The following is a 230,686-nucleotide window of genomic DNA, read 5'->3' as shown; positions in this document are numbered from 1 at the left end:
CGCCCGCACGCTCCGCTTCCAGGGCGGGGGCAGCTCCCACGTCGAACCCACCCGCACCGACAGCCCCCTGGACGCGCTGCGCGAAGCAGTCGGCCCGGACACTGAGGTCGCCTTCGCGCCCGGATTCACCCTCGACGGAGAGCGCGACCCCGCACTCGTCTCCGAGGCCGTCGCCCTCGCGGCCCGCGCGGACGTGGCGCTGGTCTTCCTCGGCCTGCCCGAGGCGGCCGAGACCGAGGGCCTGGACCGTACGCACATCGGTCTGCCCGCAGCGCAGCTCGACCTCCTCCGCGAGGTCGCCGGTACGTGCGCACGGGTGGCCGTGGTCCTGGCCAACGGCGGTGTCGTGTCGGTCTCCGAATGGGAGGAGCACGCCCAGGCCGTCCTCGAAGGATGGCTGCCGGGCCAGGCCGGCGGCGCCGCCCTGGCCGACCTCCTCCTCGGACGTCACAGCCCCTCGGGCCGGCTCACCGAAACCATTCCCCACCGACTCGAGGACGTCCCCTCCCACCTGTACTTCCCCGGCGCCGACGGGCACGTCGTCCACGGCGAGGGCCGGTACGTCGGATACCGCCACTACGACACCCTCGACCGGCCCGTCGCCTACCCCTTCGGCCACGGCCTGACCTACACCACCTTCGCCTACAGCGACCTGACGGCGGAGCAGACCGGCGACAACCGGTGGACGGTCGAGGTCACGCTCACCAACACCGGCAACCGCTACGCCCACGAGGTCGCCCAGCTGTACGTCGCCCACGACGAGGCCCGTCCGACCCGCCCCCGCCACGAACTCCGCGGCTTCGCCAAGATCGGCCTGGAGCCGGGCGCGTCCGCCCGCGCACGCTTCGAGCTCACCGGCCGCGACCTGGCCCAGTGGTCCACCGGTCGCAACCGCCGACGCATCAGCCCCGGAGCCTTCACCGTCGAGGTCGGTGCCTCCTCACGCGACATCCGGCTCCGCACCGTCCTGACCACCCCGGGCGACGGCCGGGGCCACGATCTCACCGCGATGTCCACCCTCGGCGAATGGCTCGACCACCCCGTCGGCGGACCAGCCGTCCGCCAGGCACTGGAACAGGCGTCCGTCCCCATCGAGCTCGCACAGACCAACCCCGAACTGCTTGTCCTGGCCCGAGGTGTACCGCTCCTCAAGCTGTGCGGACTCGTCCCTGAACTCACCCCGGAGACCGTCGAGCGACTGGCCGCGCACCTGGCCGAGGAGGGAGCCCAGCACGCCCGGCCCTCGTGATCGAGCCTCGGTCAGAGGACAGGTCCGGGCACGCCGCGGACACGAACCGTCCTCCGCCGTTCGGCCCCTGGACGAACAGCACCGAGGCCTCCACGCACACACGGGTACCGGCCGTGACCCGGACGGACTGTGATCGTTGCACGGTCCGTCGAGTACTGGTCCAGTTCTTCAGTCATCAGGGAGTCAGCACGTGAGCAGTGGTGTCGTCAAGAACACGGCCGTAGCGGGTACGGGAGCGGGTGCCTCGGCCGGCATCCCGGTGGGCTCCTGCGGCGAGGGTGAGCTTCCCGACCTGGCGACGCCCGTGGCGCCGGTCGGTGGCGCGGTCGGATCGGTCGAGAACCTGGTCGCGTGGGAGCCGACCATCTTCGGGTGGGGCGTCTCCGACGGCGGTGAGAAGCAGTAGCGATGGCTGATGAGGTCACGTCGCCGAGGGACTCCGGTCCTTCGGCGGGTGACGGGCTGTTCGCCGCGTTCGGTGAACGGGTCGACCGGCAGCTGACTACCGACGCCGCGCGGCCGTCGCCGGCCGGCTGCCGTGGCCTGTTCGGGGAGCTGGCACGGTCGGGCACCGTGATGGAGGCGGTGCACCGGTTGTTGCGCCGCGCTGTCGAGGCCGGGCCCCGGCACCGGGTGGCGGGGTTCGACGGCGGGTCCTTCGTGCTTGCGCGGGGGTCGGGCTGGTCTCTGACGCTGCGGGCGACAGTGCCTTCGCTGCCGGAGAACCTCTTGGTCACCTCAGCGGCCGACTACATGCTCGCCGTCCCCTCCGGCGCACGGGACGGCGGGAGCATGGAGTGCTTCGGCCGGCCGGCCGGGAACCGCCCCGATCTCCTCGACCCGGCGGCTCGGCTCACACCGCGTGGCCGGCACCTTCTGCGGCCGGGGCAGGTGTTCACCCTGAGCGCGGATTCCCAGGTGGCGCGTCTGACGGCAGGTGACACAGGGCTGGTGCACCTGGTGTTCGCGGCCGATCCGCATCTGTCCTACCGGTTCGTCTACGACCGGGCCACGCTCGGGCCGGTGCGGATGATCAGCGCGGACGGCACGGCGTCCCGCCTGACGTACGCCGTCCGCCTGCTCGCCGCCTGCCGACGGCCCTCCTCCCTGCCCGTCCTGCGATCGCTCGCCGGGCACCCGTCGCACGAGGTGCGGTGGGAGGCGATCCGGGCCGTGCACCACGTCGATCCGGAGGCCTGCCGACAACTCCTCCAGGTCGCCGCCCACGACCCGCATCCCGAGGTCCGGCAGGCCGCGGTCCAGGCCCTGGTCCCGGAGAGTCAGGCCTCCAGGTGACCCATACCCTGACCCCGGCCGAGTCCGGAACCCTGGACCTGGCCGACTACCTCGACCACATCCGCGCCACCGTCGACCCCCACGACCCGGACTCCATCCTGGAATCCGCCGGGGCGCTGCGCGCGCTGAGCGACAACACCGACCTGCTGGTCGACCACCTCAACCAGGAGCTGGCCGACCTGGCCACCTGGCAGTCCGACAACCGCTACGCGGGACAGAGCCTGCTCCTGGGCCGAGGCGAGGGCTTCCTGGTCCGCGCCAACATCTGGATGCCGCCCAGCTCACTGACCGCCGGCGAGGAACAGGCCCTGCACTCCTACGAAACCCCGCACGACCACAACTTCTCGTTCCTGACCGTCGGACACCTCGGCCCCGGATACGCCACCACCATCTGGGAGTACGACCCCACAGCCGTCGACGGCCACCCCGGCGAACCCGTCGACCTGACCTACCTCGAACACACCACGCTCCCGCCCGGCAAGATCATGTACTACCGGGCAAGCCGTGACATCCACACCCAGCACCACCCCACCGAACTGTCGGTGTCGCTGAACCTCCTCCTCGACAACCCCGACCCCCTGGCCGAGCAACGCTTCTTCGACCCCGCCACCTCCACCATCACCCGCACGAACCACAGCCGGGCCGTCTCCGCACACCGCCTGCTCTGCGACCTCGCCGGCCACCTCGCGGACGACCGGAACACCTCGCTGCTGGAACACCTCACCGTCCACCACCCCGCGCCCGCGGTCCGTCACGCGGCCCTGGAGAACCTCGGCCGGAGCGCCGGAACCCAGGCCCTCCCCGCGCTCGAACGCGCCGCCCACGACCCCCACCCGGCCATCCGCGCCCACGCGCTGCGCACCCTGGACGAGTGGGACAGGCAGGAGCAGACCGCGTGAGCGCCCGGCTCCTTCAGGTGGTGCGGTGGTTCTGCAGGCGGGCGAGCGTGAGTTGCAGCCAGGTGATGTAGGAGGCGTGCTGGGAGAACCCGTATTCGTGGGCGGAAATGAACAGCTGCCGGGCCCACGCGGGGTCGATCTCGGGAAGCTGTGGCCGGAAGTCTGCGGACACCTCGTCCAGGGTCCCGGTCGGACTGGCGTCGTTGAGCCGGTACTCCAGTTCGGTGCGTACGACCGAGATGGCGAGATCCCGGTCGAGGAGGCCGGCGAACAGGAAGCGCAGCACGAAGTCGGGGTCCGCCAGGCGCGGCGACGGCTGATACGGCGAGCGGGCCCACTCCCACAGCGCCTCGCGGCCCTCCTCGGTCAGCGAGTACACCTTCGCGTCGGGCCCGCCGTCGCGCGGGTCGACCTCGAACTCGATCCAGCCGCGCTCGACCAGTTTGGCCAGCCGCCGATAGATCTGCGGGCCCTGGACCTGGTAGCCGATGTACCGGAGCCTGCCGTCCATCCACTGCCTCAGGTCGTAGCCGGAGAAGCGGGTGAGGGACAGCAGTCCGAGGATCAGCGAATCCAGATACACAGCACATCCCTACGGTGACGGGGCATGCCGGGAAGCCCCTCCTGAGCTCAGCGTAGGGGCGGCGTCGCCCCGTACCCAGGGGCGCCCTGCTCCGAAAGGGCCGCGATCCCGGCGAGGACGACGGCCAGGTCGAACGTGAACTGCTCGGCGGGGTCGGGGTCGTCCGGAATCCCGGCCCGCAGCAGCGGGAACTCCTGACCGGCGGAGGCCAGGATCGCGGGCAGAGAGGCACGCTGCTGCTCCGGGCCGCTCGCCCGGGCGACGAAGACCGCGCGGACGTGCGCCTGGACGACCTCGACGAGCAAGGTGAGGCATCGGAGGGAGACCTCGGGGCTGAAGCCGGCGCGTACCAGGACCGTCAGGACGGTCTCGACCTGGGCGAGTTGGCGGCGTCCGCTGCGGCCTTCCAGAAGGACGAAGTCGACGGGGGTGGCGTGGTCGACGAGCGCGGCACGCATGGCATGGGCGAACGCGGTGAGCCAGGTCTGCCAGTCGGCGTCGGGGGTGGGCATCCAGGACTCGTCGAGTGCCTCCTCCAGCCGGGCGACGGCGACCAGCGCGGCCATCTCCTCCCGGTCGGCCACGTGGTGATAGAGGGTGCCTCGGGGGACCCCGAGCCGGTCGGCGACCGCTTGCATGCTCAACGCCCGGCCGGCGTCCTCGATCGCGAGCGCGGCGTCGACGATCATGCCGCGGTCGATCAGATTCGGGCGCCCTGGCCTGCGCTTGGCCTCGTCCATCACGTACCTCCTCGTCGGCCCGAGCGTAGGGCCTCCACGGATCCCCGCCGCGGCGCCCTTGTTTTCTGCGGGCGCCGATTATAGATTCCGGCGCCCGCAGACAATTGTCTGGCGCGGCACCCGCCGCCTGTGCGGCAGCCTCGAAAGGACGTGCTCGCATGGCCCTCCCGCGATCCCGCCGACCACGTCGGCGCATCTCCACGGTCGTGCCCGTCGGCGCCGCGGTACTGGCGCTGACCGCGACCGCCTGCACCGTCCAGGACCAGAGCACTCCCTCCCCGGGCAGCTCCTCCGGCATCGTGAAGTCCGGGAACGCCCCCGGCGTGACGGCGGACAGCATCAAGATCGGCATCACCTACCCCGACCTGGCGAGCGTCAAAGCCTTCCTCGATGTGGACCTCGGCGACTACGAGGCCACATACAAGGCACTGATCGACAAGATCAACGCGGGCGGTGGCGTCCACGGGCGCAGACTCGTACCCGTGTTCGGAAAGCTCAACGTCGTCTCGGCGGCCGCAGCACAGGAAACCTGTGTGAAGCTCACCCAGGACGAGAAGGTGTTCGCCGTCCTCGGCACCTTCGCCGGGCCGGACCAGATCCCCTGCTACACCCGGACGAACAAGACCGCGGTCATCGGCGGGCAACAGCCCAAGGACATGTACGCGCAGGCTCAGGCCCCGTGGTTCAGCGAACTGGCCGGCAGCGATCTGATCGCGAAGGTCGTGCAGGTCTTCGCCGAGCGGGGAGACCTCGCGGGGCGGAAGATCGCGGTCGTGGGCACGGCCGAGGACCAGAGCTCCGTCGAGCACTCGCTGCTGCCCGCACTGCGCAAGGCCGGGGTCACCCCCGTGGCGACGGGCTACCTGCAGTCGCTCGGCGTCGACGCCGCGACACTCGCCCAGCAGACCGGCGTCCTCCTGCAGAAGGCTCGGTCCGCGGGCGCCGACACGCTGCTGCTCACCGGTACCCCCGCACAGTCGCTGCCGCTGGTCCTGGAGAAGACGACGTGGCGCCCGCGTCTGCTGTTCACCGACGCGCCGGGCGGTTATCAGGCGGCTTCGGGGAAACACGACTTCAGTACCCTGACCGGCGCTGTGGTCGCCACCCCGGACATCGTCTGGAGCGACCCGATGCTTCAGGACTGCGCCACCACCGTCGAACGCGCCGACCCGAGCCTGGCCGGCAAACTGGTCGATCCCGGCACCGTTCCGGCCGGGCAGCCGATTCCGGGCATCTCCCTGTGGACCGCCTGCCTGAACCTGAGGCTGTTCACGGCGATCGCCGACAAGGCCGGCACCGACCTGAACTACAGCACCTTTCAGCAGGCCGGCCTGGGTCTCGGGGCGATCCACCTCCCCGCCTACGCCGACGACGCCACCTACGGCCCGTCCAGCACCAACGGATCGATTCCGGTGAAGGCCAAGACCTACGACCCCGCCACCAACAGGTTCGTCCCGGCGGTCCCGGCCGGACACTGACGCAAAGGAAGCTGCCCATGCCCCTCGCTCCCGAGATCAAGGAACTCATGGCCATGATCGCCGAGGCTCCGCCCGAGGTGATCGGTGGCCCCGACCTCACCATCGAGGAGGCCAGGGAGCTGGTCGAGGTCGGCGCCGCCCTGACCACTCCGCCCGAGCAGCGCAGCACGGTCGCCTCCGCCGAAGACCACACCGTCCCGGGCCCTGCCGGTCCGGTTCCGGTACGGGTGTACCGGCCGGCGCGGACCACGTCCTCCCCCGTACCCACCCTGCTGTGGGCGCACGGTGGCGGCTGGTGCTCCGGAAGCCTGGAGACCGCCGACACCGCGGCCCGCGCCCTGTGCTCGCTCGCCGAGGTCGTCGTGGTGTCCGTCGGCTATCGCCTCGCCCCCGAGGCGCCCTTCCCCGCCGGTCTCGACGACTGCGCCGCCGCCCTCGCCTGGGTGCGGGGCACCGTCGCGGAGCTCGGCGGCGACCCGGCCCGCATCGGTGTCGGTGGCGACAGCGCCGGCGGCAACCTCGCCGCCGTCCTGGCCCAGGCCGTCGGCTCCCACGGTGTCCCCCTGGCCGCCCAGATGCTCGTCTACCCGGCCACCGACCTGGACCTGACCACCGACGCCTATCCGTCACGCGAAGCACTGGGGACCGGCTACCTCTTCGAGACCGCTGAACTGGTCCGCTGCGTCGAGCGCTACCTCACGGCCGGCGATGACCCGGCCGACCCCCGTGTCTCCCCGCTTCGAGGCACCGATCTGTCCACCACGCCTCCGGCCCTGATCGTCACCGTCGAATACGACCCGCTGCGTGACGAGGGGACCGCCTACGCGGCCAGGCTCCGTGCCGCCGGTGTCCCCGTGGTCCACCAGGACGTCGCCGGCCTCGCCCATGGCACCTTCGACATGCTCGGCCTGTCCGAGACCGCCCGCACCGCCATGGCCGAAGCGGCGCGCGCCTTGAAAGCCCTCTTCGCCTCGCGGTGACCCGGCACTGAGGCGGTGTGGGCTCTCGGAGCCCACACCGCCTCAGTGCTGTGTCACACGCCTCCCTCTCACGGTGTCGCCGACGATCCGCTGCGCGCGATGGCCCGCTCGTCGGTCCCCAGGTAGCCGGCGACGACCCGCGGATCGTGGCGCACCGCGTCCGGCGTCCCTTCGGCGATGACCCGGCCGGTCTCCAGGCAGTACACGCGATCGCTGATCCCCATGATCAGCGGCATGTCGTGCTCGATGACGAGCATCGACGCACCGAGTTCGCGGCGGATCTCCAGGATCAGCGGCCCGAACGCCTCGGTCTCCCGCTGAGCGACCCCGGCGGTCGGCTCGTCCAGGCACAGCAGCCGGGCGTCGAGTGCGAGCAGCCCGGCGAGTTCGACGATCCGGCGGGTACCGGTCGACAGGTCGTTGATGAGCGTGTCGGCATGGCGTCCGAGCCCCAGGAAGTCGATCAGTTCGCGGGCCTCGGCGCGCTTGGCACGCTCCCCCTTCACCGAGCGGGGCAGCCAGAGCGCGGAGGACAGCAGTCCACTGCGGCCGCGCGCCTCCAGGGCGATCTGCACGGTCTCCCGCACCGTCAGTTCGGGGAAGAGCGTCGCCGCCTGGAAGGTGCGCCCAAGGCCGAGCGCCGCCCGGGCCGCCGGGTGTGTCCCGGACACCTCGCGTCCCAGCAGCGCGACGGTTCCGGCGGCCGGAACGAAGCCGCCGATCGCGTTCATCAGCGTCGACTTGCCCGCCCCGTTGGTGCCGATGAGGCCGACGATCTCATGGGGCCGGACGTCGAGGCTGACGCCGCTGACCGCCGTCACCCCGCCGAACCGTACGTGGATGTCCTTGATCGCGAGCACCGGCCGGTCTTCGGGCAGTGCGTCGCGTTCCGGCCGGGTCAGGACCTGCGGCGCCGACGGTACGGGGTCGGCCGGTGGCGGTCCCAGGCGTCGCTCGGCCCACCCCAGCAGGGCGTCGCGCGCGCTGTAGCCGATCTGGACGAGGCCGCCGGGAAAGTACAGGAGCAGGAGGAGCAGGCCCATGCTGGAGGCGAGGAGCGGCACCAGCGCGTTGCCGGGGAAGAACGCGGGCAGGCCGATGACCCACAATGCCCCGAGCACAGGTCCGCTGGTCGAGCCGATCCCGCCGATCACCACGACCGACACGAGCATCAGCGAGTCCTGGCTGCGGAAGTAGGCGTCTGTGTACGGAACGGACTGCAGCGCCCCGGCGAGCAGCGCGCCGCCGAGCCCCGCGACACCGCCGGCCAGCGCGAACGCCCTCAGTTTCACGCGCGCCGCCCGGACCGTGTAGGCCGCGGCGGTCGCCGGGTTGTCGCGGACGCCGATCGTGGTGCGGCCGACGCCGGTGCGGCGCAGCCGTCCGGTGACGACGAGCACCACGACGAGGACGGCCAGGACCACGTAGGAGTAGGAGCGCTGCGAGCTCACGTCGATCCCGAGGACGTGGCCGCGGGAGAACGACGCGGTGACCTGCGTCGGGCCGTCGTGGAACACGTCCTGCCGGAAGACCCACTGTTCGCAGGTCACGGCGAACGCGATCGTGCTGACCGCGAGCAGGAGCCCTCGGACGCGCAGCGCGCCGACACCGATCAGAGCCGCCAGCGCGGCGGTGAGCAGCGCTGCGAGGGCCACGGCTGTCGGGAAGGTGAGCCGGTCGAGGACCAGTTCCTTTTCGCCGCCGATGTCCAGGCGCAGGCCCCGGCTCAGTGCGGCGGCTGTCAGCGCCCCGATCCCGGCGAACGCCATCTGCCCCAGCGACAGTTGCCCGGCCCAGCCGGTGAGCACGGTGACCGAGGCGGCGCAGATCGCGTAGGCGAGGATCACCGTGTAGAGGAGGTGCTTGGAGGGCTGTGCGACGACCAGCGGGATCGCGATCGCGACGACGCCGAGCGCCGCGAGCCCGAACCGTTCCAGGTTCCGGACCCACCACAGCTCGCGCAGCCGCTCGGGTACGGGTCGGCGCTTCGGGGCGAAGGAGAACGTCGCGTTCTCGGCGTCCCGTCCGCGCCCGGCGGCGAAGACGGCGACGAGTACGAGCGCGAAGACGATGACGTCGGTCAGCCCGGGCCGGTCGAGCCAGTTGAACTGGATCACGGCCTGCAGGAGGCCGAGCCCGATGCCGGCGAGGAGGGCGATGTGGAAGGAGTACATGCGCGCGATGGCGGCGGCGGCGAGCGCCCGCATCAACGTGGTCGGCCCGAGTGCCGCGGGAGAGGTGACCGATCCCGTACGGCTCGATATGAGGATCATGCAGATCGTCGCGAGGAGCCCGGCGAGTGCCCACACCGCGGTCGACACGACTTTGGGGCTGATTCCGTTGAGGCGGGCCAGTTCGGGGTTGTCGGCCGAGGCGGTGGCGGCCCTGCCGAGCACGGTGTGGCCGAGGAGCCGGTTCAGCGCGAGTACGACGAGCGGTACGACGGCGAGGACGGCGATCTGCGCGGCGGTCACATCGACGCCGTGGAGTGGGTGCCAGGTCGAGCTGGACCAGACGGGATAGGTCTTGGCGGCGTCGACCTCGGGGTAGGCGGTGACGATCACCTGTGCGAGCTGGGCCACGCCGATGGTCGCCACGAGCAGGATGACGCGCGGCGCGGCGAACAGTCGCCGGACGACGGCCAGGTCGACGACGGCGCCGAACGCGGTCCCGGCGACCAGGGAGATCAGCAGGGCGGGCCAGAACGGCACGCCGTAGCGGACAGCGAGCAGGGAGAAGAGGGCCGAGCCGACCAGCCCCATGTTGGCCACGGCGAAGTTGATGACGCGCGTCGAGCGGTGGACCAGGACGACGCCCATCGCGAGCAGGCCGATGACGAGGCCGTCGACGAGGCCGTCGACGGCGAGTTGGCGGGTGAGGCTGATCATGCCGGGCACCGTCCTTGCCGAGCGCGCGGGGCGCGTGCGAAACCGTGGCCGTTGAGGAGTCCGACAGCCTGAGGGATGGGGTGACACGTCGTCGGCCGCACGTCAGGCACCGTCCTTGCCGAGGAAGACCGCACGTGCCAGGTCGTCGCGTTCGGCGAGCTCGCGAGCGTCGCCGACGAACCTGACCTGCCCCTTCTCGAGGAATACCGCCCGGTCGGCGATCGCGAGGGCGACGTTCAGGGACTGTTCGACGATGACGATCGTCAGCCCGTCCGTCTTGAGGCGCTCGATCACCGTCAGCAGGTCCTGCACCACCGCCGGTGCCAGGCCCAAGGACAGTTCGTCGATCAGCAGCACCTCGGGGTCGTGCATCAGGACCATGGCGAGCGCGAGCATCTGCTGCTGGCCGCCGGACAGCGATCCGGCACGCCGGTCCAGGCGGTCGGCGATGTCCGGGAACAGTTCCAGGACATGGGCGAGGCGGGCCGCGCGATGGGCCTGGTCGGTCTCGCGCAGCTGGAAGCCGCCCATGTCCAGGTTCTCTTTGACGGTCATGGCTCCGAACACGCCTTTTCCGCCGGGCAGCAGGCGGATGCCGAAGCGGCCGCGCTGCTCCGGGGACACGTAGGTGATGGTCTGTCCGTTGAGGCGGACCACGCCCCGCGAGGGCGTTCCCAGGCCGCAGACCGCTTTGAGGATCGTGGACTTGCCCGCGCCGTTCGTGCCCAGCAGGGCCAGTACCTCGCCGCGCCGCACGTCGAAGCCGACGCCGAACAGCACCTGCACGTTGCCGTAGGCGAAGTCGATGTCGGCGACCTGCAGTACCGGGACACTGGCCGGGGCCTGCGCCTGACGTTCCTGTTCGGCCAGTTCCTCCCGGAGCTCGTGGACGACCAGGGACAGGTCGTTCCTGATGTACGAAGCGCTGCGGATCAGCAGGACGGCGCCCACGAGCGTCGACGGGACGCCGATCACCAGCGCCGCGACCCGGGCGTCGTAGGAGGCCAGGAACAGTGCGGACAGCAGTGATCCGCCGGTGGCGCCGATGAAGAAGATGTAGACGGCGGCGAGTGCCATGCCGAGGCCGCGCAGCCGGTAGGGCGATACGGACTGCATCACCGGGCCGGTCATCGCGAAGGCGGTCGACAGCAGGATCAGTGGCAGCATCTGCAGGATGACGAACGCGGGAGCGGTGGGCATGAACCACTGGATCGGCGTGATGAGGGCGGTCGGCAGGATCAGGTAGCCGACGAGTCTCAGGGCGCGTGCCGGGTCGGTGCGGTACAGGCGGTCGTAGCGGGGCCCGACGAACGGCAGGACGGCCAGCACGCCGAGGCCGCCGAGGGTGCCGTAGACGCCGCGGGCGAAGGTGCTGAGGCCGAAATGGTCCTGCATCCACAGGTTCGTCAGGACCGGTCCGGTGAACAGGCTGAAACCCAGGGCGGCGAAGGCCAGGATGACGGTTCTGGTGGTGCGGATCTGCATCAGGCGGGCGAAAGCCGCCTCAAGGGAGATCGGCATGGGTCTCTCGTGGTCGATGACTTCGCCGAGGACGGCTTTCATCTCGTTCTGGCCGCGCCGGGGTTCGGGCAGCCGGAACGCGAGCAGGGCCACGACCGCGGTCGGGATGCCGAGGGCGAAGAACGCCCAGCGCCAGCCCTCGGTCCCGCCGGCCAGTGCGGCGATGCCGCCGACCGCCAGGGGGCTGAGCGTCGCGGCCAGGCGGCCGGCGAACCCTCCGGCGGCGGCGAGACGGCCGCGAACGGCGATCGGGTAGGTGTCGGCGTTCAGCGAGCCGTGGACGGGCAGCGTGCTGGACTTGGCGACCCCCACGCCGAGCCGGGCCAGGAACAGCAGGAAGGCGTTGGCGGCCAATCCGCTCGCGACCACCATCGCGGCGAACGCCAGGCCGGCCCATCCGGCGACCCGGCCACGACGGCACCGGTCGGCCAGCCGGCCCATCGGCAGCGCACCGAGCACCAGGAACGCCCCGGAGGCGGCGGACAGAGCCACGATCGCGCCGTCGCTCATCCCGAAGGAGTCCCGGATGTCGGGGGCCAGGACCCCGAGCGTCGCGCTCTCCAGTTCGTCGAACGCCGCCAGGGCGGTCAAGGTGACGAACGTCGCCGAGCCGCCGGCGGCCAGCCCCTGGCGCAGGGTCAGATGTTCACCGCCGACGCCGGGCAGGAGGTCGTCGGCGAACAGAATCTCCTGCCCGGCGCGGGCTTCCTGGGCGCGTTCGGCCTCGGCCTCCATCAGTCCGGCCGCCAGCCCGGCAGCCGACGGCGGGGTCCCGGCGGGGTCCGAGGTGGTCACCGGCAGTCCAGGCGACGGGCGGTCGAGCAGCGGGGGACGAGTGGCATTCGCACTCCCAGGGAGTCGGGTCCTGCGCATGGGGAATGACGATGGCAATGTGCGTAAGAACGCATGGGGCATCGTGAGACGACCGCAAATACCTGTCAATAGCGCAGTTGATTCCTCATGACTAAGTGCACAAGAACCTAGATCATCACCGCAACGCTCTTGTTCTGGCGCTCCCAGCCCTGCCATCATCGACCGAGCCACGATCCCTGACGGTCCGTCAGGCATGTGTTCCGTCCTGTCCCGGCTCCGCCTGCGCCGGTCCGGAACCCCTGAAGACAAGGAAGCGCGGCCATGAAGTTCTGGCTGTCACCGGCCTTCTGCGACACCGCCCACCTCATCGGCCTGGCTCGGGCCGCCGAGGAGCACGGATACGAGGGCATCGCCGTCCCCGACCACCTGTTCCACCCGGTCGAGCTCTCGGCGCCCTACCCCTACACCCCCGACGGCTCCCGCTATTGGACCGCCGCCACACACTGGCCGGACCCATGGACCGCCATCGCGGCCATGGCAGCGGTGACGACCCGCCTGCGGTTCACCACCAACGTCTACGTGGCCCCGGTCCGCGACCTGCTCACCGTCGCCAAGTCGGTGGGCACCGCGGCTTGCCTCTCCCAGGACGCCCGAGGCCGGCACCGGGTCGCCCTCGGCGTCGGCCCTGGCTGGTGCGAGGACGAGTTCAAGGCCACCGGCCAGCCGTTCGCCGAACGCGGCAGGCGTCTGGACGAGATGCTCGTAGCACTCAAGGCCCTGTGGTCCGGCGAGGTCGTCGAGATCGACGGCCCGAACTACACCCTCCCCAAGGCATCCATCTGCCCCACCCCGGCCACCTCGATCCCGGTCTACGTCGGCGGCGAATCGGACGTCGCCCTACGCCGCGCGGCCCGCAACGACGGGTGGATCGGCATCTACTACACGATGGAGGACGCCGAGAAGGTCCTCGGCCGCCTCCGGCAGGCCCGCGAGAAGGCGGGCACCGCCGACCGGCCGTTCCGGACGATGCTCGCCGTACTGGCAGACCCCACCCCGACGACGTGCGCCCGGCTGGAGGAGTGGGGCGTCACGGATCTGTTCTGCGCGCCCTGGATGAACGACGTCCACGCGCTGACGCCGCCGGGGCCTTCGCTGGAGGCGATGGTGGACGCTCTCGCGGACTTCGCCGAGCGATACGTGAAGTAGCGGCGCCCGCAACTCTCCATCGCCCCATTCGAATCCCGGAGGATGACCATGCCCGCACATGCAGAGCTCGAAGGCCGCACGGCACTCGTGACCGGCGGCGCCAGCGGGATCGGCGCGGCCCTTTGCGCCGAGCTGTCCGACCGCGGAATGGCGATCGTGGTCGCCGATATCGACTACGAGGGCGCGCAGCGCGTCGCCGCCGGGCTCAGACAGCGCGGCGGCACGGCACTGGCGGTGGCCGTCGACGTCAGCGACCCCGATTCGGTCGAGCGGCTGGCTCAGGCCGCGTACGCGGAATACGGATCGGTGGAACTGCTCTGCAACAACGCCGGCGTGCTGCTCTTCGGCACCATCGAGGACTCCTCCCTGGGCGACTGGCGATGGCTGGCGTCCGTCAACGTCGAGGGGCTCCTCAACAGCCTGCACGCATTCCTGCCACGGATGAGTGCGCAGACCGGCTGGAAGCACGTGATGAACACCGCGTCCACGCACGCGTTCCTGGCAGACCCCTCCTTCACCGCCCTCTACACCGCCACCAAGCAGGCCATCGTCGCCGTGACCCAGGGGCTGAGACACGAGCTGCGGGAGCAGGGTTTCGGCGTGACCCTGCTGTGCCCCGGCCAGGCCGACACCCGCATCCTGGACTCCCAGCGCAACCGCCCCGAACGGTTCGGCCGCCGCGCCGACGAACCCTTCGGGACCGGCGACGTCCCCCTCGCGATCGGCGTCGACGAGGTGGCCCGGCGAGCGGTCGCGGGCCTCCTCGCCGACGCGGAGATCGTCTTCGCGCTGCCGTCCGAGGGCCTGGAACAGTTCCGTGGCCAGTTGGAGGAGTGGTGGCGGCTGGCGGACGACGCTCTTGTCCGCCACACCGAGCCGCTGGCCTGACACAGGCCTGACGGCCACCGGCCCGGGCCCCGCAGGAGGCGGGTCCCGGGCCGTCAGTATGCCCGCGTCGGAGCGGGTGGCCCGCTCGCGTTCAGGCGGCGTTCTGGAGGGCGGGCAGGTAGGCGCCCGACTGGCCGGCCGCGTTGGGATGGAAGGACTGCCCGATGGGCCAGTTGAGGGCATGGAGCCAGGGTGTGCCGTCGCACAGTTGGTGGCCCGTGAAACGGTCGGCGACGTCTTCGTAGACGAAGCCGCTGTGCTGGGCGACCTCGTCGCGGATCACGCTGTTGAGGACGTCGGCTCCCTTGTTGAGCGCGGTGCGCTTGGTGGCGCTGATGCCGGGGCAGGCCGGGACGTCGAGGTCGTAGAACCTCGGGTAGCCGAGGATCACGACGCGAGCCTGTGGGGCGCGGGTGCGGATGGCGTCGTAGACGGCGTCGAGTTTGCCGGGGAGTTCGGCGTGTGCGGTGGTCTCGGCGGTGGCGATGGCGTCGAGGCAGGCGCTGTCACTGCCGAACAGGCAGGTGGCCATGACCGTGCCGAGACCGATGTCATTGCCTCCGATGGTCATGCTGACCAGCGTGGTGGTGTCGCCCAGCGGAGCCAGCTGCTTGTCGAGGACGTCGGTGGTCTTCGCGGCGCCGCACGCCTGGAAGTCGAAGCTGGCGGGGGCGGTGAGCTGGTTGTAGAGGTAGGGGTACGAGTTGACGCTCTGGTTGCAGTCGTTGAGGTAGGTGGTCGAGGAACCGCCGCCGGCGGAGTAGGAGTCGCCGAGGGCCACGTAGTGGACCCCCGTGGCGGGGGCGGCGTGTGCGGGGTCGGTCGTGGTGAGGCCGAGGGCCGTGGTCGTCAGCGCGGCGAGGACGGCGGCGAGGGCACGGACGCGGGTTCTGGGCATGCCGAAGGTACGGCTCTTGCGCATGGGGTCTCCTGGCGGTGCGTACGGGACGGGGTGCTCAGGCGCTGCGGGCGCAGCGGAATCCGGCGTGGCCGCTGGTGCTGTCGGGGGTGTTCGCGGTGCGGGCGGCGACGCGGTAGCGGTTGCAGTAGGAGCGGTGGCACAGGTGGGAGCCGCCGCGGATGACCTTCGCGGTTCCGGTGGCGGGGCCGGCCGGATCGTCCGGCGGGCGCCGGGCGGGATGGTCGGTGGTCCACCAGTCGGCGCACCACTCCCATACGTTGCCCGAGGTGTTGTACAGGCCGTATCCGTTCGGCTCGAAGGCGTCGACCGGCGCGGTGCCGCGGAAGCCGTCGGCGGCGGTGTTCTTGGTGGGGAAGGTTCCCCGCCAGATGTTGCAGCGGTGGGCGCCGCCCAGGTCGAGTTCGTCGCCCCAGGGGTAGCGCTTCTGCTCCAGGCCCCCGCGGGCGGCGTACTCCCACTCGGCCTCGGTCGGCAGGCGCTTGCCGGCCCAGGCCGCGTAGGCGGCCGCATCGTTCCAGGAGACGTGCACGACCGGGTGGTCTCCGCGCCCTTCCAGCGTGCTTCCGGGTCCCTCGGGCCTGTTCCAGACGGCCCCGGACACTCCACACCACCACGGGGTGCGTTCCGGGCGTGGAGCACCACGCCGCAGCGCGGCGGGCAGAAAGCCGGCGAACACGTACGACCAGCCGAAGCGCTCGGCTTCGGTGACATGACCGGTGTCGAAGACGAACCGGGCGAAGGCGTCGTTGGTGACGGCACAGGTGTCGATGAGGAACGGCTTCAGCCGCACCCTCCTGATGGGTCCCTCACCGTCGCCGGGAAAGCCTTCCGCGTCGTCCGTGCCCATGAGGAACTCGCCTCCTGGCAGCATCACCATCCCGACGGCCGAGGTGTCGTGCCGTGGCCGCGGTGGCGAGAGCGGCCGAAGAGGTGCGTCAGGGAGGCCGGGCCGCCGTCCGGGTGCGCAGCAGGCGGCCGGGGTGCCGGGGGCGTACCGTTCCGCCTCCTCGCCCTGAACCGGCGCGAAGGGTCCCTGGCTCATGACAGGGCCTGCTCGCGCCGCTGGTCGAGCTCGGCCTGCAGGCGGACGGTGTCGCGGGCGTACGTACGGTGCAGCAGGGTCAGGAACGCCCCGTTGACCAGCATCAGGATCACCAGGACCCACAGGAAGACGGGCCGCAGCCCGATCGCGTCGCCGAGGAAGCCGGCACCGAGCCCGAACAGGGCCCAGGCGATCGCCTCGAAGACGGAGACGTAGAGGGTGAAGGCCGCAGGCCGCAGCTCGGGCGGGACCACGGCCATGATCATCGGCCGGTTGATGCCCGGGTTGACGCCCTGCGCCACCCCCATGAGGCCGAAGAACAGCGCGTACAACCCGATGCCGCCGTAGTGGAACTGGGTACCGAGGAATGCCAGGGCGGCGAAGAGGATCTGGGCCCCCTGGAGCACGGCGGGCAGGCCGTGGCGCGGGCTGAGGCGGGCGGCCCGGTCGGCGGCCAGGCCGCCGAGGATCGTTCCGGCGAAGTAGCCGATCCCCAGGGGCATGAGGACGACGGACGCGGTCTGAGTGGTGAAGCCGTAGACCTCGACGAGGAAGACGACGGCGAAGGAGAAGACGAGGAGGTGGCCGGAGAGGAGCCGGGAGACGAGAAGGACCACCAGGGTGGGGATCTTCAGGAGGGAGGCGACTTGGCGTCGGTTCACCAGGCCGGTGGCGTTCCGGGTGGCGGGGTCGAGGTCGGCGAGCTGCGGCTCGGAGGCGCCCCGGCCCGGGTCGCGCAGGAACCGCCACAGCGCGAGGCCGAAGAGGATGCTGAACGTGCCGATCGCCCACAGGCCCCAGCGCCACCCGTCTTCCACGCCCGCCAACTGCCCCTTGAGCGCGGCGAAGACCGACGACGCCAGCGCGGTCGCCCCGAAGAGCATGCCGACGGCCCGGCCGCGGGACAAGCTGTCGAACAGGTCACCGACGAAGGTGGTGATGATCGGGTGGGCTCCGGCGTATCCGGCGGTGAGCAGGGTCGAGAACAGCAGGAGCTGGGTGAAGTTCTGCGCGAAGCCCGCGGCGATGCCCCATACGCCCCACATGCCGGCGCAGAGGACGAGCACCGCCTTGCGGGACCAGCGCTCTGCGGCCCACACCCACAGCGGTGTGGTGATCACGCCGATCAGTTTGCCGGCGGCGGTCAGGACTCCCAGAGCTCCGAGCGAAAGCCCGAGGGCCTGCCGGATCACCGGGAACAGGCCGCCGATCATGCCGGCCTCGGTGTTGTCGACGAGCATGGCGCCGCCCAGGAGCGACAGCTGCCGCCAGCGGCCGGGAACTCTGGTGTTCGGGGCCCGTCCGGTTCTGGAGGGATCGTGGATAAGCTCGGGCATGGCGCCTCGCTTCCTCTAGGTGTGTGGTCTCTTCGCTGGAGATGCACGGGGAAAGGGGTGTGTCGGCTGGTGACGGGGCGGCAACCCCGTCACCGGCCATTTCGTTGGTGGCTCAGAGTGCGGCGAGTTCCTCGGCGACCGCCATGAGCGCGTCGCGGGGCATGGCCCCGGCCGCCACCGCCGCGACGTCGATCAGCGGCATGGGCCCGAGGAGCTGGAGGAGCTCGGAGTCGAACAGGCCGGGCAGATGCCTGCGCAGGACGACGGAGGTGACCGGGTCGGACATCAGCGTCCGCATCGGCGTCCGCAGCGACACCCGCCCGGCCGGGAACTCCTCGGGACGCGGCAGCGCCTCCGCAGCCCGCTCGGCCTGGGCGCGCTGGGCGCGCACCAGCAGGTGCTTCTCGGTCACCGGGCCGTCGGCCGGCAGCCCGAGCCGCTCGAACTGGCTCGGCGGCGCGTCACCCTCCCGCAGCAGGCCGACCAGCAGGGAGGCCATGCGCAGCTCGACCTCGTCGTCGACCAGCGGGGCCAGCTGCTCCGGATCGCTCTCCAGGTCGAACAGGAGGGTGCCGTGCTGATAGGGATTGAGGAGGCTGCGTCCGGGCGTGCGCAGGGTACGGACGCCCTTGGTGAAGCCGAACGGCTCGGCCAGCTCCGCGTCCACCAGCTCGGCCGGGCTGAACCGGCCGCGCATGTGGGTGGGCATCAGCGTGTGCTCGTACAGCGGGGCGTTGTCGGGTGAGACGGGTGCCCGCATGTACACGTACCGGCCGTCGGTGACGTTGACGTGCCCGCCGTGCGCGCCGAACAGCCCCGCCTCGCGCACGGGTGTGTCCTCGCCGACCGGCAGTGGCACTCCCTGCATGTCGGCCGGGCGGTCGACGCCGAAGTACTCCAGGATCGTGGGCGCCAGGTCGATCGTCTGCACGAGCGCCGAACGCCGTTCGCCGGCCGTCTCCGGGCGGCGCGGGTCCCAGGCGAACAGGGGCAGATGGACGAGCTCGTTGTACCAGGGCTGCACCCACTTGGCCCACCATCCCTTCTCGCCCAGCAGGAACCCGTGGTCGGTGTTGACGATCAGGAGCGTGTCGTCCCACAGCTCCAGTTCGTCCATGGTGTCCAGGACGCGGCCGAGCGAGCGGTCGCACATGGACAGCAGCGCCGCGTACTCGAAGCGGGCGTGCGCCACCTGGTCGTCGGTCTCGGTCACCCGCTTGTAGTCGGGCCAGTCGAAGTGCGGCCCGTCGTACTCGTGCGGGTAGAGGTCCTTGTACCGCTGGTGGGAGAAGAAGGGCTCGTGCGGGTCGAAGGTCTCGATCTGTACGAACCAGCGGTCGGCGTCCTTGTTGGTGCGGACGAACTCCAGGCCGGCGTCGAAGGTCAGCGTCTGCGGATGCCGGTCCTCCGTCGCCATGTAGGAGCGGTTGATCCAGTCCTGGCGGTACGCAGGGGTCCGCATTCGCTTCAGCCCCTCGGGCATCTCGGGGGCGGCGACGTGGCCCTTCCACGGGTCGCCCTCCTGCCCGCGGAAGAACTCCCAGGTGTTGTACCGGCCGTGGTACGTCGCTCCGCCGTCCTCCCAGTAGTGCGGATGGTCGCTCGCGAGGTGGGTGTAGACGCCGTTCTGCGAGAGCAGCTCCGGCATCGAGTCGTCGAACGGCTCCAGCGGTCCCCAGCTGCGGTGCAGGAAGTTGTAGCGGCCGGTGTGCAGTTCGCGGCGGGCCGGCATGCACGGCAGGGAGCCCGCGTACGCGTTGTCGTACGTGACCGCCCGTTCGGCGAGGCGCGCGAAGTTCGGCGTATGGGTCCAGTCGGATCCGTACGGCGGCAGCATGCGCCGGTTGAGACTGTCGAACATGACCATGATGGCCTTCATGCGGAGGAATCCCCTCTCTCTGTGTCCGGCGTCCGGTGGTGTTCGAGGCGGTGCCGCATGCCCTCAAGCCAGTCCACCCAGGTGTCGACCGCCGACGAGCCGTACGCGTGCAGCTCGTCGAACACCTCCTGTGCCAGCTCCCGGTCCATCTCGGGCGGTTGGCCCTCGAAACGAAGCGTGCGGTCGCGGTCGCGGTTGCGGGCGATCTGGGCGCGCCGGTAGGCGAGTTCGGTGTCGATCAGAGCGATCGCGGCGTGCCGGTCGAGCGGGGCGGTGAAGGCGAACCGGGCCAGGAAGTCCGGGTCTTGGAACCGGCTGGTCGGCTCGTACGGCGAACGAACCCACTCCCACAGCACCTCACGCCCACGCGGGGTGAGCCGGTACACCTTCGCGTCCGGCCGCCCCTCCCGCGGGTCGACGTCGAACGCCACCCAGCCGTCGGCCGTCATCCGGCCGAGCAGCCGGTAGATCTGGCTGTGATGCGCCCGCGACCGCAGGAACTGTCCCTCCGACTCGACCCAACGCCCCAGATCGAAACCGCTCCGCGGACGTCCCGCGATCAAAGCGAGCAGCACGTACTCGAACTTCACCGACCCACCGCCCCTATGTGCACTGTCACCTATGTGTCTAGTGTTGTAGGGCCTGCGGAGGGAGACGTCAACGGATCCGGCACGCACTTATCAAGGCCGTATCGAGCCGTTCATGTTCAGGACCGGCCGATCCCGACAGACCAGCGGGCGAACGGAGCCCTCAGATGCCGACACGCGATGGACTGCGAGCGGGCGGCCGTTGGCAGATCCCCGCCCAGCTCACCTGGCACGTGGCCGGCCCCGTCCCTGGCTTCGTCGTCGGGCACCTCCGGTGTGCCGGGTCGCCCAACGGCTGGGACCCCTCCCAGCCGACACACCGGAGCCTTGTTGTGGATCGTGGACGGCGCACTGATCCCGACACGGGACCGGAACGCCCGGCGCTCGGTTACGCGAGTGGCGTCGATCGTTCGCGACGGTCCATCGGTTTCCTTAGGAACCGTTCCTCCCGTCCACTCGTCATCTCTCGACGGGTTGCTCCTGCACCGACGTGGCGGCCGCCTTCGCTCTTCACCGTCCAAGACCGAGGAGATCCATGGCCGACACCGTCCACTCGCTGATCGCCCGCCTTCACGAGCTGCTCGTGACGCACCTGACCGACGGGGCCGTCGACATCGCCCCGGGCCTCCACGACGTCGTGGATCGGGGCGCGGCGCTCGGACCCGACGGGGCGTGGATCGCCGCCGGCGCTCACGCGAACCTCAGCGGCATGGCCCTCGTGCATGGGCAGGAGGACCGGGCGGTCTCCCACCTCGAAGCCGCAGTGGCGGCCGGCTACAACGACTGCGTGGCGCTGCACTCCGGCCCCGTGCTCCCACTGCACCAGGATCCGCGCTTCCGGGCCCTGTACCAGCGCATGCGCATCACCGAGGGCGACTTCGAGGAACTGTTCTGGCTGCACCAGGAGATGCGGACCGCGGTGAGGGACGCGCAGGACGCGATGGTCGACAACATCGGCCGCCTCGACACCGGGGTGTCCCCGCTCCCACAGGCCCCGCTGCCCACCCGCGAGCCGCACACCCAAGGCGTCCTGGCCACCCGCGTCGACCTCGCCGCGCTCCAGACCGCGCTCCAGCGGGCCGCCCTCAAGGCGGAGTTCCAGCGCGGTTCCGGTAACACCAGCCTTGATCTCATCGACGGCTCGTGGGACTACCCCAGGGCCAGGCGCGACGCCTGGCACGCCGACGCGTCGGACACCCGGCGCCAGCGGGCCGCCGAGGCCCGGGCCTTCGTCGAACGCCCCAGTGCCGGGTCGTCCCTCCTCGCCCCCTGCCCTCCGCTGGGCTCGATCACGTACCCGGCCTGATCCCAAGGAGGGCCGGGCTGGACGGAGGAGGGGCAGCACTTCGAGGGCCTGCAGGAGAGCCTCCTCCAGACGGGCCACCAGGCCACCCAGAAGCCCCTCGAGATGGCCGGAGGTCTCCTCATCAGCGTGGTCGGCGGCTGACCGACAGCACGCGATGCAAGACCGCTCGGTCGCTCATGGCTCCGTCCTCGCCCACGTCACCCATGGCCGTGCCGTACGGCCTGACACGCGGGCAGGACGGAGATCCTGCCGTGGCCCGACGCCGTACTGGCCCGACCGACGCCGCCCTGCCCCGCCGGATAGCCCTCAAGAGTGCCCGCAAGATCTCCGCGTACGGCGGCTGGCGCTCGGTCCTGGCCGTGCTCACGCATCCTGATGCGCCGTCACGACGATCCTCGCCAGCCCCTGGACCTCGGGAAAGGACGGATGCCTGCTCGGTTCTTCACCCGTGCCACCCACCGCGGCTCCAAGATCCGGACCATATCCGGTCCACGCTCCGGTATCGCCATGGAGAAACCGACGTTCGTGCTGGTCAGAAAGATGCCAAGCCTGTACCGCCAGCAGACGAAGAACCTGCTGGTCAGCTACTCCCCGAAGAAGCTGGGCTTCTTCTAGAGGCACAAAAAGAGGCGCCCGACCTGGGCTTTTGCCAGTCAGGCGCCTCTCGCTCGCCCTATCGGGAGCGAGGCCGCGTTCGTATCGAAACCCCTGATTCCTCCCACCGGTGTCCCGTTCCCGACCAGCGCTTCCGGACCGGTCGCGGACCCGGACACCGACTCACCGCGCAGGCGCCTCGCCCCGGCTGACGCGGTCCCGCTCCTCGATGGACTGCTCGATGAGGTGGTCGGGCTGCTCACGGACGCCGTCCCGGTCCAGGTCGGCCAGCCCGCGCTCCGGACGGAGCCGGGGACGGGCACCGAGGCCGTGAGGACGGCCGCGACGCGGGCGCGCGATCCGGGTCCCGACCAGCGGGTGCTGCTTCGCGTCGACCCGCAGCAGGCACCGGGGCGCCCGAGGCCGGTCTCGCCCGGATGGTCACCCTCGACCAACGGCGCGAGCGGTCGGGTGGCCGTGGAGGGCGACGGTCCGTGCCGCTTCGCGATCACCGGCCTCGAGATCGGACCCGCCGTGAGCACGTGAGCGAAGACGCTCGGCGCCGGTCCGCTCCGGGCGACACGCAGGGCCAGGCCCTGCCGCCGACGGAGCCGGTCGTCCCCTCGGCGGCAGTGTCCTTCCCGGTTCCCGCCGTCAGCGCTTGGCCGGCTTCACGTTCTTGTCGACGCCGTTCACCCGCACGGCGACGGTCGCCTGCGTGGGCGCCCGGTCGGCCACGATCCGGTAGGACGTGACCTTCCCGTCCCGCCATTCGCAGCTGACCTCGTAGCCGCCGCGGGCGCGCAGGCCCCTGAAGGACCCCTTGGCCTTCCATTCGTCCGGCAGTGCGGGCAGCAGCCGGATGACGCCGTCGTGGCTCTGCAGGAGCATCTCCGCCACGGCGCCCGAGATGCCGAAGTTGCCGTCCATCTGGAAGGGCGGATGGTTGCAGAACAGGTTGGGCAGCGTGTTGAACGTCAGCAGTCCGCGCAGCATGATCCCGGCGCGGTGCCCGTCGCCGAGGCGGGCGAAGAGGGCCGCCCGCCAGGGCCAGGTCCACGAGCGGCGGCTGTCGCCCGTCACCGTGGCGGCCGTGAACGGGACGCCGTCCCGCTCCCCGCACCTCGCCTTGAGCGAGACCAGGGCGGCGGCCGCGAGGTCCGGCGTCCTCGTGGTGATCTGCCGGCCCGGGTAGACCGCGAAGAGGTGTGAGGTGTGACGGTGGGTGTCGGTGGGGCTGTCGATGTCCTCCTGCCACTCCTGCAACTGCCCCCACCGTCCGATCCTGTTCGGCGCGAGGCGCGCCTGCATGTCCGCGACCTTGGCCCGGTAGGCGGGGTCCGCGCCGAGTACCGCCTCGCAGTCGAGGTAGTTCTGGAACAGGTCCCAGATGATCTGCTGGTCGTACATGACCCCGTCCTCGCGCGGCCCGTGCTCGGGGGACCAGCCGTTCGGCGCGACGAGGAAGCCGTCCTCGCGTTCTTCGAGGTGCCCCTCCCAGAACGTGCAGATCTCCTTGATCATCGGGTGGGCGACGGTGCGGAGGTAGACCATGTCCTGGGTGAACGCCCAATGCTCGTACAGGTGTTGCGCGTACCAGGCGCTCGCGACGGTGTTCCACTCCCACGCGTTGCCGCCGAAGACGCTCTGGCTGGTACGGGCGGTCCACCCCCGGGAGTCCGCGCCGAAGGCGTTGCGGGTCGCCACGCGGCTGGGGACCGCCACCTGCCGGACGAACCCGACGAGCGCCTCGTGGCACTCCGGCAGGTTCGTCGTCTCGGCTCCCCAGTAGTTCATCTGCACGTTGATGTTGGTGTGGTAGTCGGAGGCCCACGCCGGCGCGTTGCTGTCGTTCCAGAGCCCCTGGAGGTTGGCGGGCAGCCCTCCCGGGCGCGAGGAGCTGATCAGCAGGTAACGCCCGAGGTCGAACATCGTCTGTTCGAGGGTCGGGTCCTGCCCGCCTGCCGCGTACCGAGCGAGCCGGACGGGGGTGGGGAGGGCGACGACGGCGTCACCTGTGGTGCCCCAGTCGACGGAGACACGGTTCATGAGGGCCCGCGTCCCGGCGATGTGCTCCTCGCGCAACTCGTCGTAGGACCGGGCGGCCGCCGCGTCGAGCGTCCTCGCGACGACCGGTTCCGGATCGACTCCGCGCCATCCTGCGGCGGCGTCGAGCTTGTAGTCGGTGCGGGCGTCGAGCAGCAGAGTCAGGCTCGTACAGCCGCTGAACCGGAGCGTCGCCCCCTCCGCGCGCACCTCTCCGTCCGCGTGCGCGACGTGGAGGGCGCACGCGTGCTTGAGGCCGTTGCCCATGACGCCGCGGAAGGCGATCCTCCCTGCGGTGGCGTCGACGGTGGTCGGAGCCCCCTCTTGTCCGGACGTCAGGGAGATCACGCCGGACAGCCCCCGGTCGGCGTCCGAGGTGTACCGGAAGACCATGACGTCCGCGGACCGGCTGGCGAAGGCCTCCCGCAGGGCGCGCCGCCCCGGCGCGCCGAAGCGGGTGACATGGAGGCCCTGGGCGAAGTCCAGGGCACGCTGGTAGTCGACGAACGTGCGCAGAGTGCGGGTGTCGAGACCCGTGCCCGCCAGGGCCACCTCCGCGATCTGGAAGCCGGTGGACGCCTTGCCGGGGGTGAAGGTGATCCGGTAGGTGCGGTAGGCCGTGGTGTTGGTGATCCGGTAGGTCCGGGTCTCACCGCGGCCGGCGAAGGACGCTCCCGGGTTCTGGGCGTCGAGGGTCACCCAGACCTGCCCGTCCTGCGACGCCTCGAACACCCACCTCCGGGGGTCGTCCTGCGAGCGGTCCGGGGCCGCCGTCAGCGCGTACGACGTGACGACGGCCGCGCGGGGCAGGTCCGCCTGCCAGACGACCGCGGGTGCGCCTCCCTCCACCCGCCAGACGGTGGCGGGATCGGCGTCCACCGAACGCGAGATGTCCTGCGCCCCTGCCTCGGCGCCCGATCCCTCGGAGTGTCCGCTCGGCGAGGACAGGTACATCGCGCCTCCCCCGACGAGGTCGACTCCGGGCAGGGCTATCTCGCTCACCTGGAAGTGGCTGACTCCGGCCTTGGGGACGAAGTCGAAGCGGTAGAAGCGGTAGGCCCCGGTGCCGCCACAGGTGAATTCCTTCGTCTGGAAGCGGCTCTCGAAAGGTGCCGCAAGAGTGCGGCTGTCCAGCGTGGTCCAGGTGGCGCCGTCGGAGGAGCCGGACAGCGTCCACTCCTGCGGGTCGCGCTCCGGAACGTCGTTGGCGCTCGTCAGACGGTAGGTCGCGACCGCGACGGGGTCGGGCAGCTCGACCTGCCACTGCACCTTCGCGCCCGGTCCCTCGATGCACCACTTGGTGCTCGGCGTGCCGTCGTACGTCTTGTCGACGCCCTCCGTGGAGGAGGTCCGGTACGGGCCTCCGGGCGCCGTGACCTGCGGGCGGGCGTGGAAGGTGACCACGGCGTCACCGAAGTTCCGGTAGGAGCCGAAGCCGGTCATGCCCGTGTCGAAATCGCTGTCCGGCTTGCCCGCGAGGGCGTTGTCGTAGTCGTTGACCCCGCCCCACAGGCTCTGCTCGTTGAACTGGATGCGCTCCTGGTCGGGGTCGGCGAAGAGCATGGCGCCCAGTCGGCCGTTGCCGATCGGCAGGGCCTGTGACTGCCAGTCCAGGGCAGGGACGGGATACTTCAGCGCCGTACGGGAGAGGGTCGGCCACTGGAGGACCGCGGCCGTGGGGGCCGTCGCGGCCGCGGCTTGTCCGGCCGGCGTCCAGTCGGTCAGCTGAGTGACCAGAGGTGCGAGTGCGAACGCACCACCGAACTTGAGGATGCTCCGTCGCTGCGGTCGGACCTCATCGGTCATGGCAGGGTCTCCCATCCATGGAGGGGTTCTCTTGCGGGGAAGTGGGGGCTCAACGGCTTTCGCCGAAGGCGTCGTCATCTTTGCGGCGCAAGAGATCCGATGTCTAGAGTCGTGCACCACCCATGACACCCTCAACTCGGCAGCGAGACACCGCACATGGGGGTATACATCGGAGGTTTAATGCGGTCTCTCGTCCTCGATCACGACGATGTCCAGAATCCTCGGCCCGTGCACGCCCTCCACCCGGTCCAGTTCGATGTCACTGGTGGCCGAAGGCCCCGAGACCAGCGTCAGCGGTCGGTACGGGTCGAGCAGGCCGAGCGCCTCGGGCACGTCGGGGGCGATCCGGTCCGCCCTGATCACGCAGACGTGCTGGTCCGGCAGCAGGGTCAGTGCCCTGCGGCCCTGACCGGGGCCGTGGTCGAGGGCCACCGTGCCGGTGACGGCGATACCGACGGCGACGGTGGTGACCACGGCGTCCGCGGTGTCCAGTCGGCCGACCGTCAGGGGCGGCGCGTCCGCCAGCCACGTCCACGACCCCTCCGGGAGCAGATCCGCGGGAAATCCGGGCGGCACGACCACGGACCGCGCTCCGGTACGCGCCAACGCGCGGCCGACCGCCGCGGCGGCGTCGGCCGCCGCCACCCGGACCACCACGGCCCGGTACTCGGCGGCGCGCTCGGCGAACAGTCCGACGACGTCCGGCCCCGCGTGGTCGGCGCCGGGACCACGCGAAGGAGCGTCGTCGGGACTCTCGGAGTCCGGCACGCCGGCCAGCGCCACCCTCACCGCGCCCAGCACGGCCTCACGATCACTCATCGTCGTTCCTTCCCTTCGGTCTCCGTACGGCCTTCGTCTCGCGTGCCCGTCCTCGTACGGCGCCACCAGGCCCGCATCGACTCCCGGGGTGGCACGGGTGTGTCCCGGGTGCCGGACCAGCGGGCGAACGGCCCCGGCAGCGCGCCGATCCGGCCGTCGCGGGACAGCAGGCGGGCCCCGAGGACGGCCAGCCTCTGGACAGCGGCGAGCCGCCTCGGCGAGGACAGGACGGCACTCGCGGCCTTCATCGCCAGCGCCTCCGGGGTGGGCAGCAGCCGACTCCGCCGCTCGGCCTCGACGACTTCGGCTCGCAGGTGGACCAGCACCTCCGGAATGTCGATCTTCACGGGGCAGGCGTCGTAGCAGGCACCGCACAGGGTCGAGGCGAAGGGCAGCGAGGCGGCGTTCTCGACGCCGACGAGCTGCGGGGTCAGGACGGCGCCGATCGGCCCGGGGTAGACGGAGCCGTAGGCGTGACCGCCGGTGCGCTCGTAGACCGGGCACACGTTGAGGCACGCCGAGCAGCGGATGCAGGCCAGCGCCTGACGGCCCACCTCGTCGGCCAGGGTGGCGGTGCGGCCGTTGTCGAGCAGTACCAGGTGGAAGCTGCTGGGCCCGTCTCCGTCGGTGACGCCGGTCCACAGCGAGGTGTACGGGTTCATGCGCTCGCCGGTCGAGGAGCGCGGCAGCAGCTGGAGGAAGACGTCCAGATCGGCGAAGGCGGGCAGGACCTTCTCGATGCCCATGACCGTGATCAGGGTCTCCGGCAGGGTCAGGCACATCCGCCCGTTGCCCTCCGACTCCACGACCACCACCGTGCCGGTGTCGGCGGCGGCGAAGTTGGCTCCGGAGACGGCGACCTTGGCCCGGAGGAACTTCTCCCGCAGATGGAGACGGGCGGCCTCGGCGAGATCGCGCGGGTCGTCGGTGAGCGTGTCGGGTGCCGGCCTGCCCCACTCCCCCATCTCCCGTCGGAAGATCTCCCGGATCTCGGAGCGGCCCCGGTGAATGGCCGGCACGAGGATGTGTGAGGGGCGGTCGTCTCCCAGCTGCACGATGAGTTCGGCGAGATCGGTCTCATAGGCGCGGATGCCGGCGTCGGCGAGCGCCTCGTTGAGTCCGATCTCCTGCGTGGCCATCGACTTGACCTTGACGACCTCACGCTCGCCGGTCGCCCGGACCAGCTCGGTCACGATGCGGTTGGCCGCCGCGGCGTCGGCGGCCCAGTGCACCGTTCCGCCCGCCGCGGTCACCGCCTCCTCCAGGCGCAGGAGGTAGTGGTCCAGGTGACGGAGCGTGTGCCTTTTGACGGCCGCGGCCGTCTCCCGCAGCTCCTCCCAGTCCTCGAGTTCGGCGGTGACCGCCAGCCGCTTGTCCCGGATGGTGCCGGTGGCCCGGCGCAGGTTCGCACGCAACCGGGTGTCGGCGAGCGCTCCGCGCGCGGCTTCGGGGAAGGCCGGGGCGCCCAGCCACACGACGTTGTCGGCACCGCTCACCGTGTGTGTCCTTCCGTGGCGGCCAGGATCTCGGCCAGGTGCAGGGTTCCGACGCCCGTACGGAGGCGGGAGAGTCCGCCGCCGATGTGCGCCAGACACGAGTTGTCACCCGCGCACAGGAACTCGGCGCCGGTGTCTTGGACATGGCGCATCTTGTCGGAGAGCATGGCGTTGGACACGTCCGCGTTCTTCAGCGCGAAGGTGCCGCCGAAGCCGCAGCAGGATCCGGCGTCGGGCAGTTCGACGAGGTCGATGCCCTTCACCGCGCGCAGCAACTGCAGGGGCCGGTCGCCGACCCGCAGCATGCGCAGCGAGTGGCAGGTCGGGTGGTAGGTGACGCGGTGTGGGAAGTACGCCCCGACGTCGGTGACGCCGAGCACGTCGACGAGGAGTTCCGACAGTTCGTACACCGTCGGCACCACCCGATCGACCGCCTCGGCGAGGGCCGGGTCCCCGTACTGGGCGGCCACCACGCGGTGGTGGCCGCGCACCATGCCGGCACACGATCCGGAAGGGGCGACGACGGCGTCGTAGCCCGCGAAGACCTCGGCGAAGCGGCGCACCAGGGGCAGGGCCTCGGGGCGGTAGCCGGTGTTGAAGTGCATCTGGCCGCAGCAGGTCTGCCCTTGCGGGAACTCGACGGTGTGGCCGAGGCGCTCGAGGAGTGCGGTGACCGCGCGGCCCGTACGGGGGAACATCGTGTCGTTGAAGCAGGTGATGAAGAGGGCTATGCGCACGGTGCTTCCTTCGGCGTACCCGGGGATCCGATGACGGTCAGCCCGTAGGTCCGCGTGGCGGTTCCGGCGAAGACCTCGTGGCGTTCCGCCGGATCGAGCCGCGCCGTCACCGCGTGTGCGGCGCCGAGGACTTCGGCGTAGGTCGCCGCGAGACGGCAGACGGGCCAGTCGGATCCGTACATCAGCCGCTCCGGCCCGAAGGCGTCCAGGACCGTGTCGGCGTACGGCGCGAGGTCGTCCGGGGTCCATGAGTCCCAGTCGGCCTCGGTGACCATGCCTGAGAGTTTGCAGACGGTGTTGGGCAGGGAGGCGAGCCGTCGGATCCGCCGGGTCCAGGGGGCGAGTTCACCGGATCCGATGGGCGGTTTGCCCAGGTGGTCGAGGACGAAGGTGAGTCCCGGCAGGAGTGCGGCGGCCTCCGTCGCGGCCTCCAGCTGATGGGGCTTCACCACGAGGTCGTAGACGAGCCCGGCCTCGGCGACCGCGGCGAGACCGCGCAGCACGTCGGGGCGGGTGAGCCAGCGAGGGTCAGGTTCTCCCTGCACCTGGTGACGGATGCCGACCAGATGGTCGCCGCCCGGTCCTCCTCGCAGGCTCGCGAGTGTGTCGGCGACGTCGGCGGCGGTCAGGTCGGTCCAGCCGACCACACCGGCGACCAGGTCGCTGCGCGCGGCCAGGGACAGGAATTCCGGGGTCTCCTCCGGCACGGTGATCGTCTGCACCAGCACGGTGGCGACGACTCCGGCCGCGCGGGCCTCGGGCTCCAGGTCGGCAAGGGTGAAATCACGCCGCAGCGAAGCCAGTTCGGGTCCGGAGATCCAGTCCTGGTCGCGTACGGACAGCTCCCAGAGGTGGTGGTGGGCATCGACGACGCGGAGCTCGGGGTAGGGGGTGGTCACAGCTGCCACACCACCGGCAGCGAGGCTTCCGCTCCCTCGGCGGAGTAGTCGTGGGCGACGTCCAGGAGTCCCGCCATCCGCACCTGCCAGGCGATGTTGACGGGCAGCCTCCCGAGCGCGGCGATCATCGCCGCGTAGTCGTCGACCTCGAGTGCGTGGAACAGATCGGTGCCGCTGCGCCAGATCGTCCACTCGCTCACGCCGGCGGCGCGGATGGCGTCGGTCAGCTCCTCGGGCACCTCGCGGTGCGCCGCCTCGTACTCCTCCACGCGGTCGGCGCGGACCCTGGTGTGCAGGGCGACCCTCATGACTCCTCCTTCGACGGTGCGGCGTGGGGAACGGGGACACCCGCCGCGAGGAGACCCTCGGCGCGCAGTTCGTCCCACAGCGCGTCCGGGACCGGCCGGCGCAGCTGCTCCACGGTGTCGCGCACCTCCTCGGGGGACCGTGCGCCCGTCAGGACGCTTGCGACGGCGGGGTGACCGAACGGGAAGTGAAGGGCGGCGGCGCGCAGCGGGACGCCGTGGCGTCCGGTGATCTCCAGGAGCCGAAGGGCACGGTCGAGCACAGGCTGCGGGGCGGGCGCGTAGTCATACGTGGCACCCGGTCTCGGATCGGTGAGCAGGCCGGAGTTGAGTACGCCTCCGATGATCACGTCACGACCGCGGGCGGCCGCCTCCGGCAGCAGCTCGCCGAGCCCGTCCTGATCGAGCAGGGTGTAGCGGCCGGCGAGGAGGACCACGTCGATGTCGGTCTCGCGCAGGAAGCGGGCGGGCAGCGCGGACTGGTTCATCCCGACGCCGATCGCCCCGACCACGCCTTCGGCGCGCAGCCGCTCAAGGGCCGGGTACGCCTCGCGCAGGGCCTGCTCGGCGTGGTCGTCAGGATCGTGCAGGAGGGCGAGGTCGACACGGTCGAGGCCGAGGCGGTCCAGGCTCGCCTCCAGGGAGCGCAGCACCCCGTCGGCGCTGAAGTCCCAGACTCGACGGTGGGTCGCCGGAACGGCGAAGCCGTGGGCGAGGTCGTCGCCGGCGCGGCCCTCGGCGTCGGGCACGAGGAGGCGGCCCACCTTGGTGGAGAGGGTGTACGCGTCTCGGGGGCGGCCGTGCAGGGCCGCCCCCAGGCGCCGCTCCGACAGGCCCAGACCGTAGTGGGGTGCGGTGTCGAAGGTGCGGACGCCGGCGTCCCAGGCGGCGTCGACGGTGGCGCGGGCCGTCTCGTCGCTCACCGGCTCGTAGAGGTTGCCGAGGGCGGCGCAGCCCAGCGCCAGGCGTGAGCCCCGGAGGGCATCGCCGCCCGCGGTGGTGGTCCTCACTGGCGGACCGCCGGGCGCAGGCGCAGCCCTTGCATGCCGCCGTCGACCGCGAGTGCGGTGCCGGTAACGCTGGCCGCGGCGGGACCGGCGAGGTACACGATGGCAGCCGCCACCTCCTCGGCCGTGACCAGTCGGCCCATGGGCTGGCGGCCTTCGAGGGCGGCGCGCTCGGCCCGGGGGTCCTCGGCGGCTTCCAGGAGCCGGCCCACCCAGGGCGTGTCGGCGGTGCCGGGGTTGACGCAGTTGACCCGGATGCCCTCGCGGACGTGGTCCGCGGCCATGGCGAGGGTCAGGGACAGTACGGCGCCCTTGCTCGCGGAGTACAGGGCCCGCTGCGGCAGCCCGGCGGTGGCCGCGATGGAGCAGGTGTTGACGACGGCGGCGTGTGCGGATCGGCGCAGATGAGGCAGGGCGGCCCTGGTGGTGCGGACCATGCCGACGACGTTGACGTCCAGGACGCGGTGCCACTGCTCGTCGTCGTTGTCCTCGACGGTCCCGGCGGCGCCGATGCCCGCGTTGTTGACGAGGATGTCGATCCCGCCCAGTCGCGCGGCGGCGGTGTCCACAGCCGTGCGTACCGAGGCGTCGTCCCCGACGTCGGCCTTGAGGGAGAGCACCGGTTCGGGCACGCCGGCCGGGTCGAGGTCGAGCACGGCGACCGCCGCGCCGCGCGCGGCCAGCGCGCGGGCCGTGGCCAGTCCGATGCCGGAAGCGCCGCCGGTGACGACGGCCCTGAGGCCTGACAGCTCGGTCATGCCGCGTTCTCCTGTCCGGTGCGGTCGGCGACCCAGAACGTTCCGTCCGGGTAGCGGTACTCGGCGATGGACTCCGCCCGCATGGCGGCGGAGAAGCCGGGGGCGAGCGGCGCGGCGTAGTGGCCGTCGCGTATCACCACGGGGTCGGTGAAGTGCTGGTGGAGGTGGTCGACGTATTCGATCACGCGGTTCTCCGTGGTGCCGGACAGTGCGAGGTAGTCGAACATCGACAGGTGCTGCACCAGCTCGCACAGCCCCACCCCGCCGGCGTGCGGGCAGACCGGCACACCGGACTTGGCTGCGAGCAGCAGGATCGCGAGGTTCTCGTTCACGCCTCCCACCCGGGCGGCGTCGATCTGGAGGACGTCGATGGCGCCGGCTTCCAGGAGCTGCTTGAAGACGACACGGTTCTGGACGTGCTCGCCCGTGGCGACCTTCACCGGTGTCACGGCCTTGCGGATCGTCGCGTGACCGAGGATGTCGTCGGGGCTGGTGGGCTCCTCGATCCAGTACGGGTCGAATTCGGCGAGGGCGCCGGTCCAGTCGATCGCCTCGTTCACGTTCCACCGCTGGTTGGCGTCGATGGCGATGCGGATGCCGGCGCCGACGGCGGCACGTGCGGTGCGCAGTCGTCGGATGTCGTCGTCGAGGTCGGCGCCGACCTTGAGCTTGATCTGGGTGAAGCCGTCCGCGACCGCCTGCCGGGCGAGCCGGGTGAGCTTGTCGTCGGAGTAGCCGAGCCAGCCCGGGGACGTGGTGTAGCCGGGGTAGCCGCGTTCCAGCAGCGCCGCCTCGCGTTCGGCGATCCCTGCGCGCCCCTCGCTGAGGAGGTGGAGGGCTTCCTCGGGTGTGAGGGCGTCGGCGATGTAGCGGAAGTCGACCTGGGAGACCAGCCACTCCGGCTCGGCGTGGGCGAGCAGCTGCCACAGCGGCTTGCCCTCGCGCTTGGCGGCGAGGTCCCACACGGCGTTGACGACGGCGCCGATCGCCATGTGCATCACGCCCTTCTCGGGGCCGAGCCAGCGCAGCTGGCTGTCTCCGATCAGGTCACGGCTGAGGGAGCCCGGGTCGGCGCACAGTTCCGCCACGGGGCGTCCCACCACGTGGTGCCGCAGCGCGTCGACGGCGGCGACCTGGACGTCGTTGCCGCGTCCGATGGTGAAGGTGAAGCCGTGTCCTTCGAGCCCGTCGGCCGCGTCGGTGCGCAGGATCAGGTAGGCGGCGGAGTAGTCGGGGTCCGGGTTCATCGCGTCCGAGCCGTCCAGCTCCCGTGAGGTCGGGAAGCGGATGTCGAAGGTGTCGACCGCGGTGATCCGGGCGGGAGTTGCAGTCAAGGGGGTGCCTTTCACGCTTGGCCGAAGGTCTGGCGCTGGCTGCCGAGCCCGTCGACGGACAGCTCGACGGTGTCGCCGGGAGTCAGGAAGGGGGTGCCGGGCAGGCCGAGGGCCACGCCGGCGGGCGTGCCCGTGTTGATGACGTCGCCCGGCTCCAGGACCATGTACTGGCTGAGGTACGACACGATGTGGTCGACCGGGAAGATCATGTCGCCGGTGTGGCCGTCCTGCCGCTTCACACCGTTGACGCTGAGGTGGAGTCCGAGGTTCTGGGGGTCTCCGACCTCGTCTGCGGTGACGAGCCAGGGGCCGAGGGGGTTGAAGGTCTCGCAGGACTTGCCCAGGTCCCACTGGGGCGAGTACTCCAGTTGGAACTCGCGCTCCGACACGTCGTGGCTGACCGCGTATCCCGCGATCACGGCTCGCGCGGCGGCCGGCCCGTCGAGGTAGCGCGCCCGGCGGCCGATGACGACGGCGAGTTCGACCTCCCAGTCCGTCTTCACCGAGCGGCGGGGGATCAGCACCTCGTCGTACGGGCCCACGACCGTGCCGGGGTCCTTCATGAACACGACCGGTCGCGAGGGGAGCGGCGCGCCGGTCTCGGCGGCGTGGTCCCGGTAGTTCAGGCCGACGCAGACGACCTTGCCGGGGCGGGCGACGGGTGCCCCGATGCGTAGTCCTTCCGGGTCCAGCTCGGGCAGCGATCCCTCCGCCAGCGCCGTACGAGCCCGGTCGAGACCGCCCGAGGCGAGGAAGGCGCCGTCGATGTCGGAGGCCACGGAGGAGAGGTCGAGCAGCCGGCCGTCGTCGGTGCGGACGGCGGGCCGCTCCTCACCGGGGGCACCGACACGTAGCAGTTTCACAGGACAACTCCCTTGCCATGGCTGGTTCGTCGAGGAGGTCGACCGCAGGTGTCTTCGACGGCCCGCGTCCTCAGGCTTCGGACACGGTCATCGGAGGTATGGCGGCAGCGCGACTGTAGACACAAGGAGGCGGGACCCGCAACGGATACATCCGATGTATCTCGGAACTCCAGGCCTGACGTCCGGTAAATCGTTGTGAGCGGACCCTTGTCAACGTCGGCAACACCGTCGTAACGTCCTCGACGTCCGGGATACATCGGAGGAATGCGAGGTGCCTCCGCATCCACTCGCCTCCGAAGCCTCGGCCACCGGCTGGACCTCACGTGCCTTTCCCCGGGCACGGTCCCGCACGCCACGCGCCGGGCCGCCCTCCGCCCGGACGGCGGGCTCGCCCTCCCCGGCAGGCGAATCCGCCACCTCCCACCCTCGCTCTGCGGCTCCCCCGCCCCGGCTCAGGAGAGAACACGGTCATGAAGCTCGCTCGCACCCGTTCCACCGCCACGGCAGCCGTCGCCGTCCTCGCGGCGCTGTCCCTCGCCACCGCGTGCAACCGCGAGGGCGCGGACTCGGCCGCCTCCGGCAGCGGCAAGCCCGCCATCGGCATCGACCTGCCGCGCTCCGACTCCGACTTCTGGAACTCCTACGCGCAGTACCTGAACAAGGACATCGCGTCCGGAGGTGTCCACACGCTGCCCCTGAGCAACTCGCAGAACGACGTCACCAAGCTGGTCGCCAACGTGCAGGTGTTCCAGAACACCGGGGCCAAGGCCGTCGTCATGGCGCCCCAGGACACCGGAGCCGTGGCCTCGACCCTCGACACCCTGTCGGCGGCGAAGATCCCGGTGGTCAGCGTCGACACCCGGCCGGACAAGGGCGACGTCTACATGGTGGTCCGGGCCGACAACCGGGCGTACGGCACCAAGGCCTGCGAGTTCCTCGGCAAGCAGCTGAACGGCGAGGGCAAGGTCGCCGAACTGCAGGGCGCCCTGGACTCCATCAACGGGCGCGACCGCTCCGAGGCGTTCGCCGCGTGCATGAAGACGAAGTTCCCGAAGATCAAGGTCTTCGAGCTGCCCACCGACTGGAAGGGCGACGTGGCCTCCGCGAAGCTCCAGTCGCTGCTCGCCCAGAACCCGGATCTGAACGGCATCTACATGCAGGCCGGCGGCGTCTTCCTGCAGCCGACGCTGGCACTCCTGGAGCAGAAGGGGCTGCTGAAGCCGGCCGGCGCGAAGGGCCACATCTCGATCATCTCCAACGACGGCATCCCGCAGGAGTTCGACGCGATCCGCAAGGGGCAGATCGACGCCACCGTCTCCCAGCCCGCCGACCTCTACGCCAAGTACGCGCTGTACTACGCCAAGGCAGCGACCGAGGGCAAGACCTTCCAGCCGGGTGCGACGGACCACGGCTCCACCATCGTCAAGATCCCGAACGGCCTGGAGGACCAGCTGCCCGCTCCGCTGGTGACCAAGGAGAACGTCGAGGACAAGGCCCTGTGGGGCAACAACGTCGGCTGACCGCCGACACCCGCGGTGGAGAGGGTGACATCGCCCTCTCCCCGCACCGCTCCCCGCGTTCCCCAGCACCCCGGCATCCGCACACGAAGGACGGTATCCACCATGGCGGACACCGCGACCGCCCCGGCGACGGGCCCCGGGCATCCGGCCCCGGTGGCCGAGGCCACCGGCATCACCAAACGGTTCGGCGCGACCGTCGCCCTGCGCGACGCCCGCATCAGCGTCGCGGCGGGCGAGTCGCACGCCCTGGTCGGACGCAACGGCGCCGGCAAGTCGACGCTCGTGTCCGTCCTCACCGGACTCCAGCGACCCGACACCGGATCCCTGCGCTTCTCGGGCGCACCGGCACCCGCCCTCGGCGACATCGACGCCTGGCGGTCCCGCGTCGCCTGCGTCTACCAGCACTCCACGGTCATCGGCGACCTCACGGTCGCCGAGAACCTCTTCCTCAACCGGCAGAGCGCCGGACCGCTGCGGCGCATCCGATGGAAGCAGCTCCGGGTCCGCGCGGAGGAGTTGCTCGGCGAGTACGGGGTGGAAGTCGACCCCGCCGCACGGGCGAAGGACCTCACCGTCGAGCAGCGGCAGTTCGTCGAGATCGCCCGGGCACTGTCCTTCGGCGCCCGCTTCATCATCCTCGACGAACCGACCGCCAAGCTCGACGCCCGTGGCATCGGCCGCCTCTTCGACAAGCTCCGCGACCTCCAGGAGCAGGGCGTCGCCTTCCTCTTCATCTCCCACCACCTGCAAGAGGTGTACGACCTCTGCAGCACCGTCACGGTCTACCGCGACGCGGCGCACGTCCTCACCGCGCCGGTGGCCGAGCTCGGCCACCAAGCGCTGGTCGAGGCCATGACCGGCGAGTCCGCCTCCGTCACGCCCGTGGCCGAGGGCAGGGCTCCGGCGGTGACGGCCGACTCGGCGGAACTGCTGACGATCGACGCGCTGACGCTGCCCGGTGCCTGCGAGGAGCTGTCGCTCTCGGTCCGCTCGGGCGAGGTGGTGGGGCTCGCCGGTTCAGCGGCCAGCGGCAACGTGCAGGTGGGCGAGGCCGTCGCCGGTCTGCATCGCGCCAGGGGCGGCAGGATCTCGGCCGGCGGCAGGACCGTACGCACCGGCAGCGTGCCGTCCGCCCTCGCCGCCGGGGTCGGTCTGGTCCCCGAGGACCGCCATCTCCAGGGGTTGGTGAACGACCGCAGCGTGGCGGAGAACGCGACGCTCACCGTCACCGATCAGCTCGGCCCGTTCGGCACGGTGCTGCCCTCCCGGACGAAGGTCTTCGCCCAGCGCATGATCCGGGATCTCGACATCAAGACCCCGGGCGCCGCCACCCCCGTCTCCGCCCTCTCCGGTGGCAACCAGCAGAAGGTCGTGGTCGCGCGCGCCCTCGCCACCGACCCCCACGTCCTGGTGGCCATCCGGCCCACGAACGGTGTCGACGTCAAGTCCAAGGAGTTCCTGCTCGGCAGGATCCGACAGGTCGCCGACAGCGGCAAGGCCGCGCTGATCGTCTCCGACGAGCTCGACGACCTCAAGGTGTGCGACCGGGTCGTCGTCATGTTCCACGGACGGGTGGTCGCCGAGTTCCCGCGCGGTTGGAAGGACGAGGACGTCGTCGCCGCGATCGAGGGCGTCGCCGCCCCCGGCACCGCATCCCCTGCGTCCGGCACCGACAAGCACGGAAGGTAGTCATGTCCGCCACCACAGATCTCACCGAGCCCGCGACGAGCGCGACGGAGCCGGCCGCAGCGGACCCCGTGCGTCGCCGCGTCGACCTCGGCCGCTTCCGCGAGCTGTCCCTCGTCCCCGCCATCCTGGTGCTCGGCCTGATCGGATTCATCGTCTCGCCGGCCTTCCTCACCGCCGACAACCTCATCGGCGTCGCCCAGCAGTCCACCGAGCTGAGCCTGCTCGTCCTCGCCACGACGTTCATCCTGATCTGCGGGCGGATGGACCTCTCCCTGGAGTCGACCATCGGTGTCGCTCCCCTCGTCGCCGTCTGGCTGGTCCTGCCCACCAGCGGAGGCCGGTTCAGCGGTCTCGGGCTCCTTCCCGAGTGGACGGCCGTACCCCTGTGCCTGCTCGTCGGCGCGCTGATCGGCGCCGTCAACGGATTCCTGATCCTCAAGCTGCGCCTCAACGGCTTCATCGTGACGCTGGGGGCCCTCACCATGCTGCGCGGCCTCCAGGTCGCGCTGTCCGAGGGCCAGTCCATCATCGACCTGCCGCCGTCGTTCACCTATCTGGGCAAGGCGTCCTGGCTCGGCGTACCCGCCGCGATCTGGGTCTGCGCGGCGCTCTTCGCCATCGGTGGCAGCGCGCTGGCCTGGCTTCGGCACGGCCGGGCCCTCTACGCCATCGGCGGCAACCCCGAGGCGGCCCGCACCGCCGGCATCCGCGTCGAACGGATCGTGTGGATCGCCCTCGTCGTCGGCGGTGTGCTCGCCGCGTTCGCCGGCATCCTCTACAGCGGCCACTACGGCTCCATCTCCGCGACCCAGGGCAGCGGCTGGATCTTCCAGGTGTTCGCGGCGACCGTCATCGGCGGCGTGAGCCTCAACGGCGGCAAGGGGTCGGTCTTCGGTGCCCTGACGGGTGTACTGACCCTCCAGCTCGTCGTCAACGTCATGACGCTGGCGGGGGTACCGCCCTTGTGGAACCAGTTCCTCAACGGCCTCATCATCATCGTCGCCCTGGTCATCTCCCGCTTCGCCTCCGGCGAGAAGCAGGAATAGCCTCACCCCACGAACGGCTCCGCCCGGCCCCGCAGCGGGCGGAGCCGCCACCCCGTACACACCCGGCTTGGAGACACGCTCGTGGCACTGACCGACGAGGCCATCGACAAGATCAAGGCGATGATCGTCACCGGAGAACTCGCACCCGGTTCCCGCCTTCCGAAGGAAGAGGTCCTCGCCGAACAGCTCGGCCTGTCCCGCAGCTCGCTGCGCGAGGCCGTCCGGGCTCTGACCGCCATGCGGATCCTGATCACCCGGCAGGGCGACGGCACGTACGTCTCCAGCCTGGAGCCGCACCTGCTCCTGGAGAGCCTCTCCTTCGCGGCCGACGTCTCCCAGGGGCAGACCGCCCTGCAGCTGCTCCAGGTCCGCAGGCTTCTCGAACCGCAGGCCACCGGACTCGCCGCCGCCCTGCTGCAACCGGACGATCTGACGGAACTGCGGCACCTCCTCGACCAGTGCCGCTCCGCGGCCACCGTCGAGGAGTTCGTCGCCCACGACATCGCCTTCCACCTCAGGATCGTCGAAGCCGTCGGCAACCCGGTGCTGTCCATGCTGCTGTCCGTGCTCTCCACCCGTACCCAGCGCGTGCGCATCATGCGCGGCAGCCGGACCAGCCACGCCCTGGAGAACGCCCACAGGGACCACGAGGAGATCCTCCGCGCACTGGAGGCACGGGACACGCTGCTCGCCGTCTCCACCGCGACCACCCACATCAGCGCCGTCGAGCAGTGGCTGGCAGCCGGCCTGGACGACAACTCGCTGGGATCCATCGACGACTGAGCGACCGCGTCGGGCACACGCTGTGGCGCGAGCGCTGTGGACGGCCGGCAGGGCTGTCCAACCGACTTCCAGCCCGTCTCGCCCTTCCGGTGACGCGCGGAAACCTGTCAGGTTCTCGCCAAGCCGGGTTCGGGCGGCGTCGGCGTCTTCTTCGGCAGGTGATGTCCGCAGCCCCCTGGCCGCGGCCCGGCACCGCCGGCGGCCCTCCCGCCTCCCAGGGGCGACGGACGAGTCCCTTCCGAGGCACTGGAGAGAGCCGAGGGGCCACGGGAACCGCCCAAGAGCAAGCAGCCACAGGCGCCTTGCGGCGACGGTCGTGACACCGGCCGCTGCCGCCGCGCTGCCCGGCCGGTGCCGCCGACCAGGACCACGTCCTGCCGACGATGAGGCTCGACGAGCCGTTCGAGGCGAAGCTTCCCGACTCGATGAAGCCGGACTCGACGAACCGGGGGTGTCCCCGGGGTGCGTGGCCGGGACCCGGCGTGCGTGCCCTTCGGTCTCGTCGGCGGGGACTTGTCACGCCGCCCTGATGACCGTGCCCCGTCCTACCGCACCGCTCGGGCGCTGCCGTCCGTCCCCGCCCCCCGCGCCGAGACGCCACCAGGGACGCCGCACCGGTGGGGCCCGCGATTCCCTTCACTTCTTTTCTTGACGCAAGAAAGTATCTACGCCAGACTCGCGGCAACACTGAGATGTCATGGGGATGCCAGGGAGGGATGTGACGTGACCACGCCGACGGCTCTGGTCCCGGATCAGACAGGAGCCGAGATCTTCGCCCAGGTACTCACCTCGGGCCCGGTCTCACGCACGGTGATCGCACAACGGCTCGGACTGTCCCCGTCCACCGTGACCCGGCTGCTCACGCCGCTGATCGAGGGCGGCTATCTGAGCGAGACCGGACAGCAGAGCGCGACCGGGCTCGGTCGCCCCCAGCGCCTGCTTCGGGTCAACACCGAACAGCACCTGGTCGTCGGGATCCAGATCGCGCGCACCCACGTCGCGGCCGTGCTCACCGACCTCGGCGCCCGCCCGCTGCTCCGCATGGAGCGTTCACTCACGTCCCTGGAGCCGGCCCATGTGCTCTCGGTGGCCGCGGACCTGACGGCCCGGCTCATCGCCGAGGCGCGGACCGGTGACGCGAAGGTCCTGGGCATCGGGGTCGGCGTGGGCGGCCACGTCGACGCGGCCGCCGGCGTGTGCCGTTCGGCGGTTCGCCTGGGCTGGACGGACGTCGCCGTCGCGTCTCCGCTGAGCGAGGCGACCGGACTTCCGGTGGTGGTGAACAACGACGTCAACGCCCTGGTGATCGCCGAGCGCTGGTTCGGAGAGGGGAGGGAGGTCGACTCCTTCGCCGTGATCTCCGTCGGGCGGGGCGTCGGCGGTGGACTGATGCTCCATGGAGTCCTCCACTCCGGGGCCGGCGGACTGGCCGTCGAGTTCGGGCATCTGCCGATCGAGCCGAACGGCCCCGACTGCGCCTGCGGCAACCGGGGTTGCGTGGAGGCCCTGGCATCCTCCGACGCGGTGCTTCGCCTGTTCCAGGAGGCCGGCGGCCGGCCGGATGCCGACTACGACGCGGTGGCGGAGTTCGCGCGGTCGGGCACGGAGATCGACCGACGGGCCGCGCTCCACGCGTTCTCCGTCGCCGGCGACGCCCTCGGGCGCGGCCTGGCCTGCCTGTGCAATCTGCTCAACCCCGGTCTGATCGTGATCGCGGGAGAGGGCGTCGTGGCGTACGAGCACTTCGGACCGGCGATGACCGCGGCCTTGGAACGACATGCCGTCTCCACGGCCGCCCGCGACTGCGTGATCAAGGTCGACGAGGCCAGCGAGACGTTGTGGGCGCGGGGTGCTGCCTGCCTGGTGATCAGGGAGAGCGTCCGCGCCCGACTGTCCTGAGAGGCCGCCCCACTCCTTGCCTCCCCCGTGCGGCTCCCGCACCGGGTACCGCCGCACGCAAGGGAAAGAACACTCGACGCCAGCCGTCGGTCACCTTAGCCATTCGCGACTGAATTCCTTACCCGGCCCACCCGACCGTGCCGCCTCTCGACGAAGAATCAATTCGAGAGCGACGGCCTGCGCAGCATGCCCTGGATCAGGCACAGGAAAGGGCACAGGAAAACCCTTGGAAAGGGTATTGACCAGCCCTCCATAAAGGGCTGAATAATCCTTCACGGATTCCACGAGATCGCAGATTCCACGGGACTTGAATGGGCCAATCGGAAGCCCGTCCGGTCCACCCCTCCCGCTCTTCTCATCACGTCGTTCACGAGGAAAGCCATGCGCACGTTCACGCACAGATCCGCAGCCGCCGCAGCAGCCCTTTCTCTGGCCCTGATGGGGACCGGCTGTTCCGGCTCCGACTCCCCCGGCGACTCGTCCCCCAAGGGGCCGGTGTCCATGGAGTTCTGGGGCTGGGCCCCCGGCTACGACAAGATCACCGCCCAGTGGAACGCCGCCCACCCCGACATCAAGGTGACGTTCAAGCAGATCCCGTCCGGTGCCAAGGGCGGCTACGACCAGATGACCAACGCGATCACCGCCGGCAAGGCCCCTTGTCTGGCCCAGGTCGCCTACAGCGACATCCCGTCGATGCTGGTCAAGAACGCGCTGATGGACATCACCCCGTACGCCTCCGGGGACACCGGCACGTACCTGGACTGGGCCGTCGCCGCTTCCTCGGCCGGTGGCAAGGTGTACGGCATCCCCGTGGACACCGGGCCGATGGCGCTGTACTACCGCACCGACCTGTTCAAGAAGTTCGGCATCGCGAAGCCTCCCACGACCTGGGAGGAGTACGCCGCCGACGCAGCCGCCGTCCACAAGGCCGACCCGAGCGTCGCCTTCGGCACCGCGCCCCAGGACGCCTACGACATGTCCGCCCTGACCTGGCAGACCGGCAAGTCCTGGTTCGGCACGTCGGGCGGTTCCTGGAAGGTCGCCATCGACAATCCGGGCACCCAGCAGGTCGCCACGTACTGGCAGGGTCTGAAGGACCGGAAGCTGGTGATGAACAACGGCAACGCCTGGGACCCGACCTTCAACAAGGCATCGGAGGCCGGCAAGGTCATGACCTTCGTGAACGCCTCCTGGGCCGCCGCGGGCATCAAGGGGGACCTCAAGGACCTCGCCGGCAAGTGGGCCGTGGCCCCGATGCCGACCTGGGCCTCGGGCGACAAGGCCAGTGCGAACTCGGGCGGTTCCGCCACCTCCGTACTGACCGGCTGCAAGACGCCCGAGCAGGCCGAACAGTTCGCCGCGTTCCTCTCGGGGGACAAGGAGGCGATCGGGACCGGCATCACCGTCGGCGGCCTGTACCCCGCCTCGAAGGCCGGTCTCGACCACCCGCTGCTCTCCCAGGGCGACCCCTACTTCGGTGGGCAGAAGATCTACGACGTCTTCAAGCAGTCCGCGGCGAACACCCCTTCCACCTGGGTGGCCGGGCCGACGTTCGGCCAGATCGAGGCCGACTACACGGACGCGATCGGCAAGGGCGGCTACGCCCAGGCCACCACCGTCGTCCAGCAGAAGACGATCGACAAGATCAAGAGCCTGGGCCTCTCCGTGAGCGGCAACTGACCCCCAGAAAAGCGCAGATCGCCCGAGGGAGACTCCGCGGCGCCGCCCGGGGCGCGGCGCCGCGGAGCCGGTCCCCCGTCCGCACCGCAACCGCGTCGAGGAACGAACACCATGAGCTCCCAGACCGCACCACCTCCCGTACCGGCACCACCTCTGACACCGGCGCCGCCGCGCGCGTCGGCCGCGCCGGGCCGCCGCCACCGGACCGCGCTGAACGCCGCGGGGTTCCTGGCGCCGTTCGGCCTCCTGTTCGCCGCCATGATGCTCGCGCCGATCGGATACGCGATCTACCAGAGCTTCTTCACGGTGCGCCGTGAGGGTCTGTTCGGCGGCGCGCAGACCACACGGTTCGCCGGCTTCGACAACTTCCTCGACGCCCTCCACGACGCCGACTTCACCGCTTCGCTCGGCAGGGTCGCGCTGCTCGGTGTCGTCCAGGTGCCGGTGATGCTCGGGCTGGCCCTCGCGCTCGCGCTGCTGCTCGACTCGCGTTCCGCCCGGTTCAAGAAGACGTTCCGGCTGACGTTCTTCCTGCCGTACGCCCTCCCGGGCGCGATCGCCGCCGTGATGTGGTCGTTCCTCCTCGTGAAGGACATCTCGCCGTTCACCGGTCCGCTGTCCGCCCTCGGCATCCACACCGACTTCCTGTCGGCCGGCTGGATCCCGGTGTCGATCGGCAACATGATCACCTGGGGGTGGACCGGCTACAACATGCTGATCATCTACTCGGCGCTCCAGGCCGTTCCCGGTGAGGTGATCGAGGCCGCCACGCTCGACAACTGCACCGGCTGGCGCCTGGCCTGGTACGTCAAGATCCCCCTGGTACGGGCCGCCCTGGTCCTCACCACGGTGTTCTCCGTCATCGGCACCGCCCAGCTCTACACCGAGCCGGCCGTGCTCGCCGCCGCCCGGATCCCCGGCGCCTCCAGCAAGTTCAGCCCGATCATGAACACCACCCTCAACGCCTCGCAGGCGAACCCGAACCTGGCTGCCGCCGAATCGGTTCTGCTGGCGCTCGTGACGCTGGTCCTCTCCTTCGGGGTCCTGAAGTTCGCCCAGCGAAGGATGGCCGACGCATGACCACCAGCCGCGGCCCGATGGCCACCCGCAGCCCCCTCCCCGCCCGCCTGGTCGTCAACGCCCTGCTGGGCCTGATGACCCTCTACACCCTGGTCCCGCTCTGGTGGCTGTTCGTCTCGGCGACCAAGGGCGAGGGGTACCTCTACCGGGGCAGCCCGCTCTGGTTCTCCCACTTCGACCTGGGCGGCAACCTCAGCCGCGTCTTCTCCTTCCAGGACGGGGCCTTCTCCTCCTGGCTGGCCAACAGCGCGCTCTACAGCCTGCTCGGCGCGGCCGTCAGTACGCTCCTCTCGGTCATGGCCGGCTTCGCCCTGGCCAAGTACCGGTTCCGCGGTCGCGAAGCGATCTTCAACGTGATCCTGGCCTCCGTGCTGATCCCGGCACCGATGTTCGCCCTGCCGCTGTTTCTCATGCTGGCCAAGCTGCAGCTCACCGACACGTACTGGGCGGTCCTGCTCCCCAGCTTCGTCAGCCCCTTCGGGGTCTACCTCTCCCGCATCTACGCGTCGGCGTCCGTCCCCGACGAACTGCTGGAGGCCGCGCGCATGGACGGTGCCGGTGAGCAGCGGGCCTTCTTCCGCATCGCGCTGCCGGTGATGACGCCGGCGCTGGTGACGGTCTTCCTGTTCCAGTTCGTGAGCGTCTGGAACAACTACCTGCTGCCCGCGCTCATGCTCAACGAGGCCTCGAAGCTGCCGGTCACCGTCGGCCTGGTCCAGTGGCGGTCGGAGTTCGCGAACGGTGTGCCGCCGATGCTTCCGATCACCGGGGCGTTCGTCTCCCTGGTCCCGCTGCTCATCGCCTTCGTCTCGTTGCAGCGCTTCTGGCGCAGCGGTCTCACCGCGGGCGCCGTCAAGTAGCAGCCCCCACCCACCCGAAGCCCCGTTCCGTAGAAGGGCAAGCCATGGATCGCCCACGCGCCCGGGCCACGTGCGCCGTACTTCTCAGTGCCTCTCTGCTCACCCTCGGCGGTACCGTCCCCGCCGCAGCCGGGCCGATGGCGACGGCCGCCACCGCGGCCATCCGTTCCGGACAGCTGACGGCCACGGTCGACACCGCGTTCCCCCAGGTGCTCCAGTATCGGCTGGGCAAGGGCACCCTGCCCGGCAACACCGGTGCTACGCCCCAGGTCAGCGTCAACGGCACCGCCTTCACACCCACCGTGACGTCCACGATCACCCCCGATCACGTCGACTACGTGCTCGGTTTCCCCTCGATCGACGTCACGCTGAACGTCCGGGTGTCGGTGTCGGGATCCGTCCTGTCCTGGAAGGTCACGGGCGTCACCGAGACCGGCGCGACGAAGGTCTCCACCCTCGCGATACCGGGGCTGAACCTGCTGTCGATCCGAGGCGACCGGCCCGGCGCGCAGGTGGCCGACGCGTCGGTGTACAAGACCTACTACGCACCCGGCCCTGACATGGACACCATCGCCGCCGTGTCCTCGCTGCCGACGGACCCCGCACCGCTGCACAAGGCCATCGCCCTGGTCGCGGACTCGACGATCGCGGCCGGCATCACGAGCAATTCTCTGACCTCCTTCGGCGACCCGGTGGACCCGAACCGCGGCGGCAACCTGTTGGTGCGCACCACCGGCTCCGCCGGCGTCAACACGACGGCCATCGGCTCGGACCTGTGGACCTACCGTGGTCCGGACGGCAAGGTCGTCGCCCTGCCGGAGGCGAAGGTCGTCCTGACCGGGGACGCCAATGGCACCCCCGGCATCGACTGGCAGGACGCGGCCGTCGCCTACCGGCAGATCATGACCGAGCCGGAGCAGGCGGCCCAGACGAAGAACAACGTGGTCTCCCAGATCGCGATGAACTTCGTCTCCCAGGCGCAGAACCCCTTCGTCAAGACCCTCGACGACATCAAGAAGATGGCGCTCCACACCGACGGTCTCGGCCAGTCCATCGAGCTGAAGGGCTATCAGGACGAGGGCCACGACGCCGGCCACCCCGACTACGCAGGTCACTACAACACCGCCGCCGGCGGTCTCGCCGACATCAACACCGTCGTCGACGGCGCCGCGGCCTACAACGCCATCGTCGGCGTCCACATCAGCAATGTCGGCCAGGCGCCGCGCAGCAAGGCCTTCCGCTGGGACAAGACGTACGACCCGACCAACCCCGCGCCCCCGTACATCTGGGGAGACACCGCCTTCGGCCTCGACACCGGGAAGGACCTCGCGAGCGGCGACTACGCCGAGCGGATCGCCGCCCTGGTGCACGAGGTCCCCAACCTGGGCTTCGTCTACAGCGACGCGTTCTTCCAGCAGGACAGCGTCAACTGGAACGCCTGGAAGGAGGCGAACGTCGTCGCGCGGCACGGACTGCCGATCTACACCGAGTTCCCGACGTACATGTTCCCGTACGTGTCCTGGTACCACGACTCGGCCGAGTACGACGACGTGGGCATCAACAGCCGGATCCTGCGCTTCGTCTACAACCACGACATGGACGCCTGGATCAACAACAGCGAGCCGATGCTGGCCGGCGTGCAGAACAAGGCCTCGTTCATGGGCTGGCACAGCCAGCACTCGGTGAACAAGGAGATCGCCCAGGTCTTCACCAACAACCTGCCGACCAAGTACCTGCAGCACTTCCGGATCACCGACTGGAAGGACGGCGCCATCACGTTCACCGACGGTGTCTCCACCCGGATGAACGGCGCCTCGCCGCAGATCTGGCGCGACGGAGCCCTGGAGCGCGACGGCGACAAGTTCTTCCTCCCCTGGTCCCCGCAGGGCCAGCAGAAGATCTACGCCTGGAACGACACGGCCGAGTCACGGACCTGGACGCTGCCCAAGGCCTGGTCCGGTCAGAGCTCGGTCACCCTGTACAAGCTCTCCGACACCGGCAAGGACGCGGGTGCGCAGATCACGGTCAGCGGCGGCCGGGTCACCCTCGACCTGGACCCGAACACGCCGTACGTGATCTACCCCGGCACCCCGGTCTCCGTACCGACGGCCGGCACGTACGCCGACGGCAGCAACACCGGCGCCCCGGTGCGGCGCGCCGACACCGCCACCTCGGTGGGCTTCGGCACCGGCACGGTCGTCAAGAACGGGGAGTTCTTCACCCGCGACCTCAGCGGCTGGACGTCCGCCTCCACGTCCGGGGACGCGTCCGGCGTGTCCGTCGTGACCGACTCCAACGGCTTCCAGAGCCTGCGGATCACCGGCTCGCACGACGGCGAGGTCACCCAGAAGCTGACCGGCCTGACACCGGGTCAGACGTACTCCGCCTCCGCGTACGTCTCGGTGACCGGCTCCCGCAAGGCGACGCTCCGGGTCGACGGAAACGGCGCCGACCCGGTCGAGAACTGGATCGACAGGCCGACCCCGGTCCAGACCGACGCGAACAACCGGTTCAGCGGCCAACGGTTCCAGCGCCTGGAGGTGCTGTTCACCCAGCCCGCCGGAGCGACCACGGCCACCCTGCACCTGATGGCCGACGCCGGCTCCGACAGCGGTGACACCGTGCTCTGGTCCGACGTACGCGCCATGGCCGACCCCGGCGCCACCCACCGGGCGGACGGGCACACCTACACCGAGGACTTCGAGCACAACACCGGCGGAGGGTTCGGCCCCTTCCTGATCGGCAAGCCCGGCGAGCCGAGCGAGATCCTCTCCGAGGCCCACGACGGCTACACCCGCGACACCATCAGCGGCACGTACTCGCTCGAAACCATCAACAACGGCGCCGGACCGCAGTTCCGCACCTGGCCCGGATCGATCCGCTTCCTCCCCGGTCACTCCTACCGCGTGCAGGCGGACTACCAGAGCGACATCGCCGGGCAGTACCGCTTCCAGGTCGACGGCGAGAACGCCGCCGCCCCGATCACCGACACGCTGCTGGAGCAGACCACGACCGAGAAGCTGACCGGCGCGCCGGCGCCCGGACCCGTGCCGTCCTGGTGGACCGGCCCCTGGACGGACAGCCTGCCGCCCGTACGGTCGGCCCCGCACAACCGCATCGACACCTCCTTCACCGTCGGCGACTGCGGGGACGTCTACCTGTCCCTCACCAGCGCCACCGACAGCAACGGCGCCGCGACCCTGGACAACCTGGTCGTCGACGACCTCGGCACCGCGGCCACCGGCCTGCCGACCTGCCGACCCGCCGTCTCCGGCCCGATCGCCGGCGTGGGCTCCGACCGCTGCGTCGACGTGCCGAACAGCGACGCCACCGACGGCACGCGCGTCGCGCTCTGGGACTGCAATGGCGGCGCCAACCAGACCTGGGCCTTCGCGGCGGACGGCACGATCCGCTCGCTCGGCAAGTGCCTGGACGTCATCGGGCACGGCACCGCCGACGGCACCGGCGTCGAACTGTGGAACTGCAACGGCGGCGCCAACCAGCAGTGGACCTACGACACCGCCGCCAAGACGTACAAGGGTGCCGAGTCCGGCAGCTGCCTGGGGGCCGTCGCCGGCGCCACGACCAACGGCACCCTGCTGGAGATCCGGCGCTGCGACGGAGGCGCCAGCCAGCAGTGGAGCCACCCGTGACGGACGCCGGCACCCGCTGACACACGTGTGACCGACAGGGTGCCGGGCACTGCCACCCGTCTGGCTGTGCCCGGCACCCCACGCCCATGACCACGACCGAAAGCACCCCTCATGAACACCCGCCCTCCCCTGACCGTCGACGGCCACCGCTTCCTGCGCGGCGGCCACGAGCACCGCGTGGTCTCCGCCGCCGTGCACTACTTCCGCATCCACCCCGGGCTCTGGCGCGACCGGCTCCAGCGTCTGCAGGCCATGGGCTGCAACACCGTCGAGCTCTACATCGCCTGGAACTTCCACCAGCCCACCCCCGGCCCGGCCCGCTTCGGCGGCTGGCACGACGTCGCCGGGTTCATCCGCGAGGCCGACGCGCTCGGCCTCGACGTGATCGCCCGCCCCGGTCCGTACATCTGCGCCGAATGGGACCTCGGGGGACTCCCGGCCTGGCTGCTCGCGGACGAATCGATGCGGCTGCGCACCTCGGATCCCGCCTACCTGGCCGCCGTGGACCAGTGGTTCGACCAGCTGATCCCCGTGCTCGCCGAGCTCCAGACGTCACGCGGCGGCCCGATCGTCGCCGTACAGGTCGAGAACGAGTACGGCAGCTACGGCAACGACGCGGCCTACCTGGAGCACCTGAAGGCCGGCCTTCTCGCTCGGGGAATCGACTGCCTGCTGTTCACGTCCGACGGTCCCGAGGCACGCATGCTCGCCGGCGGCACCCTTCCCGGGGTGCTGGCCACCGCCAACTTCGGTTCGCGCCCCGACGAGGCCTTCGCCGCCCTCACCACGTTCCGGCCTGACACCCCGCTGGTCTGCATGGAGTTCTGGAACGGCTGGTTCGACCACTTCGGCGACCCCCACCACGTCCGGGACGCCGCCGACGCAGCCGAGGCGCTCGACGGGATCCTCTCCGCCGGGGGTTCGGTCAACATCTACATGGGCCACGGCGGGACCAACTTCGGCTGGTGGGCGGGGGCCAACCACACCGGCAAGACCCTGTCCGAGCCGGGCTACATGCCCACGATCACCAGCTACGACTACGACGCGCCGATCGGCGAGGCCGGCGAGCTGACCGAGAAGTTCCACGCCTTCCGCGAAGTCATCGGCCGCCATGTGAAGCTGCCGGACAGGGAACTGCCCGCCCAGCTTCCGAGGGTCGCCCCGCAGACGGTCCCCGCCACCCCGGTCGCGGCCCTGCGCGACAGCCTGGACCAGCTGTCCACACCCTCGCACCGTCCCGTACCCGAACCGATGGAGAAGCTCGGCCACCACCGCGGGCTCGTCCATTACCGCCACCGTGTCACCGGACCCGGCGGCCCCGCCACACTGACCGTCGACGGCGTCCGGGACCTGGCCCAGGTCTTCCTCGACGGGCGCCTGGCCGGCGTGCTCGAACGCGACGACCCGAACCCGACCGTCGTGCTGGACGTCCCCGAGGGCGGTGCGGAACTGGAGATCCTCGTCGAGCCCTTCGGACGGGTCAACTACGGTCCCCACCTGGCCGACCGCAAGGGCCTGATCGCGGGCGTGCGGCTGGACCACCAGCACCTGTTCGGCTGGGACGTCCGCGTGCTCCCCCTCGACGACCTGGCCGCACTGTCCACGCCCCCCGCCGCGGTAACCGCCGACGGCCCCGTCTTCCACCGCGCCACGGTCGACCTGCCGCAGCCGGCCGACGCCTTCCTCGCCGTCCCCGACAGCCACCGCACCCTGGTCTGGCTCAACGGCTTCCTGCTCGGCCGCCTGCGCACCGAACAGGGCCCCCAGCGCACCCTCTACGCCCCGGCACCCCTGTGGCACGCGGGCACGAACGAGATCCTGGTCCTGGACCTCGCCGGCCCCGCCCGGCCCCTCACCGTCGAACTCCGTGACCAGCCCGACCTCGGACCGGTGGCGCCGGCACCCCGGTACTGACGCGTCCCGCATCCCGGACCTACCGCGAAGGGCCGGTCCTTCCGGCCACGGGCATCGTCCCGAGAACGGCCGTACGCGGGATGCCCTCGACCCGCGGGCGCACGGGAGCACCCGACCGCGCCTCGGCGGATCGGCCAAAATCCGGGCCATTCCGAGGCAGGAACGAACCGGCCTGCGCAGCTCGACAGAAGCTGAGCTCTGGGGGCGGTCGTCGGACCGGCAGTCGGACCGCGGAAGAAGCCCGCGCCGACTGAAGGAGCTGCTGAAGGAGCAATCGTTCCCGTCGGTCACGGACGTCGCGGTGCTGTCCGTGAACGTGCGCGCGGAGCGGGTGCGCGTCGACGCGCGCTCACTACGGGGCGGTGCCCTGTGCCCGGTTTGCGGGGTCTGGTCGAACCGGGTTCGTGGCTCCTGCCTGCGCGTTCCCCCTGATGTGCCGGGCGCCGGACGAAATATCGCCCTCCGGCTGCGGGTCCGGCGGTTCGCCTGCGGAACTCCCACGTCTTCAGATTCAGATCGACGGAGCAGCAGGCGGAGGACGGAGAGGGCGGACGATGTGCCGCCGCCCTGAAGGTTTGAGTCGCGTGTCGCGACACCTCGCGACGTCGGTCCAACCGGGCGCTCCCCTCGTGCCCCAGCCCGCGCCTCAATTCAACATAACCAAACACTCGACCCCATTGCCACAGTCAACTGCGCCACCCGTCCAGGGGTTTGGCTCATTCTCGACTAACTACCGCCACCCTCTTCCAACAGAGTCACACAAGCTCTACCGTAAGCGCGCCATGACGTCGGCATGACCGTTCATCACGCGAGGAGCACGGAGGAACGCAACAATGCGCCGTCTACCCACCCGCACCACCAGGGCCCGAGAGGCCCTGACGGCACTGGCCGCCGTCACACTGCTGGGGGCCGCAGGGCTCGCCGCGCCGGCCACCGCCGACGCCACGACTGCCGCCCCAGGCCCAACCCCGGCCCCCGCCACCTCCGTGACGGGCGACGGACTCGCCCTCACCCCGCCCATGGGCTTCAACAACTGGAACTCCACCCACTGCCGTGCCGAGTTCAACGAGACCATGGTCAAGGGGATCGCCGACATATTCGTCGAGAGGGGCCTCAAGGACGCCGGATACCGGTACGTCAACATCGACGACTGCTGGGCACTGCCCGAGCGCGACGCCGACGGCAAGCTGGTGCCCGACCCGGCCCGTTTCCCCCACGGCATCAAGGCCGTCGCCGACTACGTCCATTCCAAGGGGCTGAAGTTCGGCCTCTACACCAGCGCCGGCACCAGGACCTGCGACGGCAGCGGCTTCCCCGGCGCGCTGGGCCACGAGTACAGCGACGCACGGCAGTTCGCCGACTGGGGCGTCGACTACCTGAAGTACGACAACTGCAACAACCAAGGCGTGGACGCCAAGGGGCGCTACATCACGATGCGCGACGCCCTCAGGGCCACCGGCCGGCCGATCGTCTACAGCATCTGCGAGTGGGGCGAGAACAAGCCCTGGGAGTGGGCCGGCGACGTGGGCCAGCTCTGGCGCACCACCTACGACATCAACGACAGCTGGGGCAGCATGCTGTCGATCATGAAGCAGAACCTGCCGCTCTCGCGGTACGCGGGCCCCGGCCGCTGGAACGACCCCGACATGCTGGAGGTCGGCAACGGCGGCATGACGGACACCGAGTACCGCTCCCACTTCTCGATGTGGTCGATGATGGCCTCACCGCTGCTCATAGGGTCCGACCTGCGCAAGGCCACCCCGGCCGCCTTCGAGATCCTCGCCAACCGGGAGGTCATCGCCGTCGACCAGGACCCGCTCGGCAAGCAGGGCTCCGTCGTGTCCTCTTCGTCGGGCCGCTGGGTCGTCGTCAAGGAACTCGCGGACGGCAGTCGCGCCGTGGCCCTGTTCAACGAGACGGAGTCCGCCCAGCGCATCGGCACCACGGCGCGCGCGGCAGGCCTGCCGGACGCCGACGCCTACACCGTGCGCGACCTGTGGCAGCACACCACCACCAACACCGCCGGCACCGTCTCCGCGACTGTTCCCGCCCACGGCACGGTGATGCTGCGCCTCTCCGTCGACGACACGTGGGCGTCGTACCCGCCGGCGGTCGAAACCGCTCTCGAAGCCGCTCCGCTCCTTGAAGCCGGCAAGACCACGGAGTTGACCACCACGGTCACCGACCTCGGCCGTACCCCCGCGCGGGACCTCTCCGTGGCGCTCACCGGTCCGGCCGGCTGGCGGATCGAGGCAGCCACGCCCCACACCGACGGTACGGTTCCGACGGGTGCCTCGCTGGCGACCACGTGGCGGCTCACGGCGCCGGCGGGCACGCCCACCGGGGCGTACGCCCTCACGCTGACCGCGGACTACCGCTCGCCGCTGGGCGTCACCGCGCGGTCCGTACTGCCCGTCCGGACCCATGTGGTGGTCGCACCACCCGCCGGGACGTCGTACCTGAGCGACCTACCCTGGCTCGCGGCCGCCAACGGCTGGGGACCGGTGGAACGCGACGCCGCCAACGGCGAGAACCAGGCCGGTGACAGCGGCCCGCTCACCATCGGCGGCACGGTCTTCGCCAAGGGGCTCGGAGCGCACGCCCACAGCGACGTCGAGTTCTACACCGGCAGCGCCTGTACGACCGTGAGCGCCCTGGTCGGCCTCGACGACGAGTCCGGCGCCCACGGAACGGTCGCCTTCGAGATCTGGGCCGACGGCCGGAAGGCCGCGTCGACCGGCGTCCTCACGAACGACGCTCCCGCACAGCCGCTCAAGGCCGACATCACGGGTGCGCGGACCGTGCACCTGGTGGTCACCGACGGCGGGGACGGCATCGGTTACGACCACGCCGACTGGGCGGACGCGAAGCTGAGCTGCTGACGGACGAGGAACGGGGGTGCGTTGCTCCGTTCCGCCGATCGACAGGTACGGGCCGTACCGCCCGCACGGACCGTACGGGCCGTACCTGGAGCAGCTGAGGCGGCATTTCGAGGGCGCCCGCTCCTGCGGGTCAGGGGCGGCCTCCGCGGCGTACGCCCCTTCGACGGCGACGCCACTCGCCCGGGGTGACGCCGCACGCGGCCCGGAAACGGCGGCAAGGTGGCTGGGGCGGTGAATCCGGAGCGGGCCGCCACGGCGGAGACGGCCAGGCCCGCGCGGCGGGGCGAGGCCGGCATGGGGCAGGCCGCATCCAGCCGCCCGTCGACGACCCACCGCTCCAGGCTGATGCCGGCGCCACCGAGTCCGGTGGGGAAGTCGTCCACGGCCGCGCGGACGCGTCGGCCGTCCTCGTCGTGTCCCGCCGAAAGCAGCGGAGCACGGAGCGGGGCGGTGGCCGGCTCCTTGGCGTTCGCCAAGGCCTCGGCGCCCGGGTCCGCCTCCAGTCGGCCGGGGTCTCGCCAGAGGGCGCGCAGGGGAACCGGGAACCGACGTCCCCGTCACCGCTGCGCGTCCGGCCCCGCGTAGCGCTGCGCGTGGTGGTCGCAGTAGGCGCGCAGCCCCTCGACGAGGTCCCGGATGGCCGAGCGGGCGTAGTGGTCGGGGTCCCATCCCGCGTACAAGGGGACGGTCAGCAGACCCTCGGGCGTGCGCACGGTCAGTTCGGCGAGGCCGAAGCGGGTCTCGTCGGTGACCAGGCAGACGCCGCGGCCGGCGGCGGCGGGTGCCTGGGCGAAGGCCGAGGAACCGGTCTCGGTGACAGCCGTGAGGGTGAGGCCCGCCCGGGCGACGGTCTCGTCGACGACCAGCCGGCTCATGTTGGTGCGGCTCATCAGGATCAGCGGTTCGGTGACCAGCTCGGCGAGGGTGATCTCGGTGCGCCCGCTCCAGGGGTGGCCGCGGGGCACCTGGGCGAGGACCGGCGAGCGCCCCAGGAGGGCCGACTCCAGCGGGGCCGGGGCCGGGATGGTGGAGATGCCCAGGTCGGCGTCGCTGCGCAACAAGGTGTCGAAGACCCTGCTGGGCTCCTCCTGGAGGGCGTCGCGGAGCGCGGGACCCCCGGCCCCCGCCTGCCATGAAGGGCGCCAGAAGGTGCGCGACCGTGGTGGGCGACGCGACGACCGTGAGCGCCACGGGCTCGTCCCGGCCGGCGGCCGCCATCGTCTCGGCGGCCTGCTCGCCTTCGAGCGCGAGCAGCTGCGCCGGTACATCGTCGAGGCGCACCGCTGCGGCTGGCAGGTCGCCACGCACGCGATCGGCGACGCGGCCCTGGACGTCGTCCTGGACGCGTACGAGGAAGCGGGCCGGTCGCATCCGCGCGTCGACGTGCGGCACCGGATCGAGCACGCGGGCGTGGCGAGCGACGCGCAGGTCGCCCGGATCGCGGAGCTCGGCCTGATCCCCGTACCGCAGGGCCGGTTCCTGTCGGAGACGGGTGACGGGCTGCTGGCCGCGCTGGGCCCCGAACGAGGGAGACTCGCCTACCGGATGCGGTCGTTCCTGGACGCCGGCGTGGTGCTGCCCGGCTCCTCGGACGCGCCCGTGGTCGCCTCCGACCCGCTGCTGAGCATCCACGACATGGTGAACCGGCGTACGGCCTCGGGCGCGCCCATCGGTCCGGACGAGGCGGTGACGGCCCGGGAGGCGCTGTACGCGACACGGTCGGTTCGGCGTACGCGGTGTACGAGGAGCGGGTCAAGGGCACTCTCGCCGGGGGCATGCTCGCCGACTTCACAGTCCTGAGCGACGACCTGCTTGGCGTGCCCGCCGACCGCATCGGAGAGCTGACCGTGGGGGCCACCGTCGTAGGCGGTCGCATCGCCCATGACACCGGAGCCCTGAAGGTCTCCTGACCGGCTCGCTCCCCACAAAGGCCGACACGCCGACGCGACGACGCGCCGTCCGGACTCAAGTCCGGACGGCGCGCTTCCGGCAGTCGCTACGGGAGCGTCCACCGCTGGTTGGCCCCGCCGTTGCAGTCCCAGATCACCAGCTCGGTGCCGTTGGTGGTCGAGCCCCCGGGGACGTCGAGGCAGCGGCCCGACTGAACGCCCTTCAGGCTGCCGTCGGGCTGCGGCGCCCACTGCTGGTTGGCGCCGCCCGTGCAGTCCCAGAGGATCACGGCCGTGCCGTCGACGGTGCCCTGGCCGGTGACGTCCAGGCACTTGCCGCCCTGGGTCAGGGTGCCGTTGGACCAGGTCCAGGTCTGCGCAACGCTGCCGTCGCAGTCCCACAGGCGGACCGGGGTGCCGCTCGCTCCGGAGGCGTCGGCGGCGGCGCACTTGCCGGCCAGACCGGAGGCGACCCGGCCCTCGTGCGAGGTGGGGGTGCCCGGGGTCAGGGCGAAGTCGTCGAACTGTTCGGTGACGTAGCCGGTGACACCGAGGCCGGCCTGGCCGTTGGTGTAGCCGAGGTCGGTGGCGCTGCCGACGGTGACGCCGTCGACGACCGCAGTGAGGGCCGAGCCCTCAAGCGTGAACGCGACGGTGTGCCAGCTGCCGGTGCCGAGTGCGCCGGTGGTGCCGCTCGCCAGGGTGGTGAAGTTCCACTTGGTGTCGCTCTTGTCGATGGACCAGGCGCCGGTGTCGCTGACCCGCAGGTGGTAGGCGTTCAGGCCGTTGTTGTTCCTGCCCTGCTGGTTGACGCGGCCCAGGAGTTCGACGGTGCCCGCCTGCTCGAACATGGTGTCGGCGGAGACGGTGTAGTTGCTCCAGGTGCCGTCGCCCATGATCGTGTACGGGGCGTTGTACGGCTCCTCGGTCCACCGGATCGGCGACATCGGGGCCATCTGCCGCAGGCAGGTGCCGGTACGGCCTCCGCCGCAGGACACCGACTGGAAGGCGCCGTTCATGTCGGAGAAGTACTTCGGCGAGGTGGTGGTGGCGCGGGTCTCGAAGTCGTCCGAGTACGGCAGGCCGAGCGCCTTGCGAGCGGGCGAGACGGCCGTGCCCTTGCCCTGGCCGGTCGTGGTGGTCACGGTGTAGAGGTGGCCGGGCTGGAGGGTGAGCGTGTACTTGCCGCCGCTCGGGGTGACGTCCTGCTGGTGGACGAACCAGCGGGAGGAGTCGTCCGACTTGACGTCGGTGTCCCAGACGTGGACCTGGCCGGTGGACAGGCCGCCGGTGACGGAGAACGAGACGGTCTGGGCACTGGTGGCGTCCATCGTCTCGATGACGGTGCTGTAGTCGGTGTTGTTCGTCGACTTCAGCGTCACGTAGCTGCCGTTGGTGCGCGTGCCGCCCAGGTAGCCGCCCGCCGAGTCGATGTAGCGCCAGCCGGGCCGGGTGAACTGCGTGGTGTGCGCGGTCACCCAGGTGGTCTTGCCGATGTGGTAGTTGCCCGACCAGGGCTGGTTGGCGACGGACATGCCGTCGGTGGAGAAGAAGAGGTTCGGGTAGAGGGCGGCGATGACCGGCCAGTTGAAGTAGGCGGTCATCTTTCCGTCGAGGTAACCGCGGTTGATCGACCGCGCCACGGCGGGCGCGCCGGTGTCGGCGTCCTGGGAGCCGTTCTCACTGGCCCACAGCGGCTTGCCGAGACGTTGGGCGGTGGGGGTGCTGGGGCAGGTGGCGTAGGCGTCGAGGTACCCGCACGGGTAGTGCACGCCGACGATGTCGACGGCGTCCTTGAACGCCTGGTCCTGCGCCATGGCGTCGGCCACGCCCCAGTCGCTGTCCGCGGCGACGACCTTGGTGGCGCCGTAGCCGTGGGAGACCAGAGCGGCCTTGAGGTTCCGGTACCAGGTCTTGTCGTAGCCGCGTTCGTTCCAGCCGCCGAGGTAGTCGATGGTGAGGCCGTGGCCGTCGGCGCAGTCCATCCAGGACATCAGGTAGTCGATGGTGTCCTGGGACCAGAAGTTGCCACCGCCGAGCCAACCGGGGGCGCCCCAGGACAGTGCGGCGAGTTTGATCCGCGGGTTGCGGGCCTTGGCCTGCTCGGCCATCCACCACTCGTAGCCCTGGTTGCAGTCGACGGTGCCGGCCGTGTGCATGTGGCTGGGTTCGGCACCGTCGGTGGAGTTGGTGTCGCCGCCGATCTCCAGCTTCAGCAGCTGCAGGGAGGCGCCGTAGCCGGGCTTGTACAGGTAGTCGAGCAGCTCGCTGCGCTGCGGCTCCGGATAGTCGACCAGGAGACGGGAGTTGCCGCCGCCGCCGGAGATCGCTCCGACTCCGTCGAAGGTCAGGCCCGGCTTGGTGCCGTTGACCGTGATCGAGGTCGAGGGGGTGGGCGCGGACGAGGGCGCGGCCTGCGAGACGGTAGGCGCGGCCAGGCCGCCGCTGAGCACGCCCAACGACAGGCCGAGGAACGCGGCGAGCGTGCGCCGGAGGCGCACGGGTGCCCGGGTCATGTGGACTCCTTCTGGGTGGGGGCGCCTGGAGGTGGCACCGGGCGCCGGGAAACGACTGCGGAGGTGCGGAACAGAGGGGGTGGGCCCTCGGGGTTGCCCGAGGGCCCACGTGTCAGGTCGTCGCGAACGTTCCCAGCCGCAGCGAGACCGCGCCCGTCGTCCCGTCGACGACCCGCACGGTGGGCCGGTAGTAGTCGCCGCCCCCGTAGCCGAAGTCGGGATAGTTCCAGTGCGTGTCGACGAACAGGGCCCGTGCCGCCCCTGTGGTGGCCGACAGGGCCTGGAACGCGTCCACGAGCGGGAGGATGCCTGAGGAAGAGGGGTTCTTCTCTCCGGTGACGACCAGGCGGATGGTGTGCCGCCCCTCGGCGAGGCCCGTCTTGCGGTAGACGACCTGCTGGTACTGCTTGGCGGGTGCGTACTGGTCGACGGTGGTGTCGAGTCGCCCGTCGATGAACACGTCGATCAGGCCGAGGTTGGAGCCGTGACCGCCGAGCCACTCGACGCCGGTGCCGTCGAAGCCGAACTCGCACCAGTCGCCCGCGGTGAACGAGAAGGACTCGGTGTCCCCGAAGTCATCGTGCGTCCACCCCTCACCCCGCGCATGTGTCCATGCGCCCTGGTACGTGATGCCCGGGTCGCCGTCGTCGACCCACCGGGGCGGGGTCCGGTCGACCCGGGCCGCGACGCTCCCGTCGGACTCGACGCGCACGCCGGTGCCGTCCGGGCGGGTCAGCGCGAAGGTGTGGACGGCGGAGCGCAGGGCGCGGAAGTCGTTCGTCTCCCGGCCGGCGTCGTCCTTCCCGTAGAGGAAGTACGAGTGGGTGTCCTGCGACCAGCTCCATCCGGGCCGTTCCCGGTAGGCGGATCCCGCGTGCTGCGGCACCGCGAGCGCGGTGCCCACGGGCCGGCCGATGTGGTCGTCCGGGTACACCGACCAGAGGGAACCGGTGCGCCAGTCGATGCGGTCGGCCCCGTCGGGGGCGCCGAAGCGCACGCCGAGTTCCTTGTAGCCGCTGTCCGGCTGCCCCGGCGGGGCCTTGACGATGGTGTACGTCGTGGTGAGCAGTCCGGTGCCGTCGACCGTGACGTCGAAGACGACCGGACTCGCGCCGTGGCTGCCCGAGATCGTGACGACGGTGGTGCTCGCGTCCTTCTGGCGCACGCTGATCGACCCGAAGGTCCAGGGCGGCAGATATCCGCCGCGGACGTGCAGGTGCGGGCCGTCGGTGAGCACGGTCGTGCCGCCGTACTCCGCCCGGGTGATCAGGCCGGTCGTCCTGCTGAAGGCGACGGAGAAGCCGGCACCGGTCAGTGTGAGGCTCGTGTCGCTCTCCTCGACGGCGGGCGCGGAGCCCGCGGGGCGGGGCGGGGCCGGTGCGGCGACGGGTCCGATGGGCAGGGCGTAGGAGTCGACCAGCCGTTCCCGGTCGTCGAGGAAGTCGAGTGCGAGCACCTCGCCCTGGGTCCAGGAGCGGTGAGGGATGCTGAGCTTGCCGCTCGCTCCCGGCTTGAGGTCGATGCCGGGCATCGTCCCCTGGGCGCCGCCCACCCGCCAACGGACGGTCAGCTCCGACAGGTTCGTGAAGTCGAACCAGTTGGAGACCGGAACGGTGAGGGGGGTACGGGCCCGCTGCCCGAGCAGCGGCGCGTCGGGGACCCGGACGGGCGAGTACGCCTTCTTCGCCAGCCAGTACTCCGGCTTCTGCCGCCGCCAGATGTCGACGAGGCCCCATTCGGCGGTGCCGGAGACCTCTCCGGGGAGCGGGAACACCTCGTCGACCCCGCCCCAGATCGCGCCGCCGACGACCCCGTACGTGTCGTGGACCTTGGGCCAGAACCGCGAGATCGTCTCGCCCCAGAAGGTGCGGACGCCCGGGTCGGTCCTCAGGTCGTCGACGTTGTACGCGGGCAGGTGGGCGTACTCGTCGTAGAGCGAGGGCTTGGCGGTCTCGCCGCCCAACTGGCCCTTCACGTCCGGGTAGTGGGCGGTGAAGATGTCGTAGCTCGCGCCGGTCGAGTACGTCTCGGCGTGGCTGTAGACGGCGGGCCGCGAGGGGTCGGCGGCCTTCAGGTAGTCCCACTGGGCCTGCGGATTGGCGCCCCAGCCGATGTTCTCGTTGCCCATGGACCAGATCAGGACGCAGGCGTGGTTGCGGTCCCGCTCCACCATCTCGGCGAGCTGGCCGAGCCAGTCCGGCTTGAACGCCGGGTCGTCGAGGAGGTCGTCGTGACCCTGCTGGTTCACCCAGCAGACCGCGGTCTCCTCCTCCACGTACATCCCGTACCGGTCGGCGGCGTCGAGCAGGGCCTCGGTGGGCGGGTAGTGGGAGGTACGGATGAGGTTGACGTTGGCTTCCTTGAACAGGCGTACGTCCTGCTCGTCCCAGCGGCCGGTGGCGCCCCGGCCCATCGTCGGGCTGACCTGGTGGTGGGCGACACCGCGCAGCTTGACCTCCCGGCCGTTGACGAGCAGTCGCTTGCCGTCGACCTCGATCTGCCGGAAGCCCACTCTGCGCGTCACGGTGGACTCGGCGCCCTCGGGCCCCGCCGTCAGTTCCAGGGTGTAGAGGTTCGGGTGTTCGGCGTCCCACTTGAGCGGGGCAGTGACGGCGATGTCGTACTGCGCGGGTCCGCCGGGGGTGAGGGAGCGGCTGAGCACCTCGGCTCCCGCGGGGTCCCGCAGGACCAGCCGCACCGGCAGTGCGCCGGCGCCCGCCGGGGTCAGCCGGAGGCCGAGGACCGCGTCGCGGTATCGGGTGTCGAAGGTCGTGGACACGTGGACGCTCGACAGATGTCCCGGCGGCAGGGCGATCAGCCGTACGTCGCCGAGGATGCCGCCGATGCGGTGGCGGGCGTAGAAGGTCTCGTACGACAGGTCCTGCCAGCGGTCGGTGACGCCGACGGTGACCCACGCCTCCGTACCCGGGGTGACGTGGTCGGTGATGTCCGCCTGCCAGCTCGTGAATCCGCCGCGGTGGTCGCGGACGTGGGCCCCGTTCACCCAGAGCCGGGCGTCGCTGTACACCCCGTCGAAGCGCAGGACGATCCGCTGCCCGGCGAAGTCGGCGGGCACCGGGACCTTGGTCCGGTACGCGAACTCCTTGTCCTGCGGCACGTCCACACCCTGCATGGCGGGCTCTCCGGGCACCTCGACCCGCGGCCAGCCCGAGGTGTCGACGTCGTCGCGCCAGAACTCCGCGGGCGGCTCGGTGGAGATCGACCAGCTGCCGTTGAGGCTCAGCACCGGCTCGCGCACACCCGCGACGGTGTCGGGCACGGGTGTCAGGGTGACCGTGGGCTGCGGCAGAGCGTCTGCCGGGGCCCCCGCTCCCGCTCCGTCGACGGTCCCGGAGGCCGCCGCCGTGGTCGCGGAGCCCAGCGGGCCGGCCACCACTCCCGCCACGACGGCGGTTCCTGCCATGAGGAAGGTGCGTCTGCGCGTCAAATCTCCACTCCTTGTGAGACGGGGGTGTTCCTGCCGGGTCGCGGTCGCCTCAGGTGGGGAGGCCGATGCGGCGTTCCTTGTTGCGGCGCTGCTGGATGACGACGGCGATGACGAGCAGCGCGCCCTGGGCGACGTTCTGCCAGAAGGTGTTGATGCCCTGGACGGTGAGCCCGTTCTCGAGGGCGCCGAGCAGGGCGACCGCGAGCAGGGTGCCGCCGATGCCGCCCTTGCCGCCCTTGAGGGCGCAGCCGCCCAGTGCGGCGGCGGTGATGGCCTTGAGTTCCAGGCCCTCGCTGCCGGACACGGGCTGTCCCGATCCGGTGCGTGCGGTGAGCAGGACGCCGGCGACGGCCGCGACCACGCCGCACAGGGAGTAGGCGGCGATGAGGTACTTGTTGATGGAGATGCCGGCGAGGCGGGCCGCGGTGTCGTTGCCGCCGATGGCGTAGAGGTTGCGGCCGATGTCCGTGTAGGTGAGGAGGACGTGGACCGCGAGCGCGACGACGGCCAGGATCCAGATCATCACCGGCAGTCCGGCGATCTTCCCGCGGCCGAGGAAGACGAAGACGCTGTCGTTGAGGACGTAGCCCTGCGCGCGGCCGTCCGAGACGAGCTGCGCGATGCCCTTGTACGCGGCGAGTCCGGCGAGCGTCGCGATGGTCGGGTTGACCCGCCCGTACACGATGATCACACCGTTCAGTACGCCGGCGAGCACGCCGACGCCGAGGGACGCGGCGATGCCGACGACGGCGCTGGAGCCCGTGGAGGTGAAGGCCATGGCGCTGACGACGGAGGCGAGTCCGGCCTGGGAGCCGACGGAGATGTCCAGCGCGCCGCAGATGATGACGACGGTCTGGACGACGGCGAGGAGCCCGACGAGGGTCGCGGCCTCGCCGATGACCTGCATGTTCGACCAGCTGAGGTAGTTGTCGTTGAGCGAGCCGAACAGCGCGAGCACGACGACGAGGGCGCCGATCAGGCTGAGGTTCTGCCCGCCGACCGCGGCGATCCGGAACCGCCGGCCGGGCGCTGCCGGTGCCAGTGCCGGATCGCCCTCCGTCCGGTCCGGGGCGAGGGAGACGGTGGTGTCGGTCATCGGAGTGCTCCAGGCATGAGGGCGGGGGTGCTGAGGTCGTCGGCCATGGCGAGGCTGAGGATGGCCTCCTCGGTGGCCTCTGCCCGGCTCAGTTCGCCGGTGATCCGGCCGTTCTGCATGACGGCGACACGGTCCGCGAGGCCGAGCACCTCGGGGAGTTCGGAGGAGATCACCAGGAGGGCGACGCCGCTGCGGGCGAGGTCCGCGATGATCTGGTAGATCTCGGCCTTGGCTCCGATGTCGATGCCACGCGTGGGCTCGTCGAGGATCAGCAGCCGGGGTGTGCGGGCCAGCCAGCGGGCGAGGACCACCTTCTGCTGGTTTCCTCCGGAGAGCTTCCCGGTCTCGTGCTCGATGGAGGGCGTGCGGACCCGCAGCCGGTCGGTGTACTCCTGCGCGACGGCGCTTTCCTGACCTCTTCTCACGAACCTCAGACGGCGCAGCCGTTCGAGGCTGACGAGTGAGGTGTTGTCCCGGATGGATCGCTGGAGGAACAGTGCCTGGGCCTTGCGTTCCTCGGGGGCGAGCCCGATACCGGCCCTGATGGCGTCCTTCGGGTTGCGCAGGGAGAGACGCCGGCCGTTCATGCTGATGCTGCCGGAGCGGATCGGGAGGTCTCCGGCGATCGCGCCGGCCAGTTCCGAGCGGCCGGCGCCGATGAGTCCGGCGAGGGCGACGACCTCACCGGCCCGGATCCGGAGGTCGACGCCGGTCACGTCGTCGGTGGTGACGTCGTGCAGTTCGAGGACGACCTCGTCCCGTGCGACGTCCTGACGGACGAAGAGCGAGGACAGGTCGCGGCCCACCATGAGGCGGACGACCTCCTCCTCGTTCGTCGCCGCGGCGTCCAGCACCCCGGCCACCGCACCGTCGCGCAGGACGGCGACCCGGTCGGCGAGCCGGAAGATCTCCTTCATGCGGTGCGAGACGTAGATGACGGCGATGCCTTGGGCGCGGAGGCGGCCGATGAGCGCGAACAGCGCCTCGACCTCGTGCTCGGACAGCGAGGAGGTGGGCTCGTCGAAGGCGATGATCTTGGCATCACCGGTCAGTGCGCGCAGGATCTCGACCAGCTGACGCTGGGCCGGGGTGAGCTCCGAGCCGAGTGCGCCGGGGTCGATGACCTTGTCGAAGCCCAGCCGGGCGAGGTCGGCCGCGACGCGGCGCCTCAGCTCCGCACGGTCGAGGACGCGTCCGCGCTTGCGGGGCAGGGAGCCCGCGTAGACGTTCTCCGCCACCGAGACGTGCGGGATGATCTCCGGTTCCTGCGGGATGATCCGGATGCCGGCCCTGATGGCGTCCTGAGGGGCGGCGAACGCGATCGGCTCGCCGTCGAGGAGGACACGGCCCTCGGTGGGCTGGTGGTCACCGGTGAGGATCTTGAGCAGGGTCGACTTGCCCGCACCGTTCTCCCCCATCAGCGCGGTGACCTGCCCCGCGGGGAAGTCGAGCGTGACGCCGCCGAGCGCCTGGACGGTCCCGAACCGCTTGGCGATGTTCTCGACGGTGATCACCGCGCCGCGGCGGTCGGCTCCGGGGCGGCCGGTGGAGGGTGTGGGCTCCGGTGGTTCGGCGCCGGATCTGTTCATGGGTGGCCTCGCAGGCTGGAAGCGGGTCGGCTTCGGCGTGGGCAACGGGGTGGAGGGTGTACACGGCCGAGGGGTGGCCGGGGGGCGGGGCGCGGCTCTCTGCGCGGGGCCCGACGCAGCGACGGCGGGGCCGGCGGCGCGAGAGGAGGGGGGCCTGTGTGGCGGTCCGGCGGACCCACCACACCGGGCGCACCTGGAGCGTCGGGCAGCCGACCGGACGTCGACCGTCAGGCCGGCGGTCGACCCGGCGGGGAGCCTCAGGCCAGCCGAGCGGACGGGGAGGCTCAGGTCAACCGACCGGAGGAGGCGCGCCGGTCAGGCGACCGGCGCACGGCGCCGGTTCAGCTGCACGTGACCCCGGAGGCCTTCCAGTCGGCGGCGTCCACCATCTTGGTCGGCGCGAACGCCTCCTTCGGGAACCCCTTGCCGTTCTTGAGCCTGTCGTACATGGTCTGCACAGCCAGGGCGCCGACGTCGGCCCCGTTGATGAACAGGGCGGCCTTCATCCCGGACGGCTTGCCCGAGCTCCAGTTCTTGCAGGCCAGGTAGGCGCCGAGGCCGACGCCGATGACGTCGGACGCCTTGAAGCCGGCGTTCTCCAGGGCGGTGACGCCACCCTGGACGTTCTCGTCGTTGCAGCCCCACACGATCCAGTGCTTCACGCCGGGGTTGGCGGTGACGGTCGCCGCGATCTTGTCCTGGGCACCGGTCGGCGTGTTGTCCGTCGGGACCGCGATGTTCTTCACGTCCGCGCCCGCGCCGTCCTTGAAGGCCTTCTCGGCGGCCTTCACCCGGTCGGTGCAGACGGTGACGTCCTGCTTCCAGGCGGAGACGGTACGGGTGTCGGCGGCGTTCCAGCCGGCCTTCTTGAACTCCTCGGCGGCGCGCTTGCCGACCTCGCCACCCATCTGGGCGCCGCTGAACCCGATGCGCGGCACCAGGGCCTCGGGAGCACAGGCGGACGGGTCCGGGCCGGTCGTGCAGATCTGGTCGTCGGAGGTGAGCAGCGCGACCTTTCCGTCCTTGGCGGTCTGGGCGAGCTGGGGGCCCACCGCGGGGTCCGGGACGACGACGATCAGGCCGTTCGTCTTCTGCGCGATGGCGGACTGCACCTCACTGATCGTCTTGTTGGCGTCGTTGCCCAGGTTGACCACTCTCAGGTCGATGCCGAGCTCCTGGGCCTTCGCCTTGGCCCCCGCGGCCTCACCGATGAAGTACTCCTGGTCGCCCTGCTTCTGCAGATACGTCAGGGAGATCTTCCCCTCGACCTTCGCGGTGTCGTCGCCGCCCGGCTTCACGGTGTCCTGGCCACTGGAACACGCCCCGAGCGCCAGGGTGACGACCGTTCCCAGAGCGACGGCTGCGGCACGTCGGCGACTGCGATGAGTGGACATGGAATTGCTCCTTGAGAGACGGCTCGAGAAACGCACGGGGGTGCGCGAACGGCAACACATCGCCGAACTCACGCGAAATCAAAAGGCTCGTGTCATCCCTGCACGCGCTTTCCGAGTCCGGGAGGCGACGCTTGTCCCGTCGGCGGAAGCCACCCCGACAACGGATCAACTTCGCACATGGTCGAACACAATGACCCAGTAGTCAACATGAACGTTCGCAACATGTTTCCCTGGAAAGGGAGTTGGTGATCCAAGGTCGCCTGACGTCGAGCACCGGGCCGCAGCGGACACCGGGCCGCACAAACGGACGCCGTAAGGGACGCGGGCACGCGAAGTCGCACGACGCCGCTCTCACAGGAAGCCTCATGTCGGGAAATGTTCAAGTGGCATGAGGCGCGGGCGATCAGTCGTGCCGTACGCAGAGTGTGCGGGGAACCGGCGTGAAACCGAAGCGTCCGTGGTGTCGGATTCCGGCATGGCGGAAAGAGGACAGGCCTCGCCCGTGGAGGACCCCACCGACTCCCGCGCGGCTCGTGCAATAGTTTGAACGTGTATTCACTTCAAGGCATTGGCATCAGTGCGACTGCCGAGGACGTCTATCTCTCCCTCGTCGAGCGCGGCCCGACGAGGCCGGCCGAACTCGCGGACGTCCTACGTGTGAGCGGGCACGCCATGAGCGCGGCCGTCGTCGAACTCACCGGCCTCGGCCTGGTGGACCTGGACGGCGCGGGGCTCGTGGCCCACCCTCCGCGTGCCGCGCTCGACGCCCTGGTGGAGAGCCGGGCCAAGGAGCTCGCCACGTTGCGCAACGGTGTCGAGGAGCTGACCCGGTTCTGGCACGACCATCACGCCCAAGGCGCCGGCTACATCGAGATCATCCGCACGGAGGCCGCCCGCACCGCGATCGGCCGACGGCTGTACGACGAGGCCACCGAACAGATCCGCGCCCTCACCATCGGCTACACCGGCCGGTCGGCACGCCCCAACAAACTGGCACCGGGCTGCGAGGAGGCACTGTCCCGCGGCGTCAGGACCTCGGTCGTGTACGGGTCCCGGGTCCTGCGGGACAGGCTCGCCCGGGAGGCCGTCCAGACCTCCATCGACCTCGGTGAACAAGCGCGTGTCTTCACAGAGGTCCCTCTGAACATGGGCATCTGCGACGACCGCTTCGCCCTGGTGGCTCCCCCGGCACGCGACTGGGACCGCCGTCACCACATCGTCGTGCGGCGGTCGGACCTCCTCGACGCGCTGATCGGTGTCTTCGACTCGTACTGGCAGATCGCCGTCCCGCTGCCCAACGCCGTCGACACGGCCGACGACCACCGCGCGGCTCCCACCGCCGAGACCCGACAGCTCCTCACCTGTCTCAGCGGTGGTCTGACCGACGAGTCGATCGCCCGCGAACTCGGCGTCAGCGAAAGGACGGTCGGCCGCCGCATCACCCGCCTCCAGGAGCTGCTGGGCGCACGAACACGCTTCCAACTCGGCGTCCAGGCGAGCCGTCGCGGCTGGCTCTGAGGCCGAAAGCCCCCTCCCAACCCTCGCCCTCGCCCCGCTTCTACCCACGGCAGGAGATGCGGGAGAACGCCACGGGCTCGCCGCCGAAGCGCCCCGAGCGCCATCCGGACCATTCCCGGTCCACGAAAGCAATTCGACCGCCACGAGCGGCCATGTCCGCAGGTCAAGGGGGCCACGCGTCGTGTACCACCAGCACACGAAGAACCTGCTGGTCAGCTACTCGCCGAAGAAGCTCGGATTCTTCTGAGCGTCTCTGGCGAGGCGCACCAGGCGCCAACTGTCCGGCGGCCGTCCGGTTCACCACTGGGGACAGCCGTTGCGGGCACGGCTCTGTAGGTCCCGGAACGTCGAGGCGAAGCTGTCGAGATGGGCCACTGCGGCAGCGGCGAAGTCCCTCACCACGGTGCTGGGATGGACCTGCAGCTTCTCGGCGGGGACGCACAACACTGGCCGGGTCGGTGAACAGGCCGCAGCGCTCACTCGGGGAGAGGGTGGAAGGCGCCGTCACGGCTTCACTCAGCCGGGACGCGCGACCGTGGAGGTCCTGCGCCCTCCCGCCCGCGTATCGACGGAGGCACCCGCCCGCGCCTGCTACGCCGTCCCGCCGCACAGCCTGACGGTCCTGCCCTCCGCCGGGCCGGCGGACCGGTCAGGCGAACGCCTGCGCGTGGTCTGCCGCCCAGGTGTCGAAGGTCCGTGCGGGTCGTCCCAGTACCGCGGGCACCGCGGAGTCCACCCGTGCCTTCGCGCCGGCCTGTTGGCGCCCGGCGCTGTGCAGCAGCGCTTCGGCGATCGCCTCGGGATGGCGGTCCAGCAGTGCGGAGCGGGCTCGCTCCGGCCCGAGTTCCTCGAAGCGCAGTGGTCGCCCCAGGACCTTCGAGAGCACGGTGGTCTGTTCGAGCGCGGTGACCGCCTCCGGACCGGAAAGCGCGTGCACGCGGCCTTCCTGCCCGTCCTGTGTCAGGGCGTGCACCGCCACCTCGGCGATGTCGCGCGGGTCCACGCAGGCGTTGGCGGACTCCCCGTAGAGCGCGCGCACGACGCCCTCGGAACGGATGGCCGGTGCCCACGACAGCGTGTTGGACATGAAGGACCGGGGGCGCAGCAAGGTCCACGCCAGTCCCGATTCCCGCACGGTCCGCTCGCTCTCGCGCTGCCAGCGGGTGATGAGGTCGTCCGCCTCCGGATCCTCCACGGCGGCCGCGGAGAGTTTGACCAGGTGCCGTACGCCGCAGGCCCGGGCCGCTTCGATGAACCGCGCGTCGTCCTCCTCCGCCACCCGGTTGGTGACCAGGAAGGCGGCGTGGACTCCCGTGAGCGCCCGGTGGAGGCTTTCGGGGTCCGTGAAGCCGCCGCGGACCACGGTGACGGCGGGCCCTTGGGCGGTGACGAGTTCGGGCCGCCTCGTGAGGATGCGCAGCGGGCGGGCGGGGGCCAGCAGGCGGGCGACCTCCCGCCCCACCGTGCCGGTTGCTCCGGTGACAAGGATCATGTCTGCGTTACCGTCCGTCAGCAGGTGGGAAGGGCCGAGGAGAGCTCGGCTAGGAACACCGCGCCGTCGTCCTGGCTCCCCGTGATGGTGATGCCGGTCGTTCCGGCGCGCGATGTGGGCAGGGCGTGGGCCCGTATCCAGCAGGGGGTACCGAACTCCGCGTAACGCTGGAAGCTCATGCGTCCCGAGGAGGGGACGAACGGCTGGGACGGCGTCCCCAGTTCGGCCGCCTGCCTGGCTGCTTCGAGGAGCAGCATCCCGGGCACGTGGTCCTTCTCGCCCTGGAACAGGATCGGGTGCCTGGTGTCGACCCGCAGCTGCCACATCCGGTCCTGCGGCGTGGGCGAGAGCAGGACGTCCTCCGCGCACGACCGGCCGACGAGCGAGGCCGTCACCGGAGGTGTCCGCGGGACCTCGAATCCCGGGACGGCACGGTCGCCCCGTATCCGCCGGTAGGCCTCCGGGCCGACGATCCGCCCCAGGATGGCGCCCGTGGACACGACCGATCCCGCGCGGCGCACGACCATGTCGACCCTGAGCTGGGAGACGTGCCCACGGGCCCGCTTCACATCACAGACCACCTGCACCTCCACCTCCCCGGGCCCGTCGTCGATGGCGAGCCGGTTCATGTGGCAGGTGAACTGCAGCTCCGCCAGGAGGAAGTGGTGTCCTACCGGAACGCCGTACCCGGCGTGCAGCACGAGCAGGGTGGCCTGGCGCATGGTCTCGGTGACGAGCAGCGGATCGTAGCGGTGCCCGTGTACCGGTATGAAGTAAGGGTGTTCACCGGGCCAGTGGGCGATGACCGAGTAGTGGTCGTCCCGCGTCCGCGTCCAGCTGACCGGGAAGGCGTCGGCCTCCCTGGCTCGATGCAGCTGAGCCAGTGACGCGGGAAACGGCCCGCTGGGCGACCGGAGGCTTCCCTCATCGATCGTCGTCGTGTTCATGAAATCCCCCGTGGTTTTCGGCGGCGGCGACAGGCGAGCCGCGCCCGAAACAAGATCCAACCAGACGGATGATCTTTTACGCCGACCAGGTCGCTACTTGACGAGGAGATCCACGTCACCGGCTCCTACCGGGGCTCGCCGAACCACAGGCGCAGTGCGTCGGTGAGGTCACCCGCGTCCGGCGCCCAGGCGATGTGGCCGTCAGGACGCACCAGCATCGCCTCGCACGGGAGGGCGGCATCCGGTGAGGCGACGACGGTGTTCAGCACATGGGCCCAGCCCCGGGCCGACTTGCCGTACGCCGCAGCCCGCTCGCCGGACAGGAGAAGCAGAGGCCGGCTGTCGGGCAGCAGCCCCGTGACGTCCTGCGGCTCCGCGCCGTCCCTCACCGCGACGTTCTCCAGGAACCGCCCCTCCCACCGGGAGGCGAAGCCCGAGCGAACCGGGTACACCGTCTCCTGCGCGCTGATCAAGTCGCCCACGTGCCGCCGGGTCTGCTCCAGCGTCAGCAGCTCGGCGACCATCGCGCGGAGCGGGTCGAGTTCAGGGGCGGGACGCATCAGCGTCAGCTGGACGCGAGTGTTGTCGATGACCCGCTGCGCGGCCGGCCTGCGCTCGTCGTCGTACGTGTCGAGCAGCCCCTCGCCCGCCGTTCCACGCACGGCGTGGGCCAGCTTCCAGCTCAGGTTGAGCGCGTCGACGAGTCCGGTGCTCAACCCCTGCCCCCCGATCGGGAAGTGCACGTGTGCGGCGTCCCCCGCCAGGAACACGCGGTCCTTGCGGTAGTGGCGCACCAGCCGGGTGAAGTCGCTGAACCGCGTCACGGAGAGCGCATCCTCCATCGGGATGTCGTATCCGGCGATCCGGGACGCCTCGTCCCGCAGTTCCCGCACAGTCGCCGGTGTCCCCCGATGGGGATGGGGCCCGTCGCAGTCGAGCGTGCGTACGAGGGTGTGCCCGTCGGGAACGGGCTTCGTGATGACCCAGCCCCGCTCGGTACGGCACCAGCCCCGCGGCGCCTTGTCGGGCTCGGTCAGCCGGACCAGGCCCATCATCGCCGAGACCGTCGCGGGGTGGGTGTCCTCGGTGAAGCCGGCCTCCCGGCGTACGGTGCTGCGCGCGCCGTCGGCCCCGACCAGGAAGCCGGCGCTGTACGTGTGCTCGCCCCCGGGACCTTCGGCCACCACTTCGACCCCGTCGGGCCCCTGGCGCAGCGCGGTCACCCGGTGGCCGCGCAGCACGGTCACCCCGCGATCCCGGGCCCGTTCCTCGAACTCCCGCTCCAGATCGGCCTGTGCGCGCTTGAGGACGGGCTCCGGTTCGGCCGCGGGAACCGTGATCGTCAGCCCGGGCATTCCGGCGAAGTGGAACTGCTCGGTCACCGGAGCATCCGAGAACCGCGGCAGCCCGAGGTAGCCCCGCCGGGCCAGCGCCTGCACGGCCCTGGCGTGGACGGTCCCGGCCTTGGGCTGACCGGATGTCGCACTCTTCTCCTCCAGCACCACGGCATCGATCCCGTACGCCCCCAGCTCGGCGGCGATCAGCATGCCGACCGGCCCGCCTCCGACGACGACTATCTCGGTGTGCGTAGTGGTGCGCATGACAGGTTCGCTCCTCCGCCGGTCGATGTGTGCAGCGGTTGCGGGCCATTTCCTCGTGGTTCAGGCCGATCCGCCGGGCCTTCTCCGGGACTCCCGTTCGGCCTTCATGATCGAATCTAGTACAGCAGTGCCGCTGCGCGTGGTGGTCACGGCCATGCGTCACCCAAGGGATACGGGCGGCCCGGCCCGGTGACCTCGGAGGCCGGCCCGAAGCGGACCTCCCGCGACACCCTTCAGGGCCTGATCCGAAGACAGATCTTCGACATCGTCTTCACGGTCCCGATCGGGTATGCGCCGACCGAGGACTCCATCGACAGAACGATCGCGTCCGCGCCGGACTTGCCTGGACAGGAGTCCCGAAGCCGATCTGTCCCGCGAGGGCCGGCTGCCTGCAGGTGGCCCTCGCGGGCAAATTCGCCGTAGGGGAAGGCGAAGTAGGAATGGCAGGACTGCTCGGGCTGCCGGCGCGCAACGGGACTCGGGTCGCTCCTAACGAGCTGGTGCGTGATAGCAGTGGAGACGTGTTTGCCTGATCGGGGTCGTGGTCACACGTTGGCGGTACGGTCGGAGACGAGGCCGGCGATGGCCCGGTAGGTGTCAGGCAAAGCTTCGCGTCGGTGGGTCCACCGGGTCAGCTGCTTCCAGCGTTTGTGGTCGGCGAGCGCGTGCTCGACGGTGATGCGCTTCGATGAGTGTCGGTGCCGGGCTTCTTCTCTGGCGGCGTGCACGTGCGGGAGGGCAATCTTGTTCGGCTTCCTGGGGGGTGTGACCGCCTGGCCGGGGTGGTCACGTCTGAGGCCGAGGTATCCGTCGTCCAGAAGCACTTCCACGGCTGGGAAGTGCTGGAAGCAGACGGCGATGCCTTCGTTGCGTGCGGCGGTCGCATCGTGCATCCGGCCAGGTCGCAGGGCATCGGTCCAGAGCGTGCGGCCCTGGTGGTCGGCGATGACGGTGGCCTTCATGGTGTTCTGCTTCTTCTTGCCCGAGACGAACGCCCGGCGTCCGCCACGGCCGGCCGGAGGCCTGCGGACCTGGATCTCGGTGGCGTCCAGCCGCAGCTCGATGCCCTCGGCCTGGGCATAGGCGAACACATCTGTCAGGGTCCGAAGCCGCATACCAGGGCGGTCGGGAACCGCGCAGCCTCGTTCGGCCGGGAGCCTGCGTATCTCTCCGATGGCACGGGTGGCGGTGGAGCGGTCGACACCGAACAGCAGGGCGAGGACAGAGTGCGGCAGATCATGCCGCAGATGAATCAGCGTGGCGACCAGCCGGTCCATGAAGACCAGCTGATGCCGGGCGCCGGCCCCCGCAGCCCGCCTCCTGGCCCCGCCGCGTGCTTCATGACGGCGCCCCTCGACACCTGCCTGCCACGGCTCGGCCAACTCCTGAGCCAGACAGGCGAGATGATGCCGAGAGACCCCCGTGAACAACTGATGCGCGAGAACCGCCCGGTCGACCACGATCGTCACACCCGGATCATGCCAGCCACCAGCAACGACGTATCAGCCGCTATCACGCACCAGCTCGTAAGGGAGCTTGTTGTGACCACTCCCCCGCGCCATGTCTACGGTCTGACGCGGGCCGACGTCGACGGACAGCCCGCTTGGGCATGGGTCGGTGAAGGCTCGCTCGCGACTCTGGCATCCGACCGGATCACCGCGCGCGAGTGGGAGACGCCGCCCTTGGACCGGCAGGAGCACGAGGGACTCGTCGGGCTGCGTGAGAGCAGTTCTCGGGAGTACCGCGCCTACACCGTCACACGGTCCGGCATCGCGTGTCTGCTCGGGGCACCCGCGTTGTACAACCCCTTCCGTACGGCGCAGCTGAGCAACTGGTCTTGGTGGTGCCGTGGGTAGCGTAGTGTTGCACCTACCGACGCGGGGTGGAGCAGCTCGGTAGCTCGCTGGGCTCATAACCCAGAGGTCGCAGGTTCAAATCCTGTCCCCGCTACTGAAGTCAGATGAGGCTCGGATCCTGTGGATCCGGGCCTCATCTGTGCTGTTCTGGCGAGCACCTTCATCCGTGCTGCGACTGACGTCGCTGTCGGTTTTGGTGCACAGCGCGGGAAGCGACTCGCACGAAGGCCGCGGTCGGCAGGACAACTGTGCCCGATGACGGCGGCCACCGCGGTGCCGGCCCGGTCGTTCCCAACCCGGAACGCGGTCAGGCCGAACTACCGGCTTGGATGGAGGAGCGCAACGCTTCCCACCGCGCGGTCCGCGCCCGCGGCGAGCACACCTTCACACGCAGGAAGACGTGGAAGATCCTCCACGGCTGCCGCTTCAAAGACAAGGGCGTTCACCAGGCCATGCTGAACACCGCCCGCCTCTACAACCTCACCTTCGCCGGGGAGCGTCGCTCGTACCTGCAGAGCACCGTTGGCCCGAAGCCCACGTCCGCAACGTCCTCATGCCCGAGGCCCCGTCGAAGCCGAGTCCCTGGTGAATCGCAGCATTCGCCCCCCCCGCTGCGACGGATCGGACGCCTGCTGCCGCGTTGCAGGAGCCGACTCCCGAGTCGGTACATGGACGACAACAGAGTCCCACCCACGAGCCCATCCATCGCACCCACAGAACTGATGAAAACCTCAGGAGGGGGCGTTTCGGATGTTCTCCGAAACGCCCCCTGACCGGTCTTCCGGGAGCCGGCGCGGCTACTTGGCCAGCTTGCCGTCGGGGCGGACCGTGAACCACGTGCCGTTCACCCCGTGGCCGCTGGTGTCGCCCGGCTCCTTGTCGCCCGTATACCAGTACAGCGGCCAGCAGTCGAGAGTGAGCTGCTGGGTGCCGTCCGGGCGCTTGTACGGGATGACGAGCTTCGGGTCGATGCCCTTGAGGTCCTTCTTGTCGACGAGCCTGGCCGGCTTCCAGAGCTTGAGGCAGTCGCCCTGGCAGTTGGACTTCATCGGCCAGGCGGTGTCCTTGGTGAAGCGGTAGAGCGTACGTCCTTTGCCGTCGCGGACGATCGTGCCGAGCTTCTCGTCCTTCACCGTGGACAGGGCCGGGAGGGCCTTCGGCGCGGGAGGCTCGCTCGGCGGCGTCGTCTCCGCGGTCCCGCTCCCCGCCCCTTCCTTGGCCTTCGTGCCGTCGGGTGCGGCCGCGAACCAGGTGCCCCCGATGCCCTGCCCACGGGTCTGCCGGGGCGCTGTGTCCTTCACATAGCGGTAGAGCGGCCAACCGGCGAGCGTGACTTGCAGGGAGCCGTCGGCGCGCTTCACCGAACCGAGCAGCGCCGCGTCCAGGCCGCGGCCCGCCGTGGCGTCGTCGACGAGCACCGGAGGCCAGGTCGCGGCGCAGCCCTCCGCGCAGTTCGAGGTGGGCGGGTTCGCCGTGTCCTGGTCGAAGCGGTAGAGGGTGAACCCCGCGCCGTCCGTGACGACCGGGCCCAGCTCCTTGCTCTGCCAGACGCTCAGGCGCCCCGCCTTCGAGGGCTGCCCCCCGGTGTCCGAGGCGGCCGGGCGCTCGGGCGAGCCGGCGCCGGTCACAGCCGTGTCCGGGGAGCCCCCGCAAGCCGCCGTCAGCATGACCGCCGCGACCGTCAGTACCGCCGGAACCACAGTGAATTTACGCATGAGGATCCCTCTTTCCGAATTTCTGGCTTTCCGCATTTCCGCATTTCCGCGTTCTTGGGGGACGGTGTCGCCGCCGTGTTGCGAAGGGGCCCGCCCCGGCAGCGGGGAGGAGGTCGGCCGACTGCCGGGGCGGAGTATGTGATGCGGATACCGTTTCGGTCCGCCGCCCAGAAGCGCGTCACTTCACAAACGGCCCGTGCGGGCCGGGGGTTCAGACTCCGGGAGTTTTTCTTTTCCGTACGTGTGGCGGGGAGGTCACACCCGTCCGGTGCCCGCGCCCGCCAGCGTCTGTGTGGGGACGGTCACGCGGAGGCCGAGCACGCCCAGGTCCACGGTGCCGTCGGAATCCGCGTACCACCGCCAGTGCGCGCCGGGCACGTCACCGACGGCCAGGACGATCCAGCCGCCGCCCGCGGGCGCGGACAGGTCCGCGAGAGCCCGTGCCTCCTCGGCGGTCGGCGCGTCCTGGAGCACGATGAATCCGGTGACCTCGCCGCTTCGGGCGACCCCGCGCACCAGACCCACGCCCAGCTCCTCGGCGGCGTTGAGAACCTCCTCGGGCGCCTTGTCCCGCACCTCCGCCACCCCGCGGACCCGCACCACACCGTTGAGGCCGGGCAGTGCGCTCGCGCTCGGGTCCACCGACACGACCACCGTGCTCTGCCGGGGGAGTTCGAGGAGCCCGCGCACCAGCGCCGCCACGGTGTCCTGGGCGACGGTGAGGTCGCCGCGGATGCTGAGCGCGCCGTTGATCTGCCCGAGGTCCACCATGGCCTGCGCCCCCCGGTCGCTCACTCCGAGCCTGGCGAGGTGGGGCAGCGCCAGTGTCGGGTCGGCCGTCGGATCGCTCTCGACGACGACGGGCAGCCCGGTGCGCTCCCAGCGGTTCATGTCCAGCGCGGTCCACGGCGCGGGGGCCGTGTGGCCGCCCGACACCGAGGCGAGCAGCTTCGTGGGTTCGGCGAGCACGCTGTAGACGCGTACCGGCCGCTCCGTCTTCGCCTCCGCGCCGGCAGCGGGGATCAGCTCGCGCAGTGCCTGCCGCACCACCACCGGCGTGCGGGTGTCCGCCGCGAGCCGCCGAGCCAGCACGGTGCGCCGGCGACGGCGGAGCGCGAGCGCGAGGCCGCGTGGGAGTCGGGGCCGCAGCACACGGGCGCCCCGGGCGATCGTGGAGCCCGACGCGCGGGCGGCTCGGGCGATGCGACGGCGCGCGACGATCGCCAGGGTCAGGGCGGCGACGCCGCCGATGCCGCCGATCAGCCAGGGCAGCTGGATCCGGTTGCCGAACACGCCGAGGGATCCCGCCGTCCGGCCGGTGGCGGTACGGACAGCGGGGGCCGCGCTCTGCCCGGTGCTCGCCGACGCGTCGACGGCCGCCTCGGGCAGCACGCCGAACTCCACGCCCGGCCCCTTCGCGTCCTCCGGCAGGATCAGCGCGAAGTCCGGGACGAGCTGCTCGGGACTCACGAACACCGAGCCGTCCGGAAGCGGGCGCCCGCTGTTGAGGACCAGCACCTCCTCGAACCGGTTGCCGTCGCCGAGCGTGCGCCGCGCGATCTCGAACAGGGTCTCCTGCTGACCGCCTCTGTTCTGCGGGGCCTTGATCACGTAGTACTTCGTCAACTCCTCGGCACGTACGGCCTGAGGGAGCCGGTTCTGGACGGAGGCGAAGGCCGCGGCGGACGCCTGAGCCCGTACGGAGTCCCGTGCGTGGGCCGGTGCGGGCAGCGCCAGCGCGGCCACGGCCACGAAGCCGCACACCGCCGTCACGCGTGCCGTGGTGCGCCGCGGCGCCGTCCACCGCGCGTCGTTCGTCTTCCTCGGGGCGTCACGCATCTTTCTCGTCCTCCTCCGGCAGGGGCCTGGTGACGCGCACCGCTGGTCGCGTCGGCCGTCAAACGCACCTGACCGCGTGTCGGTTCAAACGAGCTGAACCGGATCGCGGCACGTCTCGTGAGGAGGTGCCGAATGGCTCGTATCCGGGAGGAGCTGGAAGATGGCGCGTCGGCACACCACGGGCTGGGAGGTTCTGGGGTTCGGGGAGGATCCCACCCCGGGAGACCCCGAGGCGATCAGGACTCTGGCCGGGACGTATCGGGAACTGGGCGACGGGGCGGGCGAGGCCGTCGACCTGCTGCGCGACGACGGGGCGATCCGCCGGGGCAAGGGCCAGGCGATGGACGCCCTGAAGACGCGTGTGGGCAAGGACCTGCCGGGGCTCCTGGAGAAGACCAGGGACTCCTTCCGTACGGCCGCGAGCGCGTACGACGAGTACGCCACCACCCTGACCGACGCCCAGTCGATGCTGGACCGGGCGATCGACCAGGGGCAGGAGGTGGCCGGGACCGCCGGGGCGGAGGTGCCGGCGCTCGCTCCCGACGCGACGCCGGAGCAGGCCGAGGCCCAGCGGGAGCGGCAGGGCGAGGTGGACGCGGCGAAGGAGCAGCTGTCGGCGGCCGTGGCGCTCGGCCGCGACGCCCAGCGCCTGCGGGAGGACGGGTCCCGGAAGGCCTCCGTCATCCTCGACGAGGCTGCCGAGCAGGCCATTCCGGCACGGGACTTCGTGAAGGCGTTCGGCGACTTCCTCGCGGACAACCCGCTGGTGGAGATCATCGCGGGCATCCTCGTCGCGATCGTCGCGGTGTTCCTGCCGGTCGTGGGGCTCATCCTGGGCGCGGTGCTGTTCGCGGTGTCGGTGATCCGCATGGTGTCACAAGGGAAGATCGACGCCGGCGACATCATCATCGGCCTGCTCACGCTCGTGCCCGGCGGGGTGCTGCTCGGCGGGCTCGGCAAGGTCGTCGCGGCGGCCGGGAAGCTGGCCAAGTTCGCGCCGTTCCTGGCCAAGGTGGGCAAGGGGATCGGGACGACTGCCGCGGCGGTCACGGGCGCCCTGAAGAGCTCGACGTTCGTCCGTAAGATCATCGATCCGCTGGGCAAGGGGCTCATCGGACTCAAGGCATCGCCCGCGCTGGCCCTCGGTGCCAAGTTCACGATCGACGCGGGCACCGAGTTCGCCCTGGGCTTCGTCGCGAGCGGCCTGACGGCTGTGTTCGACGGCAAGAAGTTCGACGCCGCGTCGGCGGCCAAGGGCGCTGCGCTCGGCGCGGCCACGGCCGGGGCGCTCACCGTCTTCGGCGGCACGAAGTTCGCCAACAGCATCAAGGACGCCTTCGTCACCAAAGGCAAATTCAAGAGCAACATCGGCAAGGCGTTCTCCCTGGAGAGCCTGGGTGTCGCCAACGGACAGTTCAAGCCGTCCAACGTGCTGTTCGTCGACGCCAAGGGGATGGGACAGAAGACGGGCTTCCACGGCATCAACGGCACCACCAAGTCCGACCCGTCCACGGGCGAGATCAAGACGAAGGTCACGACACCGGACGGCGCCAAGACCGAGACGAAGACCACCCCGCCCGCCCCGAAGGCCGCCGAGGCCCCTCCCGCCGACGACCTCCCCTTCGCGCCGACGGCCCCCGACGCGACGTCGACCAAGACGACGACGCCGGACGGCTTCACCTCGACGACCGTGGACGGCACGAACACCATCGAGAGCCCGGCCGGGGACACCATCACCTCGAACGGCACCACGACCACGGTGTCCACCCCGGTCGAGGGCCCGACCTTCAAGGAGAAGGCCGCAGGCGTCTTCGGCGGCGAGTTCGCGCCGTCCCCGTCGACGAAGCCCGCGCTCTCCACGGAGCTGGGTCCCGGCGGCACCTTCTCGACCTCGGGCCCCTTCGGCGGCGTCTCGAAGGACGCCGCGGGCACGACGACGTTCAGCTCGCCCGGCGACGGCGCCCCCACGCCGGAGTTCACCGTGAACAACAACACGATCACCACGCCGACCGGCGTCACCGTGACGGAGAACGGCGGCTCCACGTCGGTCGGGGGCGGCGGCGTGAACGTCGACAACCAGAACGGCGTCACCTCGGTCTTCAACAACCCGGGGGGCGGCGGCCAGCCGGTGGCGGTCCACCACCCGGCCGACGGGTCCGTCGACGTGAACTTCGGCAACACCACGATCCACGCGCCCGCGGGCCCACCCGGCGGTGGCGTCACCCTCCCGGACGGGACGCAGGTCTCCGTGGCCGCCGACGGCGGAGTGAACGTCGCCAACGGCGACGGTGGCGGCCAGACCGTCACCCTGCCCCCGCAGGGCGCGGGCGGGCCGCTCACCGTCACGGACGGCAACGTCACCACCAGCATCCCCCCGGGGGGCGGCGCGACCGTCACCACCCCCGGAGGCCTCGTCACCACCCTCGACAACACCGGCTTCACCGTGGACACCGGAGGTCCCCGACCCGACATCGTCCAGTTCAACGGCCCCGGCGGCACCCTGGACGTGACCCCGCCGGGCGGTCAGCCGCAGGTGACGGTCGGTCCCGGCGGCGGTCTCGCCACGGGCGGCATCACGACCGACGGCGCCGGTGGCGGCACGGCCGCCGGCGGGGGCGGGACGATCGCCTTCTCCCCGGCCGACATCACGCTCGGGACACCGGACGGGACGTCGTTGTCGGTCACCCCGCAGGGCACCTTCGACCTGAACCCGTCCGGCGGCCAGCCGCCGCTCACGGTCGCCCCGAACGGCGACATCGCGGTGGGCGCCCCGGGCCCCGCCGGAGTCGCCTTCACCACTCCGGACGGCGGTTCGGTCGTCACCAAGCCGGGCGGCGGTCTCGACGTGACCCCGCCGGGCGGTCAGCCGCAGGTGACGGTCGGTCCCGGCGGCGGTCTCGCCACGGGCGGCATCACGACCGACGGCGCCGGTGGCGGTGCGGCCGCGGGCGGCGGCGGGACGATCGCGTTCTCCCCGCTGGAGATCACGTTCAGCACACCGGACGGGACGTCGCTCTCCCTCAACCCCAACGGGAAGTTCAGCCTCGACGGCATCAGCCACGGCGCCGACGGCGTCACCATCGCCGGCTCCACCACGGTCGACCCGGACGGATCGGCGAGCATCGCGCACGGAGGCCAGGAGATCCACGTCGCCCCCGACGGCACCTTCACCGCCACCGACGCCCAGGGCAACCCGGTGGCACCGGCGGTCCCGCAGCCGGCCCCCGGCAGCGCCGTGGACGTCGGCAACACCACGATCTCCGTCGACGGGACGGGCGGCCACAGCGTCACCGTCCACGGGAGCAACGGCACCACCGTCACCATCGCCAACGGCACCACGACCGTCAGCTCCGGCCCCGTCCAGGCCAGTCACGGCCCGGCCGGCGTCACCGGCACGATCGGCGGCGGTCCGAACCCGGTGCAGCTGCACCAGGGCCCGGGCGGCGTCACGACCGTCAGCCAGGGCGGCACCACCGTCACCACGAGCGCCGGCGGACCCACCACGGCAGGCCCCCAGGGACAGCCCGCGGCGGTCACCGTCGACGGACCCACCGGCACCACCCCCGCGCAGGTCACCACCGCCGACGGCAGCACCACCAGCGTCCACGCCGACGGCACCGTCACCAAGTCGGCGCCCGCCGGGCCCGGCAGCCAGACCGTCACGGTCGGCGGCGCGGGCAGCGGCACCACGGTGACGGTCGGCACCGACGGCACGGCCGTCTCCTCAGGTCCCCTCCAGGCGGGACACGGCCCGAACGGCACCACCGGATCCGTGGGCACCCTCAACCCCGTCCACGTCGACCAGACTCCGGGCGGCGCCACCACGATCAGCCAGGGCGGCACCTCCGTCACCACGAGCGCCGACGGGCCCACCACGGTCGGGCAGCAGGGACAGCCCCCGTCCGTCACCGTCGCCCCCGCCACCGCGAACGGTCCGACCCAGGTCACCACCTCCGGCGGCAGCACCTCCACCCTCACCGGCGACGGCGCCCAGACGTCCGTCGGCGGCACCGGCACCGCGGGCGCCACCGTCCACCAGGACGGCAGCGTCACCACCCAGGCTCCGGCGGGCCCCCACACCACCGTCACCCACGGCCCGAACGGCACCACCGCGACCGACAACGGCGGCGCGTTCGGAGTGGACCACACCGGCACCGCCACCAGCGGCCCCGTCACCGTCACCGCCGGCACCGGAGCGGGCAACACCCCCGTGGCCACGCTCACCGACACCACCGCGGGCGGGGCCCAGGCCGACGTCGGGGCGAACGGCATCGACAGCCAGGGCGTCACCACTACCACGGGCCCGAACGGTGAGGCCACCTTCACCCACCAGCCGGCGGGCGGCGGCATCACCACCGTCTCCTCCGGCCCCGACGGGACGATCACCACACAGAACCCCGACGGTTCCAGCGTCCAGGTCCCGCCGCGCACCGCCCCCGCGCCCGGCGGCGTCGGCCCGGTGGCGGCACCGGCACCCACCACGGTCACCAACGGCAACGGCGCCACGCTGAGTACGGACGGCCAGACCGTCACGTACGACGCGAACGGCGTCACGACCACCCTCGGCAACGACGGGAACGGCCCGACCACCACCACGATCCACCACGAGTCCGGCGTCGGCCACACCATCGACGGCACCGGGCAGTTGACCGTCCACAACTCGCCGAGCGACGCCGCCATCACCGCGACCCACACCCACGTGACGGTGAACACCCCGCAGCAGGAAGGCTGGGGCCTGTTCGGCTCCCCGGAGATGACGGGCGGCCAGAACACCCTGTCCAACGGCCCGAACGGTCCCACCATCACCACGCATGGAGCCGATCCGGTGTCCGAGCCCGGCAGCACGGTCGTCCACGGACCGAACCAGGGCGGCCCCGAGGGCGAGTTCTCCGTCACGTACGGACCCGCCTCCGGCACCTTCGCCCCCGGCGGCGTCACCGGCCTCGGCCCCTCCGGCACCCACCTCGACCCCACCACCCACACGCCGATCGACACCGCGGGCAACCCCCTCGGCAACGGCCCCGGGCAGACCTCCATCAGTACCGTGGGCGGCGACGGCAACAGCGGCATCACCGTGCCCACACCGGGCGGCGGACCCACCCTGCACCACGACGGCTTCTACGGCGGCGGCACCACCGTCGGCACCGGCACCACCACCGTCTCCAAGAGCCCGGGAGACGTGGAGAACGCCGGCACCGCGGGCCAGAAGGCGGGCGTCATCGACGGCCCCCACAACCCGCTCGACCCGGCCCCCGCACCAGGCCCCGAGACCTTCACGGTCGCAGGCAACGGAAACGGCGGCCCGAGCCTGGACGTCCCCGTCGGCGGCACCGACGGCAGCACCGTCCACGGCGGCCCCTTCGACGTGAAGGCCACCGGCGGCGGCGCCTTCGAGGTCTCCGTCGCCGGCGGCGGCAACGGCCCGAACGACAAGGTCGCCATCGGCCCGGACGGCACCCTCGCAGGACCGGGCGTGGCCGCACCGGCCCAGCCCGGCGGACCCCAGCAGGTCACCCTCAGCGACGGCACCACCGTCACCGGCGGGCCGGGAACCCAGCCCGTCGTCACCCCGCCCGGCGGCGGCGGCCCGACCACCACCGTCAACAACGGCACCGCCACCACGACCGACCCGGCCGGGGGAGCGACCATCACCCAGAACCCCGACGGAACCGCGACCTTCACCGGCACCGCCGCGGGCGAGACCACCACGTTCACCGTCACCCCGGACGGCGTGACGGGCACCGTCACCACCACCGGCCAGAACGGCCAGCCGGCCACGTTCCACGTCGACCTCAAGAACAACGGCGCCGTCGAGGTCACCGACGTCAACGGCGCGACCCTCACCAAGCTCGACGCGGCGGGCTCGTTCAACGAACAGCACACACCGATCCACGACTACCACGCCAACACCGGTGGCCCCACCTCGGTCACCAGCCTCCACGAGTACGGCTACGAGGCCCTCACCAGCATCATCAAGGGCGCCGTGGGCCAGGCCGTGAGCGTCGGGTACGAGGTCGGCGCCAAGGGCGCCGACCCCCAGACCGCGCTGGAGAACGCGGGCATCAAACTCGGTTACGGCGTCGGCAATTCCCTGGCCGGAAAGAAGATCGAGAACGACTACGGATTCAAGACCAAGGGCCCCGAGGTACCCCTCGCCTCCCTTCCCCAGAAAACCCTGGGAGGTCTCAACGCCGCACAGGACACCGAGCTGGCCAATCCGCCCGAAGAAGCCCCCATCAAGGTCTGAACCGAATTCCCGAACCCTCCGTTTAGAGGGCGCGGGACCACACGACCCAGCTCCACACCATCCGACGGGAAACGGGAGAACACTCATGGCCGACTACATCGTCAACGACGAGAAGACCGCGTCCGCCGCACAGCAGACCATGAACGAGTACGACATCGCGGTCGCCCAGCTCAACAAGATCAAGACGGACCTGGACGCCCTCACGGCCGACGGCTACAACACGCCCTCCGCCCAGCGCGACTTCAGGCCGTTCGTCGAGGAGTACATGGGCAACTACGGCAAGGTCACCGAGGGCCTCACGGGCATCTCGGAGTACATCAAGAAGTACGGCGAGGGCATGACCCAGTTCGACACCGACATGGGTGCCAGCCTCCGGGGCTGACCCCGCACCGGCACCGGCCGGGCCGGACCGGGCCCCCTCCCGGACCGGCCCGGCCGGCCCGCCCCACCCCCACCCCTGGTGACCACCGTGCCCAAGGAGCACCGACGATGCGCCTGACCGTCACCGCCGTCGACCCGGAACAGGGCCAGACCGCGGACATCATGATCGAGGCCGACCCCGAGTCCCCGGCGGGCGAACTCGCCGAACACCTCCACCGGCGACTGCGAGGTGGCACCTCGGGGGAACGGCCCGTCCTCTACCGGGGAGCCACCCGGCTCCCCGCCGACCAGCCCATGGCCGCGAGCGACCTGCGCGCCGGCACCCTGCTGTCCCTCGGAGCACCCGCACCCGAGCCGGGCCCCGAACCCGACGGCGTGGTGGAACTGCGGGGCGTCGGAGGGGCCGACGCGGGAACGGTGTTCCGGCTCCCGCCCGGCGACTACGAGATCGGCTCGGCCACGACCTGCCGCATCCGGCTGAGGGCCGAAGGGCTCGCCGGGACCGCGGCCCGCCTGAAGGTCCTCGCCGACGGCACCGCGACCGTGCGGGCCGCGGAACAGGACCGCGTCACCCGCGACGGGACCGACGTGCGCGACTGGACCGCGTGGCCCCTCGGAGACGTCCTCACCGTCGGCCCCGTCCTGCTCGAACTCACCGAGCCCTCCCGTCCCGACGCCGCGCTCCAGCCCTCCGACGACGGCGTCGGCCTCGACTACAACCGGCCGCCCCGGCTCCTTCCCCCGCCGGTCGCCAACCGCTTCCAGCTCCCCGTCCCACCCGGGAAGCCCGCCCGCAACAAGCTCCAACTCACCCTGATCTTCGCCCCCCTGCTGATGGCCGCCGTCTCGGTCGCCATCTTCAACAACCCCAGGTTCCTGGTCTTCGGACTGCTCTCCCCGGTGATCGCCGTCATCTCCCAGCTCTCCAACAAGCGCCGCGGCAAGGAGAGCCACGAGGAACAGCTCAAGGAGTACGAGGAGCGGAAGGCCGCCCTGGAGGACGACGTCACCGAGGCGGTCCTCGCCGAACAGCGGGCCCGCCGACTCGCCGCCCCCGACCCGGCCGCCGCCCTGCTGATCGCCACCGGACCGCGCCAGCGCCTGTGGGAGCGCCGCTGGCGCGACGACGACTTCCTGCTGATGCGCCTGGGCGCCGCGGACCGGCCCGCCCTCGTGGAGCTCCAGGATCCCTCCGAGCCGGAACACCGCCGCAGGATCGACCGCACCACCTACGCCGTGCCCGTCCCCGTCCCGCTGCGCGAGTACGGCGTCCTGGGCATCGCCGGCGGCACCGCCGCCGAGCCGCTCGCACGCTGGCTGATCGCCCAGGTCGCCGTCCTGCACAGCCCCTCCGACCTGCGGATCTGCGTACTGTCCGGCAGCACGGGCGCCGACCGCTGGTCCTGGGTGCACTGGCTGCCGCACTGCGCGCCCCTCGGCGAGGACACCGTCGCCCTCGTCGGGGCGAACGCCGAGTCCGTGGGCCGGCGCATCGCCGAACTCACCGCCGTGGTCGCCGCCCGCCGGCAGGCCGGGGAACGGGCACCCCGCGGAGGCGCCGCGGGCGAACCCGACATCCTTGTCGTCCTCGACGGCGCCCGCAGACTGCGCTCCCTGCCCGGCGTCGTCCAGCTCCTGCGCGAAGGACCGGCCGTCGGCGTGTACGCGCTCTGCGTCGACGACGAGGCCCGGCTGCTGCCCGAGGAGTGCCGCGCCGTGGCCGTGGCCGGACCCGAGTGGCTGCGGGTCGAGCAGGACACCGCCGACCCCGTCGACGAGGTCCGCATGGACGCGCCGAGCCGTGCCTGGTGCGTGGGCGTGGCCCGGGCGCTCGCGCCGATCCGGGACGTCGGCGACGAGACCCAGGAGAACCTGCTGCCCGCCTCCGCCCGCCTCCTCGACGTACTCGGCCTGGAGCCGCCCACCCCCGACGCCGTCGCCGCACGCTGGGTGATCTCGGGACGGGGCACGCGCGCCGTCCTCGGCGAGGGCGTCGACGGCCCGTTCGCCGTCGACCTGTCCGCCGACGGCCCGCACGCGCTCATCGCGGGCACCACCGGTTCGGGCAAGTCCGAACTGCTCCAGTCCCTCGTGGCGAGCCTCGCCGTCGCCAACCGGCCGGACGAACTGAACTTCGTCCTCATCGACTACAAGGGCGGCAGCGCCTTCGCCGAATGCGAGGACCTGCCGCACACCGTCGGCATGGTCACCGACCTCGACACCCACCTCGTCGAGCGCGCCCTCGTCTCGCTCGGCGCCGAACTGAAGCGACGCGAGCACATCCTCGCCGAGGCCGGCGCCAAGGACATCGACGACTACACCGACAAGCGCACCCGCCGCCCCGAACTCGCCCCCATGGCCCGGCTCGTCCTGGTCATCGACGAATTCGCGTCGATGGTCCGGGAGCTTCCGGACTTCGTCTCCGGCCTCGTCAACATCGCCCAGCGGGGCCGCTCGCTCGGCATCCACCTGGTCCTCGCCACCCAGCGCCCGTCCGGGGCGGTCACCGCCGACATCCGCGCCAACACCAACCTGCGGATCGCGCTGCGCACCACCGACACCAGCGAGAGCCGCGACATCATCGACGCCCCCGACTCCGGACAGCTCTCGCCCCGCACCCCGGGCCGCGCCCACGCCCGGCTCGGCCACGCGGCGCTGCTGCCCTTCCAGACCGGCAGGATCGGCGGCCGCCGCCTCGACGAGGCGACGACGGGCGAGGACCGCCCCGCCCCGGTGCTCACCGAACTCCACTGGGAGGGCCTCGGCGACCCGATGCCCCGCCCGCCGGCCCGGGAAGACGCCTTCCAGCCGGTCACCGACCTCTCGGTCCTCGTCGAGGCGGTACGGGGGGCGGCCGAGCAGCTCGCCGTCCCGCCCGCCCGCCGCCCCTGGCTCCCCCCGCTCCCCGCCGCTCTCACCCTCGCCGACCTGCCCCCGCTTCCCCAGGCGGAGCACGGGCGGCTCGCCCCCGTGGCGTACGGGATCGTGGACGTGCCCACCGAGCAGGCGCGCCGCCCCCTCACCCTCGACCTCGACCGGGCGGGACACCTGTACGTCATCGGCTCCCCCCGCAGCGGCCGCTCCCAGACCCTGCGCACCCTGGCCGCCGCCCTCGCCGACACGCACCGCAGCGCCGACGTCCACCTGTACGGCCTCGACTGCGGCAACGGCGCCCTCCAGGCCCTCACCCCGCTGCCGCACTGCGGCGCCGTGGTGGACCGCACCCAGGTCGAGCGGGTGGTGCGCCTCCTGAACCGCCTGGGCGCGGAGATCGGCCGGCGCCGCGACCTCCTCGGCCGGCAGGGCGTCGCCGACCTCACCGAACTGCGCCGCATCCTGCCCGAGGAGGAACGGCCCCCGCACATCGTGCTGTTCGTGGACCGCTTCGAGGCGTTCGAGCGCGACTTCTCCGGCTACGACCAGGGCTCCGTGATGGACACGATGACGCTCCTGCTGCGCGAGGGAGCCGGCGCGGGCATCCACGTGGTGGCGACCGGAGACCGGATCCTCGGCCAGAACCGCTTCTCCTCCCATACCGAGGACAAGCTCGTCCTGCGGCTGAACGAGCGCTCCGACTACTCCATGGTCGGCCTCAACTCCCGCAGCGTGCCCGAGGACCTGCCCGCAGGACGCGGCGTCCTGGCCAAGGACGGCAACAGCGTCCAGACCGCGCTGATCCCCGGCACCGACACCGGCGGCGCGGGACAGGCCCGGGCGCTCGGCACGCTCGCGGACCGGCTCCGGGAGCGGGAGGCCGACGTGGCCGCGGCGCGTGGGCCGTTCCGCGTGGACGTGCTCCCCGACGAGCTGGACTTCGAGGGAGCCCTCGCGCGCAGGCCGCGGGACGTCTCCCCGCTGTGGGCGATGGTCGGAGTCGGCGGCGACGAACTGAGCGCGCTCGGCACGGACCTGTCCCAGGTGCCTTCCTTCGTCGTCGCCGGTCCGCCCCGGTCGGGACGGAGCACGCTCCTGCTCACCATGGCGAAGTCGCTGACCTCGCTCGGTACGAAGATCGTGGTGATCGCTCCGCGCACCTCCCCGCTGCGTAGGCTCGCCGGACGCCCCGGTGTCGTCGAGGTCTTCACGGACGTGGACCTCGCGGTCGCCGACTTCCGCACCGCGCTCGGCGAGGTGGACACCCCCGCGGGGGCCATCCTCGTCGACGACGCCGAGATGATGATCAACTCCGAGCTGGACCACGACTTCGTCGCGCTCGCCCGCGGCAGCGCGGGGGACGGCTGGGGCCTGATCGTGGCCGGCAACAACGAGGCGCTGCTCGGCGGCATCGGCGGCTGGCAGGCCGTCGTGCGCCGCAACCGGTGTGGCGCCCTCCTCGCGCCTCGCGCGATCGGCGACGGCGAGCTGGTGGGCGCCCGTCTGCCGCGCGGTCTGCTCGGCCAGGACAGCGAGCCCGGGCGGGCCCATCTCCAGCTCGGCGACGGCCGGTTCACCACCGTCCGCGTGCCCGCGACGACGGTCGACTGACTGACGCCGCACACCGAAGGCCCGGCCGTTCCTGATCGGAACGGCCGGGCCTTCGGTGTGCGGCGGCGTCGGTCAGGTCGCCGTGCCCACGGTCTCCGGCTCCCCGTCGCCGAAGCAGAACGTCGACGTGATGGCGTCGAAGAGGTCGTACAGCGGCTCGGCGAGCGGGATGTTCGGACTGAAGCAGGTGATGACCAGCACGCGTCCTCCCCCGGGAACCGGCACGAAGGTGTGCGTCACCACCAGCTTGGACGAGACGCCATCGGCGATCTCGGTCTCCTCGATGCCGCTCATCCGGCCGACCGGCCCGACCCAGGGAAGCGCATGTGTCGTGAGGGTCCGTGAGGTGCCCTCGCGGTGGCGGCCTCCGGCGGCCGAGAACTCCCTGGCGAGGCCCTTCGCGGAGAAGTCCGCGCCGGTCGGCGGGGTCAGGCTGAAGACCATCAGCCCGGCCATCAGCAGGCCGTCCTCGTACATGGTCGTGGTGCCCGCCGCGTAGACGGCCCCGCGCCTGCGGGCGCCGTCCATGATCCGCCGCGCGCTCCGGAACGCCCCGTTGATGGCGTCCCGGGTCTCCTTCTGCGGGGCGTGCCGCAGCATTTCGGCGCGGCGCTCGGCGAGCGTGTCGCCGTGGAGGTCGTATTCCGTCCAGTTCTCCGGGATGCCGATCCCGAAGCTGTGCGAACCAGTGGTCATGGGACCGTGCTCCTCAAGCTCGTCGTGTCTGGTTCCGCCGGCGGGTCACCGGCGGGGACGGCCGCCGTCGCCGTCGCCCTTCAGGGAGTCGCCCATCTGGCGGTCGAAGTCGTCGAAGGCCTTCACGATGGCCTCGCAGGCGTTCGTCAGGTCCTTGGTGTTCCGCTTGACCTGCACGCGCCCGTCGTTCCACTCGTCGTCGAAGTAGCCGCCGGAGCGCGCCAGCGGCGGTCCGACGTCCTCGGCGGTGAACCCGGACGGCTTGGTGTCGATGAGTTCCACCACCCGCCGCAGAAGTCCGCCGAGGCGTTCGACCTCGTCTCCCGGCATGTCGATCTCGGCCAAGGCTCCCCCTGGGGGTGTTTCGTGGTGGGTGTCGTCCGGGACGAAGGCCCCGGGGCCGGCGCGGGCCGGTGGCCGCTCACGGGGCGGTGCGGACGAGCTTGCCGTCGGGCGAGACGGCGAACCACTCGCCGTCCAGCCCCTGGCCGTTGACGTCCCCGGCGGCGTCGTCGCCGACGTAGTAGTACAGCGGCCAGTCCCCGTACGCGACGTGCACGGCGCCGCCCGGCCGCCTCTCATCGCGCAGCAGGCCCGCCTCGACGCCCCGGCCCGCGGTGGCGGGGGAGGAGCCGGTCAGCGCGGGCCATACGGCGATGCACTCCGTGCCGCAGCTGCCGGAGGTGTCCTTGTCCTTGGTGAAGGCATACAGGGTGCGCCCCTGCCCGTCGACCAGGATGGAGCCGAGGCCGGAGTCCGCCACCGTGACGGTCGCCCCGCGGACGGGCTTCCCCGCTGCCTTCCGCCCCCCGTCGCCGTTCGGGCCGCCATCGCTCCCGCCGCCGCAGGCGGCGAGCGCCAGCGCCAGCGGTACGGCGAGCAGGGCCTTGGATGCGCGCATGGTGATGTCCTCTCTCGTACGTGCGGAAAGCGAGGAGTGGTGTTCCCCACGGCCCACACGTCCCGGGAGCCGTCGGGGTTCAGTGCGCTCGCGAGCCGTGCCCGTGCCGGGCGGAGGGGGGACGGGATTGAACCCGCGGGGCGGCGCGTGCGTGCTCGACGCGAAGGGATCCCACTTCTGGAAGGACGACAGACATGCGCAGGCTCACCGCGGTGGTCGTGGCCGTGATCGTATGCGCCGGCCTCGCCGGTACGACCCCGGCGACGGCCGACGACGGTCCTGGGGGCTCCCCGGGCGGCGGGACGGCCGTGTCGCTGGTGGCCCGTCTCACCGGCGACCAGCAGGTGCCGGGGAAGGACGGGAGGGCCGCGGGCGACCGGGACGGCAAGGCCATCGCGCTCGTCAAGGTCAAGGGCGACCGTGTCACCTTCGCCCTCTCCTGGAACGGCGTCGACAGGCCGGCCCGGGCTCACCTCCACCAGGGCGCCGTCGGGTCGGACGGCGCCGTCGTGGCCGACCTGTTCGCCACACCGATGCCGACTTCGGTGTATTCCGCCGCCGGACAGACCTCGCTGTCCTCCGCGGCACTCGCCGAACGCCTCCGCCGCGACCCTGACGGCTTCTACGTCGACCTGCACACCGACGCCTTCCCCGGCGGAGCCGTACGCGGCCAGCTCCGGCCGTTCGCTAAGCCGGTGAACCCGCTCGGCATCATTCACGGCGGCAGGATGCGCGCCCTCGCGGACGGCGGACAGGAGATCCCGGCCGGTGACCCGAAGAAGGCCGGCGACCCCGACGGGCACAGCACCACGTTTCTGCACCCGCGGACGGACCGCGTCGACTACTCCCTGGCCTGGGTGAACACCGGACCGCCGCTGTCCGGGCGGATCCACGAAGGAGGCCTGGGCGAGAACGGGGACGTTCGGCTGCCTCTGTTCCTCTCTCCCGTGCCGAAGAACGTCTTCGCGATCTCCGGCGCTGTCAGCACCCCGGACGCCCCGATGATCACCCGTCTCAAGGAGGATCCGACCGGCTTCTACGTCAGCCTGACCACCCGGGAGTTCCCGGACGGAGCCGTCCGGGGGCAATTGTTCCGCTGATGCTCGCCGGAGGGTCTGAAGATGGTTCCGGCCAGCTGAGACGGGCGATCTTGCCCACCCACGCCGCTGGTGGAACTCTGCTTCCGTGCCGATCATTCTTCCCTCCCCCGGTTCCCGCTTGTTCTGGATCGCTCTGCCCGTGACGCTCGGGCTGACCCTGCTCCTTGGCATCGCGACGTTCGGCGCCGACGGCGCCGCCCGGGCGGCCGGTGTACCCGCCGACGACCAGTACGTGGACATCGCGACGGTCACGCCGACGCGCGCGCCCGCCCGGGGACCCGACGCCAGCACCGGTACCTTCACCGTCGACTGCGGCCGCAACGAACAGGGCCACCGCAACGCGGACAACTTCGTCATCTCCCCGGGCATCGTGAACGGCGCGCACCACACGCACGACTACGTCGGCAACCTCTCCACCGAGGCCCTCTCCACCGACCGGAGCCTGGACGCCGCCGGCACCACCTGCGCGGGCGGCGACCGGTCCACGTACTACTGGCCCGTGCTGCGCCGCCTCGACCGCACGGGCGCCGACGCCCACACGGCCGGCGGCGGCGCGCACGGCAACAGCGGCGAGATCCTCATGGCGTCCTCGGTGCGGGTGGAGTTCCGGGGCAACGCGACCGGCGCGGTCGTCGGCATGCCCCGCTTCCTGCGGCTGGTGACGGGCGACCCGGTCGCGGCCACCACCCCGAGCGCCGACATCCGCGCCCAATGGGGCTGCTCCGGCTACCCGGACCGCTTCACCACCAAGTACGCGCGCTGCCCTCGAGGCAGCCGACCCACCCGCACCCTGGACTTCCCCAGCTGCTGGAACGGCCTCGCCACCGACAGCCCCGGCCACCGCACCCATGTGCAGTTCCCCGCAGCCGACGGCACCTGCCCCCGGGCCACGTTCCCCGTACCGCAACTGCGGATCACCCTCGCGTACGACCTCCCCGACGGCACGCCGTTCGCCGTGGACTCCTTCCCGGAGCAGCTCCGGAACCCCGTCACCGATCACGCCATGTTCGTGAACCTGATGACCCGGGACCGCATGGCGGAGCTCGTGCGCTGCGTCAACGAGGGCCGCGAGTGCCGGGCCGGGTGACGGGATCCGGCCGACTTCGAACACCGGTTGAACCGACGCGACCCCCCGTCCGTGTCCACCGCGTTGGCCCAGGAGAGGACGGAGAGAAAGGATGGCGGCATTGCGGCTGCGCAGTCGGCAGAAACAGGACACCGGTGACGAGGCACTGATCCGGTCCCTCTACGAGGAACACGGACGGGCCCTCCTCGCGTACGCGCAGCGCCTGACCGGCGACCGCAGCGCCGCAGAGGACGTGGTCCAGGAGACACTGATCCGGGCCTGGAAGCATCCGGAAGCCCTCGTCAACGGCAAGGGCTCGGTGCGCGGCTGGCTGCTCACCGTGACCCGCAACATCATCACGGACCGGTACCGGGCCAAGGCCGCCCGTCCCACGGAGGTCGCCGAATCGGTGACCACCCAGCCCATCGAGCAGGACCACGCCGAGGCCGTGGTGAACTCGATGGTCGTCGTGGAGGCGCTCGACCGGCTCTCCCCGGATCACCGGGACGTGCTGCTGGAGATCTACTTCCGGGGCAGGAGCGTCGCGGAGGCGGCGCAGGCACTCGGGATACCACCCGGGACGGTCAAGTCCCGGTCGCACTACGCGTTGAAAGCACTGAGAGACATGTACGTGGACCGGCCGAAGGCAGTGAGTGCCGTGGAATGGAAGGGAGTGGCGGTATGAGCATCAGGGAACACGACAGCGCGCTGCTCGGCGCCTACGTCCTCGGCGCTCTCGACGAGCAGGAGGTGCGGACCGTCGACGAACACATGGCGTCGTGCCAGAAGTGCCGCGACGAACTGGGCGAGCTGCGGGACATGGAGTCCGCGCTCGGCGAGGTCCCCCCGGAGGCGTTCCTCGACGGTCCCCCGGAGGGGGGTGACCTGCTGCTGCAGCGCACTCTGCGCCAGGTACGCGGCGAACGCGCCGCTCAGGCGCTGAGGCGACGGGCCTTCCTGGCCGTGGCCGCGACCGTCGCCTCCGCGGCCCTCCTCGGCGGCGGAGTCCTGATCGGCCAGAACACCGGCGACCGGACCGCTCAGGCCGTCCCTCCGGTCCCCTCCGCCACGACGAACCCACCGACGGCCCCTCCGGTGAGCGTCAAGTTCTTCGAAGGCCGCAGCGCGGAGACCGGCGGCGAGATGCGCCTCCGGGTGACGCCCGCCGCCGACTGGATCCGCCTCAACGCCTCGGTCACAGGCGTTCCGGCGGGCGAACGCTGCCGCCTGGTGGTGGTCGCGAAGAACGGCGACCGCGAGATCGCCGGCAGCTGGCTCGTCGCCGACGAGGAGAGGGGCTCGAACCTCGACGGTTCGGCGGCGGTCCCGATGGACGACGTCGCCGAGGTCGTCATCGAGAACGACCGGGGCAAGAAGTACGTGACCGTCAAGGTCTGACCCGCTTCGCCCCCGGACGGCGGCGGACATGGCATGGAGGCGTGGCACGGAGCGATGCCACGCCTCCTCCTGCCGGCCGGTCCACCGGGTGGTCCCGCATCCGGGCGGCCGACCGCGAGGCTTTCGCCGAGTTCTACGAGACGTACGCGTGTGCCGTCTACAACCATGCTCTGCGCATGACGGGCAACTGGTCCACGGCCGAAGAGTGCCGCTCAGCAGGTCCGCGACGGTGAACAGATCGTCGCCGGCGACGACGCCGCGTTCACGGGTGTGGGGCAGCACGGAGAGTGCGCCCCTCGCGGAGGCCTGGGACTCCGGGGCCGCGGCCTGGAACGCCGAGCGCCGGAAGGCCTACGCCAACGACCTCGGCGCCGACCGCTCCCTGATCGCCGTCACCGCGAAGACCATCGCTCGAAGGGCGACGAAGAACCGGCCCAGTGGATGCCGCCGGGCGCCACCGCCCGGTCACCTCCCTCGCCGACTGGGTTGCGGCGAACTCCGCTGGAACCCGACCGCCGGCGGGCGGGTGCGGGCTGTCGGCGGTGCGGGGCGAACCCGGCCGGGACAGGTTGGCGCCCGGGACCTGTCCAGGTCAGGGCTCGTGCAGCGTCGATGAGGGTGTGGGCTTCGTCCTTGCAGGCCCAGGTGCCGCGGCGGGGCTTGAGAGCCATGACGAACGGCAGGCCGGCCTCACGCAGGGTGTGCCGGACCTCGTCGTGGCCGCCGTAGCCGCAGTCCGCTACCACCGCCCGGAAGGTGAACCCGGCCTCATGGGCCTGGCCGGCGAGGTCCGTGGCGAACTGGGGCTTGGTGCGGAAGTCGGGATCGTTGCGCTTCCTCGGGAAGTGGCGGGCCGGGCGTGCAGCGGATAGCAAAGGCGCTCGTCCGCCCAGAGCGTGGGCACCGTGACGACGCCGTTGTCCGTCTTCCCCAGCCGGCCCAGCCACTGCCGCCGCTGCACTCCCGGGTGCTGGGCCCCGGTCACCGGCTCGGCCCCGGCCGGCGCCGTGAGCGTCTTGTTCCGGTCCCGTGGCAGCAGCAGACCGGTCAAGTACTCCCGAAACCCCCGCCGCTGGGCCAGCGACCTGAAGAGATCATCGAACCGGGCCGCGCACCCTTCCAGCGGACCAGGAGCCGGCGGACACCGGTGCCCGTGCGGTCATGGCCGTACCCCCGAAGCACTCTCACCTCACCGATACGGTCGACCTGACCCCATGTCAACAAACCACCGGTAGTGCTGTGCCCGCGACCGTTCACCGGGTTGGGTCGTACTGATGGCCCCCTGCACCAGTACAGTCGGCGCACTGAATGAGCAGAGGATCCCCGGTGCGCAAGAGGGACAGCAACGCTGATGGCCACGGCCAGCGGGCCGTGGCCATCAGGTGGATACAGGTCGTGCCGTTCGGAGTCGTTGTTCTGCTGTTCGGATTCCCTATCTGGGAGCGAGAGCACAGCGGTGGTTCGAGCTCGATCGTGTTCGGGCTGATGACCGCATCGGCATCGTCCATCGGCATGCTGGAACGTTATCGGGCAAACGTCGCCAAACGATCTCGGTAACTCACCTTCCAGCCGGTTCAGGCCGCCGCAGACGGGGGTCCACCGCCCCAGCGGATGCCTCTCCCGTGCCGACCAAGATCCGGGCCATACGCGGACCAGCCACCTACAGTTTGGCCGAATCGTGGCCGTTTCCGCTGGTCAGCGGCCACACGAGGCGTGTACCGCCAGCACTCGAAGAATCTGCTGGTGAGCTACTCCCTGAAGAAGCTGGGCTTCTTCCAGCGGAACGGAAGAGGGCGCCTGACCTGGGGTTTTACCCGGGTCATTCCGAGTGGCGCGCTTCGCGCCGCACCAGCGCCGGCGTGATGGTGGCGAGTGCATCAGCGAGGGTACGGCGGGTGTTGCCAGGCGTTCGGTCCCCTCGCCTGGCAACACCAAGATCGCCGATCACATCATCGTCATGGAGCGCGGCCGGATCACCAAGCAAGGCCAGTACGACGACCTCGCTCACGGCGGCGGGACCTTCGCCGAGTTTCTGGGACTCTCTCAGGACCGCTGACCGAACTCGCCACCCCACGGGATCGTCTCCCGGGTGATGGCCTTCTCGACGTCGTTGGCCACCACGTCGGCCCGTGCGCCTGCGTCGACGCGGAGCGGCGCGTGGCCGGGACGGACTCGGCGTGCGCGGCGGTGGATCCGGCGGTAGTGGTCGAGGACGGCTTCCGCGGCTTGGCGTACGACTTCGTCAGGTGCAGAACACCGGTCTCGTACGTGGTGGCCGCAGCGCCGAGCACGACCTCGAAGGCCCGGGTGGCGGCGGTCCGCAGCTCGTTCAGCGGCTCATCGGGACCGAGATCAGAAATGAGCCCACGGCTTGGCGCAAAGGGGGCCACGAGCGGATGACGGTGACAGCTACCGACGCAGCCGGCCGAGTGGGCTGCGGATCAACCTCCGCTACGACGGGGTGCGCGTCATCAGGCGCCCGCGTGGACGTGGGCGGCCCACACCGACGGCAGGTTCGGATACGTCGCCCTGAGCTGCCTGACCGTGCGATGGACCGCCGCCGACGCGCACAACGCACCGGATCGATCCGCGATCAACTCGCCGTAGATCTGCTGACTGAAGGCTGGTGCCACGGCGTCGTCGACGCGCCAGAGCGTGCCGACTACCTGGGAGAACCCGGCTATCTGAAAAGCCGCCAACGGGTGGATCGCCTCGTCGGACAGGCGCGCGGTGGTGCGGGCCGTGTCGCAGGCCGACAGGAACGCGAACTCCGCGTTCCGCAGGCGCAGCCGGGAAAGGTCCAGCACCCGCAGCGGCGCGCGGTCGTGGTCGTGCAGCGCGAGGTGGCTGTCCGAAGGATTGTCCGGGTCGCTGTACCCGTGGCAGGCGAAGTGCGCCCAGCCACTGGCCGGCAAGGCGTCGAGAACGGCGTCACGAGTCGCGTCCGCGCCGACCAGGACCGTGGCGCCGGGTAGGAGGGCGGCCAGGTGGTCGGCTTCGGCCTGTGCGCCGGGCAGGTCCGGGGCGTCCGGAGTGTGCGGCATCGCGACCACCAGTAGCCGCGGCTCGTTCCGGTCGTCGCGGCGGCCCGCGCGGGCGTGGCCCAGTGCACGGATCGTCGGCGTCGTCGAGGAGACGACGCGGTCGAGGAGCACAGGTCCGCCGTCGCGGTGGTGGCCCGCCGCGTGCAAGGGGAGCAGGCTCAGCGGCCCGACCGGGGCCCACCAGATCCTCGGCCACGGACCATCCGCAGCCGGTTCCGCCGTCAGCCCCAGTTCGCCGAGCACAGGGCCGGCGATGGTGTCCCACAGCCACTCGAGCGTGTCATGGATCGCCTGCTCGGCGGCCAGCCGCCCCTCCGTGAACGCGGTGTGCAGAGCGCGTACGCGGTGACTCACGGTCTCTTCGCTCAGCTGGTCCAGCGCGCGTGACCGGACCCCGTCCGGAGTGATGATCAGCGCGTCACACCGGTACCGGCTGACGTTCACGTACACGATCGGGCCCTCGTGCGCCTGCGCGGTGAGGTCGGTGAGCAGCGGGGGCCGCAGGAACCGCTCCATCCCGGGCAGCGCGCGGATCCGGTCGGTCACCGCGTCGAGCTCGTCGGCGAGGGCCACGCGGTCGCTCGTGGTGTCGGTTTCGAACTCCGCGGTGAGCGTCCGGAAGCGCTCGGCCAGCTCGGGTGCCCGCTCGTGCAGGTCGGAAAGATCGCCGCGGCTGTCGAGTGCCTGGGCGGCGAGCACGCAGCGCCCGGATTCGAGCAGGGTCACCGCGCTCACCTCGTCGCCGACGGCCAGCGCGCACGCGGCCGCGTCGGCGGCGACCCCGGCGAACCGGCCGAGCCAGTACTGGGCGTCCTCGCGGCCCAGGCGGCGCCCGGCGAGCCGGGGCAGCAGCCGGACCGCAGCGGCGTACCCCTCGGCGGCCACGTCGAACTGCCCGGCCTCGGCGGCCAGACCACCCCACCGGACCGCCCCTCCCGCCCGCCTCTCCGCCGGCGATCCGGCAGACGCTGCGGCCTCCCGGTAGCAGCCGAGGGCCTCGGTCAGCGCGTCGCCGTCGCCGAGGTGCCGGAAGCCGAGCGCCAGGACGTTGGCGACGCGGGTCAGAAAACCCGCCCGGGAATAGGCGTCCTGCTCGGGCCTCCGCGCCGCACTCCGGGCCAGGCCGACCGCCTCGGCGAGGACCTGCGGATCCGGCGGCTCCCGTCGCGCGGCGGCGGGTGCGACGGGGTCCGTGCACCAGTCGCCGAGGGCGGCGGCCAGGCTCGCGGTGTACCGGGGCCAGTGCGGGCTGTCCTGCGGAGTCGCGGCGACGGACGCGCGACGCGCGGCGATCGCGTCCCGCAGCACGTTCCGGTCGCCGAACTTCTCGTACGCCCTCTCCAGCACACCGCCGAGATTGGCCAGCCGCACTGCCCGGCCCGGGTCGTCGTCCGCCGTCGCATCCGCGGCCGCGCGGTGCGCGTCGATCGCCTCGTCGAGCACGCTCGCCTCGCCCGTCCTGGTGAACCAGTCGGACAGCATGGCGCCGAGGTTGGAGAGCCGCTGTGCCTGCCCGGCGACCAGGTTCGCGCCGAGGCGGACGGACTCCCGGGCGCGGTCGACCGCCTCTGACAGCACCTGCAGTTCGCCGGTCGCCCGGAACCGGTTGTGCAGCACGACGGCGAGGATCGCGAGCGAACGCGGGTGGTCACCCTGCCCGGCGGTGACCTCGGCGGCACGGCGAGCGACGTCGATCGCGTCTATGACGTGGGCCAAGTCTCCGGTCGCATGGAACAACGCGTTCAGGTTGGCGGCGAGGTTGCCCATGAACCGGACCCGCAGCGGATGGCCCGCCGGTGTGCATGCGAGCGCCTCCCGCTCGATGGTGACGGCCTCCGCGAGCGCGGCGTGGTCCCCGAACGCTTCACCGCGGGTGGCCAGCGCCGTGGCGAAGTGATCCAGCCGCTCGCCGCGGCGGGGGTGCCCGGCAGGGGTCGCCGCCGCCACCGAGCGCCCGAGCTCGATCGCCCGCTCGAGTCGGGCCGAGTCTCGGGTCTGCTCGAACTCGGCGGCGTACCGTCCGCACACTGCGGCTTCCGTATCGGCGCGTTCCCAGCCATCGTTCGGTTTCGGGACCTCGCCGGTGAGCGCGGTCCAGTCTCGTTCCGTGGTCGTCAGCTCGACGAGGTTCTCCGAGTGCCGCGGATCGGTGACCGGGGTGTGGGCCACCAGCGTCTGCCGGACCCGAAGCAGCTCGGCCAGATCATCCCGCGCTCCGAGAGCCCGGTAGCGGTCGTCGAGAAGGTACGCGAGGTTCTTCAGCCGGTCGCGCACGTCGGACGACCCGGCCGGCGTGAGCTGCACCGCTCGCCGCGCGGCGTCGACGGCTTCCTCCATGACGCCGGTCTCCCCGGTCTCATGGGACCAGTCGCGCAGGACGAAGGCGAGGAAGTGCAGGCTCCTCGCGGTGAGCACGTCATCGGGGGAGCACTCGACGGCGGCCCGCGCGTGCTCAACGGCTTCCGCCAAAGGGTCGAGGTCCTCCGTCACGGTGAACGCCGTCCGCAGCGCGACAACGAGGTTGCCCAGGTAGAACGCCTTCTTCGTGGACGGTGCCTCGTCGACGGCCGCCCGGCTCCAGTCCAGCGCGTCGGCCAGGGTTCCGCGGTCCTGGTTCTGCCGGAACGCGGTGTGCAGCAGCATGCCGATGTTGTTGGCGTAGCTGGCCGAGTCCTCCGGGCTTTCGTACGCCAGGAAGTAAGCCTCCGTGACGTTTCCGACGGCTTCCTGCAGGAACTCGAAGTCGCCGGTCTGGTGATAGCGGGTCTGCAGCAGGCCCCCGAGATGGGACAGGACCGGGTGACGGTCGGCCACGTCCTCGGCGGCCAGCAGGGCACGGCCGAGGTCGATCGCCTTCTCGACCGATGCGGGGTCCGCGCTGTGCCGGGCCACCTGGAACGCCTCCCAGAACCGCTCGGCCAGGCCGTTCGCGGGCCCGCCACCCACGCGTCAGTCCTCGTTGCCGTTCGAGGTGCTGTTCGAGGTGCCGGCCGGGCCGCCGGGCGCCTCGTCCGGCTCGGCGACTGTGCGTTTCGGGGTGTAGCCGCGTTCCGCGGCCTCCTGCAGCAGTGCCGCCTCTTCGGGTGAGAGTCCCGGTTCGTGCTCCACTATCGCTCCTCCCCCGGCACGGCCGCCGGTTCTCCGGCTTCGACGAACTCCAGCACGTCGTAGTCTTCCGCCCGCAGCAGCAGGCCCGCCGTCCCGCGCACGCGCACGCCGAACGACCCGTCGGCACCCATCACGCGCGCCGATTCGAGGTACAGCTCGGCCGGGTGGGGGTACGAGGAGGCGTACGACCGGTCGCCGTACCAGCCGCCCGCCCAGTTGCCGTCCTTGAGCCGCACGCGCACGAAGCACGGTTCGCGGTCGCGGAACGCGTGGTCCCAGGCGCTGGGCGTGTGCAGGAACCGAGCCTTGCGCCGCTGCCGATCCACCAGGGAAACGGTGACCGCCGCCACGGCCGGCACGACGAGGAACAGCACCACGGCGACGAAGCCGACCACTCGCGGCCGCTCCACGAAGCCGTCCCAGTCGCCGCCGGTGCCTCGAGCCAGGCGAACCAGCGCCGGCCCCGCCACCACGACGTACAGTGCGTCCAGCGCGATCGACGCGACGATCGCCCGCAGCACCCGCTCACCCAGATCACGCTCACCGGGCACCGGCCCACGGCGGCGTTCCCGGACGAACTGATAGGTGACCCCGGGCAGCACCAGAAGGACGAGCAGAGCGAGCTGCACGACGGTCGCAGGCGCCTGCACTCCCCACCCCCATGGCTCACGGACTCCGTTCGATCAGGCTACTGGCTTGCGTCTCCGCCGTCGGCAGAACACCCCTTTCCGCGGCTGTGGGGAGGCAGCGGCCGGGACACCTACGTCCCTCACATGCCCGACACCATGCGAGCCGCCTCACCTGGAATCCTTCGCAGGACCTATGGATAACGACGGTGATGTGGAGCCAGTATCCGAGGCTGCGCTCCGAGCAGGCACTCGTCACGGGCCACCCCTGCCACCCCGCGCCCAAGGCCCGCACCGGCGGCGGCCCACCCGCCGCCTGGCTGCGCTCCGCCCCGGAGGCGTACGCGCGATTCCCGCTCGTGCTGCTGGGCGTGCGCGCGGACGCGGTGGTCGGCGATGGCGGCACCCGCGCCCTGGACTGCCTGGGCCAGGGCGCGCCCGGCTACCGCCTGCTGCCCTCCCACCCCTGGCAGTTCGCCCTCACCCACCACCTGCCGTCCGTGCGCACCCCCCTTTCTCCGAGGGGCGGCTCATCCGGCTCGGCACCACCCCCTGGCGGGCCCGGGCCACGTCCTCAACGGCGATGTCCCGGGCCAGGTGTAGTCGTTGGTGCCAGGGCACCGCGATCGCGGACTGCACCCTGCGCAAGACCGAGTTCCAGCACGGCAACTACCACGGCGTGGCGTCAGGAGCCCTCGCCGCACCGGCCGCCTCCCTCGGCGCAGCCGTCGACCACGTGGACGACCGACTTCCCTCAGGATCACGCCGGCCGATGTGCGGCAGCCTTGCCGTCTTCCTCGCCGTGGGACTCCTGGCCGGCGCCCTCTCCGGCTGCGGAACCCGCTGGATCGCCCTGGTGCGGATGCTCTTCCCGACGACCCGTCGGCCCTGGCTGTACGAGAAGCGGCTCGGCGACGCGCCGGAAGCCGAGCGGCCGGGCGCCGTGCCCGATCGGATCGCCCCTCATGGCGGCTCGTTCTCGCGCTAGTCGGCCGATAGCGCCCGGCGGTGATCCTTGAGTCATCGTCACTGGTCGCCGGCGCGGCAGACGCGTGATCCGCCCGTCTGCCGTCCCCGCCTCCGACACACGTGATGTCGACGGATGTCGCTCACCGCCGAAGGGCTGGAGCGCGCCGGAGGGGAACGGCTGCTTTCGCAGTGGGGAAATGGGGGAATGGGTGGGCTGGTCAAGCGTGTCGGCTCCTGTCGTTTCGGCGGCGGGTCGATTCGAGTCCTTCCGCGAGACGGTGTCCGATGGAGTCCTGTCCGACGTGTCCCGGGCACGCGGCACCGGGCACCGGCTCGATGTCCGGGAAGAGGTCCTCGACGAAGGCGTTGCCCATGAGGAGGTCTCCGTCGATGAGACCTGCGAGGGTGGGGCCCGCATCAGGAGTCTGGGCCTGGGACCGGTGCGGCTGACGGCGGGTGACGTCCTGCCAGGGGGCCGGGACAGCCGGCGGGTTCCGATCCCGAACGGTTGCCCCGACGAGTACAGGCTGGCATGGATGACCGATGCGAGCGGCCCGGGCGCCCCGTCCGGCACGGAGGCGCCGTCCCGGAGCACTCTGGTGCTCAGTGACCCCGTACGTCCGACAGCCGTCCGTCCCGCGGAAGCGGAGGGCCGGGTGCGGGCCGCTGTCCTCCACATACCCCGCGCCTCACTCGCCCTGCGACCGGATCACGTCGAGCTGCTCCTGGCGCGGCCGATCTCCACGGGCAGCGGCAGCGCTGCCGTCCTCGCCGCCTTTCTCGCCACACTGCTCGAACACGGTGCCGACTGCCGGCCCGAGGCGCAGAGCCGTATGGGCGCCATCGCCCTCGATCTGGCAACCGCCTGTCTGGCGGAGCAGCTGCGAGTCCTGGAGACGGGCACGGACGAGACCCGGGCGCAGACACTGCTGAGACGCATTCACGGCTTCATCTCCCAGAATCTCGCGGACCCGGACCTCACGCCGCGGACGATCGCCCGCCGGCACCACATGTCCCTGCGTACCCTGTACGGCCTCTTCAGCCGGCAACCCGCCAGCGTCGCGACGGTCATCCGCCGCGGCCGCCTCGAACGCTGCCACGCCGAGCTCGCCCGTCCGGATCTGCGCCACCTCAGCGTCCAGGTCATCGCCTCACGCTGGGGCTTCACCAATCCGAGCACCTTCAGCCGGGCCTTCCGCGAGGCATACGGAATCAGCCCCACCGAACACCGCGCGACCGCCTCGGCACCTGCACCGCCCGGTCGGTCCGCCGCCTGACGGGTCGGATCCGGCGCGCACCGCCGCGAGGATGCCTCGCCAGGGCCTGGAGGGGAGCGCCGGGCGCAGGAGATCATGCGGACGGCTCCGGCGCGCCGGACTCCTCGTCCTGGTCGTCCGGCGCTTGCGAGCGGGCGCGGGACAACACCTCCTGTGCGGCGATCCGGCCGGTTCGGTGGCCGATCTCCGCCAGGATCGACACGGCGTGCTCGGCGTGCTCGGCTGCCTCGACCGGTCGCCCCTCGGCGAGGCGGAGGCGGCCGATGACCGTCAGAGCCTGCCCCTCGAGAATTCCGTAGCCCTCGCGGCGGGCTCGTTCCAGGGCGTGCCGGACGTACGCGTCGGCCTCGGCGAGGTCGCCCCGCAGGAGGCGCGCCTCGGCCCTGCCGATCAGGATCGCCGCCTCTGTGTGCCGGGCGCCGGTCTGTTCGGCGAGGTCCTGCGCCCGTCGGTAGATCTCCTCGGCTTCGGCGAGCTGCCCGAGAACGGTGCGGACGGACGCCACGGTCTGGAGGGCGGCCGCTGCAAGTCGACTCTCCTCGATCTCGTCTGCCAGTGCCGCGGCGGCCAGGGCGAGGTCCAGGGCGGTGGAGTGGTCGCCTCGGTCACGGTGCCAGTCGGCCAGCCCCCGGAGAGTTTCCGCCTCACTGCCGCGGTTGCCGAGCTCCCGGTGGACGGCGAGGGCTTCGGTGAGGCACTCGAGTGCCTCCTCGGAGCGCCCCAGGAGCCCGAGGACCTGGCCCAGGTTGCCCAGGGTGACTCCTTCGGCTCCTCTGGAGCCGATGCCTCGGCTCAGTTCGAGCGCCGTGGCGTTGTGCCGTTCGGCCTGACGAAGATCCCCGAGTTCTTGGCGGAGCAGGCCCATGTTGCCCTCCGTGCTCAGCCGGAGCAGGTTCCACCGCGAGTCCGCCGGCAGGGCGTCGACAGCCTCCTCGTAGCGTTGGACCGCGTCGCGCAGTTTCCCCGTGAGGATGCCGACCAGGCCCAGGCTGTTGAGTGCCTGGGCCTTGCCCTCGGCCCAGTGAGCGGATTCCGCGTCGGCCAGCAACGCCTCGTAGTGCTGAGCCGCGCGGTCGTACCGGCCGAGGCTGCGGTGCGCGTCGCCGAGGCTCATGCGGGCGGTGGCGGAGCCGATCGTGTGGTTCGCCCCCTGCGCCGCCTCGAGCCCCGCCTCCGCTACGGAGACCCAGTCCGGGCCGGTTCTGACCAGCCAGAAGTAGCCGCGCAGGCCGTCGCACAACTCCCAGGAGGCGGCGGGCAGGCCGAGCGCCGCACCTCTCTGCGCCGCGATGACCAGGTTCGTGTGCTCACCCCTGAACCACTGGCGTGCCGCGGTCTCATCGGGCAGGACCACGGTGCCGACGGTGCTTTCCTCGGCACCTCGGGAGGAGCCCGCGTCCATGTCGACGGCGGTCTCCGCGGCGGCGTGCCCGGCGGCCTGTCCGGGGCCGAACGCGCGCAGCTTCTCCGGATAGAGCAGCCGGGCCCCGGCGCGCACGCCCGCGAGGTAGTAGTCGTAGAGGCGCCGAAGGGCCGCGGCACGCTCCTCGGGGCTCTCGTCCGCCGCCGCGTTGCTCTCGGCGAACAGCCGCAACAGATCGTGGAGACCGTACGCGTCCGGGTCGGTCTGACCGACGAGATGGACGGCGACGAGTCGCCTGAGCAGCTGCGCCGTCCGTGCGACCGGCAGCCCGAGCAAGGCCGAAGCACCGGCCACCGTGATCGTGGGTCCGGGGACGAGGCCGAGGCGGCGGAAGAGCCTGCGCTCGTCGGGTGACAGCGACAGGTAGGACAAGGAGAGGACCGCCTGCAGATTGCTGGCCTCGTCGTCCGGCACACTGAGCGCGGCGAGTCTCCGGTCCTCGTCTCGCAGCCGATCGACGTGGCCGGCCACCGGGCGATCCCCGCCGGCTTCCCGTACGTTGACGGCCGACACCCGCAGTGCCAGGGGCACGTACCAGCACAGTCGGGCCAACTCCGCCGTCGCCTCCGGCTCGGCCGCTACGACGGACGCTCCGAGGAGACGTTCCAGCAGCTCCGCGGCCTCTTCCGGAGCCAGGGCGTCCACTCCGAGATGGCGGGCGCTGTCGCGGACCACCAGGCCGGCCAGCACGTCCCGGCTGGTCACCACCACGTGGGACCCCGGGGTTCCCGGAAGCAGAGGGCGTACCTGGTCGGCACTGCGGGCGTTGTCGATGACGACGAGGACGCGCTTCTCGGCCAGCAGGGTGCGATACAGACCCGCGGCACGGTCGGGATCGTCGGGGATCCGGTCCGCCGGGATGCCGAGCGCGTAGAGGAAGCTCGCGAGCGCCTCCACGGATGTGACCGGCCTGGTCGTCGCGTAGCCCCGCATATCGATGTAGAGCTGCCCGTCCGGGTACCGCGCTCGAGCGCTGTGACCCCAGTGCACCGCGAGCGCGGTCTTCCCCATGCCGCCTTGCCCGTCGATGGCGGTGATGACCATCGGTCCGTGGGTGCCCGAGGCCCCGGCCCATTCGTCCAGGGCACGTAGATGGGCGCCGCGGCCCGTGAAATGAGCCGTGCCAGGCGGGAGTTGCCTGGGAGGAGGCACCTGCCCCGCGTTCCGGGAGACGGCGGCACGGGAAGCGGCTGCGGTCGGCGCCGCGAGGGCCGGGCTGTCGGCGAGGATCGCGCGCTCCATCTCGCGCAGCGCGGGGCCCGGCTCCAGACCGAGCTCCTTGACGAGGACCCGACGTCCCTCACGGTAGACGTCCAGCGCGTCGGCGCGCCGGCCGGCCCGGTACAGCGCCAGCATGTACTGCGACCGCAACCGTTCCCTGAGCGGTTCCCGCGCGAGCTCGCGCCGCATCTCACCCAACAGGGCGTTGTGGCGGCCGAGGCGGAGGTCGATGTCCATCAGCTTCTCGAACGCCGAACGCCTCGCCTCTTCGAGACGAGGCGCCTCCACCTCGGCGAGATACCGGGACGCCGTTCCTTCCAGCGCCTTGCCGCGCCAGAGCCCCAGAGCCCGCCTCTGGAGCTGGGAGGCGGCGACGAGGTCGCCGCGCTCCTGTGCGCCTTCGGCTTGTGCCACCAGATCGTCGAAGGCGTGGACGTCGAGCCAGTGCGACTCCAGGCGCAGGACGTACCCGCCCGGCTCGGTGAGCAGGGGGTCCGATCCGCATGCCAGGAGGACCTTCCTCAGCCGTCGGATGTAGTTGTGGAGCGTCGTTCTCGCGGTCTTGGGCGGGTTCGTTCCCCACAGGCCGTCGATCAGGTCCTCGGTCATGACGACACGGTCGGACCGCAGGAGGAACATGGTCAGCAGCGCCCGGTGCTTCGCCGCCGATATCGGAACCGGCTGCCCCTCGTGCAGGACTTCTTCCGGTCCCAGAAGACGGAACTCCACTGTCCTCCCCCTTGGCACGGCCGGCGTTCCCGTCTGTGCCGACGTCCGTCGCGCGATGGCGCGAGGTGATCATGCTAGGTCAGGACAGCGCTTGAGCAGGATTTTTCCGCGTGCCACGAGCCTCCGGAGCGGCTCCGGAGGGGGCCTGGAGGTGCCGGACAGGCCCTAGGCGTGGGCGCACGCACGGGGAGCGCCTTGCACGGAACGTGGAGCGATCCTGCACGTGAGGAACACACCGGCGCGTCCCGCGAATCTAGGTTCATCAGTGCTGGAGACGACGCCGAGGCGTAAGCACCCCGCTCCGTGGCGATGGTGGCCACGCAGCGGGACGGCCGCGGCGGCTGATCCGGCAGACCGTTTGTCCGTGAACACCCTGCCGGGTGCGAAGCAAGGAGACGACATGCCGTCCCAGACCGTGGAAATGCCCCAGATGCGGGTGGCCGACGAGTCGGCGCCGAGCATCACCACCGACGCCCAGTACGAGCGCGCCTGGGTCCCGCCGTACCTCGCGCCGGGCGGTGCGGCGAAGTAAGCCGCAGCGCGGCAGGCCGGTCGTCGGGCTTCCGGCGGCCGGCCTGCCGTGTCCTCCCCCGTACCGTCCCCACGCCTCACGAGGTGCATGTTGTCGCCGTTGTACACACAGATAGACAGAACCCTGGGAGCGGACCCGCACTTCGGCGCCGCCGACGCGATCGAGGCCAGGAACATCGCGCGCTACCGGCTGGGCCTGACGGTGCTCGCCCGCCGGTTCCCCGACGCGGCCGACCGGTTCGAGCGGCTCGGCAAGGCGGACGACGCCGTGCTGCGCCCCTTCCTCTACGACCCGGTGCTGAGGAATGCCTTCGAGGACGACCTGCTCGCCCTGGAGAACCACCGGGACGACCCGAGCGAGTTCGCGGCGCACCTCGCGGAGGTCGACCTCGACGCCGAGGACGGGCTGGGTCCGTGCGAACGCCTCATGACCCCGCGCCGACGCCCCTGGGCGAGCCGTGGCGTCGGCTGGGTGTGGACGGAGGTCGGGCCGGAGTCGGCCGGACGGCCGCTCGCCCGGCGGCTGGAAGAGCTCAAGGACGGGACCTTCGCCGACATGCGCGGTGCTCGCCGGATCAGCCCTGACGAGGAGCTGGTCGCGGGGCTCTCCCGGGGTGCCGAACTCCTGGCCGAACTGCTGCCGTACGCCGGGGCGGGAGTCTTCCCGCACATCTCGCTGGTGGGTCTGGCCCGGGCCGAGAGCGACGACGGTGAGCTGTACTCGCTCTCCGGCGGCGATCCGCTGCCCTCGGCTCTGTTCATCGCTCCGGAGCACCTGCGCGATCCCTGGATGACCGCGGAGATCCTGTTGCACGAAGGACTGCATCTCAAGCAGTTCGACGTCCTGCGCACCGGCTCGCTCGTCGCCGACCCGGGCCACGAGATCGAGATTCCCTGGCGGCTGACCCCGTGGTCGCTGACGCGGGTCCTGGCCGCGCTGCACGTGTACGCGCACATGGTGCTGTTCTTCGCGGCGGCGGGCGAGGCCCCTGCCGAACTCCGTGAACGCTTCGGTGAGCCGCCGGTCACCGAGGACGTCGGTGTGCCCACCCCGGGCAGCCGGGCCGCGGTGGAGGGCGGGTACACCACGAGCGCCGAACGGGCCGCCTATCTCGGGCAGCAGGCACTTGAGGTACACGGCGGGGCACTGACACCGGCCGGACGGCGCTTCGTCGAATGGCTGATGGACGCCGCCGCCTCCCTGGCGCCTTCCGTACGGGCGAACGTCGCCCGGGAGCCCGTCCCGAGCTCCGCTCCGCACGTGCCGCAGCCGGATCCGCGCGGCTACCGCAAGATCGAACCGGTCGCCGTCTGCCCCCTGCCCGAGCAGGGCCAGCTGCTGGCCTTCGCCCCTGACACCGCGAAGTTCCACTGGCTCAACCGGCACGCCTGGATGATCTACGCCCTCTGCGACGGCCGCGAACTCGCCGCGCTCCAGGAGCAGTACGCCCAGCACACGGGCTCCGACCCCGCCGGACTGGCATCCGGCCTCGCGGGCCTGGTCGCGGCCGGCCTCGTCGAACCCGTCGTCGGCTGAACCGGACGTACGATGCCGCCCGCCCTGCCGTCCCGCCAACGCTCGCGCACGCCAATGGCAGGCGCGGGCGCGGGCGCGGGGAACCGATGATTCCTGCGGGCCGGGACGGGGCGGGCCGGGCCCGGCGTCTGTTTTCCCTCCTGCCGATCACTGCCTGAGGAGGTCGCGCCGACGTGACTCGACTGCACGGGTCTGCGGCATCAGCCTCAAGCAGCCGGGGGATGCGCCACTCCCACCAGAGCTCGTCGTCTTCTACTCGGTCGGGCCACGGGATCGTTGCCACGCGGAACCGCGCGTGTGGATCGAGGCATGCGCCATGGAGACCTGTCGGTCCGCCCCTCGCTTGTGTGCCGACTCGTCGCCGCCACGGGCATCGGCCAGGAAGCCCACCCTGTGCCGACCAAGATCCAAACCATACGCGGACCAGCCGCCTATAGCTTGGCCAAATCGCGACTGTTTCCGCTGGTCAGCGGCCACCTGATGCGTGTACCACCAACACTCGAAGAATCTACTGGTCAGCTACTCGCCGAAGAAGCTCGGCTTCTCCTAAGGGTACGAGAAGAGGCGCCTGACCTGGTCTTCTGCCCGCCAGGCGCCTCTCGCTCACCCTGCCGAGGGAGGGGTCTCGTTTATACCGGAACTCCCAGTTCATCCCACCGGTGCCCCACTCCTGACCGGCCCTTCCGGACCTGTCACGGCCCAAAACCCCGACTCGCCTCACAGGCGCCTCACCCCGTCTGCCGTGAGCGATGTCGAGGGGCGCCCTCGTCTACGACAACCGACGACACAGAACCGCGATCGAGTGGATCAAGCCGCTTCTGCCGGTGCTGGGATGGAGGGCAACGCCCCAGGCACTGGGCGAGCGCTGGGTGAGGGGGTCTCACGCAGCTCCCGGCGTGGTCAGGCCGCACGGCTGGGCCAGGCGGATTCGCCCGTCCTGCGAGTCGTACCTCCTGCCACGGAACCGCGCGATCGGCTTGCTGGAGCAGGCACCCGGCGGACGGACGAACCGACCGCGCACCTGTCTGCTGGCCCGCAAGCCCGATAAGCACTGGCGGGGCTTGTCTCCTGCGACGAAGCCACTCGTGTCAGACCACCGACGGTCACGGCATCGCTCATGCCCGAACGGCCTTCTCCTCAGTGCACTCCCCCATTCCAACCTCCTCAACGGCGGCTTCGGGCGCCGAAGCGGTCTGATTGCGCCACGGCAGGCGGTCGGGCGACGAGAGCGGCCTGATGTTGTCCGACTCCGCGAGGCCGACACTATGCTCATGCGGCTGATGTCGCGTGGCCGTGTTCCCGGCGGCCGGGGGCCGCCGACCTCAGCTACGACTCGAATCGGGGGATCAGATGGACGCGAGCATCACTTCGGCCTTGATCGGCGCCGTCGCTGTCGGCGGAACGGCCCTGGGAACTGTGCTCGGCGGATGGGTCCAGGCGCGTGGCGGCCAGGCCCAAGCCAAGGCCGCCCAGCAAGCTGCTCAGATAGCGGCGGAGGCGACACACCATCAGGCTCTGTACGACCGGCGCTGGTCGCTTCTGGCTGCATACCTGCGAGCCGCCAGCGAATGCATGGAGGCTGCGGACCAGCTCTACACCACGGACTCGTTGCCGGAGGCCCGACGGCGCTGGCACGCGTTCACACTCGCCCATGCCGAGGCCGAACTGGCGGCGCCGGCGGCGATTCTCGATCCCATCGACAATCTCCGCAAGGCCGTGGGGCGCATGTACTGGACAGCCCAGCATTCCGCCCCTTCGAAGCGCGCGCTGAAGGAGCTGCGCAAACGCGCGAAGCAAGGGGAAGGTGCGGCGGTCCGAGCCAAGGAAGCGGTCGAGAGGCTCTGGGAGATGAGCGACCAGGTGCCCCACGCACAGCGGGAATCGTCCCCGGAGTACTCGAACGCGGGGCAGGCCCTCGACGACCTTCCCGGATTCGGCAGCGAACAGGCCGCGCTATTGCTGAACACGACAAAGCAGCAGTGGGAGGCCGCCGGCCGCGACAGGGAGACGGGAAAGGAGAACCATCACCGAACGCGCCAGGAGCTGGTGTCGGCCGCGCGGAACGCGTTCGGCACAGATCACTTCTGACGAGCCCCACATCCGCGCCGGGCGCCCTGGGCGTAGGCGCCCTCCAGGTCCCGGCAGATGATCCCCACGCCAGTACTAGCGGCTCGTCAGGCAGCCTTGGCCGGGTAATGCGTCCAGGCACGGATGGGCGAGTCGGGGGCGAAGTTGGTCTTCGGTTCGGCGCGGGCGTTGCGCCGGCGGATGCGGTAGTACAGTTTGCCGGTGGCCAGATCGAGGGCGGCGAGCATGTGCCTCACGCCGCCGTAGCGGTTGTAGGTGGCTCGCAGGCGGCGCGGACGCCGCGCTGGCCCCCATGTCTTGCCCTTGCGGGGCATCAGGTTCAGCGGCCCGAACTCGTCGACGCATATCACCCGCCCGTCGGCGGGCGGGGTGTCGTACAGCGCCAGGATGCGGTGCATCTTGGCGATGAACTCCGGGTCGGTGGACGTCTTCCAGGTAGTGGTGGTTTTCCAGGAGAGCTTGCCGGCGCGCAGGATTCGGCGCAGGGTCTCACGGCTGAGGGCCGCGGTCACCTTCTGCTTGATGAGGTGGTCGGCGAGCTTGCTCAGGCTCCAGGTGGAGAACGCGGTGATCCTCCAGTCTGTGGGGGACGTCCGGGCGATCAGGCAGATGTGCTCGCGCACCTGGTCGCTGATCGTCCTGGGGCGTCCCCCGCTCCATTTCGGGTCCAGCGCGTCGAACCCCCGCTCGTTGAAGGCGTGGATGACATCGCGGACGTAGTCCTCGCCGACCTGCATCAGCATGGTGATGTCCTTGGCCGTCTGGCCTTGAGCGGACATCAGCACCACGATCGCCCGGCGGAGTTTCACCGGGTCCTTCGCGGTCCGGCTGATCTGCTGCGGCCTGCGGCCCTCCTCCATGCTCACCGGCCGGACGAACACACTCGGTCGACGCCCACGACCACCTCCAAGATCGGTCTTGGAGACAGTCTGCTGACCGACGGCCAGCAGGTTATGCGACTGGGTTGAGGACTTCGGTTGGCGAGTCGGCAGGGCGGAGTTTACGAACGGGCGCCCCCGGTCACATGGCTGGCGGTTCCAGGTCGGCCCCGTCACGGAATCGGAACCCTATGGCGTGAACAAGCGCGAAGACCAAGTCCTCCGCCAGCGGATCACACTCAGCCACCAGGGCAGCCCTGAGCGCCACCGGGGCCGGCTGAAGGCCAGCCCCTCGGGCCCAGGCTGCAGCTTGCTCGCCTACTTCGACCGAATCACCGACCCACTCACCGGGGAGGCCGTGATCCCGCGCCGTCTCCGGCGACAAAGCGCATTGCCATGACAGGCCATCGGGGCTCGTTGCCTGAACCGTCGCGAAGTCGCTGTCGACCACATGACAGACCAGGACAGAAGCACGCGTCTCGCCGATGATCGAAGGGGCCGGATCCGCGATAGGGCACGCTTGTAGGATCTGCCACTCGCCATCGCGCGCCGACCACAACGGCACACAGTCCGCCGCCCGTATCGCCGCCAACTCGTCAGCGGCCGACCGGCTCGCGCCACGATGAAAGACCCCGAGAACCCCATGACCGGGAACCATAGCCGCGATCACTGACACCGTTGATTACCCGGCCAAGGCTGCGTGATGAGCCACTAGAAGGTCCTAGTACTGTCGGGCCGCGGTCTCCAGCACACCAGACATCTCGGTGACGACCGCGAGGAAGAGGTCGAGCTGCGCAACACTCCGGAGAATCGCCAACTCACCTTAGAGCGAGCGGGCGTTGACATAGCACCATTGGGTGGAGAGCGAGCCTACGACTGCGCCTTGATCCCGCTGGCGGGCATGCGCGACGCCGTCGCGGCCACTCGCCCGTACGGTGTCGCCTTTCCCGCCCCGTCCCATTTGGGCCCCAGGATCACAGCGGCTGACCGCAGGCAGCGGCTGCACGAAGCGGGTACGGAGATTCCGCTCGTACGAGGGCCCGACCTGCTGGAGCAGACGAATCTGCCTCGACGCCGATGTCGGGAAGCGCCACTCCATGGACCTCGACCGGGAACCCCTCCTGCTGGACAGCCGCCGCATCGACGGTCTGGGCAGCGTCCTTAGAGTGCCTCTCCCTACGCGACTGGTGGACGTGGCCTGCTCCTGGTGTCCGCCCTGGCCGACGCCTGGACCGCATGTCCCAAGTGGGACGGAAGCGGCAAACGGGTCATCGCCTTCGTGAAACGCCCCGAGACCTCCCTCACCCCCTGACCCCCTTCACCGGAGGCACCTCATGTCCACTCTGCTCCCGCCCTCGCCGCGACCTCAACGGCATGCTCCTCGACACCCGCCCGGTGATGGAGCGCGCATGGCAGCAAGTCCTCCATGAGCACGGTTACGAGCGCCACCTCGGCCGGCCGTTCGCCGACATCATGGAGCGGCTCGGATTCGCCGAGTCCGAGCGGTTTCACCCTACGTACGAGACGTCGATCGCAGCGTCCCATCTCGCCCGCTCGTTCGACGGTGCCGCGGAAGTCCTTCACGTATTCGTCGCCGCCGACCGGCGCCTCGGGGGCCCTCACGTCCAAGCCCTTGGAGCCTGTGGTGACCACGCCCTCTCGCCATGTCCACGGTCTGGCGCGGGCCGGCGGCCCTGGAGGGGGCAGTCTCACGTTGTGAGCATTCTTGGCCGCACTCTGGTCACAGGTTTACGTGCGCGTGACACTTAACTCGTCCTGTGTGCGGCAACGGCGCCGTAACATCCATCAATGGACCGGACCCGAGCGAGCCGCACCTTGTGGCGGATCCGGTGACCGCCGCGCCAGAAAGGCTTTCTGTGACGACTCGTTCCGAGACGCAGACCGTCCTCGACGATCTCCTCAAGGAGATCGAACACCGCAATCCCGCACAGCCCGAGTTCCACCAGGCCGCCCACGAGGTCCTGGAGACGCTCGCGCCGGTGCTCGCGGCCCGCCCCGAGTACGCACAGGCCGGGCTCGTGGAGCGGCTGTGCGAGCCCGAGCGGCAGATCGTCTTCCGGGTACCGTGGCAGGACGACAAGGGCCGCGTGCACGTCAACCGCGGCTTCCGAGTGGAGTTCAACAGCGCGCTCGGCCCGTACAAGGGCGGCCTGCGCTTCCACCCGTCGGTGAACCTGGGCGTCATCAAGTTCCTGGGCTTCGAACAGATCTTCAAGAACGCGCTGACCGGTCTCGGCATCGGTGGCGGCAAGGGCGGCAGCGACTTCGACCCGCACGGACGCAGCGACGCCGAGGTCATGCGGTTCTGCCAGTCCTTCATGACCGAGCTGTACCGGCACATCGGTGAGCACACCGACGTCCCCGCCGGCGACATCGGCGTCGGCGGCCGTGAGATCGGCTACCTGTTCGGCCAGTACCGCCGCATCACCAACCGCTGGGAAGCCGGCGTCCTCACCGGCAAGGGCAAGGGCTGGGGCGGCTCGCTCATCCGCCCCGAGGCGACCGGCTACGGCAACGTGCTGTTCGCGGGGGCCATGCTGCGCGAGCGCGGCGAGGGCCTGGAGGGGCAGACGGCCGTCGTCTCCGGCTCCGGCAATGTCGCGATCTACACCATCGAGAAGTTGGCCGCCCTCGGCGCCAACGCCGTGACCTGCTCGGACTCGTCGGGCTACGTCGTCGACGAGAAGGGCATCGACCTGGAGCTGCTCAAGCAGATCAAGGAGGTCGAGCGGGGCCGCGTCGACGCGTACGCGGAACGCCGGGGCTCTTCGGCACGCTTCGTGCCGGGCGGACGGGTCTGGGAGGTGCCGGCCGACATCGCACTGCCGTCCGCCACCCAGAACGAGCTGGACGAGAACGACGCCGCGGCCCTGATCCGCAACGGAGTGAAGGCCGTTTCCGAGGGCGCCAACATGCCGACCACCCCCGAGGCCGTCCGCCTGTTCCAGCAGGCGGGCGTCTCCTTCGGTCCCGGCAAGGCGGCCAACGCGGGCGGCGTCGCGGTCAGCGCGCTGGAGATGGCACAGAACCACGCGCGGACGTCCTGGACGGCCGAACGGGTCGAGGGCGAACTCGCCCGGATCATGAACGACATCCACGCCACCTGCCACGAGACCGCCGAACGCTACGGCGCCCCCGGCGACTACGTGACCGGCGCGAACATCGCCGGCTTCGAGCGAGTGGCCGACGCCATGCTGGCCCAGGGCGTCATCTGACCCTCCGGCGGCCCGACGCGTGTACAGCGGGGTCCTCCCCCGCGCAGACCGTGGAGGAGGACCCCGGCGCCGACCCCGCATTCCGTACGGGCCTGGGACGGGTCGACGGGTGATCTCGTCGACGGCCCGTCCGCAGGGAGACTCGTCGTACGGAGGACGTGCTGACCAGCGCTCACCGCACTTTCCCGTACGCCACCGAGACCGGTCCGATGACCGGCCGGCCCCGGGAGCTGAAACGGTGGAGACCTGGGCTCGGTACAGTGCGGCGACGGACCGGTGGACGCTCGACCGGGCACCGAGGCCCGCCGACGGGTCCCACCGCGACGAGCCCACAGCGCTGCCGACGCTGTGGCTCGTGCGGGCTGCCGATGCCCGGCCGCTGGTGCCGCTCGCCTCGGTGAGGCGGACCGCGCACCGGGCCCACGGCACGCTCCGGCCCGGCGTTTGCCCGCATCCTGAGCGTGGAGGTCATCAGCTCCAGTGCGCCGGGGGTGGCAAGGACACCGATCCTACGTATGACGGCGATGACCAGGCCGGCCCCGAACGGGGGTGGGGAACGGGAGTGTGGTCTGCGTACCTCTCCCCCGTGGTTCGGGCCCCCTGGAAGGTGTTGCCCGTTGCGATGGGTGAAAGGTCACCGGGCGACCGGACGCGGCGCATCGAGGCGTGGAGGAGTCCGGGACCACGTCGGCCACTCGCGTCTGGCGTCTGGCGGTCAGGGAGCGTCAGTCAGGGGGTGTCGCCGGTGTAGTAGAAGCGGCAGGCGACTCCCGGGCCCCGCGCGCGCTGCCCACCGGGCCGCGGATCGTACAGCGCGCGGCCTCCGGGCCACCGGCCGAGTTCCGTGGTCAGGGCGACGCCCTCGTCGACCTCCTCCGGCATCCACTCGTGGATGTCCAGCAGCAGGCCGTCCAGCGGGCCGCCGACGAGTTCAGCGTAGGTCCGGCCCGGCCGCGGACCCGGATCGGGGTCATCGTGGTCACGGCCGTAGACCCGGCCGCGCAACAGCTGCTCGTCGCCATTCATACCGGTCAGCCTTTCAGACACCACTGACAACAAGGCTAGGGACAACAGGCCCGACCCGCCAACGCCCCCGGCTTCCATCCGCGCTTCCATCCGCCCTCGCTTGGTGTTTTCCTCCCTTCCCGCTGATCATGGGCCGACAGGCACCGGTCGGCCAACCGGCCTGCGCGAGGGGGGACGCATATGTTCGGCACGCTGGGCCCTGGCCCGGGACCGGCTCCGCTGGTGGGACGGCAGGACGCTCTGAAGGTCCTGTCGGCCGCTGTCTGCGCGGCCACGGCAGGAGCCGCCCAGTGCCTCGTGGTGACGGGTGAAGCGGGCATAGGCAAGTCGCGTCTGCTCGCCGAGACCGCGCGTGGGGCCGCCGCACAAGGCATGGCCGTCGCCGAGGGAAGGGCCACCGAACTCGACCGGCTCTCCCCTCTCGTAACCCTGGTGACCGCCCTCGGCAACGGCACTCCACCGGTGCTGGACGAACCCGACCGGGTCGAGCTCGCGGCGCGGTCGGCCGTCCCGTACCGGCAGACGTCCCTGCTCACCGAGCGGATCGCCGCGTACACCCGCTCCCGGCCGCTCCTGATCGTCCTGGACGACGTGCAGTGGGCCGACGAGGCCACGGCCCTCCTGGTCCGCTCCTTGGTCCCCGCGCTCCGCGACGCCCGGGTGGTGTGGCTGCTCGCGGGGCGGCCCCTGCCGGAGGCGTCGGCGATGCGCGTGGCGGTCGAAGGGCTGGTGGAGAGCGGCGCCCGGTCCCTCGCTCTCGGTCCGCTGTCCGACGAGGCCGTGGAGGAACTGACGGCGCACACGCTGGGTGCCCGCCCCGGCGGTGGAGTCCGGGCCCTGGCGGCAGGCGCGGCCGGGAACCCGTTCCTCCTCCAGGAGCTGCTGCGCGCGCTGCGCGAGCAGGGCCGGGTGCTGGTCGAGGACGGCGTCGCCCGCGTCACGCCCGGTGCGCTGCCGGAGGACTTCCGCGCCCAGGTGGCCCGTCGGTGGCGCCACCTCTCCCCCGCCGCACGGCAGTTGACGGAGGCGGGCGCCGTCCTCGCCCGACCGTTCGCGATACACGAGGCCGCCGGAGTGACCGGCGTCCCGGTACGGGAGATGACCGCGGCCACCGAGGAGGCCATCGCGCAGGGGCATCTCGTCGCGGAGGGCCCGCTGTTGAGGTTCCGGCACGACCTGATCAGGGAGGCCGTCTACGACAACCTCGCGACGCCGGTGAAACACGCGCTGCACCGCGAGGCGGGTTCGGTGCTGGCCGCCGAGGGCAGACCGGCGGCCGAGTCGGCGACGCACGTGGCCTGGGGCGCCCGGCGAGGGGACGCGCAGGTACTGCGGGTCCTGCGGGACGCGGCCGACAGCATCGTGGGTGTCGCGCCGGGAGTCGCCGCCGATCTGCTGATGCGGCTGGTCGAGCTCGGCGATCCCGGTGACCCGGACCGGCCCGACAACGTCTGCAGGGCGCTGAGCGCCCTGTCGTTCAGCGGGCGCATGGACGAGGCGATGGAAATGGCCGAGGTCGAACTCGCGGCCGCGTCGAATCCGACCGCCCTCGCCACGGTACGGCACGGCGTCGCGGCGGCCCTGAAGTTCGCCGGCCGGACTCCCGAGGTGCTCACGCTGGTGGACCTCGCCCTGGCGGACCGGGGTGTACCCGTCCTCAACCAGGCGCAGTTGTGGTCGTTGCGCGCCCACACCCTGGTCGACGGCGGGCTCTCGGCGGGCGAGGATCCGGGCTGCGAGGCCGCCGACGCGGCGGGTGCCGAGGCGGTCCGGCTGGGCGGGGCCGCGGAGGAGCCGGCCGCCGTGACGTCGGGCCTCACCGCCCGCTCGCGGGCCGCCCTCGCGGCGGGGCGGGTGGAGGAGGCGGTGGTACTCGCCGAGCGGGCCACCGGGATCGCCGAGCAGAGCGGTGGTGAGGCCCGCTGGCACGCACCCCGCAGATGGCTCGGCGAGGCCCTGGCCGTGTCCGAGCGCTTCGCCGAGGCCGAGGCCGCGTTCGACCTGGGGCAGCGGGAGGCCGAACGGCTCGGTGTGCCCTGGGCCGTACCTCGCCTTCGTGGTCACCGGGCGCGACTGTGGCTGGCCGCGGGACGGATCACGGAGGCCACTGCCGAGGCCGAGGCGACGCTGAACAGCGCGGTTTCCCTGGGCACCCCTCCCACGGCCCAGGCGTCCCGCACGCTGCTGGCGCGCCTGGCGATCCTGCGGGACGACCTCTCGTCCGCCCGGTCCCTGCTCGCCGCCGCGCACAGGCTCGCGGACAGCGGGGTGCGGGTCGCGGACGACGAACTGTTGCTGGCAGACGTGCTGTTGCGGGAGGCGCAGGCCCGGAGCGACCGGGACGCCGCCGATCGCGGCGACGGGCTCTGGGCGATCCTGCCCGAGTGGATCCGTCCTCTCTGCTACGAGCCCGGACTCGGTCCGGAGCTGGTGCGGATCGCGCTGCGGGCCGGACTGCCCGAGCAGGCCGAGCGCGCGGCGGCGGCGTCCCGGCTGCTCGCCGTACGCAGCCCGCGACTGGCGTCGGCCCAGGCCGCCGCCCTGCACGTCGACGCCCTGCTGTCGGGCAGCCCCGAGGAACTGCGTCGGACGGTGGGACTGTGGCGTTCGGCTCCGCGGCCCCTGGCCCTGGCCCGGGCCCTGGAGGACGCGGCGAAGGTCACGGCGGACCGTGACGAGGCCCTGGCCCTGTGGGAGGAGGCGTTCACCGTCTACGGCACGGCGGGGGCGGTACGAGGCGCGGCGCGGGCGCGGCAGGAACTGCGCGCCTTGGGCGTGCGCCGCAGGATGCCGCGGTCGGCGGACCGGCAGGCGGAGGGCTGGGGCAGCATCACGCCGTCGGAGATGCGGGTGGTGCGGCTCGTGACCGACGGCCTGACCAATCGTCAGGTGGCCAACCGGCTGTTCCTGTCCCGGCACACCGTGGACGCCCACCTGCGCAACGTCTTCGCCAAGTTGGGGGTGTCGAGCAGGGTCGAGCTGGCGCGCCTGATGGCCGTGCACCTGGCCGAGGGGGACACGCCAGGCCCCGACGTCGCCGAGGGGGCCGCCGTCCGCGGGTCCTGACCTGACCGGACCCTCGGTTCCGGGGCACGCTCTAACCAGGATCCCCCGCGGACGGCCTTAGGGATCACGTGTCCCCGCGGTTCCGATCACGTGATCGCGTCGTCACGGGGTGGGTCCCCTCGTCGGAAGCTCTTCCTGTCGCCGCACCATCCGATCTCCCCGGCACGGAAAGAGGGACCGATGTCCTCGCACGCGTACAAGACCCTGCTCAGCCCGCACGAGAGCGTGTTGGTCCTGATCGACCACCAGCCGCGGATGCTGGCCGGCGGCTCCTCCGGCGAGCGCGAGACGCTGTGCAACAACGTGGCGGGCCTGGCCAGGACCGCGAACGCGTTCGGCGTCCCGACCGTTCTCACCGGCATCGCCCCGGAGGCGTTCGGGGGGACGCTCCTCCAGGAGCTCACCGACGTCTTCCGGGACCGCCGGGTCATCTCCCGCACCCTCATCAACGCCTGGGCCGACAGGGGGGTGCGGGACGCGGTGCTGGCCACCGGCCGCCGGCAGATCATCATCGCCGGCCTGTGGTCCGAGGTCGGCGTCGTCCTGCCCGCGCTGTCCGCGCTGGAGGAGGGGCGCGAGGTGTACGTGGTCGCCGACGCGTCCGGCGGTACCAGCGCGGAGGCCCACCAGCTGGGCCTCCAGCGCGTCACTCAGGCCGGCGGCGTCCCGCTCACCTGGCTCCAGCTGCTCGGCGAGTTCCAGCGCGACTGGGCCGGTGAGGAGACGCACGCAGCCGTCGAGGCCATCCTGCACGCCCATGGGGGCGCGTGGGGCCGGGGCGTCGGCATGGGCCGCGACGGCGCCGTCCGCGGCACGGAACGGGACGCGTCGTGACCGGGTCGCTCGCCGCTGCCGGACGGACGGTGTCCCGGTCGCCCTCGGCCCGGGTTCGGCGGCCGCACCCGGAGGAGGGCAGGTCTCGCCGCTCGTGGACGCCGCGACGGGCGAGGGAGCGGCCCGACAGGGCGCGCCCGTACGACGTACGGCTGCCGGGACCGGCAGCCGGCCGGCGCTAGGAGGTGGCTGACGGGCCTGCCTGACAATTCGCGCCGGATCAGGACGGGGCGTCCGGTGCGTGCGATCGGGCAGGGCCGCCTCACGTCGCGGACTTGGGCGGACCCTGCCAGCGCTCTCCTGCCGATCGGGCCGGACCGTCCCGCATCACGGACCTCGACCGCCCCCGCCAGCGGTCTCCTGCCGATCAGGCCGGACCGCCGCATCGCGGACCTCGACCGCCCCCGCCAGCGGTGTCGTGCCGATCCGGCGCGGCTACGACGACACGGCCCCCCAGGGGCTCCCCGACCTCGCTACGCCCCCCGCCCGCAGACCTGCACGACCGCCACGACGCCCCCTGGTCACCGCGTCCCCGGCCGACCCCTGGGCCAGCAAAATCGAGACCCCCCTGAGGAGACCTCTCATGAAGCCACGACTCGCCGGCGTGGACGTGCCCCCGGAGGACGTGGACGCCATCGTGGCGCTGGTCGCCGAGGTCGAGCACGCCCAGCAGAACGCGCTGCCGGACGCGTTCGTCGAGCTGTTCCGGCCCGATGCCCTCTGGTCCGTCCCGTACAAGGCACCGGTGACGGGCATCGAGGAGATCGGCGCGTTCTTCCGCCGGATGCTGCCCGACACGGCCGGGCAGCCGCTGACCTCCACGTACGAGACCGAGTACATCCACTTCCTCCGCCCCGACGTGGCCGCGGTCAAGATCAGGCAGCGGCCGGTGACCCGCGACGGGGAGCTTCTCGACGACCTGCTCCGCAGGCCCGGCGCGTCGGGCCCGTCGAGCGGCTGCCGAGGTTCCAGCGCCGACGTGCGCCTCTGGGCCTCCCTCGTGACGACACTCCCCGCTGTCGCGCCGGACACCTCCCTGTACGTCCTGACGAAGTCCGACGGTCGATGGCTCATCTCCGTCGCCCAGGACACCACGGCCATCGAGTCCGACGCCCTCGCCGTCGGCTGAACCACCTTCTCGCCGGGCCCTCCGGCCCACCCCCTCTCGCTTGGAGCACCCCATGAGTGTCGCCGCCCCTCCCCTGCCCCTGTCAGGGGACAGGGATCGTGTCCCTGCCAGAAGATGGCTCGCCGTCGTGGCCATGGCCGTCGGCACCTTCGCCCTCGTCACCGTCGAGTCCCTGCCCGTCGGACTCCTTCCGCTGATCGGCGGAACCCTCGGTGTCTCTGAGGGGACGGCGGGGCTGATGGTGACCGTCCCCGGACTGGTCGCGTCCGTCACGGCACCGTTGCTTCCCGTCGCGATCCGGCGCGCGGACCGCCGGGCCGTCCTGCTCGGCCTCATCGTCCTGATGGTGGCGGCGAACGGGCTGTCGGCCCTGGCACCCGACTTCGCGGTCCTGCTGGCGTCGCGCTTCCTGGTCGGCGTCAGCATCGGCGGGTTCTGGGCGCTGGCCGCGGGGCTCGCCGTCCGCCTGGTTCCGGAGCGCCACGTCCCTCGTGCCGTGTCGATCGTCTTCGGCGGGGCGACCGCCGCCAACGTCCTGGGCGTTCCCGCCGGGACGCTGATCGGCGCGCTCGCGGACTGGCGCGTCGCCTTCGCCGCCGTGGGCGGACTCGGCCTCCTCGTCCTCGCCGCGCTGCTCTGGCTGCTGCCGTCCCTGCCCGCAGAACGGGCGGTCCGGCTGCGCACGCTGCCGGAGCAGTTCCACAACCCCGTCGTGCGCGCCGGTGTCGCCGCCACCTTCCTCCTGGTGAGCGGTCACTACGCCGCCTTCACCTACGTCAGCCCGATCCTTCGGGACGTGTCCGGGTTCGACGCGGGCATGATCGGCCCGCTCCTGCTCGGCTTCGGCGTGGCCGGCATCGTGGGCAACTTCCTCGCCGGTGCGGCGGCGGAGCGCGACGTCCGGGCCACCGTCGTCACCGTGGGGACCGTACTCGCCCTGGTTCTGGCGGTGTTCCCCCTCGCGGGCCGCACCCCGGTCGGCGGGGCGATCCTGCTGATCGTGTGGGGCCTGGGATTCGGCGGGGTCCCGGTGGGCGTGCAGACCTGGATCCTCAAGTCGGCGCCGGCGTCGGCCGAGGCCGCCACGGCGCTGAACACCGCGGTGTTCAATCTGGCCATCGCGCTCGGTGCGCTCCTCGGCGGAGTCGTCGCCGACCGCCTGTCCCTCAACGGTGTCCTGGCCCTCGGTGCCGTCCTCACGCTCCTCACCTCCCTGGCCGTCCGGAGCGCGCGCCGGGCGTGACCGCCACCGGTCACCGACGTACGAGCCGGCCCTCCCCTCCTCAGTCACGAAAGACCTTCCATGTCAAGAGAGTTCACGGTCGAGGCTCCCGACACACGTCTCCGCGGCGTCGACACCCCCGGCGCGGAACCGCCGCTGCTGTTCCTGAACGGAGGCTTCGCCACCCGGCGGAGCTGGCGGCGCGTCCTCGCCCGGCTCGGCGGGACGCATCGCACCGTCACCTTCGACGCGCGGGCACGCGGACGCTCGGGCACGTCCGCGGACTGTTCGCTGCGGGCGGCGATCGACGACGTCGACCGCGTGATCGAGGCGACGGGGCTCGACCGGCCGATCCTGGTCGGCTGGTCCCACGGGGCGACGATCGCCGTGTGCTGCGCCGCCGAATGCCCGGACCTGATCGGAGGGCTGGTGCTCGTGGACGGCGCCTACCCGGTCTCCCTGCTGGACGAGGAGGAAAGGCGGCGCGTACGTGAGCGGTTCCGCCGACTCGGACCGGTCACACCCGTCCTGGCCCTCCTCGGCCGTTCGGCCCGGATGACCCCGCTGGAGGCCGCCGACGTCGTCATCGGGACGGACGAGGTCAACGGCGGGCTGGAGGCCGACCTCGCGGCCCTGCGCTGCCCGACGGCGTTCGTCGTCGGACACGGCGAGCACTCCGGTGCCCCTGGTCGGCAGGCACACACGATCCGCGCCGCCGTCGCGAAGGCCGCGGCCCGCAATGACCAGGTGACCCTGTTCGGCACGACGGGCAGCGACCAGGCGCGGGTCCTCACCCGGGACGCCGGGCTCGTGGCGGCCGCGATCGAGGACGTCGCGCAGCGGTCGATGCGCCCACCGATCCGCTGAGGGTGCCATCGTTTGCCGACACCGGCCTTCAGAGGATGGAACACGCGTCGGGGGCCTACGTCGCCGTTAGGGCACCCGGTCTTCGTACGACTGCGGCGGGTTCTGCGACCCTGCTAGCCTGCGGTCCATGATCAAGGGCGGTTTAGCAGGTCGAATAGGCCGGATGGCGGGGGACAGTGGGCCGGAGCGCGTGCTGGTCGCCGCCAGTTTCGTCAACCGGGTCGGCAATGGTCTGTTCAACGCGGCGTCGGCGCTCTATTTCACCTTGGTCGTGGGCCTGCCTGCGGTGCAGGTGGGCACCGCGCTCACCATCGCCGGAGTGATCGGCTTGTGCGCGGGGATACCTGGGGGTCATCTCGCTGACCGGCGCGGCGCACGCGTGATCATGACGCTGGCCCTCGCGGTCCAGGCGGTATCGATGGCGGCCCTCGTCCTCGTCGAGAGCTGGGCCGCGCTCACGGTCATCGCCACGGTCGACCAGATCGCCGCGGCGGTCGGAGGAGCGGCGTGGGGGGCTCTGGTGGCCCGGGTCGGGGGTGAGCGACCGGCCATGTTCCGGGCGAAGCTGCGCACCTTCGTCAACCTGGGCGTCATCCTGGGAACGGTGGGTGCCGGGCTGGCGCTGGCCGCGGACACCCGCGGCGCCTATGTCACGCTGATTCTCGGCAACGCGGCGAGCTTCGCCCTGTGCGCGGTGCTTCTGCTTCTGCTGCCCCGCTATCCGGTGCTGGCAGCGCCGCCGCGGCAGCGGCGCTGGCTCGTCTTCGCGGACCGTCCGTTCCTGACGTTCACCGCCCTCTACGGGGCCATGGGACTGCAGTACCCGGTGGTCTCCCTGCTCCTGCCGATCTGGATCTCCCAGCACACCGAAACGCCGCGTTGGGCGGTGGCCGCGCTGTTCGGAGTCAATTCCGCCTTCTGCGTACTGATGCAGACCAGGATCGGCTCCCGTATCGAGACCCCGTACGACGGCGGCAGGGCGTTTCGCACTGCGGGGCTGCTCTTCCTCGTCAGCTGTCCGATGATGGCGCTGGCGGCGTACGCCCCTGTCTGGGCGGCAGCAGGACTGGTCCTGGCGGCGATCTTCGTCCATAGCCTGGGAGAGGTCTGGGAGTCCTCGGCGTGCTTCGCCCTGGGTTTCGCTCTTGCCCCTGACCATGCCCAGGGCCAGTACCAAGGTGTCCTCGGCCTCGGCTTCAACGCGGGCCAGGCTCTTGCCCCCGCGATCCTCACCACGGTGGTGCTGGGCCTCGGCACGGCGGGCTGGCTGCTGCTGGCGTTGTTCTTCGCAATGCTGGGTGCTGCCGGCCCATCTCTTGCCCGCTGGGGCATGCGGACCCGGCCGCAGCCGGGCGTTGCTGCGGAAGCGACGAGATGACCGGGGAGTAGGTGCCAGGAGCCTTCCGCGTGGCATGGAAGAGTCCGTGTGCATCGCGTGGCCGCTGGAGTAGCGACATGACACGGGTGGTCAGGCCGCCTGACCGTAGCCGCCCGGCGTGCGCGGGACGTCACCGCGCAGCGGGCTGAAGCCGACGTCCGGATGCGGGTCGTACGCCTCGGGCACGAGGTCGAGCTCATGGGTGGAGTACTCGCCGAAGCGGCGGACGTGCTCGGTCGGGTACGGCGAGATGTGGGCCAGGTCCTCGGGGTCGATGACGTAGCCCTCCTCCGACAGGTACACGAACCGCTCGTCCGGGGGGCCGTCCGGAACCCGGATCGGGAGGGTGTCGGCGAAGGGGACGCGCAAGTACTCGGCCTGCTCACCGGGCACCTGCCCGTAGAGCTTGGTGTAGCCGAAGAGACTCGCACCGCTGCCGTGCTCGTGGACCTGAGTCGTCTCGCACTGTGAGTGCAGACCTCGCTCGCACATGAAGCAGGCACCGCAGGACACGTTGAACGGTACGACGACCCTGTCCCCGACCTTCAGTTCCCGGACGTCCGGCCCCACCTCGGCCACGACGCCCATCGGCTCGTGCCCCAGAACGTCCCCCCGCGTCCAGGAACGGCCCCAGCACCTCGTAAAGATGCAGGTCCGATCCGCACAATCCCGTCGTCGTCACTTCGACCACGGCGTCCGTGGGATCGACGATCTGCGGATCCGGAACGTCTGCCACCTCGATCTTGCGGCGGCCCTGCCACGTCACGGCCTTCATCACGCCTCCTCGGTGACGAATACGGATGGGGTGCCGAACTCTCTCCCGGCCGCCCTTGCTTGCGTGTCAGCGGGAGAGTGCTTCGAGGAGTTCGCCGACCTGGGGTCGGGCAGGGAGCGGGCGACGTCGGCCCGGGCGACGAAGCCGACGAGGGTGTGTCCGTCGATCACGGGCAGGCGGCGGACTTCGTGCTCGGCCATGGTCCTCATGCTCTCGGCGGCGTCGTCGTCGGCACCGATGCAGGTGGCGTCGGGGGTCGTGAGCTCGCGTGCGGTAGTCACGGTGCTTCTCCCGAGCTCGGATCGGCCCACGCGGCCGGTCCCGGCGGCCTGGTACCCGCGCGCCTGTCCTCTTCCGGACGCTCCAAGCAGTCCACACCCGGCCATTCGGCACGAGGCCCCCGAGCCGGTGAGCGCCGGCTACCGGCTGATCGGCCCTGACGCCCACACCCTCGCCGACTGCCTCGCCGACGCCCGCGCCGCCGTCGAGCACGTGCGGCGACTCGCGCCGGACCTCCCGCTCTTCCTCGCCGGGGGCTCCGCGGGCGGACAGCTCGCCCTGACCACCGCGCTCACCGCGCCGGCCGACCACCCGCCGCTCGCCGGACTGGTGCTGTTCAACCCGGTCGTCGACCTGTGCGCCCCGGGTGACCCCGGTGACGCGCTCCGCGGTCTCCTCGGCCTGTCCGGCCCGGCGGCTGCCGAGGTCTCGCCCCTCCACCTCGTCGGGCACGACGCCCCGCCCGCACTCGTCCTCCACGGAACGGCGGACGCACTCGTCCCGATCGCCGACGCCCGCCGCTTCCGCGACGCCATGAGGTCGGCCGGCAACGCCTGCCGGCTCGTCGAGTACGAGGGGGCGCCGCACGGCTTCTTCAACCCGGGCTCAGGAGAAGCCCGTTGGTTCGAGGACCCGGTGGCCGAGACCGTCGCCTTCGTCCGCTCCCGGTCCGCCCCCGACACCGGATTCCCGGGGGACCACGGCCGCGTCGTCGAGGCCGCGCTCGCCCGTCTCGACCTCGACGCCAAGGCCCGCCTGCTCGCCGGGCAGGACCTGTGGACCTTGCCCGGGCTGCCCGAGATCGGCCTGGACTCCCTCGTCATGTCGGACGGTCCCGTGGGGGTCCGCGGGGCGGCCTGGAGCGCCGGCGACCCGTCGCTCTGCCTGCCCAGCCCGACCGCGCTGGCCGCGACCTGGGATCCGGCGCCGGCCCGCCGGGCCGGCCGGGTCCTCGCCCAGGAGGCGCACCGCAAGGGCGCCCACGTCCTGCTCGCGCCCACCGTGAACCTGCACCGCTCCCCCCTGGGCGGCCGGCACTTCGAGGCGTACTCGGAGGATCCGCTGCTCACCGCCCGGATCGGCACCGGCTACGTCACCGGGGTCCAGGAGAGCGGGATCGCCGCCACGGTCAAGCACTTCGTCGCGAACGACGCCGAGACCGAACGCTTCACGGTCGACAACCGTGTCCCGGCGCGGGCCCTGCGCGAGCTGTACCTCGCGCCGTTCGAGGCGATCGTCCGCGACGCCCGCCCGTGGGCGCTGATGTCGGCGTACAACGGCGTCAACGGCACCACCATGACCGAGCACCGCGCCCTCCAGACGGGGGTCCTCCGCGACGAGTGGGGCTTCGACGGTGTCGTGGTGTCGGACTGGCTGGCGGCCCGTGACACCGTCGGAGCGATCGAAGGCGGTCTGGACGTGGCCATGCCCGGGCCGCAGACCGTGTTCGGTCCGGCGCTGGCCGCCGCGGTACGGGACGGGCGCGTGCCGGAGGCGACGGTCGACACGGCCGTACGGCGCGTCCTGCTGCTCGCCGCGCGCCTCGGGCTCCTCAAGGGCGTGGCGTCCGCCGTGCCCGCCGGCCGGAGGCCCGCGCCCCTGGACGGCCCCGCGGTCGCCCGGGAGATCGCAACCCGCTCCTTCGTCCTGCTCCGCAACCCGGCGGGGACCCTCCCGCTGGACGCGTCGGCCGTCCCCAGCATCGCGCTGATCGGCCGCGCCGCCCGCGACGCCCGCTTCCTGGGAGGTGGTTCGGCGACCGTCTACCCCGCCCGGGTCGTCTCGCCGCTCGACGGTCTCACCGAGGCGCTGCCGAAGGACGTCGCCCTGACGTACGCCATGGGAGCCGACCCTAACGACCAGCTGGAGGTCGCCGCCAAGGGATTCGAGCTGCGGGCGGTCCTGCGCGACGCGCACGGAGCCGTCCTGGCCGAGCAGCCCCTCACCCTCGGCCGCATCCGCTGGATGGACGCGGCGCTGCCGGACGACGTCGACTACGACGCCCTGGCGACGGTCGAGATCACCGGCACCTTCATCCCGCGCGACGGCGGGACCCACCACTTCGGCACCGGCGGTACGGGAGACTTCCGGCTCACCGTCGACGGCACCGTGCTGCACGACGAGGCGGACCCCGAGGGCGGCGACCCGATGGAGGTGCTGACCGGCCGCGCGGTCCCGCGCGGGTCGGCCGAGCTGGAGGCCGGGCGAGCCGTCGAGGTCAGTCTCCTCCACCGCGCCCCGAAGGTCGCATACGGGTCGATCCGCGGCGTCACCTTCGGCCTCACCCACCGCGCCCCCGAGCGCGACGGGGACCGGCTGATCGAGGAGGCCGTCGCCGCCGCCCGAGCCGCCCACACGGCAGTCGTCGTGGTCGCCACCACCGAGCGCGTCGAGTCCGAGGGCTTCGACCGGGCGGACCTGCGGCTGCCCGGCCGCCAGGACGAGCTGGTCGCCCGCGTCGCCGCCGCCAACCCCCGTACCGTCGTGGTCGTGAACGCCGGGGCCCCGGTCGAGATGCCCTGGCGGGAGGACGTGGCCGCGGTCCTGCTCACCTGGTTCCCCGGCCAGGAGGGCGGCGCCGCCCTCGCCGACGTGCTGCTCGGCCGGGAGGAGCCGGGTGGCCGGCTGCCCACCACGTGGCCGGCCCGGCTGGAGGACGCCCCGGTCACGCGCGTCACCCCGGAGAACGGCGTCCTGCCGTACGACGAGGACCTCTTCGTCGGGTACCGCGCCTGGGAGCGGCACGCCGCAGCCCCCGCGTACCCCTTCGGCCACGGCCTCGGCTACACCACCTGGGAGTACCTGACCCTGGAAGCCGCCGACGGGCGCGCCCGGGTCAGGCTCCGCAACACCGGTACCCGACCGGGCCGGGAGACCGTCCAGCTCTACGCCGAGCACGTCGTCCCGGCCGAGGACCGCCCCGCCAGACGGCTCACCGGTCTCGCCACCGTCACGGCGGAGCCCGGCGAGACGGTCGAGGCCGAGATCGCCCTCGCGGAGCGGACCTTCCAGGTCTGGGACGAGGGGGCCCGGGCCTGGGCCGTCTCCCCCGGCCCGTACCTCCTGCACGCGGCACGCAACGCGGCCGACCCCGTACTGACCATCCCGCTGTCCGTCCCCGGACGGCACTGAGACCGCCCGGGCGCCGGAACCTGACAGCCTGCGCCCGGGGCCCCTGCCCTCCCCCTGCAACGCCCCCTGGAAGGACCCCACCGTGCAAGCCGATGTCATCGTCGTCGGAGCCGGACTCGCCGGACTCGTGACCGCCCACGAGCTGACCTCCCGGGGCCGGAAGGTCGCCCTCGTCGACCAGGAGGGACCGGCCGACCTCGGGGGGCAGGCGCACTGGTCCTTCGGCGGGCTTTTCCTCGTCGACGCGCCCGAGCAGCGGCGGATGGGGGTGAAGGACTCGTTCGAGCTCGCCTGGGGCGACTGGCAGGGCAGTGCGGGCTTCGACCGGCTCGCCCACCCCGGCGACGAGGATTCCTGGGGCGTCCGCTGGGCCCGCGCCTACGTCGAGTTCGCGGCCGGAGAGAAGCGGTCCTGGCTGGCCGGCCACGGCATCCGCTTCCTGCCCACCGTCGGCTGGGCCGAACGCGGCGGGCTGCGCGCCGACGGCCACGGCAACTCCGTCCCTCGCTTCCACGTCACCTGGGGCACCGGCCCCGCCGTCGTCGCACCGTTCGTCCGCAGCGCCCACGAGGCCGCCGCCGCGGGGCTGCTGCGCTTCCACCACCGCCATCGCGTGGACGAACTCGTCGTGACGGACGGCGTGGTCCACGGTGTACGGGGCGCCCTCCTCGCCGAGGACCCCGTGCCGCGCGGCGTGGCGACCAACCGGAACCGGACGGGCGACTTCGAACTGACCGCCCAGGCCGTCGTCGTGGCCAGCGGGGGCATCGGCGCCGACCACGAACGCGTCCGCCGCCACTGGCCCGAGCACCTCGGCACCCCTCCACGGCACATGGTCACCGGGGTCCCCGCGTACGTCGACGGCCGGATGCTCGACATCAGCGCCGTGGCCGGCGCCCGGCTCGTCAACCGCGACCGGATGTGGCACTACACCGAGGGCCTGCACAACTGGGACCCGGTCTGGCCCGGCCACGGCATCCGGATCCTGCCCGGCCCCTCGCCCCTGTGGCTCGACGCCCTCGGCCGCCGGCTGCCCGACCCGTGTCTGCCGGGCCACGACACCCTCGCCACCCTGCGCCATCTGCGGACGACGCCCGACATCGCGGCGTACGGCCACTCCTGGTTCATCGTCACCCAGAAGATCATCGCGAAGGAGTTCGCGCTCTCCGGCTCCGAACAGAACCCCGACATCACCGGCAAGGACCTCACCGCCTTCCTGCGCACCCGGCTGCTCGGCGGATCCGCCGCCCCGGCCCCCGTCGAGGCGTTCAAGCGGCGCGGCGCCGACTTCGCCGTCGCCGACACCCTCGCCGAGCTCGTCGACGGCATGAACGCGCTGACCGAACACCCCCTGCTCGACACGGACCTGGTACGCCGCCAGATCGAGGCCCGCGACCTCCAGATCGCCAACCCCTTCAGCAAGGACGCCCAGATCCAGGGCATCCACAACGCCCGCCGCTACCGGGGCGACCGCCTCGGCCGCGCCGCCGCGCCGCACGGCCTCCTCGACCCCGCCGCCGGCCCCCTCATCGGCGTGAAGCTCCACGTCCTCACCCGCACACCGGCGACCCGAAAGACTCACAGACCCTCGAAGCACACCCAAGTGATGTACACCACAGGCAACGGCTGTTACGGGAATCCGTCCCACACTTTCCCGTCCCGTGCACACCGAGCGTCCCGCGCATCCCGGCCCGTCCCGTATCGCTCCCAAGGGGCTCCCGCACCACGGACCCCGAAGGCACCATGTCTTCAGTCACCAAGTCGCTTGTACGCATGGCGACTTGGCCATCTCGGCGTGCATCCGTCGAGACATCGGCATCGACCTTCGAAGACAAGGACTCGGAGTGATACCCATCGGTACGGCCCTTCCGGCCTCCCAGGTGCCGGCCCCCCGGCTGCCCGTCGCCCGCGCGGCACTCGTGCTGTTCGTCGCCCTGCTCGCCATGCTGGCACCCTCTGCCCCCGCACACGCCCTGGACTCCACCACCTGGCTCCAGCGCAATCTCGCGGGGATCGGTTACCTGCCGTACAGCGGCATCGACGGTGTCTACGGCTCCCAGACCAGCACCGCGGTCCGTTCCTTCCAGCACGACAACGGGCTGGCCGAGGACGGCGAATACGGCAGTCGTACCGAACTCGCCCTGCACAACAAGGTGATGGAGGTGCAGCGCAAGGTCGGCACCACCGCCGATGGCGCCTACGGCGACGGCACCAAGTCCAAGGTGACGGCCTGGCAACAGGCGAACGGCCTGTCCGCCGACGGCGTCACAGGCCCCGCGACCATGAACGCGATGCGCATCGCCCGCACCGTGAAGATCACCGGTCAGTGGAAGACCACCGAGCACGGCTGGTCCGTGAGCAGCCAGTTCGACTGCCTGGACAACCTCTGGATCCGCGAGAGCACCTGGAAGGTGTACGCGACGAACCCCTCGTCCGGTGCGTACGGCATCCCGCAGGCCCTGCCCGGCGACAAGATGTCCGTAGCGGGAGCGGACTGGCAGACCAACCCGGCCACCCAGATCGAGTGGGGCCTCGACTACATCAAGTCGCGGTACGGCACCCCGTGCGCGGCGTGGTCCTTCTGGCAGTCCCACAACTGGTACTAGGAGAAGAGGACTCGACCATGACATCCGACCTCTCGCGACGCTCGCTGCTGCGCTACGGCGCCGGCGCGGTGGCCGCCACCGGTCTGGCCGTCGGCACCGGCCTGGCCCTCGCCGGCCCGGCCGCCGCCTACGGCTGGCCCTCACAGCTCTCCCAGGGTTCCAGCGGTGAGGCCGTCAAGGAGCTCCAGATTCGGATCGCCGGCTGGGCCGCCGACTCGGCCCAGCAGACCTTCGTCTCCCTGGACGGCGACTTCGGTCCCGGCACCGAGGCGGCGCTCCGTCGGTTCCAGGCCGCGTACGGACTCACCGTGGACGGTGTGGCGGGGGCGCAGACGTTCAGCCGGCTCAACGCCCTGGAGAGCTCCGACGGATCGACCGCGCACTTCGACTTCTCCGAGTTCGAGAGCAAGGACGGCTCCGGCTTCTCGGGTGGCAAGGTGAGCGCCACGACCGTCAAGGAGAACGTGCGCCGCAACATGTACAAGCTGGAGGCGCTTCGCAAGAAGTGCGGCGACCTGGCCGTCACGGTCAACTCCGGCTTCCGCAGCATCTCCCACAACGCGTCGGTGGGTGGTGCCGCCAACTCCATGCACCTGTACGGAATCGCCGCGGACGTCGCCGTCTCCGGCCTGTCCACGAAGACCGTCTACCAGAAGGCCGAGACCTGCGGCTACTCGGGCCTGGAGACCTACACGGTCTCGTGGCAGCACGTCGACTCCCGGGTCGAGTACCCCTACGGGTCGCAGTCCTGGTGGTGGCAGGACGGCGTGGCCTGACCCTCCCGCTCCGCACCTGTCCTCTGCACAGCATCGCGACAGGCGGGTGACCACCGCCGAACAGCGGGGGGCGGGCGTCGTCCGCACCTCTCGGGCAGTCATCCAGCACCTCGCCTCCGAGGAGCAGGCCGCCGTCCGCTCACGCGGGCGGCGGCACGGCGCGTGGCGCGGATCAGGCGAGACCGAGCAGGGCGCGGACCCGGTCATGCGGGAGGGCCGGTGTGCGGTGTCCCCGGCGGCCGGTCATGGGCTCGTTGGCGACCAGGGCGTTGAGCACCGCTTCCTCGACGCACTGCACCGCCGCTTCGTAGAAGGGATCGATCCGGCCCCACGGGACGAAGCGGAGGTTGTCGTAGTCCTCCTCGGTCGGGTCCCCCTCGGGGAAGGTGCTGTTCAGGGCGCCGGCGTTGGCGGTGGAGAAGGCGAGGAAGATGTCGCCGGAGAAGTGGCCTCCGGGGGTTCCGGTGCGGCCGAGTCCGAGTGCGGCACGGCGGGCGAGGGCCTTGCACTGGCCGGGGAGGAGGGGCGCGTCGGTCCCGAGGACGACGATGACGGAACCCGCCCCGCCCGGCACGCGGCCGGGCGTACCTCCCAGGTCCCGCTGGAACCAGTCGTCGTCCTCCAGCGGGTTGTCATCGAGCAGGGAGCGGCCCACCGGCGCGCCGGCGATGACGAGTTCGCGCCGGTCGCCGAAGTTGGCCTGGGCGAGGGCGCCGATGGTCCATGTGTCCGGCCCGTACCCGACGGTGCGCGAGGAGGTTCCCGAACCGCCCTTGAAGCCGTAGCAGTTCATGCCGGTGCCGCCTCCGACCGATCCCTCCTCCAGTGGGCCCGAGGCGGCCGCGTCAATGGCGGCGATGGCGTGTTCGGGGTGGACGTGGCGGCCGTTGATGTCATTGAGGTAGCCGTCCCAGGTCTCGGCGACCACGGGGAGCATCCACTGCGCGGCGAGCCGCGGATGGTTCTCCGCGACCCACTGGTCCACGCCGGTGTGGACCGCGCCGACCGCGTGGGTGTTGGTGAGCGCGATCGGCAGGTTGAAGCCGCCGGACTCCTCGATCCAGGTCGTGCCGGTCATCTCGCCGTTGCCGTTGAGCGAGTACCAGCCGGCCGCACAGGGCGTACCGACGCCGTTCCGGCCCCTCGGCAGCAGGGCGGTGACACCGGTGCGAACGCCTTCGCCCTCGATCAGGGTGACGTGCCCGACCTCGACGCCCGGGACGTCCGTGATCGCGTTCCAGGGGCCGGGGGTGCCGTCGAGCGGGATGCCGAGGGCACGCGCCCGGGGACGGCCGGAGGGAGTGTGGTGGGCGGGGACGGCCTCGGTCGTGCTCAGGGGGGTGCTGAGGGTCATGATGATGGGCTCTCCGTATGAGTGGCGGGTGGTTCGTGGGTGTCGGCGAGACCGAAGGGGAAGGTTCGCTGCTCGGTGACGCGTACTTCCGCGGCTGTGCGTCGGCCTTCGCGGAAGAAGCGGAAGAGCCGGCGAAGGCAGGGCCCGGCGTGATGGTGGTGCTCCAGGAGGGCTACCAGATCATTAAAATGAAATTTAAGAAGCTTCCCTCAAGGCTGTCAACAGATGATGCCCTCTGTTTTAATGGGAGTCAGATGCAGTGAGGCATGGCTGTACGGCCGAGGAGGCACTGTCGTGGGGCGCGGCGCAGGCAAGGGCAAGGAAGCCCGCATGGCGGAACTGACCGAGGCGGTGGAGCGCGCGCTGTTCGTGCGCGGGCTGGAATCCCTCCGGCTTCGGGACGTCGCCGAGGAAGCGGGTGTCACCCCGGCCGCGCTGCTGTACTACGGGGATCTCGACACGCTGGTCCACGAGACCTACCAGCGGGCCATCGAGCGCTTCGCGCGTGAACGCGAGGAGGCCGTCGAGGCTCACCCGGACGCGCGGGACCGGCTGCGCGCCTGCATCGACAAGGGGGTGGCGACCGGACCGGACGACACTCTCACGCGGCTGCTGTTCGAGTACTGGCCCCGCTGCCTGCGCGACGTCAAGGCCGCCACGCTCGACAGCTCCCTGACCGAGCGCCAGATCGCGATCTACTACGGCATCCTGCTGCTCGGCCAGGCGCAGGGGCACTTCACCCTCCAGGGCCCGCCACTGCAGCTCGCCGCCACCTTCCTCGCCCTGGAAGACGGATTCCAGATGGAGGTCCTCGCGGGCCGCCGCTCCCGTGACCAGGTGATCGCCGCCGTGTACGCCTACGTCCGGGCGGTCACCGGCTGGACGCCCTGATACAGGCTCGGCACTGTCCCGTCCGTATGCCGATCCGGCAGGACGTACGCGCCGTAGGGACCGCGATGCGGATGACGCGGTCCTGGGCTCCCCGGGCCGGCGCGTGATCCCAGAGTCCGGAGTCGAGGTCGTTCAGGCTCCGGCTCCTGCGTGCCGGAGTACCTTCCGGACTTCCGGCCGTACGACGTCAAGGCGCTTCACGCGTACATCAGCAGCGTCCGGCGTGCCGTACGAGCCGAGGGGATCGGCATCGAAAGCGTGAGCGCCTACGGCGTCGAGCGCACCGGCACGCAAAAGGCCGCAGGCACCTGCCTCCACGTCGCACAGGCGGCGCGTCCATGCCTCGCGCCGCTCGTGCTCGCCGCGTGGCCGCGCTCGGCGTGCTCCCGGCGGGCCGCCTTGTCCTGCTCGCCTTCGCGGCATCCCGCCCCCGTGCTCGCGGTCCGGTCGAGCACAGCCATCCAGCGGCTCTCCATATTTGTGTTTAACAACGGACCCCCTTCCCTTGACGAGGGCGCAGCCACCTTCTTAAATCTGGTTTTAACAACGCGTCTCATGTGAGGAGCCTCCGTCGTGACGCTCAGCTCGAATGACTCCCCTGCCGGACCGAGAGCCGGTGCATCCCCCAGCCCCGTCGACAAGGGGCTGCGCAGCGGCAGCGTGGGCCTGCTCGGTGTCGTCGCCCTCGGGCTCTCCTCCACCGCTCCTGCCTGCTCCATCGCCGTCACGCTCGGCCTGGTCACCATGACCGTGGGGCACCTCGCTCCCGCCGCGCTGCTGATCGGATTCGTGCCGATCCTGCTGACGGCGTTCGCCTTCCGCGAGCTCAACCGGGACATGCCGGACTGCGGCACCACCTTCGTATGGAACACTCGCGCCTTCGGCCCATGGACCGGGTGGCTGGTCGGGAGCTGGGTGCCCACCATGGCCACCCTCTTCTCCATGACCGCGCTCGCCCAGGTCGGCGCCACCTACCTGCTCTCCGTCCTCGGCCTCGACGGCCTGGCCGACAGCGATGCCGCCGTGACCGTCACGGCTCTGCTCCTGCTCGCCGGCGCGACCGTACTGGCCCGCCGGGGACTGCAGATCGCCACCGGCATCCAGTACGCGCTGCTCGGACTGCAGCTCGTGGCGCTGTTCGGGCTCGGCCTCGCGGCCTTCACCCGGCCCGGCGCCGCCACGCCTTCGCTGTCCTGGCTCAACCCCTTCGCCTTCGACGGCGCAGGTCCGTTCGCCGAGGCGGTGCTGCTGTGCCTCTTCATCTACTGGGGCTGGGACGCGCTGATCACCGTGAACGAGGAGAGCAGTGACGCCGACCGTGTCCCCGGTCGCGCCGTGCTGATCTCCACCTTCGTCCTCCTCGTCACCTACCTGTTCACCTCCTTCGCCGCGGTCGGGTATGCCGGAACCGGCACCACCGGCATCGGCCTCGGCAACCCCGACAACGCCACGGACTTCCTGGCGGCCCTCGCCCCGCCGCTCCTCGGGAACGCCCTGGCGGCCCTCGTCCAGCTCGCCGTCTGCGTCAGTGCCCTGTCCGCGATGCTCACCTCTCTGGTCGGCAGCGGCCGAGGCCTGCTGTCGATGACCACCCACGGGGCCTTGCCGAAGATGTTCGCCCGCATCCACCCCCGCTTTCGGACGCCTGCCGTCGGTACCGTCTTCTTCGGTGCCGCCACCGCCGTGACCCTGGTGGTTCTCAAGCTCGCCTCGCCGCGCTTCCTCGGCGACGCCATCCTCTGCATCGGTCTCCTGATCGCCTGCTACTACGGAGCCACCGCCTTCGCCTGCGTCTGGCACTTCCGCCATCGCCTCCGCGACTCCGTGCGCGACCTGCTGCTCAAGGGCGTGCTGCCGGCACTCGGCGGACTGATGATGCTCGCCGCGCTCGCCCGCAGCGTCTACGACACGATCGCCCCCGACTACGGCAGTACCTCCTTCCTCGGCATCGGCGGCGTCTTCCTCCTCGGCATCGGCGCCGTGGCCCTCGGGGTCCCCGTCGTCCTGCTGGTCCGCGCCCACTTCCCCCGCTTCTTCCGCCAGGGCAAGGCCTCCGTCGCCCCGCCGACCACCACCGAATTCGCCCGGAACGAAAGCTGATCCCGCCGATGCGTACCCTGGCCATCGCCGCCGTCCAGACCGCCCCCGTCCCGTACGACCCGGAAGCCACCTGGTCCCGGTTCGCCCACCAGGTCCGGACCGTCCGCGAGCTCTTCCCCCACGTCCAACTCGTCGTCGTGCCGGAGCTGTTCCTCGCCGCCGAGGGACCACTGCTCGCCGAACGCCCCGAGAACTGGATGGAGGAGGCCGCCGTCACCATTCCCGGACCGCTCACCGACCGCCTCGCCGGCCTGGCGATGGAGACCGGGCTGTGGCTCGTGCCCGGCACCGTGTTCGAGCGCACGACGGACGGCACGATCCACAACACCGCGCTCGCGATCTCACCCGAGGGTGACATCGCCGCCGACTACCGGAAGGTCTTCCCCTGGCAGCCGTACGAACAGGCCACTCCGGGGAACCGCTTCACCGTCTTCGACATCCCCCAGGCAGGCCGAGTGGGCCTGGCCATCTGTTACGACGGCTCCTTCCCCGAGACCATGCGCCAGCTGGCCTGGCTCGGCGCGGAGATCGTCATCCAGCCCACCCTGACCACCACGCGCGACCGGGAGATGGAACTGGTCTGCGCCCGCGCCAACGCCTGGAGCAATCAGCTCTACGTCGTCAACGTCAACGCCTCCGACCCGGCCGGCGTCGGCGCCAGCCTGATCGTCGACCCGGAAGGCTCCGTCCGTCAGCAGGCCGGAACGGGTGCGGAGGTACTCGTCGACGTCCTCGACCTCGACGCCGTGACCCGCGTCCGCCAGTACGGCTCCGCGGGCATCAACCGCCCCTGGAGCCAGCTCGCCCGCTACGGATCGAGCATCGAACTCCCCATGTACGGCGGAACGTTCCGCACGCCCGACTGGCTCAAGGAGACCGCCGGGCACTGAGCCGGGAACCCACCCGGACCGGTCCCCCGGGAGGGTTCCCCCACCGGTGCTGCCTGCCCCTCCTCTCTGCCCTGGGCGGCAGGCAGCACCGGGTCCTTCCGGTCGGCCCATGGAACGGCACGTACAGGCCGGACTCCTCACCGGCACCACCCGTGCCGTGGTGGCGGTCGGGCTCGCCCTGGCAACCGCAGCCGCCTGTTCCGGCGGTCGTCCCGGCACCAACGGCGCCGCCGGGAAGGACGTCAAGCTGACGATCGACACGCCCGCCGCCAAGGGCGAGCTCGACACGGTGCGATGGAACCTGGGTACGGAGCCGAGCTCACTGGACTGGATCTACACCTACGACTGTCCGCCGAACACCGTCATCGCCAACGTCTGCGAGAGCCCGCTGCGCCTCGGCCCGGACTTCTCCGTCAAGCCCGGCCTCACCGAGAAGATCGACCGCCCCGACCCGAAGACCTGGGTCTACACGATCCGGCAGGGGGTGAAGTTCCACGACGGCTCCACGGTGACGGCGGAGGACGTCGCGTACAGCCTGAACCGGCACCTCGACCCCGACCTCGGTTCCTACTGGGCGAACGTCTACGCCAACGTCGACTCGGTCGAGGTGTCCGGCGCCCACCAGGTGACGGTCAGACTGACCAAACCCGATGTCCTGTTCAACCAGTTGCTCGCGACCCCACCCGGTGTCGTCGCGAGCAAGGCGTACGACGCCCTGCCCTCGGTGGACCAGGACCTCACGCAGGCGAAGAAGCTGGTCCAGGAGGCCGGCGCCCCGTCCCGTCCGATCGTGATCGCGTGCAGCAGCGCGGACCCCGTCAACGGTGGTAGTGGTCGGTGGCGGTCGCGCCGAAGCGGAAGCCGGTGGGCAGTTCCGGGAAGGGTGGGGTGCTCGTGCGGTGTGCCTCACTGGTGGCTCGGGGCCGGTGCGTGGTTCGGCCCGCTCGGAGGGCACGGCGGTCACCGTTCCGGCGCCAGCCCGCGGTCGAGCAGCCAGGACAGCTGGGTGGGCGGGTTCGCGCCGTAGCCGCCTCCGTGGTCGGCGAAGGGCCAGACGGTCATGGTGCGGTCCTCGCCCGCGTAGCTGTTGAAGGCGGCGTAGACCGTCCGGGGCGGGCAGACCGGGTCCATCAGGCCGACGCTGAACAGGGCCGGCGCGGTGGCCCGCCGGGCGAAGTTGACGCCGTCGAAGTAGTCGAGGGTGGCGAAGGTCTGCCGCACGCGGTGCTGGCTGTGCCGGCGCAGGTACGTGACGATCTCCAGATACGGGCCCTCTTCAGCGATCTGCGTGGCCTCGCGGAAGTGGCAGAGGAACGGGACGTCCGGCATCACGGCGGCGACGCGGTCCCCGCTGAGCCCGGCGACGGCGAGGGCCAGGCCGCCGCCCTGGCTGCCTCCGGTCACCACGATGCGGTTGCCGTCGAGTCCGGGCAGTTCCGCGACGGCGTCCACGGCGCGCACGCAGTCGGTGATCAGCCGCCGGTAGTAGTGGTTCTCGGGGGAGTCGATGCCCTTGGTCATGAAGCCCTCGACCCACTGGGTGCCGTCGCCCATGCCGTGGTCCGGGGTGTCCCGGCCCTGGCCCCGGCTGTCGACGACGAGTTGGGCGTATCCGGCGGCGGACCAGAGCAGCTGGTCGGTGGGCAGCCCGCGGCCGCCGGAGTAGCCGATGCAGGTCACGACCACCGGCAGCGGCCCGTCCACGCCACGCGGGCGCAGCAGCCAGGCGGCCACGGGTTCGCCGTTCCAGCCGGGGAACCGTACGTCGTCGACGTCGACGGTGCGCAGACCGTACTGCGCGGTGACGCGTTCGGCCTTGACCGCGCCGCTGTGTGAGCGGGCCTCGTCGAGGGTTCTCCGCCAGAACTCGTCGAAGTCCCGCGGGTCGGTCGACTCAGGGTGGTAGCCGATGAGTTCGTCGAGCCCCAAATCGGTGAACGGCATGAGGGATTCCTCCGGCTGTGGCGAGGGCGAGGGGTCATGAGGCGAATGAGCGGTGACTTGGGGCCCGCCTCCGGGCCGCCGTGCGGGGCAGGGCCGGTGGGCCGGTGGGCCGGGTCGCCGGCCGGTACGTCGCGTCGTCGAGGGGGCGGTCCACCGCCGGCCATCCGGCCGGCGCAGCGGTCGACGGTCGCGCCGAGCAGGCCCTCGACGTTGCCGCTGTCCAGGAGCACGTCAGCCCGGCGCCCGGCCCGGTCCGGCGTCTTCGGGGCCGGCGGGGATCAGAAGCCCTGGGCCAGCCGGTGGTAGGCCTGGTTCCAGCGCAGTTCCTTGGTGAAGCGGCGCATCGTGGTGTCGTCGTCGATCACCAGGAGTTCGACGCCGAGCATCTCGGCGAGATCGTCGAGCTCGTCGGTGCCGACCGCTCCGGAGAGCACGGTGTGGTGCGGCCCACCGGCGGTCAGCCAGGCCTCGGCGGAGGTGGACAGGTCCGGGCGCGGCTTCCAGACGGCACGGGCGACGGGCAGCTTGGGCAGCGGCTCCGGTGACGCGACCACGTCGACCTCGTTGGCGACCAGCCGGAACCGGTCGCCCAGGTCCGCGAGGCCGACCACCACGGCCGGACCGGGCTCCGCGTCGAAGACCAGGCGGACCGGGTCCTCGCGGCCGCCGATGCCGAGCGGGTGGATCTCGCACGAGGGGGTGCCGGAAGCGATGCTCGGGCAGACCTCCAGCATGTGCGCGCCGAGGATCAGCTCCCTGCCGAACTCCAGGTGGTAGGTGTAGTCCTCCATGAAGGAGGTGCCGCCGGGCAGTCCGCCGGCGGTCACCTTGAGGGTGCGCAGCAGGGTCGCGGTCTTCCAGTCCCCCTCACCGCCGAAGCCGTATCCGTCGGCCATCAGCCGCTGCACCGCCAGGCCGGGCAGCTGGCGCAGACCGCCGAGGTCCTCGAAGTTGGTGGTGAAGGCCTTGAAGCCGCCCTGTTCCAGGAAGCCGCGCAGGCCGAGCTCGATGCGCGCGGCGTAGCGCAGCGACTCGTGGCGCTCCCCGCCGGCGCGCAGTTCGGGTGCGAGGCGGTAGACGTCCTCGTACTCCTTGGCCAGCGCGGTGACCTCGGCGTCGTCCGTCGCGTCCACGACGGTGACCAGGTCGTTGACGCCGTAGGTGTTGACGGAGACCCCGAAGCGCAGCTGGGCCTCGACCTTGTCGCCCTCGGTGACGGCCACGTCGCGCATGTTGTCGCCGAAGCGGGCGAGCTTGAGGCCGCGCAGTTCGGCGCGGCCGCCCGCGGCACGGGCCCAGGTGGCGACCCTGGCGGCCACGTCCGGATCGCTGACGTGTCCGGCGACGGTCTTGCGGGCGACGCCGAGGCGGGACTGGATGTAGCCGAACTCGCGGTCGCCGTGGGCGGCCTGGTTCAGGTTCATGAAGTCCATGTCGATGCTGTGCCAGGGCAGTTCGACGTTCGCCTGGGTGTGCAGGTGGAGCAGCGGCTTGCGCAGGGCGTCCAGTCCGGCGATCCACATCTTGGCCGGCGAGAAGGTGTGCATCCAGGCGATCAGGCCGATGCAGCCGTCCGTGGAGTTGGCCTCCAGACAGACCCGGCGGATCGCGTCGGCGTCGGTGAGGACGGGCTTCCAGACGATCTCGACCGGAACGGCGGGGTCCCGGTCCAGGGTTTCGGCGATGCGCTGGGACTGCTCGGCGACCTGGCGCAGCGTGTCCTCGCCGTAGAGCCCTTGGCTGCCGGTCAGGAACCAGACCTGGCGGCCTTCGAGTGGCTTGGTCATGGGGTGGCTCCTCACCGGGCCTGGGGCTGGCCGTAGACGTTCTGGTACCGGAAGTTGAGGCTGTCGATGTCCGCCTGGGCGATCGGCAGGGGCTCGCCGAGCTGGCGGGAGAGGTGGACGGTGCGGGCGACGTCCTCGCACATCACGGCGGCCTTGACCGCTGCCTTGGCGTCCTTGCCGATGGTGAAGACGCCGTGGTTCTGCATCAGGACGGCGGGCGAGCGGTGACCCTTGAGGGTGTCCACGATGCCCCGGCCGATCGAGTCGTCGCCGATCAGGGCGAAGGGGCCGACGGGGATCTCGGCGCCGAACTCGTCGGCCATCGCGGTGAGGACGCAGGGAACGGCCTCGCCTCGGGCCGCCCAGGCGCAGGCGTAGGTGGAGTGGGTGTGCACCACTCCGCCGACCTCGGGCAGGTGGCGGTAGACGTAGGCGTGCGCGGCGGTGTCGGAGGAGGGCGCGTGCTCGCCTTCGACGACGTTGCCGTCCAGGTCGCAGACGATCATGTCGCCGGGCGTCAGCTCGTCGTAGGAGACGCCGCTGGGCTTGATGACCAGCAGGTCCTCTCCGGGAACGCGGGCGGAGACGTTGCCCGCCGTCCACACGACGAGGCCGTAGCGGACGAGTTCCTGGTGGAGGTCGCTGACCTGGTGGCGGATGGCGTCGATGGTCACGTTCACAATGCCTCGCTCGGGGTGGTGAGGGCGACGTTCCGGATGTCACGCAGGCGGTGCAGGAGCTTGTCGGCGCCCAGGCCGAAGGAGTCGTGCAGGGCGCGGTACTCGGCGAAGAGCAGGTCGTACGCGTCGGCGGCGGCCCGGTGCGGCTGGTAGGCGCCCCGGTGCACCCGGCCCATGGCGGCGGCCGCGGCCCGGACGTCCGGGTGGGCTCCGGCGGCGACGGCGGCGTGGATCGCCGAGCCGAGCGCCGGGCCCTGCTCCGACGCGGCGACCGAGACCGGGCGGCGCAGCACGTCGGCGTAGATCTGCATGAGCAGGGGGTTCTTCTTCAGTCCGCCGGTGACGATGAACTCGGTGACGGGGACGCCGCCCTGCTCCAGGGTCTCGACGATGACGCGGGTGCCGAAGGCGGTGGCCTCGAGGAGTGCGCGGTAGATCTCCTCGGGGCGGGTGGCGAGGGTCAGGCCGGCGATCACGCCGGAGAGGTGGTGGTCGACCAGGGTGGAGCGGTTGCCGTTCATCCAGTCGAGCGCCACCAGGCCGTGCGCGCCGACGGGTTGGGCAGCGGCCTTGCGGGTGAGCAGTTCGTGCGGGTCTTCGCCGGTCTCCTCGGCCTCGGCCAGGTAGTCGGCCGGCAGGCCCTGGCGCAGCCACCAGGCGAAGATGTCCCCGACGGCGCTCTGGCCGGCCTCGTAGCCGTAGGAGCCGGCGACGATGCCGTCCTCGACCACGCCGCAGATGCCGGGGACGTCGGCGAGCGTGGCGCCGTTGACGACGTGGCAGGTGGACGTGCCCATGATGGCGAGGAGTTGGCCGTTGTCGACGGCGCGGGCGGCCGGTGCGGCGACGTGCGCGTCGACGTTGCCGGCGGCGACCGCGATGCCCTCGGGCAGGCCGGTCCACTCGGCGGCCTGCGCGGTGAGCGAGCCGACCCGGGAGCCGAGCGGGGAGAGCGGGTGTTCAAGGCGGGTGCGGGCGAAGTCGGCGAAGTCCGGGTGGAGCGCGGCGAGGTAGTCCTCGCTCGGGTAACTCCCGTCCTGGTGGATGCCCTTGTACCCGGCGGCGCAGGCGTTGCGGCTCTCGGCGCCGGTGAGCTGCCAGACGATCCAGTCGGCGGCCTCGATCCAGCGGGCGGTCGCGGCGTAGACGGCCGGGTCCTCTTCCAGGACCTGGAGGGCCTTGGCGTACTGCCACTCGGCGGAGATCCTGCCGCCGTAGCGGGAGATCCACTTCTCGCCCCGGGCGTGGGCCAGCGCGTTGATCCGGTCCGCCTGCCCCTGGGCGGCGTGGTGCTTCCAGAGCTTGGGCCAGGCGTGCGGGCGTTCGGCCCACTGCGGCAGTTCGGCGAGCGGGGTGCCGTCGGCCAGGGTCGGCAGGACGGTGCAGGCGGTGAAGTCGGTGGCGATCCCGATGACGTGGGCGGGGTCGATGCCGGCCACCGCGAGCGCGGCCGGGACGGTGGTGCGCAGCACGTCCCGCCAGTCGGCGGGGTGCTGCAGCGCCCAGTCGGGCGGCAGCGGCCGACCGGTGCCGGGCAGCTCGCGCTCGATGACGGCGTGCGGGTACTCGTGGACGGCGGCTGCGACTTCCTCGCCGTCCCGTACGCGGACCACCACGGCGCGGCCGGAGAGGGTGCCGAAGTCGATGCCGACGACGTACCGGTCGGTGTCGTGGGCGGCGGGGGTCACGGTCACTTCCTCATCCTTCGTACGGGAGGTATGCGTTGTCGCCTGTCGCCGGCGCCGTCGTGGGCTCCCTCCGGAGGGGGCGGGACGAGGGGCCGCCGGGAGACGGAAGCGGGGATGCCGGCCTGGCAGGCAGCTCGGGGAGAGCGCTTCTGTTAACGCTCACAGGCGATTGTGAGCGCTCACAATCACTGCGTCAAGGGACGTCCGCAGCCGGATGCCGCCCACGAACCAAATGAACCCGATGTTTCGAACCGGCTACCGGTTCAACGTCGGTTGGCGGGGGCGACGCTGCGGCGCAGCACCATCTCCGGGGAGATCTGCGCATGAGCCCGGGAGGTCGACCCGCCTTCCAGCTCCTCGACCAGCAGTTCCAGGGCGCGGCGGCCGAGTTCGCCGAAGTCCTGGCGCACGGTGGTCAGCGGCGGGATGAAGTACGCGGCCTCCGGAATGTCGTCGAAGCCCACCACGCTGATCTCGTCCGGGACGGACCGGCCGGCCTCGTGCAGGGCGCGCAGCAGGCCGAGGGCCATGTGGTCGTTGGCGCAGAAGACGGCGGTGACATCGGGAAGTTCGGCGATCCGCAGGCCCGCCTGATAGCCCGAGCGGGCGCTCCAGTCCCCGCGCTCCACCTCCGGCACCGGTGCTCCGGCCGCCTGCAGGGCGAGGCGCCAGCCCTCCTCGCGATCCTGGCTCTCCAGCCAGTTGGCCGGGCCCGCCACGTGGTGCACGGTACGGTGCCCCAGGTCGAGCAGGTGCCCCGTGGCCACTCCGGCACCGTAGCGGTTGCCCACCGACACCATGGGCACCTGGGTCTGGTTGCCGGAGCCGACCGCGACGAGCGGAACGGAGCTGGAGAGCCGGGCCACCGCGCTGACCGTGGAGGTCTGCGGCGCGATCACGACGACGCCCTCCACCCCCTGGTCCCGCAGCCGGTCGACGGCCTCCTGGACCGACCGGCCGTCCAGGGAGCGCAGACTGGTCACGCTCACGAAGTACCCGGCGCTGCGCGCCGCCCGCTCGATGCCCTCCAGCATCGAGGCCGGTCCGTAGAGCGTCGAGTCGAAGCTCACCACGCCGAGCGTCTGGGAGCGGCGGGTCACCAGGGCGCGGGCCGCGGAGTTGGGCCGGTAGTCCAGCTCCCGGATGGCGGCCAGCACCCGTTCGCGGGTGTCCGGCCGCACGTGCGGGGCGCCGTTGAGCACGCGGGACACCGTCTGGTGGGACACTCCCGCCAGTTTCGCCACGTCCGCCATCACGGGCTGGCGCTGTTCCGTCCCGGCATTCTCGGTTCCCACGCGTGATCCCTCCTCGGCCGTGGACCACAGTACGCGACCAGGTCCAGGCCAATCCGTCACCCTCGGCTCGACGGTGCCCCCTCTTCTTACCAGCCGCCGAGGGGCCGTCGTCAGTGGTCCCCAGACCCTTGACGGAGCTCTTGTGAGCGTTAACACTTCTCCACGCCAGGCCAGAGCCACCACAGCCCCCGGTGCCCTGCAGCCCGAGGGAACGCTCCCGGCCGGCCCCGCCCGACCGCTCCCAGTCGCCCAGTCAGGGTCGCTCTGCGCCGGTCGCGGAACACCACTGGAGGAACTGTGCGAAAGATTTCGGCGGGCCTCGTCGCCGCGGGCCTGGTGCTCTCGTTGGCGGCCTGCGGCCAGAGCGCCAACGGCGTCGGCGACGGCGCGGCCAAGGCGGACGCCAAGGGCGGCCTGGTCGGCATCGCGATGCCGACCAAGTCCTCGGAACGCTGGATCAACGACGGCACCAACATGGTCAAGGAGTTCCAGGCCAAGGGCTACACGACCGACCTGCAGTACGGCGACAACGTGGTCGAGAACCAGGTCTCCCAGGTGGAGAACATGATCACCAAGGGCGCCAAGCTGCTGGTGATCGCCGCCATCGACGGCTCCTCCCTGACCAACGTGCTGCAGAAGGCCGCCGACGCCCACATCCCGGTGATCTCCTACGACCGGCTGATCCGCGGCACGGCGAACGTCGACTACTACGCGACCTTCGACAACTACAAGGTCGGTGTCCTCCAGGGCGGTTACATCGCCGACAAGCTCGGCCTCAAGGACGGCAAGGGCCCGTTCAACATCGAGCTGTTCGCCGGCTCGCCGGACGACAACAACGCCGGGTTCTTCTTCAAGGGCGCGATGAGCGTCCTCAAGCCGTACATCGACAAGAAGAAGCTGGTCGTGCGGAGCGGCCAGACCGACTTCAACCAGGTCGCCACGCTGCGCTGGGACGGCGGGCTCGCCCAGTCCCGGATGGACAACCTGCTGAGCAAGTCGTACACCAACGCCCACGTCGACGCCGTGCTCTCGCCCTACGACGGCATCTCGATCGGCATCCTCTCCTCCCTGAAGGGCGTCGGCTACGGCACCGCCAAGTCGCTGCCGATCGTCACCGGCCAGGACGCCGAGCTGGCCTCGGTGAAGTCGATCATCGCGGGCGAGCAGACCCAGACCGTCTACAAGGACACCCGCCAACTGGCCAAGGTCGCCGTCCAGATGGGCGACGCGGTGCTGACCGGCGGCAAGCCCGAGGTCAACGACACCAGCCAGTACGCCAACGGCGTCAAGACCGTCCCGGCGCAGCTGCTGCAGCCGGTCAGCGTCGACAAGGACAACTACCGGAAGGTCCTGGTCGACAGCGGCCAGTACACCGCGGACCAGCTCAAGTAGCCCGCGGGGCCCGGTTCGCCGGGCTCCATGCCGAACCGGCGGTGCGGAATCCGGGAGACCTCGGCCCCCGAGGGCTCCCCCACCGCACCGCCCCGAACGATACGGACGCACAACCATGGCTGGACCCGTTCTCGAAATGCGGTCGATCAGCAAATCGTTCCCCGGCGTCAAGGCGCTCTCCGAGGTCAACCTGAGCGTCGCCGCCGGCGAGGTGCACGCCATCTGCGGCGAGAACGGCGCCGGCAAGTCCACCCTGATGAAGGTGCTCAGCGGCGTGTACCCGCACGGCGGCTACGAGGGCGAGATCCTCTTCGAGGGCGAGCCCTGCCGGTTCAAGGACATCCGGGCCAGCGAGCAGCGCGGCATCGTCATCATCCACCAGGAACTGGCGCTGGTGCCGTATCTGTCCATCGCCGAGAACGTCTTCCTCGGCAACGAGCACGCCTCCCGGGGCGTCATCAGCTGGCACCGGACGCTCACGCACGCCGCCGAACTGCTCCGCCAGGTCGGCCTCGACGAGAGCCCGCACACCAGGATCGCCGACCTCGGCGTGGGCAAGCAGCAGCTGGTCGAGATCGCCAAGGCGCTCGCCAAGAAGGTCAAGCTGCTCATCCTGGACGAGCCGACGGCCGCGCTGAACGACGAGGACAGTCGCAAGCTGCTCGACCTCATCCTGGAACTCAAGGCGCAGGGCATCTCCTGCATCATCATCTCGCACAAGCTGAACGAGATCGCCCGGGTCGCCGACGCCGTGACCATCCTGCGCGACGGGCGGACCATCGAGACCATCGAGATCGGCCCCGGGGGCATCTCCGAGGAGCGGATCATCCGCGGCATGGTCGGCCGCGACCTGGAGCACCGCTACCCCGAACGCGCCCCCGACATCGGCGAGATCGCCTTCGAGGTCGAGGACTGGAGCGTCCGGCATCCGATCGACCAGCAGCGCACGGTGGTGGACGGCGCCTCGCTGAACGTGCGGCGCGGCGAGATCGTCGGCATCGCCGGGCTGATGGGCGCCGGCCGCACCGAGCTGGCCATGAGCGTCTTCGGCCGCTCGTACGGGCGGTGGGCCGCCGGGCGGGTGCGGCTGCACGGCCGGGAGATCCGTACCCGGACGGTCCCCGAGGCGATCGGGCACGGCATCGCGTACGTCACGGAGGACCGCAAGCAGCTCGGCCTGAACCTCATCGACGACATCAGCCGGAACATCTCGCTGAGCGCGCTCGGCAAGGTCGCCCGGTACGGCAGGGTCGACCGGCACGAGGAGACCCGGGTCGCCGAGTCCTTCCGGCGCACCATGAACATCAAGGCCCCCTCCGTGTTCGCGGAGACCGGCAAGCTCAGCGGCGGCAATCAGCAGAAGGTCGTCCTCAGCAAGTGGATCTTCGCCGAGCCCGAGGTGCTGATCCTCGACGAGCCCACCCGCGGGATCGACATCGGCGCCAAGGCGGAGATCTACACCGTCATCGCCCAGCTCGCCGCCCAGGGCAAGGCGGTGCTCGTCATCTCGTCCGAACTCCCCGAACTCCTGGGCCTGTGCGACCGGATCTACACCATGGCCGAAGGCCGGATCACCGGCGAGGTGGCCCGTGCCGACGCCACCCAGGAATCCCTCATGCGGCTCATGACCATGAGCGCCGCATCCAGCAACGAGCAGGTGTGAGGCATGGCCCAGACCGAGATCATCCAGGATTCGTCCCCGAAGGCACGGCAGGACGGCCCGAGCGCCTCCGCCGGCTCCGTCCTGGCCCGCGCGCTGCGCGGCAACGTGCGCCAGTACGGCATGCTGGTCGCGCTCGCGCTGATCGTGCTGCTGTTCCAGATCTGGACGGACGGCATCCTGCTCCAGCCGCTGAACATCACCAACCTGATCCAGCAGAACGGCTACATCCTCATCCTGGCGATCGGGATGATGATCGTCATCATCGCCGGGCACATCGACCTCTCGGTCGGCTCCCTGGCCGCCTTCGTCGGAGCCGCCGCCGCGGTGATGATGGTCGAGCACCACGTGTCGTGGCCCGTGGCGATGCTGGCCGCGCTGGTGATCGGCGCGCTGGCCGGGGCCTGGCAGGGCTTCTGGATCGCCTACCTGGGGATCCCGTCGTTCATCGTCACCCTGGCGGGCATGCTGCTGTTCCGCGGCGGCACCCAGATCCTGCTCCAGGGCCAGTCGGTGGCGCCGTTCCCCAAGGGCTTCCAGAACATCAGCAGCGGGTTCCTCCCCGAGGTCGGCCCGCACACCAACTACCACAACCTCACCCTGCTGCTCGGCCTCGCGGTGCTGGCCGTCGCGATCCTCCAGGAGCTGCGCGGACGGCGCCAGACCGCCTCGTACGGGCTTGAGGTGCTCCCGCTCGGGCTGTTCCTCGTCAAGCTCGCCGTGATCACCGCGGCCGTGGCCGTCTTCACCCTGCTGCTGGCCAGCTACCACGGCGTGCCGATCGTGCTGCTGATCCTGGGCGCGCTCCTTGTCGGCTTCGGCTACCTGATGCGCAACTCCGTCATCGGACGGCACACCTACGCCATCGGCGGCAACGAGGCGGCGGCGAAGCTGTCCGGGGTGAAGAGCAAGCGGGTCGTCTTCCTCGCCTTCACCACCATGGGCGTCCTCGCGGCCCTCGCCGGCCTGGTCTTCGCCGCGCGCCTGAACGCCGGCACCCCGCAGGCCGGCATCAACTTCGAACTGGAGGCCATCGCCGCCGCGTTCATCGGCGGCGCCTCCGCCAGCGGCGGCGTGGGCACCGTCCTCGGCGCGATCATCGGCGGCCTGGTGCTCGGCGTGCTCAACAACGGCATGTCCCTGGTCGGCGTCGGCACCGACTACCAGCAGGTGATCAAGGGCCTGGTCCTGCTCGCGGCCGTCGGCTTCGACGTCTACAACAAGCGACGCGCCGGTTCCTGACCGCTCCCCGGACCGACGCGGACGCCCCTCCACCCATCAGGGTGGAGGGGCGTCCGCGTCTATCAACGGGTGGCGAAGGAGTGGACCGTCGTCGAGCGGTAGGTCTGGCCCGGGCGGAGCACCGTCGACGGGAAGGACGGCTGGTTGGGCGAGTCGGGGAAGTGCTGGGTCTCCAGGCAGAAGCCGTCGCCCTGGCGGTAGACCTTCCCGGAGGAACCCGCGAGCGTGGCGTCGAGGAAGTTCCCGCTGTACAACTGCACTCCCGGCTCGGTGGTCGCGATCTCCATCACGCGGCCGTGGACGGGCTCGGTGACGGTCACGACATGCTGCGGGGTGTCGGTGAGTCCCTTGTCGAGCACGAAGTTGTGGTCGTAGCCGCGGCCGAAGACGAGCTGCGGGTGCGCGTCGCGGATGTCCCGGCCGATGGGCTTGCCGTGGCGGAAGTCGAAGGGGGTGTGCGCGACCGCGGCGAGTTCGCCGGTCGGGATGAGGGTGGAGCCCACGGGGGTGTAGCGGGACGCGGCGATCCTCAGGGTGTGGTCGAGGACGCTGCCACTGCCTTCGCCCGCGAGGTTGAAGTACGTGTGGTTGGTGAGGTTCACGACGGTGGCCCGGTCCGTGACGGCCTCGTAGTCGATGCGGAAGTCGCCGCGGGGCGTGAGGACGTAGTCGACCCGGACGCGCAGGGTCCCCGGGTACCCCATCTCGCCGTCGGCGCTGACGTAGCGCAGGGTGAGGCCGGTGTCCCGCCCTCGCGCGTACGGCTCGACGTCCCACACCCGCTTGTCGAAGCCCTTGTCCCCGCCGTGCAGGCTGTTCGGGTCGTCGTTGAGGGGGAGGCGGTGCGTCGTGCCGTCGAGCGTGAAGGCGCCGCCCGCGATGCGGTTGCCGTAGCGGCCGATGATCGCGCCGAAGTACGGGCTGCTCGCCACGTAGTCCTCGAGGTTGTCGAAGCCCAGCGACACGTTCGCGTACCGCCCGCGCCGGTCGGGTATGTCGAGGGCCTGGACGATGCCGCCGTACGACAGCACGCGCAGCCGGGTGCCTCCCGCGGCCACGGTCCAACGGTAAACCCGTGTGCCGTCGGGCAGGGTCCCGAACAGCTCCTTCGCCGGCCCTCCACCCCGCGGCTCCGCGCCTCCCGAGGCGAACGCCGGGGCCGTCCCCACGGCCGCTGCCGCCACTCCGGCGGCGCCCGCCGCCATCACCGTACGCCTGTTGATGGTCATGTCGTCGTGGCTCCTTGACAGAGAGAATCCGATGTTTCGTCACACATGTGAGATCGCGGCCGTGGCGGCTCGCTCGGCCGTTGGCGAGCGAGCCGCCACGCCGGTGTCAGGTCGTCAGCGCTGCAGTGTCAGCAGGCCCGGCCGGTAGGGCAGGAGGCCGTAGTCGACGCCGTCGGAGCTGGGGCTGCGCCCCTGGTAGAGGAATTGCAGATGGCAGGGATCGACGGTCATGGTCTGGTCGGCGCCGGCGCGGATCAGTTCGCCGTGGCTGATGTCGTTGGTCCAGGTGGCGCCGCTGTTGGCCTTGCCGGCGAAGGGGGTGCTCTCCGTCGCGGCCTGGGGTGTCCACGAGCCGTTCAGGCTGGTGGCCGTGAACGAGCGGAAGTACCGGCCCTGCGAGCCGATCGCCTCGACGATCATGAGGTAGCGGTCCTGGCCCTTGAGCTTGTAGACCTGCGGGGCTTCGAACAGGTTGTTCGTCGTGTCACTCATGATCACTGTCGAGGTCGTGCCGAAGCTGCCCGGGAAGTTCCCGATCGGCATGCCGGCCCGGTAGATCTTTCCGTTGTCACCGGCGAAGAACAGGTACATGTTCGTCCCGTCAGCGATGAGCGTCTGGTCGATGGGGCCTGTTCCGGAGTTGGCGATGGTTCCGGAGAAGAGCTCCTTCGGCGACGACCAGCCGTTCGGGTCGGTGGGATCGTTCGACGTCCGGTAGGAGAAGGAGGTCCCACCCCACTGGTAGGCGAGCACCCAGATGTTCTTCGGCGCGAAGTAGAAGAGCGTGGGCGCGACGGCGGAACTCGACATCGCGTTCTGACCCGCCGAGGCCATCTCCGACCAGTTGGTGAACGGGCTGAAGCCCATCGAGCCCCAATTCGTCCCGGTGTCGTGCGTCGTCGCGTAGACGAGCTGCTTGCCGTTGTAGGGGACGACGGTGAAGTCCTTGAGCGAGACCCACCCCGACCTGGGCTGCGCCAGCGCGCCCGTCGAGGTCCAGCGGTAGGTCGACGGAAGATCGCACGTGCCGGGGTTGCCGGCGCCGACCTGGACGAGCTGCCACTGCTGGTTGCTGCCGCCCCAGTCGTCGTACTGGACGATGTTCGCGCCGTCGGCGGTGGAGCCGCCCTGCACTTCGAGGGCCTTGTTGCTGTGGCGCGCGATCAGCCTCACGTAGCCACCCGCGCTGTCGGCGAGCCGCCACTGCTGGTTGGTGGCGTTCAGGTCGGTCCACTGGACGATCGGGGCGCCGTTGGCGGTGGATCCGCCCTGGACGTCCAGCACCTTGCCGGAGTGGCGGGACTTGACGCGGTAGTAACCGCCGCCGGCGTCGACGAACTGCCACTGCTGCTGGTTCTGGTCGTTCCTGGTCCACTGGGTGATGCGCGCGCCGTCGTCGGTCGCCAGGTTGTAGACGTCCAGGGCCTTGCCGCTGGTGCGGTTGACCAGTACGTACCAGGCGTTGGGGTCGACGCTCGCCGCGGCGGCGGGCGGGGCACTGAGGAGAGCGGTCCCGAGCAACAAGGACGACAGGACCGCGAGTACGAGACTCAGGACCAGGGGTGGTCGGTGAAACCTCATCAGAACAGCTCCTTTGGGGGACGGGGGTGAGGTGACCCCGACGCACCGCGGATCGGCCGCGTCGGGGAGTCGGGGACGGCATAGGGGTGAAGGAGGCCGCACATGCCGAAGAGCCGGCGCTCCGGGCGCTCCAGTCGTGACACTGCGCCGTGGTCGAGGTGGGAGAGGTCTCCGGCCTTCAGCCGCTCCAGCTGGCGTCCGGTCTCTTCGGCTGCGGCCAGGGGGCCGTCGCGCCAGCGGATCTGCCAGTCGCCCAGGAGCTCGCCCTTCAGACGGTGGGCCGCGATGTGGAACTCCCGCAACCCGCCTTCGCGCAAGTCCAGGAAACCTTCCAGTGCCAGGTCGCGGCGGCGGCGCGCTGCCGCGGCCCGGTCGCCGGTCAGGGCGGCCGCCGCCTGGTAGGCGTGGGGATCGGCCAGTACGGGAGCGGGGAAGGTGAAGACGGCGTCGCCGGCCTCGGGGAGTCCGCTGTTCTGCATGAGCACCACGAGGCGCAGGCCGCCGTCGTTGACGAGGCGGTGGATCGTGCCGGGGGTGAACCAGACGACGTCGCCGGGGTGCAGCGGGGTGTCTGCGAAGCCGGAGGTGGCGAGCGTCTGGACGCTGCCCGCGCCGTCGACGACGACGTAGGCTTCGGAGCAGACGAGGTGCATGTGGGGTGTGCCGCCGCACAGCCCGTCGGCGGCCTCCCAGTCGTACACGGTCAACCCGGAGATCCCCACGCCACCGGGGAACGGGGTCACCACGGGTGTTCCGCGATATGGCGGGTCAGGCGCCCGAAGGTCCATGCACCGTCGGCCACGACGATGCGGTAGCGGCGCGACAGGGTGTCGCCCGGGGGCAGCGGCAGTTCCTTGTCGAAGGCCAGGGAGGGGTTGACGGCGGGGATGGGCTCACTGCGGACGAACCACTGGCAGGGGGCTTCCGGATCGTCCAGGAACAGGAGCGTGGAGGAACGGTCGACCTCGTCGTGCGTGCCCACGAAGGCCAGCCAGTCGCCCTTCTCCCCCATCGCGGGACCGATCACGTCGCCGCCTGCGAAGTCGCGCGGGCCGCGCCAGAAGAGGCCGGAGTAGCCGGCCAGCTCTCTGCCCTGTGTGCCCGGGCTGCCGAACGACAGGGTGGTGTCGTGGACGTTGGTCAGCGCGGTGGTGAGCTCCAGGGTCCAGGAGTCTGCCTCGACGTCGCGTGCGGTCAGCGTGCGGCGCTCGTCGATCCAGTGCTCCCCCGCCATCGTGTGCCAGGCCAGGTCCTCGGTGATGACGGCGCGACCGTGGCCCGTTTCGGCGGACACGGTGAGGCTGCGCATCGTGCCGAGGTTCGGCAGGTCCACGTAACCCTGGCCCCGCAGGTAGGTGCCGCCGCCCCAGAAGTTCTGGCCCGACACCCACGACGCCGTCATCTGGATCCCCTTGTGCCAGCGGTGGTCGTGCGGCCGGTATCCCGTGACCACGTCGCCGGCGAGCGTGCGTACGGGATGCAGGTAGGGCTTCGGCGCCTCGAAGGGGTCCATGACCGGCCGGTGCACATACCGGAAGAGGTCGATGCCGCGGGTCCGGACGATCAGCGAGTCCTCGTTCTCGAGGAGTTCGAACGTCATCGGAACGCCTCCGGGCACCCTCCGTTGAGCGCGCCGTAGAACGGGTCGGCCGTGTCGATCTCCCCGCGCCGGACCGGCAGGCCGGTGATCGCGGCCTTGTACAGGGCGGTGACCAGTTCCATCGTGGGCCTGCCGAGGTCGGGCCGGATTCCGGCCTCGTAGCCGTCCAGGAAGTCCGCGAGCTGGGCGGTGTGCGAGCTGGGCAGGTCGTCGGGCGGCTCCCACTTCACGCCGGACGACCCGGCGGTGAACGTCCAGTCCGCGTTGGAGTACCCGTACAGATGGCGCAGCTCGACCGTGGCCTCGGTGAGGTCGAACCGCAGGTAGCTCTCCTCGCGTGGGGAGAGGACGCTGTTGACGACCGTCGCGAGGGCTCCGTTCTCGAACCGGACCAGGGCCGCGGACACGTCCTCGGTCCGGACATCGCGCTCCAGACGGCCAGCCATCGCGCGTACCTCGGCCCAATCGCCGAGCACTGCGAGCATCAGGTCCATCTGATGGATGCCGTGGCCCAGCGTCGGGCCACCGCCCTCGCTCTCCCATGTGCCGCGCCAGGGCACGTCGTAGTAGGCGTCGTCGCGGTACCACGCCGTCACGCACTGCGCGACCAGCGGACGGCCCAGCGTCCCGGCCGCGATCCGGTCGCGCAGGTACCGGGCTCCCGTGCCGTACCTGTGCTGGAAGACCGCGCCCGCGGCAGCGGGCCCTTCGGCGGCTTGGATCCGGTCGAGCTCGGCCAGCGACAGGGCCACCGGCTTCTCGCACCACACCCACGCGCCCGACTCCAGGCAGGCCACCGCCTGTTCGGCGTGCAGGTACGGCGGCGTACACAGGTGCACGACGTCAGGGCTCTGCTCGTCGAGCATCGCGTGCAGGTCGGTGTAGACCGCGGGGATGCCGTGCTCGGCCGCGAACGCCTCGGAGCGCGCGGCGTCCACGTCGACGGCCGCCACGATCTCGGCCCGGTGCGCCTGTGCCCGGAGGGCGGGAACGTGGCAGATGCCGGCGATCCCGCCCGCTCCGACGATCGCCGTTCTGATCATCCGCCCAGCACCTTCCTGATCGCGTGGTACGCGGGCTTGGGCGTCAGGTTCTCGTCGTAGGGCAGCGCGGCGCCCTCGCCCGGGAAGACCGAGGGGATCCACGAGTACTTGTCCGTGTAGTCCCAGACGGTGACGCCGACGCACTTCTCGACCGCCAGGCAGGCCTTGACGTAGTCCGCGTACCAGGTGGCCTGGGTGGCGAGCTTCTCCGGAGTCGCGGGGAGGGGCATCCGGATGTCGAGTTCGGTGACCGCGACCTCGACCCCGAGGTCGGCGAAGCGCTGCATGTTCTGCCGGACGTCGGCGGGGAAGCCGTACTGGAGCGCCAGATGGCCCTGGATGCCGAAGCCCTCCACCGGGACTCCGTCGGCCTTCAGCTGCTTGATCAGGGAGTGGTAGGCGTCGCTCTTGGGGCCGATCCCGTCGACGTTGTAGTCGTTGAGGTACAGCTTGGCGTGCGGGTCGATCTCGTGGGCCCAGCGCAGGGCGTCGGCGATGTAGCCGGGGCCGAGCGTCTTGTAGAAGAGCGACTCGCGATAGGTGCCGTCCTCGTTGAAGGCCTCGTTGACGACGTCCCAGTGGATCACCCGGCCCTTGAAGTGCCGGACCTCCGTCTGGATGTGGTTCTTGAGGACGGCACGCAGTTCGTCGGCGGTCCAGCTGCGCTCGGTGAGCCAGGCGGGGAGCTGGTTGTGCCAGACGAGGGTGTGGCCGCGGACCTTCTGGTGGTGGGCCTTGGCGAAGGTCATGACCTCTTCGGCGGCGGTGAAGTCGAAGACGCCGCGCCGGGGTTCCGTGGTCTCCCACTTCATGGCGTTGCCGGGGGTGGTCTGCCCGAACTCGCTGCCGAGGAGCTTCAGGTAGGCGGCGTCGGTGAACTCGGGGTTGTCGGTGGCGGAGCCGAAGTACTTGTGGTGCTTCTTGGCCAGTTCGGCGAGCGTACGGGGACGGGGCTCGGCGGTCGCGGGCGCGGCGGCGAGGCCGGCCGCGAGGCAGACGGCGGCGGACAGGGCGATGAGATGCCGGGACACGGGCATGAATGACTCCTCGGGTGCGGGACGGTTCAGTCGAGGACGATCGTGGTCAGCGCGCGCGGGGCGAGCGTCGCCGTGAGGGTCGTACCGTGCGTGGAGACGATGTCGGCCGGGGTGATCGAGCGGGTCTCGTCGGTGACGTAGGCGTCGGGGTGCCGGTCGTGCCCGCCGCGGAGGGTGAAGGTGGCGGAGGTTTCGGTGGCGGCGGTGTTGAGGATCTCGATCACTCGGCGGCCGTCGGTGTTGCGGAAAGCCGTGATCCGCAGGGCGGAGTCGGCGTGCGCGACCGGTACGCGGACGGCGCCGGGGCGGATGAAGCGGCTGAAGGCGGCCAGCGCCCAGTACCGCTTGGACACCCGGTAGTCGTCGCCGGGGTCGGCGAGCCGGATGAGTCCTCGGGTCGCGCCGAGGGACGCGCCGGTCCAGTAGACGTAGGCGTTGGCGTTGCCGACGGTCAGGGTGTTCTGGATGTCGGCCGCGACGGTGAGGCCGTCGTAGCCGCTGCCGTCGTCCCAGTTCTCGTTCCAGGTGGAGCCGTCCGGCGACCACTCCGACATCCACACGCGCTTGTCGGTCGGCTGCGGGACGTCGGTCGGGCCGCCGTAGCGGTGACCGGTGACGGTCCGCACGGCCTTGTCGGCCGCTGGGTCCTCCTCGACGGCCTGGGTGTAGGCGACCTGTCGGTCCCAGCCGGCGGCGTCGCAGCAGACCAGCTGGGTCTTCAGTCCGGATGCGCGGACGGTCGGCCCGAGCACCTTGAGGAAGTCGACGGCCTGCTGCGGGGTGAACCGCATCGAGGCGTAGGTCGCCGTCCAGTCGGGTTCGTTGGTGAACCCCAGGTCGGTGATCCCGATGCCCTCCTGACGGTAGAACTTCGCGTACTGGACGAGGTAGTTCGCGTAGGCCTGACGCCATTCGGGCCGGAGCTCGCCGCCGTCGTTCTCGCTGCCGTTGGTCTTCATGAAGGCCGGGGCGCTCCACGCGTCGGCGAAGAACCGTTTGACTCCGTAGGCCTTGGCCTCCTTGGCGAGCCAGACCTGGCCGCCGTCCCAGCCGTCCCAGACGTACTTCGGCGTGGCGTCCGGACCGCCGGGGTCGGCCGGCAGGATCGTCGGCATGTGGTCGTAGATCCTGTCGGTCGACGACCCGATGCCCAGGCGCAGGATCGAGAGGCCCGCGCCCTTGTCCCTGCTGAGCAGCAGGTCGAGCACCTCGCGCTGTTTGGCCGGGCTGAGGCCACGCGCGCCGTGCAGCAGGTCGGCCCGTTGGAAGGCCATCGAGAAGCCGAATCCGTCGATGGGCTGGAGTTCGGTGCGGAAGTCGACGGCGACGCGTTCGGGATCGGCCGCGGGTCGCGCGGGGTCGGCCGCGGGTCGCGCGGGGTCGGCCGCGGGTCGCGCGGGGTCGGCCGCGGGTCGCGCGGGGTCGGCCGCGGGTCGCGCGGGGTCGGCCGCGGCCTGTGATGTTAGCGCTAACAAAATGGCGCATGTCAATGCGCTCAGACGTTTCACGAGGTCTCCTCGGGGATGGAGGTGGCGCGGGGCGCGTCAGCCCTTGGTGGCGCCCGCGGTGAGGCCGCCGATCAGCTGTCGTTCGGCGACGGCGTAGAAGGCGAGGGCGGGGACCATGGCGAGCACGATGTAGGCGAGGACGAGCGCGTAGTCGGTCGAGTACTGGCCCTGGAACTGCTGGACGCCGACGGGGATCGTCTGCCATTTCGGGTCGTTGAACACCAACAGCGGCAGGAAGAAGTTGTTCCAGCTCGCGACGATCGCGAGCACCGAGACCGTGCCGAGCGCCGGGCGCGCCATCGGCAGCAGGATCTTCCAGAAGAAGCGGAACTTGCCGCAGCCGTCCATGACGGCCGCCTCCTCGACCTCGGCCGGGATGGTCCGGAAGAAGCCGCGCAGGATGATGATCGTCATGGGGAGCCCGAAGGCGGCCTGCGGGAGGATCACTCCGAGCGGGTTGTCGAGCAGGTCGAAGGTGCGCAGCAGCAGGAACAGCGGCAGGACGGCCACCGCGAACGGGAACATCAGCCCGATCGTGAACAGCGTGTAGAAGAGCTCCCTGCCCCGGAAGGCGTAGCGGGCCAGCGCGTACGCCGCCATGGCGGAGGCCGCGACCGTGCAGAGGGTCGTGCCGATCGCGATGCCCGCGCTGTTGGCGATCTGCCGCCAGAACATCCCGTCGCCGAGGATGCCGGTGTAGTTGCCCGTCTTCCAGTGCGCCGGCAGCCCGAACGGATTGGTCGTCAGCTCGCTGGTGCTCTTGAATCCGGAGATCACCGCGTAGATCAGCGGTCCGGCGACGAACGCGGCGATCAGCCAGACCACGGCGTGCGTCGACAGGCCGCGTACCGCCCTGCGCGCGTTCATCGGCCACCTCCCGTGGTGACGGCCCCGCTCAGGTCACGGCGGAGCACGTAACGCTGGTAGAAGAGGGAGAAGACCAGGCTGATCATGAACAGCACCACGCTGATCGCGCTGGCGTAGCCGACCTGGTAGCGCTTGAACCCGAACTGGAACATCGAGAGCGCCATCGTCTCGGAGGAGTGGTTGGGACCGCCCGCCGTCATGACCCAGACGAGGTCGAAGAGCTGGATGGCGCCGATGACCGAAAGGAAGACGCTGATCCGGATCGTCGGTCCGAGCAGCGGCAGCGTCACGTACCGGAAGCGCTGCCAGGCGCCGGCGCCGTCGATGGAGGCGGCATCGAGGATCTCGCGCGGGATGCCCTGCAGCCCGGCGAGGAAGAGCATCATGTGGAAGCCGAAGTACTTCCAGGTCATGACCAGGAACAGGGTCGGCATGACCGTCGAGGGTTCGGCGAGCCACTTGCCCTGCAGCCCCTCCAGGCCCAGGGCGCCGACGAGGTGGTCGGCCACGCCGTCGCCGGGGAGGAAGATCATGGTGAAGAGGACCGCCGTGACCACCCCGGACAGGATGTACGGCGCGAAGAACAGCATCCGGTAGACGGCCCGGCCGCGCAGCTTCTGGTTGAGCAGTACGGCGGTGAACAGCGCGAAGGGCAACTGCACCGTGATCGACAGGACGATCAGGTACAGTCCGCGCCCCATGTCGCCGAGGAAGACCTGATCGGCGAACAGCTTCGTGTAGTTCTCGAAGCCGACGAAGTCGTCCATGGGGCCGATCCCGCCCCACTTGAAGAAGCCGGTGCGAACGGCGACGGCGATCGGGGCGAGGACGAAGACCAGGAAGAGGACCAGAGCCGGGACGAGGAACCAGGCGACCGACGCCCAGCTTGCAAGACCGCGCAGGAGCGACCGGGCCGTGGCGGGCGGGCGGACCGGCACGACGTTCTCCGTCCGCTCCTCGGCCGGGCCCTTGACCGGGCCCTTGGTCGGGGTGGCCACGGAGCTAGGCACCCTTCGCAGCCTCGGTGATCGACCGGGTGACCTGCTCGGGCGTCTTCTTGCCCGCGATGAGGTCGGCGACGCTGTCGTTGACCTCCTGGCCGACCGCCGGCGGATAGGCCTGGTCGAGGAAGAGCTGGAAACCCGTCGCCTTGACCAGGCTGTCGGCCACCACCTTCTTGTTGGCGTCGGTGAGCTGTCGCTCCGCACCCTTGACCACCGGCAGGTAACCGTTGGAGGCCAGCAGCTTGGACTCGTTCTCCAGAACGAAGAACTTCAGGAAGTCCAGCGCCTCCTTCGGGGCGCCCTTGCGCAGCGCGAAGCCACCGCCGCCGCCGAACACCTCGGTGGCCCGGCCGACGCCGCCGTCGACCGTCGGGAAGGGGAAGAAGCCCAGGTCCGCTCCGAGGTCGGCGCCCGCGTCCTTCTGCACCGACGGTCCCCACTGCCCCATCAGCTCCATGGCGGCCTTGCCGTTGCCCATGGTCGCGGCCTGGCCGCCGGGGGTGGCGTAGCCGGCGCCGAGGAAGCCGGCCTGGAACGGCTGGAGGTCGACCAGCTCCTTGAGGTGGGCACCGGCCTGGACGAAACCGGCGCCGGTGAAGTCCTTGCCGGTCGCGGCCTGTTGCAGCGCGGGGAGGCCCGCGACGCGCATCGCGAGGTAGGCCCAGTAGTAGTGGCCCGGCCATTTCTCCTTGCCCGCGAGGGCGATCGGAGTGACGCCCGCCGCCTTGAGCTTCCTGACCACGTCGAGGAACTCGGCCCAGGTGGCCGGCGGCTCGGTGACCCCGGCCTTGGCGAAGAGCTTCTTGTTGTACCAGAAGCCGACCATGCCGATGTCGTAGGGGACCCCGTAGGTCCGACCTCCGATCTGATAGGCCTGCAGCGACACCGGAGTGAGGTCGGACGCCCAGCCGAGCGCGTCGGTGAGGTCCTCGACGAGACCCGCGTCGACCTGCTGCTGCAGCACGCCCCCGCCCCAGGTCTGGAAGACGTCGGGGAGCTTTCCGGACGAGATGGTGGCGGTCAGCTTGGACTTGAACGCCTCGTTCTCCAACGAGGTCGTCTCGATCCCGATGTTCGGGTGAGCGGCCGTGAACGCCGAGGCTATCTGCGGGAAGAGGGACTTGCCCGGTTCCGTCGTGGCGATGTTCCACCACTCGAAGGTCACCTTGCCGTCGGCCGCCGGCTTGCCGCCGGAGCCGCCACCGCCGCAGGCCGCGACCAGCGGGACGGACAGCGCGGTCAGGGCCGAGAGGGCCAGGAAGCTTCGTCGGCTCGGGAGAGTGCTGGCCATGGGACCTCCGGGGTGAGGGATGCCGATGCGAGCTCGAAAACTTTTCGTAACTTTCTCGAATTCTGCGCTGCCACAAACTAGGAACGCGTGGCTTCCCGGTCAAGACCCGCCACCGAACTTCCCAAAGACATCTGCCGGTTACAGGGTTGACAAGCAGGTCACACGACCGGAAACTCTTTCGAAAAGTTTGCGGTACTTGTCGCCGGACGGAGATCGCCGGACGAAGACGTCCGCGCAGAGGAGATGAGTTGAGCGAGCAGCGTCCGACCCTGGCCGTCATCGCCGCGGCGGCAGGAGTCTCCCAGGCCACCGTGTCCAAGGTGATCAACGGTCGCTCCGATGTCGCACCCGCGACGCGCGAACGGATCGAGACCCTGCTGCGGTCCCACAACTACCTCCAGCCCGGCCGACAGCGCAGGGCCCGCAGGTCGGGCCTGGTCGACCTGATCATCGGCGGTCTGGACAGCGCGTGGGCGGTGGAGATACTGCGTGGCGTCGAGGCCGAGTGCGCCCAGCGGAGCGTCGGCACCGTCGTGTCACTCGTCCCCCCGGGCGAGGCCACTCCGTCGAGCTGGGCCGAACTGCCGGTCCTGCACCACAGCGACGGCGTCATCCTCGTCACCGCCTCGGTCACCCAGGCCCAGCGCGCCCAGGTCGAACGAGCCGGGGTGGCACTGGTCGTCATCGACCCGATCGACCTGCCGGGCAACGGCGTGCCGAGCATCGGAGCGACCAACTGGGCGGGCGGCCTCGCCGCCACCGAGCATTTGCTGGAGCTGGGGCACCGCCGGATCGCCACGATCGGCGGACGCAAGGAGATGCTCTGCAGCCAGGCCCGCATCGACGGGTACCGGGCCGCCCTGGAGCGGGCCGGGATCGAGGTCGACCGCGACCTGATCCGGTTCGGCGACTTCCAGCACGAGGGCGGGTTCCGGTGCGCGCAGGAACTGCTCGCCCTCCCCGAGCCGCCGACGGCCGTCTTCGCCGGTAGCGACCAGCAGGCGATGGGCGTCTACGAAGCCGCCCGGCAGAGCGGACTGAGCATCCCGCAGGACCTCAGCGTGGTCGGCTTCGACGACCTGCCGATGGGCGAATGGCTGTCACCTCCACTGACGACGGTACGTCAGCCGCTGGAGGAGATGGGCCGGCTCGCCGCCCGCGCACTGTTCCTGCTTCTGGAAGACCAACCCCTGGTCAGCCCCCGGATGGAGCTCGCGACCGAACTCAAGGTCCGGCTCTCCACCGCCCCGCCTCGCCTCTAGGAGAACCCCTTGACCGAGCCCTGGCACGACCCCCTCCTGCCCGCGTCCGAGCGAGTCGCCGATCTGCTGGGACGGATGACGCTGGAGGAGAAGGCGGGGCAGCTCGCCGGCTTCTGGGCGCTGCCCTCGGATCCGGGGGCACCCGTCGCGCCGATGGAGGACGATTCCGGCGAGCCCGCGCCCGGCCTCGACGACATCGTCGCCCACGGGCTCGGCCAGCTCACCCGGGTGTACGGCACCGCGCCGATCACCGCGGAAGCCGGGATGGAGCGGCTCGGCTCGCTCCAGCGGCAGGTGACCGGCTCCGGCCGGTTCGGGATCCCGGCGGTCGCTCACGAGGAGTGCCTGACCGGGTTCATGACGTTCGGCGCGACCGTCTTCCCCGGGCCGCTCGCCTGGGGGGCGTCCTTCGACCCCGACCTGGTGCGCCGGATGGCCGCCGCCATCGGCACGGGGATGCGGCGGGTCGGCGTCCACCAGGGGCTGGCTCCGGTCCTCGACGTGGTCCGCGACTACCGGTGGGGCAGGACCGAGGAGTGCATCGGCGAGGACCCCTATCTCGTCGGAGCGATCGGCACCGCGTACGTGCAGGGCTTGGAAGGCGCCGGGATCGTGGCGACGCTCAAGCACTTCGCCGGGTATTCGGCCTCGCGCGGCGGCCGCAACATGGCCCCCGTCGCCTCGGGGCCGCGCGAGTTCGCCGACGTGCTGGTCGAACCCTTCGTACGGGCACTGCGCGAGGGGGGCGCCCGGTCGGTGATGAACAGCTACACCGACGTGGACGGCGTCCCGGTCGCCGCCGACGAACGGCTGCTGACCGAACTCCTCAGGGGCGAACTCGGTTTCAGCGGTGTGGTCGTCGCCGACTACTACGCCGTCTCCTTCCTGGAGACCCGTCACGGCGTCACCGGATCGCGGGGCGCGGCCGGCGCGCTGGCGCTGACCGCCGGAATCGACGTCGAGCTGCCCACGGCCCGCTGCTACGGCGAGCCGCTGACCGAACTCGTGCGGGCGGGAACCGTACGCGAGGAGCTCATCGACCGGGCCGCGGAGCGGGTCCTGCTGCAGAAGGCCGAGCTCGGCCTGCTCGACCCCGGCTGGGAACCCGTCAAACCCGAGCCGGTCGATCTCGACCCGCCGGAGAACCGCGCCCTGGCCAGGCTCCTGGCCGAACGGTCCACCGTACTGCTCGCGAACGACGGCATCCTGCCGCTGCGGCCGTGCCGGGTCGCGATCAGCGGGCCGTACGCCGACGACCCGCAGTCCTTCCTCGGCTGCTACTCCTTCCCCAATCACATCGCGCTGCCCGGCGACCTCGGGCTCGAGATCCCGACACTCGGCGAGGCGCTCACCGCTGCCGGGTTCACGGTCACCGCGGACGATCCGGACGTGAACGTGCTGGTGCTCGGAGACCGGGCCGGCATGTTCGGCCGGGGCACCTCCGGAGAGGGCTGCGACGCCGAGACCCTCGACCTGCCCGGCGACCAGGCCGCGCTCGCCTCCGCCGTTCTGGAGTCCGGGGTGCCGACCGTCCTGGTCCTCGTCTCCGGACGACCGTACGCGCTCGGCACGCTGGCCGAGCGCGCGGCGGCCGTGGTGCAGGCGTTCTTCCCCGGCGAGGAGGGAGGGACGGCGCTCGCCAGGATCATCAGCGGGGCCGCGGAACCGTCCGGGCGGCTGCCCGTCTCCATCCCCCGGCAGGCCGGCGGCCAGCCCGGCACCTACCTGCACTCCAGGCTCGGCGGGCACACCGACTGGAGCTCGGTGGACCCGACCCCGCTGTTCCCCTTCGGACACGGGCTGAGCTGGACCAGCTTCACCTACTCGGAGCTCTCGGTGGATCCCGTCGCCGCGACGGACGGAGCCGTCTCCGTGGCGGTCACCGTACGCAACGTCGGCGAGGTGCCCGGGACCGAGGTGGTCCAGCTGTACCTGTCGGACCCCGAGGCGTCCGTCGTCCGGCCGCACCGGTGGCTCGCCGGATTCGGAAGGGTCGAGCTGCGACCGGGCGCGGCCGCCCGGATCACCTTCTCCGTCCATGCCGACCGGACCTCCTTCACCGGGATCGACCTGCGGAGAAGAGTGGAGCCAGGGGAGATCGGCGTGGCCGTCGGACGGTCCAGCGTCGATCTTCCGCTCCAGGGCTCCTTCACTCTGCACGGCCCCGTACGCCACCCGGCGGCCGACCGTGTGCTGTCCGTGCCGGTCGAGATCGTGGAGGTTCCATGACCGCGTCGTTCGGTGATCCCGTGCTGCCCGGGTTCCGGCCCGACCCGTCCGTCTGCCGAGTGGGAGCGGACTACTACCTGGTGACGTCCAGCTTCGAATGGTTCCCGGGCCTTCCCGTGTTCCACAGCCGCGATCTGGTGAACTGGCGGCGCATCGGCTCCGCGCTCGACCGGGCGTCTCAGCTCGACCTCGAGGGGTGCGAGCCCTCCCGGGGCCTGTTCGCACCGACGATCCGGCACCACGACGGGGTCTTCCATCTCGTCTGCACGCTGATGGACGGCCCCGGTCATTTCGTCGTCACGGCGACCGACCCGGCGGGGCCGTGGTCGGAACCGCACTGGCTGGAGGGCGAGGGCTTCGACCCGTCGCTCTTCTTCGACGACGGGCCGGATGACGGCGACGGCGACGGCGACGGCGACGGCGACGGCCGAGCCTGGTTCACCGCCGCCCGCGTGGTGGACGAGGCCGCCGGCCACACCGAGATATGGATGCGCGAATATCTTCCCCACGAGCGCCGGCTCACGGGACCCGAGTACGTCCTGTGGCGGGGAAGCCACGAAGGCGCCCGCTGGTCGGAGGCCCCGCACCTCTACAAGATCGGCGGCACCTATCTCCTGCTCACCGCCGAGGGCGGCACCGATGTGGACCACAGCGTGGTGGCCGCCCGCGCGAACCGCGTGACCGGCCCCTACGAGGGCGCCCCCGGCAACCCGGTGCTACCACCGGCCGAGGGCCCGGTCACCTGCACGGGACACGCCGACCTCGTCCACACCCCGAACGGCGAGTGGCGGGCCGTCCTCCTGGGCGTCCGCCCCGGCTCCGCCATCGGCCGCGAGACGTTCCTCAGCCGGGTCACCTGGGACGCCGACTGGCCGGTCTTCTCCCCCGTCGTCCACACCGGCCTTCGCCGCCCCCTCCACGACGACTTCGCCACCCTCTCCGCCGACTGGAGCACCCTGCGCACCCCACGCGCGCGGTTCTGGACCACCGGCGACGGGCTCCGTCTCCAACTGTCCCCCGAACGCCTCGGCGATCACACCACCGCATCCCTCCTGGCCCGGCCCCAGGAACAGCCCGACTGCGACGTCTCCACCGAACTGCATTTCGCTCCCGCCTCACCGGACGAAGAGGCAGGCCTCGCCGTAGTCGTCGACGACGACACCCATCTCCTCTTCCTTCGCACCGCGGAAGGACTCAGCCTCCGCCGCGGGCCCGAGGTCCTGGCCGGCATTTCCCTTCCCCCGGGTCCCGTTCGCCTGGGGGTCCGCATCCGCGGTTTCAGCCACACCTTCGCTCACGCGGCACCCGACGGTGCCTGGCAGGACCTGGCCACCGTCGAAGCCACCTTCCTCAGACCTCTGTTCACCAGCGTCCAGCTCGGCCTGTACGCCACCTCCAACGGCCGCCCCTCCACCCACCAGGCCCACTTCACGTGGTTCGACATCACGTACCCGGCACCCATGCACTGACGCCGAATTTCCACGAAATACTTTCGAAGGGAGATTATCGAAATCTCTTCGAAACTGTTGACATGTTTCTGCCGGATTTCCACACTGAGTTCCGAGGTTCCGGTGGTCGGCGTCCTTTATCAAGGGACGCGACCAGCCGCCGCAGCGGTTTCATTCTGCCGCGCGCCGATTCTTCCCTGATTTCCGCCCTGGAGGCTCAGCCATGCGCTTAAACGCCATTCCCCCGACCACCGTCCGCCGGAAGATCGGCGGCCTCTGTACGGCCCTGGTCGGCGGCGTCCTCGTTCCGGCCGCCGTGCTGGTGGCACCGCTGACCGCACACGCCGCCGAGAGCACGCTCGGCGGCGCGGCGGCCCAGAGCGGCCGCTACTTCGGAACCGCCATCGCCTCGGGCCGGCTCAACGACTCGACGTACACGACGATCGCGGGCCGCGAGTTCAACTCGGTGACACCCGAGAACGAGATGAAGATCGACGCCACCGAACCCCAGCAGGGCCGGTTCGACTTCACCGCCGGCGACCGCGTCTACAACTGGGCGGTGCAGAACGGCAAGCAGGTGCGTGGCCACACCCTGGCGTGGCACTCCCAGCAGCCGGGCTGGATGCAGAGCCTCAGCGGCAGCGCGCTGCGCCAGGCGATGACCAACCACATCAACGGCGTGATGGCCCACTACAAGGGCAAGATCGCCCAGTGGGACGTGGTGAACGAGGCCTTCGCCGACGGCAGTTCGGGAGCCCGGCGCGACTCCAACCTGCAGCGCACCGGCAACGACTGGATCGAGGTCGCCTTCCGCACCGCGCGCGCCGCCGACCCGGCCGCCAAGCTCTGCTACAACGACTACAACGTCGAGAACTGGACCTGGGCCAAGACCCAGGCCGTGTACGCGATGGTCCGGGACTTCAAGCAGCGCGGCGTGCCGATCGACTGCGTCGGCTTCCAGTCGCACTTCAACAGCGACAGCCCGTACAACAGCGACTTCCGCACCACCCTGCAGAGCTTCGCCGCCCTCGGCGTCGATGTGGCCGTCACCGAACTCGACATCCAGGGCGCCTCGGCCACGACCTACGCCAACGTGACCAACGACTGCCTGGCCGTCCCGCGCTGCCTCGGCGTCACGGTCTGGGGCGTGCGCGACACCGACTCCTGGCGAGCGGATCAGACGCCGCTGCTGTTCAACGGCGACGGCAGCAAGAAGCCCGCGTACACCTCCGTCCTCAACGCACTCAACGCCGCCTCCCCCACCACCCCTCCGACCCCCTCGCCCGGTTCCGGACCGATCAAGGGCGTCGCTTCGGGCCGCTGCCTGGACGTGCCCGGCGCCGCCACCGTCGACGGCACCCAGCTCGACCTGTGGGACTGCAACAACCGCACCAACCAGCAGTGGACCTACACCGCCGCAGGCGAGCTCAGGGTCTACGGCGACAAGTGCCTGGACGCGGCCGGCACCGGCAACGGCGCCAAGGTCCAGATCTACAGCTGCTGGGGCGGCGACAACCAGAAGTGGCGCCTGAACTCCGACGGCACCATCGTCGGCGTCCAGTCCGGCCTCTGCCTCGACGCCGCCGCCGGCGGCACCGCCAACGGCACCCTGATCCAGCTCTACTCCTGCTGGAACGGCGGCAACCAGCGCTGGACCCGCACCTGACACCTTGCGGGATCGCGTTCGTCGCGATGGCCCTGCCGTACCAGCGGGCACCGGCCTTCGGGGTTCGCATCCGGGTGGTGTGGTCGACGTGGACGGCGCCGAAGCGCGAAGGCGGCGCCGTTCTCGGTGATCGCCACGGGGAGGCCGCGATCCGGGAGCGTACGGGCGCGGCCGCTCTCTGGGCGGCGGCAGGCCGGACGCCGGCGTCGAGGAGTTCGTCGACGAGCCGGCTACAGAAGATGCGGGGGAGGGGGCGGCATGGTGGGCAGTCCTGGCGGCGGTTCGGGCCACACGAGCAGCACCGGACAGGGGGCGTGGTCGACGACGAAGCGTGCGGCGGGGCCGAGGCTGTGCGGTCCGAGGTGGGTGCGGTCGCCGTCCCTGGCCAGGATCAGCAGGTCGCTGCCCTCGACCGCGGCGACGACCTCGCGCTCGATGCGGCCGGTGCGTTCGGTACGCGTGCAGGGGCGGTCCAGGCGGTCGGCGGCGTCCTGGAGCAGCTGCCGCGCGGAGGTGGCGGCGAGGTGTTCCAGGCGCGTGCCGGGGTCCCTCCCCCAGCCTTCGGCCGGGCGGTGCCCCGCGGGGTGGCCGCGGCCGAGGAGTCCGGCGAAGGCGCCGTGCGCGGCGCCCGGGACGTCGGCGGGGGTGACGTGCAGGAGGACGACGTCGGCGTCCGCCGGGGTGTGCGCGCGGGCGGCGTCCACGCAGGCGCGCCACGTGCCTTCGACGATCCAGACGACCACGGCCATGGGTTCAGCCTCCTCCGATGACGGTCAGCGAGAGCCACAGTGCCAGTACGGCGGCGGCCAGGCTCGTGGGTACGGCGTACACGCCGAGCCGGGTGAACTCCTTCAGCTCCACCTCACCGTCGTGGGCGTGGACGATACGCCGCCACAGCAAGGTGGCCAGCGAGCCGGCGTAGGTGAGGTTGGGGCCGATGTTCACCCCGAGCAGGACGGCGAGGACGGCGCCGGGCCCCGAGGGGGCGGTCAACGGCAGGAGCACCAGGACCGCGGGCAGGTTGTTGATGACGTTCGCGAGGACGGCGGCCAGTCCGGCCAGGGCGAGAAGTTCCGGCAGGCCGGTGCCGTCGGGGATCAGGTGTCCCAGGGCGTCGTCGAGACCGTTGTCCACCACTGCCAGGACCACGATCCCGAGGGCCAGGACGAAGGCGAGGAAGGGCACGGAGGCGGCGCGGACCAGCGCACGGGGACTGGTGCGGCGGCGGATGAGGGCCCGTACGGCGAGGGCGAGTGCCCCTGCCAGGGCGGCCCACGCCGGGTCGACGCCGACCACCGAGGTCAGCACGAAGCCTGCGAGCGTGCATCCCACGGTCACCAGGGCGAACAGCGGCAGCGGCGGCGGTTCGACGACGGCGGGGGCCTGCGCTCCCGCGTCCAGGTCGGTGGCGAAGAAGCGCCGGAAGACCAGGTACTCGACAGCGATCGCGGCTGCCCACGGCAGGGCCATCAGGGCGGCGAACCGGGTGAAGCTGAGCCCGCTGGCCGCGAAGGCGAGGAGGTTGGTGAGGTTGGAGACGGGCAGCAGCAGGGAGGCCGTGTTCGACAGGTGGGTGCAGGCGTACACATGGGGCTTCGGACGGGCGCCGATACGGGCCGCGGTGGCGAAGACCACCGGGGTCAGGAGCACGACCGTGGCGTCCAGGCTGAGCACGGCGGTGATCGCCGATGCCGCCAGGAACACCTGGACGAGCAGCCGGCGCGGCCGGCCCGCCGCCGTACGCGCCATCCACGCCCCGCAGGCCTGGAACAGCCCCTCGTCGTCGCAGAGCTGAGCCAGCACCAGTACGGCCGCCAGGAAGCCGATCACCGGCCCGAGCCGTTCCGCCTCGGCCAGGGCGTCGTCGAGGGAGATGGCCCCGGTGACGACCACCAGGACCGCGGCCGGGACGGCCACGACCGCCTCCGGCCACCCGAAGGGGCGGATGACCGCACAGGCCAGCACGAGGACGAGCAGGGCCGCGGACAGGGTCTCCGCGAGCTGGGGGTTCAGAATCGGGTCCTTCCGTCGCGGCGGTCGACCGCCTGCACCATTGCACCGAACGCTACCCGCACGAGCGTCGCGTCCCGTGGACCGGCCAGGCGGTCGACTTCGCGCCACCGCGTCGACCCCGTTGACGGTGTAAGTGCGCCTCACTAATCTGCGCTCAGATCTCCGCCCCCTCGACCGGTGCTCGATTCTCCATCGCTTGGGAGCGCTCCCACCATCAGGGAGGCAAAGAGGAAATCGTTGACATGCCCACTTCATTCGGGCAAGTCCTCCGGCGGCGTCCTGGTCGGCCGGAGGAGACCGTCTCCGCCTTCCCGGCAGACGGGCCTGCTCACGCAGACCGACCCACTCGCTGATTCCCCCGACGACACACAGGAGCCGCACATGCCACCCTCTCGCTCGTTACGTCTCCCCACCGCCCTGCTGGCGGGCGCCCTCCTCCTGGGCGGTCTCGCGTCCGTACCGGCCGCCGCGGACGTCCCCGCCGCCACGGCGGCGACCACGGCCGTACGCGTCAACCAGGTCGGCTACCTGCCCGACGGACCCAAGCGCGCCACCGTCGTCACCACGGCGACGCAGGCGCTCTCCTGGCAGCTGCGGAACGCGTCCGGCACGTTGGTCGCCTCCGGATCGACCGTCCCGCGCGGCGCGGACACCCCCTCCGGGCAGTCCGTCCAGGTGGCCGACTTCTCCTCGTACCGGAGCACGGGCCCGGGATACGTCCTGTCCGTGGACGGCAACAGCAGCGCACCCTTCGACATCCGCGCGGACCTCTACGACACCTTGCGTTCCGACTCGATGGCGTTCTTCCACCACCAGCGCAGCGGCATCGCGATCGACGCCTCCCTGGTGGGTCCCGCCTACGCACGCCCGGCCGGACACCTCGGCGTCGCGCCCAACCAGGGCGACACGTCCGTACCGTGCCAGGCCACCGTGTGCGACTACACGCAGGACGTCAGGGGTGGCTGGTACGACGCGGGCGACCACGGCAAGTACGTGGTCAACGGCGGCATCTCCACCTGGCTGGTCGTCAGCTCCTTCGAGCGGGCCAAGCGGGCCGGCAGGGATGCCGCGCTGGGCGACTCGACCCTGCGCGTCCCCGAACGCGGCAACGGAACACCCGACGTCCTCGACGAGGCGCGGTGGGAGCTCGACTTCCTGATGCGCATGCAGGTGCCCGAAGGAAGGCCGTACGCGGGCATGGCCTTCCACAAGGTCCACGACGCGGCCTGGACCGGCATGCCGCTGCGTCCCGACCAGGACGCGCAGCCCCGCGAGCTGCACCGGCCGTCCACGGCGGCGACCCTCAACCTCGCGGCGGCCGCCGCTCAGTGCGCCCGGGTCTTCCGCCCGTACGACTCCGCGTACGCCGACCGGTGCCTGTCGGCCGCCCGCCGGGCCTGGACCGCGGCCCAGGCCAACCCCGCCCTGTACGCGTCGGCTTCGGACAGCACGGGCGGCGGAGCCTACGAGGACACGCGGGTCACCGACGAGTTCTACTGGGCAGCCGCCGAGCTGTACGCGACGACCGGCGAGAGCGCCTACCGGGACGCGGTCACCTCCTCGTCCTGGCACACCTCTGCCGACGCGTTCAGCCCGTACGGCTTCGGCTGGGCGGACACGGCGGCGCTCGGCCGGCTCGTCCTGGCCACCGTCCCCAACGGCCTGCCCGCGTCCGACCTGGTCCGGATCAGGTCCTCGGTGACCACGGCCGCCGACGGCTATCTGTCCAGGATGGCCGCCCAGGGCTACGCCGTGCCCGTCCCGGCGGACGGATACTTCTGGGGCTCGAACGGCGAGGTCGCCAACGACGCGATCGTCATGGCCGTCGCCGGTGAGCTGACGGGCGACGGGCGCTACCGCGCCGGCGCGCTGGAGACCATGGACTACCTGCTCGGCCGCAACGCCCTCGGCATGTCGTACGTGACCGGCCACGGCGAGAGGTCCTCACAGAACCAGCACCACCGCTTCTGGGCCCACCAGTTGGACGCCTCCCTGCCCCACCCGCCGGCCGGGTCGCTCGCGGGCGGTCCCGACAGCGCGCTCCAGGACCCGGTCGCGCAGGAGAAACTGACCGGCTGCGCGCCCGCCGCCTGCTACGTCGACGACATCGGCTCGTACTCGACCAACGAGGTGGCGATCAACTGGAACGCCCCCCTGGCCTGGCTCGCCGCCTACGCCGCCGAACGAACCTCCACCGGCGGCGAACCGCCCACCGCCGCCTGCGCGGTGACGTACACGGTGAACAACGTCTGGAACACCGGCTTCACCGCGACCGTCACCGTCAAGAACACCGGCCCGACGGCCGTGGACGGCTGGCAGCTGGCCTGGGCCTACCCGGGCGGCCAGCGCGTCACGAGCGCCTGGAACGCCACCGTCACCCAGAACGGCACCACCGTCAGCGCCCGCGACGCCGACTGGAACCGGGCGATCGCCCCCGGTGCGACCGCGAACTTCGGAGTACAGGGCACCCACACAGGTGCGAATCCCTCCCCCACGGCCTTCACGCTCAACGGGAGCGCCTGCGCCTGAACCACGGCCGGCCGGGACCGGGCGGACGCTTCCCGCCCGGTCCCGGCGGCGCCGCGCACCCAGCCGGAACCCCACCACCAGGAGCCACCCATGCGCCGACTCCTCGCCTGCCTGACGGCGGCGGCAGCCGCACTCGCCGGACTCACCGCGACGGCGCCACCGGCGACGGCCGCCGACTCGGGCACGTTCAGCGTGCTCACCTACAACGTCGCCGGGCTTCCCGACGGCATCTCCAGCGCGCCGACGCCCCGCGAGCCCGCCACGACCGAGATCGGCCGACGGATCGAGGCGTACGACATCGTCCACGTCCAGGAGGACTTCAACCACCACGCCCGCCTCTACGCCGCCGACACCGCCCACCCGTACCGCACCCCCACCAGCGGCGGGGCGGGCATCGGCAGCGGCCTCAACACGCTGTCGAAGACCCCCTACGAAGCGGACGACTTCGAGCGGGTCCGCTGGAACTCCTGCCAGTACGACTCGGGCGACTGCCTGACCCCGAAGGGCTTCACCTTCGCCCGGCAGCGCCTCGCCGAGGGTGTGTACGTCGACTTCTACAACCTCCACACCAACGCGGGTACGAACGCGGGAGATCTGAACTCACGCGCCGACAACCTGAAGCAACTCACCGCCTTCATCACGGCCCACTCGGCGGGCAACGCGGTCGTCGTCATGGGTGACACCAACACCCGCTACACCCGCGCCGGCGACACCATCGCCGAGTTCGCCGCCGCCAACGCGCTCACCGACGCCTGGGTCGGGCTGATCCGCAAGGGCACCCCGCCCACCAAGGGCAGTGACGCCCTCGTCTGCGACCAGTCCCAGCCGACCGTGCCCAACACCTGCGAGGTCGTGGACAAGGTCCTCTACCGCGGCAGCAGACTCGTCTCCCTGAACGCCACCTCCTACAACAACGAGCACGCCGCGTTCCTCACCGGCGACGGACTCATGCTCTCCGACCACGACCCGGTCGCGGTGGGCTTCTCCTGGTCGCGCAACCCTGACTTCCGACTGAGCGAGCAGTTCGGCGGACCGCACGGCGACCACTTCAACGACATCGACAGCGTCCCCGCCGGCGCCCGCGCCACCACCATCACCTTGAGCGCCGGCTCCCGGATCGACCGGCTGGCCATCACCCTGGACAACGGCACGACACTCACCCACGGCGGCACCGGAGGCGCCACGACCTCCCTCACGCTCGGCAGCGGGGAGTACGTCACGACCGCGCACGTGTGCCGGGCCCAGAAGGACGGCCGCACCCGGATCTTCCACGCAAGGTTCAGCACCAATCTCGGCCACACCCTCGCCGGCGGCACGCCGACCTCGGACTGCGTCACCCACACCGCCCCTCCCGGCTGGCAGATCACCGGCTTCCACGGCCGATCGGGCGACGAGATCGACAAAATCGGCTTCATCCACACGCAGCGCTGACGCCCGCGATCTCCCGCGCCAGGTTGCGGAATCCGGGATGTGCGCTCCTCCGGCGCCGGAGGAGTCTGCAGGAATCCCACTCCCCCACAGGTTCGCAAACGAGGATCACGGTCAAGATCCGGACCATTCCCGGACCACGATCTCGTCGCCCATGCCATCCAGCACGGCGGCAGCCTCGACGTGACGGTGCGGCTCACGGCCACCGGCCGCACGATCACCGTGCGCGGCGGCCGAGCTTCGTCCGTACGCCCCGTACGAGGCGGAGGGACGCCCGTTGATCGAACTGGTCCGCGCGGATCTGGCGGTCAGCCTCCCCCGGGCTGATCTCACACTTGAGGTGGTGCACGGTGACCGGGATGCTCACCGACGCGAGGTCGAGGCGCGTCGTCCGGCATCCCCACCGCGTTCGACTTCCTACGCGAGGGGCGTGCCCGCCGCGGGCCAGTGCCGACGATCGGGAATCAATCTGCGCAGAATCCACAAGCCGGCGCGCAGCTTCCAGTCGTCGGGGGAGCGGATTTCGTGAATGAGCGCGGCGGTGCTCCTGCTGATCGACCGCGTCGCTTCCTCGGTCGAATCCGGGTCCAGGAGTCTGTCGCAGTTGAACCAGGCCAAGCCCCGTGCGACCCGGATCCCATAATTGGTCAACAGTTCGTCACTACGGGTGAACAGCTTGTCCAGAGAGCTGAGCCCATGAATGTACCTGGACGAAAGGTCGTCCTGGACCGTGTCGATACAGGACGCCAGCACGTCGTTCATACGGTGGAAGTCCGCGATGTGGCTGCGGTCGTCCGCAGGCGTCGCCATGCGCCGCAACGCCCCCGGCAGGTCGTACGAGATGTGCGCCATCATGGAGAAGAGCACGTCTTCCAGCATGTAGGAGCGCCGGACACTCGAAGCCGCGATGACATCTCGCCATGGTGGGGGGATGGAGTCCGGCAGATCACTGGGACGGATTTCGTCTGCGGAGCCACCGGATCGTTCTGCCAGCCATTCGTCGACGCTGTCCATCGCGCTGAAGTAGGCCGACGCGAGCGTCTCGCACAGCTCGGCGACCCACGGCGGGTTGTTGAACGCGGGGGTGCCTGTGTCCAAGGCTGTGGCGAGCGTCGCCGTGAGGCGGTAGTAGGTGTAGGCGAACGGGGCCCGGCGATCGTGCGTGGTGTCGTACTGCCTGACCCGCTCGGCGAGCGATCCGGCGACCAGGCTGACCTTTTCGGCGGGGAGCGTGGACTCGGTGGTCATCGGGAGTGTGTTCCTGCCGCCCGCTAAGCCGGCACGCTGATTCGGCGGGTTTCCTCGGTCACCCTGCCCCAGTCACACAACAATTCAGCGAAGATGCTCTGACGGTCGGCTGCGACCTGATAGTTCCCGGTCCAAGGGGTCGCGAGCAGCGGCATGTGGTAAGTCGCGGCCATTCCTTCGTCGCGAATTTCCGCAGTGTAGATGAAGGTCCGCGTGAGCAGGCCCGGCACAGGGCCGAGCCTCTCTTTCCCGTGCACAGTGACTCCGGTTCCGTTGCTGTCCAGTACGTACTGCTCTTCCAGGAGGTACAGGGTCACGCCGAACTTGGAGATCTTGACCACGTTGTCGGCCTGGCCGAACTCACCCTCGTCCGGCTTCGCCACGATCGTCGATTCCTGCCGTGGCGCACCGGTGAGCAGCTCGATGGTGTGCATGGCGGTCGCGAGCAGTTTGTTGGGCAACCCGATGCGGCTGCGCATGAGACGACGCCAGGAGGTGACGCGGAAGGTGGCCTTTCCGTGCCAGGTGCCGGTCCCGATGTCGAAGTAATAGACGTGATTGGGCGCGCTCGTTTGGTATCGAGGCATGCCTTCGGGCTCGATTGTCACGATTCGTAGCGTAACATTACGCTACGTGCACATGGCGTCGTCCGCCGCGCGGCTGGGCGGGAAGTGAGGCGCGAACGGCGGACGACCAGTCGGGTACCGGCGGTCGGCCCGAGACCCGACGGATGCGGGTGTCGCCGGCCGGCCCGGCCCCGAGCGGCGCGCCTAAGATCACCGGAACGGGGACGGCGGACGAGACACGGGAGGGGCGGCGGACATGGCGGACGAGCGCGTGTACCTGGTGACCGGGGGCGGAACGGGGATCGGGGCCGCGACCGCGCAGTCATTGGCCCGGGCGGGACACAAGGTGGCGGTGTCCGGGCGCCGCCCCGAACCGCTGCGGCTGATCGCCGAGGAGACCGGCGCCCTGCCCGTACCGTCGGACATCGGGGACCCCGCCGCGGTGACCTCGCTCGTCGAGACGGTGGTCGGCACGTACGGGCGGCTCGACGGACTGGTGCTCAACGCCGGCATCGGGCGGGGCGGCGGGGTGGGCGAGGTGACCCTGGAGGACTGGGACGAGGTCATGCGGACCAACCTGACCGGTCCGTTCCTCCTGCTGCGCGCCGCGCTCCCGCACCTGCTCGACGCCCGCGGCGCGGTGGTCGCGGTGGCCTCGGTGTCCGCCCTGCGCAACGGTGTGGGGAACGCCGCCTACGCCACCTCCAAGGCGGCGCTGCTCCAGCTGTGCCGCTCGCTCGCGGTCGACTACGGGGGCACGGGACTGCGCGCCAACACCGTGTGCCCCAGCTGGGTGCGCACCGACATGGCGGACCGCCGAATGAGCCGGTTCGCCGACGAGGCGGGCCTGGGCGGGAACGGCCTGGAAGCGGCGTACGAGGAGGTGACCCGGGTCCTGCCCGCCGGGCGGCCCGGTGAGCCGCACGAAGTCGCGGAGGCCATCGCCTGGCTGCTGTCACCCGCCGCCTCGTTCGTGAACGGTGCGGTGCTCACCGTCGACGGCGGCGCGACCGCACTCGACCCGGGCACCCTCGGCTTCGAGTTCCGGCTGGAGCCCCGCACCCCGCGGGCCTGACCGACAGTCACGGCCGAGGCCACCGGCCACGCTCGACCGACCAGTCGCCCCGCACGGTCGGGGACGGTCGAGGCCGTGGTCCGGATGGAACGCTTGACAAGGGGCTCGCACCCGGCACGCCCAGGGGCATCCCGCTTACCAAGATCTGGACCATTGCGGCTCGGCTCCCGGGCCTCCACTTCCACGGCGGCAAGCCGCCGAACACCTACAGTGGCCCTCTGCGATCGAAGGGTGACTCCACGTGCCCTTCTCACCTCGTCGGAGTCGCCATGGCCTCACCCTCACGCTCACCCAGCACACGCCACTCCGGGGTGTCGCTCCTGCCGGTCTTGATTCCCCTTGCGGTTCTGATCGTGGTGGCGGTGTCCGTGGGGTCCCGGCTGCAGTTCTCCGAGCGGCAGGCAACCGACACGGTCCACGCCGTCGGATCCCGAGCCGCCGACCGGGTGGAGGTGGAGGCCGTCGTCCAGAGCGTCGACGCCTCGGGCAGAGAACTCGTCCTGCGGGTCAGGGTCACCCCCCGTGGGGCTCTCGGCGAGGAGGAGGCGACCGCCCCGGTGGACGATCTCAGCCTCCAGACTTCCGTGGCGACCCTCAGCGACCTGGAGTTCAAAGCACACGAGCGGCTCACTCCCAAGGACGTGCAGGTCGCGATCACAGGGGGATCGATCGGCGACTACCCGTTCGACACCTACGAGACCGACATCGAGTTCTGGGCACTGATGGGTGGCAAGGAGGTGCCGGTCCGGATGCTCTTCTCCAACAACGACACGCGCTTCTCCGCCTTCACGACGCCCCCGGCCTCCGGACAGGACGCCGTCGTCAAGCTGCGACTGTCCCGATCGACCAGCCTGCTCGTCTTCTCGGTCTTCATGATGGTCGTGATGTGGGCGCTGGCGTCGTCCGTGCTCCTCGGAGCCTGGTATCTGACGACCCGTGGCGAGGGTGTGGTCTGGCCCGCCCTCGCCTGGATGGCCGCCACGCTGTTCGCTCTCTCGGCGTTCCGCAACACCGCTCCCGGCGCACCGCCGATCGGCTGCGTGATGGACTGGTTCGCCTTCTTCTGGGCCGAGACCGTCATCGCCCTGTGCCTGATCGTCGTGGTCACCACCGGCGTGCGCGGCGCCATCCGCTCAGAGGGCACCCATCGCGCCTAGGCGTCGTCCGTCGCAGTCCACAGCAGTCAGACAGCCCGGCCCGCGCTCTCGCCTCCGACCGCGGCGACCATGCTCGCCGGGGGCGGGATGCTGCCCGCCGAGCCTCGTGATCCGAGTCGGAGATTCGTCGGCGGTCAGCAGCGACTTCGTGGTGGGTCTCCTCGGCGGTCTTCGTCCGCACGAGGGGCCCGGGGTGTTCGTTCCAGTCCACGGGCCAGGACCGGATGTCTCCTCCGAGGGCCTCGTGTTCACCGCGCTGACGGCCCAGGCCGACGCCGACGGGGAGCCGGCTCGGACGATGTCGGTGGACTCCACGATCGTGCGGGCCCACCGACTCGCCGGCCAGTGGGCCGGGAGAAACCCGCAGTCACTGACGGCACCAGCCGCTCGTTGCACACGTACGGCGCTCAGCCACGTGCGCCCCTCGTCAGGGGCTCGTAGCCATGATCCATGGCGGAGGCCACATCCGGCAACGGGCCGGACACCAGCCCCACACAGGGCGACGCCTCCGGGCGAGGCCCTTCCGGCGACTCGCCGGGCTGGGCAGCGACGCGGCACACACCATGTTCGCCTTCGCCGCACACCCGTGGGTCGGACTGAGCGTCGGCATCCTCGGCACCGTCCTGATCCGGTCCTCGACCACCACCACGGCCATCGCCGTCACCGCCGTCGGGTCGGGCGCGCTGCCCATCCAGGGCGCGATCCCCATCATCCTGGGCGCGAACGTCGGCACCACCGTGACGACCAGCCTGGTCGCCCTGACCTTCATCGGCGACCGCACGGAGTTCCGCAGGGCACCGGGCGCCTCGACCGTCCACGACTTCTACAACTGGCTCGCGCTGCTGATCTTCTTCCCCGTCGAACTGATCTGGCATCCGCTGAAACACCTCAGCGGGACGTTGACCGATGCGCTGTACGGCACGGACTGGCTGCCGAACCCCGCCCACCTGAACTTCATCCGGGCGGCCACCCGACCGGTGGAACACGCCGTGATCCACACGACCTCCCACATCAGCAGCACCCTCGGCCCGCTGTTCACCATCCTGATCGGCGCCGCGCTGATCCTGATCGCCGTCCGCTACCTGGGAAAACTCCTCAAACTCCTCATGGTCGGCAGGGCCCGCGACCTTCTGCTCAAGGCCGTCGGCCGCAACGCCTACCTCGCCATGGCCTCCGGCATGGGCGTGACCGTCGTCACCCAGTCCTCCACCATCACCACCTCCGTACTGGTGCCCTTCGCCGGAACCGGCATCCTGACCCCGGCACAGGTGTATCCCGTCGTCGTCGGCTCCAACCTCGGCACCACCTTCACCGTGGTCTTCGCGGCCTTCGCAGGCGTCGGACAGGACGCGAAGATCGGCCTGCAGGCGGCCTTCGTCCACCTGCTCTACAACCTCTTCGCGATCATCGCGATCTACGTGATACCACTCCTGCGCCCCGTACCACTGTTCTGCGCCGAGACCCTCGCCCGCATCGCCTCCGAACACCGGTGGGTCCTCGCCGTCTACCTCGGCACCGTCTTCGTCGCACTGCCCGCCCTGGTCATCGTGCTGGTCGGCGTGCTCTGAGCACCACCCCCGACGACGGAACCCGTCAGGGCTCAGCGCCCCAGGGTGATCCGCTCGTCCAGACGGGGGTGCACTCCCGTGAGCTCGACACCGGCCGCCTCACTGACCTGGCCGTCGCTTGCCCGGACACCCACGAGGTCGGCATCCCGCCCTTCTCCGGCGCCCCGCGCGCACCAAGAACCTTCCGGTCAGCTACTCGCCGAAGAAGCTCGGGTTCTTCTAGATGAGCGAAGCGCGTTGCCTGGTGGGGGGGGCGACACCCTCTCCGGGTGACGGACGACCGGACGCGCGACGTGTCCGGGCAAAGACGGTCCGGGCAAAGACGTCTGTGCGCCCGGCCCGGCAGCCCGTCGAGCCGGGCGCGCTCGGTCTCTGTCGGAGCGGTCAGCCTGCGGTGCGGTCGGCCTCCGCGGCGGGGCCTGACAGAGGACGGCAGGCCGTGCCCTGAGTGGACAGCCGATTCCCCGCGTCGGCGAGGGTCCCGTACGGCCCTCGGGTCGTGCACGGACAGGTTCGTCGGCTCGTCGGTGACGACGTGGACGGGGCGCCGCCCGCTCCTGCGCATGCACGCCTGATCCGGCCTCCCTACGCTGAAGGCGTGGGTCTCGCCGTCCTGCCCGGCTCGACGAGAGCGAGAGCGAGAGCGAGAGAACATGGCCGCAGAGGACGCCGCGCCCGCCGGGCGAACCGTGGGTTTGAAGGCCGACGCCATCGGGTTCGTCGACGCTCTCGTCATCGGGCTCAACGCCACCTCTCCCGCCTACTCCCTCGCCGCCGTGATCGGGCCCGTCGTCGCCTTGGTCGGGATCTACGCACCCGGCGTCATGGTCGCGTCCTTCGTCCCGATGCTGCTCATCGCGTCGGCGTTCTACTACCTGAACAAGGTGGACCAGGACTGCGGCACCACCTTCTCCTGGGTGACGCGCGCCATGGGCCCGTGGGCCGGCTGGCTCGGCGGATGGGCCATCACGATGACCGGAGTACTGGTCATCGGCTCGCTCGCCGACGTGGCCGTCAGTTTCGCCCTGCTCTCCTTCGGGCTGGACGGCTGGGTGGACAACGGCCTCGTCCGCCGGCTGCTCACCGTGCTGCTCATCCTCGTCATGACGGCCGTGTGCGTCATCGGCACCGAGCTGTCGGCCAAGGTGCAGAACGTCCTCATCCTGGCCCAGGTCGCCTGCCTGCTGGTCTTCGTGGGCGTGGCGCTCCACAGCGTCTACGACGGCACGAGCAGGTACGACGCTGTGGAACCTGCCCTCAGCTGGCTGAATCCGTTCGGCGCCGGTGGTGCGGCGCTCACAAGCGGGCTGCTCCTCGGCGTCTTCATCTACTGGGGCTGGGAATCGGCGGTCAACCTCACCGAAGAGGTCGAGGACTCCGCGACCGCCCCCGGCAAGGCCGGGCTCTGGTCGACCGTCATCCTGCTGGTGACCTACGTGTCCGTGGGATTCGCCGTCGTGGCGTACGCCGGTCCCACGTTCCTGGCCGAGAACGCGGACGACGAGGAGTTCGTCTTCGCCCGGCTCGCCACGGACGTCCTCGGCGGCTGGGACTGGATCCTCCTCCTGGCCGTCTCCACCTCCGCCATCGCCTCCACGCAGACGACGATCATCCCGGCCTCGCGTACGGCGCTCTCCATGGCCCGCCGCCGGGCGCTGCCCTCCCCGTACGGCCACATCAGCCCGCGCTTCCGCACCCCCGACGTGAGTACGTGGTGGGTCGCCGGCATCGCCATCGCCTGGTACCTCGCGGTGAGTCAGATCAGCTCCAACGCCCTCTTCGACTCGCTCACCGCGCTCTCGCTGCTCATCGCCTTCTACTACGCGCTCACAGGAATCGCCTGCGTGGTCTACTACCGTCGCCACCTCTTCGCGAGCGTCCACAACCTCCTGTTCATCGGGCTGGGCCCGCTGGTCGGATCCGGACTGCTCGCGTGGCTCCTGGTGCGGTCGGTCACCGACATGGCCGATCCCGCCAACTCGTACAGCGGAACCTCGTGGTTCGGCCTCGGCCCCCCGCTCGTCATCGGTCTCGGCATCGCCCTCGCCGGAGTGATCGTCATGATCGCCTGGCGCCTGCGAGCCCCGTCGTTCTGGCGGGAGCGCCCGAGCGTGGCCGACCCCGCCCTGGTCCACTCCCACGGCGCGCGCGAGGAGTCCTGAGATGTCGGTCGTCCTGGGCGACGACGAATCCCCCGGCGCCGCCCGGGCACTGCGCATCGTGGTCGGCAACCGCGACAGGCGACGGCTCGTGGGAGGATCCCCTCCCAGGCGGCCGCCCCGACATCACGCGATCAGGTTCAGTAGTGATCGTAGCGATCAAGGCGGGCGAGCGCGGGCCGGGCGTCCTCGGACGGCACGCGGTACGCGTACCGCTCAGCCCCGCTGCGTCGACTCCCCCGGGACGAGCCGGGACGGCACCGTGACCGGTTCGGGTTCGGCGCCCGTCAGGCGGTCGATGAGGGCCGCCGCACAGGCCGAGCCGACCCGCCGGGGGTCGAGGCTGAGGGTGGTGAGGGCCGGCCGGGTGCCCGGTTCGACCTCGTCCATGACGGTGACCATGAGGTCCCCGGGGATCGAGAGGCCCAGCGCCTGGGCCGCGGCCAACACCGCTTCGCCGTACGTGCGGTTGAGGGCGTGGACGGCGTCGGGTCGGGTGGCGAGGAGGCGGCGGGCGGCGTCGCGGGCGGGCTCGCCGGGGGCAGTGCGCTCGACGGCGGCCGGGAGGTGCCGGGTGGTGCACCACTCCGCGTAGGTCTGCTCGCTGTCGAGGGTGAACGAGTCGAGCTCGGATCCGCTGAGCAGCCCGATCCGCCGGGCGCCGGCGTCGTGCAGATGGTCCATCACCAGCCCGATGCCGGTGACGATGTCGCTCTGCACGTACGGGAGTTCGGCGTGGGCCGGGTCGATCGGGCGGCCGTCGGTGACGACGGCGAGGCCGCGGCGCAGGGCCTCGTTGATGACGGGGTCGCCGGCGATGGGGTCGACGACGATCAGGCCGTCCATCGGGATGCGGGTCCACAGGTCCGTACCGGGGCCGACGGGCACGACGACCAGGGCGTAGTCGCGGTCGACGGCCTCGACCATGGCGCCGGCGGTGAAGGCCGCGTAGTAGGGCCGGTAGGTGCGCTCCCAGGGCTCGGAGCTCTGGTGTCCGGCGGCCAGGCCGATCACTCCCGTGCGGCCGGAGAGCAGGACCTGGGCGGCGGGGTTGGGGCGGTAGCCGAGCTCCTCGGCGACCTGCCGTACCCGCTCGCGGGTACGGGTGCTGACCTGGCCCTTGCCGTTGAGGGCGTGCGAGACCGTGGTGATGGAGAGGCCGGCCGCCCGGGCCACGTCCTTGATTCCGACGGTGCGTCCGCCTTCGGCACCGCGCCCCGCTCCGGCCGTCCGGCCGGTGTCCTTGGGCCTGCCCATCGCCGGGTCCTCCTCACCCTTGACTCCCAAAACCTTTTGGGTCAGCATACTCGGCATTCCGCCACCCAAAAGGTTTTGGGAATCCGATCTCCCTCCCCCCTCACCCCCTTCTTCCTTCTCCGAGCCCCGGGAGCCCCCGTGCGCCGTCCCCTTCCCTCCCTCCTCCGGTCCCCCGTCCGCGCCGCCGCCCTGCTCGCGGCCGCCGCCCTCACCCTCACCGCCTGTTCCTCCGGCCCCGGCGGTGACGCCACCAGCGCCGACACCAAGGCGCAGGGCAACCGCTACGGCGACTGCACGGTCAGCGGCAAGCGCGGCGAGCTGAAGCTGAAGACCGTCACCCCCGGCGCCCTCACCGTCGCCGGCGACCTGCCCTCCGCCGGATGGTGGAACGGCAACACCGTCGCCGACATCAAGAGCGGCTTCGAGTACTGCCTCGCCGCCGAGATCGCCCACCGCGCCGGCCTCGACACCCTCACCATCCGCAACGTCTCCTTCGACGCGATGGTCGCCGGCAAGGCGAAGGGCTACGACCTCGCGCTCGCCGAGGTGTCCATCACCGACGCGCGGCGCAAGGTGGTCGACTTCTCCACCCCGTACTTCGACTCCGACATCGGCGTCCTCGCCAAGCCGGGCTCCGTCACCTCCGCGAACATCCGCGGACTGCGCCTCGGCGTCAAGCAGGCCACCTCCGGCGCGGCCTTCGTCAAGGACGAACTCAAGCCCGAGAAGCCGGTGTCCGTGTTCCCCGGCGACCCCGAGATGCTCGCCGCGCTCCAGTCCGGGCGCATCGACGCCGCCCTGACCGACACCGCGATCCTGCTCGGGCAGGCGGCGAAGTCCAAGGGCGCGCTCTCCGTCGTCGGCCAGTACGCGACCGGCGAGTCGTACGGCGCGATCCTGCCCAAGAACGGCCCCGACACCGCCGCCCTCGACGGCCTCCTCGCCACCCTGAAGCGCGACGGCACGCTCGACCGTCTCTCCCGCGAGCACCTCGCGAAGGCGTTCGGCGGCGACCCGGCCACCATCCCCGTCTGGAGCCTGTGATGAGCGCCACCACCACCGCCAAGCCCCCCGTCACCGCTCCCCCGCCCTCCGTCCGGCTCCCGCGCGTCCTGCCGCCCGCCGCGCTCGCCGTCGCCGTGCTCGTGTGCCTGGGCGCCGCCTGGACCGCAGCGGTGCTGTGGCAGGCCGCGCCCGCCGACGGCGCCTGGTCCTGGACGCTGCGCGCCATGGCCGTCGCCGGCGGGCTCGGCGCACTGGCGGTACTGAAACCGGCCGGCCAGGCAGTACGTGCGGCCACCCGGGCCGGCAAGGCGGCCACCGACCGCTCGCGGCTCGCCGAGGCACGCGCGGAGGCGGCCGACGCCCGCGAGTCGGCCTGGGTCACGGTGGGGGCGTCCGCAGCGGTGCTCCTGCTGACCTCGCTCACGCTCTTCCTCCTCGCCAACGACCACGCCGTCCAGGCCACGTTCTTCAGCCCCGAGGCGATCGCGTCGAGCGCCGCCGACGTCGCCCGCGCCTTCGGCACCAACGTCTTCATCGCCGTGGCCGCCGAGGTCCTGGTACTCGCCTGGGGTCTGCTGCTCGCCGTCGCCAAACTGGCCCCCGGCCGCGCCGGGCGCCCGCTGCGTCTCCTCGCCACCGCGTACATCGACGTCTTCCGCGCCGTGCCGAGCATCGTCGTCATCTACCTCATCGGCTTCGGTCTGCCGCTCGCCGAGATCCCCGGGCTGAGCGCGCTCACCCCCACCTGGGCGGCGATCCTCGCGCTCACGCTCACGTACGGCGCGTACGTCGCCGAGGTGTACCGGTCCGGCATCGACTCCATCCACTGGAGCCAGACCGCCGCCGCCCGCTCGCTCGGTCTGTCCCACTCCCGCACGCTGCGGCACGTCGTCGTCCCGCAAGCGGTGCGCCGGGTGGTGCCGCCGCTGCTCAACGACTTCATCGGGCTGCAGAAGGACACCGCCCTGGTCACCGTCATCGGCACCATCGACGCGTTCAACCAGGCGCGGATCTACGCCTCCAACGACTTCAACCTCTCCTCCGTGACCGTCGTGGCCGCGCTCTTCGTCGTGATCACGATCCCGCAGACCCGGCTCGCCGACCGGCTGCTCGCCCGGTCCGGCACGGCTTCGAAGGGCGACTGAGACCCCATGGCATTTCTCGAGATCGAAGGCATACGGAAGTCCTACGGCGCCCACGAGGTGCTGCGGGGACTGGAGCTGACGGTGGATCAGCATCAGGTGGTCACCCTCATCGGGGCCTCCGGCTGCGGCAAGTCCACCCTGCTGCGCTGCGTCAACGCCCTGGAGACCATCGACGCCGGGCGGATCGTGCTCGACGGGGACCCGGTCTCCGGCCGCGGCGTCGACGTGGACCGGCTGCGCCGGGACGTCGGCATCGTCTTCCAGCACTACAACCTCTTCCCGCACATGGACGTCCTCCACAACATCACCCTCGCGCCGACCGTGCTCGGCGTCCTGGGCGAGGAAGAGGCCGAGGAGCGGGCGATGGAGCTGCTGCGCCGGATCGGCCTCGCCGACAAGGCGAAGGCGCTGCCCGACCGGCTGTCGGGCGGACAGCAGCAGCGTGTCGCGATCGTCCGGGCGCTCGCGATGCGGCCCCGGCTGCTGCTCCTGGACGAGATCACCTCGGCGCTCGACCCCGAGCTGGTCGCCGAGGTCCTGAACATCGTGCGCGACCTCGCCGAGGACGGCATGACGATGCTCCTCGCCACCCACGAGATGGGCTTCGCGAAGGAGGTGGCGCACCAGGTGTGCTTCCTCCATCAGGGCACCGTCCTCGAACAGGGCCCACCGGAGCAGATCTTCGGCGACCCTCGGGAAGAACGCACCAAGGCGTTCCTGCGACGCATCGTGGAGGCGGGACGACTGTGACGCACCTGTCCGCACACCCTGTTCTGGTGGTCCAGCACGAGGCCGACACCGGTCCCGGCCTGGTCGGCGAGCGGCTCCGCGATGCGGGGCTCGATCTGCGGGTCCACCACCCTTGGCGGGGCGAGGAGTTGCCCGCCGACCTGTCCGGCTGGGCGGGTCTGCTCGTCCTCGGCGGCGCGCCCAACTGCGAGGACGACACGGCCGCGCCCTGGCTGCCGCGCCTCAGGGAGCTGATGAGGGAGGCCGTCGACGCCCGCCTCCCGGTCCTGGGCATCTGCCTCGGCGGCCAGGTCCTGGCGCATGCCCTCGGCGGCCGGGTCGTCCGGCGCCCGCAGGGCCCCGAGGTCGGGGCCGTACCGCTGCGCCGGCTGCCCGCCGCCGACGCCGATCCGGTGCTGGGCGCGGTGCCCGAGGGGGCACTCGCGGCCCAGTGGCACTGGGACGAGGCCGAGACGCTGCCCGTCGGCGCGGTGCCGCTGCTGACCGGGGACGACTGCCCCTACCAGGCCTTCCGGGTCGGGCCCCGGGCGTGGGGCGTGCAGTTCCACCCGGAGGTCCTCGCCGACGCGATCGCCGACTGGGCGGAATCGGACGGGCCGGCCGTACGGGCGGCCGGCGGCGACCCGGACGGTGCCGTCACCTCCGTACGGGAGGCGGAGCCCGGGCTGCGCGCGGTCTGGGGCGCGATGGCCGGGGCGTGGGGAGCCGTCGTACGGGAGGCCGCGGAGGCGGAGGGCGTCCCTGTCCCGGTGCCCGTGCCCGGCGCGCGCGAGTGAGGCCGTGCCCGGGGGCGCGGGAATGAGGGGATGGTCCGTGCGCAGGCGTTCGCGTGCGCACGGACCGGAATGAGGAACAGTGCCGCCCATGGCCGACCCGGTGGACTCGTCCAGCGCCGGCCACGAGTTCTCGTCGGACGGGCCTCTCCGAACGGTCCTTTCCGGACGGACCTCTCCGAACGGTCCTTATAGGCCTGAGCCTTCGCGGACCGTCCCCCAGGCCTGGCATTCGGGGCAGCGGCCGAGCCGCTCGGCCGTCTGCCGGCCGCACTCGGTGCAGCGGCAGGACGGCCGGTCCTCGGCGGTTTTCGTACGGGCAGCCATGGGTCTCACCGTCACGGGGGCCGGTGCCGGGGGGCGTTCGGGGAGGTGGTCCCGGTGCAGCCTCCAGGCGGGCCGTCCCGTCCGGAATCTCCACTCTGGTGCGGTCCCGGGGACGCGGCCCAGGATGGCCCGGGCGGCGGTACGAGCCCGAGGTGGGCCCAGGCTGCGGGCGTCGCGACCCGCCCCCGGGGCGTCCGGGCCAGCAGCCCCTCCCGAACCAGGAACGGCTCGGCGACCTCCTCCACCGTGTCCCGCTCCTCCCCCACCGCGACCGCGAGGGTGGCCAGGCCCACCGGGCCGCCGCCGAACAGCTTCAGCAGGGCGTGCAGCACGGCCCGGTCCAAGCGGTCCAGGCCGCGGCCGTCGACCTCGTAGACCCCCATGGCCGCGGACGCGATCTCGCGGGAGACCACGCCGTCCGCGGTGACCTGGGCGTAGTCCCGCACCCGGCGCAGCAACCGGTTGGCGATGCGGGGGGTGCCACGGGAGCGGCCGGCGATCTCGGCGGCGCCCGCGGGCTCGATCTCCACCTCCAGCAGGCGGGCGGAGCGGTGGACGACGCGCTCCAGTTCGGCCGGGTCGTAGAACTCCATGTGGGCGGTGAAGCCGAAGCGGTCGCGCAGCGGCGGGAGCAGCAGGCCGGCCCGGACGGTGGCGCCGACGAGGGTGAACGGCGGCAGTTCGAGGGACATGGCGGCCGCGTCGAGGCCGGTGCCGACGACGATGTCGACGCGGAAGTCCTCCATCGCCAGGTAGAGCATCTCCTCGGCCGGCCGGGACATGCGGTGGATCTCGTCGAGGAAGAGGACCTCGCCCCCCGTGAGCGAGGCCAGGACCGCCGCCAGGTCCCCGGGGTGCTGGATGGCGGGGCCGGAGGTGATGCGCAGCGGGGCGCCCATCTCCGCGGCGATGATCATCGCCAGGGTGGTCTTGCCGAGCCCCGGGGCACCGGAGAGCAGCACGTGTTCGGCGGTGGCGCTCCGCTGCCGCGCGGCCCTGAGGACGAGGTCGAGCTGCTCGCGGACCCGTTCCTGGCCGATGAACCCGTCCAGGTCCTTGGGGCGCAACGCCGCCTCGGTGGCCCGCTCCTCGCCGTCGGCGAGGACCGCGACCGGCCGGTGGGCCGGCTCCGCCGCGGTGGGCCGGCCGGCGACGGTCCCGCCCGGGGCCGGCGTCTCGCCCCGAGGCGTGGCGGTGCCGGGGAGCATGGTGCCGCCCCGGTTCACCGGCGTTCGCCTCGCGTCGGTCTGCGGGAGCGGCGGGCTGGTCTTCATGGCCCGGCCGGGGTGCCGTCGAGGAGGACGCGGGGGACCTGACCGTTCGGGGCCGACGAGGTCGGCCCGGTGGAGCCCGAACCGGCCGCGTCCGAGTCGAACGGCACGGTGCCGGGTGCGGCCACTCGGTTCGCCGTATCCGCCCAGGGCTCCGCCGGGTCCTCCGGCTTCGCCCCGATGCCCAGTTTCTCCCTGATCCTCTTCTCGATCTCGTCGGCGAGGTCGGGGTTGTCCTTCAGGAGGTTACGGGCGTTCTCCTTGCCCTGGCCGAGCCGGTCGCCCTCGTACGTGTACCAGGCGCCGGCCTTGCGGACGAGGCCCTGCTGAACGCCCAGGTCGATCAGCTCGCCCTCGCGGCTGATGCCCCGGCCGTAGAGGATGTCGAACTCGGCCTGCCTGAACGGCGGGGCGACCTTGTTCTTGGCCACCTTGACGCGGGTGCGGTTGCCCACCGGCTCGGCGCCGTCCTTGAGGGTCTCGATGCGGCGGATGTCGAGGCGGACCGAGGCATAGAACTTCAGCGCCCGACCGCCGGGAGTGGTCTCCGGCGAGCCGAACATCACGCCGATCTTCTCGCGCAGCTGGTTGATGAAGACCATCGTGGTTCCGGAGTGGCCCAGCGCGCCGGCGATCTTCCGGAGCGCCTGGCTCATCAGCCGGGCCTGCAGGCCGACGTGCGAGTCGCCCATCTCGCCCTCGATCTCCGCGCGCGGCACCAGCGCCGCGACGGAGTCGATGACGATGAGGTCCAGGGCGCCGGAGTGGATGAGGGTGTCGGCGATCTGCAGGGCCTGTTCGCCGTTGTCCGGCTGGCAGACCAGCAGGGCGTCGGTGTCGACGCCGAGCCGCCTGGCGTACTCGAGGTCGAAGCCGTACTCGGCGTCGATGAACGCCGCGATCCCGCCCGCCTTCTGCGCGTTGGCCATGGCGTGCAGGGCCAGGGTCGTCTTGCCGGAGGACTCCGGGCCGTAGATCTCCACCACGCGGCCGCGCGGCAGGCCGCCGACGCCGAGGGCGAGATCCAGGGCGATCGAGCCGGTGGGGAGGGCCTCGATCGGGACCCCCGGCTCATCGCCCAGGCGCATCACCGAGCCCGCGCCGAACCGTTTCTCGATCTGGGCGAGGGCGAGCTCGAGCGCATCCTCGCGGTCCTGTTCCTTCATGGGGTCCGCCTCCGATGGGTGCGGTGTGTGGTCGCGGCCGACGCACGGGGCGCCGGTCCGTCAGAAGGGATCCGTCTCCTCGCGGGAGGCACGTCGTCCGCCCTCGGCGAGGACGGGCTCCTCGCCGCCGTCGGGAGTGCGCGACTCACCGCCGTGGGGCCGGGTGAACGGGTCCTCGGTGGGAGGACGGGGACCGCCGCGGGAACCGGCGGGGACGCCGGTGTGCGGGGGTTTGGTGACCGTCGCGGCGGCGAACCGCAGCGACGGGCCGATCTCGTCGGCCTCCAGCTCGACGACGGTCCGCCTCTCGCCCTCCCGGGTCTCGTACGTCCGCTGGCGCAGCCGCCCCTGGACGATGACGCGGGTGCCGCGGGTCAGGGACTCGACGACGTGCTCCGCCTCCTGCCGCCAGACCGAGCAGCGCAGGAACAGCGTCTCGGCGTCCCGCCATTCGTTGCTCTGCCGGTCGAAGGTGCGGGGCGTGGACGCGACGGTGAAGTGCGCGACGGTGTCGCCGGACGGGGTGAGGCGCAGCTCGGGGTCGTCGGTCAGGTTGCCGACGACGGTGATGACGGTTTCACCGGCCATGGCGGCTTTCCTCTCGTGCGGCGGGTGATTCCTCACCCGTGCCTGTTCGCGTTCGACGGGCGGCCTCGTACCGGTGGTGAGGGGTGCCCGGAGGGGAGGGACGGCGGGGCTCCGGTACGGCGGCCCCTTCTCGAGGTGGGACGCTCATCGGGTTCACCGCGCTTCCTCCTCCTGCCTCGGCCCGGGCTCGGCCACCCCGGCTGCGAGGAGCCGTGCCTGGTGGGCAGGGGCCCTCCTCAGCGGGGTTCCGAGCCGGGGGACGACGCAGGGACGGTCTGCGGCAGCCCCGCACCAGGGACAGGGCACGCGGAGGGCGCGGACGCGCGGGTCGCGCTTCGAGCCGGTGAGGTGGGAGGGCGGACCGACCGGGGCGGCGGGTACGCGCGCGACCCGCTGTCCTGAGGCGATCGCGGTCACCAGCGCGAGGAGTTCCGCACGATAACGGCGCGGGTCGTCGGGGTCGCTGTCCGGGAGCGGCAGCGGGTCGCGGGCGAGCCGCTCCTCCCGGATCGCGCGCACCTCGGCGCGGATGTCGGCGGCGGCGATACGGGACCGCTGTCTGCCCAGCCGGGTCACGGCCGCCCGCACATCGGCGACGTCCAGGTCGGCGAGCAGCAGGTGCCAGGCGTCCGTCGTGCTCTCCTCCAGGTGCATCGACGGGCACATCGCCGCGACCAGGGCGACGAGCTGGGCCGTCTCGACCGGCAGCATTCGCTCTTCCCTTCCGCGGGGGAACGTCCCGGCTGGCGCCGGTGCACCGCTTCCCGCTGCATCCGCCGGCTGCGGGTACGCGTACAGGACGGCCCCGCAGGCGCACCGCAGCCACTTGTCGTCCTCGAACGTCCAGCGGCCGCAATCGAGGTGACCGGCCCGGGAGACCAGGAACCACACCGTGCCGAGCGCGTCCCGGTCGGGGTGGGCGATGACGGCGGTCATGGATCCTCGCCGCCCTTGAGGGGAAGCAGACGGCGCAGGTCGAGCGTGCCGGTGTACCAGGCGCGGGCGATCCGTTCCCGTCCGCCGGGCAGGGGACGCAGGCTGAACGACCGCGGTTCGGAGGCCGGCAGCACGCCGAGGCCCGGGATCTCCTCGCCGCTGTACGGGTCGGCGACCGGGTCGAGGCAGGTCAGCCGGGCGAGGAACTGCCGTTGCCAGCCGGGGCGCACCCGGACCAGCTTCTCCACCTCGCCGGGGTGGTTGTCGGCCACCCAGGCGGTGAAGGCCTCCTCGTCGGCGACCACGACCGTCGGTTGGGGGTCGACGAGGGTGAGGGTGGCGACCGGTGTGTCGTCCGGCAGTGCCACCCGGACCGATTTCAGGTTCAGCTCGGCGCGGGCCGCGAGCAGCTCCTCGAGGACCTCGTGGCGCTCGGTCTGGTACTCGGCGTCGACGGCGTCGCGCAGCACCCGGAGCACGGCGACCCGGGTGGCGTGCTCCTTGAGGCTCATGCCGCCTTGCCCTTCCGCTCGGCCCCGTTCTCCCGCTTGGCCCCGTTCTCCCGCTTGGCCCCGGCACCGGACTCGACGTCCTCGGCGACCCTGTTCCTCGCCGCCGCGGTGCCGTGGCGCACTATCAACTGGCCGAGTGTGCAGGTCTCCCCGCGGTCGTCCAGGACGGCGGCGCCGAGCAGGTTGTGCCGGCGGGCCTCCTCGTACAGGGCGCGCAGCTCCTCGTGGCCGGCGCCCGGCGCGGTGGCCGCCGTGACGTAGTCGGACACGGAGAGGGCGGGCTTGCCGGCCTCCAGCCAGTCGAGGACGGCCTCGGCGAACTCCGGGCCCGGCGTGTGGAGCACCGTCCCGGACAGCGGCTTCGCCCGGGACTTGGAGATCACCAGGGTGTTCTCGTGGTCGAGATCGCCGACGATGTCGAATTCGTACTCGATGCCCTCCCGTTGCTCGGGCTTGAGCCCGATCTTGCGCGGTACCTTGCGGCCGCGCTCGTCGGCCTCCACGACGTACTCGGTCTTGGTGCGCATGGTGACGATGAGGTGACCGGGGTAGGCGAGCAGTGCGTCGATCATCGCCCGCTCCTGGGGGCGGGCTTCCTTCCAGCCGGCGAAGCTGCCGCCCGCTCCGAGGCGCTTGGCCGCGTTGTCGACCTGCTCCAGCATCCCGCCGGTGCCGGACCAGAAGTGACTCAGAGAGTCGACGATCATGACGTCGTAACCGTCGTGGGCGGCCACCGCGAGCGCGTCGACGAGGGTGGTGGGCTGGAACGTCGTGAGCGGGAGGGTGTCGAAGGCGAACTCGTCGGCGTACTTGGCGGCGCTGCCGTGCTCGGTGTCGATCAGGGCGACCCGCTCGCCGAGTCCGGTGGCGGTGACCAGGGCGGTGTAGGTCTTGCCCGACCCCGTGGGGCCGGCAAGCGCGATGCGGGCCTTGGCCTGTTCCTTGGTGGCAGTGGTGAAGGTGAGGTTCACGCCGTTCTCCTGGCGTCTGCGACGGCGGTTCCGGGTGGGCCTGGCCGACAGGGGACGCGGTCCTCGTCCGGCAGGACGTGCTCCCGCGTGACCGTCGCTCGGATCGAATATGCATTCGAATTCTGTCTGCATCCACGCTAAGCGCACAAAGGGGAAGAATCCACCCTTTTCGGCAAGAAAGATACAGGAAAGGGAGAAATGTCAGCGAGAACGTGTATAATGCGCGCCCACATGTGCGCGGGGGTCGACCGCCTCCGGCCTCAGTCGGCGTCGGCGGCCGGGTGCTCGTCCTCCCCCTCGGCCGGATCCGTGGCGACGGCCAGGGGATAAGGCGGCGGGGTGCCGCCCCAGGCCGGGCACAGCGCCCGATGGGGGCACCAGTCGCACAGCCGGCTCGGGCGCGGAGGCCAGTCGCCCGTCCGCGTCGCCCGCCCGATCGCGTCCCACAGCGCCAGGAGCTTGCGCTCCACGGCCCGCAGATCGGCCTCCGCCGGGTCGTAGGTGAGTACGTCCCCGCTGCCCAGGTAGACCAGCTGCAGGCGGCGTGGCACGGTGCCACGCCGCCGCCACAGCACCAGGGCGTAGAACTTCAGCTGGAACAGCGCGTCCGCCGCGTACTCAGGCCGGGGCGCCCGGCCGGTCTTGTAGTCGACGATCCGCACCTCGCCGGTCGGCGCCACGTCCACCCGGTCGATGACCCCTCGCAGCTTCAGCCCGGAGTCCAGCGTGGTTTTGACGAACAACTCCCGCTCCGCGGGCTCCAGACGGGCCGGGTCCTCCAGGGTGAACCACCGCTCGACCAGCTGCTCCGCCGTGGCCAGCCACTCCGCGCCCCGCTCCGGGGCGGGCGCCCCGTCGTCCCGCTCGAACAGCTCCGCGAGCTCCGGCCGCGCCGCCAGCAGCCGCTCCCACTCGCCCGCCACCATGGCCCGGGCCCGGACGGCCGTGCGCTCCGCCGCCGGCACGTCGAAGATCCGCTCCAGCACCGCGTGCACCAGCGTGCCCCGAGCCATCGCCGCACTCGGCTTCTCCGGCAGCCGGTCGATCACCCGGAACCGGTACAGCAGCGGACACTGCATGAAGTCGCCCGCCCGCGACGGCGACAGCGACGACGGCGGCGCGGCGGGCCGGAGTGCTGCGGGCGGGGCCGGTGCGCCGGAGGTGTTGATCGGCTGCACACCCCTGACCTTACGCCGGAGACCGGCACACCGCTCCGGCACCGCCCCCGCCTGCGGAGGCGGGGGCCGAGTGACCGCCTCATCGGGGCCGTCGGGCCGCCGACGCCTTCGGGATCGGACGCCCCGTCGTCGAGCCGATCCGCACCGTGCTCACCGGGCACGGCGTCGACATCGCCCCTCCACCTCCTACGCGGCCGAGACCCGCCCGCCTCACCCCGGGCGACACCGGATGCCGAACCGGAGGTCACCGGGGCGGTCCGCGGAAGGAAGGTCGTCGCCATGGTCCCCGGGCGGGCGCCGGACCTGGGTGATCACCTGGTCCGGTCGAGCACGTACGTGAACAGCCCGTCCAGTTGCTGTGCGGCGGTGCGCGTGAGCGACGCGTCGCGCAGCGCGCGGCGGGCGGTGTCCAGGTGCCGGCGCGCCTCGTCGCGGGTCGCGGTCCGCCCGCCCAGCTCCTCCACGAGTGCCGCGACGTGTGCGGCGGCCTCGTGGTCGAGCGGCTGGGGAGGGTCGAGCAGCGCCGCCAGTTCGTGGGCGGCCCTGCCTCCGCCGGCCAGTGCGGCGAGCATCGGGTAGGTCTTCTTGCCCCTGCGCAGGTCGGCGTGGACGGGTTTGCCGGTCACGGCGGGGTCGCCCCAGATGCCGAGGATGTCGTCCACCGCCTGAAAGGCGAGGCCGAGATGGCGGCCCGCCCGTTCGAGCGTGGTCACGGTCCGGTCGGGGGCGCCGCCGAGGACCGCGCCGAGCGCGACCGCGCAGCCCAGCAGGGCGCCTGTCTTGTGTTCGGCCATCGACCGGTACTGCTCCGGCCCGACGGCGCCGGGGCCGTACCACGGACGGTGTTCAAACCGCAGGTCCTGTGCCTGGCCGGACACCAGCGCGTTCAGGGTCCGGCAGAAGCAGCGGACCGCGGCCGCCGCGTGCCGACCCGGAGTCTCGGCCAGGGTGGTCATGGCCTGGGCGAGAAGCGCGTCGCCGGCGAGAACGGCGGGGCCGGTCCCGTATGCCTTCCACACCGCGGGCCGCTGCCGGCGCAGGGCGTCGCCGTCCATGATGTCGTCGTGGAGGAGCGAGAAGGTGTGCACGAATTCGACGGCCACGGCGCCGGGGACGGCGTCCGCGCCGTCCGCCCCGACCGCCTCGGCCCCGAGCACGGCGAGCGCCTGGCGCACTCCCTTGCCCTCGGACCCGCCGGAATCCGGAGTACCGGACGTGTCGGACCAGCCCAGCGCGTACGCCGCCATCTCACCGGTCCACGGATGGAGGCTGCTCACCGCCTCCACCAGCGCGGGCCGGACGAGTTCGCGACAGCGCTCCAGGACACGGGCCGGCGCTGCGTCGTGATCGACGTCGTGGTCAATCCCGTGATCAATCCCGTGATCAGTGTCGTGATCGCGAGAGGAACGCACCGTGGCCACGACTGCGACGCCCGGCGAGAACGGTGTCGGGACGGCGCTCACCGCAGGCCCTCCACATCGGCGGCCTGAAGCGCCTCGGCCCCGACCGCCGGCAGCACGGGCCTCGCGGCGCCCTGCTCGTGGCCGCCGTGGTCCGGCAGCGGCCCGACCCCCAGTTCGGCCGCTGCCTTGTCCACCATGTCCCGGGCGTGCCGCAGCCCGATACGGTCCAGCGTCGAGCGCAGTTCGGCCAGGTCCGCGGCAGTGTGCGCGGCATCGCGGCCCAGGTGGGCGGAGGCCTTGACCAGGCCCAGTCGCGACAGCGCCGTCCCGCGCGGCTCGTCCATCTCGCGGAACTCCTCAAGGGCCAGCGCGTACATCTCACGGGCCTGCTCGTAGCGGCCCGCCCGGTACAGCACGTTGCCGCGCATCTTGTGGTTGTAGGCGAGCGCGCTGGACAGCCGCATCTCCCGGCAGGCCTCCTCCGCCTGGGACAGCAGCGACAGGGCGCGCTCCACGTCGGCGTCGCGCACGGACACCACGTCCGCTATGCCGCGCAGCGCCCATGCCCACCCGCGCCGGTCCTCGGCTCGGGACGCCGTGTCGGCCGCCTCCTCGAACAGGGCCAGGGCCTCGTCGTATTCGCCGGTGTTGCGGTGCATCTGCGCGATGCCCTCCAGCGCCCACACCGTGTGCCGGGCCTCGCCGCGGCGGCGGGCCTCGGCAAGCAGCTGCTCGTGCAGCCTCCGCACCGCCGCGTAATCGCCCTGGATGCGCCCGGTCTCGGCAAGCCCCGCCAGCGAGTAGCCGCGCACGACGACGTCACCGCCCCGCTCGCCCGTCTCGGCGGCCAGCCTCAGCAACCGGTACGCCAGCCTGAACGCACCGCGCTGTCGGGCCAGCGTGCCGCCGCTCCACAGAGCCCACGCCATGGCCCCCTCGTGACCGGCCGAACGCGCCGCCCGGTAGCTCGCCTTCCACGCCCGGTCGGCCTCCTCGATGCGCCCGAGCCTGCGACAGGCCTCCGCCACGGCCAGCCCGCAGCGCGCCTCCTCCCGCCGGTCCCCGGCCCGCTCCGCCGCCTGCAGCTCCTCCATGCCCCGCGCCAGCACCTCGGGCAGTGAGGCGTTCACCGACAACGATTCGAGAGCACCCTGGTACTCCGGCGCCGATGCCTTCGCCCGCTTCGTCCTACACGCCTGACCTGCCATCACACCCCTCCTCGGGTCGACTCGACGATCAAGTCGACACGAGGACCAAGACGGCGACCGCGGGCCGGGGTTCCCTCCCGGCCGAGAAGTCCGTCTCCGTACGGGCGCGGGGTCATCCTCAAGTGCTACGCGGCCGTCGGCGAATCCTCAGCGAGATGTACGCCGGTGGCTCCCGGCTCAGCGCGGGGTGAGGCTCGAACGACGGACGACCGGTTCCGTTTCTGTCCGGTTCAACCGCCGGCACGACGTCGGCGGCGGTCGGGGAATCCGACGCTGAGGGGATGCCAGGGGCCGCGCGTTTTCCCTGCTTGACGCGACGGGGCGGAAAACTTAACTTCTCGGGACCGAGTCCGGGAGTACGCCATGAGGCCCCTTGTCCGTACCGCAGCACTGAACGGCTACGTCGAGCTGAGCCGCTCCCTCGGCGTCGACCCGCACGCGCAGATGAAGCGCGTCGATCTGGACACCGCGGACCTCGCCGTCCAGGACCGATGGATCTCCGGCACGGCAGCGGTCCGGCTCCTGGAACTCTCCGCGGCCGCCTCGCACCACGACGACTTCGGCCTGCGCATGGCGGAGTTGCGCCGCTTCTCCAACCTCGGCCCCCTCAGCCTGGTCGTCCGTGAGGAACCCGACGTACGCAGTGCGCTGGGGCTGCTGCTCCGGCACGAGCACATGTACAACGAGCTCCTGCACGCGCGGCTGTCCGAGCGCAACGGTCTGGCCACCCTCAAGGTGGATCTCCGACTCGGCGATTCGATGCCTGCCCGGCAGGCCACGGAATTGGCCGTGGGCGCCTTCACCCGCATTCTCCGAGGGTTCCTCGACCCGCGGTGGCACCCGCTCTCCGTGTGGTTCACCCACAGGGCCCCGGCGGACCCCGGCAGGCACCGCCGACTGTTCGGCCCCGGCCTCGAGTTCGATCGCGAGTTCAACGGCATGGTCTTCTACGCCGACGACCTCGACGCCCCCAATGCCATGGCGGACCCGCACCTCCGGAACTACGCCCGGCAGTACTTCGACGCCATCGCCGCCTCTCCCCGGGACACCTCGGTGGTGGACCGGGTCCGCGAGCTCATCGAGGCCCTGCTGCCGACCGGCCGATGCTCGATCGAGCAGGTCGCCCGCAGCCTCGGCGTCGACCGGCGCACCGTCCACCGTCATCTGGCCCACTCGGGAGAGACGTTCTCGTCCCTGCTCAACGCCACGCGGTTGCGGCTCGCGGAGCAGGTCGTGGCCAGTCCCCGCCGTTCACTCACGGAGATCTCCGGCCTCCTGGGCTTCTCCTCCCTGAGCGCGTTCTCCCGATGGTTCCGCGAGCAGCTCGGGTGCAGCCCGAGGGAGTGGCGCAAGGAGAAGAGCCAGGAGCAGGACCCCGGCCGGGGCTGACGCCCACGGCAGGACGACGCCCGGCCGGCGCCTCCGCCTCCGGGCCCTCTGTCCCCGATTGACAAGTCATCCGTCACCTCGGGTCAAGCAGCCGGATTCACGCGGCTCTACCGTGGCTGCACCACACGGTGGTCGGCCCCCGGAGGGGAGCCGATCCGCTTCACGCAGCACGCCCCCTCCGGGCCGGTCGATCGCGACCGGGCCTGTGCGCCCGACGTTCTCGATGTTCTCGACGTTCTCCCCGACCCGTTCCGACCCCTGCCGTCCGAATGCTCCGACACCACGGACGTCGGCGGGCACACCGGGTCATCACCCGTACGCGAAGGAGAAGGACCGTGCATTTCCACGACGACTCGCTCTTCCCCGAGAACCAGGAGAAGCTGGTCATCCAGGCTGCCCCGTACGGACCGGAGTGGCTGCCCGGCGACGCCGACGACCTGCCCCTGACCATGGACGAGCACGTCCAGGCGGCCGTCGACTGCTACGACGCCGGTGCCACGGTGCTCCACATCCATGTGCGCGAGCTCGACGGCAAGGGCTCCAAGCGGATGTCCATGTTCAACGAACTCCTCGGCCGACTGCGCGACGCCGTACCGGACATGGTCCTGCAGATCGGCGGGTCCATCTCCTTCGCCCCCGAGGGCGAGGGCGCCGACGCGAAGTGGCTCAGCTACGACACCCGCCACATGCTGGCCGACCTCACCCCCGCGCCGGACCAGGTGACCATCGCGATCAACACCAGCCAGATGAACATCGTCGAGATCATGACGGACGAGGACCTGGAGGGCACCTCGATAGCGAAGCCGGAGTACTACCGGGCCTACCGCGACATGGTCGTCGAGGCCGGTCCGGAGTTCTACCTCGAACACCTCAGGCGGCTCAGGGAGAACGGCATCCAGCCGCACTTCCAGCTCGCCACCATGGCCCAGCTGGAGACCGTCGAGCGGCTCATCCGCGCCGGCGTCCACACCGGGCCCCTCGTCCTCAACTACGTGGCGATCGGCGGCGGTTTCGCCGGTCGGCACCCCGCCGACCTGATCGAGTTCGTCCGCCGCGTCCCGGACGGTGCGGTTCTCACCATCGAGAGCTCCATGCGCGCCGTGGCACCGATGAACGCGATCGCCATCGCTCTCGGCGTGCACGTCCGGGTGGGCAACGAGGACAACCTGTGGCGGCGCAAGGGCGAGCGGATGTCGTCCGTGGAGCAGGTCGAGCAGATGGTCCGGATCGCGGAAGCCGTCGGACGCGACGTCGCGACCGGTCAGGAGGCCAGGAGGATCTACAAGATCGGCGAGTACTACGCCGACGCCGACGAGACGCTCGGTCGTCTCGGCATGGTCCCGAACCGCGTGCCCGGCCGGCGCGGCTTCATGCTGCGCGACCCCAAGAGCTGACCCTGCGACCACCGCCGTACCCGAGAGTCCCCACCCACGAGCATCCGGAGCAAACCCGTGGCACACGCCGTCCGCTTCTACGAAACCGGTGGTCCTGACGTCCTGACATGGGAGGAGGTCACCGTCGGCGACCCCGGCCCGGGCGAGGTGCGCATCCGGCACGTCGCCGTCGGCCTCAACTTCGCCGACACGTACTTCCGTACCGGTCTCTACCCGGTCCGGCTGCCCGACGGCATCGGCGTCGAGGCGTCCGGCGTGGTCGAGGCCGTCGGCGAAGGCGTCACCCATGTCGCCGAGGGCGATCGCGTGACCTACACCGGCAGCCCGCTGGGCGCCTACGCCACCGAGCGGGTCATGCCCGCCGCACACCTGATCAAGCTGCCTGACGCGATCAGCTGCGAGACCGCCGCCGCGATGACCATGCGCGGGCTCACCTCGGCGTACCTGCTGCGCCGGATCCACCCGCTGAAGGCGGGTGACACGGTGCTGCTCCACGCGGCGGCGGGGGGCGTCGGCCTGATCGTCTCGCAGTGGGCCAGGCTGCTCGGCATCACCGTGATCGGAACGGTCTCCAGCGAGGAGAAGGCGGAGATCGCCAGGGCCCACGGGTGCGGGCACATCATCCACTACCGGCGCGAGAACGTGGCCGAGAGGGTGCGGGAACTCACCGACGGCGTCGGAGTGCCGGTCGTCCTGGACAGCGTCGGCAAGGACACCTTCGCAGGCTCGCTGGCCTCGCTGAAGCGCCGCGGTCTGCTGGTCTGCTTCGGCACCGCCTCCGGACCCGTGCCACCGATCGACGCCGTGCAACTCGCCGTCGGCGGCTCTCTGTTCGTCACCCGCCCCGCGCTGGCGGACTACATCGCCGCCCCCGCGGAGCGGGACGCCCTGGCAGGCGAACTGTTCGGCCACGTCGCTTCCGGACGCATCAGGATCGAGATCAATCAGCGCTACGCGCTCAAGGACGCGGCACAGGCGCATCGCGATCTGGAAGCCGGACGAACCACGGGATCCTCCGTCCTCCTCGTCTGAGCACCCCACGTGGCACCGGGACCGACCGTCATCCCAGAATCACCTTCGTCCCAGGAGTGTGCACCATGCCCCAGACCCTCCGCCCCGGCGAACCCGCGCCCGCCCTGGTGCGCCCGGGCGTGCTCCGCAGCTCGATCGAGGTCGAGCCGCTGACCTGCACCCTCGGCGCCGAGATCTCCGGCGTGAGCCTCGCCGACGCCGCCCGTGACGACGGCCTCTTCGCCGAGATCAAGAGCCTGTTGCTGCGGCACAAGGTCCTGTTCCTGCGCGACCAGGACATCACCCGCGCCGAACACGTCCTCTTCGCCCGGCGCTTCGGCGAGCTGGAGGACCACCCCGTCGCCGGAAGCGACCCCGACCACCCGGGTCTGGTCCGGATCTACAAGGAGCTGGACAGTCCCGCCGAGCACTACGAGAACGCCCTGCACACCGACGGGACCTGGCGCGAGAACCCGTCCATGGGAGCCGTGCTGCGCTGCGTCGAATCGCCTCCCGTGGGCGGCGACACCATCTGGGTCGACATGGTCGAGGCCTACAACCGCCTCCCCGAGCACATCAGGACGCAGATCGAGGACCTGCGCGCCCGGCACAGCATCGAGGCGACCTTCGGCGCCGTCCTGCCCGAGGAGAAGCGCCACGCGCTGAAGGCGCTGTTCCCGGACGCCGAGCACCCGGTGGTCCGCACCCACCCCGAGACCGGCGAGAAGATCCTCTTCGTCAACGCCTTCACGACGCACTTCGTCAACTACCACACGCCTCGGAACGTCCGCTTCGGCCAGGACTACGCGCCCGGGGCGAACCTCCTGCTGAACTACCTGATCAGCCAGGCCTCCGTCCCCGAGTACCAGGTCCGCTTCCGCTGGCGGAAGAACAGCGTGGCCGTCTGGGACAACCGCTCCACCCAGCACTACGCCGTCCAGGACTACTGGCCCGCCGTCCGCAAGATGGAGCGCGCGGGAATCGTCGGCGGCCGACCGGTCTGACCCCTTCAGAAGCAGTCGAGGTGATGACAATGGAGTTTCACACCACTGCGGACGCCGTCCCGGGGGCCACGGCCTCCTCGGGATGGCCTGTGTCCCGACGCTACGCCTGGGTGGTCTTCACGCTGAGCTTCGGGCTTCTGCTGTCCGACTACATGTCCCGGCAGGTGCTCAACGCCGTCTTCCCGATGCTGAAAGCCGAATGGCTGCTGTCCGACGCCGGACTGGGTTCGCTCAGCGGCATCGTGGCGCTGATGGTCGGCCTCCTCACCTTCCCCCTCTCGCTGGTGGCCGACCGCTGGGGCCGGGTGAAGTCCCTGATCGTCGCCGCCACGATGTGGAGCCTGGCGACTCTGGGCTGCGCGGTGGCAGCGAGCTACGGCCAGATGTTCCTCGGCCGGTTCGTCGTCGGCATAGGCGAGGCGGCCTACGGAAGCGTCGGCATCGCCGTCGTGCTGAGCGTCTTCCCCGTCGCGATGCGGGCCACCCTCTCCGGTGCCTTCATCGCGGGAGGTGCCTTCGGCTCGGTCCTGGGAGTGGCGATCGGCGGCGCCGTCGCCCAGCAGCTCGGCTGGCGCTGGGCGTTCGGCGCGATGGGCGTCTTCGGGCTGGTGCTCACCCTGGTCTACGCGGCCGTGGTCACGGAGAGGAGACTGACGCCGCAGGGGCGGTGGGCCGGCACCGGCGGCGGCTCCCGCGGCCGGCTCAAGAGCCTTCTCCCCCGCCTGTTCTCCTCCGTGTCCGTGGTCAGCGCCTACATCGGCAGCGGGCTGCAGCTGTTCGTCGCCGGCTCGCTCATCGCCTGGCTGCCCAGCTACTTCAACCGCTACTACGACATGCCGCCCGCAGAAGCCGGGGGGACCGCCGGTCTCTTCGCCCTGGTCATCGGAGTCGGCATGATCCTCGGCGGGATCGCGTCGGACAGGCTCAGCCGGCGGTCCCCGGTCCGGAAGTGGGTCGTCGCCATCAGCTGCAGCTTGGGATCCCTGGTCCTTCTGGTGGTCGCGTTCCGCCTGCCGGCCGGTCCGGTGCAGCTGCTGGTGCTGGCGCTGGGGAGCTTGCTGTGCGCGGGAACGGCCGGACCAGGGGCCGCCATGGTGGCGAACCTGACGCCCGCGGCCGTCGCCGCGACGGCGTTCGCCACCCTCACGCTTGCCCAGAGCCTGCTCGGACTCGCCCCCGGCCCCGCCGTCACGGGGCTCCTGGCGGACCGACTCGGCCTGCTCCACGCACTGCGGCTCGTCCCCCTCGTGGCGATCGGGGCCACGGTGGCCTTCCTCATCGGCCGCCGCTGGTACGAACGCGATCTGCGCCGTCTCACCGGCCTCGCCCCGGCGGCGGAGCCCGAGCAACCATCGGAGGTGCCCACATGAGCCCGACGACGCGGCCCACCGTCGTGATCGTCCCCGGCATGCGCGACCACGTCGAGGACCACTGGCAGACCCTGCTGGCCCGGCGGCTCACCGAAACCGGCCGCACCGTGTGCACCGTTCCCCCGCTGACAGGGAACCGCCTCAGCCGCGACGCCCACGTCGCCAAGCTGGTCGAGGTGATCGCACGGACCACCGGACCGCTCCTGCTGGTCGCCCACAGCGCGGGCTGCCTGACCACGGTGCAGTGGGCCCGACGGCACAACGCCGACGTCCGGGGCGCCCTGCTGGCCACGCCCCCGGACTTCGACACGCCTCTCCCGGACGGCTACCCCACCCCGGGCGAGCTGGAGAAGTCCGGCTGGGCCCCGGTGTCCCGCGGCCCCCTCCCCTTCCCCAGCATCGTCGCGGCCAGTTCGACCGATCCTCTCGGCTCCTTGGAGCGCGTCGCGGCACTGGCCCGGGACTGGGGCAGCCGCCTCGTGGAACTCGGCGACGTCGGACATCTCAACCCCGCCTCCGGTCACGGCCCCTGGCCCGGCGCCGAGGAGTTCGTCGAGGCGCTCGAACACGGCTGGTGCCGCTCGGCCCCGAAGCCCGCCTCATAGGCCGGCGGGCGCTCCCGCCATGGCCGTCCCGGCGGTCACCCGTTCGTCACGCAAGGGAAAGGCCGGTCGTCAGCGACCGGCATACGGCAGCAGGGCCATCTCCCGGGCGTTCTTGACGGCGGCCGCGAGGGAGCGCTGCTGCTGGGCGGTCACGCGGGTGACGCGTCGGCTGCGGATCTTGCCGCGGTCGGAGACGAACTTCCGGAGCAGGTCGGTGTCCTTGTAGTCGACGTACGTGATGCCGGCCGCGTCGAGCGGGTTGGGGCGGGACTTGACGGGCTTGCGGGGGTCGGTGTGTCGTCGGGCCATGGGGCGGCTCCTTCTCGTGGGTGTTTCCGTGGGGTCGTACGAGATCAGGCGGCGTCGAGGAGGGAGTCGAAGGCGCCGGGCAGGCGCTTCCACTCCTCGCGTCCCGCCTGGTACTCGGCGTCCGTGAGCAGGCAGGAGTCGAGGAGTTGTTCGAGCCCGTCCCGGTCGAGGCCGGGCGAGGTGAAGACGAGGTGCTGGCAGCAGTCGCCGTGCTCGGGGTGCCAGTCGAGGGCGGCCGCCGCGCGGCGCACGGGCGGGACCAGCTCCCAGGCGGCGTCCGGCAGTGACGCCAGCCAGGGACCGGCGCTCTCCACGCACAGCGCTCCGCCGGCCGCGTCCCAGGCGAGCAGGGTGTCGGGGCGGTCGGCGAGCCAGAACCGGCCGCGGCTGCGGGCCGCCGCGCAGCACAGGTCCTCCAGCGCCTCGTACAGCCGCTCCGGGTGGAACGGCCGGTGGCGGCGCCAGACGAAGGTGGCGACTCCGGCCTCGTCGGCGTCCTGGGGCAGCAGCGCGCACGCGGGATGCTGCGCGGCCGCGGCGGCCTCGACGTCGAAGCCGGCGAACGCGGCTTCGACGAGCTCGCCCGAACCGGCCTGGACGCGCCGAGCGGTGGGATGCAGCTGCGCAAGGAGGGCGAGGTCCTCCTCGTCGGCCTCGTCGCTGTCGACCACGGCGAGCACGGGCGCGTACTCCAATTGCCGGGCCCACGTGTCGCCCACCGTCCGCCGGTCGGTGGGGGCAGCGGCCAGACCCGCCTCGGCGAGGTCGTCGCCGTTGCCCAGACAGGGCAGGACGAGCGCCGGGTCCACTGCGGTGATCACGTTCGTCACGGCCATGCGGTCTCCGCCGTGGGCGGCGATGACCTCGGCCATGGCCTTCGGTTCGACCGAGTCCCACAACTCGACGACGGCGAGACGGGTCAGACCGCCGTCCGCCAGCCGCTCCAGTTCCGGAACCAGGTCCTCGCGCAGCGCGCAGCACGCGCAGTCGTTGACCAGCGGGGTCTCGCCCGAGGAGACGGTGCCGGAGGCGTCCCGTACGAGACGGAGCACCGTGCCGTCGGGCCCTCCGGCGAGGTCGTGGTGCAGCGCCACGCTGTCCGGAACGGTCCGCAGAAGTCGCCCGACGACCTCCTTCCGCGCATCGGCGTGCAGCCCGGCGACGATCACGACGGGCAGCCGGTGTTCGTCGCCCATCAACGGGCCCCGTAGCGGCGCTCGAACTTCTCCACGCGGCCGGCCGTGTCGAGGACGCGCGCCGTGCCCGTGTAGAAGGGGTGGCTCGCCGAGGAGATCTCCACGTCGACGACCGGGTAGGTGTTGCCGTCCTCCCACTCGATCGTCCTGTCACCGGTCAGGGTGGAGCGGGTGAGGAACGCGGTGCCGGAGGCGGAGTCGCGGAAGACGACGGGCTCATAGACGGGATGGATTCCGGGCTTCATGGCGGGCCTTTCGGTGATCGGGTCTGGCGGGGTGCGCGGTCGTGTGCGTCAGCGCGCTTCGCGGAAGCGGAGCTTGATGACCGGGCGGCGCTCGGTGCGCGCCATGCCGGTAGTATATGGGAACGGTTTTCATTTCCAATACCGGGTATCGTACGCATCACCCAGCCAGCGAGAAGGGCGGCACCATCCATGTCGGCGCACTGCCAACTGACCGGCGCGAAGCCGGGATTCGGCAACACCATCTCCCACTCCCACCGGCGCACCTCGCGCCGCTTCGACCCGAACGTCCAGCGCAAGCGCTACTGGCTGCCCGGTGAGGGGCGCCACGTACGCCTGACGCTCAGCACCAAGGCGATCAAGACGGTCGACGCGATCGGCATCGAAGCCGCCGTGGTGCGCATCCGCGCACGAGGAGGGAAGGTCTGATGGCGAAGCGGAGCAAGATCGCCAAGAACGAGAAGCGCAAGGAGATCGTCGAGCGGTACGCCGCCCGGCGGGCCGAACTGAAGGAGGTCATCCGCCGGCCGTCGTCCACCGCGGCCGAACGCGACACCGCCCTCGCGGAGTTGCGGCGCCAGCCGCGCGACGCCAGCGCGACACGCGTACGCAACCGCGACAGCGTGGACGGGCGCCCTCGGGGCTACCTGCGCACGTTCGGACTCTCACGCGTACGGACGCGACAGCAGGCTCACGCCGGATTCCTGCCGGGAGTCACCAAGTCCAGCTGGTAGAAGCGGATTCACGACGCCGCGACACACCGGGCGACGCCCACCCGAGCCGGGCCGACGCGCCCCCGCTCATCTCACCCGACCACTTCACACATGCGCGACGCGCACACCCCGAACCGCAGTGCCGCACCCCCTGCGAGTCGGAAACCGGACCAAGGAGTCTCACGATGGCCGTCCCCAAGCGGAAGACGTCCCGCAGCAACACCCGCCACCGCCGCGCCCAGTGGAAGGCGACCACGCCCCAGCTGGTGCCGATCACCGTGGACGGTGTCGTCCACCGGGTCCCGCAGCGCCTGGTGAAGGCGTACGAGCGCGGCCTCATCCGCACCGGGCCGTCGATGTCCTGACCGGCTCTGCGGCACCCGCAGGCCTGCCGCTACCTGAGGTAGGGGCCGTCGGCGCCGACCTTGCCGGTGCCGCCGAGCACGTACACCCGGAGATTGCCCTTGCCGGGCGCGGCGACCGTCAGGCTGCCGTTCGTGACGGTCCGGACGTCGCCGGTGACGGCGTCCACGTACGTGCCGTTGGGGATCCCGGTGTACGTGGCGCCCCCGCTGACCGTGACCAGCGCGAAGCTGTCGGTCCCGGCCGCGGTGTAGCGGCGCTTGAAGGCCATGCCGCCGCTGATGCCCTCGGTGGAGTACTGGCCCATCTGCAGGGCGGGGACCGCCCGGCGGATCTGGTTGAGCCGCTGGAGGTGCTTGACCAGGGGCTGGTCAAGGGTGGTGGCGACCGCGCCGCTCGCGGAGGCGACCTTCGAGAAGCCGGCCGCCGTCACGCTTCCGGCGAGGTGGTCGCCGTAGTAGGCGCGGCCGGTCGCGGCGAGCGGGCAGGTGGGCCCGCAATCGATCTTCTTCCCGGCCTGGAACTCGATCTCGGAGCCGTAGTAGAGGGTCGGAATGCCGCGGAAGGTCCACATCAGGGACATGTTCTCGGCCCACGCGTCGGTGCCGCCCGCGTAGCGCTCGCTGCTCTTGTTGGGGCCGTAGTCGTGGCTGTCGACGTAGACGACGTTGTATGTGGCGTCGTTGACGCTGTCGTCGGAGTCCTTGCCGTTGGAGAAGGCGTTCTGCGCGTCGCCGAAGTTCATGTGCATGCGCATGTCGATGATGTTCATGCCGGAGAACCGCGAGTGGTCGGGCGTGTGGTAGCTGTTGCCCTGCAGGAACGCGTTGGTGCTGGTGGGCTGCCCGGCCGGGCCGAGCCCCTGCTCGTACGCGTACATCTCCAGGCTCGCCTTGGCGTCGTCGGCGTCGTACTCCTTGCGCTCCTTCCACGTGAAGAACTGCGCGGAGTGGTTGACCGAGCCGCGGTTCCACTTGTCGTTGACGAAGGCGGCGACCTCGCCGAAGACGAAGAAGTTCCGCGCCGCCTCGGCGCCGTGGCGCTGGGCGACCCGCTCCTGGATCGCGGGCAGGAAGCGGCGGTTCCAGGTGGTGCGGGGGATGTGCACGGCGGTGTCCACGCGGAAGCCGTCGACGCCCATGTCGATGTACTTGTCGTAGGCGCCGATCAGATAGCCCTGCACGGTCGCGTTCTCGGTGTTGAAGTCCGCCAGGTCCTCGTGCAGCCAGCAGGAACGGGCGTCCTCGCCCTCCCAGTTGCCGATCCAGCACTGGTGGTAGAGCGCCTTCGGGAACATCCCGGAGGTGGGGGAAGGCCACTGGCAGTTGTAGAGCGTGTACCCCTCGGCGCTCTTCCCGCCCGTCGGCTTGCCCCAGTTGAGGCAGGTGTTGCCGGCGAGCTCTGCCGTGGACCACAGGTCGCCGTTGTAGTACGACTTGCCGGTCTTCGGGTCGACGGTCAGCCCGTCGTACTCGAAGCCGGGCTGCTTCTCGTCGTAGTACCAGCTCCACTGGGAGTCGCGGACGCCGTAGACGGTCGGGGTGAACAGGCCCTTGGCGCCCCAGCGGGAGGAGTGGTTGTAGACCACGTCCTGGTAGATCTTCATGCCCTTGGCGTGGGCCGCGTCAATGAGGTCCTGGTAGGAGGCGCCGGCGGACTCCAGGCGCGGGTCGACCTTGTAGAAGTCCCAGCCGTGGTAGCCGTGGTAGTCGTAGTCCGAGCGGTTCAGTACCACCGGGGTGATCCACACGGCCGAGAAGCCCAGCGCCTTGATGTAGTCGAGCTTCTCGACCAGGCCCTTGAAGTCGCCGCGGAACATGGGGTCGTCCTGGGCCGCGTTGCCGGACTTCACGTGCTGGCTGCCGCCCCGGTTGTTCGTGGCGTCGCCGTCGTGGAAGCGGGCGGTGAGGACGAAGTAGATCGGGTCCTTGCGCGGGTCGGTGCCGAGCGGACTGCCGGGCGCCGGGTCGGCCGGCTTCACACCGGTGGTGGCCTGCGCGGACGCCGAGGCCGCGGAGACGTTTCCGGCCGCGTCGACGGCCCGCACGGTGTAGGTGTACGCGGTGTTCTCGGCCAGACCGGTGTCGGTGAACACGGTCGAGCCGACGCTGGTGACGACACTGCCGCCGCTGCCGCCGGTGCGGACCACCTGGTAGCCGGTGACGGCCCGGTCGTCGGTGGACGGCTGCCAGTTCAGGACGACGGACACGCCGTCGGCCCGCGCGGTGAGCCCGGTGGGGGCGGTCGGGGCCCGTGTGTCGGGCGGTGCGGCCGCGCAGGGGTCCTGGGCGTTCGCCGTGACCGTCCGGTTCTTCACGGTGCTGGTGCCGGTGGGGACGGCGTAGTCGGCGCCGTTGTTGTTGTCCCAGGTGCCGTTGCCGTTGTTGAACGCGGCCTTGAGGGACGTGGCCGAGCCGAGGCCGATGGTCTGCTTCCACCAGCCGGCGCAGGCGGCCTGCATGCCGACGCCCGGGACGGTCGTCCAGGAGCCGCCGGCGGGCGCGTAGTGGATGTTCGCGGTCGACCAGCCGAGCGCCTCGGTCGAGTAGTACACGGTGGCGGAGTTCGGCGCGGGGGTGCCGGTGTCCGCGCAGGGGTCGGAATGGGCGACCACACCGTCCTTGACGGTGACGGTCCCCGTGCCGAGCGCGTAGTTCGCGCCGCCGTTGTTGTCCCAGGTGCCGCTGCCGTTGTTGAAGGTGGCCTGCAGACCGCTCGCGGAGCCGAGGTCGACGGTCCGCTTGACCCAGTCGGTGCAGGCGGCCTCCATCGCGACGCCCGGAACCGCGGTCCAGGCGCCGCCGTCGGGTGCGTAGTGGAGGTTGTACTGCGCCCAGTTCCTGGTCTTCGTGAAGTAGAAGACGGTCGCGGTGTTCCCGGCCGTCACGGCGGCCTCGGCGGTCGGCGCGGTGGCCGGTGTCAGGCTCAGCAGCGTGCCGGCGACGGCGAGGGCGGCCAGCGGCCGGAGCAGCCGTCGCGTGGGACTTCGTCTCATGGGGGACTCCCTCGAGGAGCTCAACAAGCAAGAAGAATCGGAAACTTGCTGAAAGGTTTTGCGATGGCTGGAAGTTACCCGCGGTTGACCTGGTCGTAAAGAGATCGCGCCAAGATCCGCGAAAACCCGGGGGATGTTCTGGACACCCTGCGCTCCGGGCGTTTGGCGCGAGCACGCAAGGGAACAGGGCTGTGCGGTGTGGTGACGGAAGATCAGGGACCTGATCGCACGGGGGGACCATGCAGATCGGCGCAGTCAAGAGCACGCACGCGTACTGGGATCCGGCGCATCCCGTCCTGGAGATCCTGCGCGCCCGCCGGGAGTCCGGGAGCTTACCGGGGCAGCGCACGGACGGTGCGACCGTCGCCCTCGCCGTCGAGGGCGGCGGCATGCGCGGGGTGATCTCCGCGGCGATGCTGTCCCAGCTGGAGGACTACGGCTTCAAGAACGCCTTCGACGTGGTCTACGGGTGCTCCGCCGGAGGGATCAACGGTGCCTACTTCCTCGCGGGCGAGACCTGGTACCCGCTGTCGATCTACTACGACGACCTGACGAACAGGCAGTTCGTCGACTTCTCCCGGGCCCTGCGCGGGCAACCGATCCTGAACCTGGCCTACTCCTTCGACCACATCATGGAGCGGGTCAAGCCCCTGGACTACGAGGCCGTCCTCCGCTCGCCGATCGCCCTGGCCGTCCCGATCACCGACGTCGACGCCCTGCGGACCGTGGTGCTGCGGGAGTTCGCCTCCCGGCACGACCTCAAGGCCGCGTTACGCGCCTCCGCCTGGCTCCCCATCGCCGTCCCCGGCACCTTCGCCACGCCCGACGGCAGACGCGCCGTCGACGGCGGCGTCCTCACCGCCCTGCCCTTCCGGCTCGCCGTCGGGGACGGCTGTACGCACGTCCTGTCGCTCAGTACCCGGCCGATGGGACCGGCCGGCGCCGGGCTCAACCTGATGCACCGCTACACCTTCCTGCACCTGGAGCGGATGCGCCGCGGCCTCGGCGCCGGCTATCTCGCGGCGATCCGTCAGAAGCACCGCGACCAGGACTGGCTCCGCCGGATGAGAACGGCTCCCGCGGCCGGCGGGCCGTACGTCCTCGATCTGGCGCCGCTTCCGTGGATGCCCGAGCTCAAGCGGCACGAGCTGAACCAGGGCCGGCTCCTCCACCACGCGCGGATGGCCTACGGAATCGCGTTCTGCGCCACCGAGGGAAGACCGACCGAGCTGATGCGTCAGGGCGGAATACGTGCCATGCCGAGACTGAGGGTGGTTGACAGCGCGAATGGAGCACCGGGGCGCGACGCTGGATCTGCTGCTCGCAGCACTGTCCGATCTGACGGGATATGACGAAGGGCACCTGGCACGGTTACAGGACCTGCTCGAGCTGCCCACCGACGGCCGGCCGGAAGCCGCCCGGCAGCGGACCCGCCGGCTCGAACTGTGGCGACGCCTGTTGCAGGACATCCCTCTCGACGAGCGGTCGTTCGAGGACCGCTTCGGGCTCACGGGCAGGCGGGCCACGATCGCGCACCTCGAAGCCTGGTGCCTCGGATACCGAGACCCGAACGGCGGACGCCCGGCGGGCCCGGACGAGCTGTTCGGGTTCGTCAGCCTGTTCCTGCTGACCCTGCTCGGCCTCGCCGAGTCCGAGGCGCAGCGCTCGCTCCCACAACCGGGGGCCGTCACCGGCCGGAGCGGCCGGGCGCTGACCCATGACTGCGACGGCGTCTGCGGTGTGCTCGTGGCCGAGGTCGCGGTCGCGGAGGTCATCGCCGACGTCTACAGTCCGCAGCGGCGGCCCGCCGGGCGCGGGGCGGCCGAGACCGCGGAACCCGCCCGGCGCGAGTGGGACGCCATGCAGCGCAAGCTGGGGTTCCATCGGCACGGCAGCACCTCGATGATCCTTCGCGGTGCCACGGCGGACGCCGTGCACGGGACCCGCCCGGAGTTCGCCCTCAAACTGATCCTGTACCCGTTCACCCGGATCGGGACCCTCGCGCAGGCCACCCGCAGCTACGCGGAGACGTACGGCACGTCGAGCACCGGGTCACGGCACCTGGTGCGGGTCTGGGCCAGCTGGGACAGCTGGATCCTCATGGACTTCATCGAGGGCAGGACGCTCGCCGAGCTCGTCCGCGAGGAGTGGGGGCCGGAGGCGGCCGGCGCGGGCCAGGCCTCCTCCCTTCGCCTGGACCGGCTCCGGGAGAAGGCGCTGCTGCTCTTCGAGGCCCTGGAGGACCTCCAGCGCGTCGCGCGCGACGACCCGGTCCACGGCCGGCTCAAGAGCGTGCACGCGGACCTCGCACCCTCCAACATCATCGTGTCCGCGGCCGACGACGCCTTCAAGCTCATCGACCTCGGCCGGAACTACCTGTACACCCACACCGTCACCGGGACGGCAGGGGCCGAAGCCGCCTACACCGCTCCGGAGGTGAAGGCCGGCGAGACCGAGATAGCCCGGGCCGACCTCTACTCGCTCGGGCAGCTGCTGATCCTCTTCGGCACCGGACGGGCGAGCGCCGACGGCGTCGTACCCGACATCTTCTACATGCGCGCCGCGCTGCTCGCGCGGTTCGTCGAGGACCTGGTCGACGCCGACCCGGGCCGGCGGCTGCTCATCTTCTCCGCCGGATCCGGGCCCGAGCTCTCGTACGCGCGACTGAAGGACGGCTTCCTGGCGGAGCTCGACATGGTGCAGGCCGCCGAGCAGGGCGAGTCCGACCTGCGGGTCGAGACCGGGTGGCGGGCCCTGCGCGAGCTGATGCGGCCGCTGGCCGGCGACCCGGGCCGCGAGTGGCGGCTGTGGCGGATGCGGAGACAGCTCGACGAGCGTCCGGAGTCCGACCGCGGGCAGTTCACGGACTGGCTCCTCGCCTGGTCCCTCCTCTCGGCGCTGATCTGGGCGGTGACGAACACCGTCGTCGTCACCTGGTTCCTGCGAGACCTGGACCTGGACTGGGGGAACAAGCTCGTGGAGCTGGTGCAGCACGCCAGTCACACCCCCGAGGGCCTCCCGATCATCGACACGTGGCGGCGCGAGGGCTACGAGGTGCCGGACCTGCGGGCCAACCTCCCGGCCCGGATCGTCGGGCTCTCCTACGCGATCGCCGCGCCGAAGTACTACCAGATGCTGTTCTCCGGCCTGACGCCCCTCGTCATCGGCTGGCGGGCCGGCTCGATGACCCGGCTGGCCCTGGCGACCGAGGTGATCATGCGGATCATGGCCGTCGTGCCGTGTCTGCTCGTGCTGGCGATCACCCTGGTCGAGCCCCGCTGGTGGCCGATCAACTCCGCGATCGGGCAGGTCCTGACCCTGCTCGCGAACGTGCTGACCCTCGCCTACGTCCGCGCGGTCATCGTCCGTTCACGACAGCTCGGCCTCAGCACGGTCCCCGGCGACGACACCAAGATCACCGGCCTGTCCTCGTTCACCCAGTGGGTGCCGACCTCGCTCTTCTACGCCACGGCCGTACTGACCATCGGCACCGCGCTCTACCTGGGACTCCTCCACGACGTCTACGTGTACGCACTGGCCGTCACCTCGACCAACATCGTCCTCTTCTACGCCATCAAATGCGGCATCGGCGGCCCGACGATCCGCGTCACGATCGTCCGGACCTGCCTGGCCGCCGAACGCGTCGGCCGAAGCACTGCCTACTGAGCCCGGCACTCACAGGAACCGCTCACCCCGTCCCCCCGTCATGTTCACGGGGGTTGCCGGCGACCCGGCGCCCCTCCGCTCTTCACCACCGAGGTCCGAGGAGATCCATGGTCGACACCGTCAACTCACTGGCCGTCCGTTTTCACGAACAGCTGGTGGCGCTCCTGACCCATGGCCCCACCGGGGTGGGCACCGCGGGCTTCCACGACCTCATCGCGCGCGCCACGGCGCTCGGCCCCGACGGCACGTGGCTCGTCGCCGCCGGCCAGGTGAGCCTCGGCGTCATGGCCTGCGTACACGGACAGAGGGACCAGGCCGTCTTCCACCTCGACGCCGCGGTGACGGCCGGCTACAACGACTGCGTGACGCTCCACGCCGCCCCCATACGTCCGCTGCACGGCGATCCCCGCTTCCGAGCCCTGTACCAGCGGATGCGCATCACCGCGGCCGACCTCGACGAATTCCTCTGGCTCCACCAGGAGATGCAGATCATGTCGAGGGAGGCCCAGCAAGTGAGCGTCGACAACATCGGCCGCCTCGACACGGGGGTGTCGCTGCTCCCTCAGGCCCCCATGCCGACCCGCGAACCGAACACCCCCGGCATACTGATCACCCGCATCGATCTCGCCGCGACACAGACCGCACTCCAACAGGCCGTCATCAAGGCGGAGTTCCAGCGTAGCTCCGGCAACACCAGCCTCAGTCTCATCGACGACACGTGGGACTACCCCCATGCCCAGCGTGACGCCTGGCACGCCGACGAGCTGGACTCTCGGCGCCTGCGGGCCGCCGAATCCCGGGCTTTCGTCGAACGCCCCGGCGCCGGCACCACGCTCGTCCCCTGCCCGCCGCTGGGCTCGATCACCTACCCGGCCTGAGGAGGCGCCGCATCGAGGTCGAGCGGCGCCCTTCGGCTGCGCGGGCCGGCCCCCGGGGGGCCTGGGGTGGATGGTGCGGGCACGCGGGGTGTACTAGGGCCGGATGCCGTCGCACGCGATCCGCAGATGGCGCGGCCCGCGCAGTACGGCGTTCTGGCGGTACGGGGGCGGGTCCTCCAGCAGGCGTGGTTTCTCCAGTCTCCGGGCCAGCTCCGACAGGGCGAGTTGGGCCTCCAGTCGGGCGAGCGGTGCGCCGAAGCAGCTGTGGATGCCGCTGCCCAGGCCGAGGTGCTGGACGTCCGGGCGGTCCGGGTCGAAGCGGTCGGGGTTCTCGAAGCGCTGGGGGTCGCGGTTGCCGGACGCCAGGACCAGCCAGAGGGTGGAACCCTTGGGGATCGTGACGCCGCGGACCTCGATGTCGGCGAGAGCGGTGCGCCCCGGCAGCAGCTGCACCGGCGGCTCGAAGCGCAGGAGTTCCTCGACGATGGGCACGGCGAGGCGCGGCTCGGCCCGCAGGCGCTGGAGGACGTCGGGATTGCGCAGCAGGGTCAGCATTCCGTTGGTGATGAGGTTGACCGTGGTCTCATGCCCTGCGATCAGGAGCAGGGCCGCGGTGCTGAGCAGTTCCATCGTGGTCATCGGACCGTCCTGGCCCTCGGCCGTCGCCAGCTGGGACAGCATGTCGTCCCCGGGGTTCTTGCGGCGCTCCTCGATCAGACCGGCGAGGTACATGCCCAACTGCATCCGGGCCTCGACCGTGCCCTTGCCCCGCTCGGCGGGATCGGCGTCCGGGTCGGGGTCCAGGCTGGCGGCGAGGGTGTCCGCCCAGGTGTGGAAGCGTGCCTCGTCCTCGCGCGGAATGCCGAGCAGTCTGCAGATCACCGTCACCGGGAACGGGTAGGAGAACTCCTCCACCAGGTCGATCCGGCCCGGGTCGCCGAGGCCGTCGATGAGGCCGCCGACGATGTCGTGCAGCTCCGGGCGCATGGCGTCGACCCGGTGGGGGGAGTGCGGCGGGCCGAAGTGCCGGTTCGTCATGCGCCGCAGCCGGTCGTGCTCCGGCGGGTCGAGCCGGAGGAAGCTCGGCGGCAGGGCGCTCTCCTCGGAGGCCGACTCGGCCAGCGGGTCGGCGCCGCCGGACGCCAGGTTGCGGGCGTCGGAACTGAGCCGGGGATCGTGCAGAAGGCTGCGGATCTCGTAGTAGGTGCTGATCACGTACGGCCCGTCGGTATCGTGGTGGACCGGTGTCCTCCGCAGCTCTTCGTAGATCGGGTACGGGTCGGCCCGGTTGGCGTAGTCCAGGATCTGGTGCAGCAGGGTTTGCGTCATGGCAGGTCCTTGTGGCCGTGCGGGTCAGTGCGCGGGGGTGAACGTGATCCGGCGGTCGGCCGGTGAGTATCCGCTGAGGGTCACGGTGGGACCGTGGCTGGGGACCGACGGGTCGGGGAAGTCCGCGTCCACCGGGCGCAGTCCGTCCGGGTGCCGGTCGACCGTCGCGAACTGCGGGGGGAACGGCGCGGTCTTCTCGATGAGTTCCTGGTAGAACGGCAGCCACCGGCCGTGGTCGAAGGAGACGGCGCCGATGACACGCCCCTGGTATCCGTAGACGCCGACGAAGCGGCGGCTGTCCAGTGAGCCCTGCGAGATCAGGATCTCCGTCGCCATCGACGGCACTCCGACCGACTTGATGTTGACGCCGAACTGGGAGGACCAGAAGGCCGGCACGTCCATGTGCGGCAGTCGGTCGATGCTCTCGCTGAGCATGTTGTGCGCCGCGATCCCGGCCTGGGCGACGGCATTGCCCCAGTGCTCCAGCGACAGGAACTGGTATCCGAACAGGGGATGGGGGCAGCGGGCGACGTCGCCCGCCGCGTAGATGTCGTCGGTGACGATCCCGCGGATGTCGAAGGCACGGCAGCCGGCGTCGCAGGCGATGCCGCGGGGCCCGGCCCCGAGCCCGGAACCGGACAGCCATTCGGTGTTGCGGAGGGCGCCGAGCGAGACGACCACCACGTCGGTCTCCACGGTGGAGCCGTCGGACAGATGCGCGGCGCGCACCCGTCCCGAGGCGTCGCCCTCCAGAGCGGTCACCATGACGCCGCACCGCAGGTCCACGCCGTGCTCGCGCTGGAGGTCTGCGGCCACCGCGGCGACCACCCCGCCGAGTGCGCCGACCAGGGGCGCGGCGCCTCGTTCGGCGACGGTGACGGGGAGGCCGCGTTCCCGGCAGGCGGAGGCGACCTCCGAGCCGGCGAACCCTCCCCCGATGACGAGGACCCGCTTGGGTCCCTCGTCGAGCCGGCGCGCGAGCGCGGAGCCCTCTTCGCGGGTCCGCAGCACGAAGACGCCGTCGAGTTCCGCCTCCTCCTCGCGCGGCCACGGTCGCGCACGGACCCCGGTGGCGATCAGCAGCCGGTCGTACGGCACCTCGTCGCCGTCGGCCAGCCGCACCCTCCTCGCGGCCATGTCCAGGCCGGTGGCGGGAACGCCGAGCCGCCAGGTGGCGTCGACGGACCGGAGCCGGGGCAGCGCGGTGCGGTCGGCGCGCGCCCTGCCCAGCAGCACCCCCTTGGACAGCGGGGGCCGGTCGTACGGTTCGCAGGGCTCGTCGCCGATCATGGTCAGGGATCCCACGAAGCCCTTGGCGCGCAGGGTCTCGGCGGCCCTCAGGCCTGCCAGCGAGGCGCCGACGACGACGATGCGGCCCTCGCGTTTGAGCTGTTCCAAGGCTCCGTCACCGAGCATCGGACACGACCTCCGTCGGCTCGTCCACGGCATCGACGAGGATGGCCTGCACGGGGCAGGCCGCGGCGGCCTGAGCGAGCTTCTCGCGCAGCGCGTCGTCGGCATCCGGGTTGTACAGGAGCGCCTCGTCGCCGTGCATGGTGAAGATCTCGGGAGCGAGGAACGCGCACTGCGCGTACCCCTGGCAGCGGTTCAGATCGACGGCGATGCTCACCACGTGCTCGGTCCTCTCCAATGGCCTGGGCGGCCCCCTGCGCCCACTTTCGTCGGCAGGGAGGGCCACAGCCATGGGGAGCGGACCGATCGAGTGAGGGATGAGGCCCGATCAGGTCGAGGCGACGGGCCGTGGCGGGGCGGAATGACGGCCCCACAGAATGTTCAGGCTGAGAACCACCACCCAGGCGGGGAAGATCAGCTCCGACCAGGGCACGCTCGCCCCCACCACGAGGAGCGTCAGGCCGGCCAGATGGCCGATGGCGACGAGTGGGCGCGGGAGGACGCCGAGCCGGCGGCCGATGGTCGAGGTCGTGAGGACGAACACCGCCGCCATCCGCATGGCGTAGGTGGTCAGCAGGGCGTACGCGACGTCGCGGCCGAAGGAAGCGCCCTGTCCGCCCGCGTCGAGCACGCTCCAGGCCGCCGCGGCGGCGCCGAACAGCGTGGCGACGAAGATCAGACCGCTGCCGAGGAACACCGTGGAGACGAACCTCTCCTCGCGTTCGCCTCCCTGCTCGCGCAGGGCACCCATGAACCACAGGAAGGCGATCCCGGCGAACGGGATCAGCTCCAGCGCCGTCCGCACAGCGCTCCGCTGCCCCGGCTCCAAGGTCGCTCCGGTCCCGTCGGCGCCGCTCGGCAGGGCGGTTCGTACCAGGACGATCGCCGTGGCCGTCAGGACCGCGAACACCACTCCCGCCGCCCCGGCGGCCCAGGGCGTCGCGAGGCGCTTGAGTCTCCGCTTCATGCTCTCCCGCTTTCCGCGTGCGCTTCCGTCGTCCAGACACCCGTGATCGCGGGCCGCGCGCCACTGGAATCACCCGAGAGGAAGAGCTCGGTGCGCCGTACAGGCCACGGCAGGGCCGGGCGAGGGACGCCCCGTCCTGCTCCCTTCGAGCACGCCGGTCCGGGAGCCACCCGTTGCCGTGCCTGATCATCCGCCGAAGGGGACGAGCCCTCCGGTCAGACGCCTACGGCATGTGCGCAACCATCCGGACGCGCCGTTGCCGACGCGCCCGGTCCCCGCGGGGCCCCGCACGGTTCATCCGTCGCTCAGTCGCAGCAGTCGCAGCAGCACTTGCACGGGTTGCAGCAACCCGTGCCACAGCCGTCACCCGAGCCCCCGCCGGAGCCACCGGATCCGTGGCCTCCGCCCGAACCGCCGAAGGAGCCTCCCGAGTGACCGCCGCCATGCCCGCTGAACCAGCCGTCACCCTGGGAACCGTCCCTGCCGGAACCGCCCCTGCCGGAAGAATCCCGGCTCGAACCGCCGTCGCGGTTGCCGTCGCCGAACTGCCAGGGCTCTCCGTCACCCGAGTCCGCGTCGTCGTCGCAGCGGCAGCAGTTGTAGCACAGCCTGCAATCGCCACACAGCCGACGCTGCCGCTCGCGACACCGTCGGCACTCCCCCTCCGGCGGCCGGCCCGATGCCGTCGGCGCACCCTCCAGGGCCGCACCCGCGAGCACGCCGACGCCGCAAGCCGTGCCCGAGGCGGTCTCCGGGGGCTCCGCCGTCGCCGTACGGCGACCCGGCCACGGAAGCGTTCGCACGTCCCGTGACCGGCGGCTGTGACGATGGTGGCGATGCCGGGGGTCGAAGACCCGGTCGACAGCGCGCTCCAACTCGCCGCCCAGAAGCGCCCGTACCAGCCGCCCGTCGACGAACACGGCGTCGGACAGGGAAAGCCGGATTCCGTGGACGGCGTCGTCGCAGAGCCTGCGCACCTCGGCGCGGTCCGCACCGGTCACGGCGATCGGGTTCCACGCGCCCGACGCCTCATCCGCGTCCAGGTCCTCCACCGCGTCCAGCAGATGCGCCAGTCGGCCGAACAGACGACCGGCTTCCGCCAGCGGTGCCGCGTTCTCCGGGCGGTCCGTGAGTACGGCGGTGTACGCGAAGGCCGCGGCGGTTGCCGCTTCCGTGGGCTCCGTGACCGTCAGCAGCGAGTCGCCCCGGCCTGTCGAGCGCTCGATCTGCGGCTGGCGCTCGACCGCCGTGAGCAGCACCGAGGTGTCGAAGCCGAGCCGTTCGCCGCCTGCGGCACCCGCACGGTCCCAGCCGTCGGCGATCCGGCGTGCCGCCAGCGCCACCGGGCGGCGTCCCAACAGGCCGTCCCGGTCGGCCACATGGTCGCGTATCTTCGCAGCGGCGAGCACCAGCGACACCGTCGCCGCCAGCCGCGCGCCCTCGCCCTGCGCCACGTCCGCCGACCGCATCCCGCGCAACGGGCAGGGACCGGCCCCTCGCCGCCAGTCGCCGGTTCGCTCCGACTGCGCTTCGGTCAGTACCGAGACGATCAGGCCGTCGTAGTTGGTGGCCACCCTCGCGGCCTGTCCGTACTCGCCGCGCAGCGCCAGGCACAGCCCACACAGGTGCGCCATCCACTCGGTACGCAAGCCCTCGCCCAGCCGATGACGGCACGGCCTGATGATTCCGAACACCGAAGATCTCCCCCGTAGCACAACTACCCGGACGCATGCGCCGTCGACGCGCGGTCGTCATCCTAGACGGGTCCGTTCGAGAGGTGTCCGTGGAGGCCGCGCGCCTCCCGCAAGCAGATCGCCAGCAGGATGAACGCACCCCTGAGCGCCATGAACGACAGACGCATCAGGTCGAGCACCACCGAGAAGTGACGGACCGTCAGGACGCGCTGGTCCACCAGCAGTGCGGAAGAACACTGCAGTGCCGCCTACAGGTTGCTTTCACGAGTTGCGAGGGCTCGGATCCGGGGCTTGCATGGGAGTACGGCGAACACAGGGCCCCCTTCGGATCGCGAACCAGTTCGCCCCACGGGCGTCGATGCCCGCTCACATCCGACTGCCGCCGCTGCCCTGCGTACGGGCGCATCGGGGGTGCGCCACGCCTGGTGACGAGGAGCGGGTTTCGAGGCCAACCGATCCGGAAAGCACGGGGAGAAAACGTCATGGCCGAGAAGACCATCGATGTCACGCTGGCAAGCATCACCAACACGGGAACACGTTCGGTGTCCCCGTACGGGGGCATATCCGCTCAGTCGGTTCGCGTCAAGGACGAAGAGCAGATATTCCAATCCGGGTTCCTCTACTACACAGAGGCAGGAAAGCCGATACATGAGAGTGGGGTGCTGTCCATCAAGCCCGGAAAGAGCCTCACATATAATTCCACGCAGCGCCTCACCATTTCGCACTTCGATGCAGAGGAGGTCGGTGGACTCAACCAGATGCTCATGATTTACAGCAGCCTTCAGCAGCACATGGTGACCATCGGCGGGTCCAACGAAACCTACTACTTCGCCGGCCGAAAGAAGATATTCTTTATCGACCTCGAAGGATTCTTTGATTTCCCGTGGTCGTATAGGGCCCAATATGAAGACGATGAGCGCACGTTCGAGGCGAACTATACAGTGAACCTTATTTCCTCCTCCGGGTGACACCGGGCCACGAGGTGACCGTGCCTCCGCGATACCGGATCGATGTACGCGGAGGTGCCGCGGGCGTTCCGGTCGGGAACGCCCTTACGGCCCAGGTCCAGGGCGGTGCGTTGTGGGGCGGCGCCGGCGACGGAGGGTGACCGCAGGCAGGGTCAGTGGATGTCCGGCGTCTGCCGGGACCAGGGGCGGGCGCGTTCGAGCTGGCCGGCCAGCCGGAACAGTGTGGACTCGTCGCCGTAGCGGCCGAGGAAGTGGACGCCGATGGGCAGCCCTGCCGGTGACCGGTGGAGAGGGACGGACATGGCCGGGGCGCCGGTGAGGTTGGCGACGACGGCGGGGAAGGCGATGAAGGGTGCGCTGTTGCGCGCGGTGCGCCAGGGGTCTTCCTCGGTGGAGGTCATCTCGCCCAGAGGAAGCGGTGGTTGGGCGAGGGTCGGGGTGAGACAGGCGTCGTACCGGGTGAGGAATCCGGCGACGGTGCGGGCGAACGACTGCAGGGTGGTGACGGCCAGCAGGTAGTCGCCTCCGGTGACGCGCCGGCCGTGCTCCCAGGAGGCGCGGGTGTACGGCTCCAGCTCCTGCGGCGCCGGCTCACGGCCCAGTTCGTGGATCCAGTAGCCGACGATCCATGCCATCGCGGCGCCGAACACGGTGCCGATGGCCTCGCCCACCTCGTCGGTGAGGCCCGCCAGGCCCTGTTCGACGAGGTCGTGGCCGAGGTCCGCGCACAGCTGGACGGCGTCCCGCAGCGCGGCCGAGCAATCGGGGTGGACGGGGTGGCCGCCGCTGGTGCGGAGGCTGTAGGCGATCCGCAGGCGTCCCGGATCCCGTTCCGTCTCCAGGCGGAAGGGACCGGGCGCCGGCGGGGCGGGGTACGGGTCTCCGGGTTCCGGGCCCGCGACGGCGTCCAGGAGAGCGGCCGAGTCCCGAACGGTGCGGGTGACGGCGTGTTCGGCGGCCCAGCCGCCAAAGGCGTCGCCGTAGGCCGGGCCGAGCGGGACGCGGGCGCGGGTGGGCTTGAGGCCGAACAGGCCGCAGCAGGAGGCGGGGAAGCGGATCGATCCGCCCGCGTCGTTGGCGTGCGCGGCGGGGACCATGCGAGCGGCGACCGCCGCCGCCGAGCCGCCCGAGGAGCCCCCGGTCGTGCGGGTCGGATCCCAGGGGTTGCGGGTGGGGCCGTGCAGGAGTGGTTCGCAGGTGGGGGCCATGCCGAACTCGGGGGTGTTCGTCTTGCCGAGCAGGACGAGCCCGGCGGCGCGCAGCCGCCGGACGAGTTCCTGGTCGTGGTGCGAGACGTTGTCCCGGAGGAAGGCCGAGCCTTCGGTGAAGCGCACGCCGGCCTGTTCGGTGGCGAGGTCCTTGAGCAGGTACGGGACGCCGGTGAAGGGTCCGTCGGGGAGCCCTGCGCGGACCTGGTCGAGGGCGCGGTCGAAGGTGGGCGTGATCACGGCGTTGAGGCGGGGGTTGAGGCGTTCGACGCGGGTGATCGCGGCGGTGACGAGTTCCTCGGCGCTCAGTCGGCCCCTGCGGACCAGTTCGGCCTGGCCGGTGGCGTCGAGAGCGGTGATGCGCTCGATGTCGGAGGTGGCGAGGGTGGTCGTGGCCGTGCCTCCAGGATGATGTTGAACGGGGCGCTGTCCTGGGCGATGCGCCGTCAGCTGCTTTCCGTCGCCGTGACCGCGGCCGGGATCTGCTCGCTGCTCGCCCTGAAACCGCACCATCCGGCCGTCCCTCCGGTCTCCGCCGCTCCGACCGGACCCGGATCCTCCGGTACGGGCTCCGGGGGCCTGGTCTCCGGCACGTACACCGGGGACTCCGTCGACACCCGGTACGGGCCGGTGCAGGTGCGCGTCACGGTCGGCGGCGGGCGGCTGACCGGGGTCGTGGTGGTGAGGACCCCTTCGGAGAACGAACGCGACCGGGAGATCGCCGGCTATGCGGTGCCGGTGCTCACCAGCGAGACGCTGACCGCGCAGAGCGCGCAGATCGACACGGTGTCGGGGGCCACTTACACCAGCGAGGGCTACGTCCGGTCCCTGCAGGGCGCGCTGGACCGGGCCCATGGGTGACCGGGCCGGGGCGGGTGGGCTTCCATGGCGGCACGCCGAACCGGTGATGGGCACCGTGGTCTCGTTCGTTCTGCGTCACCGGCCGACGCCCGTGCTGCGGGCCGCACTGGCGGATGCGGTGGCGCTGCTGCACGAGGCCGACCGGGTGTACTCCCCGTTCCTGCCGGACAGCGCCGTCAGCCGGCTGCGGCGTGGTGAGCCGGGCCGGGCTGACGCCCCGTCGGAGGTCCGCCGGGTACTGGAGCTGTGCGAACGGGCGCACAGCCGTACCCGGGGCGCCTTCGACGCCTGGGCGGACGGCCGGCCGGATCCGTGCGGCCTGGTGAAGGGCTGGGCCGCCGAGCGGGCGTGGCGGGTGCTGCGGGAGGCGGGCGCCACCGACGTGTGCGTGAACGCGGGCGGGGACGTGCGGGTCGGCGGCGCGCCGGGACCGGCGGGTGTCTGGCGCACCGGGATCGCCGATCCCCGGCGGCCGGGGCGGCTGCTCGCGGTGGTGGCCGGACGGGACCACGCGGTCGCCACCTCGGGGACGGCCGAGCGTGGCGCGCACATCGTCGACCCGCGCACCCCGGCCCCGGCCACCGGACTGCTGGCGGCGACCGTGACGGGCCCGGAACTGCTGTGGGCCGATGTCTACGCGACGGCGGCGATGGTCCTGGGGGCCGCCGAGGCGCATCGATGGATCGTCTCCAAGCCGGGGTACGCCCTTCTCGCCGTCGCCGCGGACGGTGAGGCGCGGCAGAGTCGAGCCGGGGCGGAATCCAGCCATCCGCAAGCATGGATGATTGCTGACGCAATTCCGATTGCAAGCCCTTCGGACAAGCACCCCCAATGGCCCGGCACTCCCTAACTCGCCGCTACAGCACCGATTTAGGACACTATCTCCCATTCATGGGTAACGTGACGTTACTGGTACGTCACCCAAAATGAGACTCCACGTGTGACCTACTTCACAATGAACTCACGCCCGGCGGTGGATATTTGCAATATCGAACGCTCCATCCGCAGGTGCGACGCAAGCGTCGACCTCCGTCAGTTCGCCGTTGGCCGTGCCGTCCAGGCACAGGCGTCCCCCCTTGTCGCGGAGGTCGACGACGAACTTCGTGACCGCGCCGGACCGCTTCAGGCCGTGGATGCGCTCGTCGATGTAGCCGAGGCCGTTCAGCACCTTCCTGACCTGGGCGGGATCGGGCTGCTTGAGTTGCTGGAGCGCCTCGGCCACGCGCTGTTCGTGCTGGACGCCGGCGCACCAGTCGCGGGCGTCCAGTTCCGCCTCCGGGCCCGCCGTGGGGGCGACGGGCTCGACCGCGCCGACCGGCGGCGACTTCACCGTGGCGCCGGGCGGCGGCTCCACCGGAGCGGTCGGCGGCTCGCCCTCCGGGGTGGGCTGCGTCTCCCTCTTCGTGCCAGGCGGGGGGCACTCCCGCGCCACCTCGTCCAGCATCTTGATGAAGGCCGCGTCCTTCGTGGCCGAGACGGCATCGACGGACTCGGCCCGCCCTCCCGGGCGATCCGGCTGCTCGGAACCACAGGCGGCCAGGGTCAGGGCGGCGAGAGCCGTCAGCGCCAGAGCGTGCCGACGGCGGCGCATTACGGGGTCAACTGCCCTGATCCGGGCTCGGGTTCGCTTCATGTACCCAGTCTTGGGGCCGGGCCGCACGCACCACATGAGTACGCGTACTCAACCTCGGGCGACGGCCGGGGATCTTCACTGCTGCAAGGATGAGTAATCAACTATCCGTCGTTACAAGCCACTTGTGGTCGTGATCGCGCCGGGTCTACGGTCCGCAGCGATCAAGCAACACACCTACGACACGAGGGGGGAACTCGTGCGCAAGACAGCCCTGCCTGTCATGGCCGCGCTCTCCGTGGCGCTGCTGCTCCCGCAGCAGACCGCCGGAGCAGCCGTCATCCAGCAGCCGCAGGCCGCGGCCGCCACCGTCGATCCGCCGCTGGCCGACGGGGAGATCCAGCAGGTCGGTCCCGGCCTGTACTCCACCGCGGAGAAGTCCTTCGAGCTGTCCGAGACCGATGTGGCCGAGGGCCTCATGGGCCGTACCCACACGGTGACGGAAGGCGCGGACGGAGTCGCCAGGCCGGAGTCGGCGCCCGCGACCCGTCCGGACCAGGGCGTCTTCGGCCCCGGCTGGGAAGCCGGGTTCCTGGGGGGCCAGCTCAACCGCAAGCTGGAGCAGAAGGCCGACTCCGTCGTGGTCACCGACCTCGACGCGAAGGTCTCCGTCTCGTACGCCCTGAAGAGCAGCGTCGACTACCCGAGCGGCGGCGGCGTCAAGAAGTACGAGACCGCCACCGGCGACAAGATCACCGAGACCACCACGTACAACGAGGCGACCGGCACGCTGGTGACCACCGCGGTCGAGACCCTCGCCCCGGCCACCGGCACCCCGGACACCGACGTGACCGGCGACGAGGACGCCGGCGCGGCCATCGGGGTCGCCAACCTCACGGCCACCTACAACTGGAAGCAGGTCGCTCCGGGCACCGACAAGTGGCGTGTGACCAGCCTGGGCAACCTGGCCGACGGCGCCACCGACACGGTCTCCTACGACACCAAGGGCCGGGTCGCCACGGTCAGCGAGCCCGCCACCGTCGACGCTCCGGCGCAGTCGCTGACGGTCAAGTACTCGACCGCCACGACGGCCACCGGCACGACGCTCGGCGAGTACACGGGCCGCGCCAAGGAGATCACCCTCACGTCGGGTGCCACCACGCAGACGCTGGCGCGCTACTCCTACGACGCCTTGGGCCTGCTGCGCAACGTGACCAACCCGGTCGAGGGCACCGACCCGGTCTCGTCGTACGCCTACGACTCCACGGGTCGTGTCACCGACGTGGCCTCGCCGACCAACGGCGAGTGGGACCTGACGTTCCCGGCCGAGTCCGCCGTCCCGAACGCCGCGCCCGTCGGCACCGACCTGCCGTCCTCCACCGAGCCCCTGCAGGGCCCGGCCGGCGACGGAACCGCGACCGCGCCTCCGGCCGGGGACTTCACCACCGGTGAGATCAACGACCCGCAGGCCTACCCGCGTTACTGCAACCGCGCCACCGAGTGGATGTGGTACCTCAACCGCGGCTGCGTCGCGTGGGCCGCGCACTACGGCTGGCACTGGCCGTACTTCCGGTACACGCCGACCGGCTTCCGCGTGGCGGGCATCATCTACGACGGATGCAGCACCCCCGGCCCGAACATCAGCCGCCCGGGCGGCTTCAACTTCCGGGCCGCGTGCGACACCCACGACTACGGCTACGGCCTGATCGGCAACACGTACAAGGGCTACAAGTACTACCTGGACCGCAGCAAGAAGTCGAACGTCGACAACGCCTTCTACAGCACGATGAAGACGCACAGCTGCAAGGCGTACAACATCCTGGTCCGCTGGAAGTGCAACTCCTACGCGTACGTCTACCTCAAGGCCGTGGCCTGGAAGGGCAACCCGAAGAACGGTGCCAACAAGACCTGATCACAGGTCAGCGCACCTTCTGACGACGTACGGCACGACCTCCTGACGGAGCACGCCCCTCGGGCGTGAACGGGCCGGGTGGCGGACACCTCTCGCCGCCCGGCCCGTTCCGCCGAGGTCTTTCACCACATCGCCACCCCACATCTCCCCGGGCTGCGCCATGCCTGCTTCCCCACGGGCCTGGCCATGACGCGCCCCCTGCTCACCGAGGCAATATGAAGAGAACGATCTGGGCGACGGTCGTCACCGCGATGACGGCCGCGACCCTCGGCGCCGCGATACCGGCCCACGCCGTCACACCGCTGAGCACCGCGACAGTGGCCGAAGCCGCGGCCGACCCGGTCGACCCTCCGCTCTACGACCAGACCGCGGGCGGCGGCAAGGTCCGCGTCAACGTCGTCACGGAGACCCTCGCGGACGTCGCCGACGCGGCGACCGCCGGCGAGACGAAGCAGGCATTCGAGACCGTGCCGGTGGTCACCCTCAAGGTGGACCGGACCGGCCTCGACCAACTCGCTGCCAAGCCGGGCGTGGTCAGCGTCACCGAGGACAAGGTCGAACCGCCGACCCTCGACCAGAGCATCCCGCTCATCGGCGGTGACGACGCCTTCGCCGCGGGCAAGACCGGAGCGGGCCAGGCGGTCGCCGTCCTGGACACCGGCGTCGAGGTCAGCCACCCGTTCCTGAAGAACCGGGTCGTGGCCGAGGCGTGCTTCTCGCCGAGCGATGCCGAGAGCGGCGTCGTCAGCCTGTGCCCGAACGGCGCCGACACGCAGGAGGGCACCGGTTCCGCCGACACCGCGGCCGGCCCCTGCGCGACCATGGCCGCCTGCGACCACGGCACCCACGTGGCCGGTATCGCCGCGGGCAACGGCGCCGGCATCACGGGCGCTCCCAAGCACGGTGTGGCGCCCGGCGCCAACATCGTCGCCATCCAGGTCTTCAGCGAGTTCACCACCGAGGAGTTCTGCGGCGGCATCGCCCCCTGCGTGGGCAGCTACCAGAGCGCACAGCTCAAGGGCCTCGAGCACGTGCTGAAGCTCAAGCAGGCCGGTACGCCGATCGTCTCGGCCAACCTCAGCCTCGGCAACGGCCGTTACACCACCGCCTGCGACACCGATCTGCGCAAGCCGATCGTGGACAGCCTGCTGAGCGCCGGCGTGGCCACCGTGATCGCGGCCGGCAACAACGGGCACACCGACGCGGTGAGCATGCCCGGCTGCATCTCCTCCGCCGTCACGGTCGGCTCGACCACCGACGACGACGAGCTGTCCGCCTTCACCAACCGGGGCCCGCTGCTCGACCTGTTCGCCCCCGGCACGAGCATCGTCTCCTCCGTGCCCGGCGGCGCCTACGCCTCCAAGAACGGCACCTCCATGGCCGCGCCCCACGTGGCCGGCGCCTACGCGGTGCTCAAGCAGGCCTTCCCCACCAAGAGCATCGCCGACCTGACGGCCCTGCTGAAGAGCAGCGGCCGGAACATCGTCTACACCGGTGCCACCACCCCGCGGATCGACCTCGGTGCCGCTGTCAGCGGCGGGGGCACCACCCCGAAGCCGGCCGGGATGACCGACTTCAACGGTGACGGCGCGGAGGACATCGCGGTCTCCGACCCCCAGGCCACCGTCGGCGCGGACGCGAAGGCCGGCCTGATCCGCATCGTGTACGGCGGCGGCAAGGGCACCGCGGAGATCAGCCAGGACCTGGACTGGGTGCCGGGCGGCTCCGAGGCGGACGACTACTTCGGCGAGACCCTGGCCACCATCGACTGGAACAAGGACGGCTTCACCGACCTCGTCGCGGGAACCCCGAGCGAGACCGTCGGCACCGCCACCGACGCCGGCTTCGTCGACATCCTGTACGGCGCGGCCGGGGGCCTGGGCACCGGCACCCTGAAGGCCACGCACCTCGAACAGGGCACCGGCACGGGTGCGATCGCGGGCTCGGCGTCCGAGGCGGGCGACCGGATGGGCCACAGGATCGCGGCCGCGGTGAACGACGCCGGCCGGCCGTACCTGGTCATCAGCCTGCCCGGTGAAGCCATCGGCAGCGTCACGCAGGCGGGTTCCGCGTTCTACGTGTACGGCACGACCAGCCTGGCGTTGAGCCAGTCGACGGCCGGTGTGTCCGGTGACCCCGAGGCGGGCGACCTCTTCGGCTGGTCCGTGGCCGCCGACCAGAACTACATCGCCATCGGCGCCCCCAACGAGGCCCTCGGCAGCACGGCGAAGGCCGGCGCCGTCATGATCTTCGACGCCAACCGTTTCGACTCCGCCGGCCACCCTCTGCCACTGAGCTGGCTCGACCAGGACAACGCGGCCATCTCCGGCGGTTCCGAGGCGGGCGACCAGTTCGGGTACGCGGTGGCCATGGCCCCGTTCCGGGCCACCGGCGCCGCAGCCGCCACGGAGTCGATCCTGGCGATCGGTGCGCCCGGTGAGAGCGTGACGGTCGGCACGGAGGACCGTGCCAACGCGGGCCGTGTGGTGCAGATCCGCATCAAGCCCGACGGCACCTGGAGCTACCTGCGGGAGCTCAAGCAGGGCACCGCGGAGGATGATGTGTCCGGCACCTCCGAGACCGGTGACCGCATGGGCGAGTACCTCACCGCCGTCAACACCGCCCCCGGTTCGGTGAGCACCGTGGCGTCCATGCGGCTCGCCGTGGGAACGCCCGGCGAGGACATCGGCACCGTCGCCAACGCGGGCGCGGTCCACACGTTCTCGCTGGCCGGCTCGGCCGGTCCGAACGACCGTTGGATCGAGGCCGGCGACGGCGACGGCATCCCCGGTCCCCCCGGCGCCAACCAGTCCCTGGGCAAGAGCATCCACTTCACGGCGACCAAGCTGTACGTGGGCATGCCCTTCGGGCCCCTGGCCACGGGCGCGCTCTACGCGCTGCCGATGTCCAACGTGACGCAGGGCGGCACGGTCGCTGCCACCACCACGTACAAGCCCGGCTCCGGTGGCCTCCCGGCCAACGACGTGGCCTTCGGCTACTCGGCACGATAGACGGCGGCCGATGTGAAAGAGAGGCGCCTGGCCTGGGATTTTTTCCGCCAGGCGCCTCTCGTCAGTCCTGGTCCCGCGCCCGTTCCGGGACGCGGAACGACCCGCTGGCGCACGGTCTCGGGGAAGGAGCCGTCGTAGCAGATGGCCAGGCCGACACGGCCCTTGCCGGGTATGTCGAAGACCGTGAACGAGTCGCCCGGCGCGGCGGGTTCGTAGGGCTGCCAGGGGAAGACCTTGCGGTAGCGGGCCGCGATCTCGCCCTCCGGTGAGATCGCGAGGGCGGTGTTGTGGATCCGGCCGTCCTCGGCGCGTTCGATCACGGTGCCGGGCACCAGCCAGAGCCCGGTCTCCCTGGCCAGCTTCGCGAGCCGGTCGGTCAGCGGGCCGGGCACCGGCTCAGCGGCCTCTGCCGGCCATCCGTCGGGGGTCTCCGCCGGCAGCGGGCCCACGGAGGCGAGGAAAAGCTCCGGCACGATGACGAGTTCCACGTGGGGGAACAGCGTCCGGACACTGCGCACCCGTTCGGCGAACCGGTGCCAGGTGGCCTCGGTGTCGTACGGAACGGGCGCGGTCTGCACGGCCGCGATGGCGAGGGTACGCATGGGAGTTCGAACCTCCGTGGTGGTGAGTTCTTCGATGAGGGTGAGGGCGGTGACGGAGCTACGGCCGTCGCGGAGGATGCGCCGGAATCTCTCCCTGGGAGCAGCAGGGCGGGGCGGGTTGCGGGACGCCGCTCACGTCGTCCGCGTGGGCGCCGTTTCCGCCCGGTCCACCGCGGAGGCGGCTCCGACCGACCGGCTCCCCGCGGCGATCGCGCCCACCGCGGCGGCTGCGGGCAGTGCCCAGGGCAGTGCGTTGACCCAGGTGAGCCTGCTGCCGGTCAGCGTCGGATAGTTGGCGATCATCAGCACCGGACCGCCGAGGAGTCCGAGGCCGCCGTCCACCGTCTTCGCCGACGTCGACAACACCTCGACCATCGCCCAGGAGGAGATCTTCGGCCCGGTGCTGTCCGTGATCGCCTACGACGGCGGCCACGACGCGGTGCGCATCGCCAACGAGTCCGACTACGGGCTGGGCGGGTCGGTGTGGACGTCCGATCCCGAGCGCGGCCGGTCCGTCGCCCGCCGGGTGCGCACGGGCACGATCGGCGTGAACCGCTATCTCCCCGACATCGCGGCGCCCTTCGGTGGCGTCAAGTCGAGTGGCCACGGCCGCGACCTCGGTCCGGAAGCGCTCGCCGCCCATCTGGAGGCCAAGTCCATCTACGTGTGACCCCCACCGACTCCGGGCCGGGCCGCGCGGTCCCCTCCCCTGCGGCCCGGCCCGGGCGCCTACGTGGACGACGGACCGGGCCACCCTCGGGGTGTTCGCCCACGGCGGGGGGGACCGTCCTCGCCGGCGTGTGTCGCGCGGGCTTCGCCGTTGACGTGCGCCGGCGGCCCGGGAAGGTCGACCATGGAGGCATGACCTCCTCGCCCCGACCGCCGCACGTCGACGACCGACCGGATCCGACAGGGGGGACTGCCACGCCCGGTGGAGAGTCCGCCCCCGCCCGCGGGTATCTGCTGGACAACGCGCGTGCCGAGGCGGGCGAGCGATTCGTCTGGCTGGCCGAGCTGTTCGACGGCGTGACCCGCGGGCACTTCGATCGACTGGGGGTCGGGGCCGGCTCGCGCTGCTGGGAAGTGGGGGCCGGTGGCCCCGGCATCCCGGAGGCGCTCGCGGCGGCCGTCGGTCCGACCGGTCACGTGCTGGCCACGGACATCGACCCGTCGTGGCTGAAGGCAGGCGACGGGTACGAGGTGCGCCGGCACGACGTCGCCGCTGATCCGCCCCCGGAGCCGGGGACGTTCGATCTGGTGCACGCACGGCTCGTGCTGGTCCATGTACCCGACCGGGCTCGCGCGTTGGCCACGATGGCGGCGGCGCTGCGGCCCGGCGGCTGGCTGCTGATCGAGGACGCCGACACCGCTCTGCAGCCCTTGGCGTGCCTGGACGACAGCGGCCCCGCGCAGCGCCGGGCCAACCGGCTGCGCGACGCGGTCCGGGAACTGCTGGCGCGACGCGGCGCGGACCTGCGCTACGGCCGGACACTGCCGCGGGCATTGCGCGAGGCCGGCTTGGTGGACGTCGCCGCGGCGGGCTCTTTCCCGGTGGGCGGGCCGGCCTGCGACCGGCTGGAGGCGGCGACCATCCGGCACGTGCGCGGCGAGCTGCTCGCGGCCGGTCTGGCCGACGACGCCGAGATCGACGCGCACCTGGCCGCCATCCACGCGGGCGAACTCGACCTGACACTCGCGCCGCTGATCTCGGCCTGGGGACGCCGCCCAGCCGAGCCCCCTCCGGCACTCGGCTAGGTTCGGATCCGGCCCTTGCCCGACCTGCCCACGGCACTGGCTCGCGAGGCCGTCGAGATGCCTGGAATGCGGTGCGATGCGCCCGGCCCCAGCATCTCCGTACACGGCTGTGTGCGCCGTGCGGTCACGGCTGCCCGCGCCGTGCGATCGCCGTGCGACCAGGGAGCCGATGCTCATGGGACCGGGACCGGGACTCTCCGCCTACAACAGCGTCTCGCAGCTGCTCACCGACCTCTGGTGGTCGATCGCGGACACCGCACGCCATCTCGCGATGCCGAACCTCGACCCCGCCGAGCGGAGCAGGGGGCAGGCCGAGCTGGAGCAGGGCCTCGCGGACGCCGACGTGCTCACGTACTACCTGAGCCATCCGGGGCGGCAGGCGGCGGCGACGCTGCGCGCGCTCGCGGTACCCGAGACGTACCTGGAGCTGAGCCGGGAGGCGGAACGGATCGGGCGCGGTCTGATCGGGGACGTGAAGGTCTCGGCGGCGGTGACGGGGGTGGAGGCGCCGCCCGTCGACGAACCGGAGGCCGCCGTGGACAGGCGTCCCCGGTTCGACGTGCTGGTGGTGGCCGATCTCTCCGAGGCCGAGCGGACGAAGATCGCCGGTGAACTGCGCGCGATCCGCCGCCCCGAGGACCCGTTCGTCTACGACGTGGTCGCGGTGCCGAGCTTCGTCGACGCGATGGTCGCGGTCCTGGTCAACCCGTGGATCCAGGCCGTCGTCGTCCGGCCCGACTTCCGCGGCCGTTCCGCGCTCGACCTGACGCTCCTCGACGATCTGGTGCCCGCGCTCGACGTCCCGGACATCGAGTACTTCACCGCGGCGGAGCGGGCCCGGATCCTGGCCCGGGCGGTCCGCGACGCGCGGCCCGAACTCGACCTGTACCTGGTCGAGCAGGCCTCCGTCGAGCATCTCGCCACCGAGATCGGGCGCGACTTCGACTCGGTCTTCCTCCAGCAGGAGGACGTCCTGGACCTGCACCTGACGATCCTGCGCGGGGTCGGCAAGCGGTACCGGACCCCGTTCTACTCGGCCCTCCTGCAGTACGCGCGCATGCCCGCCGGTGTCTTCCACGCGCTGCCGGTCTCCCGCGGCAACTCGGTGGTCCACTCTCCGTGGATCCACGACCTGGCCAACTTCTACGGTCTGAACCTCTTCCTGGCCGAGACCTCGGCGACCTCCGGCGGCCTCGACTCGCTCCTGGAGCCGCACGGCCCCATCAAGGAGGCGCAGGACCTGGCCGCGCGCGCCTTCGGCTCGCGGCGGACGTACTTCGTGACCAACGGGACCTCCACCGCCGACAAGATCGTCACGCAGTCGCTGGTGGCGCCCGGCGATGTCGTCCTGGTCGACCGCAACTGCCACAAGTCGCACCACTACGCGCAGGTGATGGCCGGATCCCACGTCGCGTACCTGGACGGCTACTCGCTCGACGCGTACGCCATGTACGGCGCGATCCCGCTGGCCGACATCAAGCGGACCCTGCTCGCCTACCGCCGCGAGGGCCGGCTCGACAAGGTCCGGATGATCTCGCTCACCAACTGCACCTTCGACGGCGTCGTCTACGACGTCCAGCGGGTGATGACCGAGTGCCTGGCCATCAAGCCGGATCTCGTCTTCCTGTGGGACGAGGCGTGGTTCGCCTTCGCCCGCTTCCACCCGGTCTACCGGCACCGGACCGCGATGGCGTCCGCGGACGCGATCGCCGCGCGCCTGGGCACGGCGGAGTACCGGGCCGAGTACGAGGCGCATCGCGAGCAGATCCAGGGCATGACCGACGAGGAGCTGGTGAACGAGCCGCTGCTCCCTGACCCGGACCGGGTCAGGATCCGCGCGTACGCCACCCACTCGACGCACAAGACCCTGACCTCCCTGCGCCAGGGCTCGATGATCCACGTCTACGACGACGACTTCAGCCGGCGCAGCGAGGAGGCGTACATGACGCACACCTCGACCTCGCCCAACTACCAGATCCTCGCCTCGCTCGACATCGGCCGGCGCCAGGTCGAGCTGGAGGGCTTCGAGCTGGTCCTGCGGCAGGTCGAACTCGCCATGACCCTGCGCGACCGGATCGCCGGGCATCCGCTGCTCTCCAAGTACTTCCGGGTCCTCGCCAGCAGCGACCTGATCCCGGACCCGTACCGCCCGTCGGGCCGCGAGGACCCGCTGCACATCGGGCCGGTGGCGATGGAACAGGCGTGGCGCACCGACGAGTTCGTGCTCGACCCGTGCCGGCTGACCATCGAGATCTCCGCGACCGGCATCGACGGCGACACCTTCAAGCACCGGCACCTGATGGACCGCTGGGGCATCCAGGTCAACAAGACCACCCGCAACACGGTCCTCGCGATGACCAACATCGGGACGACCCGGAGCGCCGCCGCGCAACTGCTGCGCGCGCTGATCGGCATCGCCGAGGAACTGGAGGACGGAGTCGCCCAGTTGGCGCCGGAGCAGCGGCAGGCCTTCGACCTCGAGGTCGACTCGCTCGCCCACGACCATCCGCCGCTGCCGGACTTCTCCCGCTTCCACGCCGCCTTCCGCGCCGACCCCGAGGGGGCGACGGCGACATGCGCAAGCCGTACTACATGGCCTACCGCGAGGAGCTCTGCGAGTTCGTGACCTCCGAAGAGGCCCGCCGCCACCTCGACGCGGGCAGGCCGGTCGTCTCGGCGATCTTCGTCACCCCGTACCCGCCCGGCTTCCCGGTCCTCGTCCCGGGTCAGGAGTTCAGCAAGGACATCCTCGACTTCTTGGACGCCCTCGACACCAAGGAGATCCACGGCTTCGACCCGGTGCGCGGCTACCGCGTGTTCGTGGAGGCGGCGCTGGAGGAGGCGGCCGCGGAGCCGGGCGCCGGGACGTCAGGGGCCTCGGGGGCGTCCACGGCCTGACGAGGCAGGTCGCCGCGATGGGCAGGAGCCGTCGCCCGCAGGGACGCGACGGTCAGCAGCACCGCACACCCCGGAGCCACGGGTCAGCGGCCGGGCCGCGCGCAGTGCCTCGGCCTGGCCGGCGGCCCTGCTGCGCGAGCGCACCGTACTCCTCCGCCGGCCCGTGGCTGCCGGCCTGGGGCCCAGGCCTTGAACCCGTGGCCGTTCTCGGGACACGCTTCGTGCCG

The 230,686-nt window shown here is 71.1% G+C and carries 174 protein-coding genes, 1 tRNA gene and 9 pseudogenes (1 of these 184 only partly in view); 94 read left to right on the top strand and 90 right to left on the bottom strand.

Features of this window, described 5'->3' with window-relative positions; genetic code table 11:
• The 4 genes from GGE06_RS09315 to GGE06_RS43650 all read left to right on the top strand — a co-directional run.
• Nucleotides 1–1,249, top strand: partial view of a glycoside hydrolase family 3 C-terminal domain-containing protein gene (locus tag GGE06_RS09315; protein WP_184930497.1) — the 3' portion only. The gene continues 1,010 nt to the left of window position 1, outside the view; the window shows 1,249 of its 2,259 coding nt (coding positions 1,011–2,259); the start codon falls outside the window, past its left edge; its stop codon occupies nt 1,247–1,249.
• 190 nt (nt 1,250–1,439) lie between these two features.
• On the top strand, nt 1,440–1,655 hold the full coding sequence (locus tag GGE06_RS09310; protein ID WP_116156973.1) for a hypothetical protein: 216 nt from the start codon (nt 1,440–1,442) through the stop codon (nt 1,653–1,655).
• A 2-nt stretch (nt 1,656–1,657) separates the two neighbouring features.
• A complete protein-coding gene (locus GGE06_RS09305; RefSeq protein ID WP_184930496.1) occupies nt 1,658–2,545 on the top strand; it encodes a HEAT repeat domain-containing protein in 888 nt (295 codons plus the stop codon).
• Nucleotides 2,542–3,444: a HEAT repeat domain-containing protein gene (locus GGE06_RS43650; protein ID WP_184930495.1), complete on the top strand. Its 903-nt coding sequence runs from the start codon at nt 2,542–2,544 to the stop codon at nt 3,442–3,444. The genes GGE06_RS09305 and GGE06_RS43650 overlap by 4 nt, the downstream gene beginning before the upstream one ends.
• A gap of 13 nt (nt 3,445–3,457) precedes the next feature.
• Here the strand turns inward: GGE06_RS43650 and GGE06_RS09295 are convergent, their stop codons facing one another.
• Together GGE06_RS09295 and GGE06_RS09290 are read right to left on the bottom strand one after the other, a co-directional pair.
• Nucleotides 3,458–4,027: a PadR family transcriptional regulator gene (locus GGE06_RS09295; RefSeq protein WP_116156976.1), complete on the bottom strand. Its 570-nt coding sequence runs from the start codon at nt 4,025–4,027 to the stop codon at nt 3,458–3,460.
• Between the two features lie 47 nt (nt 4,028–4,074).
• Entirely contained in the window at nt 4,075–4,767 is a 693-nt protein-coding gene (locus GGE06_RS09290; protein ID WP_116156977.1) for a TetR/AcrR family transcriptional regulator, read from the bottom strand.
• Nucleotides 4,768–4,925: 158 nt separating this feature from the next.
• Here GGE06_RS09290 and GGE06_RS09285 point away from each other — a divergent pair, with 158 nt between their 5' ends.
• Both GGE06_RS09285 and GGE06_RS09280 read left to right on the top strand, forming a co-directional pair.
• The gene (locus GGE06_RS09285; protein WP_184930494.1) at nt 4,926–6,245 is read left to right on the top strand and encodes an ABC transporter substrate-binding protein; all 1,320 of its coding nucleotides are present in this window, start codon (nt 4,926–4,928) and stop codon (nt 6,243–6,245) included.
• Nucleotides 6,246–6,262: 17 nt separating this feature from the next.
• Nucleotides 6,263–7,225, top strand: a complete 963-nt coding sequence (locus tag GGE06_RS09280; protein ID WP_116156979.1) for an alpha/beta hydrolase — start codon at nt 6,263–6,265, stop codon at nt 7,223–7,225.
• Between the two features lie 68 nt (nt 7,226–7,293).
• Here GGE06_RS09280 and GGE06_RS09275 read toward each other — a convergent pair whose 3' ends face one another.
• Nucleotides 7,294–10,113, bottom strand: coding sequence for an ABC transporter permease subunit (locus GGE06_RS09275; RefSeq protein WP_184930493.1), 2,820 nt, complete (start codon nt 10,111–10,113; stop codon nt 7,294–7,296).
• 102 nt (nt 10,114–10,215) lie between these two features.
• Nucleotides 10,216–12,429: an ATP-binding protein gene (locus GGE06_RS09270; protein ID WP_312883070.1), complete on the bottom strand. Its 2,214-nt coding sequence runs from the start codon at nt 12,427–12,429 to the stop codon at nt 10,216–10,218.
• Nucleotides 12,430–12,768: 339 nt separating this feature from the next.
• Here GGE06_RS09270 and GGE06_RS09265 point away from each other — a divergent pair, with 339 nt between their 5' ends.
• Nucleotides 12,769–13,653, top strand: coding sequence for a TIGR03619 family F420-dependent LLM class oxidoreductase (locus GGE06_RS09265; RefSeq protein WP_116156981.1), 885 nt, complete (start codon nt 12,769–12,771; stop codon nt 13,651–13,653).
• 48 nt (nt 13,654–13,701) lie between these two features.
• Nucleotides 13,702–14,541 carry an SDR family NAD(P)-dependent oxidoreductase gene (locus GGE06_RS09260; RefSeq protein WP_184930492.1) on the top strand — a complete coding sequence of 280 codons (840 nt, stop codon included), beginning with the start codon at nt 13,702–13,704 and terminating at the stop codon, nt 14,539–14,541.
• Nucleotides 14,542–14,632: 91 nt separating this feature from the next.
• Here the strand turns inward: GGE06_RS09260 and GGE06_RS09255 are convergent, their stop codons facing one another.
• From GGE06_RS09255 to GGE06_RS09235, 5 genes are all read right to left on the bottom strand, one after another.
• Entirely contained in the window at nt 14,633–15,463 is an 831-nt protein-coding gene (locus GGE06_RS09255) for an SGNH/GDSL hydrolase family protein (RefSeq protein WP_116156983.1), read from the bottom strand.
• A 34-nt stretch (nt 15,464–15,497) separates the two neighbouring features.
• Nucleotides 15,498–16,340: a formylglycine-generating enzyme family protein gene (locus tag GGE06_RS09250; RefSeq protein WP_184930628.1), complete on the bottom strand. Its 843-nt coding sequence runs from the start codon at nt 16,338–16,340 to the stop codon at nt 15,498–15,500.
• Between the two features lie 161 nt (nt 16,341–16,501).
• The gene (locus GGE06_RS09245) at nt 16,502–17,842 is read right to left on the bottom strand and encodes an MFS transporter (protein WP_184930491.1); all 1,341 of its coding nucleotides are present in this window, start codon (nt 17,840–17,842) and stop codon (nt 16,502–16,504) included.
• 112 nt (nt 17,843–17,954) lie between these two features.
• A complete protein-coding gene (locus GGE06_RS09240) occupies nt 17,955–19,721 on the bottom strand; it encodes a sulfatase (protein ID WP_184930490.1) in 1,767 nt (588 codons plus the stop codon).
• Nucleotides 19,718–20,311, bottom strand: a complete 594-nt coding sequence (locus tag GGE06_RS09235; protein WP_181924396.1) for a PadR family transcriptional regulator — start codon at nt 20,309–20,311, stop codon at nt 19,718–19,720. Before GGE06_RS09235 ends, GGE06_RS09240 begins: the two co-directional genes overlap by 4 nt.
• A gap of 532 nt (nt 20,312–20,843) precedes the next feature.
• Here GGE06_RS09235 and GGE06_RS09230 point away from each other — a divergent pair.
• Both GGE06_RS09230 and GGE06_RS09225 read left to right on the top strand, forming a co-directional pair.
• Nucleotides 20,844–21,614: a hypothetical protein gene (locus GGE06_RS09230; protein WP_184930489.1), complete on the top strand. Its 771-nt coding sequence runs from the start codon at nt 20,844–20,846 to the stop codon at nt 21,612–21,614.
• An 840-nt stretch (nt 21,615–22,454) separates the two neighbouring features.
• Nucleotides 22,455–22,754 (top strand): hypothetical protein, encoded by a 300-nt coding sequence (locus GGE06_RS09225; RefSeq protein ID WP_184930488.1) that lies wholly within the window; start codon nt 22,455–22,457, stop codon nt 22,752–22,754.
• Nucleotides 22,755–22,862: 108 nt separating this feature from the next.
• Here GGE06_RS09225 and GGE06_RS09220 read toward each other — a convergent pair whose 3' ends face one another.
• The 10 genes from GGE06_RS09220 to GGE06_RS09175 form a co-directional block, all read right to left on the bottom strand.
• Complete coding sequence (locus GGE06_RS09220) at nt 22,863–26,060, bottom strand: glycosyl hydrolase family 95 catalytic domain-containing protein (RefSeq protein ID WP_184930487.1); 3,198 nt, start codon at nt 26,058–26,060, stop codon at nt 22,863–22,865.
• Nucleotides 26,061–26,237: 177 nt separating this feature from the next.
• Nucleotides 26,238–26,879: a LutC/YkgG family protein gene (locus GGE06_RS09215; protein ID WP_184930486.1), complete on the bottom strand. Its 642-nt coding sequence runs from the start codon at nt 26,877–26,879 to the stop codon at nt 26,238–26,240.
• Nucleotides 26,876–28,375 (bottom strand): LutB/LldF family L-lactate oxidation iron-sulfur protein, encoded by a 1,500-nt coding sequence (locus GGE06_RS09210; protein ID WP_184930485.1) that lies wholly within the window; start codon nt 28,373–28,375, stop codon nt 26,876–26,878. Before GGE06_RS09210 ends, GGE06_RS09215 begins: the two co-directional genes overlap by 4 nt.
• Nucleotides 28,372–29,112, bottom strand: a complete 741-nt coding sequence (locus GGE06_RS09205; protein WP_116156993.1) for a (Fe-S)-binding protein — start codon at nt 29,110–29,112, stop codon at nt 28,372–28,374. Before GGE06_RS09205 ends, GGE06_RS09210 begins: the two co-directional genes overlap by 4 nt.
• Nucleotides 29,103–30,011 (bottom strand): amidohydrolase family protein, encoded by a 909-nt coding sequence (locus GGE06_RS09200; RefSeq protein WP_184930484.1) that lies wholly within the window; start codon nt 30,009–30,011, stop codon nt 29,103–29,105. Before GGE06_RS09200 ends, GGE06_RS09205 begins: the two co-directional genes overlap by 10 nt.
• On the bottom strand, nt 30,008–30,319 hold the full coding sequence (locus tag GGE06_RS09195; RefSeq protein ID WP_184930483.1) for an L-rhamnose mutarotase: 312 nt from the start codon (nt 30,317–30,319) through the stop codon (nt 30,008–30,010). Before GGE06_RS09195 ends, GGE06_RS09200 begins: the two co-directional genes overlap by 4 nt.
• Nucleotides 30,316–31,326 (bottom strand): aldo/keto reductase, encoded by a 1,011-nt coding sequence (locus GGE06_RS09190; protein ID WP_116156996.1) that lies wholly within the window; start codon nt 31,324–31,326, stop codon nt 30,316–30,318. The genes GGE06_RS09195 and GGE06_RS09190 overlap by 4 nt, the downstream gene beginning before the upstream one ends.
• Entirely contained in the window at nt 31,323–32,081 is a 759-nt protein-coding gene (locus GGE06_RS09185; RefSeq protein ID WP_093877974.1) for an SDR family NAD(P)-dependent oxidoreductase, read from the bottom strand. Before GGE06_RS09185 ends, GGE06_RS09190 begins: the two co-directional genes overlap by 4 nt.
• Nucleotides 32,078–33,415, bottom strand: coding sequence for an L-fuconate dehydratase (locus GGE06_RS09180; RefSeq protein WP_184930482.1), 1,338 nt, complete (start codon nt 33,413–33,415; stop codon nt 32,078–32,080). Before GGE06_RS09180 ends, GGE06_RS09185 begins: the two co-directional genes overlap by 4 nt.
• Nucleotides 33,416–33,426: 11 nt before the next feature.
• Complete coding sequence (locus GGE06_RS09175) at nt 33,427–34,278, bottom strand: fumarylacetoacetate hydrolase family protein (protein ID WP_093877972.1); 852 nt, start codon at nt 34,276–34,278, stop codon at nt 33,427–33,429.
• A gap of 470 nt (nt 34,279–34,748) precedes the next feature.
• Between GGE06_RS09175 and GGE06_RS09170 the strand changes: the two genes are divergently transcribed.
• From GGE06_RS09170 to GGE06_RS09120, 11 genes are all read left to right on the top strand, one after another.
• Entirely contained in the window at nt 34,749–35,798 is a 1,050-nt protein-coding gene (locus GGE06_RS09170) for a sugar ABC transporter substrate-binding protein (RefSeq protein ID WP_116156998.1), read from the top strand.
• Between the two features lie 102 nt (nt 35,799–35,900).
• A complete protein-coding gene (locus tag GGE06_RS09165; protein ID WP_116156999.1) occupies nt 35,901–37,487 on the top strand; it encodes a sugar ABC transporter ATP-binding protein in 1,587 nt (528 codons plus the stop codon).
• A gap of 2 nt (nt 37,488–37,489) precedes the next feature.
• Nucleotides 37,490–38,533 (top strand): ABC transporter permease, encoded by a 1,044-nt coding sequence (locus GGE06_RS09160; RefSeq protein WP_093877969.1) that lies wholly within the window; start codon nt 37,490–37,492, stop codon nt 38,531–38,533.
• Between the two features lie 81 nt (nt 38,534–38,614).
• Nucleotides 38,615–39,316: a FadR/GntR family transcriptional regulator gene (locus GGE06_RS09155; RefSeq protein ID WP_116157000.1), complete on the top strand. Its 702-nt coding sequence runs from the start codon at nt 38,615–38,617 to the stop codon at nt 39,314–39,316.
• Nucleotides 39,317–40,039: 723 nt separating this feature from the next.
• Nucleotides 40,040–41,215: an ROK family transcriptional regulator gene (locus GGE06_RS09150; RefSeq protein WP_181924397.1), complete on the top strand. Its 1,176-nt coding sequence runs from the start codon at nt 40,040–40,042 to the stop codon at nt 41,213–41,215.
• Between the two features lie 381 nt (nt 41,216–41,596).
• Nucleotides 41,597–42,895 (top strand): ABC transporter substrate-binding protein, encoded by a 1,299-nt coding sequence (locus tag GGE06_RS09145; RefSeq protein ID WP_116157002.1) that lies wholly within the window; start codon nt 41,597–41,599, stop codon nt 42,893–42,895.
• Between the two features lie 111 nt (nt 42,896–43,006).
• Nucleotides 43,007–43,975, top strand: coding sequence for a carbohydrate ABC transporter permease (locus GGE06_RS09140; protein ID WP_184930481.1), 969 nt, complete (start codon nt 43,007–43,009; stop codon nt 43,973–43,975).
• Nucleotides 43,972–44,835, top strand: coding sequence for a carbohydrate ABC transporter permease (locus tag GGE06_RS09135; protein ID WP_184930480.1), 864 nt, complete (start codon nt 43,972–43,974; stop codon nt 44,833–44,835). Before GGE06_RS09140 ends, GGE06_RS09135 begins: the two co-directional genes overlap by 4 nt.
• A gap of 44 nt (nt 44,836–44,879) precedes the next feature.
• The gene (locus GGE06_RS09130; protein WP_184930479.1) at nt 44,880–48,488 is read left to right on the top strand and encodes an endo-alpha-N-acetylgalactosaminidase family protein; all 3,609 of its coding nucleotides are present in this window, start codon (nt 44,880–44,882) and stop codon (nt 48,486–48,488) included.
• 111 nt (nt 48,489–48,599) lie between these two features.
• Nucleotides 48,600–50,402, top strand: coding sequence for a glycoside hydrolase family 35 protein (locus tag GGE06_RS09125; RefSeq protein WP_093877962.1), 1,803 nt, complete (start codon nt 48,600–48,602; stop codon nt 50,400–50,402).
• 833 nt (nt 50,403–51,235) lie between these two features.
• Nucleotides 51,236–53,284 carry an NPCBM/NEW2 domain-containing protein gene (locus GGE06_RS09120; RefSeq protein WP_184930478.1) on the top strand — a complete coding sequence of 683 codons (2,049 nt, stop codon included), beginning with the start codon at nt 51,236–51,238 and terminating at the stop codon, nt 53,282–53,284.
• Between the two features lie 557 nt (nt 53,285–53,841).
• On the opposite strand, the gene GGE06_RS09115 is transcribed toward GGE06_RS09120, so the two are convergent.
• Nucleotides 53,842–54,345, bottom strand: a complete 504-nt coding sequence (locus tag GGE06_RS09115; protein ID WP_184930477.1) for a LysR family transcriptional regulator substrate-binding protein — start codon at nt 54,343–54,345, stop codon at nt 53,842–53,844.
• Here GGE06_RS09115 and GGE06_RS09110 point away from each other — a divergent pair.
• A pseudogene (locus tag GGE06_RS09110) lies at nt 54,308–55,194 on the top strand (amidohydrolase). The gene GGE06_RS09115 and the pseudogene GGE06_RS09110 overlap by 38 nt on opposite strands.
• A gap of 86 nt (nt 55,195–55,280) precedes the next feature.
• Here GGE06_RS09110 and GGE06_RS09105 read toward each other — a convergent pair.
• The 5 genes from GGE06_RS09105 to GGE06_RS09085 all read right to left on the bottom strand — a co-directional run bounded on the left by GGE06_RS09105 (nt 55,281) and on the right by GGE06_RS09085 (nt 65,216).
• The gene (locus tag GGE06_RS09105; protein ID WP_184930476.1) at nt 55,281–57,689 is read right to left on the bottom strand and encodes a ricin-type beta-trefoil lectin domain protein; all 2,409 of its coding nucleotides are present in this window, start codon (nt 57,687–57,689) and stop codon (nt 55,281–55,283) included.
• Nucleotides 57,690–57,801: 112 nt separating this feature from the next.
• The gene (locus GGE06_RS09100) at nt 57,802–61,137 is read right to left on the bottom strand and encodes a glycoside hydrolase family 2 protein (protein WP_184930475.1); all 3,336 of its coding nucleotides are present in this window, start codon (nt 61,135–61,137) and stop codon (nt 57,802–57,804) included.
• Nucleotides 61,138–61,186: 49 nt separating this feature from the next.
• The gene (locus tag GGE06_RS09095) at nt 61,187–62,233 is read right to left on the bottom strand and encodes an ABC transporter permease (protein ID WP_116157010.1); all 1,047 of its coding nucleotides are present in this window, start codon (nt 62,231–62,233) and stop codon (nt 61,187–61,189) included.
• On the bottom strand, nt 62,230–63,822 hold the full coding sequence (locus tag GGE06_RS09090) for a sugar ABC transporter ATP-binding protein (protein WP_184930474.1): 1,593 nt from the start codon (nt 63,820–63,822) through the stop codon (nt 62,230–62,232). The genes GGE06_RS09095 and GGE06_RS09090 overlap by 4 nt, the downstream gene beginning before the upstream one ends.
• Nucleotides 63,823–64,163: 341 nt before the next feature.
• The gene (locus GGE06_RS09085) at nt 64,164–65,216 is read right to left on the bottom strand and encodes a substrate-binding domain-containing protein (RefSeq protein WP_093877955.1); all 1,053 of its coding nucleotides are present in this window, start codon (nt 65,214–65,216) and stop codon (nt 64,164–64,166) included.
• Between the two features lie 549 nt (nt 65,217–65,765).
• On the opposite strand from GGE06_RS09085, the gene GGE06_RS43645 reads away from it, so the two are divergent.
• A complete protein-coding gene (locus GGE06_RS43645; RefSeq protein WP_184930473.1) occupies nt 65,766–66,734 on the top strand; it encodes a helix-turn-helix domain-containing protein in 969 nt (322 codons plus the stop codon).
• 649 nt (nt 66,735–67,383) lie between these two features.
• On the opposite strand, the gene GGE06_RS09075 is transcribed toward GGE06_RS43645, so the two are convergent.
• From GGE06_RS09075 to GGE06_RS09055, 4 genes are all read right to left on the bottom strand, one after another.
• On the bottom strand, nt 67,384–68,226 hold the full coding sequence (locus tag GGE06_RS09075; protein WP_184930472.1) for an NAD(P)H-binding protein: 843 nt from the start codon (nt 68,224–68,226) through the stop codon (nt 67,384–67,386).
• A 17-nt stretch (nt 68,227–68,243) separates the two neighbouring features.
• A complete protein-coding gene (locus tag GGE06_RS09070; RefSeq protein ID WP_184930471.1) occupies nt 68,244–69,173 on the bottom strand; it encodes a ScbA/BarX family gamma-butyrolactone biosynthesis protein in 930 nt (309 codons plus the stop codon).
• A gap of 125 nt (nt 69,174–69,298) precedes the next feature.
• Nucleotides 69,299–70,774, bottom strand: coding sequence for an FAD-dependent oxidoreductase (locus GGE06_RS09065; RefSeq protein ID WP_116157015.1), 1,476 nt, complete (start codon nt 70,772–70,774; stop codon nt 69,299–69,301).
• Between the two features lie 545 nt (nt 70,775–71,319).
• A complete protein-coding gene (locus GGE06_RS09055) occupies nt 71,320–72,234 on the bottom strand; it encodes a transposase family protein (RefSeq protein WP_181924830.1) in 915 nt (304 codons plus the stop codon).
• Between the two features lie 416 nt (nt 72,235–72,650).
• Here GGE06_RS09055 and GGE06_RS09050 point away from each other — a divergent pair.
• Nucleotides 72,651–72,724, top strand: a tRNA-Met gene (locus GGE06_RS09050).
• Between the two features lie 103 nt (nt 72,725–72,827).
• A pseudogene (locus GGE06_RS42325) lies at nt 72,828–73,124 on the top strand (IS5/IS1182 family transposase); the annotation flags it as partial.
• Between the two features lie 303 nt (nt 73,125–73,427).
• Here GGE06_RS42325 and GGE06_RS09045 read toward each other — a convergent pair.
• Together GGE06_RS09045 and GGE06_RS09040 are read right to left on the bottom strand one after the other, a co-directional pair.
• Nucleotides 73,428–74,345 (bottom strand): SCO0930 family lipoprotein, encoded by a 918-nt coding sequence (locus GGE06_RS09045; protein ID WP_116157017.1) that lies wholly within the window; start codon nt 74,343–74,345, stop codon nt 73,428–73,430.
• A 255-nt stretch (nt 74,346–74,600) separates the two neighbouring features.
• Entirely contained in the window at nt 74,601–76,184 is a 1,584-nt protein-coding gene (locus GGE06_RS09040) for a hypothetical protein (RefSeq protein ID WP_116157018.1), read from the bottom strand.
• Nucleotides 76,185–76,344: 160 nt separating this feature from the next.
• On the opposite strand from GGE06_RS09040, the gene GGE06_RS09035 reads away from it, so the two are divergent.
• The 3 genes from GGE06_RS09035 to GGE06_RS09025 all read left to right on the top strand — a co-directional run bounded on the left by GGE06_RS09035 (nt 76,345) and on the right by GGE06_RS09025 (nt 87,297).
• A complete protein-coding gene (locus tag GGE06_RS09035; protein WP_184930470.1) occupies nt 76,345–82,431 on the top strand; it encodes a beta strand repeat-containing protein in 6,087 nt (2,028 codons plus the stop codon).
• 85 nt (nt 82,432–82,516) lie between these two features.
• Entirely contained in the window at nt 82,517–82,813 is a 297-nt protein-coding gene (locus tag GGE06_RS09030; protein ID WP_184930469.1) for a WXG100 family type VII secretion target, read from the top strand.
• Nucleotides 82,814–82,920: 107 nt separating this feature from the next.
• Complete coding sequence (locus GGE06_RS09025; protein WP_184930468.1) at nt 82,921–87,297, top strand: FtsK/SpoIIIE domain-containing protein; 4,377 nt, start codon at nt 82,921–82,923, stop codon at nt 87,295–87,297.
• Nucleotides 87,298–87,369: 72 nt separating this feature from the next.
• On the opposite strand, the gene GGE06_RS09020 is transcribed toward GGE06_RS09025, so the two are convergent.
• The 3 genes from GGE06_RS09020 to GGE06_RS09010 all read right to left on the bottom strand — a co-directional run bounded on the left by GGE06_RS09020 (nt 87,370) and on the right by GGE06_RS09010 (nt 88,894).
• Nucleotides 87,370–87,993, bottom strand: a complete 624-nt coding sequence (locus GGE06_RS09020) for a hypothetical protein (protein WP_184930467.1) — start codon at nt 87,991–87,993, stop codon at nt 87,370–87,372.
• Nucleotides 87,994–88,038: 45 nt separating this feature from the next.
• Nucleotides 88,039–88,338 (bottom strand): hypothetical protein, encoded by a 300-nt coding sequence (locus tag GGE06_RS09015; RefSeq protein ID WP_116157023.1) that lies wholly within the window; start codon nt 88,336–88,338, stop codon nt 88,039–88,041.
• Nucleotides 88,339–88,414: 76 nt separating this feature from the next.
• On the bottom strand, nt 88,415–88,894 hold the full coding sequence (locus GGE06_RS09010) for a COG4315 family predicted lipoprotein (protein ID WP_184930466.1): 480 nt from the start codon (nt 88,892–88,894) through the stop codon (nt 88,415–88,417).
• A 194-nt stretch (nt 88,895–89,088) separates the two neighbouring features.
• On the opposite strand from GGE06_RS09010, the gene GGE06_RS09005 reads away from it, so the two are divergent.
• The 5 genes and pseudogenes from GGE06_RS09005 to GGE06_RS44000 form a co-directional block, all read left to right on the top strand.
• Nucleotides 89,089–89,994 carry a CHRD domain-containing protein gene (locus tag GGE06_RS09005; RefSeq protein ID WP_116157025.1) on the top strand — a complete coding sequence of 302 codons (906 nt, stop codon included), beginning with the start codon at nt 89,089–89,091 and terminating at the stop codon, nt 89,992–89,994.
• Between the two features lie 85 nt (nt 89,995–90,079).
• Complete coding sequence (locus GGE06_RS09000; protein WP_116157026.1) at nt 90,080–91,081, top strand: DUF1996 domain-containing protein; 1,002 nt, start codon at nt 90,080–90,082, stop codon at nt 91,079–91,081.
• A 91-nt stretch (nt 91,082–91,172) separates the two neighbouring features.
• Nucleotides 91,173–91,745: a sigma-70 family RNA polymerase sigma factor gene (locus GGE06_RS08995; protein ID WP_116157027.1), complete on the top strand. Its 573-nt coding sequence runs from the start codon at nt 91,173–91,175 to the stop codon at nt 91,743–91,745.
• Complete coding sequence (locus GGE06_RS08990; protein ID WP_116157028.1) at nt 91,742–92,458, top strand: zf-HC2 domain-containing protein; 717 nt, start codon at nt 91,742–91,744, stop codon at nt 92,456–92,458. The genes GGE06_RS08995 and GGE06_RS08990 overlap by 4 nt, the downstream gene beginning before the upstream one ends.
• A 41-nt stretch (nt 92,459–92,499) precedes the next feature.
• A pseudogene (locus GGE06_RS44000) lies at nt 92,500–92,673 on the top strand (RNA polymerase sigma factor); the annotation flags it as partial.
• A 363-nt stretch (nt 92,674–93,036) separates the two neighbouring features.
• Here GGE06_RS44000 and GGE06_RS44235 read toward each other — a convergent pair.
• Nucleotides 93,037–93,621 (bottom strand): annotated as a pseudogene (locus GGE06_RS44235) (transposase); the annotation flags it as partial.
• Between the two features lie 163 nt (nt 93,622–93,784).
• Between GGE06_RS44235 and GGE06_RS08980 the strand changes: the two are divergent.
• A complete protein-coding gene (locus GGE06_RS08980; RefSeq protein ID WP_184930465.1) occupies nt 93,785–94,015 on the top strand; it encodes a hypothetical protein in 231 nt (76 codons plus the stop codon).
• Between the two features lie 262 nt (nt 94,016–94,277).
• Here the strand turns inward: GGE06_RS08980 and GGE06_RS08975 are convergent, their stop codons facing one another.
• The 4 genes from GGE06_RS08975 to GGE06_RS08960 all read right to left on the bottom strand — a co-directional run bounded on the left by GGE06_RS08975 (nt 94,278) and on the right by GGE06_RS08960 (nt 99,239).
• Complete coding sequence (locus GGE06_RS08975; RefSeq protein ID WP_184930645.1) at nt 94,278–94,466, bottom strand: hypothetical protein; 189 nt, start codon at nt 94,464–94,466, stop codon at nt 94,278–94,280.
• 463 nt (nt 94,467–94,929) lie between these two features.
• A complete protein-coding gene (locus GGE06_RS08970; RefSeq protein WP_116157031.1) occupies nt 94,930–98,448 on the bottom strand; it encodes a CHAT domain-containing protein in 3,519 nt (1,172 codons plus the stop codon).
• 3 nt (nt 98,449–98,451) lie between these two features.
• Nucleotides 98,452–98,610, bottom strand: a complete 159-nt coding sequence (locus GGE06_RS08965) for a hypothetical protein (protein WP_184930644.1) — start codon at nt 98,608–98,610, stop codon at nt 98,452–98,454.
• Nucleotides 98,610–99,239 (bottom strand): DUF6338 family protein, encoded by a 630-nt coding sequence (locus GGE06_RS08960; RefSeq protein WP_312883069.1) that lies wholly within the window; start codon nt 99,237–99,239, stop codon nt 98,610–98,612. The genes GGE06_RS08965 and GGE06_RS08960 overlap by 1 nt, the downstream gene beginning before the upstream one ends.
• A 32-nt stretch (nt 99,240–99,271) precedes the next feature.
• Between GGE06_RS08960 and GGE06_RS43990 the strand changes: the two are divergent.
• The 3 genes and pseudogenes from GGE06_RS43990 to GGE06_RS08945 form a co-directional block, all read left to right on the top strand.
• Nucleotides 99,272–99,667: pseudogene (locus GGE06_RS43990) on the top strand (IucA/IucC family protein); the annotation flags it as partial.
• A 152-nt stretch (nt 99,668–99,819) separates the two neighbouring features.
• Entirely contained in the window at nt 99,820–100,224 is a 405-nt protein-coding gene (locus tag GGE06_RS42300) for a hypothetical protein (RefSeq protein WP_184930643.1), read from the top strand.
• A 178-nt stretch (nt 100,225–100,402) separates the two neighbouring features.
• The gene (locus GGE06_RS08945; RefSeq protein ID WP_512701021.1) at nt 100,403–101,482 is read left to right on the top strand and encodes a helix-turn-helix domain-containing protein; all 1,080 of its coding nucleotides are present in this window, start codon (nt 100,403–100,405) and stop codon (nt 101,480–101,482) included.
• A gap of 73 nt (nt 101,483–101,555) precedes the next feature.
• Here the strand turns inward: GGE06_RS08945 and GGE06_RS08940 are convergent, their stop codons facing one another.
• Nucleotides 101,556–104,855: an AfsR/SARP family transcriptional regulator gene (locus GGE06_RS08940; RefSeq protein ID WP_116157035.1), complete on the bottom strand. Its 3,300-nt coding sequence runs from the start codon at nt 104,853–104,855 to the stop codon at nt 101,556–101,558.
• A 400-nt stretch (nt 104,856–105,255) separates the two neighbouring features.
• Between GGE06_RS08940 and GGE06_RS43375 the strand changes: the two genes are divergently transcribed.
• The 3 genes from GGE06_RS43375 to GGE06_RS08930 all read left to right on the top strand — a co-directional run bounded on the left by GGE06_RS43375 (nt 105,256) and on the right by GGE06_RS08930 (nt 109,011).
• The gene (locus tag GGE06_RS43375) at nt 105,256–105,387 is read left to right on the top strand and encodes a hypothetical protein (protein WP_281402306.1); all 132 of its coding nucleotides are present in this window, start codon (nt 105,256–105,258) and stop codon (nt 105,385–105,387) included.
• A 99-nt stretch (nt 105,388–105,486) separates the two neighbouring features.
• Nucleotides 105,487–106,923 carry an aKG-HExxH-type peptide beta-hydroxylase gene (locus GGE06_RS08935; RefSeq protein WP_116157036.1) on the top strand — a complete coding sequence of 479 codons (1,437 nt, stop codon included), beginning with the start codon at nt 105,487–105,489 and terminating at the stop codon, nt 106,921–106,923.
• Between the two features lie 1,350 nt (nt 106,924–108,273).
• Nucleotides 108,274–109,011 carry a hypothetical protein gene (locus GGE06_RS08930; RefSeq protein ID WP_116157037.1) on the top strand — a complete coding sequence of 246 codons (738 nt, stop codon included), beginning with the start codon at nt 108,274–108,276 and terminating at the stop codon, nt 109,009–109,011.
• Nucleotides 109,012–109,097: 86 nt separating this feature from the next.
• On the opposite strand, the gene GGE06_RS08925 is transcribed toward GGE06_RS08930, so the two are convergent.
• A complete protein-coding gene (locus GGE06_RS08925; protein ID WP_184930627.1) occupies nt 109,098–109,871 on the bottom strand; it encodes an IS630 family transposase in 774 nt (257 codons plus the stop codon).
• 1,350 nt (nt 109,872–111,221) lie between these two features.
• Nucleotides 111,222–111,542, bottom strand: coding sequence for a hypothetical protein (locus GGE06_RS08920; protein ID WP_116157039.1), 321 nt, complete (start codon nt 111,540–111,542; stop codon nt 111,222–111,224).
• 224 nt (nt 111,543–111,766) lie between these two features.
• On the opposite strand from GGE06_RS08920, the gene gdhA reads away from it, so the two are divergent.
• Nucleotides 111,767–113,125 carry an NADP-specific glutamate dehydrogenase gene (gdhA, locus tag GGE06_RS08915; RefSeq protein ID WP_184930463.1) on the top strand — a complete coding sequence of 453 codons (1,359 nt, stop codon included), beginning with the start codon at nt 111,767–111,769 and terminating at the stop codon, nt 113,123–113,125.
• Nucleotides 113,126–113,854: 729 nt separating this feature from the next.
• Here the strand turns inward: gdhA and GGE06_RS08910 are convergent.
• The gene (locus tag GGE06_RS08910) at nt 113,855–114,151 is read right to left on the bottom strand and encodes a hypothetical protein (protein ID WP_116157040.1); all 297 of its coding nucleotides are present in this window, start codon (nt 114,149–114,151) and stop codon (nt 113,855–113,857) included.
• A gap of 222 nt (nt 114,152–114,373) precedes the next feature.
• Between GGE06_RS08910 and GGE06_RS08905 the strand changes: the two genes are divergently transcribed.
• The 6 genes from GGE06_RS08905 to GGE06_RS08880 all read left to right on the top strand — a co-directional run bounded on the left by GGE06_RS08905 (nt 114,374) and on the right by GGE06_RS08880 (nt 122,647).
• Nucleotides 114,374–117,217: a helix-turn-helix transcriptional regulator gene (locus GGE06_RS08905; RefSeq protein WP_181924400.1), complete on the top strand. Its 2,844-nt coding sequence runs from the start codon at nt 114,374–114,376 to the stop codon at nt 117,215–117,217.
• A gap of 180 nt (nt 117,218–117,397) precedes the next feature.
• The gene (locus GGE06_RS08900; protein WP_116157042.1) at nt 117,398–118,051 is read left to right on the top strand and encodes a hydrolase; all 654 of its coding nucleotides are present in this window, start codon (nt 117,398–117,400) and stop codon (nt 118,049–118,051) included.
• A 583-nt stretch (nt 118,052–118,634) separates the two neighbouring features.
• A complete protein-coding gene (locus tag GGE06_RS08895; RefSeq protein ID WP_184930462.1) occupies nt 118,635–119,180 on the top strand; it encodes an SgcJ/EcaC family oxidoreductase in 546 nt (181 codons plus the stop codon).
• Between the two features lie 133 nt (nt 119,181–119,313).
• A complete protein-coding gene (locus GGE06_RS08890) occupies nt 119,314–120,423 on the top strand; it encodes an MFS transporter (RefSeq protein WP_246532382.1) in 1,110 nt (369 codons plus the stop codon).
• Between the two features lie 60 nt (nt 120,424–120,483).
• A complete protein-coding gene (locus GGE06_RS08885) occupies nt 120,484–121,269 on the top strand; it encodes an alpha/beta fold hydrolase (RefSeq protein ID WP_184930460.1) in 786 nt (261 codons plus the stop codon).
• 127 nt (nt 121,270–121,396) lie between these two features.
• On the top strand, nt 121,397–122,647 hold the full coding sequence (locus GGE06_RS08880) for an MFS transporter (RefSeq protein WP_116157046.1): 1,251 nt from the start codon (nt 121,397–121,399) through the stop codon (nt 122,645–122,647).
• A gap of 288 nt (nt 122,648–122,935) precedes the next feature.
• Here GGE06_RS08880 and GGE06_RS08875 read toward each other — a convergent pair.
• Both GGE06_RS08875 and GGE06_RS43985 read right to left on the bottom strand, forming a co-directional pair.
• Nucleotides 122,936–123,422, bottom strand: a pseudogene (locus GGE06_RS08875) (alcohol dehydrogenase catalytic domain-containing protein); the annotation flags it as partial.
• 66 nt (nt 123,423–123,488) lie between these two features.
• Nucleotides 123,489–123,670: pseudogene (locus GGE06_RS43985) on the bottom strand (CBS domain-containing protein); the annotation flags it as partial.
• 160 nt (nt 123,671–123,830) lie between these two features.
• Between GGE06_RS43985 and GGE06_RS08865 the strand changes: the two are divergent.
• From GGE06_RS08865 to GGE06_RS08840, 4 genes and pseudogenes are all read left to right on the top strand, one after another.
• Nucleotides 123,831–126,833 carry a glycoside hydrolase family 3 C-terminal domain-containing protein gene (locus GGE06_RS08865; protein ID WP_312883067.1) on the top strand — a complete coding sequence of 1,001 codons (3,003 nt, stop codon included), beginning with the start codon at nt 123,831–123,833 and terminating at the stop codon, nt 126,831–126,833.
• A gap of 82 nt (nt 126,834–126,915) precedes the next feature.
• A pseudogene (locus GGE06_RS08860) lies at nt 126,916–128,391 on the top strand (FAD-binding dehydrogenase); the annotation flags it as partial.
• Nucleotides 128,392–128,677: 286 nt separating this feature from the next.
• Nucleotides 128,678–129,439, top strand: coding sequence for a peptidoglycan-binding domain-containing protein (locus GGE06_RS41995; RefSeq protein WP_116157047.1), 762 nt, complete (start codon nt 128,678–128,680; stop codon nt 129,437–129,439).
• 17 nt (nt 129,440–129,456) lie between these two features.
• Complete coding sequence (locus GGE06_RS08840; RefSeq protein WP_221517897.1) at nt 129,457–130,215, top strand: D-Ala-D-Ala carboxypeptidase family metallohydrolase; 759 nt, start codon at nt 129,457–129,459, stop codon at nt 130,213–130,215.
• Between the two features lie 172 nt (nt 130,216–130,387).
• On the opposite strand, the gene GGE06_RS08835 is transcribed toward GGE06_RS08840, so the two are convergent.
• Nucleotides 130,388–131,569 (bottom strand): DmpA family aminopeptidase, encoded by a 1,182-nt coding sequence (locus GGE06_RS08835; protein ID WP_184930459.1) that lies wholly within the window; start codon nt 131,567–131,569, stop codon nt 130,388–130,390.
• 35 nt (nt 131,570–131,604) lie between these two features.
• Between GGE06_RS08835 and GGE06_RS08830 the strand changes: the two genes are divergently transcribed.
• The 5 genes from GGE06_RS08830 to GGE06_RS08810 all read left to right on the top strand — a co-directional run bounded on the left by GGE06_RS08830 (nt 131,605) and on the right by GGE06_RS08810 (nt 136,477).
• Nucleotides 131,605–131,832: a hypothetical protein gene (locus GGE06_RS08830; protein WP_184930458.1), complete on the top strand. Its 228-nt coding sequence runs from the start codon at nt 131,605–131,607 to the stop codon at nt 131,830–131,832.
• 31 nt (nt 131,833–131,863) lie between these two features.
• Nucleotides 131,864–132,460, top strand: a complete 597-nt coding sequence (locus tag GGE06_RS08825; RefSeq protein ID WP_312883066.1) for a TetR/AcrR family transcriptional regulator — start codon at nt 131,864–131,866, stop codon at nt 132,458–132,460.
• A gap of 573 nt (nt 132,461–133,033) precedes the next feature.
• Nucleotides 133,034–134,560, top strand: a complete 1,527-nt coding sequence (locus tag GGE06_RS08820; RefSeq protein ID WP_184930457.1) for an APC family permease — start codon at nt 133,034–133,036, stop codon at nt 134,558–134,560.
• 8 nt (nt 134,561–134,568) lie between these two features.
• Nucleotides 134,569–135,450, top strand: coding sequence for a carbon-nitrogen hydrolase family protein (locus tag GGE06_RS08815; RefSeq protein WP_184930456.1), 882 nt, complete (start codon nt 134,569–134,571; stop codon nt 135,448–135,450).
• Between the two features lie 109 nt (nt 135,451–135,559).
• Nucleotides 135,560–136,477, top strand: a complete 918-nt coding sequence (locus GGE06_RS08810) for an ABC transporter substrate-binding protein (RefSeq protein WP_184930455.1) — start codon at nt 135,560–135,562, stop codon at nt 136,475–136,477.
• Here GGE06_RS08810 and GGE06_RS08805 read toward each other — a convergent pair.
• The 5 genes from GGE06_RS08805 to GGE06_RS08785 all read right to left on the bottom strand — a co-directional run bounded on the left by GGE06_RS08805 (nt 136,411) and on the right by GGE06_RS08785 (nt 142,844).
• Nucleotides 136,411–137,394: an acetylxylan esterase gene (locus GGE06_RS08805; protein ID WP_116157055.1), complete on the bottom strand. Its 984-nt coding sequence runs from the start codon at nt 137,392–137,394 to the stop codon at nt 136,411–136,413. The two genes, GGE06_RS08810 and GGE06_RS08805, sit on opposite strands and share 67 nt — an antisense overlap.
• A 278-nt stretch (nt 137,395–137,672) precedes the next feature.
• Nucleotides 137,673–139,181, bottom strand: coding sequence for an L-arabinose isomerase (araA, locus tag GGE06_RS08800; RefSeq protein WP_184930454.1), 1,509 nt, complete (start codon nt 139,179–139,181; stop codon nt 137,673–137,675).
• An 11-nt stretch (nt 139,182–139,192) separates the two neighbouring features.
• Complete coding sequence (locus tag GGE06_RS08795) at nt 139,193–139,855, bottom strand: L-ribulose-5-phosphate 4-epimerase (RefSeq protein ID WP_312883065.1); 663 nt, start codon at nt 139,853–139,855, stop codon at nt 139,193–139,195.
• Between the two features lie 2 nt (nt 139,856–139,857).
• Nucleotides 139,858–141,555: a ribulokinase gene (locus GGE06_RS08790; protein ID WP_184930453.1), complete on the bottom strand. Its 1,698-nt coding sequence runs from the start codon at nt 141,553–141,555 to the stop codon at nt 139,858–139,860.
• 257 nt (nt 141,556–141,812) lie between these two features.
• Nucleotides 141,813–142,844: a LacI family DNA-binding transcriptional regulator gene (locus tag GGE06_RS08785; protein WP_312883064.1), complete on the bottom strand. Its 1,032-nt coding sequence runs from the start codon at nt 142,842–142,844 to the stop codon at nt 141,813–141,815.
• Nucleotides 142,845–143,141: 297 nt separating this feature from the next.
• On the opposite strand from GGE06_RS08785, the gene chvE reads away from it, so the two are divergent.
• The 3 genes from chvE to mmsB all read left to right on the top strand — a co-directional run bounded on the left by chvE (nt 143,142) and on the right by mmsB (nt 147,138).
• Nucleotides 143,142–144,236, top strand: coding sequence for a multiple monosaccharide ABC transporter substrate-binding protein (chvE, locus tag GGE06_RS08780; RefSeq protein WP_116157059.1), 1,095 nt, complete (start codon nt 143,142–143,144; stop codon nt 144,234–144,236).
• Between the two features lie 115 nt (nt 144,237–144,351).
• The gene (gene mmsA, locus GGE06_RS08775) at nt 144,352–145,899 is read left to right on the top strand and encodes a multiple monosaccharide ABC transporter ATP-binding protein (RefSeq protein WP_116157060.1); all 1,548 of its coding nucleotides are present in this window, start codon (nt 144,352–144,354) and stop codon (nt 145,897–145,899) included.
• Nucleotides 145,900–145,902: 3 nt separating this feature from the next.
• The gene (mmsB, locus tag GGE06_RS08770; RefSeq protein WP_116157061.1) at nt 145,903–147,138 is read left to right on the top strand and encodes a multiple monosaccharide ABC transporter permease; all 1,236 of its coding nucleotides are present in this window, start codon (nt 145,903–145,905) and stop codon (nt 147,136–147,138) included.
• 62 nt (nt 147,139–147,200) lie between these two features.
• On the opposite strand, the gene GGE06_RS08765 is transcribed toward mmsB, so the two are convergent.
• The 10 genes from GGE06_RS08765 to GGE06_RS08720 form a co-directional block, all read right to left on the bottom strand.
• The gene (locus GGE06_RS08765) at nt 147,201–148,367 is read right to left on the bottom strand and encodes an aldose epimerase family protein (RefSeq protein WP_184930452.1); all 1,167 of its coding nucleotides are present in this window, start codon (nt 148,365–148,367) and stop codon (nt 147,201–147,203) included.
• 114 nt (nt 148,368–148,481) lie between these two features.
• Nucleotides 148,482–149,948: a non-reducing end alpha-L-arabinofuranosidase family hydrolase gene (locus GGE06_RS08760; RefSeq protein ID WP_116157063.1), complete on the bottom strand. Its 1,467-nt coding sequence runs from the start codon at nt 149,946–149,948 to the stop codon at nt 148,482–148,484.
• Entirely contained in the window at nt 149,948–150,736 is a 789-nt protein-coding gene (locus tag GGE06_RS08755; protein WP_184930451.1) for a cupin domain-containing protein, read from the bottom strand. Before GGE06_RS08755 ends, GGE06_RS08760 begins: the two co-directional genes overlap by 1 nt.
• Entirely contained in the window at nt 150,688–151,548 is an 861-nt protein-coding gene (locus GGE06_RS08750) for a DUF6807 domain-containing protein (protein ID WP_184930450.1), read from the bottom strand. The genes GGE06_RS08755 and GGE06_RS08750 overlap by 49 nt, the downstream gene beginning before the upstream one ends.
• Nucleotides 151,545–152,591 (bottom strand): Gfo/Idh/MocA family protein, encoded by a 1,047-nt coding sequence (locus GGE06_RS08745; RefSeq protein ID WP_184930449.1) that lies wholly within the window; start codon nt 152,589–152,591, stop codon nt 151,545–151,547. The genes GGE06_RS08750 and GGE06_RS08745 overlap by 4 nt, the downstream gene beginning before the upstream one ends.
• Entirely contained in the window at nt 152,588–153,628 is a 1,041-nt protein-coding gene (locus tag GGE06_RS08740) for a glycoside hydrolase family 10 protein (RefSeq protein ID WP_116157067.1), read from the bottom strand. Before GGE06_RS08740 ends, GGE06_RS08745 begins: the two co-directional genes overlap by 4 nt.
• 26 nt (nt 153,629–153,654) lie before the next feature.
• Nucleotides 153,655–155,103, bottom strand: a complete 1,449-nt coding sequence (locus GGE06_RS08735) for a glycoside hydrolase family 30 protein (protein ID WP_184930448.1) — start codon at nt 155,101–155,103, stop codon at nt 153,655–153,657.
• A 69-nt stretch (nt 155,104–155,172) separates the two neighbouring features.
• Complete coding sequence (locus tag GGE06_RS08730; RefSeq protein WP_116157069.1) at nt 155,173–156,003, bottom strand: carbohydrate ABC transporter permease; 831 nt, start codon at nt 156,001–156,003, stop codon at nt 155,173–155,175.
• Nucleotides 156,000–157,001, bottom strand: a complete 1,002-nt coding sequence (locus GGE06_RS08725; protein WP_376773514.1) for a carbohydrate ABC transporter permease — start codon at nt 156,999–157,001, stop codon at nt 156,000–156,002. The genes GGE06_RS08730 and GGE06_RS08725 overlap by 4 nt, the downstream gene beginning before the upstream one ends.
• Nucleotides 157,002–157,005: 4 nt before the next feature.
• Entirely contained in the window at nt 157,006–158,298 is a 1,293-nt protein-coding gene (locus GGE06_RS08720; RefSeq protein WP_184930447.1) for an extracellular solute-binding protein, read from the bottom strand.
• Nucleotides 158,299–158,546: 248 nt separating this feature from the next.
• Here GGE06_RS08720 and GGE06_RS08715 point away from each other — a divergent pair, with 248 nt between their 5' ends.
• From GGE06_RS08715 to GGE06_RS08700, 4 genes are all read left to right on the top strand, one after another.
• Complete coding sequence (locus GGE06_RS08715) at nt 158,547–159,560, top strand: LacI family DNA-binding transcriptional regulator (RefSeq protein ID WP_116157072.1); 1,014 nt, start codon at nt 158,547–158,549, stop codon at nt 159,558–159,560.
• Between the two features lie 9 nt (nt 159,561–159,569).
• Nucleotides 159,570–161,789, top strand: a complete 2,220-nt coding sequence (locus tag GGE06_RS08710; RefSeq protein WP_184930446.1) for a glycoside hydrolase family 3 N-terminal domain-containing protein — start codon at nt 159,570–159,572, stop codon at nt 161,787–161,789.
• Nucleotides 161,786–163,258 carry a glycoside hydrolase family 43 protein gene (locus tag GGE06_RS08705; RefSeq protein WP_184930445.1) on the top strand — a complete coding sequence of 491 codons (1,473 nt, stop codon included), beginning with the start codon at nt 161,786–161,788 and terminating at the stop codon, nt 163,256–163,258. The genes GGE06_RS08710 and GGE06_RS08705 overlap by 4 nt, the downstream gene beginning before the upstream one ends.
• 202 nt (nt 163,259–163,460) lie before the next feature.
• Nucleotides 163,461–164,903 (top strand): endo-1,4-beta-xylanase, encoded by a 1,443-nt coding sequence (locus tag GGE06_RS08700; protein ID WP_184930444.1) that lies wholly within the window; start codon nt 163,461–163,463, stop codon nt 164,901–164,903.
• 230 nt (nt 164,904–165,133) lie between these two features.
• On the opposite strand, the gene GGE06_RS08695 is transcribed toward GGE06_RS08700, so the two are convergent.
• On the bottom strand, nt 165,134–165,652 hold the full coding sequence (locus GGE06_RS08695; RefSeq protein ID WP_116157076.1) for a universal stress protein: 519 nt from the start codon (nt 165,650–165,652) through the stop codon (nt 165,134–165,136).
• Between the two features lie 4 nt (nt 165,653–165,656).
• A complete protein-coding gene (locus GGE06_RS08690; protein ID WP_184930623.1) occupies nt 165,657–166,916 on the bottom strand; it encodes an SLC13 family permease in 1,260 nt (419 codons plus the stop codon).
• 381 nt (nt 166,917–167,297) lie between these two features.
• Here GGE06_RS08690 and GGE06_RS08685 point away from each other — a divergent pair, with 381 nt between their 5' ends.
• The gene (locus GGE06_RS08685) at nt 167,298–169,445 is read left to right on the top strand and encodes a glycoside hydrolase family 9 protein (protein WP_116157077.1); all 2,148 of its coding nucleotides are present in this window, start codon (nt 167,298–167,300) and stop codon (nt 169,443–169,445) included.
• Between the two features lie 90 nt (nt 169,446–169,535).
• A complete protein-coding gene (locus tag GGE06_RS08680) occupies nt 169,536–170,876 on the top strand; it encodes a jacalin-like lectin (RefSeq protein WP_116157078.1) in 1,341 nt (446 codons plus the stop codon).
• 414 nt (nt 170,877–171,290) lie between these two features.
• Here GGE06_RS08680 and GGE06_RS08675 read toward each other — a convergent pair whose 3' ends face one another.
• Together GGE06_RS08675 and GGE06_RS08670 are read right to left on the bottom strand one after the other, a co-directional pair.
• A complete protein-coding gene (locus tag GGE06_RS08675) occupies nt 171,291–172,121 on the bottom strand; it encodes a DUF5995 family protein (protein ID WP_147321035.1) in 831 nt (276 codons plus the stop codon).
• A gap of 23 nt (nt 172,122–172,144) precedes the next feature.
• Entirely contained in the window at nt 172,145–172,729 is a 585-nt protein-coding gene (locus GGE06_RS08670) for a hypothetical protein (protein WP_147321036.1), read from the bottom strand.
• 214 nt (nt 172,730–172,943) lie between these two features.
• On the opposite strand from GGE06_RS08670, the gene GGE06_RS08665 reads away from it, so the two are divergent.
• The 4 genes from GGE06_RS08665 (at nt 172,944) to GGE06_RS08650 (ending at nt 178,649) form a co-directional block, all read left to right on the top strand.
• Nucleotides 172,944–173,762 (top strand): SDR family NAD(P)-dependent oxidoreductase, encoded by an 819-nt coding sequence (locus GGE06_RS08665; protein WP_116157082.1) that lies wholly within the window; start codon nt 172,944–172,946, stop codon nt 173,760–173,762.
• A 269-nt stretch (nt 173,763–174,031) separates the two neighbouring features.
• Nucleotides 174,032–174,919: a DUF4436 family protein gene (locus GGE06_RS08660; protein ID WP_116157083.1), complete on the top strand. Its 888-nt coding sequence runs from the start codon at nt 174,032–174,034 to the stop codon at nt 174,917–174,919.
• A 464-nt stretch (nt 174,920–175,383) separates the two neighbouring features.
• Nucleotides 175,384–176,487, top strand: a complete 1,104-nt coding sequence (locus tag GGE06_RS08655) for a Na/Pi symporter (RefSeq protein ID WP_376773521.1) — start codon at nt 175,384–175,386, stop codon at nt 176,485–176,487.
• Between the two features lie 653 nt (nt 176,488–177,140).
• Nucleotides 177,141–178,649, top strand: a complete 1,509-nt coding sequence (locus GGE06_RS08650) for an APC family permease (protein ID WP_116157085.1) — start codon at nt 177,141–177,143, stop codon at nt 178,647–178,649.
• A gap of 213 nt (nt 178,650–178,862) precedes the next feature.
• Here GGE06_RS08650 and GGE06_RS08645 read toward each other — a convergent pair whose 3' ends face one another.
• Nucleotides 178,863–179,903 (bottom strand): LacI family DNA-binding transcriptional regulator, encoded by a 1,041-nt coding sequence (locus tag GGE06_RS08645; protein ID WP_116157086.1) that lies wholly within the window; start codon nt 179,901–179,903, stop codon nt 178,863–178,865.
• A 138-nt stretch (nt 179,904–180,041) separates the two neighbouring features.
• Here GGE06_RS08645 and GGE06_RS08640 point away from each other — a divergent pair, with 138 nt between their 5' ends.
• From GGE06_RS08640 to GGE06_RS08625, 4 genes are read left to right on the top strand one after another with little or no spacing between them, the layout of a single operon-like run.
• Nucleotides 180,042–180,947 carry an ABC transporter substrate-binding protein gene (locus tag GGE06_RS08640; RefSeq protein ID WP_220378512.1) on the top strand — a complete coding sequence of 302 codons (906 nt, stop codon included), beginning with the start codon at nt 180,042–180,044 and terminating at the stop codon, nt 180,945–180,947.
• Nucleotides 180,947–182,053 carry an amino acid ABC transporter permease gene (locus GGE06_RS08635; RefSeq protein WP_184930442.1) on the top strand — a complete coding sequence of 369 codons (1,107 nt, stop codon included), beginning with the start codon at nt 180,947–180,949 and terminating at the stop codon, nt 182,051–182,053. The genes GGE06_RS08640 and GGE06_RS08635 overlap by 1 nt, the downstream gene beginning before the upstream one ends.
• Before the next feature lie 6 nt (nt 182,054–182,059).
• Nucleotides 182,060–182,803, top strand: coding sequence for an amino acid ABC transporter ATP-binding protein (locus tag GGE06_RS08630; protein WP_116157088.1), 744 nt, complete (start codon nt 182,060–182,062; stop codon nt 182,801–182,803).
• A gap of 26 nt (nt 182,804–182,829) precedes the next feature.
• The gene (locus GGE06_RS08625; protein WP_312883063.1) at nt 182,830–183,579 is read left to right on the top strand and encodes a type 1 glutamine amidotransferase; all 750 of its coding nucleotides are present in this window, start codon (nt 182,830–182,832) and stop codon (nt 183,577–183,579) included.
• Nucleotides 183,580–183,780: 201 nt separating this feature from the next.
• Here GGE06_RS08625 and GGE06_RS08620 read toward each other — a convergent pair.
• The 10 genes and pseudogenes from GGE06_RS08620 to GGE06_RS08575 form a co-directional block, all read right to left on the bottom strand.
• Nucleotides 183,781–183,903: pseudogene (locus GGE06_RS08620) on the bottom strand (hypothetical protein); the annotation flags it as partial.
• 11 nt (nt 183,904–183,914) lie between these two features.
• A complete protein-coding gene (gene ruvB, locus GGE06_RS08615; RefSeq protein WP_184930622.1) occupies nt 183,915–185,111 on the bottom strand; it encodes a Holliday junction branch migration DNA helicase RuvB in 1,197 nt (398 codons plus the stop codon).
• A gap of 62 nt (nt 185,112–185,173) precedes the next feature.
• Nucleotides 185,174–186,340, bottom strand: a complete 1,167-nt coding sequence (gene recA / locus GGE06_RS08610; RefSeq protein ID WP_116157090.1) for a recombinase RecA — start codon at nt 186,338–186,340, stop codon at nt 185,174–185,176.
• A gap of 60 nt (nt 186,341–186,400) precedes the next feature.
• A complete protein-coding gene (locus GGE06_RS08605; RefSeq protein ID WP_184930440.1) occupies nt 186,401–186,928 on the bottom strand; it encodes a single-stranded DNA-binding protein in 528 nt (175 codons plus the stop codon).
• 153 nt (nt 186,929–187,081) lie between these two features.
• Nucleotides 187,082–187,864 carry a zinc finger domain-containing protein gene (locus tag GGE06_RS08600; protein WP_116157092.1) on the bottom strand — a complete coding sequence of 261 codons (783 nt, stop codon included), beginning with the start codon at nt 187,862–187,864 and terminating at the stop codon, nt 187,082–187,084.
• The gene (locus GGE06_RS08595; RefSeq protein ID WP_116157093.1) at nt 187,861–188,376 is read right to left on the bottom strand and encodes a hypothetical protein; all 516 of its coding nucleotides are present in this window, start codon (nt 188,374–188,376) and stop codon (nt 187,861–187,863) included. Before GGE06_RS08595 ends, GGE06_RS08600 begins: the two co-directional genes overlap by 4 nt.
• Nucleotides 188,373–189,347 (bottom strand): ATP-binding protein, encoded by a 975-nt coding sequence (locus GGE06_RS08590; RefSeq protein WP_184930439.1) that lies wholly within the window; start codon nt 189,345–189,347, stop codon nt 188,373–188,375. Before GGE06_RS08590 ends, GGE06_RS08595 begins: the two co-directional genes overlap by 4 nt.
• A 260-nt stretch (nt 189,348–189,607) precedes the next feature.
• Nucleotides 189,608–190,525, bottom strand: a complete 918-nt coding sequence (locus GGE06_RS08585; protein ID WP_184930438.1) for a RecB family exonuclease — start codon at nt 190,523–190,525, stop codon at nt 189,608–189,610.
• A 311-nt stretch (nt 190,526–190,836) separates the two neighbouring features.
• Nucleotides 190,837–191,889 carry a polyprenyl synthetase family protein gene (locus tag GGE06_RS08580; protein ID WP_312883085.1) on the bottom strand — a complete coding sequence of 351 codons (1,053 nt, stop codon included), beginning with the start codon at nt 191,887–191,889 and terminating at the stop codon, nt 190,837–190,839.
• Between the two features lie 95 nt (nt 191,890–191,984).
• Nucleotides 191,985–193,136, bottom strand: coding sequence for a tetratricopeptide repeat protein (locus GGE06_RS08575; protein WP_116157096.1), 1,152 nt, complete (start codon nt 193,134–193,136; stop codon nt 191,985–191,987).
• 363 nt (nt 193,137–193,499) lie between these two features.
• On the opposite strand from GGE06_RS08575, the gene GGE06_RS08570 reads away from it, so the two are divergent.
• The 6 genes from GGE06_RS08570 to GGE06_RS08545 all read left to right on the top strand — a co-directional run bounded on the left by GGE06_RS08570 (nt 193,500) and on the right by GGE06_RS08545 (nt 199,909).
• Nucleotides 193,500–194,525, top strand: a complete 1,026-nt coding sequence (locus GGE06_RS08570; protein ID WP_116157097.1) for an AraC family transcriptional regulator — start codon at nt 193,500–193,502, stop codon at nt 194,523–194,525.
• 335 nt (nt 194,526–194,860) lie between these two features.
• Nucleotides 194,861–195,919 carry a beta-keto acid cleavage family enzyme gene (locus GGE06_RS08565; RefSeq protein WP_116157098.1) on the top strand — a complete coding sequence of 353 codons (1,059 nt, stop codon included), beginning with the start codon at nt 194,861–194,863 and terminating at the stop codon, nt 195,917–195,919.
• A 57-nt stretch (nt 195,920–195,976) separates the two neighbouring features.
• A complete protein-coding gene (locus GGE06_RS08560; protein ID WP_184930437.1) occupies nt 195,977–196,951 on the top strand; it encodes a quinone oxidoreductase family protein in 975 nt (324 codons plus the stop codon).
• 65 nt (nt 196,952–197,016) lie between these two features.
• Nucleotides 197,017–197,934 carry a TauD/TfdA dioxygenase family protein gene (locus tag GGE06_RS08555; protein WP_116157100.1) on the top strand — a complete coding sequence of 306 codons (918 nt, stop codon included), beginning with the start codon at nt 197,017–197,019 and terminating at the stop codon, nt 197,932–197,934.
• An 89-nt stretch (nt 197,935–198,023) separates the two neighbouring features.
• A complete protein-coding gene (locus GGE06_RS08550; RefSeq protein WP_312883062.1) occupies nt 198,024–199,304 on the top strand; it encodes an MFS transporter in 1,281 nt (426 codons plus the stop codon).
• Nucleotides 199,301–199,909, top strand: coding sequence for an RBBP9/YdeN family alpha/beta hydrolase (locus tag GGE06_RS08545; RefSeq protein ID WP_184930435.1), 609 nt, complete (start codon nt 199,301–199,303; stop codon nt 199,907–199,909). Before GGE06_RS08550 ends, GGE06_RS08545 begins: the two co-directional genes overlap by 4 nt.
• Nucleotides 199,910–199,978: 69 nt before the next feature.
• Here the strand turns inward: GGE06_RS08545 and rpsR are convergent, their stop codons facing one another.
• The 3 genes from rpsR to GGE06_RS08530 are packed head-to-tail and all read right to left on the bottom strand — an operon-like array spanning nt 199,979 to nt 201,659.
• Nucleotides 199,979–200,218, bottom strand: a complete 240-nt coding sequence (gene rpsR / locus GGE06_RS08540; protein ID WP_116157103.1) for a 30S ribosomal protein S18 — start codon at nt 200,216–200,218, stop codon at nt 199,979–199,981.
• 44 nt (nt 200,219–200,262) lie between these two features.
• A complete protein-coding gene (locus tag GGE06_RS08535; protein WP_184930434.1) occupies nt 200,263–201,414 on the bottom strand; it encodes a CobW family GTP-binding protein in 1,152 nt (383 codons plus the stop codon).
• Nucleotides 201,414–201,659 (bottom strand): type B 50S ribosomal protein L31, encoded by a 246-nt coding sequence (locus tag GGE06_RS08530; protein ID WP_116157105.1) that lies wholly within the window; start codon nt 201,657–201,659, stop codon nt 201,414–201,416. Before GGE06_RS08530 ends, GGE06_RS08535 begins: the two co-directional genes overlap by 1 nt.
• Before the next feature lie 189 nt (nt 201,660–201,848).
• Here GGE06_RS08530 and rpmB point away from each other — a divergent pair, with 189 nt between their 5' ends.
• From rpmB to rpmF, 3 genes are all read left to right on the top strand, one after another.
• Complete coding sequence (gene rpmB, locus GGE06_RS08525; protein ID WP_184930433.1) at nt 201,849–202,085, top strand: 50S ribosomal protein L28; 237 nt, start codon at nt 201,849–201,851, stop codon at nt 202,083–202,085.
• Nucleotides 202,085–202,390: a 30S ribosomal protein S14 gene (rpsN, locus tag GGE06_RS08520; RefSeq protein ID WP_184930432.1), complete on the top strand. Its 306-nt coding sequence runs from the start codon at nt 202,085–202,087 to the stop codon at nt 202,388–202,390. Before rpmB ends, rpsN begins: the two co-directional genes overlap by 1 nt.
• Before the next feature lie 164 nt (nt 202,391–202,554).
• On the top strand, nt 202,555–202,734 hold the full coding sequence (gene rpmF, locus GGE06_RS08515; protein ID WP_184930431.1) for a 50S ribosomal protein L32: 180 nt from the start codon (nt 202,555–202,557) through the stop codon (nt 202,732–202,734).
• A gap of 29 nt (nt 202,735–202,763) precedes the next feature.
• Here rpmF and GGE06_RS08510 read toward each other — a convergent pair whose 3' ends face one another.
• On the bottom strand, nt 202,764–205,727 hold the full coding sequence (locus tag GGE06_RS08510) for a carbohydrate binding domain-containing protein (protein WP_184930430.1): 2,964 nt from the start codon (nt 205,725–205,727) through the stop codon (nt 202,764–202,766).
• Nucleotides 205,728–205,966: 239 nt separating this feature from the next.
• Here GGE06_RS08510 and GGE06_RS08505 point away from each other — a divergent pair, with 239 nt between their 5' ends.
• The 3 genes from GGE06_RS08505 to GGE06_RS08495 all read left to right on the top strand — a co-directional run bounded on the left by GGE06_RS08505 (nt 205,967) and on the right by GGE06_RS08495 (nt 210,271).
• The gene (locus GGE06_RS08505) at nt 205,967–207,079 is read left to right on the top strand and encodes a patatin-like phospholipase family protein (protein ID WP_184930429.1); all 1,113 of its coding nucleotides are present in this window, start codon (nt 205,967–205,969) and stop codon (nt 207,077–207,079) included.
• Entirely contained in the window at nt 207,003–209,393 is a 2,391-nt protein-coding gene (locus GGE06_RS08500) for a protein kinase family protein (protein ID WP_184930428.1), read from the top strand. Before GGE06_RS08505 ends, GGE06_RS08500 begins: the two co-directional genes overlap by 77 nt.
• Nucleotides 209,394–209,500: 107 nt before the next feature.
• A complete protein-coding gene (locus GGE06_RS08495; RefSeq protein ID WP_184930427.1) occupies nt 209,501–210,271 on the top strand; it encodes a hypothetical protein in 771 nt (256 codons plus the stop codon).
• A 93-nt stretch (nt 210,272–210,364) separates the two neighbouring features.
• Here the strand turns inward: GGE06_RS08495 and GGE06_RS08490 are convergent, their stop codons facing one another.
• The 6 genes from GGE06_RS08490 to GGE06_RS08465 all read right to left on the bottom strand — a co-directional run bounded on the left by GGE06_RS08490 (nt 210,365) and on the right by GGE06_RS08465 (nt 215,892).
• Nucleotides 210,365–211,600 (bottom strand): cytochrome P450, encoded by a 1,236-nt coding sequence (locus tag GGE06_RS08490; RefSeq protein WP_184930426.1) that lies wholly within the window; start codon nt 211,598–211,600, stop codon nt 210,365–210,367.
• 24 nt (nt 211,601–211,624) lie between these two features.
• Nucleotides 211,625–213,016 (bottom strand): NAD(P)/FAD-dependent oxidoreductase, encoded by a 1,392-nt coding sequence (locus GGE06_RS08485; RefSeq protein ID WP_184930425.1) that lies wholly within the window; start codon nt 213,014–213,016, stop codon nt 211,625–211,627.
• Nucleotides 213,006–213,230 (bottom strand): ferredoxin, encoded by a 225-nt coding sequence (locus GGE06_RS08480; protein WP_116165136.1) that lies wholly within the window; start codon nt 213,228–213,230, stop codon nt 213,006–213,008. Before GGE06_RS08480 ends, GGE06_RS08485 begins: the two co-directional genes overlap by 11 nt.
• A 111-nt stretch (nt 213,231–213,341) precedes the next feature.
• A complete protein-coding gene (locus GGE06_RS08475) occupies nt 213,342–213,980 on the bottom strand; it encodes a hypothetical protein (protein ID WP_116157115.1) in 639 nt (212 codons plus the stop codon).
• A gap of 305 nt (nt 213,981–214,285) precedes the next feature.
• On the bottom strand, nt 214,286–215,674 hold the full coding sequence (locus GGE06_RS08470) for a DUF5685 family protein (protein ID WP_184930424.1): 1,389 nt from the start codon (nt 215,672–215,674) through the stop codon (nt 214,286–214,288).
• A gap of 62 nt (nt 215,675–215,736) precedes the next feature.
• Nucleotides 215,737–215,892: a hypothetical protein gene (locus tag GGE06_RS08465; protein ID WP_181924404.1), complete on the bottom strand. Its 156-nt coding sequence runs from the start codon at nt 215,890–215,892 to the stop codon at nt 215,737–215,739.
• A 264-nt stretch (nt 215,893–216,156) separates the two neighbouring features.
• Between GGE06_RS08465 and GGE06_RS08460 the strand changes: the two genes are divergently transcribed.
• Nucleotides 216,157–216,642, top strand: coding sequence for a hypothetical protein (locus GGE06_RS08460; RefSeq protein ID WP_184930423.1), 486 nt, complete (start codon nt 216,157–216,159; stop codon nt 216,640–216,642).
• Between the two features lie 152 nt (nt 216,643–216,794).
• Here the strand turns inward: GGE06_RS08460 and GGE06_RS08455 are convergent, their stop codons facing one another.
• Nucleotides 216,795–218,363, bottom strand: a complete 1,569-nt coding sequence (locus tag GGE06_RS08455; protein ID WP_184930422.1) for an amidase — start codon at nt 218,361–218,363, stop codon at nt 216,795–216,797.
• On the opposite strand from GGE06_RS08455, the gene GGE06_RS08450 reads away from it, so the two are divergent.
• Together GGE06_RS08450 and GGE06_RS08445 are read left to right on the top strand one after the other, a co-directional pair.
• On the top strand, nt 218,316–218,711 hold the full coding sequence (locus tag GGE06_RS08450) for an FMN-binding protein (RefSeq protein WP_312883061.1): 396 nt from the start codon (nt 218,316–218,318) through the stop codon (nt 218,709–218,711). The genes GGE06_RS08455 and GGE06_RS08450 overlap by 48 nt on opposite strands.
• Nucleotides 218,704–219,561, top strand: a complete 858-nt coding sequence (locus GGE06_RS08445; protein WP_184930421.1) for an FAD:protein FMN transferase — start codon at nt 218,704–218,706, stop codon at nt 219,559–219,561. The genes GGE06_RS08450 and GGE06_RS08445 overlap by 8 nt, the downstream gene beginning before the upstream one ends.
• 111 nt (nt 219,562–219,672) lie before the next feature.
• Here GGE06_RS08445 and GGE06_RS42295 read toward each other — a convergent pair whose 3' ends face one another.
• Complete coding sequence (locus GGE06_RS42295) at nt 219,673–220,344, bottom strand: hypothetical protein (protein WP_246532380.1); 672 nt, start codon at nt 220,342–220,344, stop codon at nt 219,673–219,675.
• A gap of 196 nt (nt 220,345–220,540) precedes the next feature.
• Between GGE06_RS42295 and GGE06_RS08435 the strand changes: the two genes are divergently transcribed.
• Both GGE06_RS08435 and GGE06_RS42290 read left to right on the top strand, forming a co-directional pair.
• Nucleotides 220,541–222,193, top strand: coding sequence for a phospholipase A2 (locus tag GGE06_RS08435; RefSeq protein ID WP_312883060.1), 1,653 nt, complete (start codon nt 220,541–220,543; stop codon nt 222,191–222,193).
• Between the two features lie 215 nt (nt 222,194–222,408).
• Entirely contained in the window at nt 222,409–225,204 is a 2,796-nt protein-coding gene (locus tag GGE06_RS42290; protein ID WP_246532379.1) for a S8 family serine peptidase, read from the top strand.
• Here GGE06_RS42290 and GGE06_RS08420 read toward each other — a convergent pair.
• The gene (locus GGE06_RS08420) at nt 225,189–225,806 is read right to left on the bottom strand and encodes a carbon-nitrogen hydrolase family protein (protein WP_184930420.1); all 618 of its coding nucleotides are present in this window, start codon (nt 225,804–225,806) and stop codon (nt 225,189–225,191) included. The two genes, GGE06_RS42290 and GGE06_RS08420, sit on opposite strands and share 16 nt — an antisense overlap.
• 132 nt (nt 225,807–225,938) lie before the next feature.
• Nucleotides 225,939–226,109 carry a hypothetical protein gene (locus GGE06_RS08415; RefSeq protein ID WP_181924405.1) on the bottom strand — a complete coding sequence of 57 codons (171 nt, stop codon included), beginning with the start codon at nt 226,107–226,109 and terminating at the stop codon, nt 225,939–225,941.
• On the opposite strand from GGE06_RS08415, the gene GGE06_RS08410 reads away from it, so the two are divergent.
• The 4 genes from GGE06_RS08410 (at nt 226,099) to GGE06_RS08395 (ending at nt 230,459) form a co-directional block, all read left to right on the top strand.
• Complete coding sequence (locus GGE06_RS08410) at nt 226,099–226,476, top strand: aldehyde dehydrogenase family protein (RefSeq protein WP_221517895.1); 378 nt, start codon at nt 226,099–226,101, stop codon at nt 226,474–226,476. The genes GGE06_RS08415 and GGE06_RS08410 overlap by 11 nt on opposite strands.
• Nucleotides 226,477–226,667: 191 nt before the next feature.
• A complete protein-coding gene (locus tag GGE06_RS08405; RefSeq protein WP_116165138.1) occupies nt 226,668–227,561 on the top strand; it encodes a methyltransferase domain-containing protein in 894 nt (297 codons plus the stop codon).
• Nucleotides 227,562–227,736: 175 nt separating this feature from the next.
• A complete protein-coding gene (locus GGE06_RS08400) occupies nt 227,737–230,187 on the top strand; it encodes a PLP-dependent aminotransferase family protein (protein WP_184930419.1) in 2,451 nt (816 codons plus the stop codon).
• Nucleotides 230,136–230,459 carry an Orn/Lys/Arg family decarboxylase gene (locus GGE06_RS08395; protein WP_184930418.1) on the top strand — a complete coding sequence of 108 codons (324 nt, stop codon included), beginning with the start codon at nt 230,136–230,138 and terminating at the stop codon, nt 230,457–230,459. The genes GGE06_RS08400 and GGE06_RS08395 overlap by 52 nt, the downstream gene beginning before the upstream one ends.
• Nucleotides 230,460–230,686: the final 227 nt, after the last annotated feature.

This window comes from Streptomyces nymphaeiformis, assembly GCF_014203895.1.
GTDB lineage: Bacteria > Actinomycetota > Actinomycetes > Streptomycetales > Streptomycetaceae > Streptomyces > Streptomyces nymphaeiformis.
Note: the sequence above shows the minus strand (reverse complement) of the source record. Positions and strands in the feature narration are given on the sequence as shown.

Coding starts and splice junctions, on each gene's coding strand:
- GGE06_RS08705 (WP_184930445.1), top strand. CDS start 161,786: ATGACCGCGTCGTTCGGTGATCCCGTGCTGCCCGGGTTCCGGCCCGAC.
- GGE06_RS08645 (WP_116157086.1), bottom strand. CDS start 179,903: ATGGGCAGGCCCAAGGACACCGGCCGGACGGCCGGAGCGGGGCGCGGT.
- GGE06_RS08810 (WP_184930455.1), top strand. CDS start 135,560: ATGGAACGGCACGTACAGGCCGGACTCCTCACCGGCACCACCCGTGCC.
- GGE06_RS09070 (WP_184930471.1), bottom strand. CDS start 69,173: ATGAACACGACGACGATCGATGAGGGAAGCCTCCGGTCGCCCAGCGGG.
- GGE06_RS08890 (WP_246532382.1), top strand. CDS start 119,314: ATGGCCGTCGGCACCTTCGCCCTCGTCACCGTCGAGTCCCTGCCCGTC.
- mmsA (WP_116157060.1), top strand. CDS start 144,352: ATGGCTGGACCCGTTCTCGAAATGCGGTCGATCAGCAAATCGTTCCCC.
- GGE06_RS09105 (WP_184930476.1), bottom strand. CDS start 57,689: ATGACCCGGGCACCCGTGCGCCTCCGGCGCACGCTCGCCGCGTTCCTC.
- GGE06_RS09275 (WP_184930493.1), bottom strand. CDS start 10,113: ATGATCAGCCTCACCCGCCAACTCGCCGTCGACGGCCTCGTCGACGGC.
- GGE06_RS08445 (WP_184930421.1), top strand. CDS start 218,704: ATGGGTGACCGGGCCGGGGCGGGTGGGCTTCCATGGCGGCACGCCGAA.
- GGE06_RS09265 (WP_116156981.1), top strand. CDS start 12,769: ATGAAGTTCTGGCTGTCACCGGCCTTCTGCGACACCGCCCACCTCATC.
- GGE06_RS09255 (WP_116156983.1), bottom strand. CDS start 15,463: ATGCGCAAGAGCCGTACCTTCGGCATGCCCAGAACCCGCGTCCGTGCC.
- GGE06_RS09240 (WP_184930490.1), bottom strand. CDS start 19,721: ATGAAGGCCATCATGGTCATGTTCGACAGTCTCAACCGGCGCATGCTG.
- GGE06_RS42290 (WP_246532379.1), top strand. CDS start 222,409: ATGAAGAGAACGATCTGGGCGACGGTCGTCACCGCGATGACGGCCGCG.
- GGE06_RS09305 (WP_184930496.1), top strand. CDS start 1,658: ATGGCTGATGAGGTCACGTCGCCGAGGGACTCCGGTCCTTCGGCGGGT.
- GGE06_RS09090 (WP_184930474.1), bottom strand. CDS start 63,822: ATGAACAGATCCGGCGCCGAACCACCGGAGCCCACACCCTCCACCGGC.
- GGE06_RS08530 (WP_116157105.1), bottom strand. CDS start 201,659: ATGAAGCCCGGAATCCATCCCGTCTATGAGCCCGTCGTCTTCCGCGAC.
- GGE06_RS09095 (WP_116157010.1), bottom strand. CDS start 62,233: ATGACCGACACCACCGTCTCCCTCGCCCCGGACCGGACGGAGGGCGAT.
- GGE06_RS08720 (WP_184930447.1), bottom strand. CDS start 158,298: ATGGCCAGCACTCTCCCGAGCCGACGAAGCTTCCTGGCCCTCTCGGCC.
- araA (WP_184930454.1), bottom strand. CDS start 139,181: ATGACCAAGCCACTCGAAGGCCGCCAGGTCTGGTTCCTGACCGGCAGC.
- GGE06_RS08600 (WP_116157092.1), bottom strand. CDS start 187,864: ATGACCGCCGTCATCGCCCACCCCGACCGGGACGCGCTCGGCACGGTG.
- GGE06_RS42295 (WP_246532380.1), bottom strand. CDS start 220,344: ATGAAGCGAACCCGAGCCCGGATCAGGGCAGTTGACCCCGTAATGCGC.
- GGE06_RS09065 (WP_116157015.1), bottom strand. CDS start 70,774: ATGCGCACCACTACGCACACCGAGATAGTCGTCGTCGGAGGCGGGCCG.
- GGE06_RS09290 (WP_116156977.1), bottom strand. CDS start 4,767: ATGGACGAGGCCAAGCGCAGGCCAGGGCGCCCGAATCTGATCGACCGC.
- GGE06_RS08595 (WP_116157093.1), bottom strand. CDS start 188,376: ATGAGCCTCAAGGAGCACGCCACCCGGGTCGCCGTGCTCCGGGTGCTG.
- GGE06_RS08700 (WP_184930444.1), top strand. CDS start 163,461: ATGCGCTTAAACGCCATTCCCCCGACCACCGTCCGCCGGAAGATCGGC.
- GGE06_RS08680 (WP_116157078.1), top strand. CDS start 169,536: ATGCGCCGACTCCTCGCCTGCCTGACGGCGGCGGCAGCCGCACTCGCC.
- GGE06_RS08990 (WP_116157028.1), top strand. CDS start 91,742: ATGAGCATCAGGGAACACGACAGCGCGCTGCTCGGCGCCTACGTCCTC.
- GGE06_RS09170 (WP_116156998.1), top strand. CDS start 34,749: ATGAAGCTCGCTCGCACCCGTTCCACCGCCACGGCAGCCGTCGCCGTC.
- GGE06_RS09085 (WP_093877955.1), bottom strand. CDS start 65,216: ATGTCCACTCATCGCAGTCGCCGACGTGCCGCAGCCGTCGCTCTGGGA.
- GGE06_RS09220 (WP_184930487.1), bottom strand. CDS start 26,060: ATGACCGATGAGGTCCGACCGCAGCGACGGAGCATCCTCAAGTTCGGT.
- GGE06_RS08895 (WP_184930462.1), top strand. CDS start 118,635: ATGAAGCCACGACTCGCCGGCGTGGACGTGCCCCCGGAGGACGTGGAC.
- GGE06_RS09075 (WP_184930472.1), bottom strand. CDS start 68,226: ATGATCCTTGTCACCGGAGCAACCGGCACGGTGGGGCGGGAGGTCGCC.
- GGE06_RS08745 (WP_184930449.1), bottom strand. CDS start 152,591: ATGATCAGAACGGCGATCGTCGGAGCGGGCGGGATCGCCGGCATCTGC.
- GGE06_RS08485 (WP_184930425.1), bottom strand. CDS start 213,016: ATGCTCGGTGACGGAGCCTTGGAACAGCTCAAACGCGAGGGCCGCATC.
- GGE06_RS08415 (WP_181924405.1), bottom strand. CDS start 226,109: ATGATCGCCAACTATCCGACGCTGACCGGCAGCAGGCTCACCTGGGTC.
- GGE06_RS09010 (WP_184930466.1), bottom strand. CDS start 88,894: ATGCGCGCATCCAAGGCCCTGCTCGCCGTACCGCTGGCGCTGGCGCTC.
- GGE06_RS09045 (WP_116157017.1), bottom strand. CDS start 74,345: ATGCGTAAATTCACTGTGGTTCCGGCGGTACTGACGGTCGCGGCGGTC.
- GGE06_RS09135 (WP_184930480.1), top strand. CDS start 43,972: ATGACCACCAGCCGCGGCCCGATGGCCACCCGCAGCCCCCTCCCCGCC.
- GGE06_RS08730 (WP_116157069.1), bottom strand. CDS start 156,003: ATGAACGCGCGCAGGGCGGTACGCGGCCTGTCGACGCACGCCGTGGTC.
- GGE06_RS08395 (WP_184930418.1), top strand. CDS start 230,136: ATGCGCAAGCCGTACTACATGGCCTACCGCGAGGAGCTCTGCGAGTTC.
- GGE06_RS08630 (WP_116157088.1), top strand. CDS start 182,060: ATGGCATTTCTCGAGATCGAAGGCATACGGAAGTCCTACGGCGCCCAC.
- ruvB (WP_184930622.1), bottom strand. CDS start 185,111: ATGCTCCCCGGCACCGCCACGCCTCGGGGCGAGACGCCGGCCCCGGGC.
- GGE06_RS08545 (WP_184930435.1), top strand. CDS start 199,301: ATGAGCCCGACGACGCGGCCCACCGTCGTGATCGTCCCCGGCATGCGC.
- GGE06_RS09230 (WP_184930489.1), top strand. CDS start 20,844: ATGGCCGACACCGTCCACTCGCTGATCGCCCGCCTTCACGAGCTGCTC.
- rpmF (WP_184930431.1), top strand. CDS start 202,555: ATGGCCGTCCCCAAGCGGAAGACGTCCCGCAGCAACACCCGCCACCGC.
- rpsR (WP_116157103.1), bottom strand. CDS start 200,218: ATGGCCCGACGACACACCGACCCCCGCAAGCCCGTCAAGTCCCGCCCC.
- GGE06_RS08885 (WP_184930460.1), top strand. CDS start 120,484: ATGTCAAGAGAGTTCACGGTCGAGGCTCCCGACACACGTCTCCGCGGC.
- GGE06_RS08475 (WP_116157115.1), bottom strand. CDS start 213,980: ATGAAGCGGAGACTCAAGCGCCTCGCGACGCCCTGGGCCGCCGGGGCG.
- GGE06_RS42300 (WP_184930643.1), top strand. CDS start 99,820: ATGTCCCGGGCCAGGTGTAGTCGTTGGTGCCAGGGCACCGCGATCGCG.
- GGE06_RS08695 (WP_116157076.1), bottom strand. CDS start 165,652: ATGGCCGTGGTCGTCTGGATCGTCGAAGGCACGTGGCGCGCCTGCGTG.
- GGE06_RS08495 (WP_184930427.1), top strand. CDS start 209,501: ATGGTCGACACCGTCAACTCACTGGCCGTCCGTTTTCACGAACAGCTG.
- GGE06_RS08505 (WP_184930429.1), top strand. CDS start 205,967: ATGCAGATCGGCGCAGTCAAGAGCACGCACGCGTACTGGGATCCGGCG.
- GGE06_RS08930 (WP_116157037.1), top strand. CDS start 108,274: ATGGACGCGAGCATCACTTCGGCCTTGATCGGCGCCGTCGCTGTCGGC.
- GGE06_RS08555 (WP_116157100.1), top strand. CDS start 197,017: ATGCCCCAGACCCTCCGCCCCGGCGAACCCGCGCCCGCCCTGGTGCGC.
- GGE06_RS09260 (WP_184930492.1), top strand. CDS start 13,702: ATGCCCGCACATGCAGAGCTCGAAGGCCGCACGGCACTCGTGACCGGC.
- rpmB (WP_184930433.1), top strand. CDS start 201,849: ATGTCGGCGCACTGCCAACTGACCGGCGCGAAGCCGGGATTCGGCAAC.
- GGE06_RS08660 (WP_116157083.1), top strand. CDS start 174,032: ATGGCCTCACCCTCACGCTCACCCAGCACACGCCACTCCGGGGTGTCG.
- GGE06_RS08900 (WP_116157042.1), top strand. CDS start 117,398: ATGTCCTCGCACGCGTACAAGACCCTGCTCAGCCCGCACGAGAGCGTG.
- GGE06_RS09165 (WP_116156999.1), top strand. CDS start 35,901: ATGGCGGACACCGCGACCGCCCCGGCGACGGGCCCCGGGCATCCGGCC.
- rpsN (WP_184930432.1), top strand. CDS start 202,085: ATGGCGAAGCGGAGCAAGATCGCCAAGAACGAGAAGCGCAAGGAGATC.
- GGE06_RS08765 (WP_184930452.1), bottom strand. CDS start 148,367: ATGACCATCAACAGGCGTACGGTGATGGCGGCGGGCGCCGCCGGAGTG.
- mmsB (WP_116157061.1), top strand. CDS start 145,903: ATGGCCCAGACCGAGATCATCCAGGATTCGTCCCCGAAGGCACGGCAG.
- GGE06_RS09040 (WP_116157018.1), bottom strand. CDS start 76,184: ATGCGTGACGCCCCGAGGAAGACGAACGACGCGCGGTGGACGGCGCCG.
- GGE06_RS08910 (WP_116157040.1), bottom strand. CDS start 114,151: ATGAATGGCGACGAGCAGCTGTTGCGCGGCCGGGTCTACGGCCGTGAC.
- GGE06_RS08925 (WP_184930627.1), bottom strand. CDS start 109,871: ATGGAGGAGGGCCGCAGGCCGCAGCAGATCAGCCGGACCGCGAAGGAC.
- GGE06_RS08740 (WP_116157067.1), bottom strand. CDS start 153,628: ATGCCCGTGTCCCGGCATCTCATCGCCCTGTCCGCCGCCGTCTGCCTC.
- GGE06_RS09285 (WP_184930494.1), top strand. CDS start 4,926: ATGGCCCTCCCGCGATCCCGCCGACCACGTCGGCGCATCTCCACGGTC.
- GGE06_RS09185 (WP_093877974.1), bottom strand. CDS start 32,081: ATGACCGAGCTGTCAGGCCTCAGGGCCGTCGTCACCGGCGGCGCTTCC.
- GGE06_RS08650 (WP_116157085.1), top strand. CDS start 177,141: ATGGCCGCAGAGGACGCCGCGCCCGCCGGGCGAACCGTGGGTTTGAAG.
- GGE06_RS09025 (WP_184930468.1), top strand. CDS start 82,921: ATGCGCCTGACCGTCACCGCCGTCGACCCGGAACAGGGCCAGACCGCG.
- GGE06_RS09005 (WP_116157025.1), top strand. CDS start 89,089: ATGCGCAGGCTCACCGCGGTGGTCGTGGCCGTGATCGTATGCGCCGGC.
- GGE06_RS08880 (WP_116157046.1), top strand. CDS start 121,397: ATGATCAAGGGCGGTTTAGCAGGTCGAATAGGCCGGATGGCGGGGGAC.
- GGE06_RS08805 (WP_116157055.1), bottom strand. CDS start 137,394: ATGCCGTTCACCGATTTGGGGCTCGACGAACTCATCGGCTACCACCCT.
- GGE06_RS08815 (WP_184930456.1), top strand. CDS start 134,569: ATGCGTACCCTGGCCATCGCCGCCGTCCAGACCGCCCCCGTCCCGTAC.
- GGE06_RS09120 (WP_184930478.1), top strand. CDS start 51,236: ATGCGCCGTCTACCCACCCGCACCACCAGGGCCCGAGAGGCCCTGACG.
- GGE06_RS09035 (WP_184930470.1), top strand. CDS start 76,345: ATGGCGCGTCGGCACACCACGGGCTGGGAGGTTCTGGGGTTCGGGGAG.
- GGE06_RS08535 (WP_184930434.1), bottom strand. CDS start 201,414: ATGGGCGACGAACACCGGCTGCCCGTCGTGATCGTCGCCGGGCTGCAC.
- GGE06_RS08840 (WP_221517897.1), top strand. CDS start 129,457: ATGACATCCGACCTCTCGCGACGCTCGCTGCTGCGCTACGGCGCCGGC.
- GGE06_RS08635 (WP_184930442.1), top strand. CDS start 180,947: ATGAGCGCCACCACCACCGCCAAGCCCCCCGTCACCGCTCCCCCGCCC.
- GGE06_RS09145 (WP_116157002.1), top strand. CDS start 41,597: ATGCGCACGTTCACGCACAGATCCGCAGCCGCCGCAGCAGCCCTTTCT.
- GGE06_RS08490 (WP_184930426.1), bottom strand. CDS start 211,600: ATGACGCAAACCCTGCTGCACCAGATCCTGGACTACGCCAACCGGGCC.
- GGE06_RS09030 (WP_184930469.1), top strand. CDS start 82,517: ATGGCCGACTACATCGTCAACGACGAGAAGACCGCGTCCGCCGCACAG.
- GGE06_RS08575 (WP_116157096.1), bottom strand. CDS start 193,136: ATGGCAGGTCAGGCGTGTAGGACGAAGCGGGCGAAGGCATCGGCGCCG.
- GGE06_RS08760 (WP_116157063.1), bottom strand. CDS start 149,948: ATGAGGTTTCACCGACCACCCCTGGTCCTGAGTCTCGTACTCGCGGTC.
- GGE06_RS08455 (WP_184930422.1), bottom strand. CDS start 218,363: ATGGTGCGGTTTCAGGGCGAGCAGCGAGCAGATCCCGGCCGCGGTCAC.
- GGE06_RS08945 (WP_512701021.1), top strand. CDS start 100,403: ATGGGGGAATGGGTGGGCTGGTCAAGCGTGTCGGCTCCTGTCGTTTCG.
- recA (WP_116157090.1), bottom strand. CDS start 186,340: ATGAAGGAACAGGACCGCGAGGATGCGCTCGAGCTCGCCCTCGCCCAG.
- GGE06_RS09250 (WP_184930628.1), bottom strand. CDS start 16,340: ATGGTGATGCTGCCAGGAGGCGAGTTCCTCATGGGCACGGACGACGCG.
- GGE06_RS08755 (WP_184930451.1), bottom strand. CDS start 150,736: ATGGACCTTCGGGCGCCTGACCCGCCATATCGCGGAACACCCGTGGTG.
- GGE06_RS08835 (WP_184930459.1), bottom strand. CDS start 131,569: ATGACCCTCAGCACCCCCCTGAGCACGACCGAGGCCGTCCCCGCCCAC.
- GGE06_RS09215 (WP_184930486.1), bottom strand. CDS start 26,879: ATGAGTGATCGTGAGGCCGTGCTGGGCGCGGTGAGGGTGGCGCTGGCC.
- GGE06_RS08995 (WP_116157027.1), top strand. CDS start 91,173: ATGGCGGCATTGCGGCTGCGCAGTCGGCAGAAACAGGACACCGGTGAC.
- GGE06_RS08685 (WP_116157077.1), top strand. CDS start 167,298: ATGCCACCCTCTCGCTCGTTACGTCTCCCCACCGCCCTGCTGGCGGGC.
- GGE06_RS09020 (WP_184930467.1), bottom strand. CDS start 87,993: ATGACCACTGGTTCGCACAGCTTCGGGATCGGCATCCCGGAGAACTGG.
- GGE06_RS08420 (WP_184930420.1), bottom strand. CDS start 225,806: ATGCGTACCCTCGCCATCGCGGCCGTGCAGACCGCGCCCGTTCCGTAC.
- GGE06_RS08570 (WP_116157097.1), top strand. CDS start 193,500: ATGAGGCCCCTTGTCCGTACCGCAGCACTGAACGGCTACGTCGAGCTG.
- GGE06_RS08510 (WP_184930430.1), bottom strand. CDS start 205,727: ATGAGACGAAGTCCCACGCGACGGCTGCTCCGGCCGCTGGCCGCCCTC.
- GGE06_RS08750 (WP_184930450.1), bottom strand. CDS start 151,548: ATGACGTTCGAACTCCTCGAGAACGAGGACTCGCTGATCGTCCGGACC.
- GGE06_RS09280 (WP_116156979.1), top strand. CDS start 6,263: ATGCCCCTCGCTCCCGAGATCAAGGAACTCATGGCCATGATCGCCGAG.
- GGE06_RS08405 (WP_116165138.1), top strand. CDS start 226,668: ATGACCTCCTCGCCCCGACCGCCGCACGTCGACGACCGACCGGATCCG.
- GGE06_RS09160 (WP_093877969.1), top strand. CDS start 37,490: ATGTCCGCCACCACAGATCTCACCGAGCCCGCGACGAGCGCGACGGAG.
- GGE06_RS09195 (WP_184930483.1), bottom strand. CDS start 30,319: ATGAGGGTCGCCCTGCACACCAGGGTCCGCGCCGACCGCGTGGAGGAG.
- GGE06_RS08400 (WP_184930419.1), top strand. CDS start 227,737: ATGGGACCGGGACCGGGACTCTCCGCCTACAACAGCGTCTCGCAGCTG.
- GGE06_RS09245 (WP_184930491.1), bottom strand. CDS start 17,842: ATGCCCGAGCTTATCCACGATCCCTCCAGAACCGGACGGGCCCCGAAC.
- GGE06_RS08675 (WP_147321035.1), bottom strand. CDS start 172,121: ATGACCACCGAGTCCACGCTCCCCGCCGAAAAGGTCAGCCTGGTCGCC.
- GGE06_RS09130 (WP_184930479.1), top strand. CDS start 44,880: ATGGATCGCCCACGCGCCCGGGCCACGTGCGCCGTACTTCTCAGTGCC.
- GGE06_RS08605 (WP_184930440.1), bottom strand. CDS start 186,928: ATGGCCGGTGAAACCGTCATCACCGTCGTCGGCAACCTGACCGACGAC.
- GGE06_RS43375 (WP_281402306.1), top strand. CDS start 105,256: ATGCCGTCCCAGACCGTGGAAATGCCCCAGATGCGGGTGGCCGACGAG.
- GGE06_RS08460 (WP_184930423.1), top strand. CDS start 216,157: ATGGCCGAGAAGACCATCGATGTCACGCTGGCAAGCATCACCAACACG.
- GGE06_RS08665 (WP_116157082.1), top strand. CDS start 172,944: ATGGCGGACGAGCGCGTGTACCTGGTGACCGGGGGCGGAACGGGGATC.
- GGE06_RS09140 (WP_184930481.1), top strand. CDS start 43,007: ATGAGCTCCCAGACCGCACCACCTCCCGTACCGGCACCACCTCTGACA.
- GGE06_RS09125 (WP_093877962.1), top strand. CDS start 48,600: ATGAACACCCGCCCTCCCCTGACCGTCGACGGCCACCGCTTCCTGCGC.